The 223,445-nt window shown below is 61.3% G+C and carries 217 protein-coding genes, 1 tRNA gene, 1 other RNA gene and 1 riboswitch (2 of these 220 only partly in view); of the genes, 123 read left to right on the forward strand and 96 right to left on the reverse strand.

What is annotated here, in order from left to right; translation table 11 throughout:
* Both ACYVGC_RS00730 and ACYVGC_RS00735 read left to right on the forward strand, forming a co-directional pair.
* A protein-coding gene (locus ACYVGC_RS00730; RefSeq protein WP_460581858.1) for a hypothetical protein crosses the window boundary here: on the forward strand, positions 1-74 show its 3' portion. The gene continues 970 nt to the left of window position 1, outside the view; 74 of the gene's 1,044 nt are visible here — the last part of the coding sequence; the start codon falls outside the window, past its left edge; it ends in the stop codon at positions 72-74.
* Between the two features lie 54 nt (positions 75-128).
* Positions 129-503: a hypothetical protein gene (locus tag ACYVGC_RS00735; RefSeq protein ID WP_460581859.1), complete on the forward strand. Its 375-nt coding sequence runs from the start codon at positions 129-131 to the stop codon at positions 501-503.
* A 115-nt stretch (positions 504-618) separates the two neighbouring features.
* On the opposite strand, the gene ACYVGC_RS00740 is transcribed toward ACYVGC_RS00735, so the two are convergent.
* Positions 619-849, reverse strand: a complete 231-nt coding sequence (locus ACYVGC_RS00740; protein WP_460581860.1) for a CDGSH iron-sulfur domain-containing protein — start codon at positions 847-849, stop codon at positions 619-621.
* 39 nt (positions 850-888) lie between these two features.
* Entirely contained in the window at positions 889-1,413 is a 525-nt protein-coding gene (locus ACYVGC_RS00745; protein WP_460581861.1) for a GNAT family N-acetyltransferase, read from the reverse strand.
* A 147-nt stretch (positions 1,414-1,560) separates the two neighbouring features.
* Here ACYVGC_RS00745 and ACYVGC_RS00750 point away from each other — a divergent pair, with 147 nt between their 5' ends.
* Complete coding sequence (locus tag ACYVGC_RS00750; RefSeq protein ID WP_460581862.1) at positions 1,561-2,049, forward strand: hypothetical protein; 489 nt, start codon at positions 1,561-1,563, stop codon at positions 2,047-2,049.
* 236 nt (positions 2,050-2,285) lie between these two features.
* Here ACYVGC_RS00750 and ACYVGC_RS00755 read toward each other — a convergent pair whose 3' ends face one another.
* On the reverse strand, positions 2,286-2,507 hold the full coding sequence (locus ACYVGC_RS00755; protein WP_460581863.1) for a hypothetical protein: 222 nt from the start codon (positions 2,505-2,507) through the stop codon (positions 2,286-2,288).
* A gap of 80 nt (positions 2,508-2,587) precedes the next feature.
* Here ACYVGC_RS00755 and ACYVGC_RS00760 point away from each other — a divergent pair, with 80 nt between their 5' ends.
* Positions 2,588-3,211 carry a deoxynucleoside kinase gene (locus ACYVGC_RS00760; RefSeq protein ID WP_460581864.1) on the forward strand — a complete coding sequence of 208 codons (624 nt, stop codon included), beginning with the start codon at positions 2,588-2,590 and terminating at the stop codon, positions 3,209-3,211.
* Here the strand turns inward: ACYVGC_RS00760 and ACYVGC_RS00765 are convergent.
* The 6 genes from ACYVGC_RS00765 to ACYVGC_RS00790 form a co-directional block, all read right to left on the reverse strand.
* On the reverse strand, positions 3,208-3,900 hold the full coding sequence (locus ACYVGC_RS00765; RefSeq protein WP_460581865.1) for a DUF2461 domain-containing protein: 693 nt from the start codon (positions 3,898-3,900) through the stop codon (positions 3,208-3,210). The genes ACYVGC_RS00760 and ACYVGC_RS00765 overlap by 4 nt on opposite strands.
* A gap of 40 nt (positions 3,901-3,940) precedes the next feature.
* Positions 3,941-4,774: an MOSC domain-containing protein gene (locus ACYVGC_RS00770; RefSeq protein ID WP_460581866.1), complete on the reverse strand. Its 834-nt coding sequence runs from the start codon at positions 4,772-4,774 to the stop codon at positions 3,941-3,943.
* A 110-nt stretch (positions 4,775-4,884) separates the two neighbouring features.
* The gene (locus tag ACYVGC_RS00775) at positions 4,885-5,877 is read right to left on the reverse strand and encodes a YitT family protein (protein WP_460581867.1); all 993 of its coding nucleotides are present in this window, start codon (positions 5,875-5,877) and stop codon (positions 4,885-4,887) included.
* A gap of 50 nt (positions 5,878-5,927) precedes the next feature.
* Positions 5,928-7,628 (reverse strand): S8 family peptidase, encoded by a 1,701-nt coding sequence (locus ACYVGC_RS00780; RefSeq protein WP_460581868.1) that lies wholly within the window; start codon positions 7,626-7,628, stop codon positions 5,928-5,930.
* Positions 7,629-7,777: 149 nt separating this feature from the next.
* Positions 7,778-8,311, reverse strand: coding sequence for a hypothetical protein (locus ACYVGC_RS00785; RefSeq protein WP_460581869.1), 534 nt, complete (start codon positions 8,309-8,311; stop codon positions 7,778-7,780).
* The gene (locus tag ACYVGC_RS00790; RefSeq protein ID WP_460581870.1) at positions 8,308-9,711 is read right to left on the reverse strand and encodes an AAA family ATPase; all 1,404 of its coding nucleotides are present in this window, start codon (positions 9,709-9,711) and stop codon (positions 8,308-8,310) included. Before ACYVGC_RS00790 ends, ACYVGC_RS00785 begins: the two co-directional genes overlap by 4 nt.
* 174 nt (positions 9,712-9,885) lie before the next feature.
* On the opposite strand from ACYVGC_RS00790, the gene ACYVGC_RS00795 reads away from it, so the two are divergent.
* Entirely contained in the window at positions 9,886-11,202 is a 1,317-nt protein-coding gene (locus ACYVGC_RS00795) for a hypothetical protein (protein ID WP_460581871.1), read from the forward strand.
* A gap of 95 nt (positions 11,203-11,297) precedes the next feature.
* Here ACYVGC_RS00795 and ACYVGC_RS00800 read toward each other — a convergent pair whose 3' ends face one another.
* Positions 11,298-12,134, reverse strand: coding sequence for a Rossmann-fold NAD(P)-binding domain-containing protein (locus tag ACYVGC_RS00800; protein WP_460581872.1), 837 nt, complete (start codon positions 12,132-12,134; stop codon positions 11,298-11,300).
* Positions 12,135-12,375: 241 nt separating this feature from the next.
* Here ACYVGC_RS00800 and ACYVGC_RS00805 point away from each other — a divergent pair, with 241 nt between their 5' ends.
* Positions 12,376-13,398 (forward strand): aldo/keto reductase, encoded by a 1,023-nt coding sequence (locus ACYVGC_RS00805; protein ID WP_460581873.1) that lies wholly within the window; start codon positions 12,376-12,378, stop codon positions 13,396-13,398.
* A gap of 133 nt (positions 13,399-13,531) precedes the next feature.
* Complete coding sequence (locus ACYVGC_RS00810; protein ID WP_460581874.1) at positions 13,532-14,998, forward strand: DNA/RNA non-specific endonuclease; 1,467 nt, start codon at positions 13,532-13,534, stop codon at positions 14,996-14,998.
* Between the two features lie 82 nt (positions 14,999-15,080).
* Here the strand turns inward: ACYVGC_RS00810 and ACYVGC_RS00815 are convergent, their stop codons facing one another.
* Entirely contained in the window at positions 15,081-15,914 is an 834-nt protein-coding gene (locus ACYVGC_RS00815) for an alpha/beta hydrolase (RefSeq protein WP_460581875.1), read from the reverse strand.
* Between the two features lie 318 nt (positions 15,915-16,232).
* Here ACYVGC_RS00815 and ACYVGC_RS00820 point away from each other — a divergent pair, with 318 nt between their 5' ends.
* Positions 16,233-16,496 carry a hypothetical protein gene (locus tag ACYVGC_RS00820; protein ID WP_460581876.1) on the forward strand — a complete coding sequence of 88 codons (264 nt, stop codon included), beginning with the start codon at positions 16,233-16,235 and terminating at the stop codon, positions 16,494-16,496.
* Positions 16,497-16,604: 108 nt separating this feature from the next.
* On the opposite strand, the gene ACYVGC_RS00825 is transcribed toward ACYVGC_RS00820, so the two are convergent.
* The 15 genes from ACYVGC_RS00825 to ACYVGC_RS00895 all read right to left on the reverse strand — a co-directional run bounded on the left by ACYVGC_RS00825 (position 16,605) and on the right by ACYVGC_RS00895 (position 32,933).
* Entirely contained in the window at positions 16,605-17,645 is a 1,041-nt protein-coding gene (locus ACYVGC_RS00825; RefSeq protein WP_460581877.1) for a hemin-degrading factor, read from the reverse strand.
* A 154-nt stretch (positions 17,646-17,799) separates the two neighbouring features.
* Positions 17,800-18,573, reverse strand: a complete 774-nt coding sequence (locus ACYVGC_RS00830; protein WP_460581878.1) for a heme ABC transporter ATP-binding protein — start codon at positions 18,571-18,573, stop codon at positions 17,800-17,802.
* A 169-nt stretch (positions 18,574-18,742) separates the two neighbouring features.
* Positions 18,743-19,711, reverse strand: a complete 969-nt coding sequence (locus tag ACYVGC_RS00835; RefSeq protein ID WP_460581879.1) for a FecCD family ABC transporter permease — start codon at positions 19,709-19,711, stop codon at positions 18,743-18,745.
* Positions 19,690-19,857 carry a hypothetical protein gene (locus tag ACYVGC_RS00840; protein ID WP_460581880.1) on the reverse strand — a complete coding sequence of 56 codons (168 nt, stop codon included), beginning with the start codon at positions 19,855-19,857 and terminating at the stop codon, positions 19,690-19,692. Before ACYVGC_RS00840 ends, ACYVGC_RS00835 begins: the two co-directional genes overlap by 22 nt.
* A gap of 56 nt (positions 19,858-19,913) precedes the next feature.
* Positions 19,914-20,705: a heme/hemin ABC transporter substrate-binding protein gene (locus ACYVGC_RS00845; RefSeq protein ID WP_460581881.1), complete on the reverse strand. Its 792-nt coding sequence runs from the start codon at positions 20,703-20,705 to the stop codon at positions 19,914-19,916.
* 182 nt (positions 20,706-20,887) lie between these two features.
* Positions 20,888-21,505: an HmuY family protein gene (locus ACYVGC_RS00850; RefSeq protein ID WP_460581882.1), complete on the reverse strand. Its 618-nt coding sequence runs from the start codon at positions 21,503-21,505 to the stop codon at positions 20,888-20,890.
* Positions 21,506-21,605: 100 nt separating this feature from the next.
* Positions 21,606-23,771 carry a TonB-dependent receptor plug domain-containing protein gene (locus tag ACYVGC_RS00855; RefSeq protein ID WP_460581883.1) on the reverse strand — a complete coding sequence of 722 codons (2,166 nt, stop codon included), beginning with the start codon at positions 23,769-23,771 and terminating at the stop codon, positions 21,606-21,608.
* Between the two features lie 308 nt (positions 23,772-24,079).
* Positions 24,080-25,723 (reverse strand): M28 family peptidase, encoded by a 1,644-nt coding sequence (locus ACYVGC_RS00860; protein WP_460581884.1) that lies wholly within the window; start codon positions 25,721-25,723, stop codon positions 24,080-24,082.
* Between the two features lie 159 nt (positions 25,724-25,882).
* The gene (locus ACYVGC_RS00865; protein WP_460581885.1) at positions 25,883-26,737 is read right to left on the reverse strand and encodes a nuclease A inhibitor family protein; all 855 of its coding nucleotides are present in this window, start codon (positions 26,735-26,737) and stop codon (positions 25,883-25,885) included.
* Positions 26,738-26,865: 128 nt separating this feature from the next.
* Positions 26,866-27,339, reverse strand: a complete 474-nt coding sequence (greA, locus tag ACYVGC_RS00870) for a transcription elongation factor GreA (RefSeq protein WP_460581886.1) — start codon at positions 27,337-27,339, stop codon at positions 26,866-26,868.
* A 186-nt stretch (positions 27,340-27,525) separates the two neighbouring features.
* Positions 27,526-28,470 carry a Rossmann-fold NAD(P)-binding domain-containing protein gene (locus ACYVGC_RS00875; protein WP_460581887.1) on the reverse strand — a complete coding sequence of 315 codons (945 nt, stop codon included), beginning with the start codon at positions 28,468-28,470 and terminating at the stop codon, positions 27,526-27,528.
* A 140-nt stretch (positions 28,471-28,610) separates the two neighbouring features.
* The gene (locus ACYVGC_RS00880) at positions 28,611-29,192 is read right to left on the reverse strand and encodes a hypothetical protein (protein WP_460581888.1); all 582 of its coding nucleotides are present in this window, start codon (positions 29,190-29,192) and stop codon (positions 28,611-28,613) included.
* 449 nt (positions 29,193-29,641) lie between these two features.
* Positions 29,642-30,427: a ribosomal RNA small subunit methyltransferase A gene (rsmA, locus tag ACYVGC_RS00885; RefSeq protein WP_460581889.1), complete on the reverse strand. Its 786-nt coding sequence runs from the start codon at positions 30,425-30,427 to the stop codon at positions 29,642-29,644.
* Positions 30,428-30,595: 168 nt separating this feature from the next.
* Positions 30,596-31,150 carry a GNAT family N-acetyltransferase gene (locus tag ACYVGC_RS00890; protein WP_460581890.1) on the reverse strand — a complete coding sequence of 185 codons (555 nt, stop codon included), beginning with the start codon at positions 31,148-31,150 and terminating at the stop codon, positions 30,596-30,598.
* Between the two features lie 121 nt (positions 31,151-31,271).
* Positions 31,272-32,933, reverse strand: coding sequence for a M1 family metallopeptidase (locus ACYVGC_RS00895; protein WP_460581891.1), 1,662 nt, complete (start codon positions 32,931-32,933; stop codon positions 31,272-31,274).
* 120 nt (positions 32,934-33,053) lie between these two features.
* Between ACYVGC_RS00895 and ACYVGC_RS00900 the strand changes: the two genes are divergently transcribed.
* From ACYVGC_RS00900 to ACYVGC_RS00960, 13 genes are all read left to right on the forward strand, one after another.
* Positions 33,054-34,511: a leucyl aminopeptidase family protein gene (locus ACYVGC_RS00900; RefSeq protein WP_460581892.1), complete on the forward strand. Its 1,458-nt coding sequence runs from the start codon at positions 33,054-33,056 to the stop codon at positions 34,509-34,511.
* A 75-nt stretch (positions 34,512-34,586) separates the two neighbouring features.
* Positions 34,587-35,624, forward strand: a complete 1,038-nt coding sequence (gene pdxA, locus ACYVGC_RS00905) for a PdxA family dehydrogenase (protein ID WP_460581893.1) — start codon at positions 34,587-34,589, stop codon at positions 35,622-35,624.
* A gap of 74 nt (positions 35,625-35,698) precedes the next feature.
* Entirely contained in the window at positions 35,699-36,007 is a 309-nt protein-coding gene (locus tag ACYVGC_RS00910; RefSeq protein WP_460581894.1) for a type II toxin-antitoxin system HigB family toxin, read from the forward strand.
* A complete protein-coding gene (locus ACYVGC_RS00915; RefSeq protein WP_460581895.1) occupies positions 36,004-36,372 on the forward strand; it encodes a helix-turn-helix domain-containing protein in 369 nt (122 codons plus the stop codon). Before ACYVGC_RS00910 ends, ACYVGC_RS00915 begins: the two co-directional genes overlap by 4 nt.
* Positions 36,373-36,452: 80 nt before the next feature.
* Positions 36,453-36,992 (forward strand): YceD family protein, encoded by a 540-nt coding sequence (locus tag ACYVGC_RS00920; RefSeq protein ID WP_460581896.1) that lies wholly within the window; start codon positions 36,453-36,455, stop codon positions 36,990-36,992.
* A 59-nt stretch (positions 36,993-37,051) separates the two neighbouring features.
* Positions 37,052-37,285, forward strand: coding sequence for a 50S ribosomal protein L32 (rpmF, locus tag ACYVGC_RS00925; RefSeq protein ID WP_144850195.1), 234 nt, complete (start codon positions 37,052-37,054; stop codon positions 37,283-37,285).
* 121 nt (positions 37,286-37,406) lie between these two features.
* Positions 37,407-38,348 (forward strand): phosphate acyltransferase, encoded by a 942-nt coding sequence (gene plsX / locus ACYVGC_RS00930; RefSeq protein WP_460581897.1) that lies wholly within the window; start codon positions 37,407-37,409, stop codon positions 38,346-38,348.
* Positions 38,349-38,406: 58 nt separating this feature from the next.
* Positions 38,407-39,399, forward strand: coding sequence for a beta-ketoacyl-ACP synthase III (locus ACYVGC_RS00935; RefSeq protein WP_460581898.1), 993 nt, complete (start codon positions 38,407-38,409; stop codon positions 39,397-39,399).
* 119 nt (positions 39,400-39,518) lie between these two features.
* Positions 39,519-40,082 carry an elongation factor P gene (efp, locus tag ACYVGC_RS00940; RefSeq protein WP_460581899.1) on the forward strand — a complete coding sequence of 188 codons (564 nt, stop codon included), beginning with the start codon at positions 39,519-39,521 and terminating at the stop codon, positions 40,080-40,082.
* Between the two features lie 141 nt (positions 40,083-40,223).
* Complete coding sequence (gene accB / locus ACYVGC_RS00945; protein WP_460582406.1) at positions 40,224-40,700, forward strand: acetyl-CoA carboxylase biotin carboxyl carrier protein; 477 nt, start codon at positions 40,224-40,226, stop codon at positions 40,698-40,700.
* 169 nt (positions 40,701-40,869) lie between these two features.
* A complete protein-coding gene (accC, locus tag ACYVGC_RS00950) occupies positions 40,870-42,213 on the forward strand; it encodes an acetyl-CoA carboxylase biotin carboxylase subunit (protein ID WP_460581900.1) in 1,344 nt (447 codons plus the stop codon).
* Between the two features lie 485 nt (positions 42,214-42,698).
* Positions 42,699-43,319: a Uma2 family endonuclease gene (locus ACYVGC_RS00955; RefSeq protein ID WP_460581901.1), complete on the forward strand. Its 621-nt coding sequence runs from the start codon at positions 42,699-42,701 to the stop codon at positions 43,317-43,319.
* Positions 43,320-43,335: 16 nt separating this feature from the next.
* Positions 43,336-43,680 (forward strand): hypothetical protein, encoded by a 345-nt coding sequence (locus ACYVGC_RS00960; RefSeq protein WP_460581902.1) that lies wholly within the window; start codon positions 43,336-43,338, stop codon positions 43,678-43,680.
* A 60-nt stretch (positions 43,681-43,740) separates the two neighbouring features.
* Here ACYVGC_RS00960 and ffh read toward each other — a convergent pair whose 3' ends face one another.
* A complete protein-coding gene (gene ffh, locus ACYVGC_RS00965) occupies positions 43,741-45,111 on the reverse strand; it encodes a signal recognition particle protein (RefSeq protein WP_460581903.1) in 1,371 nt (456 codons plus the stop codon).
* 70 nt (positions 45,112-45,181) lie between these two features.
* Positions 45,182-45,586, reverse strand: coding sequence for a hypothetical protein (locus ACYVGC_RS00970; RefSeq protein WP_460581904.1), 405 nt, complete (start codon positions 45,584-45,586; stop codon positions 45,182-45,184).
* 74 nt (positions 45,587-45,660) lie between these two features.
* Between ACYVGC_RS00970 and ACYVGC_RS00975 the strand changes: the two genes are divergently transcribed.
* The 13 genes from ACYVGC_RS00975 to ACYVGC_RS01035 all read left to right on the forward strand — a co-directional run bounded on the left by ACYVGC_RS00975 (position 45,661) and on the right by ACYVGC_RS01035 (position 60,570).
* On the forward strand, positions 45,661-46,992 hold the full coding sequence (locus tag ACYVGC_RS00975; protein ID WP_460581905.1) for a glycosyltransferase family 4 protein: 1,332 nt from the start codon (positions 45,661-45,663) through the stop codon (positions 46,990-46,992).
* 53 nt (positions 46,993-47,045) lie between these two features.
* A complete protein-coding gene (pseB, locus tag ACYVGC_RS00980) occupies positions 47,046-48,068 on the forward strand; it encodes a UDP-N-acetylglucosamine 4,6-dehydratase (inverting) (RefSeq protein ID WP_460581906.1) in 1,023 nt (340 codons plus the stop codon).
* A 41-nt stretch (positions 48,069-48,109) separates the two neighbouring features.
* Positions 48,110-49,294 carry a PLP-dependent aminotransferase family protein gene (pseC, locus tag ACYVGC_RS00985; protein ID WP_460581907.1) on the forward strand — a complete coding sequence of 395 codons (1,185 nt, stop codon included), beginning with the start codon at positions 48,110-48,112 and terminating at the stop codon, positions 49,292-49,294.
* The gene (locus ACYVGC_RS00990) at positions 49,291-50,196 is read left to right on the forward strand and encodes an aldo/keto reductase (RefSeq protein ID WP_460581908.1); all 906 of its coding nucleotides are present in this window, start codon (positions 49,291-49,293) and stop codon (positions 50,194-50,196) included. The genes pseC and ACYVGC_RS00990 overlap by 4 nt, the downstream gene beginning before the upstream one ends.
* Positions 50,178-50,984 (forward strand): SDR family NAD(P)-dependent oxidoreductase, encoded by an 807-nt coding sequence (locus ACYVGC_RS00995; RefSeq protein WP_460581909.1) that lies wholly within the window; start codon positions 50,178-50,180, stop codon positions 50,982-50,984. The genes ACYVGC_RS00990 and ACYVGC_RS00995 overlap by 19 nt, the downstream gene beginning before the upstream one ends.
* An 8-nt stretch (positions 50,985-50,992) precedes the next feature.
* The gene (locus tag ACYVGC_RS01000) at positions 50,993-51,745 is read left to right on the forward strand and encodes a cytidylyltransferase domain-containing protein (RefSeq protein ID WP_460581910.1); all 753 of its coding nucleotides are present in this window, start codon (positions 50,993-50,995) and stop codon (positions 51,743-51,745) included.
* A 65-nt stretch (positions 51,746-51,810) separates the two neighbouring features.
* The gene (gene pseG, locus ACYVGC_RS01005) at positions 51,811-53,322 is read left to right on the forward strand and encodes a UDP-2,4-diacetamido-2,4,6-trideoxy-beta-L-altropyranose hydrolase (RefSeq protein WP_460581911.1); all 1,512 of its coding nucleotides are present in this window, start codon (positions 51,811-51,813) and stop codon (positions 53,320-53,322) included.
* Between the two features lie 9 nt (positions 53,323-53,331).
* On the forward strand, positions 53,332-54,381 hold the full coding sequence (pseI, locus tag ACYVGC_RS01010; protein WP_460581912.1) for an N-acetylneuraminate synthase family protein: 1,050 nt from the start codon (positions 53,332-53,334) through the stop codon (positions 54,379-54,381).
* Positions 54,382-54,551: 170 nt separating this feature from the next.
* Positions 54,552-55,490, forward strand: a complete 939-nt coding sequence (locus ACYVGC_RS01015) for an acyltransferase (protein ID WP_460581913.1) — start codon at positions 54,552-54,554, stop codon at positions 55,488-55,490.
* Positions 55,477-56,190: a PIG-L deacetylase family protein gene (locus tag ACYVGC_RS01020; RefSeq protein ID WP_460581914.1), complete on the forward strand. Its 714-nt coding sequence runs from the start codon at positions 55,477-55,479 to the stop codon at positions 56,188-56,190. Before ACYVGC_RS01015 ends, ACYVGC_RS01020 begins: the two co-directional genes overlap by 14 nt.
* A 161-nt stretch (positions 56,191-56,351) precedes the next feature.
* Complete coding sequence (locus ACYVGC_RS01025; RefSeq protein WP_460581915.1) at positions 56,352-57,659, forward strand: glycosyltransferase family protein; 1,308 nt, start codon at positions 56,352-56,354, stop codon at positions 57,657-57,659.
* Between the two features lie 13 nt (positions 57,660-57,672).
* Positions 57,673-59,070 (forward strand): polysaccharide deacetylase family protein, encoded by a 1,398-nt coding sequence (locus ACYVGC_RS01030; protein WP_460581916.1) that lies wholly within the window; start codon positions 57,673-57,675, stop codon positions 59,068-59,070.
* Between the two features lie 21 nt (positions 59,071-59,091).
* The gene (locus ACYVGC_RS01035; protein ID WP_460581917.1) at positions 59,092-60,570 is read left to right on the forward strand and encodes an oligosaccharide flippase family protein; all 1,479 of its coding nucleotides are present in this window, start codon (positions 59,092-59,094) and stop codon (positions 60,568-60,570) included.
* Positions 60,571-60,774: 204 nt separating this feature from the next.
* Here ACYVGC_RS01035 and ACYVGC_RS01040 read toward each other — a convergent pair whose 3' ends face one another.
* A complete protein-coding gene (locus ACYVGC_RS01040) occupies positions 60,775-61,833 on the reverse strand; it encodes a response regulator (RefSeq protein ID WP_460581918.1) in 1,059 nt (352 codons plus the stop codon).
* Positions 61,811-63,424 (reverse strand): sensor histidine kinase, encoded by a 1,614-nt coding sequence (locus ACYVGC_RS01045; protein ID WP_460581919.1) that lies wholly within the window; start codon positions 63,422-63,424, stop codon positions 61,811-61,813. The genes ACYVGC_RS01040 and ACYVGC_RS01045 overlap by 23 nt, the downstream gene beginning before the upstream one ends.
* 193 nt (positions 63,425-63,617) lie before the next feature.
* Here ACYVGC_RS01045 and ACYVGC_RS01050 point away from each other — a divergent pair, with 193 nt between their 5' ends.
* From ACYVGC_RS01050 to hemF, 13 genes are all read left to right on the forward strand, one after another.
* On the forward strand, positions 63,618-63,953 hold the full coding sequence (locus ACYVGC_RS01050; RefSeq protein WP_460581920.1) for a thioredoxin family protein: 336 nt from the start codon (positions 63,618-63,620) through the stop codon (positions 63,951-63,953).
* A 296-nt stretch (positions 63,954-64,249) separates the two neighbouring features.
* Positions 64,250-66,664 carry a heavy metal translocating P-type ATPase gene (locus tag ACYVGC_RS01055; RefSeq protein ID WP_460581921.1) on the forward strand — a complete coding sequence of 805 codons (2,415 nt, stop codon included), beginning with the start codon at positions 64,250-64,252 and terminating at the stop codon, positions 66,662-66,664.
* A 10-nt stretch (positions 66,665-66,674) separates the two neighbouring features.
* Entirely contained in the window at positions 66,675-66,830 is a 156-nt protein-coding gene (gene ccoS / locus ACYVGC_RS01060; protein ID WP_460581922.1) for a cbb3-type cytochrome oxidase assembly protein CcoS, read from the forward strand.
* A gap of 33 nt (positions 66,831-66,863) precedes the next feature.
* Positions 66,864-67,418: a DUF2199 domain-containing protein gene (locus ACYVGC_RS01065; RefSeq protein WP_460581923.1), complete on the forward strand. Its 555-nt coding sequence runs from the start codon at positions 66,864-66,866 to the stop codon at positions 67,416-67,418.
* 114 nt (positions 67,419-67,532) lie between these two features.
* Positions 67,533-69,737: a bifunctional cbb3-type cytochrome c oxidase subunit I/II gene (gene ccoN, locus ACYVGC_RS01070; RefSeq protein ID WP_460581924.1), complete on the forward strand. Its 2,205-nt coding sequence runs from the start codon at positions 67,533-67,535 to the stop codon at positions 69,735-69,737.
* 36 nt (positions 69,738-69,773) lie between these two features.
* A complete protein-coding gene (locus tag ACYVGC_RS01075; protein ID WP_460581925.1) occupies positions 69,774-69,980 on the forward strand; it encodes a hypothetical protein in 207 nt (68 codons plus the stop codon).
* Positions 69,974-70,303 (forward strand): hypothetical protein, encoded by a 330-nt coding sequence (locus ACYVGC_RS01080; protein ID WP_460581926.1) that lies wholly within the window; start codon positions 69,974-69,976, stop codon positions 70,301-70,303. Before ACYVGC_RS01075 ends, ACYVGC_RS01080 begins: the two co-directional genes overlap by 7 nt.
* Entirely contained in the window at positions 70,300-71,172 is an 873-nt protein-coding gene (locus tag ACYVGC_RS01085) for a cytochrome c family protein (RefSeq protein ID WP_460581927.1), read from the forward strand. The genes ACYVGC_RS01080 and ACYVGC_RS01085 overlap by 4 nt, the downstream gene beginning before the upstream one ends.
* 227 nt (positions 71,173-71,399) lie before the next feature.
* Positions 71,400-72,809, forward strand: a complete 1,410-nt coding sequence (gene ccoG / locus ACYVGC_RS01090; protein ID WP_460581928.1) for a CcoG/RdxA/FixG family protein — start codon at positions 71,400-71,402, stop codon at positions 72,807-72,809.
* 238 nt (positions 72,810-73,047) lie between these two features.
* On the forward strand, positions 73,048-73,506 hold the full coding sequence (locus tag ACYVGC_RS01095; protein ID WP_460581929.1) for a FixH family protein: 459 nt from the start codon (positions 73,048-73,050) through the stop codon (positions 73,504-73,506).
* Positions 73,507-73,553: 47 nt separating this feature from the next.
* Positions 73,554-74,279 (forward strand): sulfite exporter TauE/SafE family protein, encoded by a 726-nt coding sequence (locus ACYVGC_RS01100; RefSeq protein ID WP_460581930.1) that lies wholly within the window; start codon positions 73,554-73,556, stop codon positions 74,277-74,279.
* Between the two features lie 294 nt (positions 74,280-74,573).
* Entirely contained in the window at positions 74,574-75,476 is a 903-nt protein-coding gene (locus ACYVGC_RS01105; RefSeq protein WP_460581931.1) for a universal stress protein, read from the forward strand.
* 6 nt (positions 75,477-75,482) lie between these two features.
* Positions 75,483-76,409 (forward strand): oxygen-dependent coproporphyrinogen-III oxidase, encoded by a 927-nt coding sequence (gene hemF / locus ACYVGC_RS01110; protein ID WP_460581932.1) that lies wholly within the window; start codon positions 75,483-75,485, stop codon positions 76,407-76,409.
* 160 nt (positions 76,410-76,569) lie between these two features.
* Here the strand turns inward: hemF and hemA are convergent, their stop codons facing one another.
* The 14 genes from hemA to ffs all read right to left on the reverse strand — a co-directional run bounded on the left by hemA (position 76,570) and on the right by ffs (position 89,587).
* The gene (gene hemA, locus ACYVGC_RS01115; protein ID WP_460581933.1) at positions 76,570-77,868 is read right to left on the reverse strand and encodes a glutamyl-tRNA reductase; all 1,299 of its coding nucleotides are present in this window, start codon (positions 77,866-77,868) and stop codon (positions 76,570-76,572) included.
* Between the two features lie 335 nt (positions 77,869-78,203).
* A complete protein-coding gene (locus ACYVGC_RS01120) occupies positions 78,204-78,488 on the reverse strand; it encodes a TIGR03643 family protein (RefSeq protein ID WP_460581934.1) in 285 nt (94 codons plus the stop codon).
* A gap of 122 nt (positions 78,489-78,610) precedes the next feature.
* Positions 78,611-80,077, reverse strand: coding sequence for an amino acid permease (locus tag ACYVGC_RS01125; RefSeq protein WP_460581935.1), 1,467 nt, complete (start codon positions 80,075-80,077; stop codon positions 78,611-78,613).
* A 216-nt stretch (positions 80,078-80,293) separates the two neighbouring features.
* Positions 80,294-80,402: riboswitch (SAM riboswitch) on the reverse strand.
* A 171-nt stretch (positions 80,403-80,573) separates the two neighbouring features.
* Entirely contained in the window at positions 80,574-81,614 is a 1,041-nt protein-coding gene (locus tag ACYVGC_RS01130) for an ankyrin repeat domain-containing protein (RefSeq protein WP_460581936.1), read from the reverse strand.
* Positions 81,615-81,733: 119 nt separating this feature from the next.
* Entirely contained in the window at positions 81,734-83,275 is a 1,542-nt protein-coding gene (tssD, locus tag ACYVGC_RS01135; RefSeq protein ID WP_460581937.1) for a type VI secretion system tube protein TssD, read from the reverse strand.
* 120 nt (positions 83,276-83,395) lie between these two features.
* Complete coding sequence (locus ACYVGC_RS01140; protein WP_460581938.1) at positions 83,396-84,046, reverse strand: HD domain-containing protein; 651 nt, start codon at positions 84,044-84,046, stop codon at positions 83,396-83,398.
* Between the two features lie 18 nt (positions 84,047-84,064).
* Complete coding sequence (locus tag ACYVGC_RS01145; protein ID WP_460581939.1) at positions 84,065-85,102, reverse strand: Gfo/Idh/MocA family protein; 1,038 nt, start codon at positions 85,100-85,102, stop codon at positions 84,065-84,067.
* A gap of 44 nt (positions 85,103-85,146) precedes the next feature.
* Complete coding sequence (locus tag ACYVGC_RS01150; protein ID WP_460581940.1) at positions 85,147-85,467, reverse strand: hypothetical protein; 321 nt, start codon at positions 85,465-85,467, stop codon at positions 85,147-85,149.
* Positions 85,468-85,473: 6 nt separating this feature from the next.
* Positions 85,474-86,631, reverse strand: a complete 1,158-nt coding sequence (locus ACYVGC_RS01155; RefSeq protein WP_460581941.1) for a DegT/DnrJ/EryC1/StrS family aminotransferase — start codon at positions 86,629-86,631, stop codon at positions 85,474-85,476.
* A gap of 41 nt (positions 86,632-86,672) precedes the next feature.
* Complete coding sequence (locus ACYVGC_RS01160; RefSeq protein WP_460581942.1) at positions 86,673-87,575, reverse strand: glycosyltransferase; 903 nt, start codon at positions 87,573-87,575, stop codon at positions 86,673-86,675.
* Between the two features lie 12 nt (positions 87,576-87,587).
* Entirely contained in the window at positions 87,588-88,268 is a 681-nt protein-coding gene (locus ACYVGC_RS01165; RefSeq protein WP_460581943.1) for a cell division ATP-binding protein FtsE, read from the reverse strand.
* Positions 88,269-88,358: 90 nt separating this feature from the next.
* Positions 88,359-88,562, reverse strand: a complete 204-nt coding sequence (locus tag ACYVGC_RS01170) for a fructose-6-phosphate aldolase (protein WP_283562901.1) — start codon at positions 88,560-88,562, stop codon at positions 88,359-88,361.
* An 83-nt stretch (positions 88,563-88,645) separates the two neighbouring features.
* Positions 88,646-89,302: a transaldolase family protein gene (gene fsa, locus ACYVGC_RS01175; protein WP_460581944.1), complete on the reverse strand. Its 657-nt coding sequence runs from the start codon at positions 89,300-89,302 to the stop codon at positions 88,646-88,648.
* A gap of 188 nt (positions 89,303-89,490) precedes the next feature.
* An RNA gene (ffs, locus tag ACYVGC_RS01180) (signal recognition particle sRNA small type) lies at positions 89,491-89,587 on the reverse strand.
* Between the two features lie 274 nt (positions 89,588-89,861).
* On the opposite strand from ffs, the gene guaA reads away from it, so the two are divergent.
* Genes guaA through ACYVGC_RS01195 form a run of 3 tightly spaced genes read left to right on the forward strand, consistent with a single transcriptional unit; the run spans position 89,862 to position 92,810 of the window.
* Complete coding sequence (guaA, locus tag ACYVGC_RS01185; RefSeq protein ID WP_460581945.1) at positions 89,862-91,409, forward strand: glutamine-hydrolyzing GMP synthase; 1,548 nt, start codon at positions 89,862-89,864, stop codon at positions 91,407-91,409.
* A gap of 20 nt (positions 91,410-91,429) precedes the next feature.
* Entirely contained in the window at positions 91,430-92,080 is a 651-nt protein-coding gene (locus tag ACYVGC_RS01190; protein ID WP_460581946.1) for a DUF4291 domain-containing protein, read from the forward strand.
* A 10-nt stretch (positions 92,081-92,090) separates the two neighbouring features.
* Complete coding sequence (locus tag ACYVGC_RS01195; protein ID WP_460581947.1) at positions 92,091-92,810, forward strand: type 1 glutamine amidotransferase; 720 nt, start codon at positions 92,091-92,093, stop codon at positions 92,808-92,810.
* A gap of 191 nt (positions 92,811-93,001) precedes the next feature.
* Here ACYVGC_RS01195 and dgt read toward each other — a convergent pair whose 3' ends face one another.
* Entirely contained in the window at positions 93,002-94,393 is a 1,392-nt protein-coding gene (dgt, locus tag ACYVGC_RS01200; RefSeq protein WP_460581948.1) for a dGTP triphosphohydrolase, read from the reverse strand.
* A gap of 103 nt (positions 94,394-94,496) precedes the next feature.
* On the opposite strand from dgt, the gene ACYVGC_RS01205 reads away from it, so the two are divergent.
* Complete coding sequence (locus ACYVGC_RS01205; protein ID WP_460581949.1) at positions 94,497-95,096, forward strand: hypothetical protein; 600 nt, start codon at positions 94,497-94,499, stop codon at positions 95,094-95,096.
* Positions 95,093-95,659, forward strand: a complete 567-nt coding sequence (locus tag ACYVGC_RS01210; RefSeq protein ID WP_460581950.1) for a hypothetical protein — start codon at positions 95,093-95,095, stop codon at positions 95,657-95,659. Before ACYVGC_RS01205 ends, ACYVGC_RS01210 begins: the two co-directional genes overlap by 4 nt.
* On the opposite strand, the gene ACYVGC_RS01215 is transcribed toward ACYVGC_RS01210, so the two are convergent.
* The gene (locus ACYVGC_RS01215; protein ID WP_460581951.1) at positions 95,656-96,330 is read right to left on the reverse strand and encodes a DUF1361 domain-containing protein; all 675 of its coding nucleotides are present in this window, start codon (positions 96,328-96,330) and stop codon (positions 95,656-95,658) included. The two genes, ACYVGC_RS01210 and ACYVGC_RS01215, sit on opposite strands and share 4 nt — an antisense overlap.
* A gap of 119 nt (positions 96,331-96,449) precedes the next feature.
* On the opposite strand from ACYVGC_RS01215, the gene ACYVGC_RS01220 reads away from it, so the two are divergent.
* From ACYVGC_RS01220 to ACYVGC_RS01240, 5 genes are all read left to right on the forward strand, one after another.
* Entirely contained in the window at positions 96,450-98,174 is a 1,725-nt protein-coding gene (locus ACYVGC_RS01220) for an ABC transporter substrate-binding protein (RefSeq protein WP_460581952.1), read from the forward strand.
* A 113-nt stretch (positions 98,175-98,287) separates the two neighbouring features.
* Positions 98,288-99,583 (forward strand): glutamate-1-semialdehyde 2,1-aminomutase, encoded by a 1,296-nt coding sequence (hemL, locus tag ACYVGC_RS01225; protein WP_460581953.1) that lies wholly within the window; start codon positions 98,288-98,290, stop codon positions 99,581-99,583.
* Between the two features lie 132 nt (positions 99,584-99,715).
* Positions 99,716-100,624: a hypothetical protein gene (locus tag ACYVGC_RS01230; protein WP_460581954.1), complete on the forward strand. Its 909-nt coding sequence runs from the start codon at positions 99,716-99,718 to the stop codon at positions 100,622-100,624.
* Positions 100,625-100,715: 91 nt separating this feature from the next.
* Positions 100,716-101,255: a dCTP deaminase gene (dcd, locus tag ACYVGC_RS01235; protein ID WP_460581955.1), complete on the forward strand. Its 540-nt coding sequence runs from the start codon at positions 100,716-100,718 to the stop codon at positions 101,253-101,255.
* A gap of 172 nt (positions 101,256-101,427) precedes the next feature.
* Positions 101,428-101,982 (forward strand): hypothetical protein, encoded by a 555-nt coding sequence (locus ACYVGC_RS01240; RefSeq protein WP_460581956.1) that lies wholly within the window; start codon positions 101,428-101,430, stop codon positions 101,980-101,982.
* Between the two features lie 90 nt (positions 101,983-102,072).
* On the opposite strand, the gene gldC is transcribed toward ACYVGC_RS01240, so the two are convergent.
* The 5 genes from gldC to ACYVGC_RS01265 all read right to left on the reverse strand — a co-directional run bounded on the left by gldC (position 102,073) and on the right by ACYVGC_RS01265 (position 105,990).
* Positions 102,073-102,417, reverse strand: a complete 345-nt coding sequence (gene gldC / locus ACYVGC_RS01245) for a gliding motility protein GldC (RefSeq protein WP_460581957.1) — start codon at positions 102,415-102,417, stop codon at positions 102,073-102,075.
* Between the two features lie 147 nt (positions 102,418-102,564).
* Complete coding sequence (dnaN, locus tag ACYVGC_RS01250) at positions 102,565-103,689, reverse strand: DNA polymerase III subunit beta (protein ID WP_460581958.1); 1,125 nt, start codon at positions 103,687-103,689, stop codon at positions 102,565-102,567.
* A gap of 126 nt (positions 103,690-103,815) precedes the next feature.
* The gene (locus ACYVGC_RS01255) at positions 103,816-104,310 is read right to left on the reverse strand and encodes a hypothetical protein (RefSeq protein ID WP_460581959.1); all 495 of its coding nucleotides are present in this window, start codon (positions 104,308-104,310) and stop codon (positions 103,816-103,818) included.
* Between the two features lie 16 nt (positions 104,311-104,326).
* Complete coding sequence (gene ychF / locus ACYVGC_RS01260; RefSeq protein ID WP_460581960.1) at positions 104,327-105,427, reverse strand: redox-regulated ATPase YchF; 1,101 nt, start codon at positions 105,425-105,427, stop codon at positions 104,327-104,329.
* A gap of 155 nt (positions 105,428-105,582) precedes the next feature.
* Entirely contained in the window at positions 105,583-105,990 is a 408-nt protein-coding gene (locus tag ACYVGC_RS01265) for a DUF3276 family protein (protein ID WP_460581961.1), read from the reverse strand.
* 269 nt (positions 105,991-106,259) lie between these two features.
* On the opposite strand from ACYVGC_RS01265, the gene ACYVGC_RS01270 reads away from it, so the two are divergent.
* From ACYVGC_RS01270 to ACYVGC_RS01285, 4 genes are all read left to right on the forward strand, one after another.
* Positions 106,260-107,198 (forward strand): DUF58 domain-containing protein, encoded by a 939-nt coding sequence (locus ACYVGC_RS01270; protein WP_460581962.1) that lies wholly within the window; start codon positions 106,260-106,262, stop codon positions 107,196-107,198.
* A gap of 3 nt (positions 107,199-107,201) precedes the next feature.
* Entirely contained in the window at positions 107,202-107,444 is a 243-nt protein-coding gene (locus ACYVGC_RS01275; protein WP_460581963.1) for a hypothetical protein, read from the forward strand.
* A 74-nt stretch (positions 107,445-107,518) separates the two neighbouring features.
* On the forward strand, positions 107,519-107,977 hold the full coding sequence (locus ACYVGC_RS01280) for a hypothetical protein (protein ID WP_460581964.1): 459 nt from the start codon (positions 107,519-107,521) through the stop codon (positions 107,975-107,977).
* Positions 107,978-108,055: 78 nt separating this feature from the next.
* The gene (locus tag ACYVGC_RS01285; RefSeq protein WP_460581965.1) at positions 108,056-108,469 is read left to right on the forward strand and encodes a hypothetical protein; all 414 of its coding nucleotides are present in this window, start codon (positions 108,056-108,058) and stop codon (positions 108,467-108,469) included.
* 118 nt (positions 108,470-108,587) lie between these two features.
* On the opposite strand, the gene ACYVGC_RS01290 is transcribed toward ACYVGC_RS01285, so the two are convergent.
* Positions 108,588-109,349 carry an SDR family NAD(P)-dependent oxidoreductase gene (locus ACYVGC_RS01290; protein WP_460581966.1) on the reverse strand — a complete coding sequence of 254 codons (762 nt, stop codon included), beginning with the start codon at positions 109,347-109,349 and terminating at the stop codon, positions 108,588-108,590.
* 91 nt (positions 109,350-109,440) lie between these two features.
* Entirely contained in the window at positions 109,441-109,866 is a 426-nt protein-coding gene (locus ACYVGC_RS01295; protein WP_460581967.1) for a helix-turn-helix domain-containing protein, read from the reverse strand.
* Between the two features lie 119 nt (positions 109,867-109,985).
* Here ACYVGC_RS01295 and ACYVGC_RS01300 point away from each other — a divergent pair, with 119 nt between their 5' ends.
* From ACYVGC_RS01300 to ACYVGC_RS01325, 6 genes are all read left to right on the forward strand, one after another.
* Positions 109,986-110,549 carry a DinB family protein gene (locus tag ACYVGC_RS01300; protein ID WP_460581968.1) on the forward strand — a complete coding sequence of 188 codons (564 nt, stop codon included), beginning with the start codon at positions 109,986-109,988 and terminating at the stop codon, positions 110,547-110,549.
* A 339-nt stretch (positions 110,550-110,888) separates the two neighbouring features.
* Entirely contained in the window at positions 110,889-114,050 is a 3,162-nt protein-coding gene (locus ACYVGC_RS01305; RefSeq protein ID WP_460581969.1) for a SusC/RagA family TonB-linked outer membrane protein, read from the forward strand.
* Positions 114,051-114,067: 17 nt separating this feature from the next.
* Positions 114,068-115,576 (forward strand): RagB/SusD family nutrient uptake outer membrane protein, encoded by a 1,509-nt coding sequence (locus ACYVGC_RS01310; RefSeq protein ID WP_460581970.1) that lies wholly within the window; start codon positions 114,068-114,070, stop codon positions 115,574-115,576.
* A 33-nt stretch (positions 115,577-115,609) separates the two neighbouring features.
* On the forward strand, positions 115,610-116,215 hold the full coding sequence (locus tag ACYVGC_RS01315) for a hypothetical protein (RefSeq protein WP_460581971.1): 606 nt from the start codon (positions 115,610-115,612) through the stop codon (positions 116,213-116,215).
* 169 nt (positions 116,216-116,384) lie between these two features.
* Entirely contained in the window at positions 116,385-117,287 is a 903-nt protein-coding gene (locus tag ACYVGC_RS01320) for a helix-turn-helix domain-containing protein (protein WP_460581972.1), read from the forward strand.
* 402 nt (positions 117,288-117,689) lie between these two features.
* Complete coding sequence (locus ACYVGC_RS01325) at positions 117,690-118,544, forward strand: Rossmann-fold NAD(P)-binding domain-containing protein (protein WP_460581973.1); 855 nt, start codon at positions 117,690-117,692, stop codon at positions 118,542-118,544.
* Between the two features lie 64 nt (positions 118,545-118,608).
* On the opposite strand, the gene ACYVGC_RS01330 is transcribed toward ACYVGC_RS01325, so the two are convergent.
* The 7 genes from ACYVGC_RS01330 to ACYVGC_RS01360 form a co-directional block, all read right to left on the reverse strand.
* Positions 118,609-118,950, reverse strand: a complete 342-nt coding sequence (locus tag ACYVGC_RS01330) for a hypothetical protein (protein ID WP_460581974.1) — start codon at positions 118,948-118,950, stop codon at positions 118,609-118,611.
* Complete coding sequence (locus ACYVGC_RS01335; RefSeq protein WP_460581975.1) at positions 118,940-119,167, reverse strand: hypothetical protein; 228 nt, start codon at positions 119,165-119,167, stop codon at positions 118,940-118,942. The genes ACYVGC_RS01330 and ACYVGC_RS01335 overlap by 11 nt, the downstream gene beginning before the upstream one ends.
* Positions 119,168-119,220: 53 nt before the next feature.
* Positions 119,221-120,192 carry a deoxyhypusine synthase family protein gene (locus tag ACYVGC_RS01340; RefSeq protein WP_460582407.1) on the reverse strand — a complete coding sequence of 324 codons (972 nt, stop codon included), beginning with the start codon at positions 120,190-120,192 and terminating at the stop codon, positions 119,221-119,223.
* Between the two features lie 132 nt (positions 120,193-120,324).
* The gene (hslV, locus tag ACYVGC_RS01345) at positions 120,325-120,867 is read right to left on the reverse strand and encodes an ATP-dependent protease subunit HslV (RefSeq protein WP_460581976.1); all 543 of its coding nucleotides are present in this window, start codon (positions 120,865-120,867) and stop codon (positions 120,325-120,327) included.
* A 154-nt stretch (positions 120,868-121,021) separates the two neighbouring features.
* Positions 121,022-123,643, reverse strand: a complete 2,622-nt coding sequence (locus tag ACYVGC_RS01350; protein ID WP_460581977.1) for a TonB-dependent receptor — start codon at positions 123,641-123,643, stop codon at positions 121,022-121,024.
* A gap of 153 nt (positions 123,644-123,796) precedes the next feature.
* Positions 123,797-125,539, reverse strand: coding sequence for a pyruvate dehydrogenase complex dihydrolipoamide acetyltransferase (locus tag ACYVGC_RS01355; RefSeq protein WP_460582408.1), 1,743 nt, complete (start codon positions 125,537-125,539; stop codon positions 123,797-123,799).
* An 87-nt stretch (positions 125,540-125,626) separates the two neighbouring features.
* Entirely contained in the window at positions 125,627-126,250 is a 624-nt protein-coding gene (locus tag ACYVGC_RS01360) for a histidine phosphatase family protein (RefSeq protein WP_460581978.1), read from the reverse strand.
* A gap of 193 nt (positions 126,251-126,443) precedes the next feature.
* Between ACYVGC_RS01360 and ACYVGC_RS01365 the strand changes: the two genes are divergently transcribed.
* From ACYVGC_RS01365 to ACYVGC_RS01410, 10 genes are all read left to right on the forward strand, one after another.
* A complete protein-coding gene (locus ACYVGC_RS01365) occupies positions 126,444-126,878 on the forward strand; it encodes a hotdog family protein (protein WP_460581979.1) in 435 nt (144 codons plus the stop codon).
* Positions 126,878-128,113 carry a chorismate-binding protein gene (locus tag ACYVGC_RS01370; RefSeq protein ID WP_460581980.1) on the forward strand — a complete coding sequence of 412 codons (1,236 nt, stop codon included), beginning with the start codon at positions 126,878-126,880 and terminating at the stop codon, positions 128,111-128,113. The genes ACYVGC_RS01365 and ACYVGC_RS01370 overlap by 1 nt, the downstream gene beginning before the upstream one ends.
* A gap of 133 nt (positions 128,114-128,246) precedes the next feature.
* Complete coding sequence (menD, locus tag ACYVGC_RS01375) at positions 128,247-129,995, forward strand: 2-succinyl-5-enolpyruvyl-6-hydroxy-3-cyclohexene-1-carboxylate synthase (RefSeq protein ID WP_460581981.1); 1,749 nt, start codon at positions 128,247-128,249, stop codon at positions 129,993-129,995.
* Between the two features lie 115 nt (positions 129,996-130,110).
* The gene (menB, locus tag ACYVGC_RS01380; RefSeq protein WP_460581982.1) at positions 130,111-130,935 is read left to right on the forward strand and encodes a 1,4-dihydroxy-2-naphthoyl-CoA synthase; all 825 of its coding nucleotides are present in this window, start codon (positions 130,111-130,113) and stop codon (positions 130,933-130,935) included.
* Between the two features lie 56 nt (positions 130,936-130,991).
* On the forward strand, positions 130,992-131,207 hold the full coding sequence (locus ACYVGC_RS01385) for a hypothetical protein (RefSeq protein ID WP_460581983.1): 216 nt from the start codon (positions 130,992-130,994) through the stop codon (positions 131,205-131,207).
* A gap of 242 nt (positions 131,208-131,449) precedes the next feature.
* Complete coding sequence (locus ACYVGC_RS01390) at positions 131,450-132,196, forward strand: DUF1266 domain-containing protein (RefSeq protein ID WP_460581984.1); 747 nt, start codon at positions 131,450-131,452, stop codon at positions 132,194-132,196.
* A 21-nt stretch (positions 132,197-132,217) separates the two neighbouring features.
* Entirely contained in the window at positions 132,218-132,772 is a 555-nt protein-coding gene (locus tag ACYVGC_RS01395) for an NADAR family protein (protein ID WP_460581985.1), read from the forward strand.
* Positions 132,773-132,887: 115 nt separating this feature from the next.
* Entirely contained in the window at positions 132,888-133,337 is a 450-nt protein-coding gene (locus ACYVGC_RS01400; protein ID WP_460581986.1) for a hypothetical protein, read from the forward strand.
* Positions 133,338-133,361: 24 nt separating this feature from the next.
* Positions 133,362-134,489 (forward strand): acyl-CoA synthetase family protein, encoded by a 1,128-nt coding sequence (locus ACYVGC_RS01405; RefSeq protein ID WP_460581987.1) that lies wholly within the window; start codon positions 133,362-133,364, stop codon positions 134,487-134,489.
* 9 nt (positions 134,490-134,498) lie between these two features.
* Positions 134,499-135,389, forward strand: a complete 891-nt coding sequence (locus tag ACYVGC_RS01410) for a DUF481 domain-containing protein (protein WP_460581988.1) — start codon at positions 134,499-134,501, stop codon at positions 135,387-135,389.
* A gap of 141 nt (positions 135,390-135,530) precedes the next feature.
* Here the strand turns inward: ACYVGC_RS01410 and ACYVGC_RS01415 are convergent, their stop codons facing one another.
* Positions 135,531-136,205 carry a hypothetical protein gene (locus ACYVGC_RS01415; RefSeq protein ID WP_460581989.1) on the reverse strand — a complete coding sequence of 225 codons (675 nt, stop codon included), beginning with the start codon at positions 136,203-136,205 and terminating at the stop codon, positions 135,531-135,533.
* Between the two features lie 173 nt (positions 136,206-136,378).
* Positions 136,379-137,857: a TlpA family protein disulfide reductase gene (locus ACYVGC_RS01420; RefSeq protein WP_460581990.1), complete on the reverse strand. Its 1,479-nt coding sequence runs from the start codon at positions 137,855-137,857 to the stop codon at positions 136,379-136,381.
* Between the two features lie 309 nt (positions 137,858-138,166).
* Between ACYVGC_RS01420 and ACYVGC_RS01425 the strand changes: the two genes are divergently transcribed.
* From ACYVGC_RS01425 to ACYVGC_RS01445, 5 genes are all read left to right on the forward strand, one after another.
* The gene (locus ACYVGC_RS01425) at positions 138,167-138,610 is read left to right on the forward strand and encodes an ABA4-like family protein (protein ID WP_460581991.1); all 444 of its coding nucleotides are present in this window, start codon (positions 138,167-138,169) and stop codon (positions 138,608-138,610) included.
* 136 nt (positions 138,611-138,746) lie between these two features.
* Complete coding sequence (locus tag ACYVGC_RS01430) at positions 138,747-139,514, forward strand: hypothetical protein (protein ID WP_460581992.1); 768 nt, start codon at positions 138,747-138,749, stop codon at positions 139,512-139,514.
* A gap of 29 nt (positions 139,515-139,543) precedes the next feature.
* On the forward strand, positions 139,544-140,551 hold the full coding sequence (locus ACYVGC_RS01435; protein ID WP_460581993.1) for a sensor histidine kinase: 1,008 nt from the start codon (positions 139,544-139,546) through the stop codon (positions 140,549-140,551).
* Positions 140,552-140,557: 6 nt separating this feature from the next.
* A complete protein-coding gene (locus tag ACYVGC_RS01440) occupies positions 140,558-141,409 on the forward strand; it encodes a LytR/AlgR family response regulator transcription factor (protein WP_460581994.1) in 852 nt (283 codons plus the stop codon).
* Positions 141,410-141,447: 38 nt separating this feature from the next.
* Complete coding sequence (locus tag ACYVGC_RS01445; RefSeq protein WP_460581995.1) at positions 141,448-142,035, forward strand: Uma2 family endonuclease; 588 nt, start codon at positions 141,448-141,450, stop codon at positions 142,033-142,035.
* Positions 142,036-142,215: 180 nt separating this feature from the next.
* On the opposite strand, the gene ACYVGC_RS01450 is transcribed toward ACYVGC_RS01445, so the two are convergent.
* The 5 genes from ACYVGC_RS01450 to ACYVGC_RS01470 form a co-directional block, all read right to left on the reverse strand.
* On the reverse strand, positions 142,216-143,025 hold the full coding sequence (locus ACYVGC_RS01450) for a LytR/AlgR family response regulator transcription factor (RefSeq protein WP_460581996.1): 810 nt from the start codon (positions 143,023-143,025) through the stop codon (positions 142,216-142,218).
* Between the two features lie 32 nt (positions 143,026-143,057).
* On the reverse strand, positions 143,058-143,573 hold the full coding sequence (locus ACYVGC_RS01455) for a hypothetical protein (RefSeq protein WP_460581997.1): 516 nt from the start codon (positions 143,571-143,573) through the stop codon (positions 143,058-143,060).
* 38 nt (positions 143,574-143,611) lie between these two features.
* On the reverse strand, positions 143,612-144,778 hold the full coding sequence (locus ACYVGC_RS01460) for a sensor histidine kinase (RefSeq protein ID WP_460581998.1): 1,167 nt from the start codon (positions 144,776-144,778) through the stop codon (positions 143,612-143,614).
* Positions 144,779-144,848: 70 nt separating this feature from the next.
* Positions 144,849-145,556, reverse strand: coding sequence for a hypothetical protein (locus tag ACYVGC_RS01465; RefSeq protein WP_460581999.1), 708 nt, complete (start codon positions 145,554-145,556; stop codon positions 144,849-144,851).
* Positions 145,557-145,911: 355 nt separating this feature from the next.
* A complete protein-coding gene (locus ACYVGC_RS01470) occupies positions 145,912-148,146 on the reverse strand; it encodes a TonB-dependent receptor (protein WP_460582000.1) in 2,235 nt (744 codons plus the stop codon).
* A gap of 202 nt (positions 148,147-148,348) precedes the next feature.
* Here ACYVGC_RS01470 and ACYVGC_RS01475 point away from each other — a divergent pair, with 202 nt between their 5' ends.
* Together ACYVGC_RS01475 and ACYVGC_RS01480 are read left to right on the forward strand one after the other, a co-directional pair.
* Positions 148,349-149,635: a PAS domain-containing protein gene (locus ACYVGC_RS01475; RefSeq protein WP_460582001.1), complete on the forward strand. Its 1,287-nt coding sequence runs from the start codon at positions 148,349-148,351 to the stop codon at positions 149,633-149,635.
* Positions 149,636-149,841: 206 nt separating this feature from the next.
* A complete protein-coding gene (locus tag ACYVGC_RS01480; RefSeq protein WP_460582002.1) occupies positions 149,842-150,204 on the forward strand; it encodes a hypothetical protein in 363 nt (120 codons plus the stop codon).
* A 110-nt stretch (positions 150,205-150,314) separates the two neighbouring features.
* On the opposite strand, the gene ACYVGC_RS01485 is transcribed toward ACYVGC_RS01480, so the two are convergent.
* The gene (locus tag ACYVGC_RS01485) at positions 150,315-150,560 is read right to left on the reverse strand and encodes a hypothetical protein (protein WP_460582003.1); all 246 of its coding nucleotides are present in this window, start codon (positions 150,558-150,560) and stop codon (positions 150,315-150,317) included.
* A gap of 95 nt (positions 150,561-150,655) precedes the next feature.
* Here ACYVGC_RS01485 and ACYVGC_RS01490 point away from each other — a divergent pair, with 95 nt between their 5' ends.
* The 3 genes from ACYVGC_RS01490 to ACYVGC_RS01500 all read left to right on the forward strand — a co-directional run bounded on the left by ACYVGC_RS01490 (position 150,656) and on the right by ACYVGC_RS01500 (position 153,184).
* Positions 150,656-152,005 carry a YfcC family protein gene (locus tag ACYVGC_RS01490; RefSeq protein WP_460582004.1) on the forward strand — a complete coding sequence of 450 codons (1,350 nt, stop codon included), beginning with the start codon at positions 150,656-150,658 and terminating at the stop codon, positions 152,003-152,005.
* A gap of 108 nt (positions 152,006-152,113) precedes the next feature.
* A complete protein-coding gene (locus tag ACYVGC_RS01495; protein WP_460582005.1) occupies positions 152,114-152,638 on the forward strand; it encodes a metal-dependent hydrolase in 525 nt (174 codons plus the stop codon).
* Positions 152,639-152,650: 12 nt separating this feature from the next.
* Positions 152,651-153,184: a metal-dependent hydrolase gene (locus tag ACYVGC_RS01500; RefSeq protein ID WP_460582006.1), complete on the forward strand. Its 534-nt coding sequence runs from the start codon at positions 152,651-152,653 to the stop codon at positions 153,182-153,184.
* Positions 153,185-153,276: 92 nt separating this feature from the next.
* On the opposite strand, the gene ACYVGC_RS01505 is transcribed toward ACYVGC_RS01500, so the two are convergent.
* Positions 153,277-154,143, reverse strand: coding sequence for a tetratricopeptide repeat protein (locus tag ACYVGC_RS01505; RefSeq protein ID WP_460582007.1), 867 nt, complete (start codon positions 154,141-154,143; stop codon positions 153,277-153,279).
* Positions 154,144-154,349: 206 nt separating this feature from the next.
* On the opposite strand from ACYVGC_RS01505, the gene lpdA reads away from it, so the two are divergent.
* Together lpdA and ACYVGC_RS01515 are read left to right on the forward strand one after the other, a co-directional pair.
* The gene (gene lpdA, locus ACYVGC_RS01510; RefSeq protein ID WP_460582008.1) at positions 154,350-155,744 is read left to right on the forward strand and encodes a dihydrolipoyl dehydrogenase; all 1,395 of its coding nucleotides are present in this window, start codon (positions 154,350-154,352) and stop codon (positions 155,742-155,744) included.
* Positions 155,745-155,843: 99 nt separating this feature from the next.
* Complete coding sequence (locus ACYVGC_RS01515; protein ID WP_460582009.1) at positions 155,844-156,572, forward strand: hypothetical protein; 729 nt, start codon at positions 155,844-155,846, stop codon at positions 156,570-156,572.
* 97 nt (positions 156,573-156,669) lie between these two features.
* Here ACYVGC_RS01515 and ACYVGC_RS01520 read toward each other — a convergent pair whose 3' ends face one another.
* Positions 156,670-157,308 carry a YceI family protein gene (locus tag ACYVGC_RS01520; protein WP_460582010.1) on the reverse strand — a complete coding sequence of 213 codons (639 nt, stop codon included), beginning with the start codon at positions 157,306-157,308 and terminating at the stop codon, positions 156,670-156,672.
* Positions 157,309-157,398: 90 nt separating this feature from the next.
* Positions 157,399-157,854 (reverse strand): MarR family winged helix-turn-helix transcriptional regulator, encoded by a 456-nt coding sequence (locus ACYVGC_RS01525; protein WP_460582011.1) that lies wholly within the window; start codon positions 157,852-157,854, stop codon positions 157,399-157,401.
* A gap of 145 nt (positions 157,855-157,999) precedes the next feature.
* Between ACYVGC_RS01525 and ACYVGC_RS01530 the strand changes: the two genes are divergently transcribed.
* Positions 158,000-158,569 carry a DUF6799 domain-containing protein gene (locus tag ACYVGC_RS01530; protein ID WP_460582012.1) on the forward strand — a complete coding sequence of 190 codons (570 nt, stop codon included), beginning with the start codon at positions 158,000-158,002 and terminating at the stop codon, positions 158,567-158,569.
* A 173-nt stretch (positions 158,570-158,742) separates the two neighbouring features.
* On the opposite strand, the gene ACYVGC_RS01535 is transcribed toward ACYVGC_RS01530, so the two are convergent.
* On the reverse strand, positions 158,743-159,750 hold the full coding sequence (locus ACYVGC_RS01535) for an enolase-like domain-containing protein (RefSeq protein ID WP_460582013.1): 1,008 nt from the start codon (positions 159,748-159,750) through the stop codon (positions 158,743-158,745).
* Between the two features lie 129 nt (positions 159,751-159,879).
* On the opposite strand from ACYVGC_RS01535, the gene ACYVGC_RS01540 reads away from it, so the two are divergent.
* From ACYVGC_RS01540 to ACYVGC_RS01555, 4 genes are all read left to right on the forward strand, one after another.
* Complete coding sequence (locus tag ACYVGC_RS01540) at positions 159,880-161,292, forward strand: dicarboxylate/amino acid:cation symporter (protein ID WP_460582014.1); 1,413 nt, start codon at positions 159,880-159,882, stop codon at positions 161,290-161,292.
* 206 nt (positions 161,293-161,498) lie between these two features.
* Positions 161,499-162,155: a hypothetical protein gene (locus ACYVGC_RS01545; protein ID WP_460582015.1), complete on the forward strand. Its 657-nt coding sequence runs from the start codon at positions 161,499-161,501 to the stop codon at positions 162,153-162,155.
* A gap of 94 nt (positions 162,156-162,249) precedes the next feature.
* Entirely contained in the window at positions 162,250-162,828 is a 579-nt protein-coding gene (locus tag ACYVGC_RS01550; protein WP_460582016.1) for a hypothetical protein, read from the forward strand.
* A gap of 70 nt (positions 162,829-162,898) precedes the next feature.
* Positions 162,899-165,277: a GAF domain-containing protein gene (locus ACYVGC_RS01555; RefSeq protein WP_460582017.1), complete on the forward strand. Its 2,379-nt coding sequence runs from the start codon at positions 162,899-162,901 to the stop codon at positions 165,275-165,277.
* 75 nt (positions 165,278-165,352) lie between these two features.
* On the opposite strand, the gene ACYVGC_RS01560 is transcribed toward ACYVGC_RS01555, so the two are convergent.
* Together ACYVGC_RS01560 and ACYVGC_RS01565 are read right to left on the reverse strand one after the other, a co-directional pair.
* On the reverse strand, positions 165,353-166,078 hold the full coding sequence (locus tag ACYVGC_RS01560; protein ID WP_460582018.1) for a phosphatase PAP2 family protein: 726 nt from the start codon (positions 166,076-166,078) through the stop codon (positions 165,353-165,355).
* 148 nt (positions 166,079-166,226) lie between these two features.
* A tRNA-Leu gene (locus ACYVGC_RS01565) sits at positions 166,227-166,308 on the reverse strand.
* Between the two features lie 240 nt (positions 166,309-166,548).
* Between ACYVGC_RS01565 and ACYVGC_RS01570 the strand changes: the two genes are divergently transcribed.
* From ACYVGC_RS01570 to ACYVGC_RS01580, 3 genes are all read left to right on the forward strand, one after another.
* The gene (locus tag ACYVGC_RS01570) at positions 166,549-167,238 is read left to right on the forward strand and encodes a class I SAM-dependent methyltransferase (protein WP_460582019.1); all 690 of its coding nucleotides are present in this window, start codon (positions 166,549-166,551) and stop codon (positions 167,236-167,238) included.
* A gap of 114 nt (positions 167,239-167,352) precedes the next feature.
* Entirely contained in the window at positions 167,353-169,236 is a 1,884-nt protein-coding gene (locus ACYVGC_RS01575) for a M61 family metallopeptidase (protein ID WP_460582020.1), read from the forward strand.
* Between the two features lie 179 nt (positions 169,237-169,415).
* On the forward strand, positions 169,416-170,096 hold the full coding sequence (locus ACYVGC_RS01580) for a hypothetical protein (protein WP_460582021.1): 681 nt from the start codon (positions 169,416-169,418) through the stop codon (positions 170,094-170,096).
* A 231-nt stretch (positions 170,097-170,327) separates the two neighbouring features.
* On the opposite strand, the gene ACYVGC_RS01585 is transcribed toward ACYVGC_RS01580, so the two are convergent.
* On the reverse strand, positions 170,328-171,056 hold the full coding sequence (locus ACYVGC_RS01585; protein WP_460582022.1) for a Bax inhibitor-1/YccA family protein: 729 nt from the start codon (positions 171,054-171,056) through the stop codon (positions 170,328-170,330).
* Between the two features lie 120 nt (positions 171,057-171,176).
* On the opposite strand from ACYVGC_RS01585, the gene ACYVGC_RS01590 reads away from it, so the two are divergent.
* The 10 genes from ACYVGC_RS01590 to ACYVGC_RS01635 all read left to right on the forward strand — a co-directional run bounded on the left by ACYVGC_RS01590 (position 171,177) and on the right by ACYVGC_RS01635 (position 180,553).
* A complete protein-coding gene (locus tag ACYVGC_RS01590; protein WP_460582023.1) occupies positions 171,177-172,190 on the forward strand; it encodes an MBL fold metallo-hydrolase in 1,014 nt (337 codons plus the stop codon).
* A 125-nt stretch (positions 172,191-172,315) separates the two neighbouring features.
* On the forward strand, positions 172,316-173,818 hold the full coding sequence (locus ACYVGC_RS01595; RefSeq protein WP_460582024.1) for a sodium:solute symporter: 1,503 nt from the start codon (positions 172,316-172,318) through the stop codon (positions 173,816-173,818).
* A gap of 60 nt (positions 173,819-173,878) precedes the next feature.
* Complete coding sequence (locus tag ACYVGC_RS01600) at positions 173,879-174,388, forward strand: energy transducer TonB (protein ID WP_460582025.1); 510 nt, start codon at positions 173,879-173,881, stop codon at positions 174,386-174,388.
* A 387-nt stretch (positions 174,389-174,775) separates the two neighbouring features.
* Complete coding sequence (locus ACYVGC_RS01605) at positions 174,776-176,626, forward strand: ABC transporter ATP-binding protein (protein ID WP_460582026.1); 1,851 nt, start codon at positions 174,776-174,778, stop codon at positions 176,624-176,626.
* Between the two features lie 30 nt (positions 176,627-176,656).
* A complete protein-coding gene (locus ACYVGC_RS01610) occupies positions 176,657-177,247 on the forward strand; it encodes a hypothetical protein (protein ID WP_460582027.1) in 591 nt (196 codons plus the stop codon).
* Positions 177,248-177,279: 32 nt separating this feature from the next.
* Positions 177,280-177,489, forward strand: a complete 210-nt coding sequence (gene vapB / locus ACYVGC_RS01615) for a type II toxin-antitoxin system VapB family antitoxin (RefSeq protein WP_460582028.1) — start codon at positions 177,280-177,282, stop codon at positions 177,487-177,489.
* Positions 177,489-177,869, forward strand: coding sequence for a type II toxin-antitoxin system VapC family toxin (locus ACYVGC_RS01620; protein ID WP_460582029.1), 381 nt, complete (start codon positions 177,489-177,491; stop codon positions 177,867-177,869). The genes vapB and ACYVGC_RS01620 overlap by 1 nt, the downstream gene beginning before the upstream one ends.
* A 95-nt stretch (positions 177,870-177,964) precedes the next feature.
* Positions 177,965-178,564 (forward strand): hypothetical protein, encoded by a 600-nt coding sequence (locus ACYVGC_RS01625; protein WP_460582030.1) that lies wholly within the window; start codon positions 177,965-177,967, stop codon positions 178,562-178,564.
* A gap of 165 nt (positions 178,565-178,729) precedes the next feature.
* A complete protein-coding gene (locus ACYVGC_RS01630; protein ID WP_460582031.1) occupies positions 178,730-180,166 on the forward strand; it encodes a Gfo/Idh/MocA family protein in 1,437 nt (478 codons plus the stop codon).
* Positions 180,167-180,226: 60 nt separating this feature from the next.
* Positions 180,227-180,553, forward strand: a complete 327-nt coding sequence (locus tag ACYVGC_RS01635) for a hypothetical protein (protein ID WP_460582032.1) — start codon at positions 180,227-180,229, stop codon at positions 180,551-180,553.
* On the opposite strand, the gene ACYVGC_RS01640 is transcribed toward ACYVGC_RS01635, so the two are convergent.
* From ACYVGC_RS01640 to ACYVGC_RS01650, 3 genes are all read right to left on the reverse strand, one after another.
* Positions 180,537-181,898, reverse strand: coding sequence for an NCS1 family nucleobase:cation symporter-1 (locus ACYVGC_RS01640; protein WP_460582033.1), 1,362 nt, complete (start codon positions 181,896-181,898; stop codon positions 180,537-180,539). The genes ACYVGC_RS01635 and ACYVGC_RS01640 overlap by 17 nt on opposite strands.
* Positions 181,899-181,904: 6 nt before the next feature.
* The gene (locus ACYVGC_RS01645; protein ID WP_460582034.1) at positions 181,905-182,042 is read right to left on the reverse strand and encodes a hypothetical protein; all 138 of its coding nucleotides are present in this window, start codon (positions 182,040-182,042) and stop codon (positions 181,905-181,907) included.
* A 156-nt stretch (positions 182,043-182,198) separates the two neighbouring features.
* Complete coding sequence (locus ACYVGC_RS01650; protein WP_460582035.1) at positions 182,199-182,846, reverse strand: zinc ribbon domain-containing protein; 648 nt, start codon at positions 182,844-182,846, stop codon at positions 182,199-182,201.
* A 674-nt stretch (positions 182,847-183,520) separates the two neighbouring features.
* On the opposite strand from ACYVGC_RS01650, the gene ACYVGC_RS01655 reads away from it, so the two are divergent.
* The 4 genes from ACYVGC_RS01655 (at position 183,521) to ACYVGC_RS01670 (ending at position 190,468) form a co-directional block, all read left to right on the forward strand.
* Positions 183,521-186,349, forward strand: a complete 2,829-nt coding sequence (locus tag ACYVGC_RS01655; RefSeq protein ID WP_460582036.1) for a TonB-dependent receptor — start codon at positions 183,521-183,523, stop codon at positions 186,347-186,349.
* A 65-nt stretch (positions 186,350-186,414) separates the two neighbouring features.
* Positions 186,415-187,932, forward strand: coding sequence for a T9SS C-terminal target domain-containing protein (locus tag ACYVGC_RS01660; RefSeq protein WP_460582037.1), 1,518 nt, complete (start codon positions 186,415-186,417; stop codon positions 187,930-187,932).
* A gap of 282 nt (positions 187,933-188,214) precedes the next feature.
* Positions 188,215-189,249, forward strand: a complete 1,035-nt coding sequence (locus ACYVGC_RS01665; RefSeq protein WP_460582038.1) for a type IV toxin-antitoxin system AbiEi family antitoxin — start codon at positions 188,215-188,217, stop codon at positions 189,247-189,249.
* 220 nt (positions 189,250-189,469) lie between these two features.
* Positions 189,470-190,468 (forward strand): gluconolaconase, encoded by a 999-nt coding sequence (locus ACYVGC_RS01670; protein ID WP_460582039.1) that lies wholly within the window; start codon positions 189,470-189,472, stop codon positions 190,466-190,468.
* Positions 190,469-190,633: 165 nt separating this feature from the next.
* Here the strand turns inward: ACYVGC_RS01670 and ACYVGC_RS01675 are convergent, their stop codons facing one another.
* Positions 190,634-191,224: a hypothetical protein gene (locus ACYVGC_RS01675; protein ID WP_460582040.1), complete on the reverse strand. Its 591-nt coding sequence runs from the start codon at positions 191,222-191,224 to the stop codon at positions 190,634-190,636.
* A gap of 9 nt (positions 191,225-191,233) precedes the next feature.
* Positions 191,234-192,730, reverse strand: a complete 1,497-nt coding sequence (locus tag ACYVGC_RS01680) for a GH3 auxin-responsive promoter family protein (protein ID WP_460582041.1) — start codon at positions 192,728-192,730, stop codon at positions 191,234-191,236.
* A 256-nt stretch (positions 192,731-192,986) separates the two neighbouring features.
* Here ACYVGC_RS01680 and ACYVGC_RS01685 point away from each other — a divergent pair, with 256 nt between their 5' ends.
* The 3 genes from ACYVGC_RS01685 (at position 192,987) to ACYVGC_RS01695 (ending at position 195,878) form a co-directional block, all read left to right on the forward strand.
* Complete coding sequence (locus tag ACYVGC_RS01685) at positions 192,987-193,418, forward strand: OsmC family protein (protein WP_460582042.1); 432 nt, start codon at positions 192,987-192,989, stop codon at positions 193,416-193,418.
* Between the two features lie 109 nt (positions 193,419-193,527).
* A complete protein-coding gene (locus tag ACYVGC_RS01690; RefSeq protein WP_460582043.1) occupies positions 193,528-194,019 on the forward strand; it encodes a hypothetical protein in 492 nt (163 codons plus the stop codon).
* 122 nt (positions 194,020-194,141) lie between these two features.
* Positions 194,142-195,878 (forward strand): phospho-sugar mutase, encoded by a 1,737-nt coding sequence (locus tag ACYVGC_RS01695; protein WP_460582044.1) that lies wholly within the window; start codon positions 194,142-194,144, stop codon positions 195,876-195,878.
* A 153-nt stretch (positions 195,879-196,031) separates the two neighbouring features.
* Here the strand turns inward: ACYVGC_RS01695 and ACYVGC_RS01700 are convergent, their stop codons facing one another.
* From ACYVGC_RS01700 to ACYVGC_RS01720, 5 genes are all read right to left on the reverse strand, one after another.
* The gene (locus tag ACYVGC_RS01700; protein WP_460582045.1) at positions 196,032-196,838 is read right to left on the reverse strand and encodes a helix-turn-helix domain-containing protein; all 807 of its coding nucleotides are present in this window, start codon (positions 196,836-196,838) and stop codon (positions 196,032-196,034) included.
* Positions 196,839-197,074: 236 nt separating this feature from the next.
* Positions 197,075-197,650 carry a hypothetical protein gene (locus ACYVGC_RS01705; protein ID WP_460582046.1) on the reverse strand — a complete coding sequence of 192 codons (576 nt, stop codon included), beginning with the start codon at positions 197,648-197,650 and terminating at the stop codon, positions 197,075-197,077.
* Between the two features lie 12 nt (positions 197,651-197,662).
* Positions 197,663-199,921, reverse strand: coding sequence for a RecQ family ATP-dependent DNA helicase (gene recQ / locus ACYVGC_RS01710; protein ID WP_460582047.1), 2,259 nt, complete (start codon positions 199,919-199,921; stop codon positions 197,663-197,665).
* A 221-nt stretch (positions 199,922-200,142) separates the two neighbouring features.
* Complete coding sequence (locus tag ACYVGC_RS01715; RefSeq protein ID WP_460582048.1) at positions 200,143-201,315, reverse strand: alpha/beta hydrolase; 1,173 nt, start codon at positions 201,313-201,315, stop codon at positions 200,143-200,145.
* 110 nt (positions 201,316-201,425) lie between these two features.
* Positions 201,426-202,616, reverse strand: coding sequence for a THUMP domain-containing class I SAM-dependent RNA methyltransferase (locus tag ACYVGC_RS01720; RefSeq protein WP_460582049.1), 1,191 nt, complete (start codon positions 202,614-202,616; stop codon positions 201,426-201,428).
* Between the two features lie 188 nt (positions 202,617-202,804).
* Between ACYVGC_RS01720 and tcmP the strand changes: the two genes are divergently transcribed.
* On the forward strand, positions 202,805-203,956 hold the full coding sequence (gene tcmP / locus ACYVGC_RS01725) for a class I SAM-dependent methyltransferase (RefSeq protein WP_460582050.1): 1,152 nt from the start codon (positions 202,805-202,807) through the stop codon (positions 203,954-203,956).
* Positions 203,956-204,690 carry a DUF5131 family protein gene (locus ACYVGC_RS01730; protein WP_460582051.1) on the forward strand — a complete coding sequence of 245 codons (735 nt, stop codon included), beginning with the start codon at positions 203,956-203,958 and terminating at the stop codon, positions 204,688-204,690. The genes tcmP and ACYVGC_RS01730 overlap by 1 nt, the downstream gene beginning before the upstream one ends.
* A 427-nt stretch (positions 204,691-205,117) precedes the next feature.
* Here the strand turns inward: ACYVGC_RS01730 and ACYVGC_RS01735 are convergent, their stop codons facing one another.
* Complete coding sequence (locus ACYVGC_RS01735; RefSeq protein ID WP_460582052.1) at positions 205,118-205,999, reverse strand: sterol desaturase family protein; 882 nt, start codon at positions 205,997-205,999, stop codon at positions 205,118-205,120.
* A gap of 160 nt (positions 206,000-206,159) precedes the next feature.
* Between ACYVGC_RS01735 and ACYVGC_RS01740 the strand changes: the two genes are divergently transcribed.
* Together ACYVGC_RS01740 and ACYVGC_RS01745 are read left to right on the forward strand one after the other, a co-directional pair.
* Entirely contained in the window at positions 206,160-206,924 is a 765-nt protein-coding gene (locus tag ACYVGC_RS01740; RefSeq protein WP_460582053.1) for a TIGR04283 family arsenosugar biosynthesis glycosyltransferase, read from the forward strand.
* Positions 206,925-207,183: 259 nt separating this feature from the next.
* Positions 207,184-207,822 (forward strand): TIGR04282 family arsenosugar biosynthesis glycosyltransferase, encoded by a 639-nt coding sequence (locus ACYVGC_RS01745; RefSeq protein ID WP_460582054.1) that lies wholly within the window; start codon positions 207,184-207,186, stop codon positions 207,820-207,822.
* Between the two features lie 61 nt (positions 207,823-207,883).
* Here ACYVGC_RS01745 and ACYVGC_RS01750 read toward each other — a convergent pair whose 3' ends face one another.
* From ACYVGC_RS01750 to ACYVGC_RS01775, 6 genes are all read right to left on the reverse strand, one after another.
* Entirely contained in the window at positions 207,884-209,227 is a 1,344-nt protein-coding gene (locus ACYVGC_RS01750; RefSeq protein ID WP_460582055.1) for a hypothetical protein, read from the reverse strand.
* Positions 209,228-209,378: 151 nt separating this feature from the next.
* On the reverse strand, positions 209,379-210,098 hold the full coding sequence (locus ACYVGC_RS01755) for a glycosyltransferase family 2 protein (RefSeq protein WP_460582056.1): 720 nt from the start codon (positions 210,096-210,098) through the stop codon (positions 209,379-209,381).
* A gap of 88 nt (positions 210,099-210,186) precedes the next feature.
* Complete coding sequence (locus ACYVGC_RS01760) at positions 210,187-211,239, reverse strand: ArsO family NAD(P)H-dependent flavin-containing monooxygenase (protein WP_460582057.1); 1,053 nt, start codon at positions 211,237-211,239, stop codon at positions 210,187-210,189.
* Positions 211,240-211,246: 7 nt separating this feature from the next.
* Positions 211,247-212,167, reverse strand: coding sequence for a GNAT family N-acetyltransferase (locus ACYVGC_RS01765; protein WP_460582058.1), 921 nt, complete (start codon positions 212,165-212,167; stop codon positions 211,247-211,249).
* 44 nt (positions 212,168-212,211) lie between these two features.
* Positions 212,212-212,670: a DUF6428 family protein gene (locus ACYVGC_RS01770; RefSeq protein WP_460582059.1), complete on the reverse strand. Its 459-nt coding sequence runs from the start codon at positions 212,668-212,670 to the stop codon at positions 212,212-212,214.
* A gap of 210 nt (positions 212,671-212,880) precedes the next feature.
* Positions 212,881-213,231, reverse strand: a complete 351-nt coding sequence (locus ACYVGC_RS01775) for an ArsR/SmtB family transcription factor (RefSeq protein ID WP_460582060.1) — start codon at positions 213,229-213,231, stop codon at positions 212,881-212,883.
* Positions 213,232-213,415: 184 nt separating this feature from the next.
* Here ACYVGC_RS01775 and ACYVGC_RS01780 point away from each other — a divergent pair, with 184 nt between their 5' ends.
* The 3 genes from ACYVGC_RS01780 to ACYVGC_RS01790 all read left to right on the forward strand — a co-directional run bounded on the left by ACYVGC_RS01780 (position 213,416) and on the right by ACYVGC_RS01790 (position 217,969).
* The gene (locus tag ACYVGC_RS01780; RefSeq protein WP_460582061.1) at positions 213,416-214,747 is read left to right on the forward strand and encodes an NAD(P)/FAD-dependent oxidoreductase; all 1,332 of its coding nucleotides are present in this window, start codon (positions 213,416-213,418) and stop codon (positions 214,745-214,747) included.
* A gap of 172 nt (positions 214,748-214,919) precedes the next feature.
* Positions 214,920-216,272: a 4Fe-4S binding protein gene (locus ACYVGC_RS01785; RefSeq protein ID WP_460582062.1), complete on the forward strand. Its 1,353-nt coding sequence runs from the start codon at positions 214,920-214,922 to the stop codon at positions 216,270-216,272.
* 242 nt (positions 216,273-216,514) lie between these two features.
* Entirely contained in the window at positions 216,515-217,969 is a 1,455-nt protein-coding gene (locus ACYVGC_RS01790) for a cellulose synthase family protein (RefSeq protein WP_460582063.1), read from the forward strand.
* A 37-nt stretch (positions 217,970-218,006) separates the two neighbouring features.
* Here ACYVGC_RS01790 and ACYVGC_RS01795 read toward each other — a convergent pair whose 3' ends face one another.
* Positions 218,007-219,452: a dihydrolipoyl dehydrogenase family protein gene (locus ACYVGC_RS01795; protein ID WP_460582064.1), complete on the reverse strand. Its 1,446-nt coding sequence runs from the start codon at positions 219,450-219,452 to the stop codon at positions 218,007-218,009.
* A 119-nt stretch (positions 219,453-219,571) separates the two neighbouring features.
* On the opposite strand from ACYVGC_RS01795, the gene ACYVGC_RS01800 reads away from it, so the two are divergent.
* Entirely contained in the window at positions 219,572-220,102 is a 531-nt protein-coding gene (locus tag ACYVGC_RS01800; RefSeq protein WP_460582065.1) for a rhodanese-like domain-containing protein, read from the forward strand.
* Between the two features lie 43 nt (positions 220,103-220,145).
* Here the strand turns inward: ACYVGC_RS01800 and ACYVGC_RS01805 are convergent, their stop codons facing one another.
* The 3 genes from ACYVGC_RS01805 to ACYVGC_RS01815 form a co-directional block, all read right to left on the reverse strand.
* On the reverse strand, positions 220,146-220,769 hold the full coding sequence (locus tag ACYVGC_RS01805) for a DUF6134 family protein (protein ID WP_460582066.1): 624 nt from the start codon (positions 220,767-220,769) through the stop codon (positions 220,146-220,148).
* 115 nt (positions 220,770-220,884) lie between these two features.
* The gene (arsM, locus tag ACYVGC_RS01810; RefSeq protein WP_460582067.1) at positions 220,885-221,853 is read right to left on the reverse strand and encodes an arsenosugar biosynthesis arsenite methyltransferase ArsM; all 969 of its coding nucleotides are present in this window, start codon (positions 221,851-221,853) and stop codon (positions 220,885-220,887) included.
* Positions 221,854-221,930: 77 nt separating this feature from the next.
* Positions 221,931-222,731 (reverse strand): DUF547 domain-containing protein, encoded by an 801-nt coding sequence (locus tag ACYVGC_RS01815; protein WP_460582068.1) that lies wholly within the window; start codon positions 222,729-222,731, stop codon positions 221,931-221,933.
* A gap of 209 nt (positions 222,732-222,940) precedes the next feature.
* Here ACYVGC_RS01815 and ACYVGC_RS01820 point away from each other — a divergent pair, with 209 nt between their 5' ends.
* Positions 222,941-223,445, forward strand: partial view of a glycosyltransferase gene (locus ACYVGC_RS01820; RefSeq protein ID WP_460582069.1) — the 5' portion only. Its footprint extends 185 nt past the window's final position; the window shows 505 of its 690 coding nt (coding positions 1-505); the start codon lies at positions 222,941-222,943; its stop codon lies beyond the right edge, outside the window.

Genomic DNA, 223,445 nt, shown 5'->3' on the forward strand with positions numbered 1-223,445 from the left:
ACTCGATGGGCGACGTGGTGCGCCTGAATCTGTGGCTAATGCTGGGGCCCAAAACGCTGGGCGCATCGCTGTAATGCATTTGCGGGCCGGCCGATAAAGTAACGCGTACCATTTACTCAGTAGTTGTCATGGTAATTGTTCATTCAGAGGCCGATACCGTTCTTTTCACCGTGGAGGGCTGGCATAAGCTCTGGGCGTTTCGCAGCGAGCTGCGCATTCCAAGCGCCCATATTAAAAGTGCCCGGCACGACCCGGAAGCCGCACGCGCCTGGGGGTTTCGGGCACCGGGCACGCACGTGCCGGGCCTGCTGAAAGCCGGCACGTTTTACTTGTGCAATACGGCTGATAACAAGCCCACTTTTATGGACGTGCAGCACCGCGAAAATGCTATTGTAGTGGACCTGGCCGATGAGAAATACAACCAGCTAATCATCGAAGTGGCTGACCCGGCAGCGGTGGTGACCTTGCTAAATGGGCTGGCTGCTGCCCAAGCCGCGCCGTAATTACCTAGGACCGCAGTCGCAACCCGGTGAAATTAATATCGCTCATGCTGAAAGCAAAAAGGTCATTACCCAGCTTAGGGTAATGACCTTTTTGCTTTCAGCATGAGCGGGTAGCTTACACGGCCGGCTTCGGCGCGGGCAAATCAAACGCCACGGCGGGGTGCTCGAAATGCCCCTTGTGCGAGCCGTCGCAGAAGGGCTTCTGGGCGCTCAGCCCGCAACGGCAGATGCTGATGCGCTCGCGGCCGCCGAGACCGTAGGCATTGCCCTGGGCATCAACGAGTTGAATGTCTTCGCCTTCCACGCGGAGCGAGCCATTGGAGAGGACGGTAAGTTTGGTAGCCATTGGGGTTGAAGTAAAAAGATGATAAGTTAAACTATTGATTTACAAGTCTTTGCGAAGTACGTAATCGTTCATCCAGTACGGGCCGATGGCGATATCCTCTTCGCGGTGCTGGGCAAAGCCCTGGCGCTCGTAGAAGGATAGGGCGGGGTTGTGGCGGTTCACGTTGAGCTCCAGGGCCTGGCCACCGGCCTGGCGCACGGCGGCTACCACGGCTTGCACGAGGTGCTGGCCCAGGCCCTGGCCCTGGTGCGAGGGCAGCACGTAGATTTTATTGAGGTGGTACACGCTCTCCGGCTTCTCGGAGTACGAGGCAAAGCCGCCGGGGTGGCCATCCACGTAGGCCAGCAAAAACTGGTGGTTCTGGTCGCGCATCTGGCGGCGCAGCGAGGCCGGCGTGTAGATGACGCGGTACATGTAGTCAATCTGCTCCTTCGAGATGATGAAGCGGTAGGTGGGCTCCCAGGTGGCCTCGGCCAGCGCAATGATGGTGGGAATATCCTGCTCGGTGGCGGGCTGAATGTGCAAGGGGGTGGCCGGCGGAACCGGGGTAGTGCGGGGAGGCATAAGCAACGAAGAATCAAACGAAGGTCGGGCAAAAAACCGACTTACTAGCTGCATTGGCATACGCAGGGCGGCCGCCGGGCGTTAGGGTAGCACCAGGTTGGCCCGCATTTCGCAAAGCGTTTTCCCTCCAACTTCGTAGTTAGCCCCATGAATAAGCTTAATTTTTGCCTTCGCCATGCCACCGCCGCCTTGTTATTGGCCGCCTTACCCCTACTAGCCGCCGCCCAAAATTCCCGTCAAGACAGCCTGCTTCGCAGCGGCGAACTGGTAGGAGGCCGCCCCCACGCCTCGGTGCCCCGCACGGCCGCCGCCGCTGGCACTACGCGCCGCTTCGTAGCCAATGCCGACCCGGGGCTCACCAAAATAATGCACGAGAGCATTGACGTTAACCGCCTACCTGCCAACCAAATACTGGACGTGTACAGCCGCTTCCTGGATGCTACTCGTGCCCAGCGCCGCCAGTGGAGCGCCCCGGACTGGGATGAGGCCAGCGCCGCCCTCACCCGCCTCAACACTCGCTACGAAACCGTGCGCCAGGAGCTACCCCTCGACGACCGCCTCACGGTGCGCACCTACCAGGGCGAGTTTCGAACGCTGCAAGGGGCCCGCCGCGTGAAAGACCGCGTGAACGAGTAGCCCCGGCTAGCGCTGCGCCAGCCACTGCAACGCCGGCTCCACGTGCCGAAACGACCGGGCCCGCAGCTCGTGCGTGACGGCGCGGCAATGAATTCGTGGCTGCCCGGAAAATTTATCAGTTGGCTGCACTACGAGTGGCTGCCCGAAGCCAGCACTTGCACGCCGCGCGCGCTGGCCTCGGGCAGCCACTCGTAGTGCAGCCAGGGCAGGGCCTCGCCCCACTCGCCGGTCACGGCCTAGTGGTTGCTGAGCAGACGGCGCGGCAGCATGCCGCTGGCAAACAGCAGCATGCCCGCTTTGGCCCCCCGTACCACGGCCTCGGCGGTGAGGTGGCCGTGCCAGCTGATGTGCAGCAGGTCGTGCTCCGGGTAAAAATCAAAATCAGCCAGCAACGCCCCGTGCGCATCGGGCAGGCGCAGCAAGCGGGTGGCGGAGGCAACAGGCGGAAGTACAGTCATAGCGGACAGGGAAGAAGGTAGGCTCATGCGACGCTTACCTTTGACGTCCCTTTCGAACCGCCTACAGTTATTCTTATCGTATGCACATTGCTATCGTCGGCAACATCGGGGCCGGCAAAACAACGCTGGCCCACAAGTTAGCCCAACATTTTCGTTGGGAAGTATTCCTGGAAGAAGTAGCAGATAACCCGTATCTTAAAGACTTCTACGCCGACATGCCGCGGTGGGCTTTCCACTTGCAGGTGTACTTTCTGAACGGCCGCTTTCGCCAGACGCGCCGCATCAAGGAGTTGGTGCAGGAGGGCAAAAGCGTAATTCAGGACCGCACCATTTACGAGGATGCGCACATTTTTGCGGCCAACCTGCACCAGTCGGGCCTGCTGGCCGGGCGCGATTATAACAACTACTATGCGCTGTTTGAGAGCATGATAGACCTCGTGAACCCGCCCGACTTACTACTCTACCTGCGGGCCGACCTGCCCAAGCTCATCGGCCAGATTGAGAAGCGCGGCCGCGACTACGAGAACTCCATCAGCATCGAGTACCTCAAAAACCTCAACGAGCACTACGAGCAGTGGATTGCCAGCTACAAGTACGGTAAGCTGCTCATCATCGACGTCAACGAGCTCGACTACGTGCGCAACCCCGAGGACCTGGGCTCCATTATCGAACGCATTGATAACAAGCTATTTGGCTTGTTTTAATCTTTCTGAGGGGCCGGCACTTCCTCCAGGGCACCGTTAAGAAACGCCACCCACGGCCGGGCCGCCGCCATGCCGGCCACCACGCGGTCAACAAAGCCGGGGGCCAGCACCTCGGCGTCGCTAAAAAGGTGCACTACGCCAAAGGTCTTGAGCTTGAGGTAAGGCAAATCGGGGTCGGTGGCGGCGTAGCCGCGCGGCGGGCGCGTGAGTTGCGCCCCGCTTGTATCCAAGCCATTGGGGAAGTGCTGACGCAGCGCCGGGTCGGCCAGGCAGCGGTGAAAGCCCGCGCTGTCGTAGTGGATTTCCTGCCGGATGGCCGCCAGCTCGGCCGGCGTGGGTGAGAAGCGCCCGGCGCGCAGCCACGAGCCGCCGCCAGGCATCAGAGCCAGGAAGTAGCCGGCGCGCAGTGCGTGTCGCCCGCCCGGCACCAGGCCCGCGCCCAGGCGGCGCTTGTAGGGCTCGGGGTCGGTCTGGCTCCGGTCGTTTTTATGCAGCCGAAACATGGCCTGGGTCGGCGTGAGGTCGGCTATTTCGGGGATGCCGGGCCCGGCCCGGCGAATAACTTCCGCCACGAGGCCGGCGAAACAGTCACGGGCGCGCAGGTATTCGGCGCGGTGGTCCTGCATCCAGACCGTGTTATTGTTGGCCGCCAGCTGGCGCAAAAAATCCAGTACGAACGCGTTATCCATGCGGCTTCTAAACGCAGCCAGCGGGCGGAAGTTGGGGCCGCTAGCTTAGCACCACGGTATCACCTACTTGCACGCGGCCGGTGAGGGGGCCCGTCACGTTTTGGCCAAAAAGCACCTTGCTGGCCGGCTTGCGGTAGGTGGCCAGCGTGCGCAACGGCTCGCCAGTGAGGTTTTTCTGGGCGGTGGCTTGGTCGATGGTAGTAACGACGCAGCGTCCGCAGCCGCGCACCGACCGGAAGGCCTGGCCATTAATCTGAAAATCAGTCCATTCCAGCTCCGCATCGGCGGGCGCGCCGCGCACGATGAAGTTGGGCCGGAAGCGGTCCATGGGCACGGGCTCGGTGAGCTGCTCGTTGAGCTTGGCCAAGGATTCCTCGGTGGCCAGCAGGTAGGGGTAACCGTCGGCGAAGCTCACGAGCGTGCCGGCGGGGTTCAGCTCGGGCTGGTCGGGCTCCACTTCGCGGCGGGCCATGTCGGACATGTACACCAGCTTGCAGGGCTGGCCCAGAGCCTCGCTCAGCCACTCATCGGCGGCGGCGGTACCGCGCCACGCAAACACCACATCATCCCAGATGCTGACAAACAGCGTCTTATCGGGCGTGGCCTCAAACGGGATGTAGAGCGGCAGCAGCTCGGGCCGCTGGCGGTGGCGCAGCAAAAAGCCGTTGTGGGCCGCCTCTACGGCCAGCAGCGCCATGCTGGCGTGCTCGCGCTGGGTGAGGAAGCGGTTGCGCTCGTCCACTATCAGCCAGCGGCGGTCGTGGCGCAGGCCCTGCGGCGTGAGCTCAGCCGCCGGCAGGCTAATGCCGCCCAGCGACTTGACGGGGTAAATAATAAGACCGGTAAGCGTGAGCGGAGCAGAAAAAGCAGACATAGACTACAAAAGTAAGCTGCGCTTCCATAGGGAATAAAGAAGCAGGGGGACGGCAGAATAGTCACGTGACAATTCTGCCGTCCCCCTGCTTCTTTATTCCTGATTCAATACTAGTGCAGCGCCCGCTTCTTTACCATGCCGCCCTTCGCATCATTTACGCTATGCATAATCATGAAGGCCTTGGAGTCAATGCGGTTCACCTCGTCGGTAACCTGGGTGACTTCCAGCCGCGTAACTACCGTGAACACGATGTCAATGGGGCTGGGCTGCTCGCCGCGCGAGCCGTAGCCACGGTGGCCAGCGTACACCGTAACGCCCCGGCCGAGGCGCTCGGTGAGGGCGCGCCGAATGGCATCGCTGTGCTCCGAAATGATGGTGACGCCCGTGTATTCTTCAATGCCATTGACCACAAACTCAATGGTTTTGGAGGCGGCCAGGTAGGTGAGAATGGAATAGAGCGCGGTGGGCACGTCGAGCACCACGGCCACGATGATGAAGATGAGAATATTGAGCACCAGCACAAAGTCGCCCACGCTGAGGCTGGCTTTGCGGCTGAGGTACACAGCCAGTATTTCGGTGCCGTCGAGCACGCCGCCGCCGCGCATGGCCAGCCCGATGCCCGCCCCCAAAAAGAAGCCACCAAACACGGCAATCAGCATCTTGTCCTGCGTCACGACCGGGAAGTGCACAGTTTCCAGCACAATAGCCAGCGCCAGAATGGCCAGCAACGCCCGAATGGCAAAATCTTTACCCAATTGCTTGTAGCCCAGCCAGATAAAGGGTATATTGAGCGCTACCAGAAACACCGAGAGGGGCAACGGGATAAAGCGCGCTGCGAGCAGCGAAATGCCCGTAACCCCGCCGTCGAACAAGCCGCTAGGCAGGATAAAAGACTCCAAGCCCAGCGCCGCCGAGCCCACCCCGGCCACCAAGTACAGGATACTGCGCAACTGCTGCCGCAGCCCCGAGTCGGACGATTGGGGTGCGTGGTTGTCGGCCATGGCCGGGTGATTGGCAATGGTGGCCAGCGCCTCTTCCGAAGCGGCGCCTGGGGTAGCCGCGGCGCTGGCCCGCAACACGCGGATTCTTTGTAAGACAGACAATTGAGCAAGCATGGGTTGGCTTACGCAAAAAGTCGGGTTCCTACCGAGGTTTATTTCGTTTTAGTGCTCTCCAGCTGCGCTGCCAATTGCAGCGCGGCGTACAAATCGACGATACCGCCGGTCACCGACAAGGTACTAAAATCGGCCTTCTTGCCATCGGCGCCGGGTATTAATACCTGGGTGTGGTGCACCTGCGCCGACTGCCGAATGATGCGCTTGAGGTCGGCGGCCGTGAGGCTGGGATAATATGACTTGAGCACCGCGGCCACGCCGGCCGTGACGGGCGAGGCCATACTGGTGCCACTCTCGGAGCCGTATTTGTTGCCGGGCAGCGTGGAATAAATGCCCACACCGGGCGCAAACACATCGACCTGGCGCTTGGAGTAGTTGCTGAAGCTGGCGGGTAGGTTCTCGTCGTCGGCCGGGCCCGAGGCCCCTACCGTAAGCAGGTTGGGCGGCACCGAGCCATCGAGGTAGAAGGAAGCTGGGTAATGCGGGTTCACGTCCAGGTTATCATCTTCATTGCCAGCGGCATGCACCAGCAGCACATTCTTGGTAGCCGCGTACTTGTAGGCGGCTTCTACGGCAGGGCGCTGGGGCGAAAACTCCTTGCCGAAGCTCATGTTGATAATCTGCGCGCCGTTGTCCACGGCGTAGCGGATAGCGTTGGCCACGTCCTTATCGCGCTCGTCGCCGTTGGGCACGGCGCGCACGCTCATCACGCGCACCGGCGCACCCGCAATACCCTGAATACCAATGTCATTGGTGCGCACGGCGGCAATAATGCCTGCTACGTGGGTACCGTGCAGGGCGTCGGGGCCAGTCACGTCGTTGTTGCCGTAGTTGCGCTGGGTTACGTCGTCGGGGTTGTCCTTCACAATGTCGGCGCGGGCGTTGAACTTGGGGTTCAGGCTGTAGTCGAGCTGCTCGCGCTGGTCTTTCAGCTCGCTGTTGAGCTCGGCCAGCAGGGCGTCGGTGTCGGCGATGCCACCCTGCTTCATGTTTTGGTAGAGCGAGGTGAGCAGGGCTTTTATTTCGGTATCGGTTACCTGGGCGGCGGCCTTGCGCATGGTGGCCGTGTCGAGGCGCGTCACGTTCAGCTTTTCCTTGAGCGCGTCGGTCATTTGGGTGAGCGGGCCAGTCATTTGGTCGGCCTGGGCCAAGCCGCTGGTCAGCTCTTTGCGCTTGGCGTCGTAGGCTTTTTTGGCCCGCAGATACGTGGCGTAGTCGGCCTTGTCGGCGGCTTTTATCTGCGCGCTGGTTTTGCCCGCAAAGCGCGGGCCCAGCTTGCCCACCACGCGGGTTACTTCGAGGGTTTCGACCGAGATATTGCGGCCGTCCTTCCCGCCCAGAAAATTCCAGCCATGCACATCGTCGATATAGCCGTTCTTATCGTCGTCGATGCCGTTGCCGGGAATTTCGCCGGGGTTGCGCCACAGAATGGGCTTGAGGTCCACGTGCGCCGTGTCGATGCCCGAGTCGATAACGGCCACGATGACGGCGGTGGGCACGCGGCCTTTCAGCAGCTCGGCGTAGGCGCGGGTGGTGCCGGTGCCGGGCGTTTTGTCGAGCTGCGGGTCGCGCAGGTACCACTGGGCCTGGGCAGCCTCCGCTACGGTGGGGCCGGCCGGGGCGGCGGGCGTAGCGGGGGCCCCGGCGCTCGGCAGGGTTTGGGCCTGGGTGGCGGCGGGTAAGAGCAGGGAGGCGGCCAGCGCAAGGCGCGGCCAGGTAGCAAGTTGGGTGGAGCGCATTAGAGAGAATAAAAGCAGCCTCAAAAATAGGTAGCGGCCGCTGTGCCTATTAGACGAGCCAACGTCGCCGGGCGTTGCGCTCGGGGCCAGCTAGTACCTTCGGCGCTTCGCTAAGAAATTCCGGATGAGAACGTTAAAGGACACGTTAATCAGAGCCCGGCTGGCACGCAGCGAACTTTCTTAACGACCGCGCCCGCTTCGAGCCAGGCTACGCAGGCATTTTTATCCGCTACCGGATTTACCCAGGCCACCGGGCGGGGTATTTGCAGTAGCTGCGCGTGCGTCGTAAATAAGGCCAGCACGTTGGTTTCCTGTGATACTACCGCGTGGTCAGTTTCCAGCGCGTTTTCCAGCAGGTGCACATCCTTTATCATTTCGGCGCGCGCCTTAGCGGTGCAGTCCAATTGATGCACACGGGCGGTGATGCCGCTGTCCGGCTCGGGCCGTAGCACCACATACAGCTTCTTACGCAGCATGGAAGCCAGCCAGGTTTTGGCAAACCCCGACTGGTGCTTTAGCCACTCTTGGTACTGCGTTGGCGACAGCACTACCTGGTGCTGCTGGGCCAGCATGGTTTCCAACACGGCCCGGCAAGCATCTGACGTTGGATGAACGCTAGCGCTGGCCGAGCGGGCTACATTGGTGTCTACCACGATGCGGCGCGAATTACCGGATAGCCTCATTGCGCGGCCTCCCCAAACTGCCGCAAGCCTACCGCCGTGAGGTAGGCGTCCTGCGCCTTTAATTCTATTTCGCTGAAGTCTTCGGGCCACGCGCCGTACGCGCCATCCTCGTCGGGCTGCACGTATTGCACTTGGCTGGCTCCTTTCGCATCGCGGGTAAACCAGTGCAGGCCCACATCGGTATTGGCAATTTTGCCCTGCGCAATCAGCGTTTGCACCGTCAGCAGCAGCAGGCTGCTGTGCGTTTCCACAATGACGCGCACGCCCCGGTTGGCGGCTTCGGCCAGTAGCTCGCCCATGGCCACCTGGGCGCGAGGATGCAGGTGCAACTCGGGCTGCTCCACATAGACAATTTGCCCCTCCTGCGCCGCAATGAGGGCCACCAGTATCGGCAGCACCTGCGATACGCCGATGCCCACGTCGGCAATATTTACCATGTCTGACTTTCTCTCAAACTTCTTAGGCTCTCTCCTACCCACAACTGGCAAACGATTCACACTTAGTTCTATCTCATTCGCATTTTTCACCTTCGCTTTAACTGCATTTGAGAGGCCGAGACGTTGAAGATATTCGTTTAACTGGGCAAGAGTTTCGGCATTGTTCTGCTGCTGCCATTGGCTAATAGTACCAGCAGCATAGAGGTCGAATGTACCTTTTATCTGATTGCGAAAGGTAGTAGCAGAATAGTTTCGACGGGGTGCACCACGTAGACCTGGAATATGCATTAGCGCTGCAATTGAATTTTCAAGCAAAGAAGATGAATGCACATTAGCTAATACTTTACCTTGATTATCAACCAGTTTTAATTGCAAAAAACCATTTATAAAAGAAGTAATTTCTTTTACACCCTCTTTGAGTATTCTATCATCGAAGACTCCTAATTCATCATACAACCACTGTGCTACTTTCTTTTTGTCTTTCTCAACGCCAAATAGTTCAAAACGCTTTTGCTTGTTATCAATAGTTTCTTGGTAAACAATACTAAATTCTTGTTCTATAGCGGCATAAATCATATGAATCGCGCCTGACTCCGCATCAGTTTTATCAAGTATTACTTCATTACCTATAATTCTTAACTCAACTTCGCCCTTTGATTTGCCACTGATATTTTTACTCACCAACTCCCCGGCCGTTTCTGCCTGCACGTGCGATCCATCCAACACGAGCGCCCCAGCCGGCTGATACGGCGCTTCCATCGTCTGCTTAATTAATAACAGCGGCTGCATAATGCTCGACTTGCCCGAGCTATTGGTACCGGCCAGCAGCGTGAGGGGCCGCACGTGCAGCGTGGCATCTACCAGCGACTTGTAGCCCTGCACCCGAATTTCTTCGATGAGCATGTAGGGCGGGCGGGCCGGCGCGGATGGTGGCGGGGTAGTCGGGGTACGTTTGGTAGCCATGCGGCAAAGTACGGGGCCGGCTACCGCACGTCCACAGCTAACTAAAGCCATAGCTTCGGGCAATGGCTTCTTTTTTGTTATGGGCCGGCGGCGAGTAGCGGGGCCAGTGCTTCACCTGGGGCCCACGCCGCCACGTTATCTTCGTTTTACCCCTCCTCTTACGCGTTGCTGTTTATGACTACCGCCGTGCTTCGGCCGCTCCTTCCGTGTTTCTTGCTTGGGCTACTGGCGGGCCCGCTGCGGGCCCAAACTGCGCCGCCCGCGGCAGCTTCGGCGCTGGCTGCCCCTACCCTACCGCCCGCCAGCGCCCGCCCGGCCCCCGATGAGGCCACCGCCCAGGCCCAGGCCACGGTGCAGCTGCTCACGCGGCGCGTAGATAGCCTGCGCATAGCCTACCGCCAGCAGCAGCGTATGTACAGCGACCTGGGCGGCAAGTTTACCAGCTTTCTGGCGGGCCAGAAGCTGAGCCAGAGCACCCGCTTCACGCTGGCCAAGACCAACGTGCGCGCCACCGCCGACCTGCTGCTGGTGAGCCACAGCCGCCTCACGCAGCTGCGCGCCCTCACCCAGGCCCTGCGCAACGCCAACGAGCAGGCGGCCCTCAGCTCACCCACCGACAGCAACCCGCTGGGCCTTTCGCTGGTGGAGTACACCAAAACGCTGGTGGCCAACAAGGCCGTGGACAAAAACAAGGGCCGCCGCCTGGTGGACCTGGCCGCCCACCTCAGCCAAACCGCCTACGTGTCGGCCGTGCCCACGGTGGGGCCCATGCTCAACGCCGTGGGCCAGCTGCTCACCAGCGTGCGCGCCAGCAGCCTCAGCAGCGACGGCTTCACGCCCGAGCAGGTCAAGCTGATTGAGACGGGCCTGCGGCCGACGCTCAACTTTTTCAGCACCCTCGACGCGGCGCGGGCCGACAACCAGACCGCCCTGCTCACCCTGGATAATGAGCTAACGGTGCTGCAACACCAGCTCAGCCAGCTTTACCGGCCCTATACACAACTAGTTGCTTACCAAGAAGATATAGCCGCTTACTACACCGCACCGCCGGCCGGGCAGCCGGCCACCAACTCGCTCGACGTGGGCAACATCAGCCACATGAGCAGCTACGTGGCCGATAAGCTCAACGCCCGCTTTGCTTCGCTCGACCAGGCCTTTGCCCGCGCCCAAAACCAGGGCGACATCCTCGACCCCGACGGCTACCTCACACCCGCCAACAACTCGGCCGAGGCCGCCGTGCAGCTCGCCGCCCAGCTCCAGAGCCTCACCGACCGCCTGCCCGTTATCACCAGCCAGTACAGCGCCGCCATTCGGGCGGCCATTGCGCAGGGCCAGCAGGATGGCCTCATCAAGGCCGACCGCGCCACCAAGGTTATTGCCGATGAAACCCGCCGCGCCCACGACGCCGCCGAAACTTACCAGCAGGCGCGGGCTTCGGAGCGGTTTGGCGAGGTACTGGCTAATGTGAAGCCGTTGTTCAAGCTGTATTAAGGAGGTAGCGTGGACTCTGCGAGTCCGCGCGTGGCACAAAAGGCGAACGACGCTTCAACGCCCCCCACGCGCGGACTCACAGAGTCCACGCTACCTCAGAGCCACCCCAGCGTCTGCTCCCACAACCTCTCCCGCAACGCCGCATCCGCCGCTTGCGGCGCAAAGACAGCCAGTTCCTGCTGGTCGAAGTATGCGCCCGTTACGGCCGCCAGCTCCGGCGCGGTGGCCAAGTAAAAGGGGGCTTTGCCCGAGCGCGCAATGGGCTGCACCAGGCCCAAAAATGCCCCACCCACCCGCACGGCTACGCGCAACCAGCCCGTTACTTTCAGCACGCGGGTGTTGTAGAGGCCGGGGCTCAGGGCATTCACCGTAATGCCGCGGAGGCGCACGCGGCCGGCCAGCTCTACCGTGAATAACGCGTTGGCCAGCTTGGTGTTGCGGTAGCTGGCGCGGGCGCCGAAGTCGAGGCCAGCGGGCGTGCGGGCCAGGTCGAAGTGGCCGCGCAGATGCAGGCCGGTGTTCACGGTGAGGATGCGGCTGGGCGCGTTGCGGGCCAGCAATTCCACCAGGCCCGTGCTTAGGATGAAGGGGGCCAGATAGTTGACCATGAAGTTGGTTTCGAAACCATCGGCGTTCAGCACGCGCTTGGTCATGAATACGCCGGCGTTATTGATAAGAATTTGCAAATCAGGTACTTCTTGCAGAATACGCGCTACCAGCGCCTGGCAGCCTTCAATGGTGCCCAGCTCGCCCATCAGGTAGCGCACCTGCGGGTTGCTGGTGCGGGCGCTAATTGCGGCTACGGTGGCCTGGCCTCGCGCCGCTGTGCGCGCGGTGATAACGACCACGTAGCCCGCGCGGGCAAAGCGCAGGGCCGTGGCACGGCCGATACCGCTGGTGCCGCCGGTGATTAGAACTGTGGGTTGCTGCATGCGCTGCGCGGGCGGCCAACTGGGCGGCCCGGCGCGGCGCAAGATAGCCGCGGGCCATCCCTGGTCAACCGGTCGGCCGGCTCCGCCAGCGGAGCCGGCCGACCGGTTGACGTGAGTGCCGCCTGGCCAGTCGGGCAGGTATCGTTCACGCGACAACCGGTCGGCCGGCTTCGTCGGCGGACCGGGACACGTACCCTAAGGCAGGAAATTGCGTTAGGTAGCTAAACCTTCTTCCTTTTCCATGAAATATAACCTGCTGGGCAATACGGGCCTCAAAGTATCTGAATTATGCCTGGGCACCATGACTTTTGGCAGTTCGGGCGGGCGCTTTGCCGCCATCAACGGCGTAGACCAGGCTGGGGCCGACGCGCTCACCAAGCGCTCCATCGAGGCGGGCATCAACTTCATCGACACGGCCAACGTGTACACCGAGGGCCACTCGGAGGAAATGACCGGCCAGGCGCTGCACAACCTCGGCATCAGCCGCCACGACGTGGTGCTCGCCACCAAAGTGCGCGGCAAAATGGGCGACGGCCCCAACGACGCCGGCCTCACCCGCAAGCACATTATGGACCAGGCCGAGGCCAGCCTCAAGCGCCTCAAAACCGACTACATCGACCTTTACCAGACGCACAGCTTCGACCCGCTCACGCCCTGGGAAGAAACCCTGCGCGCCCTCGACGACCTCGTGCGCCAAGGCAAGGTGCGCTACATCGGGGCCAGCAACTTGGCTGCCTGGCAGCTGATGAAGGCCCTCGGCGTGTCGCAGCAGCAGCACCTCGAAAAATACGTGTCGCTGCAAGCCTACTACACCATTGCGGGCCGCGAGCTGGAGCGCGAGTTAGTACCCCTGCTGCTCGACCAAAAAGCAGGCCTCATGGTGTGGAGCCCGCTGGCCGGCGGCTTCCTTAGCGGTAAGTACACCCGCGAAAACCAACAGGCCGAAGGCCGCCGCGGCAGCGGGTTCGACTTCCCGCCCGTTAACAAAGACCTGGCATTCGACATCCTCGACAAGCTGCGCCCCATGGCCGAGGCTAAAGGCACCACGGTAGCGGCGCTGGCGCTGGCCTGGCTGCTGCACCAGCCGGTGGTGAGCACCGTCATCATCGGGGCCAAAAAAATGGACCAGCTCGAAGACAACCTCACGGCCGTGGACGTGCAGTTTACCCCCGAGGAGCTGAAGGAGCTGGATGAAGTGAGCAAGCTCGCGCCCGAATACCCCGGCTGGATGCTGGAATTTACGAAGGGCGACCGCCAGGCCTAAGCCGCCGCGGGCACGGGTGGGTGCCCGGCTGGGTGGCAGGCCGCTGGCCCGAATATTGGCTAACGAAAAAGGCTCGTAGCGTTGCTGCGGGCCTTTTTCACGTTCCTGGCCCCGCGCCTGTTACTTTCGTCCCATGCGTTTTTACACTTTGCTTTTGCTGCCGGCGCTGCTGGCGTGCTCGCAGCCGGCGGCCGAGTCATCGGCTACGGTAGCCACCGCGGCCCGCCCCGCCCAGGCCCCGGCCGGGGCCTTCCCCGAAACCTTCGAAACCGGCAGCAAAGGCGCCTACGAAACCGCCGACGTGGCCCTGACCACCGGCCCCTGGCTGTTTACCAACGGCCTGATTGGCAGCACCGAGCAAGACCACAAGGCCGGCGAGCACGCCGCCCGCCTGCGCGCCAGCGGCCGCCTCACCATGCAGTTTGACGCGCCGGCCGGCATTCGCCGCATCAGCGTTTTATCGGCCGCCTACGGCCAGGACGGGCCCAGCACCTGGGAGCTGTGGGTGAGCCGCGACCACGGCCGCACCTGGCAGCGCAACGGCCAGCCCCAAACCGCCACCGGGTCCACCCTGCGCCCCGCCTTGTTCGCGGGCCTCGCCAACGAGCCGTTGCGCCTCGAATTTCGCAAAACCGACGCCGGCAAAGGCCGCCTCAACCTCGATAACATCAGCCTCGAAACGGCGGCGGGTGCGGTGGTAGCTGTGCCCACTAGCCGCCCGGCCTCGCAACCCGCGCCCGCCCCGACGGACGATTATTTCAAGAACCGAAACACGCCCGCGCCTACCCCAACGCGGCCCGCGCAGACCCCGAGCACCGGCGCGCAAGTAGCAGGCACTGACAACGATAACCTATTGCTGGGCAACCCCAGCGGTGCCACCTCCGACCCCAGCAACAACACCAACTATTTGCTCACGCGGCCGCAGTTTGCCACGGGCTACAATGCCCAGCGTGGCATTCCCATCTGGACGAGCTGGCACGTGGGGCGCACCGATATCACCAAGAATTTCCCGCGCCAAAACGACTTTCGGGCTGACCCCGGCCTGCCCCGGCAGTTTTACCAGGTAACACCGCAGAGCTACGGCGGCTCGGGCTTCGACAAGGGCCACAACTGCCCCAGCGGCGACCGCACCGCCGCCCTCGACGATAACTCGGCCACCTTCCTGATGAGCAATATGGTGCCCCAGGCCCCCCAAAACAACCAGCAAACCTGGGCGCACCTCGAAGAATACACCCGCGCCCAGGTGGAAGCCGGCCAGGAAGCCTACGTGCTCATGGGCAGCTACGGCCGCGGCGGCACCGGCAAAAACGGCCCCGCCCAAACCCTCGACCAGGGCCGCGTAACGGTGCCGGCCCACGTCTGGAAAGTCATCATCTTCCTACCCGAAGGCAATAACGACCGCCAGCGCATCATCGCCGGCCAGGGCCGCGTACTGGCCATCGACACGCCCAACGACAACAGCATCAGCCCGCAGTGGACGCAGTACCTGACCTCCGTTGACAAGATAGAAGCCGCCTCGGGCGTGGATATCTTCAGTGCCCTGCCCGCCGCCACCCAGGCCCAACTGCAAAGCGTGGTAGACAGCGGCCGGGCGCGCTAGAAAGCGCCTAAAATCAAATTTAATGGGATTAAATATTGATAATCAGTATTTTATCCCATTAAATTTTTAAACTCTTCACAAGTTAGCTCTTGCCATCGGCCGCCAGAAAACGCCGGATGGCACCCACATATAAGTCGCCAAACTCCTTCTCCGACAACGTGTAGAAGCCCGCCATGTGTGCGCCGGCAAACGGCACGAGCTGCCGGCGCTGGCCCCGGCGGGCCGCCTGTACCACGGCCGCCGAGTCGGCGAGCGGCGTGTTCACGTCCTGGGTGCCCGCAATGAGCAGCCAGGGGCAGTTGATGCGGGGGGCCAAGCGGGCGTAGGTGGCCGCCTCGGCGGGGAGGCTGAGCTGCTTGTGCTTGTTTTTCAGCACGCTGGCTACTACTGCCTGCGGACTACCCACGTAGCCTTCGGCCAGAAAAAAATCGCAGCGGTGCGCAGCGGCTACTTCGGCGCCCATTATCGTGCCCATCGAAAAGCCCAGGATACCCGTGCGGCTGCGCGGGTAGCGGTGCTTGGCATCGGCCAGCACGGCGGTCAGGTCCAGGGTAAACTCATGGTAGTACAGCCGGTTGGGGTCGATGGCAAAATCGGAGCTGTGGCCAAACCCCCGGTAATCAAACAGATACACGCGGTAGCCCGCGCCGGCCAGTGCCCGCGCCTGGTGCACCCAGTTGCCCATGTTGCCCGCGTCGCCGTAGGCGAGCACCAGCGTGGTGCGCTGGTTGGGGGCGGTGGCGGCGGGCTCGATTATCCAGGTGGCTAGCTGGGCGTGGTCGGGCGTGGGCAGCGTGCGCGCTTGGTAGGTCAGGCCCACCGAGTCGGGCGTGGCGGCCCACTCGCGGCTGGGTTTGAGGGCCCAGGCCGCCACAGTTTGCAGCAGCAGCAGGCAGAGTAAGCTGGCACGAACCATCGTCAATCGGCGCTAAAGAGGAGAAGCCAGGCCCCATTGCCTGGCTTTTTACATAGACTGTGCTACCGGCTGCGAGTTGCAAGCCGGGAGCCGGCATACCTACACTGCCGTAGCGCCGACAGCGCTGGAAAAGGGCAGACTGGTCGGAGGGAATAGACTTGTTCCTAAATTAAGAAAAACATAAAAACGGGTCATGCTGAACGCAGTGAAGCATGGCGCTCGTTTACAAGACTTTTGATTTGGGGTAAGTCTACTGACAATCACGCTTTTGAGCTGCTCTCCTTTCCGCTCGATTAAAAACACGGTAAACATGGGGCATTGATTTCCCGGCCGGGTCACCTGGGGCGCTGGCTGAGGCTGCTACTGCTGATTTTTAGCACTATTACCAGCGCCACGGCCCACCCCATGCCCAAGTCGGTGGTGCTCACGGTGCACGCTCACCGCATCGACGCGGCAGTGCAGATTCCGCTCACCGAGCTCCAGCCAGCGTTTGGCCACGCGGCGAGCGACTCGTCGGCGCGGCTGGTGGCCCTCCTGCTCACCTGGCGGCAGGCCCAGGCCCGGCAGGCAACCAGCGCGTAGCGGCATTGGGAAGTACGCTAAGAATGATAAAAAATGGTCATGCTTCGACAAGCGAACGCCAGATGAGCATGACCGTTTTTTAGTACCTGAACCAGCCTCCACCTCAACTTACAGCCCGGCCACCAACGCGCGCCACGATTCGTTTTCGGGAATGCCGGGCTTGCGCTGGCCAAAAAGCAATAAGATATTATTACTCTGATTATCAAATAATTCCACTGATGTTACAATTCCGTCGGCGGTGGGCTTTTGCACCACCCAGCTCTGGGCCACGTCTTCGAGCTTGAGGTGCAGGTTGAAGGTGGGGTCGAGCACGTTCAGCCACGGGCCGGTGGGCACGATGCGCGCCACGGGGCCGGTATGAATCTGGATGCAGCCGCGGCTGGCTACAAAAATCATTACCGGCACGGCATCGGCCGAAGCGGCGCGCAGGGCCCGCTCAATAGCCTCATTATCAACTTTATGCACCAGCTCGGGCGGCCCCAGCCGCAGGGCCTGGGTGCGGGTGAGGCCAAACTGCCGCAGCAGGCCAAAAAAGGCGTGCGTATCCTGCAAGCCGCGCCAGGCGGCCTGAAAGCCCGCGACGTCGATGGTAGCATCGGCGGCTTCAACGGGCGTAGCGGGGGCGGGGCGGGTGCTCAGTCCGGCAAGCTGCTCGGGGGCGCGGAAGCGGGCCACCAGCGCCTCGTAGGCCGGCAGGTCGGTTTCGCCGTCGAGCACGTAGATTTTGTGCAGCGCCTCGCCATCGGCGGCAAAAAACTGGAGGCTGCGGCGGCCGTTTTCGCTCACCGCGAAGCCGTGCTGCCAGTGCATCATAAAGAGCCGCAGGTCAATGTCTTCGCCCAGCACCAAGCCCATCGGGCCTTGAAACGACACGTCGAGGTACGGCCCCTGGCGCTCGTGCACCACGCTGTCGTTGCGGGTCAGGGCCATCACGCGGCCCAGAGTGGGCACCTGCTTGAGCAGTTCCTTGAAGTCGTTGGTGAGGGCCACCACCGGCGAGTCGGGCTGGCCGGTGATGCGGGTGGCAAGCAGAGCAGCTTCGCTGGCACCCAGGGCCCAGGCCGCGTCGCGGATGCGGCCTTTGGGGTGCTCCTGCTGGTAAGTGGCCCAGCGGTCGGCCAGGGTTTCGGGGGCTATGAGGACGGACATTGCTTTTTGAATTAGGAGTGATGCGTTAAAAGTTATCGTAGCGTGGACTCTGCGAGTCCGCGCGTGAGCGGAGCAAGCACCCTCCATAAACAAACGAACCAGCCGCTAGCTGTTCGCTCCGCTCACGCGCGGACTCGCAGAGTCCACGCTACATTTAAACCAGCGGCACGATGAGCGGGTGCCCCAGGCTGGGGTGCGTCAGCAATTCCACCTCCAGGCCAAAGCCGAGGTGAATATAATCGGGCGTAAAAACGTGGGTGGGCGGGCCGCTGGCCACGGTGCGGCCCTGGTGCAGCAGCAGCACTTGGTCGGCGTATTGGGCGGCCAGGTTGAGGTCGTGGAGCACGGCCACCACGCCAAAGCCGCGCCGCGTGAGCTGGCGGGCCACGGCCAGCGTTTGGTGCTGGTGGCGCAGGTCGAGGCCGGTGAGGGGCTCATCGAGCAGCAAAAAACCACCTTCGGCCTCCCATACCTGGGCCAGCACGCGGGCCAGCTGGGCGCGCTGCTGCTCACCGCCCGAGAGCGTGGGGTACGCGCGCCCGGCCAGGTGGCCGAGGCCCACCAGGTCGAGCGCAGCGCTCACAATGGCATGGTCGTGAGCCGTGGGCTGGCCGCCAAAGTGCGGGTAGCGCCCCAGCAGCACCAGCTCGCGCACCTCGAAGGCCAGCGCCAGCGTGTGCTGCTGCGTGAGCACTGCCCGGCGGCGCGCCAGCGCAGCGGGGGCCCACTCACGCAGGCGCTTACCTTCCCAAAGCACCTCGCCGGCGCTGGGCTTCAGGTCGCCGCTGAGCAGCTTGAGCAGCGTAGACTTGCCCGCGCCGTTGGCCCCCACCACGGCCAGCAGTTCGCCGGGCCGGGCCGTGAGCGCCACGTTGTGCAGCAGCATTTTGGGGCCGATGCAGTAGCTAATGTTGGTGGCCTGAATCATAGTTGACACGGGGGTTTGTCCGAACCGCGGATTCAGCGGATTGGCCGGATTTTGAAGACGGACCTCTTGTACTCAATGTGGCCGAATCTTTTGCACTATACTAACAAATTGCGGCGCTAGCATCGGCCCGAAAATCCGACTAATCCGATGAATCCGCTAAATCCACAGGTCAGGTGATTCTGTTTGCGTTGCGCATTACTATCCAGAGGAAAACCGGCGCGCCGAGCAGCGCGGTGAGAATGCCAATTGGCAGCTCGGCCGGGGCCACGGCAGTGCGGGCCAGGGTGTCGGCCAGCAGCAGCACCAGCGCGCCACCCAGCGCCGAGGCCGGCAGCACGAAGCGGTGGTCGGGCCCACCGAGCAGCCGCAGCACGTGCGGTACTAGGAAACCCAGAAAGCCAATGGTGCCTACCATGGCCACCGACGCCCCCACCGCCAGGGTCGTGAGGCCGATAACCTGCCACTTGATGCGCGCCACCGGCAAGCCCAGGTGGGCCGCCTGCTCCTCCCCCAAAGCCAACAGGTTCAATGCCTTGCCGAGCCGGGGCAGCCACAGCAGCGGCAATAGTAGGAAGGGTAGCAGCGTGGCAAGGGCCGGCCAGGTGGCCCCGCCCAAACTCCCCAAGCCCCAAAACGTGATGCTGCGCAGCTGCGCATCGGTAGCGGCGTAGGTAAACAAGCCGGTGATGGCCCCGGCCAGGCCATTGGTGGCGATGCCCACCAGCAGCATGGTGCTCACCAGCACGCGCCCGCCGCGCCGCGACACCCGGTACACAAACACGGTAGCTACGCAGGCCCCCGCAAAGGCGGCCAGGGGCAGCACGTAGGCCCCCGCACCCCCAGTGCCGGGCAGGGCGCTCACCATCTTTAATACCCTTTCTTCCAGCACGATAACGGCTACTGCCGCCAGCGAGGCTCCGGCCGAAATACCCAGCAGCGACGGGTCGGCCAGCGGGTTGCGAAACAGCCCCTGCATAGCCGCGCCCGCCAAGCCCAGCGCCGCGCCCACCAGCACCGCCAGCAGCACCCGCGGCAGCCGAATAACCCACACCACGGCCTCCTGCTGCGGCTCAAAAGGCAGGGACACGTGCAGCCCCAGCTTGTGCGCCAGCACACCTACCACCGAGGCCACCGGCACGTGTAGCGCCCCGCCCCCGCTCCTACCAGCACGGCCAGCAGCAGCATCCCGGCCAAAATCACCAGCAGCCCGCGCGTGCGCCCCGCCCGCATGGGCGACGCGGTGAGCGTACGAGCAATGAGGGGTTTTGGGGCGGTGACGGGCATGGCACTAAAGCTTTTGAGTATCAGATAACTGACTGAGGAGAGATACGTAAGCGCTTTTATTGCAGCTTCTTAGCTAGCTCCGTAGCGGCCAGGCCCAGCCGGGGGCCGAAGCCCGTCAGCAGCTGGCCATCCATCTCCACCACGCGGCCGGTGCGGCCGGCGGTAGTTTGGGCAATGCCGGGTATTTGCAGCAGGCCGGCTTTGCCGCCCAGGCTTTGCAGGCCGCTGTCGAAGAGCAGCAGCACATCGGGGTTGGCGGCCACCAGGGCCTCGGCGGTGAGGGGCTTGAACTCGGCGAAGCCCGTAGCGGCGTTCTGGCCGCCGGCCAGCTGAATGATTTTTTCCACCTGCGTGCCCGCGCCGGCCACCATCATGGTGCCCGTGCCGCGGGCGTAGATGAAGAGCACCTTGGGCGCTTTGGTGGGCTTATGCACTTGCGTGAGCTGCGCATCAAGCTTCTTGAGCAGGGCGGGCACCTCGGCACTGGCGCCAAAGGCGGCAGCTACTTCCTTGATTAACTGCTTGGTACCTTCTACCGAATAGGCTTGCTTGAACAGCTCGACCCGCACGCCGGCCGACTTGAGCTGCGCGGCCACCTCAGGCTTAAGTGACTCGGTGGTGCCCACTACCAGCGTGGGGCTTTGGGCCAGCACGCCCTCGGACGAGATGTTGCGGGTGTGGCCTACTTTGGGCAGCTTATCGAGCGCGGCCGGGTAGGTGCTGGTTACATCCACGCCCACGAGCTGGCTTTGGCGGCCCAGGTCACAGATGATTTCGGAGATGGTGCCGCTCAGCGACACGATGCGCGGAGCGGGTGCGGCGACCGCGGCCAGCGTACTTAGCAGCAAGGCTCCGAAAATCAAAAAGCTGTTTAACCTTAAAATCAAGTTGTTCATAACCAATTTATTACGTGCTAAAAAAGTAGTACCGGCACGGGTGGCCCGCACCAAATAGCCTCACCACAAGGCTCATTCTTACCAAGCCGCTCATCGCCTCCAGGAGCGCAGGCCACCCATGCCGGACTTTTACCTTAATTCAGGGCCGTGCCGCTGGGCTGATACACGTAGCGGAACGTGTAGTACCCGGCAGGATTAGCCGAGGTGGGCGCAGCGGGCGCGTCCTTGTAGTAGTTCTGCACCTCGATTTTCGCGTACTTGCCCAAGGCGGTACGGATGGCCAGCACCCGGCCGGCAATGGGCGTTACCACGTTGGTGGTCGAGTTGTAGGAATACCAGCCGTTGCCCGAGCCGGTGGGGATGGCTTTGGTGGTGGCCGCGTCCACGGCGTAGTCGGTGGTGGGGGCCGTGGCTACTTCCGAAAATAATTTGGAAAGCACTTGTGCGCCGCCCTGGCCGGGCCCGCTGGTGCCGCTATTGGTCAGGATGGTCGTGCCCCGAAAGGCCACGTCCCACTTCGTGGAATTGGAGTCGGTGTAGGCGATTTCCTTGCCGTCGGCGAGGCTGTAGAAGGTGTAGTGCTTGGCCGCAATGGGCTGGCCGGTGGCGCTGGCCGTGCCGGCCGCCGAGAGGCTGGTGACGGTTTTGGCCGTCACAGCCACGACGGGCGCGATGTCGTCGTCTTTTTTGCAGGAAGCCAGGGCGAGGGTACCGGCGGCCAGTAGCAGCGCGGGGAGGAGTAGTGTATTCATCTGAAAGAGAGTGGATGTAGCGTGGACTCTGTGAGTCCGCGAGTGAAAGAGTTGCAAGAGAGAAAAGGGGCCATCCGCGGACTCACAGAGTCCGCGCTACTTACTTCTTACCCAGCTCGATAGCCAGGCTGGCGTAGAGCAGCCGCCCGGCCAGCGTACTGATGTAGGCCGGGTTGGTGTAGCCCGTGAGGTTATCCACGCCGGCTTGCAGGCTCAGCCAGGGGCCGAGGGTTTTGCTGGCGGCCACGTTAAGCAGCAGGTAGCCGCTAACATATTCAGTATCAGCATCCAGAATAGCATTGGCGTTGGCATCGGCAAAGCCGTAGCGGCCCCGGTAAATGGCCCGCACGCTGGCCGTGAGCCCGTGGGCCTGATTGTCGTAAAAAACCTTGGCGTTCCAGGTGTGGCGCGAGCGGTTGAAGAGCCCGCCGTAGTCGCCGGGCCGCACGTGCTCGGTTTGGAGCGTGGCAGCATCGCGGCGAAACACCGTGCCGGCGGCCAGCGCATCCACCACCGCCTTATCCTTGGCAATAAGATACTGGTAGCCAGCCCCCACCGTAAAGCCGTGGGGCAGGCGCAGGGAGTTATCCAGCTCCACGCCCTGGGTGTAGGCGCGGGTCACGTTGCGGTAAGAAAACACCGACTGGCCGTTTTTCTTGAGGGCCACCGGGGTGGTTTCAATCAGGTTATTAAGGTCGTTGCAAAACGCATTGACGGTGAGGCGGTAACCCAGGTCCACGTTGTTCAGCTTGGGCTCCAGCAAAAAACCCAGGTTGGTGGCTACCGAGCTTTCGGTGGTCAGGCTGCCCGCCTGGGCGAGCGCCGCCTCATAAATAATAACCTGGCCCGTAATGGGGTCGGTAGCCAACTGGCCCTGCTGCGCCAGCTGGGCCACCTTGGCCTGCACCTGGTTGGTGCCAAACACGCTGTAGCCCACCACGGGGTTGGAAAAGTTGAGGTACAGCTGCCGGAAATCGGGGGCGCGGTAGCCCCGGCCCACCGAGCCGCGCAGCGCCAGCCAGGGCCGCAGCTGGTAGCGGGCGGCCAGCTTGGGGCTCAGCTGGCCCGCGTATTGGCTGGGGCCGTCGTAGCGCACGCCGCCCACCAGGTTGAGCCGGGCAGTGGGCGACCAATCGTACTGCGCATAGCTGTAGGCGGCCTGCATCAGCTGGCGGGCGTCGTAGCGGGTGGCCGCCACGGTTTGGTGCTGGTAGCCGATGCCCAGGGTCAGCGTTTGGGTAGGGCGCGGGCTGTAATCGACCTGCACCTCGGGCCGCAGGAAGGTTTGGGTGAAGTACGTAGCGTCGTAGTAGTTACCGTCGGCGGCGTAGGTGTAGGCCTCCTGGGTGTGGTAGCGGCTGTAGTAGAGGCGCGCCGTGGCAAACACCTTATCGCTTCGGAAGCGGTGCGTCAGCGTCGGGTTGAGGTTGAAATCCGCCTGCCGGCTCTGCATGGCCACGTCGGCCGTAGTGCCCACTTCGGTGGTGGTGGGCGACGTGCTTCGCTGATTTTCAACGAAATACCGGCCCGAGAGGCTGAACTTGGTGCGGTCGCTCAGGCTGTAGGTAAAGCGGCTCTGGCCGGTATAGCTGGCGAAGGGCGGCACCGAGGCCGTGCCGCTGGCGGGCTGCAAGGTATAGCCCGCCGAGCTGTAGCGGTTGCCAAACACGGTGAGGCCCGCCCGCTCGCCGCCCGCATTGAGCGTGGCGCTGAGGTCGGCCGTTTGGTTGGTGCCGTAGCGGGTGCGCAGGCCGCCGCGAAGGCCGGGCTGCGGCTTCTGGGTGATGATGTTGACCACGCCGGCCAGCGCGTCGGAGCCCCACAGCGCCGAGGCCGGCCCCTTCACCACCTCCACCCGCTGGATGTTGCCCACCGCCACCCGCGTCAAATCGAGGGTGCCGGCCGTGCGGCCGATGAGCGGCTCCCCATCCACCAGAATAAGCGTATACTCCGAGTTAAGCCCTTGCAGCTGAATGCCTTGCCCGTGGTCCGCAACCAGGCTGAGGCCGGTTTGCTCGCTCAGCACGTCGCCGAGGCGCAGCGAGCCCATACTCTTTATCTGCTTCTCCCCCACCACCGCCACGGGGATGGCCACGTCCATCAAGCTCTTTTCGGTGCGGGTGGCCGTCACCACCACCTCGCCGAGGCGCTGGCGGCGCAGCGTATCGGCGGGCAGCGGGGTGCCAGCACGTTGCGCCAGCGCCGGGCCGGCCAGTAAGGCCAACGGTACGATGCGAAAGAAAGAAGTGGAAGAATAGTGCGCCATTATTTAGATAAATTCTAAACAGTGGCAAAGGTATTCGCCTTGCTTTCATTTCAATTTTTTATTTAGAAATTTTCTAAATAAAAACAAACTGTGTACTCCTTCACATCGCGCTATTAACAGCCACTTGAATAACTCTAAGCGCATCATAAGAAACTCGGTAGAAAAGCAATACCCAGAAAATAAAAGAACGTCATGCTGAGCTTGTCGAAGCATCTCTACCACGCCGAATGGGTTGCTAATCCTGGCGGCGTGGTAGAGATGCTTCGACAAGCTCAGCATGACGTTCTCTTGTGTTACTAGCAGCTCTACTATTTCCCGAATCGCGCCCCGAAAAAGTCGCCTTTACTCCAGGTGGGGTAGCGCGGGTCCTGGGCCAACTGGTAGCCGATGAGGAAGTTGAGCTGCGCGTATTTCACGCCCGCCGCCCAATCAAAGGTGCCGCCTACGAAATTATCCTGGGGCTTGTGGTAGGTGCGCGCGCGCCACTTCTGCACCGTTTCGCTGAGGTTGTTCTGGCCATCGGCGGTGCGGTTGCCATACTTGATGTGCAGCGCGGGCACGCCCTGCACCACGAAGCTGTACTGGTCGCTGCGGATAAAGCGGTTTTGGGTCGGCTCGGGGTCGGGCTCAATGGCCAGCTTGAGCAAACGCGCCGCCGGCTGCACCTGCTTGAGCAGCGACGAGTGGTCGGCCCCCAGCGGCACCACACTCAGCAGCGGGGCAATGAGCGTGGGCATGTCGGTATTGATATCGGCCACCAGCGACACGGCGGGCACCGTAGGAAAGCGCGCGAAGTAGGCCGAGCCGAGCAGGCCCATCTCCTCGCCCGTCACCAGCACGAGCAGCACCGAGCGCCGCGGCCGCAGCTTGAGCTTGGTGTACATGCGCCCGATTTCCAGCACGCTGGCCACGCCCGTGGCATTGTCGTGCGCACCATTATAAATGGAATCGCCCTCAATGGGCGCGCCCACGCCCAGGTGGTCAAGGTGGGCGCTGTGCACCACGTAGGTGCTGCGCAACAGCGGGTCGGAGCCCTCAATTTTGCCCACCACGTTGTAGCTATCCACGTCCTGATAGCGGCTGCGGTAGCGAGCGCTAAAGCTGCCCAGCAGCGCCTGTGAAGCCGGCTTACCGTTACGCAAACCACTCATTACCTGCGCAGTATCCTGGCTTGCACCGGCAAACAATTGCTGCATCGTGGCCGGCCCCACGGCCGCCACCAGCTGCGCCGACCCCGCTGCGTAGCTGCGCGATACCGCCACCCGGCCATTAGCGCCCAGCGCGCTCACCTGGCCCTTGGGGTACTCCGGCAGCTTGGCATCGGCGTGGGCGGCTACCAGCAGCACGCCCACCGCGCCGTGGCGGGCGGCGGTTTCGAGCACCGTGCGCAGGTCCATGAAGTACTGGCGCTCATTATCAGCAAATTGCTTGGGGGCCTGCCGGGTCACCACCACCACCTTGCCCTTCGCCTGAATGCCCACGTAGTCGTCGTACTTCAGCTCGGGGGCCGAAATACCGTAGCCCGCAAACACCAGCGGCGCGCCTTGCACACTTACCTCGGGCTGGCCAGGATTGGGGTACACGGTGGCCGCGGTGCCATAAGCCAGCGGCTGCGCGGCCCCGGTAGCGGGCTGGTAGCTGAGCGTAGCGCCCGGCTCCACAAAGGCGCGGCGCAGGCGCACGAGCTGGGTGTAGCCGCCGCGCTCGCCGGCGGGCGTCACGCCCATTTCCTGAAACTGCTTGGTCACGTAATCAACTGCCAGCTGGTAGCCGGGCGTGCCGGGCAGGCGGCCCCGCAGGCGGTCGTCGGCCAGGTAGCGCACGTGCGCTTCGAGCGCGCTTGGCTTCACGGCCGCTAGCGCATCTTCGGCCGCCTGGTCAATGCCCTGGGCGGCTGCCGCCTGCCCGAGCAATAGGCTTGCTGCAACCAGCAATGCGTTTATTTTATTCATAATCAATATTTTAATTCAAATAATAGTCGTGCTCACCGAAAGCAACTAGGCAAAAAAGAACGTCATGCTGACGACAGGAAGCATCTCGGCCGCTTCATCCAACGGCCCTAACAAGATGCTTCCTATCGTCAGCATGACGTTCTTTTTCGGCTATTCAGGCTAGCTTTCCGTGAGCACGGTTTTGAAGCCCGCCAGGCGGCCGGCCACGTCGCGGCCCAGGGCGTAGGCGTGCAGTTGCGGCCCGGTGCCGATGCGGTATACTTGCACGCCATCCAGTTCCTGCTTCAGGTACATCTGGAGGGCTTTGAAGCGATTGGCCAGCTTCACGTCGCCGGTCACGCCATCGTCAGCGGTGTGGTTGCTGAGGAAAACGGTCAGTTCCTTGGTTTGCACCTTAGCATCGGTGGGCTCACCCAAAACCTTCAGCAGCTGCGCGTTAGTTAAGTCGCCGACTGGCGCGGCGTAGCTTACGGCTTCCAGCGGCGCGTCGGCTTCGCTGATGAAGTTAAGGCCGGCCGTGAGCTTTTGCAGTTGGGCCAGGGTGGCGTCGTTGGGGTCAGGGGCGGCGGTAGCTAGGGTAGCCGCAGCTGCTGCAGGCGCAGCGGGCAAACCGCTACCGCCGTCTACTTTCGCGGCAATAGCGGTGGCCAGCTCCTGCATGCGCGCGGCGGGCACAGTTATTTTGGGGTTGGCGAAGTTCATATCCGCCACCTTGTTCATTGGGATGAGGTGAATGTGGGCGTGCGGCACCTCCAGCCCAATCACGGCCACGCCAATGCGCTTGCAAGGCACGGCCGCCGCCACGCCCTTGGCCACGCGCTGCGCAAACACGTGTAGCGCCGCCAGCGCCTGCGGCGAAAGGTCGAAGATGTAGTCGATTTCCTTTTTAGGAACCACCAGCGTGTGGCCTTCCACCAGCGGCGTGATATCGAGAAAAGCCAGGTGGTCAGCATCTTCGGCTACTTTGTAGGCCGGCAGCTCGCCCGAAACGATGCGGGAAAATATGGATGGCATAGGAATGTGCGGTAAGCTTTAGCTTGCCGGGTGGCAAAGAACGAAGAAAAAAAAGAAAGGCGAACCTTAACCAGGTTCGCCTTTGATTGCATTTTGCGCTACGGCAAGCTAAAGCTTACCGCACATTTTTACCGGCCTACTTCCAGAATCTCGAACTGGAGCTTGCCGGCGGGCACCGTGATTTCGGCTACGTCGCCTACTTCCTTGCCCAGCAGGCCCTTGCCGATGGGCGACTTTACCGAGATTTTGCCGGCGGCTAGGTTAGCTTCTTCCTCGGCCACCAGCAGGTAGTCGAGCACCATGTTATTCTTGAGGTTTTTTAGCTTTACCTTACTCAGGATGAGCACTTTGCTGAAGTCCATGTTGGTTTCGTCAACCACGCGGGCATTGCCCAGCACTTCTTCCAGCTTCGATATTTTGAGCTCGAGCAGGCCCTGGGCATCCTTGGCGGCGTCGTACTCGGCGTTTTCGCTCAGGTCGCCTTTATCGCGGGCTTCGCGCAGGTCTTCGGCGGCCTTGGCGCGGCCGCGCACTTTGAGCTCCTGGAGTTCGTCTTTCAGCTTTTGCAGGCCCTCGGCGGTGTAATAATTGATAGTAGCCATCGTATTGCAGGACTGTTTTCGCGTAGCGGGTGGGTCAGGTAAAAAAGAAAGAGAACGGCTGGCACAGTGGCCAGCCGTTCTCCCCTACTTGGTAAGGCAAAGATAGGTCGAATAATGGTTAATAGTTAGTGATTAATGATTAATGGCCGATTTGGCAAGCTGTATCCGGTCATTAATCACTAACCGTTAATCATTAACCATTAATTTTCCAATCTTAGCCACCAGCACCTCGTTGATGCGCTGGTAGCTCTGGTGCGTCCAGCCGCCGATGTGGGGCGAGAGCACCACGTGGGGGGCGGCGCGCAGGTAATCAAAGCTGGCCTGCTGGGCGGGCGTGAGGGTAGCCAGCTTCTCGTTGTCGAGCACGTCGAGGGCGGCACCGCGCACCTGGCCGCTTTGCAGCCGCGCCACCAGGGCCGCCTGGTCCACCACCTCCCCGCGGGCCGTGTTCACGAGCCAGATGCGGTGCTGAAAAGCCGCCAGAAACGCCTCATTGATAAACTGATGATTAGCAGCTGAATATGGGATATGAATACTCAGCACCTCGGCGCGGGCGTGCAGCTCGGCCAGCGGCACCAGCTCGGCATTGCCATCGGTAACTACTTCGGGGTCATGGTCATGCGCCAGCACAGTGCAGCCGAAGCCGCGCAGCCGCCGGGCAAAAGCGCGGCCCATGTGGCCGTAGCCGAGCAGGCCCACGGTTTTGGTGCCCAGCTCCTCGCCGCGGTTGGCCTCGCGGTGCCACTCGGCGCGGCGCACCTCGGCATCGGCCGTGATGCTGTGGCGCAGCAGCGCCAGCAGCTGCCCAGTGGCAAACTCGCCCACCGCGTCGCGGTTGCCCTCGGGGGCGTTCACCAGCACCACGCCGGCCGCCGCCAGGGCCTCTGCGTCGATGTTGTCGATGCCGGCGCCGGCGCGGGCCACGTAGCGTAGCTGCGGGCCGTGGGCAAGCAGGGCGGCCGTGACGCGCAGCTTACTGCGCACCATGAGGCCCGCGTAGGGCCGGGCGGCCAGGGCAGCGGGCACGTCGGCGGCCAGCAGCTTGGGTTGGTAGTCGCCCTCCACGCCAATGCTGCGGAGCATGGGTAGCAGGGAAGGGTGCATATCGTCGATTATCAGGCAGAGCGTCATGTCGTTATCAAGCGGGCACTGGTGGAAGCGTAGTGTACCCGGCTACTTACTTTATGCTTCCCTAACAAGTTTGGCCGGCAAATGACCCAGCCCCGGCCCGCGGGCTGCCTTTGTAGCGTTGACCTGAGCTGATTTTACGACTACCGCGCCGGCGCAGTAGTCGTAAAATCAGCCGCCGCCAGCGTCATGGGCCGCACCGCAATCGCCTCACTGGTAGCCGTAACGCCGTGCTCAGCATTGACGGTAATGGTGCGCAGCGGCAACGCGCCGTCGGTGGCTTGCAGCAGCTCGTACCAGCCCGAGGAGCGGCCCTGGCGAAAATCGGCCGGGCGCACGCGCACTGCATCTGAATAAAAAACCAGGCTCGACAGGCCACCCCGCACCATTTGCAGCATCTGGCACGGGTAGCCTAGGATGGTGGCCGTGGTAGTCAGGCACTTGATAGTGGCGCGGGGCGTGCGCCGGGCCGTGTCGGCCACCAGCACGGCTTTTCCCTGCTCGAAGTGGTAGAGCTCATTGGTAGCGCCCACGTACAGTTCTTGCAGCGCCTTTTTGCGGTCGTACATCTTGAAATTATTGCCCTGCACGTAAAACCAGTTCTTGGGTTTCACAGCGTAGTACATCGTTTCGCCGGCCGTGTTCTGGTACTCGTTTTCGTACTCGATGCAGCCAACAAAGTAGAATTTTTGCTGGGCGGGGATGCAGCTTATTGAAACCAGCATACTGATTAATAACAAGTTGCGCAACATGGCAAAAAGGAGCGAATTGGTGATATATAAATCAGGAACTGATTATCTGCCTTAAAATTCAACAAGTGACCTAAGCTGCAAGGAATCACCAGTTAGTTGAAAAACCTTTTTTTTGCAGGCAGCCGTAGTGAATGGGCCTATTTGGGTACGGCGGGCGGCTTCAACTGTAGCTGCTGCTGCTGGAAACAGGTAGCAGCTATCGCCACAGGATACTACATAGCCCTTAGCTACACCAACTCGATAAGAATACGCTAATTCTATTGGCCCTGTCTGAGGGTCATCAAAATACAGCCCTGGGTCTCCATCTTCTGTGTACGAACTATAGTAACGACCTGATAATAGCGTTCTCTCGGGCTCAGCGCAGCGTTCGATGCTGCCAGCTAGTAGCAAGAGGAAAGAGTACCTCAAAATCTTCTGCCTCCTCACGCCTGCGCCACCAAATTGGTCAGCAGCACAAAATCGCTCACACCCAGCTGCTCGGCGCGCTTATCAAAAATCTCGGCGGCCATCGTTTCGCTCGAAAGGCCCAGCGGCCGCAGGGCGTTGCGCAGGGTTTTGCGGCGGGTCGAGAACGCCTGCTTCACCACCCGGAAGAACAGCTTTTCGTCGCAATTCAGTCGCTCGGTTTGGTTGCGGGTGAGGCGCACCACGGCCGACTCTACCTTGGGCGGCGGCACGAATACGTGGGGCGGCACCGTGAACAGGTATTCGATGTCGTAGTAGGCCTGCAGCAGCACGCTCAGGATACCGTAAGTTTTGGAGCCGGGCGGCTCGGCCAGGCGCTCGGCCACTTCTTTTTGCAGCATGCCCACCACTTCGCGCACCTGCTGGCGGCTTTCCAGCACCTGGAAAAATATCTGGGTACTGATGTTATAGGGGAAGTTGCCGATGATAGCCAGCGGCATATCCGGGAACATCACGCCCAGGTCTTGCCGCAAAAAATCGGTGGCATGAATGCGCGGGGCCAGCGCCGGGTAATGCTCGGTGAGGTAGGCCACCGACTCCGTATCAATCTCAACTACGCTGGTCTGGTAGGCCTTATTGTCCAGCAAATACTGCGTGAGCACGCCCATGCCGGGGCCGATTTCGAGCACCTCGTGCACGGCATCGGGCAGGCGCAGGCTCTCCACAATGCGGCGGGCAATATTAGGGTCGGCGAGAAAATGCTGACCGAGGTGCTTTTTGGGGCGAACGGTGTAGGGGGCCACGAACTTGACGAGTGCGACAGAAAACGCGGGCCGGGCCAGCGGCCAGGCCGCCGCCCCCGCTGGTTTCCCATCTGGTGAGCAAACTACCTTGGCCCAAAGGCTGAAGGTGGCCCAAATATCGGCAAGCCGGCCCGAAGCCCTCGCCTTATACCCAAAAGCGCCGATACGCTAACCTACCGCAAACGCCAGAATGACGTAGGAAACACCCGCGAAATCGAGGTTACCAACGGGCTCCAACCCCAGCTTTTGCGTGTGCACATGCAGCGAGGCCGCATTTTCGGCGGCAATAAAGGCCACGCCTACGTCAAACTGCCCCGCCAGGGCCCGCCGGTTGGCTTCAAACAGCTGCCGCAGCAGCCCGTGCCCCCGGTAAGCGGGCTGCACCAGCACGGGTCCGTAGAAAAACCACCGGTAATCGGCCAATGGCCGCTCCCGGTAGTGCAGCGTCGGCAGCAGCGCCACGAGTTGCTGCACCAGCGGCGGGTAGCGCTCGGCTGGCAGCCTCGAGTTCACCACGAAGCCCACCAACTCTTGCTGCCGGTACGCGACCTGCCCCGGCACCGAGGCCAGCATAGCCTGAAGCGCCGGCACAGTGAAATTACCGGTTAGAAAACCACTTACCCGGGCCGGGATGCTCAGCTGCTGGTGGGTATGCTGGTTGGCCAGCTCGGTGATGGCGGGCGCATCGGCCTCCGTTGCCGTCCTGCAAATCAACTCACTCATTACCAATTAATTAAACAAGAGAGCAAAGAATATGCAGAGCCGCATCCTTGCGTCTCATCTTTGAACGGAATCGGCCAGCCGGCGCACACGACGAGACGCAAGGATGCGGCTCTACACCGCCCTAATCCATCAGCACACCGCCGTAGTAGTTGAACGTATCCACTTCTACGTTGTCGCGGGTAGCGCCAGGCAGGGGCAACGGCTGCCACTTGGGCGTGGGCGTTACAAGTTGGTACTCACCGCCTTTGGTGCGCACACGCACGGGCAGGTCGAAGCCCGGCGCGGCGGCCACCCAGCGGCCCAGCAGCCGGTCTTTCTCCATTCGCATTTCGAGCACCGGCAGGCTGCGCTGCTGCAAATACTGCGCAAACACGGGGCTGAAATCGCGGCCGGCTTCTTTGTTGATGTAGTCGATTATCTGCTGGCCGGTCACGGTTTGGTGGTAGAAGGTGCGCGAGATACCGCGCAGGATACCGCGCCACTTAGCATCGTCGTTAATAGCCGTGCGCAGCATGTTGAGCAGACTCGCGCCCTTATCATACATGTCGCTGGAGCCTTCCTTATTCACGCCGTAGGGGCCGATGATGGGGCCGTCGTTCTGGATGTTGCGCCGCTGGCCGTGCAGGTATTCCTGCCCCGCCGGCTTGCCAAACTGGCTTTCCACAAACAGGCTTTCGGAGTAGGTGGTAAAGCTTTCGTGCACCCACATATCGGCGATATCCTTGCTGGTCACGTTGTTGCCAAACCACTCGTGGCCGCTCTCGTGAATGATTATGAAGTCCCACTTGTCGCCCCAGCCGGTGGCCGAGCGGTCGCGGCCCAGGTAGCCGTTCTGGTACTTATTGCCGTAGGCCACGGCGCTCTGGTGCTCCATGCCCAAGTGCGGCGCGTCCACCAGCTTGTAGCCATCCTTATAGAACGGGTACGGCCCAAACCAGTACTCCATGCTCTTGAGCATGGGCTTCACGTTGGCGGCAAACTGCGTTTTGGCCTTGGCCAGATTTTCGGGCAGCACCCAGTAATCGAGCGTCAGCGGGCCGGCCTCGCCCTGGTATAAGTCGTTAAAATGCACGTAGTTGCCCACATTAAGCGCCACGTCGTAGTTGTTGATGGGGTTGGTCACGGCCCAGTCGTAGCGGGTGTAGCCGCCGGGCAGCTTGGCGGTGCCGCGCAGGCGGCCGTTGCTCACGTCCTTCAGGCCCTTGGGCACGGCAATGCTGATGAGCATGCTGTCCACTTCATCGGCCTGCTGGTCTTTGGTGGGCCACCAGATGCTGGCGCCCACGCCCTGGCAGGCGCTGGCCACGAAGGGCTGCCCGGCCGCATCCTGCGTAAACACGAGGCCGCCGTCCCAGGGCGCTTTTTTGGCCACGGTGGGCTGGCCCGAGTAGGTGACCGTAAACTCGTCGCGGCTCCCCTGCTTAATCGCCTGCGGAAAGGTCACGAACACTGCGTTGGCCTCGCGGGTGAAGGGCACCGGCCGGCCGTGGTAGTCCACTTTCTCCACCGTCAGGTTGGCAAACAGGTCGAATTGCAGCCGCGTGAAATCGCGCGTGGCCGTGAAGTGAAACAGGTTACTGCCGCTGATGGCCCGGTTAGCCACGTCGAGCTTCACGTCGAGGTGGTAGTAGTTGATATCATAGCAGGTGCGCTCGGCCGGCTGGCCGCCGCGCAGCGAATCGGCGCGGGTAAACGTGGCTTTGGGCTGCATCAGCTGGGCCGAAGCCAGCAGCGAAGAGCCAAGGAGGGGCAGCAAGAGCCGCAGCGTTTTGTGAAGAATCATTCGGGTGTGTGGAACGGAGTGGCACTCCGTTTCCGCTTGGTCTGGCCCAGACGCTAAAACGGAGTGCCACTCCGTTTTACAATACCTTCACGCCAAAGTTAAGCACCTCTTATTCCGATTATGTCCCTTACGCTCGCCCACGCCGCCACCGTGCCGGCCCACGCCACCCAGGTATTTGTGCTGCCCACCGGCCTCACCACCCTGCCCGAAGCGGCCGCCACCGACCTGCCCGCCGCGGCGCGCAGCTACGTCGAAGCCGCCCTGGCCGCCGACCAGAAATTCATCACCCTCAACCACTTTTCGCACCAGCACTACTTCGTGGTGCTCGAAAAGAAGCGCACCGATGACCTCGCCCTCGAAGCCCTGCGCAAAGCCGGCCACCAGCTGCAAGGCGCGCTGAAAAAAGAGAAAACCACCGAAGTTTTCATCCAGAACCTGAGCGAAAACGCCGACGCCACCCTCGCGCTGGCCGAAGGCTTGTTCCTCGCTGCCTACGAGTTTGAAGGCTATAAAACGGACGAGAAATCGCGCCAGGCAGCCGCCCTTACTACCATCAACCTGGTGGGCAACGCCGCCACCGCCGCCCAAATCACGGCGCTGCAACACGTGCTCGAAGGCGTGGCCTTCGCCCGCGACCTCGTCAATGCGCCGCTCAACAAGCTGAACGCCCAGCAGTTTGCCGACCGCCTGGCCGAAGGCGGCGACGTGGCCGGCTACACCACCGACATCCTCGACATGGCCCGCATCGAGAGCCTGCGCATGGGCGGCCTGCTCGCCGTGAACCTGGGTTCGCCCGAGCCGCCCACTTTCAGCATCCTGGAGTGGAAGCCCGAAGGCGCGCAGAATAAGCAGCCCTACGTGCTCGTGGGCAAAGGCGTGGTATACGACACCGGCGGCCTCAGCCTCAAGCCCACCCCCGGCAGCATGGATATGATGAAGTGCGACATGGCCGGCGGCGCGGCCGTGGGCGGCGTGCTCTACGCGCTGGCCAAAAACAACGTGCCGCTGCACGTTATCGGCTTGGTACCGGCCACCGATAACCGCCCCGGCGGCCTCGCCTACGTGCCCGGCGACGTGCTCACCATGCACTCGGGCCTCACCGTCGAAGTGAAAAACACTGATGCCGAAGGCCGCCTGCTCTTAGCCGATGCCCTCAGCTTTGCCAAAAAATACCACCCCACGCTGGTTATCGACCTGGCCACCCTCACCGGGGCCGCCGTGCGCGCTATCGGCACCGAAGCCGCCGCCGTTATGGGCACCGCCGAGGCCGATACCACCGCCCAGCTGCTGGCCGCCGCCCACCGCGTGCACGAGCGCCTGGTCGAGTTTCCGCTCTGGGAAGACTACGCCGACCACATCAAGTCCGACATCGCCGACCTCTCCAACCTGGGCAAGGCCGAAGCCGGCCACATCTCGGCCGCCAAGTTTCTGGAGCGCTTCATCGAAGGCACGCCCTGGCTGCACCTCGACATCGCCGGCCCCGCCTTCCTGACCGCACCCGATTCTTATCGAGGCAAGGGCGGTACCGGCACCGGCGTACGCCTGCTGTATGAGTTCCTAACCAAGCAAGTGCGGTAAGCTTTAGCTTGCCGTGTTATCCTTTTTCGTTAGCCGTGTTGTGTCCCGGCAAGCTAAAGCTTACCACACATTTTCATGCCCCACCCCCTTCCCCGCCTCGGTTTTTCCGTGGGCGACCTCGCCGGCATCGGCCCTGAAGTCATCTATAAAACGCTGCGCGATGAGCGCCTGCTTCAGCAGTGCACGCCCGTAGTCTATGGCACGGCCACCGCGCTCTTCGATGATTTCCCACTTGAGCCTAACACCGAACCCCTCACCTTCCGGCAGCTGCGCGACGCGGCCGACATTGCCCCCGGCCGTCTCAACGCCGTCACGTGCTGGGACGAGGATTTCCACCTCACCCCCGGCCAGCCCTCGCCCGCCAGCGGCCAGGCCGCCCGCGAAAGCCTGCTCTGCGCCGCCCGCGACCTCAAGGCCGGCCTACTCGATGCTATCGTCACGGCCCCCATCAGTAAGGAAAACACTCAGGCCGATGACTTCCGCTTTCCCGGCCACACCGAGTTCTTAGCTAGCTACTTCGGGGCCGCTGATAACCTCATGTTCCTGGTTGATGAGAGCCAGAGCCTGCGCGTGGCCACTGCCACCGGCCACATTCCCCTGAAGGATGTATCGGCCCGCCTCAACAGCGACCTGCTGCGCACCAAAATCCGCATGTTGCTCAAGTCGCTGACCCACGATTTCGGCATCCTCAAGCCTAAAATAGCCGTGCTCGGCCTCAACCCCCACGCCGGCGAAAACGGCCTGCTCGGCCGCGAAGAAGCCGACGTGGTAACGCCCGTTATCCGGCAGTTTGAGCACGACGGCCACCTCGTATTTGGCCCTTACCCGGCCGATGGCTACTTCGGCACGGGCCAGTTCCGGCAGTTCGACGCCACGCTCTCGCTCTACCACGACCAGGGCCTGATTCCCTTCAAGCTGATGGCGTTTGAGCAAGGCGTCAATTTCACCGCCGGCCTGCCCGTGGTGCGCACCTCCCCTGACCACGGCACCGCCTACGGCATTGCCGGCAAGTTTGTGGCCGACCCCTCCTCCTTCCGGGCCGCCGTGTACTTAGCCTGCGACATCGTACGTGCCCGCCAGCTGGGGGCCGCCGACCCCCGCTCGGTACGATAGAAATTTATCAAATCGAAATTTTCTTTCTACTTTTGAAACGCGGCTGGCAACGGCCGCGTTTCTTGTGTGCTCGCATGGTTATTATAAGTCGCACGGTACTGCGGGCTTTTGCTGAAGCTCATCCCGATGCTGACGCAGCTTTGGAAGAGTGGTACCACCACGTACTGGCTGCCGATTGGGCCAATGGCGCAGCGGTACGGCAGTCATTCAACTTGGCTGATTATGTCGGCAATGGTCGTTTTGTATTCAACATTCGTGGCAATCGCTACCGACTTATTGCTTCCATCAACTTCTCCGTACGCACTATTTACGTCAAGTTCATTGGTACCCACCAGGAATATGATGCCGTTGATGCCGCCACTGTCCTATTCATCAAGCCATGATTATCAACACCGTAGAGGAATACCGAGAGGCTTTTCGCCAATTCGATATTCTTGAAGTTCAGGATATTGATGCGCATCCCGAGTTGCAGCCGCTTGCACTTAAGTTGGCTCTTGCTATTCAGGACTATGAGCTTCGGCAGGAAATGTTTCCCATTCCCCAAAAGCCCACCACCCTGCCGGCCATGATTGAACTCAAGCGCCAGCAGCGCCAGCTCAAGCAAAAAGACCTGGCCCAGCTGCTGGAAGTGCCCGCCGGCCGCCTCTCCCAAATCCTGAGCGGCAAGCGGCGCGTAACCATGGACCTGGCCAAGAAACTCTACGAGCGGCTTGATATCAGCCCCGAGTTTATCTTAAAAACAGCCTGACCCCGGCTAACCACGCCCCAATCGGCTTGATAAAGCCAACATAAATCCGTACCTTTGCCCCCCCGTTAATTCGGCTAACTGTGAAAAAGGACCCGCAATTTGAGTTGCCCATCGCCCGGCTGTCGCTGAAGACGCATAATTTTGCGTTTGAGCTCGGCCACGACTTCTTCGAGCAGTTCGACCCCAAAGGCGAATTCATCGCCGATGGCGACCTGCACGCCGACGTAGTTCTCGATAAGGGTGAGCGCGTTATCACCATCGACTCCCACATCACCGGCACCGTGCGCCTCACCTGCGACCGCAGCCTGGATGAGTACGACCAGCCGCTGGATATTGAGAATAAGCTACTTGTGCGCTATAGCGACGAAGCGAAGGAGCTAGACGACGACGTGATGCAAATCACGCCCGATACGATGGCCCTTGACATTGCGCAGCACCTCTACGATTATATCGGCCTGGCTTTGCCCATGAAAAAGCTGCATCCGCGCTTCCAAAACGAAGCCGATGACGACCCTGATGCTGAAACCAAACTCATCTTCTCGACCCGTCCTCCCAACGAAGGTCCGGATGATGATGAGCCAGCCGACCCCCGGTGGGCTGCCCTCAAAAACCTGAATTAGGACCCTGTGCTAATTCATCATTCCTAATTCCTAACTCTTAATTTCCCCTTACCAAGACCATGGCACATCCTAAGCGCCGGACCTCCACCGCCACCCGCGACAAACGTCGTAGCCACCACAAGCTGACCCCTAAGGCCGTGACCATCTGCCCCAACACGGGCGAGCTGCACCTGCGCCACAAGGCCTACGTAGTAGACGGTGATTTGTATCACAATGGCCAGCTGGCCATCAAAAATTACACCTCGGTAGCTGCCCCAGCCGCCGCTGGCGACACGGGCTCGGACGAAGAATAGCCGAAAGCGTTGTTATTTCGCGGTACCATCGGGCCGGACTGCTCTTTTGAGATTGGCAGTCCGGCCCGGTTTGGTTTCGCGCCTTGCGCTCTATGGCTGACTCTTTACTTTATCCGCGTTCATGAAAATTGCCCTCGACGCTATGGGCGGCGACTTCGCCCCCCAGGCTGCCGTGGCCGGTGCCGTGCTGGCTGCCCAGCGCTTGGCCGGCAAAGCGCAGGTAGTGCTTATCGGTACGGAAGCCGAAGTGCTACCCCTATTGCAGGCCCACGGCCCCAGCGCCGCCGCGCTCCAATTTGTGCCTTCCACGCAAACCATTGGCATGGGCGAACACCCCGCCAAGGCATTCCAGCAAAAGCAGGATAGCAGCATTGCCGTGGGCTACCGCCTGCTGCACAGCGGCGAAATCGACGCTTTTTGCTCGGCTGGTAACACGGGCGCCATGCTCGTGGGGGCCATGTTTACGGTGAAAGCGGTGCCCGGCGTGCTGCGCCCGGCCATTGCCAACTTCGTACCCAAGCTGGCGGGTGGCTATGGTATTTTGGTTGATGCAGGAGCTAATGCCGACTGCAAACCCGAGATGCTGGAGCAATTTGCCGAGCTGGGCTCGCTCTACGCGCACTACGTGCTGGGCATTGCCCGCCCCAACGTGGGCCTGATGAGCCTGGGCGAAGAAGAAGGCAAGGGTCCCCTCGTTACGCAGGCCGCCTATCAGCTGCTGAAGGTGAACCCGCACATCCACTTCATTGGCAATATCGAAGGTCGCGACTTGTTCAACGACAAGGCCGATGTCATCGTGTGCGATGGCTATGTGGGCAACGTGATGCTGAAAATGGCCGAGTCGATGTACGACATCATGGTTACCCGCAACCTGAACGACGAATTCTTTGAAAAAGTAAACTACGAAACTATTGGCGGGTCACCCATCCTGGGTATCAACGATAACGCCATTATCGGCCACGGCGTGAGCACGCCGTTGGCCATTTGCAATATGCTGATACAGGGCTACCAAATGGCCCACTCAGGTATTGTAGACAAGATTAAAGACACTTTCAAATCCTGACCCTGACCGGGGCGGCCCTGGGCCGCACGGTTGAGGTTTGGGCCGCACCTTTGCGCTCATGAAGATTACCGCCGCCATTACCGGAGTCGGAGGCTATGTGCCCGACTACGTGCTCACCAACCAGGAGCTGGAGCGACTGGTCGATACCACCGACGAATGGATTACTTCGCGCACCGGCATTAAGGAGCGCCGTATTCTGAAGGGTAAAGACAAGGGCAGCTCGGTGATGGGCATTCAGGCGGTGCAGCGGCTGCTGGAAAAAACCAATACCCGGCCCGAAGAAGTGGACCTGCTCATTTGCGCTACCGTGACGCCCGATGTGCTGTTTCCAGCCACGGCCAACATCATCTCCAACGCGGTGGGCATCAAAAATGCCTTCAGCTATGATATGAACGCCGCGTGCTCGGGTTTCCTGTACGCGCTGGCTACGGGCGCGCAGTTCATCCAGGGCGGCATGTACAAGAAGGTTATCGTGGTGGGGGCCGATAAAATGTCGGCCATCGTGGACTACACCGACCGCGCCAACTGCATCATTTTTGGCGACGGGGCCGGGGCCGTGCTGCTGGAGCCCAACACCGAGGGCTACGGCGTGCTCGACCAGGTGCTGCGCACCGACGGCAATGGCGAGCAGTTTCTGCACCAGAAGGCTGGTGGCAGCCGCCGCCCGCCCACGGCCGAAACCGTGACCAATAAGGAGCATTACATTTACCAGGAAGGTGCCACGGTCTTCAAATTTGCCGTTACCAACATGGCCGATGTGGCCGCGCAAGTGATGAACCGCCAGGGACTTAGCCACGATGATGTAGCCTGGCTGGTGCCGCACCAAGCCAACAAGCGCATCATTGATGCCACCGCCCACCGCATGGGTATCGGCCCCGAAAAGGTGATGCTCAACATTCAGCGCTACGGTAACACCACCAATGGCACCATTCCGCTCTGCCTCTGGGACTATGAAAAGCAGCTGCACAAGGGCGACAACCTAATTTTCGCGGCCTTCGGCGGCGGATTCACCTGGGGAGCCATGCATATCAAGTGGGCATACAATTCGTAATTTGGCTGTTAGCCAATAGCTTATAGCTGTTAGCTTTATTTGCTAACGGTATCATATAGAACGTTTTATAAATCACCAAAGCTAACGGCCAGCAGCTATTAGCTAACAGCTTAAATTCAATGGCAACCACCGCCGACTTTCGTAATGGGCTCGTGCTCATGTACAACAACGATTTGCACGTTATCACCGAGTTTCAGCACGTGAAGCCCGGCAAAGGCCCCGCCTTTGTGCGTACCAAGATGCGTAACATCAAGACTGGCCGCGTATTGGACAACACTTTCAACGCCGGGGTGAAAATTGAAACTGCCCGCGTGGAGCAACGCCCGCACCAATATTTGTTTAAGGACGACTACGGCTACACGTTCATGGACAATGACACTTTCGAGCAGATTGTGCTGGCCGAGGAAATGGTGCCCTTCGCCGACCTCATGAAGGAAGGCCAGGTCGTGACCATTCTCATGCACGCCGAAACCGAGCAGCCCCTCACCGCCGAATTGCCCACCACCGTAGACCTCGTGGTAACTTACACCGAGCCCGGCTTGCGCGGCGACACAGCCACCAACACCCTCAAGGCGGCCACAGTCGAAACGGGAGCCCGCATTCAGGTACCGCTGTTTGTTGATACGGATACTAAAATCCGTATTAAAACCAGCGACTACTCCTACGTAGAGCGCGTTAAGTAATTTCATTCTAAGCTGTTAGCTCTTAGCTGCTAGCCGTTAGCTTTCGGCTTAAAGAAAAGCTAATGGCCAGCAGCTAAGAGTTCACAGCTTACGAGTATGTCGAAAGAATCTTCCAAAAACCCGCCCAAAAAAGACGCTGCCATGAAAGCCAAAGAACTCCAGGAATTACTCGACTTTATCGCCAAGTCGGGCCTCAATAAAGTTAATATTGAAACCGAAGAGTTTAAAATCTCGGTGCAGCGCGAGCCTAACACCAAGCAAATTGTGACGGTGGGGGCGGCCCAGGCCGCCGCGCCGCAGCAGGCAGCCCCAATGGCAGCCGCCCCGGCACTGCCGCCCATCGCCCCTATGGCCACGGCCGCTGAGGCAGCGCCTAGCGCTAGCTATACTTCGCTTAAATCGCCGATGATTGGTACGTTCTACCGTAGCAGCGGCCCCGACTCGCCCGTTTTCGTGCAAGTGGGCGACATGGTGGAGAAAGGACAGGTTATCTGCATCATCGAGGCAATGAAGCTGTTCAACGAGATTGAAGCTGAGCAGGCCGGCCGCATTGTGAAAGTACTGGTAGAAAACGCTACTCCCGTGGAGTACGACCAGCCGCTGTTCCTGATTGAGTAGCCTTTTTCTACGTTGGCTTCCCAAAAAAGAACGTCATGCTGAGCTTGTCGAAGCATCTCTACCGCTTCGTTGCATAGTTGCGAGCGGCGCGGTAGAGATGCTTCGACAAGCTCAGCATGACGTTCTTTTGATTTTTATTCCCTTCCCCTAGACTTCGCCATTCCTGGCCATGTTCAATAAAATTCTGATTGCCAACCGGGGCGAAATTGCTCTGCGTGTTATCCGCACTTGCCGCGAGATGGGTATCAAAACGGTGGCCGTGTATTCGACTGCCGACAAGGAGAGCCTGCACGTGCGCTTCGCCGATGAGGCCGTGTGCATTGGGCCGCCCGCCAGCAGCCAGAGCTACCTCAACATTCCTACGCTCATCGCGGCCGCTGAGATTACCAATGCCGATGCCATTCACCCGGGCTACGGTTTCTTGAGCGAGAACGCGGAGTTTTCGCGCATTTGCCAGGAAAACGGCATCAAGTTTATCGGGGCCACGCCCGAGATGATAAACCAGATGGGCGATAAGGCCACCGCTAAAGCCACCATGATTAAGGCGGGCGTGCCCGTGGTACCCGGTTCGGTGGGCCTGCTCGACTCAGTGGAGCAGGGCAAAAGAATTGCCAACGAAATCAAGTACCCTGTCATCATCAAGGCCACGGCGGGTGGCGGCGGGCGCGGCATGCGCATCATCAACGGCGACGACGAATTTCAGAAAGCCTGGGACGATGCGCGCACGGAATCCAAGGCGGCCTTCGGAAACGACGGCATGTACCTGGAAAAATACGTAGTGGAGCCCCGCCACATTGAGGTGCAGATTGTGGGCGACCAGTTCGGCCACGTATGCCACCTCTCGGAGCGCGACTGTTCCATTCAGCGGCGCCACCAGAAGCTGGTGGAAGAGGCCCCCTCCCCTTTCATGACCGACGACCTGCGCGAGCGCATGGGCGCGGCGGCCATCGCCGGGGCCTCGGCCATTGGCTACGAGGGTGTGGGCACCATCGAGTTTTTGGTGGATGCCAACCGCGACTTTTACTTCATGGAAATGAATACCCGCATCCAGGTGGAGCACCCGGTAACCGAGGAAATCATTAACTATGACCTCATTAAGGAGCAGATTAAGGTAGCGGCGGGCATCCCGATTTCGGGCAAAAACTACTTCCCCAAGATGCACGCCATGGAGTGCCGCATCAACGCTGAGGACCCGCGCAACAATTTTCGACCCGCGCCGGGCCGCATCACCACGCTGCACATTCCCGGCGGCCACGGCGTGCGCGTCGATACCCACGTGTATGCGGGCTACCAGATTCCGCCCAACTACGATTCCATGATTGCCAAGCTCATCACCGTGGCCCAAACCCGCGAGGAGTGCATCGTAAAAATGAAGCGCGCCCTGAGCGAATTCGTGGTAGAAGGTGTGAAAACAACCATTCCGTTTCACCTAGCACTGATGGATAGTGAAGATTTTAAAGCCGGTAATTTCACGACGAAGTTTTTGGAGTCGTTTGATTTTTCGGTGGTGTAGTATTTCGCATCATGAAACCACTTACAGTTATCTTTTTTATAATCTTCTGCATTTCACTCAATGCAAGTGCTCAAGAATCTCTCCAGTTCAGAACCGCTTCCATGCGTGTTTGCAAATGAAATAAATCAACATCCGATTGGGATGGGTGGGGAGATGTCATTAAAAATGATAATTTAGTAGTATTAAAGTCTAATACTTTAGGTAAAAATATCGAAAGAGTCATTTTCTATTCCGAACCCAAACAGACACTGAATATCATTGCTATAAATCAGATTGAATCTGATGAACCTTATGGTATCAAAAATAGCATTGGGTTCGAGGGTAATGCAGTTGACCAAGATGGTGATGAGTGTAAGATTGTAGTGGTTTTAGAAAAATCACCAAAAAGGGTTCAGATTTTCGTTACCTACCGAAGGTTAGCAATGGTAACCTACGTTTTACACCCCATTGAATAGGTTAACTATATCATTTATCCTGTTTATTTTATGTCAGCTGCCCAATCCGTCTATCAGCACCATTATACTGTCGAGGAATATTTTGCCTTTGAAGAGCAGTCAGATATCCGTCACGAGTACTACCATGGTGAGTTATTTGCGCTTGATGGACCCAATTCGCCAGAGGCGAAATCAGGTGCTACCAAGGCGCATAACAAACTGATTAACAACTTAGTATTTGGACTACGGCAGCAGCTTGGCGAGCGTGAATGTGAGGTATTTTCGGAGAACGTGCGACTGGCGGTAGAAGCTGGGCTGTATTATAACTACCCAGACGTAGTTGTTAGCTGCGACCCAGACGATAATGACCCCCTCACGGTGCACCGACCGGTATTTATTGTGGAGGTGCTGTCACGTAGCACGGAAGCCCACGACCGGGGTTGGAAAGCCGAGCAGTATCGGCAGCTTGCCTCGTTGCAGCAATATGTGCTGGTCACGCAAACCCGCTTGCTGGTGGAGAGCTACACCCGCGTCTCCAACGACACGTGGAATTTGACTTCTTACCGTCAACTTGCTGATAAGATGCCAATCCCGGCACTGGGATTGGAGTTATCGTTAGCTGATATTTACAAAAACCTGCATATTCCTCCCCTGCGGCTGGCTGACCAATAAGCTGCTTTCCATGCCCATGCACAAGCTATTATTCTTCTGCCTATTCGGGTTAGCACTGGCTAGCTGTTCCGACCCTTGCAACGGCCACATTGAGAGTAAGGTGCTTTATTTCAAGCAAGCGCCCCAAGGCCAATTGGTATATGCTAACGTACTAAACGACCCCAGCCTCGGCAGCCAGCAAACCTTAACGCGGGATGATAAAGAATACGGCACGTTTCCGCACGTAATTATTATCAATGACCCGCAGATGAAGTTTAAAGGAATGGGTACGGTTTGCTTTGATGAGTTTACCAAGCAGCCTTTGCCAACTGATATTGATTTGCGGGAAAAAGATATTCCGCGCATTTTAATTACGAATTAAAAAGAAACCCCCAACCAAATTAATGGTCGGGGGTTTCTTTTTGCAATTTAATTCGCTGGCTTAGCGGCGGCCCATGCCGGGCATGCCACCGCCTTTCATACCGCCCATCATTTTGGCCATTTGGGCCATGCCGCCTTTGGTCTGGCTCATCTTATTCATGGTGCGCATCATTTTGCGCATGTCCTCAAATTGCTTCATGAGGGCATTTACCTGCTGAATATCGGTGCCGGAGCCGGCCGCGAGGCGGCGGCGGCGCGAGCCGTTGATGAGGTCGGGCTGGGCGCGCTCCTGCTTGGTCATGCTCTTGATGATGCTTTCTACCGGCTTGAAGGCGTCGTCGTCGATTTCGACGTCTTTCATCATCTTCGAGGCACCGGGAATCATGCCTACCAAATCCTTCAGGTTACCCATTTTCTTGATTTGCTCGAGTTGGCCGAGGAAGTCGTTGAAGTCGAACTGGTTTTTGCGAATCTTGGCGTTGATACGCTTGGCTTCGTCCTCGTCGAACTGCTGCTGGGCGCGCTCTACGAGCGAGATTACGTCGCCCATGCCCAAGATGCGCTGGGCCATGCGGTCGGGGTAGAAGAGGTCGAGCGCCTCCATTTTCTCGCCCGTCGAGATGAACTTGATGGGCTTTTCGACCACGGCCCGGATGCTGAGGGCCGCGCCGCCGCGGCTGTCGCCGTCGAGCTTGGTGAGCACCACGCCATCGAAGTTGAGGCGGTCGTTGAAGGTTTTGGCAGTGTTTACGGCATCCTGGCCGGTCATCGAGTCCACCACGAACAGCGTTTCGCTGGGGTTGATGGCTTTTTTAACGGCCTCGATTTCGCGCATCATCTGCTCGTCCACGGCTAGGCGGCCGGCGGTGTCCACGATAACTACCTTCTTGTTGTTTTTCTTGGCGTAGGCAATGGCATTCTGCGAAATCTCGACCGGGTTTTTGTTGTCCGGCTCCGAGTACACTTCCACGCCGATTTGCTCGCCGAGCACCTTGAGCTGGTCGATGGCGGCGGGGCGGTACACGTCGCAAGCCACCAGCAGTACCGTGCGATTTTGTTTCTTGATGAAGGTAGCCAGCTTGCCGGCGAAGGTTGTTTTGCCCGAGCCTTGTAGGCCCGAGAGTAGCACCACGGCCGGGTCGCCCTTGATGACGATGTCCTGCTTTTCGCCACCCATGAGTTGGGTCAACTCGTCGTAAACGATTTTGACCATGAGTTGGCCCGGCGAAATGGCCGTGAGCACGTCGCGGCCCATGGCCTCGTCCTTAATCTTATCGGTTACTTCCTTGGCAACCTTATAGTTAACGTCGGCATCGACCAGCGCCCGGCGGATTTCCTTGACGGTGGCGGCCACGTTGATTTCGGAGATGGAGCCCTGACCCTTGAGGGTCTTGATGGCTTTATCGAGCTTGGAGGAGAGGTTATCGAACATAAAATCGCAGATTAACGCAGATTGGGCTGATTTCGCAGATTCGGATGGCTGCTATCGGCTGTATGGAGGCTTAGGAAGCTTGGTTTAGCTTGGTTTCTACTGCCAGCAGGCGCTGGTGCAGCTCGGCATTGGTGGGCTGCTGGGCTTGCTCGACGTGTGTGATGCGCAAGGCAGCCGCTTCCGTTTGTTCGGTGAGATGGCCGGCTTGGTCGAAGGTGGCATTCAGGCGGCGGCGGATAGCACTGGTTTCGTCCGTCAGCCGGTCTACGCGCTTGTTAGTACCCCGCACTTCCTCCGTTAAGCTACCCAGTTGGGAAGCCATGCGCTCAAACCCGTTGTGCATCACCGTAATCAATTGCTCGATTTGCCGGTTTGTTTGCTCGAACTGGCGGTTTGTTTGCTCAAACTGACGGTCAGTCGAGCGCATAAACTCACTGACTTGCGCCATGAATTCCAGCATTTGGTCGTCGCTCATGTCTAACAGGCTGTTTGGTGAGAGTCCAAAGTTACGGGAGAAGCAATGAGCATTGAAACGTAGTTTTGCACCCGTTGAATTCCCCACCGCTCCGCCTGCTCGTTATTACTTATTACTGGCCGCCCTCGGGCGGGGCCGGCGTGCAGCGGTGCCTGAAATGGGTGAAATACCTGCCTGGCCTAGGCGTGGAGCCCACCGTGATTACCGTGGACCCCGACCAGGCCACCTACCCGGTGCGCGATGAAAGCCTGCTGCGCGAGGTGCCGGCCAGTGTGCGCGTTATCCGCACGGCCACGCTGGAGCCGTTTGGCTCGTACCAGAAGCTGACCGGGCGGGCCGTGCCGCACGGCGGCTTTGCCAACGAGGGCGCGCCGGGCTTCACCCAAAAAGCCATGCGCTTTGTGCGGGGCAACTTGTTTATTCCGGACCCGCGCCGGGGCTGGAACGCCTACGCGCTGGCCGCCGTGGAAAAGCTGCTGGCCCAAGGGGCCACGTTTGATGCGGTGCTAACCTCTTCGCCGCCGCATTCCACCCAACTCATTGGCTTAGAGCTGCAACGAAAGCACGGCCTGCGCTGGCTGGCCGACCTGCGCGACCCCTGGACCGACATTTACTACACCAAGGACCTGCACCGCACAGCCGCGGCCGCTTGGCTCGATGCGCGCTACGAAAGCCAGGTGCTACGCGGGGCCGATGCCGTGCTGGTAACCTCGCCCGAAACCGAGCGGCTGTTTCGCCGCAAGCTACCCGACTTGGCCAAGGGCAAAATAGTGGTGCTGCCCAATGGCTACGATAAAGCTGATTTTCAAGGTGTTTCGGCCCCGCCGACCGATTGCCTGCGCATCACGCACACCGGCACCATCACGGCGCGCTACCGCATCGAGGAGCTGCTGCGGGCCGTAGTGGCCTGCGCCGCCGCCTACCCGGCCGTGCCGCTGCGCCTGCGCTTTGTGGGGCAGGTAGATGAGGGCGTGCGCAGCCAGGTGGCGGCCGCAGGCCTTGGCCCGGTTACCGAGTTTCTACCCTTCGTGCCGCACCAGGAATCAGTAGCTTACTTATTGAGCAGCAGCATATTACTAATGGGGATTCCCGACGTAGCGCTGAATAAGGGCATTTTGCCAGGCAAGCTTTTTGAATACCTGGCGGCGCACAAGCCGGTGCTGTGCGTGGGCCCAGCCGGCTCCGACGCCGACAAAATTCTGCGCGAAGCGGGCGCGGGCCAGGCCCTGCCCTACAACGATTACGACCTAATGCGCCGCACCCTGGACGGCTTGGCGAAACAGTGGCTGCGTAGCCCCAACCTCGACCTGCCCGCCGAGGCGGGCGCGGCCCGCTACTCGCGGCAGGCCCAGGCGGCCCAACTCGCTGAGCTAGTGCGCGCCGGCCGCCGGGCCAAGCGTGCCTAGCCGCGTGTCAACGCCGGGCGGCCTATTTTTGCGGTTTCATTTCGATTATTTTCATGGCCCTCGACCTCAACGGCAAGTCTTTGCTCATTACCGGTGGCACCGGCTCGTTTGGTAAGCAGTTTGTGCGCACCGTATTTAAGCTGTACCCGGGGGTGCGGCGGATGATTGTGTTTTCGCGCGATGAGCTGAAGCAGTACGAGATGAGCCAGGAGTTTCCGCACAGCGAGTACCCGGCCATCCGGTTTTTCATTGGCGACGTGCGCGACGGTGAGCGCCTGCACCGGGCCTGCGAGGGCGTGGATATCATCATCCACGCCGCCGCCCTCAAGCAGGTGCCGGCCGCCGAATACAACCCGATGGAGTGCATCAAAACCAACATTTTTGGGGCCGAAAACGTGATTAATGCTGCCCTCGACTGCGGTGTGAAGGAGGTAGTGGCGCTGAGTACCGACAAGGCCGCCGCGCCCATCAACCTCTACGGCGCTACCAAGCTGTGCTCCGATAAGCTCTTCGTAGCGGCTAACAACATGAAGGGCAGCAGAGATTTACGCCTCTCGGTTGTGCGCTACGGCAACGTGATTGGCTCGCGGGGGTCGGTGGTGCCGTTCTTTTTGCAGCAGCGGCACACGGGCGTGCTGCCCATCACGCACCCCGACATGACGCGCTTCAACATCTCGCTGGAGGAAGGCGTCGATTTGGTGCTTTATGCGCTGGAGCACTCGTGGGGCGGCGAGATTTTCGTACCCAAAATCCCTTCGTACAAAATCACGGAAGTGGCCCGCGCCATTGGGCCCAACTGCGAGCAAAAAATAGTGGGCATCCGGCCCGGTGAGAAACTGCACGAGGAAATGATAACCCAGACCGACGCGCTGAGCACGGTGGAGCTCGACCGTTACTACGTCATACTACCCACTACCTCAGCTGGTTGGAAAGAGGAAGACTTCATTAAGCATTTCAATGGCAAGCGCGTGGCCACCGATTTTCACTACGACTCGGCCAACAACAGCGAGTGGCTGTCGGCCGAGCAGATTCGGGACGAAATCCGACTGCACGTCGATGCCAACTTTGAGGTTTAATTATTTGTTAACTACGTAGTTGATACTATAAATTAGTCAATTTGGAAACCCGCCCAGTTCAGCCGCTACCTTACGGCCGCCAGCACATTACGGACGAAGACGTGGCGGCCGTGGTAGCCACGCTACGCTCTGACTTTCTAACCCAAGGCCCTCGCGTTCAGGAGTTTGAGGAGCAGTTTGCGGCCTACGTGGGTGCCCGCTACGCGGTGGCCGTGAGCAACGGCACGGCCGCCCTGCACCTGTGCGCGCTGGCGCTAAATGTGCAGCCAGGGCAGCGCGTCATTACCACGCCCATCACCTTCGCAGCCTCGGCCAACTGCGTGCGCTACTGCGGAGGCGAGGTGCACTTTGCTGATATTGACCCCGTTACGGGATTGATTGATTTACAAGTAGTTAGGAAGCTGTTGGAAGGCCAGCCCAAAGGTTACTACACCGGCCTTATTCCAGTTGATTTTGCCGGGCTGGCCGTGGACATGGAAGCGGCGCGGGCGTTGGCCGACGAGTTTGGCCTCTGGCTGATTGAGGATGCCTGCCACGCGCCGGGCGGCTTTTTTATGGATAGCCAAGGCACTCAGCAGCAGTGCGGTAGCGGGCAGCTGGCCGACTTGGCCATCTTCAGCTTTCACCCCGTGAAGCATATTGCCACCGGCGAGGGCGGCATGGTTACTACCAACGACGAGGCCCTCTACCACCGCCTGCGCCGCCTGCGCACTCACGGCATTGAGCGCGAAGCCACTGGCCTGCTGCGCCAGGACGAGGGTGGCTGGTACATGGAGATGCAGGAGCTCGGCTATAACTACCGTATCTCCGACATTCTCTGCGCGTTAGGCAGCAGCCAGCTGGCTCGCGCTGAGGCTGGGCTGGCCCGCCGCCGCACGCTGGCCGCGCAGTATGATGCCGCCTTTGCCACCTTGCCCGGCGTGGATGTGCTAGCCCCCGGCCGGCCGGGCCACGCATACCATTTGTACGTGGTGCAGGTGGTCAATCGGCGCGGACTCTACGAGTTTTTGCGCACCAAAAACATTCTGGCTCAGGTACATTACGTGCCCGTGCACCGGATGCCGTACTACGAAAACCTGGGCTGGAAATTTGGCGATTTTCCGCACGCCGAGGCCTACTACGCCCGCTGCCTGAGTTTGCCGCTCTACCCTACCCTCACCGATGCCGAGCAAGCCTACGTTATCGACTGCGTGCGCGAGTTCATGGCCCACAATCCCGCCGCGTGAGCCCCGCCCCCACCCCGGCCGACCTGCGGGCCCTGACCCAACGGCTGGCCCTGGGCACCGCGCAGTTTGGCCTGGCCTACGGCCTTAACAACCAGGCCGGGCAGCCCGCATCCACTGCCGTGACGGCGATATTGGCTACTGCCCAGGCCGCTAGCCTCACCCTGCTCGACACGGCCAGCGCCTACGGCAACAGCGAAGCTCGGCTGGGTGAGTTGGCCGGCGAAAACCCTGTTTTCGAACTTATTACCAAAGTGCCGGCGGGCCCGGCGGCGGCGGTAACCCAGCACCTCACCGAGTCGCTGGCCCGCCTGCGGCGGACGCGACTATACGGCGTCATGTTCCACGCGTTCGGGCCTTTGCGGGCCGAGCCGGTGGCCTGGCAGGCGCTGCAAGCGGCGCGGGCGGCTGGGCAGGTGGCGCGCATCGGCGTGTCGCTCTACCACCCGCACGAAGCCGAGTGGCTGTTAACCCAGGGTTGGGATGTGGACCTGGTGCAGGTGCCGTATAATGTGCTGGACCAGCGCTTTGCCGACGTACTGCCCCACCTGGCGGCGCGGGGCGTGGAGGTGCACGTGCGGTCGGCGTTCCTGCAAGGGTTGCTGCTGCGCGAGCCGGCCGCGCTCCCCGCTTTCTTCCAGCCGCTGGCCCCCAAGCTGACGCGCCTGCGGGCGCTGGCCGCCGAAGCCGAGGTACCGCTGCCGGCCGCGCTGCTACTGTTTGCGGCCGGCGCGCCGGGCGTGGCGCGGGCCGTAATTGGCGTTGACTCTGTGGCCAATTTGCACGAAAACCTGGCGGCCGCCGCCTACCTAGCCGCGGCCGAAGACCTGCGGCCGGCCCTGCTGGAGCTAGCCGAGCCTACCGACACCTTTATCCTCCCCTACGCATGGCCGCCGCGCCCCTGACCGACCCGTTTTACCGCAATCTGTTTGACCTCACCGGCCGCACCGTGCTGCTTACCGGTGGCTACGGGCACCTTGGCCGGGCCATTACGGCGGGCCTGCTGGCCCACGGCGCACGGGTGGTAGTACTAGGCCGTAGTAAGGAAAAGTTTGCCAGCGTTTTTGAAGAAGTTCTTGAAAACGTGCACTTTATATTTTGCGACGTTTCCGAAACCGCCTCGGTGCAGGCGGCGTTTCGCCAGAGCTTCGACTTGTACGGGCCGCCCAGCGTGCTCATCAACAACGCGTTTTATAGCCGGGGCCAGCAGCCCGACGCGCTGCCCGATGCCGACTTTGCCCTGGGCCTCGATGGCTCGGTGGGCACGGCCTACCGCTGCCTGCGCGAGGTACTGCCCTACCTGCGCGAGGCGGGCGGCGGCAAAATCATCAACGTGGCCTCCATGTACGGCGTGGTGGCCCCCGATTTTGCGGCCTACGACGCGCACCCGCAATTTCTGAACCCACCGCACTACGGCGCGGGCAAGGCCGCTATGATTCAACTAACCAAGTACTTCGCCTCCTACCTGGGGCCCGAGAATATTCAGGTTAACTGCGTATCGCCGGGGGCGTTTCCGTCTGATGCGGTGCGGACGGAAGTGGAGTTTGAGGGCGAGTTGCGGCGACGCATTCCGCTGGAGCGGGTGGGCGAGCCCCAGGATTTGGCCGGCGCGTTCGTGTTTCTCAGCTCGGCCGCGGCCAACTTCGTAACGGGCCACAACCTGGTGGTGGACGGCGGCTGGACCATTCGCTAGAGAATATTATGACGCAGCAACCACCTCGCGTTTTAGCACTTATACAAGCACGCCTGGGGTCGTCGCGGCTGCCGGGCAAGTCGCAGTTGCCGCTGCCGTTATCGGCATTGGGCGACGAGCAGACCATACTGGGCCACGTGGTGGGTCGGGCGCGGCGGGCCACTTCGGTGCGCGAAGTCGTGGTAGCCACCACTACCCAGCCGCTCGACGCCCCGCTAGCGGCGCTGGCCTACCGGCTGGGTGCGGGCGTGTTTCGGGGCGATGAGCAGGATGTGCTGGGCCGCTTCGCGGGCGCGCTGGCGCAGGCTGGTCCCTTTGAAACCATCGTGCGCCTCACCGCCGACAACCCCGCTGTCGACCCGGCATTTCTGGATAAGGCAGTGGCTCACCATTTCGCCACTAGAGCCGACTACACGCACACAACTGGCTTGCCCTTAGGCACTAATCTCGAAGTAATCAGCGCCGCCGCCCTGCGGCGCGCCCACCGTGAAGCCATCTTGCCCGACGAGCGCGAGCACGTGACGCCCTACCTGCGCCGCCACCCCGAGCTGTTCCGCCTCGAAACCCTGGCCCTGGCCGTGCCGCCCGCCGTGGCGGCGCTACGCCTCACCGTGGACTACCCCAGCGACTACGCCTTGCTAAGCCTGCTGTTCAGTGAGTTAGACCCCAGCTTCTCGCTAACTGACCCCGCTGGCCTGCTCGCGCTACTGGCGCGCTACCCCTGGCTGACAGCCATTAACGGCGACAACGTGCAGCGGTGAGCGTGGGTAGTAACACTGCTCAGCCAGCACTGGCCTTTTAAGCGCCAGCCGTACTTTCGTGGGTAGTGCTGCTCCCTCCCATTCTTCCTGCCGCTACGCGCCTCTTGTTTCGGGTCGATGGCTCCACAACTACCGGCCTGGGCCATTTGGTGCGGTGCCAGGCGCTGGCCCAGGCGCTGCAACCAGCCTTCGCGGCTACGTTCATCATACGCGAACCGGCCCCGGCGATTGCGCAACAGCTGGCTGCCGCTGGCATTGCCTTACAAGCGGTACCGACCGACGTTCCGCCTGGCCTGCTAGAAGCCGATTATCTTGCTAATCAGCTAACTGCTACTGATATACTAGTGCTCGATGGCTATTACTTCAGCCCTACCTACCAGCGCCGGCTAGCTGCTACCGGAATCGCGCTAGTGTGCCTCGATGACCTAATAACCGCCCCCGCCTGGGCCGATGTAGTACTCAACCAAGCCGGTGGTATAACGCCCGCCGCATATGCCCAGGTGCCGCTGGCCCGGCTGTGCCTGGGGCCGGCCTACGCCCTGCTGCGCCCCGCCTTTTGGCAGTCTGCGCCCGGCCAGCGCGCCGACGCGCCGCGCCGGCTGTTTCTTAACATGGGCGGGGCCGACCCCGGCAACCAGACGCTGGCGCTGCTGCCGCTGCTGCGGCAGCAGTTTCCGGCCTATCAGGTGGCGGTAGTGACGGGGGCGGCGTACCCGCACCAAGCGGTGCTGCAAGCCGCCACGGCGGCCGATGCGCTGGTGATGCTGCATAACAACCTATCGGCCAAGGAGATGGCTGCTTTACTACGCACTTGCCAGGTATTTGTATGCCCGCCCAGCGGCGTGGCCTACGAGTGCTGCGCGGCGGGCGGCGCGGTGCTGTTGCACCCCACGGCCGATAATCAGCGGGCGCTGTTTGAGTTCCTCACGAGCCAAGAACTGGCCCTGCCGCTGGCCGCCGGCCTGGCGCTGGCCGAGGCGGAATTACCGGCCCTGGCCGCCCGCCAGCTACACCGGCAACGGGCGCTGTTCGATAGCCGAGCCGGAGAGCGCCTGCAAGCCGTTTTCAGCGAATTATCTGCTGGTCAACAATATACGCTACGCCGTACCACGGCGGCCGATGCGGAGCTTTATTTCGACTGGGCCAATGACCCGGCCGTACGTCAATTCGCTATTCATCCCGAGCCCATTTCTTGGGAAACGCACACAGCTTGGTTTACGCGGCGCTTGCAAGACATTGATTCTTACCTCTATGTGCTGAGCACCGCCGGCGGCGAGCCCGTGGGCCAAATGCGCATCGAGTTCGATGGGCCGGGCCAGCCGGGGCTCATCGACTACTCGGTGGCGGCCACGCACCGGGGCCGGGGGCTGGGTGCCGTGGTGCTGCGGCGGGCCTTGCAGCGGCTGCGCCACGACCGGCCCCACCTGGCGGGCGGCGCGGTGCGGGGCCAGGTGCAGGCCGGCAACGTGGCCTCGGCGCGGGTGTTTGAGGGGTTGCGGTTTGTGCGGCAGGCGGCCGTTACTTTGCGGGGCGAAGGCTACGAGGTATTTCAACTCGACTTTCCGCTTGATTTTTAACTACTTGTTATGCAGGATATTCTGTTGGGAGGCCACCGAATTGGGGCTGGCCAGCCGCCTTTTATTATCGCCGAAATGTCGGGCAACCACGGCCAGTCGCTGGAGCGCGCCCTGGCCATTGTGGATGCTGCGGCCGATGCCGGCTGCCAGGGCCTGAAAATTCAAACCAGCACGCCCGAAATGCTCACGCTCGACAGCCGCGAGCCCGACTTTGTGGTGCGCGGGGCCAACCAGGACTGGGAAGGCCAGTCGCTTTACGAGCTGTATACCACCAACTTCACGCCCTTCGAGTGGCACGCCGCCATTTTTGCCCGCGCCCAGGAGCGTGGCATGGTGGGCTTCAGCTCGCCGTTTGGCATCGAGGCCATCGAGTTTTTGGAAAGCGTGGGCTGCCCGGCCTACAAAATCGCGTCGTTTGAGAACAACTGGCCGGCCCTGATTCGGCGCGCCGCCCAAACCGGCAAGCCCATTATCGTGTCTACCGGCATGGCCGACTTGGCTGATTTAGAGCGCGTGGTCAGCATTGTGCGGGGCGAGGGTAATGAGCAGCTCGTGCTGCTCAAGTGCACCAGCACCTACCCCGCCGAGCCGCTCAACACCAACCTGCGCACCATCCCGCACCTGCGCCAACTCTTTGATTGTCAAGTTGGTCTGTCCGACCATACCATGGGCACCGGCGTGAGCGTGGCCGCCACCGTGCTTGGGGCCACCGTCATCGAAAAGCACCTCACCCTGAGCCGCGCCGACGGCGGCCCCGACGGCTCCTTCTCGATGGAGCCCGCCGAAATGGCCCACCTCGTGCACGAGTGCCGCCAGGCCCAGCAGGCGCTCGGCGGCGTGTACTACGGCCCCACCGCCGCCGAGCGCAAGTCGCTGGCCTTCCGCCGCTCCCTGTACGTGGTGCAGGATGTAACCGAAGGCGAAGTGTTAACCGCTGATAACGTGCGCGTTATCCGACCCGGCCACGGTCTGGCGCCGCATTTCCTACCCCAGGTGCTGGGCCGGCCCGCGCGCCGCGCGCTGCGCCGGGGCACGGCTCTGGGCTGGGACATGCTGTAATCAAGAATAGCAAAAAGGACGTCATGCAGACCGAAGGGAAGCATCTCGCGTGGGATAGTAATCCTAACGTTTGAGTTTACCACCCCACACGAGATGCTTCCCTTCGGTCTGGATGACGTCCTTTTAATTGTCTTCACAATCAACATCTTATCTTCCCACCCTATTCTCCTATGCAAATTCACCGCTTCGAAAACGGCAGCTACATCATTGCCGAGCGCCTTACGCTGGGCCACAACGTGCACGTGGGGCCACACACCACTATTCGGGCCACCGAGTGCGTGATTGGCGATAATGTGACCATTGGCGAGCACAACTCTTTTTTGGTGGGCCAGCGACTTGAGATTGGCGCGCTCACCACCATTGGGCATCATAACAACCTCACGGCCCGCACTATCCAGTTGGGCGAGTACGTGTACTGGGACTCGCACGTGACGGTGGGCCACGGCGGCAAGTTTAGTCCCAACGCGCACCTCACGGTGGGGTCGTACTCGATGATTTGCGCCCGCATCACCCTCAACACCAACCACCGCATTGACATTGGCGAGTACGTGGGCGTGGGCGAAGACGTGGCCATCTGGACGCACGGCTCGTTTTTGCCCATTCTGGATGGCTTTCCGGCCGACTTTGGGCCCGTCAGCATTGGGCACCACGTGTGGCTGCCGGCCCGCACCACTGTACTGCCCAACCGGCGCATTGGCAACAATGTAGTAGTGGGTACTAACTCCTTAATTAACAAAGATTTACCTGATGGATGCCTGGCGGGCGGCATTCCGGTGAAAGTGCTGCGCGAGCACGTGTATCCCAACGAGGACCCGGCGCGCAACGCCACCCTGGTGCGCCAAATAATAGCCGACTACGCCGAGTTGGCCGACTACAAAAACCTGCACGCCGACCTTAGCTACAACGAAGCAAACCAGACCATCACCTGCAACGAGGTGGTATTTCATCTGGCCACGATGAAGGCTTCCGGCGTGTTTACGCGCACCGAGGAGGATTTCCGCGATTACCTGCGCCGCCGCGGCATCAAATTTTATACCGGCCAGCCGTTTACGTCCACGCTGCCCGAGGAATACCACCGCCTGCTTTACTCGCCCGATGACTTCGCTTAGTATTAATAATCAGAAGGTTTTGGTCGTGGTAGCCCACCCCGATGACGAGCTACTGGGCCTCGGGGCCACCATTCACCGGCTGGTGCAGCGGCACGGCTGCGAGGCGCGGGCCGTGATTTTGGGCGAAGGCCTGACCTCGCGCACCGCCACCCGCGACACCGCCCACTGGGCCGCTGACCTGGCCACCCACCGCGCCAACATTGCGCGGGCCGCCGCCGCCATCGGCTACGCCTCCACGGGCATCTACGACTTTGCCGACAACCGCTTCGATTCGGTTGATTTACTGGACATTATCAAAGTAGTGGAGCACGAGAAGGAGACGTTTCAGCCCAACCTTATTTTCACGCACCACGGCGGCGATACCAACATCGACCACCGCCGCACCTTCGAGGCGGTGGTTACGGCCTGCCGCCCACTGCCCGGCGAGCCGCCGCGCACCATCCTGGCCTGCGAAACGCCCTCTTCCACCGAGTGGCAAGCCGCAAGCTACCCGCAGCCGTTCCTGCCCAATTTCTTTCTCGCTGTAAATGAGGAAGATGTGGCCGCCAAAATTGCCGGCATGGAGGCCTACAAATTCGAGAAGCGCACCTTTCCGCACCCCCGTTCGCCCGAAGCGCTGCGCCTGCTGGCCCAGCGCTGGGGCGTGGTTACGGGCCAGCCTTTGGCCGAGGCGTTTATGCTGGTGCGGCACATTGGGTAGCGCTCTTGGATAATTTTGTAGCGTTCGTAACTATAAAGAACGTCATGCTGAACGCAGTGAAGCATCTCTACCACGCCAGTTGATTACTAACCCCAACGGCGTGGTAGAGATGCTTCAACAAGCTCAGCATGACGTTCTTATTTTTTAGATTATTCTGATTAATGCTCAATCAGTTATCCCATCTCATCCCCCGGCTACGCGACATTCTCTACGTGCGCCTAAGCGACCACTTCGCGGCGTTTCCGGCGGCGGTGCTGACGGGCATTTCGCCCGCCAACCCGCTGCGGCGGCTGGCGCGGGTGCTGGGCTACGCGGGGCTGCGGCTGGTGGGGCACTTGTTTCAACCGATTAAAAACCCCGGCCAGCTGCGCGGTGCGGTATGGCTGTACGTGGTAAGCGCCAATAATTATGAAGCACTAAAATTCATTGCCGACGCCCGGCCCGATGCCGTGCTGGTGGCGGGCCAAGGCAAAAACATCGGGCGCTACGGGGCAGTGGTCAACCGGCTATCGTTGCGGCGTAAAATCTTGTATTACGGGCAGTACCCGGGCGCGCTTCTGGGTTTGCGCCGCGCCGTGGGCGGCCGGGCACTGCGGTTTTTCGACCTCATTTTTTACGCCGTGGGCTACTACGAAGTGTACCGGCGGGCGCTGCGCCACTACCGCCCGCGGGCCGTGGTTTTTGCCAACGACCACAACGACGACGCCCGCGCCCTGCTGCTGGCCTGCCGCGCCGAGGGCGTGCCCACCGCCTACGTGCAGCACGCCAGCGTAAGCACCAGCTTCCCGCCGCTGGGCTTCGACCTGAGCTTGCTTGAAGGCCAGGATGCGCTGGACAAATACCGCCGCTGTGGCCCCGTGCGCGGCCGCGTGGCGCTGGTAGGCATGCCCAAGGCCGACGCCTTCCTGAGCCAGCGCAACACCGCGCCGCGGGTGCGCCGCGTAGCCGTGGCCTGCAACCTGCTCGACGAGCTGCCCGTCCTGGCCGATACCCTGGCCTACCTGCTGCGCGAGCTACCAGCGCTTACGTTTACCCTACGCCCCCACCCCGGCGACCGACGCGACTTCACCGCCCTGCGTCAGGCGCTACCGGCGTTGCAATGGTCTGACTCCCAGCAGGAAAACGTATTTCAATTTCTGCAAACCCACGATGCGCTGGTAGCCGCCGACACCAGCACGCACCTCGAAGCCACGCTGCTCAACGTAGCCAGCGTGTACTACCGATTCACGCCCACCCCCACCCTGGCCGACTACTACGGTTACGCCGCTCGCGGCCTCAGCGAGTGGGCCCACTCGCTGCCCGAGCTAGCCGCCGCCCTGGCCCGCCTGGCCCAGCACAAGCCGGCCGACCTTTACCAACGGGCGGCCTACTACAACGCCACCCTCGGCACCCCCGATGAAGGCCACAGCCGCGAGTTGGCGCTAAGCCAGTTGGCCGGGTGGCTGGCGGCCCAGGCCATAGCGGCGTAAATTCGTGGTTCTTATGCAGCCTACTACTTTGCCACCGCTGGTTCCAGTTTCCGTTTCAACCGAAACGCGGCTCGCGTATGTGCTCGACCATTTTCGGCTGGCTTACCCCGGCGCACCGGCCGTGTTGGTAGGCTACGCCAACCACCAGCCCCAGGTGGAAATTGCGGCGGGCAGCGGGCAGTTTTTCGCGGAAGCCCAGCCTTACCCAGCCGCCCCCAACTGGCGTGACTGGCAGGGCCAGCGAGTGCCGTTTCTCTTCGATAATTCGCCGGAAAAACCGCTGTTAGTTTTGCAGGACGACAAGGCTTTTATTGGGGCGGATATTATTTCAGCGGCGTTTTATTTATTAAGCGGCTGGCAGGAATATTTCTCGACGGAGCGCGACCAACACGGCCGCTTTCCGTACGCGGCCAGCGTGCAGAAACTGTATGATTTTGTGACGCTGCCAGTCGTTAATTATTATTTCGACATCCTGAAAACAGCGATTGAGCACGTGAGCAAACAGGTGCTGAACCCGCGCCGCTGGGGCAGCCAACAAGCTGATTTTGCCGCCTTCATCTCGCACGATATCGACAACCTGCGCAGCGCCTGGAAAGCCCCGGCTAAGGCGGCCTTGAAACAGCGCAAACTGAGTTTATTCAGCAAATTAGCCTGGCAGCATTTCACCCAGCCCGATGCCTGGGATAATTTGGAAGCCGTAGCCGCTGCCACGGCGCAGTACGGGGCCAAGTCTACGTTTTTCATTCTGCCCACTCATAAAAAATCGGCCAATGGCACTCCCAATGCCGACTATCGCCTCACGTCTAAACTAAAGCAGCGGCTATGGCAGCTAGAAAAACAGGGCTGTGAGTTGGGGCTGCACAACGCTATCGGTACAAGCACGGGGCAAATAGGTATTTCCAGTAAGGAAATCCCCTTTAACGCGGCGGGTTGCCGTTTTCATTATTTAAGCTGGGAACCTCGCATTACCCCAGTTATAGTCACTTTCAGCCCGATAGCAACTGATACCTTTATTTACGACAGCACCTTGGGGTTTGCCGAGCATTTCGGATTTCGGCATAGCTTCTGTTTGCCATTTTATCCCTTCAATTTCAGCCATGCGGAGGCGTTCGGTTTTCTGGAAATTCCGCTCAACGTGATGGATGCTACCCTGCATCACCCTAATTATTTGCAGCTTCAACCAGCCGAAATGCTGCCCGCGCTCCAACCGGTTTTTGCGGAAATAAAGCGCTTTGGTGGCGTGGCCTCCGTGCTATGGCACAACGAGAATTTTGACCCGGCCAATACTCGGAATGGCCCGCAGCAATTTCACGAAATAATGGCGCATTTGCAGCAGCAGGGCGCAGCTTTTTTAACGGGCAGTGAAGTTTGGCAGGAGTTTACCGGCCAAACCGTTAGCACAACTTTCTAATTTATCCTTCAGCAGTAAAAATTGGGTATCGTAAGGCGGCAGGGGCTGCGCAACACATTTATTTCGTACGTCGGGCTGGGCATTGGCTTTGTCAATACTACGCTGGTGCTGCCGCGGCTACTGGCCCCGGAGCAGCTGGGTTTGGTATCGGTGCTGCTGAGCCTGGCTACCATGGGCGCGCTGGTATCGGCGCTGGGCTTTACGAATACCACCATGCGGTATTTCCCGTACTTCCGCAACCGGGAGGCGGGGCACTCGGGCTACCTGGTGCTGCTGCTGGCGCTGCCGCTGGCCATGTTTGGGGTGGTGGCGAGCGCGCTGTGGCTGGGCCGGCCGCTGGTACTGCGCTGGTATGCCCACGATGCGGGCATGCTGGGGCCGCACTACCCCATGATGCTGGCGCTGGCGCTGTGCATCCTCATATACAACCTGCTGGAGGCGTATACTAAGTCGCTGTTTCACACGTCGTTCTCTTCTTTTCTGACCGATGTGGTGCAGCGGCTGCTCATCATGGGGGCGGCCGTGCTCTACGGCATGGGCTACCTGTCGTTCGATGGGTTTGTGCTGGTCTACCTGGGCAGCTGCGCTACCATTTCGGTGCTGTTGCTGAGCTACTTAGCTTTTATTGGCGAACTGCATTTGCGGCCCACGCGGGCGGTGCTGCGGGTGCGGCCCATTGGCGAGCTGGTGCGCTTTGGCGGCTTTGCGCTGCTGGGCAACATCTCGGGCACGCTGCTAGTCACCATCGACTCGCTGATGCTGGGCTCGCACAGCTTTGCCGATGCGGGTATTTATACCATCGCCCTCAATATTAGCACGGCGCTCGCCATCCCGTTTCGGGCGCTATACAAAACGGCCCACCCACTCATTGCCGAGTATTGGAAGGAAGGCGCGACCGATAAAATGCTGGATTTTTACCAGCGCACCACCCGCCTCACTACCGCGCTGGGCAGCTACCTGGCGCTGGGCATTGGCCTCAACCTACCATTTATTTACGCCCTTATTCACAAGCCGGCCTACGCGGCGGGCACGGTGGGCGTGCTGCTGCTGCTGGCCGGCCGCCTCACCGACGGCATTACGGGCGTGAACGGCATTATCGTGGTCACGTCGCCGCGCTACCGCTACGATTTGGTGTTCAACCTGGGGCTCACCATAGGCATTATCCTGCTCAATTACCTGCTCATTCCGCGCCTGGGCCTTACTGGGGCAGCTCTCTCCAACGCGCTGGCCCTCATTATCTTCAACCTGGGCCGCACCTGGTTTGTGTGGCACAGCTTCGGCTGGCAGCCGTTTGATAGGCGCATTGCCTACATCCTGGCGCTGGCGGGTGGCGCGGCCTTTGTGGCCTGGGCGCTACCCGCCCCCGCCAATATCTGGCTGACGCTGCTGCTGCGCGGCGGTGTGCTCACGGTGCTCTACGGGGCAGGGCTGCTGATTACCGGGCTGGTGCCGGAAGTGTCGGCGCTAGCGCGCAAAGTGGGACTGAAGGGAAAATTATGATAGTTATTAACTACTGTTACGCAGTGCCTTTGGCCAAGCAATGGTAGCAGTATGGCTCGGTTTGCTCCGGTCCGCCGGCGAAGCCGGCCGACCGGTTGACGCGTGCGCCGCCTAGCGGGTCGTGCAGTCATCGTTCACGCGTCAACCGGTCGGCCGGCTTCGCCGGCGGACCGGGGCCGGCGGACCGGTTGCAAAAGCGGCCACTCACCAGTTGCTGCGGCGCAGCTTTTCGGGCTTCAGGACTTTGATAAACTTAGGCGTCAGTTCAATACTCTCCTCCTGGCGGAACTCGCTCAGGATGCGGCTCAATGACTCGGGCGTGGTGCCGATGAGGGCGGCCATATCCTCGCGGGCCAGCTGGATGAGCGGGTCGGCGGGGGATAGCCGCGATTGCTGGGCGTGCAGGTGCAAGAGGCTGTCGGCCACGCGCTTGCGCAGCGAGCCATAGGCCAGGTCCAGCAGCTGCGCATCCTGCTGGTCGAGGCGGCCAGCCAGCATGCGCACGAACTGCTGGCTTACCGCAGGATTGCGCAGAAGCAGCTGAGTGAAGTCGTCGGCCGGAATGTAGCGCAGCGTGCAGTCGTCGAGGGCCACGGCCGCGTCGTGGTGGGGCGAGCCGGCCAGCAGGGCCCGGTAGCCAAAAAACTCGCCGGCGGCGCAAATACCCGTTATCAGCTCCTTGCCGGCGGCGGTGGTTTTGCTGATTTTGACCCGGCCGGCCTGCACAAAGTAGAGGCGGGTGGCCTCGTCGCCTTCGGCGTAAATAATCTGCCGGCGGGGCACGGCGTGGGGCCGGCGGTCGGCCGAGAGGCCGGCCAGGCTGCCCGTTTGCTGGGCATCGGCTAGGAAATCGGGCAGGCCGTTGGCGCGCAGGTCGTAAGTGGGCTGGAGGTGCTGAAAGCGGCTGAGGCGGCCGCTCACGGCGCTCAGTAAGTCGCTCTTTTCGAAGGGCTTGGTGAGGTAGTCGTCGGCCCCCAGGGCCATGCCGCGGCGCAGGTCGGCGCGCTCGGTGCGGGCGGTGAGGAAGATGAAGGGCACACCGGTCAGGCGCGGGTTTTGGTTGAAGATGTGCAGCACGCCGTAGCCGTCGAGCACCGGCATCATGATGTCGCACAGCACCAGGTCGGGGCGCTCGGCCAGGGCCTGAGTCACGCCGGCCTGGCCATCGGCGGCGGTACGCACGGTGTAGCCGGTGAGCTCCAGAATTTCGGCGGTGTTTTCGCGGATGAAGTCGTTGTCCTCAATCAGCAGAATGGTTTTCATACGGAACGGTAATGGTGACGGTAGTACCCTGGCCCAGGGCGCTGTGCAAGGCAATGCGGCCGTGCAGCAGCTCCAGGTAGCGGGCTATGATGTAGAGGCCCAGGCCGGTGCCGGGCACGTTGGTGACGTTGCGGGCCCGGAAAAACCGCTCGAACAGGTGCGCCTGGTCTTCTTCCGAAATGCCCACCCCCTGGTCGGCCACGGTGAGCGTGAGCGCGCCCGCCTGGCAGGCGGCGGCCACCGCCACCACCGTGTTTTCGCCCGAGTACTTGAGGGCGTTGGAGAGCAGGTTGACCAGGATTTTGCGCAGCAGCGAGGGGTCAAGCCAAATAGGCTCCGGGCAGTCGGTGGTTTGCTCGATGCGCTGGCCGGGCTTACGCAGGCCCTGCACGTCGGTCACCACGTCGCGCAGCAGCGTGGGCAGGTCGAGGCGGGCCGGGTGGGCCTCAATTTTACCCTCCTCGATGCGCCCTACCGACAGAAATTCTTCCAGAATATCGTTCAAATGTGTCACCGACGTGCGGATGCGCTCGATGTGGCGCAGGCGCTTGTCCTGCTGCTCGGTGGCCGGGTATTCGGCAATGAGCGCGGCCGAGGTGAGCACGGCCGTGAGCGGGGTGCGAAACTCGTGCGAGGCCATGCTTACGAAGCGCGACTTGAGCTCGCCCAGCTCTTGCTCGGCGGCCAGGGCCTTGGCCAGCTCGTTTTTGCGCAGCTGCAACTGCTCCAGGGTATTCATGAGCGCGTGGGTGCGCTCAGTCACGCGCTGCTCCAGGTCGGCGTTGAGAGCGGCCACGCGCTGGCTGCCGGCAATAAGCTGCTGCTCAAACTCTTTTTTATAGGTAATGTCGAGGATATACGATACGGCGTACAGCTCCTCATCGAGGTAGAAGTAGCTCAGGCTGACCTCGACTGGGAACACCGAGCCGTCGTGGCGCAGGCCTTGCAGTTCCCCGTTGTGGGCCCCCATGGTGCGCACCTGCGGGCGCGCCGTGAACGACTCGCGCAGCTTTTCGTGGCGGCGGCCGGCTGCCTGGGGCACCAGCACCTCAATAAGCTGGTCATCGAGCGCGCCGGCCGCGTAGCCAAACAGCTGGTGGGCTAGCTGGTTGGCCGACACGATGCGGCCCCGCTCGTCGCACACCACAATGCCAATGGTGGCGTGCGTAAACACGGCCTCGAAGCGCCGCACGCTCTGGGCAAGCTCGCGCTCGGCCTGCTGCAAACGCCCCTGCTCGCTGAGGCGAACTAACAGGTATTCAGCCCCTTTCACCTGAAAAGCTGTGAGCTCGATGCGCCCCCAGAACGCCGGCCCCTGGCGCCGGCCCACCTCGGCCTCCAGGGCCTGGGGCCCCGCGCGCCGGGCTAGCTCGCGCAGGTGCGCCCAGCGGGCGGGCGGCACGGCGGGGGTGGGCAGCACCCGCGCGGGGTCAGCCAAAAAAGCTTCCTCGGAGGGGTAGCCCAGCAGCCGCACCCCGGCCGGATTGATACGGATAAACCAGCCCTCGGCCACGTCGTAAATGCCCACAAAATCGGGGGCCTGGGTGATGAGCACTTCGGCGGCGGCACTGCTAAAAGGGTCGCTGAGCATAGAAAAAAACGGGTTTTATCGAATCGGCCGCGCCGGTCCGCCGGCGCTAGCCGGCCGACCGGTTTTCGTTGTTATGGCTGGGCTTGCGCAACGACAACCGGTCGGCCGGCGGACCGGGGCAACGAGGGAATTGATGACTATCAAGCGGCGGTCTATCGGGCATCATGGCCGGGCGGGGCGGGGCGAAATACTTTTGCTGCCCACATTCGATTTTCCGCCGCCCATGTCCATTGCCCCCTTCCCGCCCGACCTGCTGGCGCCCGCCGTGCTGCTGGTGCTGGTGCCGGCCGGCCGGGCCGGCCAGTTGCCCACCCCGGCCCAGCTCGACGACCTCCAGCGCCGGCTGGGCCCCGCCGTGCGGGTGCTGCGTCTCGACGACGACGCCCACGCCAGCGTGGTGCGCAGCTTTGCCGTGGCCCAACTGCCCGCCTGCGTGCTGGTGCGCGAGGGCATTGAGCTGTGGCGGCAGCCCGGCTGGCCCGAGAGCGACGCGCTCGTGGCCAGCCTGCTGGCGGCGGCGGGCGTGTAGTAAGTTGTTGATAATGTACATTTTGTGTTCAAAAGGGTGCGCGCCTGGTCCGGTCCGCCGGCGTGAGCCGGCCGACCGGGGCGCGCCCCGGCGGGTGTAAAAGACAAAATTCGGCTTTCCCCGCGCGCGCAACCGTGACAAATAGTGAGCATTTACCTGATTAAAATCAGGTAAATGCTCACTTCAAGACTAGCTAGCCACGCGCCAACCGCAATCAAGCGCGGACCTGACGCGCATCATGGCTGCCGCGCAGCGGCGGCCGGAGCTTTGCGGCCCTACCCCCCTTGTGTCCGCCCGTGCCCGCTATTCTCGAATCACCCGCCACTAACCTGGCCTGCGCCCACTGCGGCGATGCCTGCCCGGCCGAGCCGCTGCGTCTGGCCGAGCTGCCGTTTTGCTGCGCCGGCTGCCGCACCGTGTACGAGCTGCTGGATGCCAGCCAGCTTTGCACCTACTACGCGCTGGGCGAACAACCGGGGCTGAAAATCAAGGAGATAGAGCTACCCGGCCGCTTCGACTACCTGGCCTCGGAGGCCGTGCAGGCGCAGCTGCTCTCGTTTCGCTCGGCCGAGCGGGGCCGCCTCACGCTGCACGTGCCCCAGATGCACTGCACCTCCTGCATCTGGCTGCTCGAGCACCTGCCCCGGCTGCACGCCGGCGTGGTGGAGGCGCGGGTGCAGTTTTTGCGGAAGGAAATCACCATCACCTACTTACTAGCCGACATTAGCCTGCCCGAGGTGGTGCAGCTGCTGGCCTCGGTGGGCTACGAGCCGCAGATTACGCTGGCCGAGCTGGGCGCGCAGCCGCACCGCGCCAGCCACACCTTGTACTACCAGCTGGGGCTGGCGGCTTTCGCCTTCGGCAACGTGATGCTGCTGGCTTTGCCCGAGTACTTCTCGTTCGTGGAGGACTTGCAGGCCGGGTTTGGGCGGTTTTTTGGATACCTGAGCTTGGCGCTGGCGCTGCCGGTGCTGCTGTACAGTGCCCGCGGGTTTTTCCGCTCGGCCGGGCAGGGGCTGCGGCAGCGCCACATCAACCTCGATTTTCCCATCAGCCTGGGGCTGGCTTCGTTGTTCAGCATCGGCACGTTTGAGGTGCTATCGGGGCGCGGGCCGGGCTACTTCGACTCGTTTACCGGACTGGTGTTTTTTATGCTGATTGGCAAGTGGTTGCAGCAGCGCACCTACGATGCGCTGCGCTTCGACCGCGACTATACGGCCTACTTCCCGGTGGCCGTGACGCGCCTCACGCCAGCCGGCGAGCAGTCGATTTCGGTGCAGGAACTGGCGGTGGGCCACCGCATCCGGGTGCGGCACCAGGAGGTGATTCCGGTCGATGCCGTGCTGCTGCGCGGCGCGGGCCAAATCGACTACTCATTCGTGTCGGGCGAGAGCACCCCGGTAACCCGCGCCGCCGGCGAGTTGGTGTACGCCGGCGGCCGGCAGCTGGGCGAGGCCCTGGAGCTGGAAGTGGTGCGCGGCGTGGCGCAGGGCTACCTCACCCAGCTCTGGAACAACCCCGCCTTCACCAAGGACGCCGCCGGCCCCACCCTCGAAACCTACGCCAACCGCGCCGGCCGCTACTTCGTGGCTTTCACGCTGCTGCTGGCTGCCGGCACGCTGGCCTACTGGGGGCCCCGCGACCAGGCCACCATGTGGCGGGCCTTCACCTCGGTGCTGGTTATTGCCTGCCCGTGCGCGCTGTCGCTGGCCACGCCCTTCGCCCTGGGGGCGGCGCTGCGGGTGCTGGGTCGTCACAAGCTCTACCTCAAAAACGCCGCCGTCATCGAAACCCTGGCCCGGGCCGATACGCTGGTGTTCGACAAAACCGGTACCCTCACCGACCCTACCAAGTCAGCGGTGCAGTACTACGGCCGGCCGTTGTTACCACTTGAAAAACAACTTATTGCTACCGCGGCGGCGCAGTCCACGCATCCCCTCAGCCAGCGCCTGGCCCACGAGCTAGCCACCGAAGCCCTACCCCTGGCCACCTGCCAGGAGTACCCCGGCCAGGGCCTCAGCGCCACAGCCGCCGGCGGGCCATCGCTGCGGCTAGGGTCAGCGGCGTTTGTAGGGGCCAGCGCCGGCGGACCGGCTGACGCGCCCGAAACCTGCGTGCACGTAGCGTTGAATGGAGAGCCAGCCGGCTATTTCACCTTTCGCAATGTGTACCGCCCGGTCCTGCCGGCTGTGCTAACGGCCCTGGGTCAGCGCTACCGCCTGGCCGTGCTCTCGGGCGATACCGACGCCGAACGGACTCGGCTGCGCGCATTGCTTGGCCCGGCGGCGGAGCTGCACTTCGGCCAGTCGCCGGCCGATAAGCTCGCCTACATCGCCGCCGAGCGCGCCCGGGGCCACACCGTAGTGATGATTGGCGACGGGCTGAACGACGCCGGGGCCCTGCGCGCTGCCAACGCGGGCATCGCCCTCACCGACACGCTCACCAACTTCTCGCCCGCCTGCGATGCCATTCTGGAAGCTGGGGAGTTGGGGCGGCTGGCCACGTTTCTGGGTTTCTCGCGGGCCTGCCTGCGGGCGGTGCTGGCCACGTTTGCGCTCTCGCTGTGCTACAACGCGGTGGGGCTAACGCTGGCCGTGCAGGGGCATTTCACGCCCATCGCGTCGGCCATTCTAATGCCCCTCAGCTCGCTCAGCGTGATGGTGGTGGCCACTTTGCTGGTACGCTGGTCGGCCCGACGCTATCAACTATAATACTGATTTTATGGCTATTATCTTTCTGTTGATTGGCCTCAGCCTGCTGGTGGCCCTCGTATTTCTGGCGGCTTTTTTGTGGGCGGTGCGCAGTGGGCAATACGACGATGCCTACACGCCCTCAGTGCGAATGTTGTTTGATGATGAGCCGGAGTTGAGGCCGTAGCTGACTGCTGGCTTGGAACGGATAACTACCTGCATGGGCAATTACCTTCGGAGCATTCTTTGTTCTGAGCTAAAAACCGAGCTGTTTATGCAGGGCTTCGCTTGTTCCCGATGCGGCGAGTTTCATGAGGAGATGCCCATGTGCTTTGGGGCAGAATTCCCCGATTATTATTTCAGCGTTCCGCCGGAAGAAAGAGCTGAGAGGGTCGAATGCACGGAGAGCCTTTGCGTGGTAGATGAAACTCACTTTTTCATTCGCGGACGCGTTGAAATTCCAATTGTTGATTCAGCCGAGGTATTCTGCTGGAACGTTTGGGTAAGCGTAAGCGAAGAAAATTTTCTTCGAACAAACGAGAGGTGGAATGACCTGGACCGCGAGAACGAGCCCGCCTATTTTGGTTGGTTTCAAACTGTGTTGCCGGGCTATTCCAATACGCTCAATATCAAGGCTATAGCGCGCACCCAAACGTTCGGCATTATTCCTCAAATTGAGGTGATTGACGAAGCCCACCTCCTGGCAGTGGAACAACGCCAAGGCATTACGTGGCAACGCGTACTTGAACTGGTGGAAGCAGCTATGCATGACTGAAGAAGTGCGTCTAAGCGCATTTGATATCAATCAAGCCGGGGCTTAAGCGGCATCATGTGGCCTGGCGGGGTCGGGCGGGACCTTTGGAGCAATAAATCACCTACTTCTCAGGGCATGCAAGCCGAACTTGAACTACCCGCCACCAGGCCGACGGCCCTGCCGCCTCCCGCGCGGGGCGTGGAGTCGTTTTTCTACGACAACAAGATTGTCCGTGACTTCGGCGTGGCCACCGTCATCTGGGGCATTATCGGGATGCTGGTGGGGGTCATTGTGGCCTTCGAGCTGGCCCGGCCCGAGCTGAACGTGACGCGCTACACTACGTTTGGGCGCCTGCGGCCGCTGCATACTAATGCCGTAATTTTTGCCTTCGTGGGCAACGGTATTTTCACGGGGGTGTACTATTCGTTGCAGCGGCTGTGTAAGGCCCGGATGTTCTCCGACGTGCTTAGCAAAATACACTTTTGGGGCTGGCAGCTCATCATCGTATCGGCCGTTATTTCGCTGCCCTTGGGCTACACCACCAGCAAGGAATACGCCGAGCTAGAGTGGCCGATTGACATCGCCATTACCCTGATTTGGGTGGTGTTTGGCTGGAATATGTTTGGCACCATTGCCCGGCGGCGCGAGCGGCACTTGTACGTGGCCATCTGGTTTTATATCGCTACGTTCATCACGGTGGCCGTGCTGCACATCGTGAACTCGATGGCGCTGCCGGTGAGCTTCATGAAGAGCTACTCCATGTACGCCGGCGTGCAGGACGCGCTGGTGCAGTGGTGGTACGGCCACAACGCGGTGGCGTTTTTCCTCACCACGCCCTACCTGGGCATGATGTACTACTTCTTGCCCAAGGCCGCCGAGCGGCCGGTGTACTCTTACCGACTCAGTATCATTCACTTCTGGGCCCTGATTTTCATTTACATCTGGGCCGGGCCGCACCACTTGCTGTACACCGCCTTGCCCGACTGGGCCCAGAGCCTGGGCGTGGCCTTCAGCATCATGCTGATTGCGCCGAGCTGGGGCGGCATGATAAACGGCCTGCTGACGCTGCGTGGTGCCTGGGACCGGGTGCGCACCGAGCCGGTGCTCAAATTTTTTGTGGTGGCCATTACGGCCTACGGCATGGCCACCTTCGAGGGACCCATGCTGGCGCTCAAGAACGTGAACGCCATTGCCCACTTCACCGATTGGATTGTGGCCCACGTGCACGTGGGGGCTCTGGGCTGGAACGGCTTCCTGACTTTCGGGATGCTGTACTGGCTGTGGCCGCGCTTGTACCGCACGCCGCTGTTTTCCAAGAAGCTGGCTAACACGCACTTCTGGCTGGGCACGCTGGGCATTTTGTTCTATGCGCTGCCTTTGTATTGGGCCGGTTTCACGCAGGGGCTGATGTGGAAGCAGTTCAACGCCGAGGGCATGCTGCAATACCCCAACTTCCTGGAAACGGTGCTGCAACTCGTGCCGATGTACTATTTGCGCGGCGTGGGCGGGGTGCTGTATTTGAGCGGCGTGTTCCTGATGATGTACAATTTGTACCAGACCGCTAAGGCCGGCACGCTGCTGGCCAACGAGCCCGCCCAGGCCCCGGCACTGCTGCCCGAAGCCCAGGACCCGCACGCCCAGGGCGGCCACTGGCACCGCTGGATTGAGCGCCGCCCGGTGCAGCTCAGCATCGGGGCCACGGTGGCCATCGCCATCGGCGGGGCCGTGGAGATGGTGCCCACCTTCCTGGTCAAGAGCAACGTGCCCACCATCGCGGCAGTGCATCCCTACCGGCCGCTGGAGTTGCAGGGCCGCGACCTCTACATCAAGGAAGGCTGCTCGAACTGCCACACCCAGATGGTGCGCCCGTTTCGCTCCGAAACCGAGCGCTACGGCGAGTACTCCAAGGCGGGCGAGTTCGTGTACGACCGGCCGTTTCTGTGGGGCAGCAAGCGCACCGGGCCCGACCTGCACCGCGTGGGGGCCAAGTACCCCAACTCGTGGCACTACAACCACATGATGGACCCCACCAGCATGTCGCCGGGCTCCATTATGCCCGCCTACCCGTGGTTGTTTGATAATCAACTGGATAACAGCACACTGCCGGCCAAAATCCGGGTGTTGCAAAAGCTGGGCACGCCCTACCCCGCCGGCTTCGACCGCCTAGCCGTGGCCGACGCCGAAACCCAGGCCCGCAGCGTGGCCGCCGCCCTCAAAACGGAGGACATCGATGTGAAATCGGACCGCGAAATCGTGGCCCTCATCGCCTACCTCCAGCGCCTGGGCACCGACATCAAGGTGAAGCCCGCGCAGGTGGCCGCCACGGCGGCGGCGCAGTAACGGGGCCGCCACGCTACCCTTAATTCACTTATTATCATGGAAAAGAATGTTTTGCAATCCATCGCGGGCATCACGATTTACCCGCTCATCTCCTTCGCCATTTTCTTCCTCTTTTTCACAGCCCTGCTGGTGTACGTGCTGGTGGCCAACAAACAACACCTACGCACCATGAGCCAGCTGCCGCTGGCTAGCGACGACGAAGAAACGCTCAAAACCACCCTTAACCACGACATTTTATGCTAACCTTCCGCTCCTTCTCGTTGACTTTTCTGGGCCTGCTCACCGGCTTTATGGCCGTCGCCCAAACGCCTAGTGCCGGCCCTACGCCCACTACTCTCCTGAGCTGGGTGGTGTGGTTTCTGGCCGGTGTGGTGCTGCTCATGGCCGTCATGACCGCTGTTTCGGTGACCTCGACCGCCCAGCGCCGCTACGAGGCGGAACAAGGCAAGCCGACTGCTGAAGTTGTGGTGGCAGCGGCGGCACCGATTGAAGTGGCTGCGGCCCAGGCCGTCACGACCAAAGCTGCTCCGCAAGTAGTCACCATCGAAGAAGCTATTTACGCATGATACGGCCCAGGCAAGCACTACTGGCGGCCGGCGCGGTGCTGCTGGCCACCCGCCCCGCCCTGGCTCAAACAGCGGCAACCAGCACCCCCGCGGCGGCCGACTCGAATTATGCGCTGGTCTGGTTCCTGCTGAGCACGCTGGTACTGGTGGGAATGGTGTTTCTGGTGTTGTTCGTAGCGCTCATCAGCTGGATGCGGCCGCAATTGCGCCAGCTCTACGACCTGCCCACGGTGCACAACACCTGGAGCGGCCGGGTGCTGGGCCTGCTGGTGGGCGACGCCCGCTTGGTGCAGGGCGAGTACCGCGACGAGGTGCTCGACCACGACTACGATGGCATCCACGAGTTTGACAACGACTTACCGCCGTGGTGGAAATGGGGCTTCGCCTTCACGGTGGTGTTCGCCATCAGCTACGTAACCTACTACCACGTAGCGCGCAAGGGCCAGTTGCAGGGGGCCGAGTACGCCGCCGAAATGCAGCAGGCCGCGCTCTTTGTACCCGTGGGCGGCGACGACCCCAACCAGGTGACGACCTACGCCGCCCTCACCGCCCCGGCCGACCTGGGCAGCGGCAAAACCATTTTCGCCACCAACTGCGCCGCCTGCCACGGGGCCAACGCCGAGGGTAAAGTAGGCCCCAACCTCACCGACGAATTCTGGCTGCACGGTGGCGAAGTAAACCACGTGTACAAAACCATCAAGTTCGGCGTCAACGGCAAGGGCATGGTGGCCTGGAAAGGCAAGCTCTCGGGCAAGCAAATGCTGCAAGTGGCCTCCTACGCCCTGAGCCTGCAAGGCTCAAAACCCGCCAACCCCAAAGCGCCGCAGGGCGAAAAAGAAGCCGCCAGCAAGCCGGTGGCCAAGCTGTAGCTGCCCCGGTCCGCCGGCGTGAGCCGGCCGACCGGTTGTCGTTGCGTCCGTCTGGTGGTCGTTGCCCGGTCCGCCGGCGCGAGCCGGCCGACCGGTTGTCGTTGCGGGCGGGAGGCAACTGCGCAAGCTTAACAACATCAGCAACGACAACCGGTCGGCCGGCTCGCGCCGGCGGACCGGCGCAACGCTAGCCGGCCGACCGGTTCACGATTCTTTTCAACTCCCTGATGCCCATTACCCAACCCAAGCCCGATAATTCGTACCGCGACTCGCTCTCGACGATAGGCTCAGCGGGTGAGCGGGTGTGGCTGTATCCCAAGCAGCCGGGCGGGCGGCTTTACGCTTATCGCAAGTGGCTGAGCTACGGATTTTTGGCGGTGCTGTTTGCGGGGCCCTGGCTGCGCATTCACGGGTTGCCGGTGCTGCTGCTAAACCTGCCGGCGCGCCGGTTTATCATCTTCGGGCAAATTTTCTGGCCCCAGGATTTTTTCGTGCTGCTGCTGGCCACGCTCACGTTTCTGGTGTTCATCATCCTGTTCACGGTCGTGTACGGGCGCGTGTTTTGCGGCTGGGTGTGCCCGCAAACCATCTTTTTGGAGATGGTATTCCGGCGCATCGAGTACTGGCTGGAAGGCGACGCACCCCAGCAAAAAGCCCTCAATAAGCGCGAGCTGGACTGGGACAAGCTATGGCGCAAAACCACCAAGCACGTGCTGTTCGCAGGGGTTTCGTTCCTGATTGCCAACACGTTCCTGGCCTACATCATCGGCACCGAAGCGCTGCTGCGCATCATCACCGACGCGCCCACGGCCCACCTGGAGGGCCTGACCACGATGCTGTTATTCACGGGCGTATTCTACGCCGTATTTGTGCGGTTTCGCGAGCAGGTGTGCACCATTGTGTGCCCCTACGGCCGCTTGCAGGGCGTACTGCTCGACCAGGACAGCCTGGTGGTAGCCTATGATTACCAACGGGGCGAGCCGCGCGAAAAGCGCCGCAAAAACGAAGTCCGCACCGCCGGCGACTGCATCGACTGCCACCAGTGCGTGCAGGTGTGCCCCACCGGCATCGACATCCGCAACGGGGCCACCCAGCTCGAATGCACCAACTGCACGGCCTGCATCGACGCCTGCAACAGCATTATGGATTTGGTGAACTTGCCCCAGGGCCTCATTCGCCACGCCTCGGTCAGTGGCATTGCCACGGGCACCAACTTCCGGCTCACGGGCCGCGTCAAGGCGCTGTCGGGGGTGCTCGGGGTGTTGCTGGTGGTGCTCGTCGGCCTGCTGGCCTCGCGGGCCAACGTGGCGGCCACGGTGCTGCGCACGCCGGGCCAGCTGTTTCAGAAAACCGACCACGGCACCATTACCAACCTCTACAACATCTCGCTGCTCAACAAAACCAACCAGCCCTACCCCCTCACGCTGCGGGTGCTGGAGCCGGCCGGCGGCCACATTGCGCTGGTCGGCACCGATGGCCTGCAACTGCCCGCCCAGGGCATTACGGAGGGCGTCTTTTTTGCCGAGCTGCCCCGGTCGGCCCTGCACACCACCAACCAGAAAATCCGCATCGGCATCTTCAGCCAGGGCCTATTGATAACAGAAACTGATACCAAGTTCTTGGGGCCCAGTCAGTAGTGCCAGAGCCGAGGCCGGTCCGCCGGCACAAGCCGGCCGACCGGTTGTCGTTGAACGAGCCGGCTGGCTGACGTGGAACGGGCGGTCTGACCAACGGCGCAGGGTTTCTTCAAGCTGAACGCTGGTTGTCGGCGCAACGGCAATTATTCTTTCAATTCAACGGTAACCAACTGGCTCGTTCAACGACAACCGGTCGGCCGGCTTGCGCCGGCGGACCGGGCCCCCACTTTCCTACCTCATGTCTACCCAACGCAACCTGTGGCCCTGCGCCATCATTGCCACGTTCGTGCTGTTTGCCAGCTACATCGGCTACATGGTGCAGCGGGCCATGCGCACCGACGTAGAGCTGGTGAGCCCCGATTATTACAAGCAGGAGCTGGCCTACCAGCAGCGCATGGAGTCGGTGGCGCGCACGGCCGCCCTGCCCGCCCCGGTGCGGGTGCGCTACGAGGCCGCCGCCCAGCGCCTGACGCTGGAGCTGCCGGCCGCCCTCGCCGGCCCCGGCGTGCGAGGGCAGGTGCACTTCTTCCGCCCCTCCGACCAAAAGTTGGACTTCACGCTCCCCTTTGTGCCCACCGGCCAGCCGGCCCGGCAGCTGCTGAGCACGGCCCGCCTGCGGCCCGGCCACTGGCGGCTGCGGCTGGATTTCACGGCCAGCGGTCAAGCGTATTTTATGGAAGAAGAGCTTTCTATCTAATTCTATCTAACTAATGGCGCGGTCGGCAACGGCGGCGCTCCCCTCTTATGCTGTGGGCTGGTTTCTTGTTTGGATTGCTGGGCAGCTTCCACTGCGTGGGGATGTGCGGGGCCATTGCGCTGGCGCTGCCGGGCGCGGGCGGACCGCGCTACGTGGCCGGGCGCGTGCTCTATAACCTGGGCCGCGTGAGTACCTACGCGCTGCTGGGCGCGGCGGCGGGCGCGTTGGGCCAGGGCCTGCGGCTGGCGGGCTGGCAGCAGGGATTGTCACTGCTTTCGGGCGGGCTGATTTTGCTGTTGGTCGCGACGCCTGAGCGCTGGCTGGACCGGGCGGCGGGTACGCTAGGGCTCGCCGCTGGGCTAAGCCGGGTGAAAACGCAGCTGGCCTACTACTACCAACGGCCAGGACTGGGGGCCCTCTACACTACTGGCTTACTCAACGGACTATTGCCCTGCGGCCTCGTGTACTTGGCCCTGGCCGGGGCCCTGAGCGCGCCGGGCATCGGGGGGGCGGCGGCCTACATGGGCCTGTTTGGGCTGGGCACGCTGCCGCTGATGTTGGCCCTCTCGCTGAGTGGGCAACTAGTGCCGCTGGCTTGGCGGCAACGCCTGCGCCGGGCGGTGCCCGTGACGGCACTGGCGCTGGCGGGACTGTTCATTTTGCGGGGGCTGGGGTTAGGTATTCCCTACATCAGCCCGGTGCTGGGGGCGGGGTTGGGTGCTACTTCGGGAAAGGCTACGCGCCAGCCGGCTTCGGTGCACTACTGCCACTGAGGGCCAGGTGCCGGTCCGCCGGCGCAAGCCGGCCGACCGGTTGTCGTTGAACGAGGGTCGTACGCTTCATCTTATTAAAGCATTCAATATCAGTGCGTTGTTGCTAAAAGAGAGTCGGGCACCACATTTACCTAAAGTATTCAATACCAACACGTTGCTACTAAACGAAGGTCAGACGGTGCCAGGCTTAACAACGACAACCGGTCGGCCGGCTCGCGCCGGCGGACCGGCACCCGGACTCCCTGCAAAACAACTTATTAATTATCAATAATCTAGCTTTAAAATTCCCCCATCATGCCGACGGCCCTGCAAACCATTCTCGTTCCCATTGACTTCACCCCGGCTTCGGAAGATGCGCTGGTGTACGCCAACAAGCTCGCCGTGCGCCTGCCCGCCGAAATCGTGCTGGTGCACGCCGGCACCGGCATAGCCCTGCCACTCGATGAGCGCGCTGCCCTACTGCGCCGCCTCGAAGCCCTGGCCGAACGCCTGCGCTACCAGCAGCTCACGCGCCAGAGCGGCCGCCGCATCACCTACCTCTGCCACGTGGCCGCCGAGCAGCTGGCCACCTGCTTGCAAGTGCTGGTGACCGGCTACTGCGCCGACTTGGTGGTGACGGGCCTGGCCTTGCTCGACTGCGCTACGGCCGGGGCCGCCGGCGCCCCGCTGCTGCTGCTGCCCGAGCGCGTGAGCTGCCCGGTGCTGGTGGTGCCGCCCGGTTACCCCGAGCTGCCCGGCCGCCTGGTGGTGGCCGGCGATTTTGCCCGCCTCGGCGGCGCGCAACTCGCGCCCCTGGCCGCCCTGGCCCGCACGGCCCCGGCGCACTTCGACCTGGTGCAGTTTTACGCGCCCACCAGCGCGGGCCTCGCGCCCCTCAAAAAGGCCTTGCTGGCCGCCCGCGCCCACCTGCCCGGCGCCACTACCCACCTGCTGCCCGACGACGATGCCCTGGAGGGCCTTAGCGAATTCTGTGCCCACCAAAGGGCCCAGCTGCTGGTGCTGGGCACGGCCGATGGCTGCCTGGTGCGGCGCTTTTTCAACCCCTACTACCGCCAAACCAACGCCTACCACCTGGGCATTCCGGTGCTGCTGCTGCCCACCAGCACCCTGCCCACGGCCGCTTGCTGCGCCAGCTGCAGTCTGCGCCAGGCCGCCGAAGCCCGGCTCGTGGCGCAGCTTTCCACAGTAACGTTTTAACTACCAATGACTACTAGCGAGCCCACCCTAACGCCCGCCACCGCCCGCGCCACCGTTGAGGCCTGGATGCGGGAATTTCAAAACTGGCTGTGCCAGCAGCTGGAGCGGGCCGACGGGGCCGCTGTTTTTCAAGAGGACCAGTGGACGCACGCGGGCGGCGGGGGCGGGCGCACCCGCGTCATCCTGGGCGGGGCGGTGCTGGAAAAGGGCGGCGTGAATTTTTCGGCTGTGCGCGGCGAATTGGGCGCGGCCGCCGCCCGCCAGCTGCTGCTGCCCGATGCCCGCTACTTTGCCACCGGCGTGAGCGTGGTGCAGCACCCGCGCAGCCCCCACGTACCCATTTCGCACATGAACGTGCGCTACTTCGAGGCCGGCAACGGCGAGGCCTGGTTCGGCGGCGGGCTCGATTTGACCCCTATTTACGTGGACGAAACTCAGGCGCGCTGGTTCCACGCGCAGGTGCGCGCCGCCTGCGACCGCCACGACCCGAGCTATTACCCGCGCTTCAAGCAGTGGGCCGATGAGTACTTCTACCTGCCCCACCGCCAGGAAACGCGCGGCGTGGGCGGCATCTTCTTCGACCGGCTCACGGTGGGCGTCGATGGCTCGTTCGACGAGCTATTTGCCTTCGTGCAGGACGTGGGCGAGGTCTACGGCCGCACCTACTCCGCCCTGATGCGCCAAAACCGCGCCCGCCCCCATACCGCCCGCGAGCAGGAGTGGCAAGCCGTGCGCCGCGGCCGCTACGCCGAATTTAATCTGGCCCTCGACCGCGGCACTAAATTCGGCCTCGAAACCGGCGGCCGCACCGAAAGCATCCTCATGAGCCTGCCGCCGCACGCCGCCTGGGTCTATAATCTCACGCCCGCGCCCGGCTCGCCTGAAGCCGTCACCCAGGCCTGGCTGCGCCAGGGAGTAGCGTGGGTTGACTGATGGTGTCGCTCCGGTCCGCCGGCGCAAGCCGGCCGACCGGTTGTCGTTGAATGAGGACGTAGGCTGCTTTTATTGAGGATAACCACTAACTCTTATTCTCCCTCCATCGAACGGCTCCCTCGCACCCACCAGCCCCAATACTTGGCCAGCCGCACCCGTGCTACGACAACCGGTCGGCCAACTGCGCCGGCAGACCGGGAGCGGCACAGGCTTCTAACGCAAACAGCTCCGTTAGAGCGGCGGCCAGCTGGTCGGCCTCGCCGCGCTGGCAGGCAGCTTTGAGCTGCAACACGGGCAGTTTGAGAAATTTCTGGGTCAGGGCTTTCGTGATTTCGTCTACCCGGCGGGCTTCGGCGGGGCTCAGGGGCGGCAAGCGGCTAATTTCCTGCTGGCGCAGCTGCTCCAGGGTGTTTTTCAGCTTCTGAATGGTGGGCGCCAGCTGCATTTCGCGGCTGCGGTCGCGCAGGTCGGCCAGGCTGTCGGCGATGATGGCGCGCACCTGCGGAATGGCTGCCACCCGGCCGGCCAGCGCCGCGGCGGCTTTGCACTGAATATCGTCGATGTTATACACCAGCACACCCGGCACGGCCTCGACCGCCGCCGCCACGCTGCGCGGCACCGCGAGGTCGATAAAAAACTGGTGGTGCAGGTTGTGCAGCCCCGCCACCAGCGCCTGCGTGAAAACCGGCGTGGGCGCGGCCACGGCCGAAATTACCACGTCGGCCGCCCGCAGGCCCTGCGCTAAGTCGTTGAAATCGAGCATCGCCAGCTGGCATTCGGCCGCCAGGGCCTGGGCTAGCGCAGGCGTGCGGTTGCAGAGCGTGACCTCGGCAAAGCGCTTGCTTTTGGCGAAGTGCCGGGCCACGTCGGCCCCCATTTCGCCCAGGCCCACCAGCAGCACGCGCGGCCGGTCGAGGGCGGCGGTGAGCTCGGCCACCAGCTCCAGCGTGGCCGACGAAGTGGAAGCGGCCCCATCGCGGAAGGCCGTTTCCTGGTGCACGCGCTTGTGGGCCGCAAACACGGCGTGCAGCAGACGGTGCAGATACGGCCCGGCCACCGCGGCCGCGGCCGAGCGCTGGTACGCCCGCTTCATCTGATTGCCGATTTGGGGGTCGCCCACCACCTGCGCATCCAGCCCTAAGGCTACCTCAAACAAGTGTTGCGCCGCCGACCCCGCCGCATCAAACGCCGTGAAATAATCCTGGTACTCCCGTCCATTGGCCACGCCCGCCACCCGCCCCAGGGCCTCCACAATGGCTAGCTCCTGGCTGGTGGCGGCGCTGTAATACACCTCGGTTCGGTTGCAGGTGCTGAGCACCAGCAGGTTGCCCAGGTCTAGGTCGTGGCGCAACACGTGCAATAGCTGGGCGGCGGCGGCATCGTCCAGGGCCAGCAGCTCCCGCACCGCTAGGGGCGCGCTGTGGTAAGAAAGGCTGATTGCCCGAAACGGATACTTCATGGGGTAAGACCACCGGAAAGCCGGCAAAAAGCACTACAGCACTCCCCACAATGGGCGCTGCCACCCGGGCCAAAAGCGGCCGCCGGGCTTGAGTACTTGCTAGCTCAAAGGTCCCCCGTAAGCTTATCGCGCCCCATGCGCGCGCTCAAGCTACTGGTTGATTGTGGTCATGGCCTGCTGCTGGCCGCCCAAGCGGGTGGCTCGGTGCGCTGAATCATAACCAATACTGGCTGATTGGGAGCTGTTTACAGCATACCCATAGCTCTACGGAGCGAGGCTGCTGAGCGCCGGAGGTGTCAGCTGCCCGCACGCGAGCAGGCCGAATCGCCTAGCACCTACCCACGCTTCGAAATTTTATTACCCGTAATCGGGCGCTGCAAATTCGATTTAAACCGGGCGTCGTCCACGGCGCTTTTGGCTTGGTGCTTGGTGGCGCGGCCCTGCACCCGCTCGCGCCAGCGGCGCCACGAGGCCGGCTTTAGCTCGCGGCGCATCAACTCGATTACCCCCTGCTCGGGCAGTCCAAACTGCGCCAAGATGGCCTCAAACGGCGTGCGGTCTTCCCAGGCCATTTCAATGATGCGGTCGATGTCCTCGGCCTTGGTTGGTAACTCTTCCATAACGTAAAAATGCCTTGGCAGCCCAGCGGGTGCCGGGCTGCCAAGGCATACAGAAAAGAGACGAAAAGAGTTGGCTGGACGCCGCAGCGAATCAGCTTTCCAGGCAAATTTAGTAATTCAACTTATTGCCGCTCAATAAGTTGACTAGCATCTTGCTGCTGGCGCAATTTGCTGTGCTTTTTGCCGTAGCCGTAGTAGATGGCCAAGCCAATGGCCAGCCATACGGCTAGTCGCAACCAGGTTTCCCAGGGCAGGCTGGCCATCATCACCACGCAGGTAACAATGCCCAAAATAGGCACCAGCGGCACCCACGGCGTGCGGAAGCTACGTGGCGCATCGGGGTCAGTTTTGCGCAGGATGATGATGCCCAGGCACACCATCACGAAGGCCAGCAGCGTGCCGATGCTCACCATTTCGCCCACAATATTGATGGGCACGAAGCCAGCAAACACGGCAATGAACGCGCCCAGCAATAGGTTGGACTGCACCGGCGTGCGAAACTTGGGGTGAATTTTGGAGAACGCCGGGGGCAATAAACCATCCTTCGACATGGAGAAAAATACCCGCGACTGCCCCAGCAAATCGACTAATATTACGGACGTGTAACCAATCAAAATGGCCAAAATAATGGCCCCGCTGAGCCAGCCGTAGGGTGTTTTTTCGATGGCGATGGCCACCGGCGCAGCGCTGTTCTTAAACTCAGTATAATTGGCCAGACCCGTGAGCACGTAGCCGAACAGAATAAATAGTATCGTGCAGACTACCAGCGACCCCAGGATGCCGATGGGCATGTTGCGCTGCGGGTTCTTGGTTTCCTGGGCCATAGTGGCCACGATGTCGAAGCCAATAAATACGAAGAAAATAACCCCCGCGCCGCGCAGAATTCCGCTCCAGCCAAACTCGCCAAACTTACCGGTATTTTCTGGAATAAAAGGATGATAATTGGCCGGGTCGATGTATTTCCAACCCAAGGCAATAAACACCAGCACCACAGCCACCTTGAGGGCCACCACCAGGGCATTAAACCACGCCGAGCCCGACGTGCCCCGGATAATAACCGCCGTAATGGCCAGCACCACCAGCATGGCCGGCAGGTTGGCGTAGCCGTGCACCACCGAGCCATCGTGCAGGGTGGCCGTTTCGAAAGGCGACAGCACAAATTGCGCCGGCAAATGCAGGCCGTATTTCTCCAGAAACTTGAGCAGATACTGCGACCAGCTGATGGCCACCGTGGCCGCGCCCACCGAGTATTCGAGCACCAGGTCCCAGCCAATTATCCAAGCGAATAGCTCACCCATCGTGGCATACGAGTAGGTATAGGCCGAGCCCGCCACCGGCACCAGCGCCGCAAACTCGGCGTAGCACAACGCCGAAAACGCGCAGCCCACCGCCGCCACCACGAAGGAGAGCACCACGGCCGGCCCCGCGTGGTTGGCCGCCGCCAGGCCAGTGAGCGAGAACAGGCCCGCCCCAATAATTACCCCAATGCCTAAGCCAATGAGGCTCACGCCATTGAGGGTGCGCTTGAGCGTGCCCGCGCCCGATTCGGCAGCTTCCTGCCGCAGGAGTTCCAGTGATTTTTTCAGCATAAAATAAATACGGCGCGCACCCGACAGGCCGCGCCCAAACGACTACGCCAGTGGGTGTTAAGCACCCCGCCAGCAGCAGTCAACCCACAAAAAAGAAATTAGTTACGTTCGCGTTGGCTGGGCTTGCGCTCAACAACAACACGCCCAGCCTGCCCGCGGGGCAGCGCCAAAAAAAACACTCGAAATACCAGAAACGAAAGCGCAGAGAGCCACGGGCTTTTATAGGACCGCTATGGTTTAGCGGCCGGTCGGTTGGCACCGTTCCGCGGGGGCGGGGGTTGCCGGCGCGTCGCAGAGCCTATCTCTCAGCGCCTCTTTATAAAAACAAGCTGGGCTAGTGGGCCTGCTCGACGGGCCAAAGGTAGGGCCGAATGAGAAGTTGATGAGCGCCCCCTAGTCAAACGCATTGGTTTTGGTAGCAATCCACCGCCGGTTCTTCCTTGCGGCGGGCACGTACGAAGCTTCTCTTTATCCGTCCCCCAGTAGCCAGGCTCACCTAGCGGGGTCTGAAATCTGGTTCGCTGCGCCGGGTGGCGGCGGCCTGGCGGGCGCTGTCGGCGGCGTCCTGGGCGAGGGTGGGCACGGGGTCGGGGTAGAGGGTCACAGTGCCGTCGTTGGTGGAAGGCTGCCAGTGCGGCTGCGTTTTGCGCCAGGCCTGGAAGCGCGGCTCGGCCTCGGCCCGCAGCTGCTGGGCCTGGTTGTAGGCGGCGCCACCCGCGTTGGGGTTGCCCGCCTGCTCTTGCTCACGCTGGCGGTTGGCGGCGGCCACTTGGTTGTGGTAACGCTGGCCTTCGGGCGTGGTTTCCCAGAGGCGGCGCTGGGCATTTTCCTGGCGCACCCGCGCCTGAAACGCAACGCTGGGGTCGGGCACCGGAAATGTAATACCCTTTTTTTCAAGTAGTTGTTGCACGCGCTCCCCCCAGGGCTTGCGTGCTTCGGGCAGGGTGGGGCGGGCTTCCTGCACCTCAAAGGCCACGGTACCGCCCGTGTTATCGGCTTTGTGCACGTCGGCCCCGCGCTCAACCAGGTAGGCTACCTGCTCAAACTCCCGCTGCTCGGCCAGGTGTAGCAGCAGGGTAGCCCCGTGGTCGCCGGTAGCGTTGAGGTCGGCCCCGTGGTCGAGCAGCAGGCGCAGGTGGTCGGTGCGGTTGGCATCGGCGGCTACGAAGGTGGCGGGGTTGGCGCCGTAGCGGCTGTTGGGGTTGCCGCCGTGTATGAGCAAGAGCTTGAGAAGCGGGGTATTGTCGCCTCCCGCCGCCAGGGCCACGGGCTGCACTTCGGTATACTGCGCGCCCAGGCGGGTACGCAGGTTGGGGTTGGCGCCGCGCCGCAGCAGCTCGGCGGTGGCTTGCAGGCTGCGGTTGCTCATGGCTAGCAGCAGCAGGCTCATCCCTTGCTGGCCCACGGCATCGGGGCTAACGCCACTGTCCGCAAGCGCCTTATTGAGGGCAGGGGCGTCGTCGTGCTGGCAGGCCTGGGCCGCTGGCAGGGCAGCGGAGCCGGCAAAGTAGCGCTCGGCGGGAACAGTAGGGTACATAGATTGGGGCCGGCTCTGGCAGGCCGCTAAGCAACTAATAAACAACAGCAAGAACCAGCCTTGGCTAACCCAGTGCCAGGCCGGGGCCGGGGCCGGGCGCGGCGCGGCAGTTACGGAAATCATCGGGCGGCGGGCACTAGCTGGTTGATGGTAGAAAGGTCGGCGTCCTTCTGCTTTTCGAGGGCGGCTACCATCGGTGGCACCGCGTGGCCGGCCCCATCCACCATGGCCGGGCTCCAGTGCCCACCCCCATCCTGGAGCTTGCGGCGAATGCCCACGGCGGCGGGCATCGTGCGGGGGTCGTCGATGAGCCCGTCGAGCGGGCTCGGAATGGGCGGCATTCCCATGGGCGTGTAGGGCGGCAGCAGCTTCTTAATAATGCCCTTGACTACGTAGCTGTGGTCTTGGTTCCAGTTGAGGGGGTCTTGGTCTGAGTAAAAAGCCTGAATTTTTTGTTCTTTGGCCAGCAGCTGCTTGGGGTCAAGCCCGGCCCGCAGCATAGAATTTTCGTGCAGGCCAGCGGCATTAAACGTGTAGGTGTCGTTGCCAGTAAGCAGCCCAACCAGCGACGCCTCGCCGCCACCCAGCGAGTGCCCGGCAATGTCGAAGGAGCTGCCCAGGCTTTTTTGGAGCGAGCGGGCCAGGTTTTCGGTTTGCTTGTAGGCATCGGTATAGAAGCCCAGACCTTGCATCGCATCGGTGGCCCCGTCTTTTTTCAGTTCCTCCGGAAAACCAGGGTCCGCATCGGTACCGCGAAAAACGACTACCGGCTTGCCCGAGCGCTCAAAATCACTCTTGTACACCACGGCCATGAAGCCGCTTTGCTGCCCCTGAATGACACGGTCTACTTGCCAGCCCTCGGGCGGCGCACTGGGTAGGTAGCTGCCATCGGGTTGCTTCTGGTGATGTACCAGGTAGGCGCTGCCGTCGGGGCGATGCAGCACTTCGTTGTTGTACGAGTCGTCGGAGAGCTTAGCCCGCTCCACCACCGCATTGTTGAGCGTGAGCCGGTCGGTGGCCTTTTGCAGGCGCTGCCGGTCTTGCTGCTGCTGTTGCACGCCGGCCGAGGGGGCTACGCGGGTAGCATCGGCGGGCAGGGTGTGGAGGCCGGCCGCCGGGGTAGCATTATCGGCTAGCTGGGCGTGCGCAGCGTCGATTTTCTTCATCCGAGCATCGTAGCGCTGCTTTTTGGTGAGCGCCGCTGGGGCAGCGGCCGCCGCCGTGGCCGCGGCCCCTGCGGGCTCGCCGTGCGTGCCGGGGGGCGGGGCTACAAAAGCCGTGGCGGGCCCGCCCGCGTGCAAGGTGAACCCGCCGGGGTCAACCAATGTGAGCAGGCAGCGGTAGGCCCCGCGCCCCGTATGGGCGCTCACAAACAGTTCGTGGTAATTTATGCAGTAGGCCGCTTTTAGGCTGAGGGTTTCCAGGGGGCGGCCGGTGGCATCGAGAAAGACAATGTCGGCGGCCAGGCGCTTGTGGGCCTCATTTGCCCAAGCCAGCAGGTCGTCGCCTTCTGGCACATCCAACTCTAGCTGCACCGGCTCGTGGCGCACTTTGGTGTGCACCCGCCCCCGGTCGCTGGTAGCCTGTGACGTAGCGTAGGTGCACCCTACCAGGGGATAGTGCAGGCCCGCGACCCGCAGCTCAGCAATAAAAGAGGCCATTGTGATAGCTATGCAGTAAGAAATAAGAGCTATTTACCAAAGCTAAGCGCTAGCTTCAACTTAAAGCCGATTGGCGCAAGCCGGGCAGCCTACTCGGCCCCACCTACGTTAAGACCTGGCTTACAGCACGAATTTACCCTGCTCCCAGGCCGCCAGCTCGGCTTGCAGGTTGCGGCGGGCGGCGGCATCGAAGGCCGCGTGCAGGGCAGGCGTGTGAAAGAGCACCGGCGCGGCCAATAGCTTAGCCAGCACCTTGCGGCGGCCGGGGCGGTAGAGCAGGTCGGGCACGAGCCGATACTCGCGGCGCACCTGCCGGGCGTAGGCCCAGTAATCGGCCTCGGGCGCGCCCAGAATGCTGAGGTCGGCATCCAGAAACAGCAGCAGGTCGGCGTCATCGGGCGGCTGGGGCTGGGTATGGTCCTGGGTGCGGCGGATGAGGTCGGCCACCCGCGCCTGGCGGGCGGGCTCCAGGCTGGTGGCTTGCAGAAACGCCAGCACCCAATCGGCGCTTTTGGGCTCGTTATCAGCGCGCAGGGCGTTGTACACCGCATCATGAAACCAGATGGCCAGCTCCACCACTACCCTATCTTCTACTTCATGGTCAGCTACTTGGGTAAGTAGGTTACTAATGTGCTGCAAGTTGTGGTAGTGGCGCTCGGGCGCGCCATAAGCGGCCAGCAGTTTTGCCAGCTCGGCCTCGCGGCGGGCGTGGTCGGGCAGCAGCGGGGCGGTGAGGGCGTGCCAGTGTTGGCGGAGGGCGGCGTTGGTCATGGCTGGCGCTGGCTAGGGTTATCGCAAGGCATAAATACGCTCAATTATCTCCACCACCCTTAGTCCTTCCAGCGCATTGGTAGTGGCGGCGCTGCGCTGCTTAATTGTATCAACTACGTTATCAATTACTTGCACGTGGTTGGCCGCCGAGCCCTGGTAGGAACCGTAGTCGTTGGCGGGGTTGGTGGGCGGCAGGGTGGGCAAGGTATAATCCTGCAAGTGGCAATATTCCACTTTGTCGAGGTACTGGCCGCCGAGCTTGAGCGAGCCGCGCGCGGCCACCACCGTGAGGGAGCTTTCGAGGTTGCGGTCCCACACGGCGGTGCTGTAGCTGAGCGTGCCGCTGCCGCCGCGCACCAAGTCGAACGTGACGAGGCCGCTATCCTCAAACTCGGTAATGCCCGCGTGGGTGAAATCGCGAAACCGCGCCGCAATATTGGTAATGTCGCCAAACACCCAGTATAGCAAATCCACGAAGTGGCTGAATTGGGTGAACAAGGTGCCGCCATCAAGCGCCTGCGTGCCCTTCCAGCCGCCGGGGCGGTAGTAGCGCGCATCGCGGTTCCAGAAGCAGTTGAGCTGCACCAGAAACACCTCGCCCAGGCGGCCTTCATCCACTATTTGCTTGAGCCAGGCGGCGGGCGGCGAGTAGCGGTTCTGCATTACCCCAAAAACCAGGCGATTAGCCTGCTGGGCCATTTGCACAATCAGCTCAGCATCAGTCGTGTGCAGGGCAATGGGCTTTTCGATAACCACGTGCAGGCCGTGGCGTAGGCCGGCCACCGCCTGCGGGGCGTGCAGGCCGTTGGGCGTGGCCACGGTGAGCACATCGGCGGCGGGGCCGCTTTGCAGGTATTCTTCCAGCGAAAGAAAGAATGGCACCCCGGGAAACTCAGCCGCCAGGCCCACCCGCAATTCGGTGCGCTCGTCAATCAGCGCTACCAGCGCCGCCCCGGCGTGGCGCGCCACCAGGGCCGCGTGCCGCCGGCCAATGTGGCCCACCCCGCAGATAACAAAGCGAACGGGCGCAGCAGAAACCGCAGGAAAATCAGTCAAAGCAATAAAAAAGGCCAGTTGCCAACCCCGCCAGCACTAGCAGATTAAAGCGCCATGAGGAGCCACAGCGGTAGCGGCCACAGCGGCAGCAGCCCCAAAAGTAGGTCTGCCTTTGGCATGGGCTCATGATTGCGCCGCCACACCCGCTCCAGCGCCACCAAGCTAAAAAAACCTGCGTACAGCAACAGCAGATATAGCGGAAGCACGATAACAAATGCCCCCTCGCCCTCATAGCCCTGCGGCGACTGCCCGTGCACATTGGCAATGATGTGGTGCAGCAGCCCCCAGTAGCTGGCCGTAACCAGCAGCGACGTACCAGCAATTCGGGCATTGCGCCGGCTGGGAGAAGGCAGAGTAGGTTTCACGCCGCTTTATTCGCTGCCGCCGGCGAAGTAACCCACCTGCGCCACCACGTAGGCCTGCTGCACAGCGCTCAGCCCCGGATAAATGGGCAGTGAAAGCACCTGCCCGCACAGCCGCTCGGCCACCGGAAACTCCCCCACCCGGTAGCCCAGGTAGGCATACGCCGGCTGCGCGTGCACCGGCAGCGGGTAGTACACGGCGCTGGGAATACCCTGGCTTTTAAGTCTCTGCTGCAACATATCGCGCTGCCCCTGCCCTGCCACTGTAATGGTATACTGGTGAAAAACGTGGCTGCTGCGCGCGTCGCGCACCGGAGTTTGCAAGCTGGGTAGGCTGGCCAGCGCCGCATCGTAGCGCGCCGCCACCGCTTGGCGGGCCGCCTGCGCGGCGGGCAGGTGGCGCAGTTTCACGCGCAGCAAGGCAGCTTGCAGCGTATCTAGTCGCGAGTTGAGGCCGATGTACTGGTGATGGTATTTCTGGCTCTGGCCGTGGTTGGCGAGCTGGCGCAACAGCGCAGCGCGGGCCGCATCGCGAGTGAAGAGCGCGCCGCCATCGCCGAGGCAACCCAGGTTTTTGCTCGGAAAAAAAGAGGTCGTGCCCACCTCCCCCACCGTGCCCGCGTAGGCTGTTTCGCCGCTGGCGAAGGTGAACGTAGCGCCCAGCGCCTGCGCATTATCCTCAATAAGCGCCACGCCCGCCGCCCGGCAAATATTCAGTAACTCTTCTAAATCAGCACATTGCCCAAACAGGTGCACCGCTATTACGGCCCCGGTGCGCGGCGTGAGCGCCGCCCGCACGGCGGCCGGGTCCAGGTTAAAGGTATCGGGGCGCACATCGGCCAGCACCGGGCGCAAACCCAGCAAGGCAGCGGCCTCCAGGGTAGCCACGTAGGTGAAGGCTGGCACAATTACCTCCGTGCCGGGCGGCAGCCCTAGGCTCAGCAGCGCCAGCGTGAGGGCATCGGTGCCGTTGGCGCAGGGCACCACGTGCGCGCCGCCCAGGTGCGCGCCCAGTTCGGCGGCAAACTCGCCCACGGCCGGCCCCTGAATGAACGCGCCCGCCCGCAGGGTGTCGTGCCAAGCCGCATCCAGCTCGCTCTGGTAAGCGGCGTGCTCAGCCGCCAGGTCGAGCAGCGAAATGGGAAGCAAGGGCGACTCGGGCGGCATGAAGTAGCGTGGGAAAAGTTAAAGGTATCAACCCAAAGCGGCTAGCGCCAGTCGGCCAGCAACCAGCTTAGTTTTAACATGTCCAGCGCCCCCAGGCTCGGGCGCGCCGAGAGCAGGTTGCGGCGCAGGGCCGGGGCCAGCGCCGCCAGCGCCACCTGCGCCACGCCCGCCAAGCCCGCCCGACGCAGGCGGGTGGCGGCACGCACTAGCCGCGTGTCCACCACCAGCTCATCGGTGCGCAGCACCTGGGCCAAGTTGTGCACAGCATGCCGGCTTTTTGCAAGAAAAATGGCGGCGGGCTCCAGGCCATCGTGCAACACCGGGTTGTCGAGGTGGTGCACTTCGACCCCCACCCGCGCCAGCTCCAGCCCAAAGCGGGTATCCTCGTGGCCGTAGCCGCTCAGCCGCTCATCCAATGGAAATTGGTTAAGTAACTCCTTCGCCACCAACGCATTATTAATAGTAAGCTGGCCGCTGGGGTCATGCTGGCGCCCGGCGGCGGGGCGCATTTCGCGGGTGCGGCCATAGTGCCAGCGCAGGCGCAGGGCCGGGTCGGCGGGCGGCGTGGCTTCGTACGCGGTGCCGCCGATAAAGAGGCGTGCGGTGGGCTGCGAGCGCAAGGCTTGGGCGTAGCGGGCAATAAATTGCTCATCAAGCAGTAAGCTGTCGTTGTCGAGCAGCAGCAGCCAATCGTGCAATGCACTAGCTACCAATTTATTACGAATGGCCGCTCGACCTACATTGGCGGGTAGCTCTTCGTAAGATACCCCAGCCTGGTCAGCCAGATGCCGGTTGAGAGTGCGGCAGCCGTTTGTCGAGTGGTCATCCAGCAGGCGGATTTCCAGCGGTCCGGGCCAATCGACGGCCTGCTGCAATAAGCTGATTACCAGCGATGTAACATCTCGATTAAAAACGGGAATCAGAATGGACAGGCCACTAGACATAGGCACCACTGCCTACGACGCTCGAGCCGAATCCAGCAGCGCGCCTTCCTTGCACGTGAGCACGCGGTGCGGGTATTTTTCGAGCAGCTGAAAATTATGCGTTGCCATCAGAATGGCCGTGCCCGCGTGGTTTATTTCGGCAAACAGCTCCATAATGCCCGCCGACACCTCGGGGTCGAGGTTGCCGGTGGGCTCATCGGCCAGCAGCAGCACCGGCTCGTTGAGCAGGGCGCGGGCAATAACTACGCGCTGCTGCTCGCCGCCCGAAAGGCGGTGCGGCATCCGGCCGCCCACGCCGCTCAGGCCCACTTGGGTTAGCACTTCCTGCACGCGTTGCTGCTTGCGCGCCTTGCCGCGCCAGCCGGTGGCGTTTAGCACAAAAAACAGGTTTTCGCCCACCGTGCGGTCGCTCAGTAGCTGAAAATCCTGAAACACAATGCCCAGCTTGCGGCGCAAATACGGCACCTTGCCCGTACCCAGGCTGGGCAGGTCGTAGCCCGCTACCGTGCCCGTGCCCACCAGCAGCGGTAGGTCAGCGTACAGGGTTTTGAGCAGCGACGACTTGCCGGCCCCGGTGCGCCCCACCAGGTAGGCAAACTCGCTCTTATCCAGCGCAAAAGACACGTGCTCCAGCACCGCCCGCTCCTCTTGCACGATGGTAGCGCCGTGCAGCTCCACAATTGGCTCGGTCATGTACAATTAGCAATCAATAGGTTACAACTATCAGGGTTGCTATGCTACGCATAACACGCTAGTATACAAAGTAATACGTCGGGCGGCTTTTTAAAGCTCCAGCTTACGAAGCTTGCCAAATTCCAGCTCTGAAATAACGGCCGCCAACGGTACCTCCTGGCCTTCGAGGCCGTAACGGTGCAGGTCCTTCAGCGGCCGGTCGGCCCGGAAATACGCAATCAGCACGAAGTGCTCATCGCGCAGCTGGATGTAATCCGGAATCTTGGCCTTACCTTTTACTTTGATGATATACACTTGAATGTGCGGTAAGCTTTAGCTTGCCGTGAAAAGGTTAAGAGAATTTCAACCAACGGCAAGCTAAAGCTTACCACACATACCTACGCGTTCACCTTTTTATGGTCGGCCAGAAAAGTAGCCAAACCTTTATCGGTGAGCGGGTGGTTGAGCAGGCCCGTGATAACGGAAAGCGGGCACGTCACCACATCGGCCCCCAGTTCGGCGCACTGAATGAGGTGGGGCACGTGGCGCACGCTGGCAGCCAGTACTTCGGTGGCGTAGCCGTAGTTGGCAAAAATCTCGATAATCTGAGCAATCAGGCCTAAGCCGTCGGCCCCAATATCATCGAGGCGGCCCACGAATGGTGACACGTAGGTAGCGCCGGCTTTGGCGGCCAGCAGAGCTTGCCCGGCCGAGAAGATGAGCGTGCAGTTGGTACGAATGCCCTTGTCGCTGAAGTACTTAATTGCTTTGATACCCTCCTTAATCATGGGTACTTTCACCACAATGTTGGGGTGCAGGTCGGCCAGGGCTTCGCCCTCGCGGATGATGCCCTCAAAGTCGGTGGAAATTACTTCGGCCGACACGTCGCCGTCCACAATCTCGCAGATAGCGCGGTAGTGCGCCATCACGGCGTCGGTGCCGCGGATGCCTTCCTTGGCCATCAGCGACGGGTTGGTGGTCACGCCATCAAGGACGCCAAGGTCCACGGCTTCCTGAATTTCGGCTAGGTTGGCCGTATCAACAAAGAACTTCATTTGTAAGCTATTAGCTATCAGCTGCTAGCTGATAGCTTTTTTGATTTGGTACACTACTCCGAAGCTAATGGCTAGCAGCTATTAGCTAACAGCTTACTAAAAAAGCCGGCCCAAAGCTACGCGCTGCCTGCCTAAACTCGACAGATAAACGCGGCTCAGGGCCGGCTGGAAACCAGAGGAAAAGACAAAAAAAAGCGAGCCAAAATCGCACCGCTCAACCACCTACCCTTGCTGCCTTCCGGCCCTGGGGGAGTTCAGTAGGAGCTGGTCGTTCTGACTCGCCGGGTACAAATGTAGGCACAGATTTCTGCAGATTAGCCAAGTGGCGCAGATTCTAGTGGCTGGCCTCCGCGTGGAGGATTGAGAATGAGCGGATTTAGCGAAAATATTTTTTTGGCGCTGGCCCCCTGACCACCAAAAATCTTGTCGGCAACGAGGGTGATGGGGGGAATTGAGGGTAATTTTGCCCCACGGTTGGCCAGCGCCGCGTACTTCGGGCGCCCACTTGGGGGCGCCCGAAGCCGCAAAATCAGCTCACCCTGCGCCAATCGGTGATTTTATGGAGCAAATCCTCATCCTGGACTTCGGTTCGCAGTATACCCAGCTCATTGCCCGGCGCATTCGCGAGCTGCACGTTTTTTGCGAAATTCACCCCTACACCCACGCCCCCCAGCTGGCCGAGCGCATTAGTGCCGGCGACCTGCGGGGCGTTATTCTTTCGGGCTCGCCCTGCTCGGTGCGCGATGCCGACTCGCCCAACCCCGATTTGAGCGGGATTCTGGGCCGCGTGCCGGTGCTGGGCATCTGCTACGGCGCGCAGCTGCTGGCCCAGCAGGGCGGCGGCGAAGTGCTGCCCGCTACCATTCGTGAATACGGCCGGGCGCGGCTCAGCAGCCTTGACGAGGCCTCGCCCCTGCTTACGGGCCTGCACCTAGATACGCAGGTATGGATGTCGCACGGCGACACCATCAAAACGCTACCCGCTGATTACCAAATTATTGCTGGCACCAACGAAGTAGCCGTGGCCGCCTACAAGATACCTGGCCAAGACACCTACGGCATCCAGTTTCACCCTGAGGTGACGCACTCGACGGAGGGCAAGCAGCTGCTTGAGAACTTCGTGGTGGGCATTTGCGGCTGCGCCCAAAGCTGGACGCCCGACCACTTCGTGGATTCGATGGTGGAGGCCCTGCAAAGCACCATCGGGCCTGACGACCAGGTAATTCTGGGCCTCTCGGGCGGCGTGGATAGCAGCGTGGCCGCCTTGCTGCTGCACCGCGCCGTGGGCCCGCGCCTGCACGGCATTTTTGTGGATAATGGCCTGCTGCGGCAGGACGAGTTTGCCGCCGTGCTGAAGGCCTACGAGGGCCTGGGCCTGAATGTGACCGGCGTGAACGCCGCGCCCGAGTTCTACGCGGCGCTGGCGGGTATCAGCGACCCCGAGGGCAAGCGCAAGGCCATTGGCCGCACGTTTATTGAAGTGTTCGACCGCGAGGCGCAGAAGGTGGAGGGCGCGCGCTGGCTGGCCCAGGGCACCATTTACCCCGACGTGATTGAGTCGGTATCGGTGCACGGCGGGCCGGCCGTGACCATCAAGAGCCACCACAACGTGGGCGGCTTGCCCGAGAAGATGAACCTCAAAATAGTGGAGCCGCTGCGCATGCTCTTCAAGGATGAGGTGCGTGAGGTGGGCGCGGCGCTGGGCCTACCCGGCGAGATTCTCAACCGCCACCCGTTCCCCGGCCCCGGCCTGGGCATCCGCATCCTGGGCGACATCACGCCCGAGAAAGTTGACTTGCTGCAACGTGCTGACAACGTATTCATTAGCCTACTAAAGCAACATAACCTCTACGATAAAGTGTGGCAGGCCGGCGTGATGCTGCTGCCCGTGCAGAGCGTGGGCGTGATGGGCGATGAGCGCACCTATGAGCGCGTAGTGGCCCTGCGCGCCGTAACCAGCGTAGACGGCATGACCGCCGACTGGGCGCACCTGCCCTACGAGTTTCTGGCTGAGGTGAGCAACAAGATTATCAACCAGGTGCGCGGCATCAACCGCGTGGTGTACGATATTTCGAGCAAGCCACCAGCAACGATTGAGTGGGAATAACCTTTGGTACCTAACCAGCTATGAACCTAAGCACGGAGCTTTATTCGGCCGCGCGCCAGTTTTTACCGGTCGATGGGCAACATATTGTTGCCCATCAGACTGATAATCAGGTGATTGTTTACCAAGCGTATAACCCGGTCATCGCCCGGTTTGCGGTCGAAAACCAGTACCTGGGCAGCCCTGGCTTTAGCTACGGCCGCATGTCGTGGATTAAGCCCAACTTCCTGTGGATGATGTACCGCTGCGGCTGGGCTAGCAAGGAAAACCAAGAGCGCGTGCTGGCCCTGTGGCTAGCTAAAACGGCCTTTGAGGAAATTCTCAGCCAAGCCGTGTTTTCGACCTTTACCGCAGGTAACTACGCGTCGGAAGAAGCCTGGAAGCACGAGCTAGCCACTAAAAATGTGCGCCTGCAATGGGACCCCGACCACAATCCCTACGGCGACAAGCTCACGAGGCGGGCCCTGCAACTCGGCCTCAAAAACGATACGCTGGAGCAATTTGGTAAGCATCAAGTCACGCATATCGAAGACATTACTGACTTTGTGCAGCAACAAAAAACACACGTAGACAACCGGCAGTTGGAGCACTTGTACATCCCGCAGGAGCGGGTGTACGCAGTGACCAAAGCCGCACTGGCGCAGCAAATCGGCCTCTCTTCTCTAGCTATTTAGGCCCTCCACTATGCGCTGGCACTGCCTCCAACACTTGCCCGACGAAGGCCCTGGCCACGCTGCCGCCTGGTTGGCCGCCCACGGCTACTCGCTCACCTACACGCGGTTATTTGAACCCAACCCGGTTTTCCCGGCGCTGGGTGAATTTGATGGGCTACTAATTTTGGGCGGGGCCATGAGCGTGCACGACGAGGCCGAATTCCCTTGGCTGGTGGCGGAAAAAGAATTTCTTCAAACGGTGCTGCAGGTGGGCAAAATCACGCTGGCCATTTGCCTGGGGGCGCAACTACTGGCGCAGGCGCTGGGCGGTGAGGTGCGGCCGAATGGGGAACCGGAAATTGGCTTCTGGACGGTACGCTTTGCGGCTAAATCGTTGGCGCACCCGCTATTGCGCGGCTGGCCCGAAAAAGCCACGGTGCTGCACTGGCACCTCGACACGTTTACGGTGCCGCCGGGGGCGCTGCGGGTGGGCATGTCGGCGGGCTGCGCGGCGCAGGGCTTCGTGCGGGGCGACGGCATTATCGGCCTCCAGTTTCACCCCGAAATGACGGAGGAAATGGTGGAGCAATTAATTACTTTCGAAGGCCATGAAACCGCTGAAGAACAAGAGTTTGTGCAAACGGCGGCGCAAATTCGCAGCAAATTAAAATCGGTGTGGAAGGGCCGGAAATTAATTGAGCAATTGCTGGAGAATATGGTAGCGCTGCACGAGAGCGAAGGCACTTTTTAGCTGGCAATTAAGAAGCTGTTCTAAGAAATCAATACAACGAATAAAAGAACGTCATGCTCATCTGGCGTCCGCTTGTCGAAGCATCTCTACCACGCCGTGAGGGCTAGTAATCCAACGGCGTGGTAGAGATGCTTCGACAAGCGGACGCCAGATGAGCATGACGTTCTTTTGTCTACTAAGGTACCAGAAATTTAAAAGCCCTTCGGCAGCTCAATTCCCTTTATCGTTTTATATAAACTCAGCGCGTGCTGGTCGGTCATACCGGCCACGTAGTCGGTGAGGAGCAGAATCTGCTCGTAGGCCGAGGCCCCGGCTTGCGGGCCGATGGCGCGGAACTGCGCCGGCAGCAGGTCGAGCAGTTTGCGCGAGCGGTGATTTTCTTTCTTATCGAAAATGGCGGCGAGAAAAACGTCGAGCAGGCCGCCGAGCACCTCGAAGCCCGCCGCTTCAATCTCCAGTACCGGGCGCGAGCGATACAACTTGTCAACGCTCAGCTGCTGAATCTCTTGCAAGAACTCGTAGCCGCTTAGCTCCTTAATGAGCGAGGCATCGTAGGTGCCAGCCAGGATGGCGGGCGCGTGCTGGGCAAAGCGGGTGGCGGCTTCGTCCACGAGTTGGCCGATGAGCATGGCGCGCAGGTAGCCCAGCTCCTCCTGCCAGTCGCGCCACTCCAGGCCGCCGCTGCCGGCGCTTTTGGGGCGGGCGTTGGGGGCGGCGGCGCGCAGCTGGCGCAGCAGCGCCAGGCCGCGCTCGTGGTCGATGAGGCCCAGCTTGAGGCCGTCCTCAAAGTCGATGATGCGGTAGCAAATATCGTCGGCTGCTTCTACTAAAAAGGCCAACGGGTGGCGGTGGTAGAAGCCGGCCGGGCCGTCTTTGGGCAGCAAGCCCAGCTCTTCAGCCACCAGCTTGAAGCGGGAGTTTTCGGCTTGAAAATGGCCATATTTCTTCTCGCTGGCTCCGTTTTGCTTTTTACTGAGGTCGATAACCGAGGGGCGCGGGTACTTGGTAAACGCGCCGAGCGTGGCATACGTGAGGCCCAGCCCGGCCGAGCCGCTGCTGAGTGCCGGGTAGGTGTGCGTGAGAATGCGAAAGCCGGCCGCATTGCCCTCAAAGTGCTGCAAATCACTTTGTTCGGCGGTGCTGAGGCCGGTGATAAAGCGCTCGGCGGCCCGGCTGGTGAAGTAGGCCGAAATGGCATCTTCGCCCGAGTGGCCGAAGGGCGGGTTGCCGATGTCGTGGGCTAGGCAGGCGGCGGCCACAATGTCGCCGCAGTCCTGGGCAAAATCGGGTAGCTCGCGGGCAATATCGGGGTCGTTTTCGAGCACGCGGCGGGCCGAGAGGCGGCCCAGCGAGCGGCCCACGCAGGCCGTTTCGAGCGAGTGCGTGAGGCGGGTATGCACAAAATCGGTTTCGGGCAGCGGCATCACCTGCGTTTTGCGCTGCAAGCGCCGAAAGGCCGATGAAAACACAACCCTATCGTAATCAGCTAGATACGGCGAGCGGCCGGGCTGCGGCGCCTCGGCGGGGCGGTCGGGGTAGCGGCGGGTAGAAAGCAGGCGGGGCCAGCTGAGAGAACGTGACATAGAAAAACAGGACTTGGGGAGCCCAGAAGCCGTAACTAGTGCCACGGCGGCGCAAGTTGCAGCCGGGCGGGCCTTGCAGCTGCTTCCTTAATCCTCATTGCCCATGAAAAAGCCCGCTGTTGGCATCCTGCGCTGGCAGCGCGACGGCCGCACCGTGTACCTCTACGCACGGGATACCTCAGAATGGCCAGCCTTGGTGGGACCGGTATTTTTTACGCTTGTCCTGTGCATTCCTAACCCGTGGGTGCCCATTTTTGCTGGCCTGCTGGTGGGGCCGGGCTTCGGGCTGAATGCCATTGGGCTTATTCGCTTGACTTTCTGGGGCTTACTGGGCTTTTGGGTGCTGGTCCAAGCGCTACTGCTCCTAAGCCACGAGATGGTGGCTATCGGCCAGGGCACCGTGCTGGTTCGGCGGCAGTGCCTGAAATGGGTATTCTATTACCGCCGCTTCAGGGTGCATGACATTCGCCGGGTTGAGGTGCGCGAGCTGTCCGAAATAGGCTTCGAGGGTGGCACACTCCGCTTCCACACCGCCAACGAAATTATTACCTTCGGCCGCACCGTGCAGCCAGCCGAAGCCCGCCTGGCCCTGGAAGAACTAGCCCGGCTGGGCGCACTGCCCGTTGAGCTGGTGGCCCCGGCCCTAGGCGCCACGGCGGGGCTAGCCCCGCCGCCCCGCCCCACTAGCATCCCATCTAAATGAAGCGCACACCGCCCCAGTTCAGTAGCGACCTCGACACGCCTACCATTCGCATTCAATCCGAGAAGTCGGGCTGCACGGTGGGCTTTCTGCTGTTCTGGTTGTCGGGGTGGCTGATGGGGGGCTTCTTCGCCATCCGGGCCCTGGTGCTGGGGCTCCCCATTGGCCCGCCGAGCATGGGCTCGGCCACCATATTTCTGCTTAAATGGCTGGTAATGTGGCTAATCGGCCTAGTGGTTTTTGGCTACTTGTTCTTCTGGATGGTAGCAGGCAAGGAAGTGGTTACGCTGGTCGGAGGCGTGCTGCGCATCAGCAAGAAAGTCGGGCCATTGGGCACTTCGCAGAGCTATGATAGCTATAAAATTCGCCACCTGCGCGCCCAGCCCGACGAATGGCCCACTAGCCTCGATAAAAACCAGCGCAGAGACTGGGGCAGCGGGTCGGTACTGTTCGACTACGGGGCCGAAACCATCCGGTTTGGGGAAATGCTGAGCGAGGCGGAAGCCGCGCGCATCGTCGCTTTTTTGCAGGCACACCGGGTGAGTGTGCGCTGGGCTCTTGACTAGCCCACCGGCTCCTTGGCCTGCCCCAGTAGCCGCACCGTGGCGTAGGCAATGAGCAGGAAGGCCCAGAAAACCACCGTCACGCCCCAGGCCTGCCAGTAGCGGAAGGGGTGCAGAAACTGCTGCACAATATCATACACTAGCGTAAACGGATTGCTGAGCACGTCCCACGAATTATACCGCAGGTAGCGGCCCAGGTACACGCCAAAGGCACTGAGGCCCAGCGCAATAGTCACAAAGCCCCAGCCGGCCGCAAAGCCCAGCCGCTGGCGCACCAGCGCGTGCATATCGAGCAGCGAGGCGAAGGCCAGCATCAGGCCATTCCAGGCGCACGACATGATGAGGGCGAGGTCGTACCAGTAGGGCACGCCGGGGCGGTGCTCCAGGTGAAAAAGGTCGGTGATGAGGTAGGGCGCGTTCGGAAAAAACAGCAGCCACACCACGCCCACCGGCAGCAGCAGCCGCGCGCCGGGCGGGCGGGCGGCCAGCGTGAGGGCCGCGCTCAGGGCAAACGGAATGGCCGCCAGAAACAAATTCCAGAGCAAAAACACCAGCCACAATTTCTGCGTGATGAGCACCCGCCCGGCAATGAGGGCAAAGCTCAGCACCAGCGACAAACCCAGGGCCAGCAGCAGCGGCAGGCGGCGGCGCAGGGCCGGCAACGAAAGGGGCATAAGCAAACGGGAAGCGGGTGACAGCCCTAAGGTAGGAAGCCGGGCGGGGTCGGTTGCATTTTGGGCCCGCCAGGGGCAATGTACCTTTGTGGCGGCCAACCCCGGCCCTCCCCCGTTGCATGACCCGATTGTACTGTGCCCTTGCCGCCTTGCCGTGGCAGCGGCTGCTTATTCTCCCCCTGGCCTTGCTGAGCCTGAGCGCCGCCGCCCAGGGCCAGCTCACGCGCTACCGCACCGGCAAGACGCAGCTCGACCAGGGCCACTACGCCGTGGCCATGCAGGAGCTGGAGCCCCTGGCCCAGCCCATCAACCACTTTGCCCAGGCCCCCGATGCGGCCTACCTCTACGCCGTGGCCGCCACCCGCGCCCGCCAGTGGGCCGAGGCCGAGCAGATGCTCAACCTCATCCGCAACCAGTACCCCACCTACCCCAGCCTCAACGAGGCGCTGTACCTGCAAGGCCAGGTGTCGTTTGAGCAGGGCGACTACGACACCGCCCTACGCACGCTGGGCCAGCTGCCCGCCGAGCAGTACGCCGCCCCGCGCGAAGCCATGCAAACCAGCTACTTAACCAAGCTGCAAGACCGCGCCACCTGGCAGCGCCTCCAAAAGCGCTACCCACAGAGCAAGCTCATCGGCCGGCTCTACGCTGACTTCCTGCTGGGCAGCGGCGCGCTTTCCGACGCCGACCGCCAGCAGCTCGACGCGCTGGTAACGCAGTTTAAGCTCGACCGCAACCGCTATGTGGCTATCGCCGCCGTGGTCCCCACCGCCCCCAAGGCGCTGCCGCGCAAGGGCACCTACAACATTGGGGTACTGCTACCCTTTGAATTACAAGACAATAGCTGGCAAACGCAACGTAAAAACCAGTTCGTAACCGACTTCTACGCCGGCCTGCGCCTGGCCCAGGATTCGTTGCAGCGCGCGGGCCACCCGGTGCAGCTGTTTGCCTACGACACGGGGGCCGACACGCTGACGCTGAAGACGGTGCTGGCCCTGCCCGAGCTGGCGGGCATGGACATGCTGGTGGGCCCGGTATATAAGTCGGGGGCCAAGCTACTGGCCCGCTACGCCCGCGACCACCAAATTATCTGCGTCAATCCGCTTTCGCAAGATGCTGACTTGTTGAGTGATAATGCGTACCACTACCTCTACTCGCCCAGCGCGGCTACCCAGGGGCGCGTGGCCGCGCAGTTTGCGGCTACGTCGTTTGGCACGGGCCGGCCAGCCGTGCTGCTGCACGAAGACAGCAAGGACGAAAACGACTTTGCCACTGCCTACCAGGCCGCTTACGAAGCAGCCGGTGGCAAGCTGACGGCCACCCACGCCTTTCGGCCCGACGACCCCGCCAGCCTGGCCGCGGCCTTCGTGACCGTTGAGCTAACCGGCGCCAGCCATGTAGTAGTCGCCTCCGACCACCGCAAGGCCGGCCCCGCCGCCTTTGCAGCTTTGGCGGCCGTCCCCGCTGCCACCCGACCGGCGCTGCTGGCCCCCGGCACCTGGCTCGACAACCCCAGCCTGGGCCTGGGCCAGCTGGGCGGCGCTTACTATTACCAGCCCAAGTACTTCGACCGGCAAAGCCTGGGCTACCGCCGCTTCCGCCAGCTTTATCTGGCAAAGCAGAAGCTACCACCTTCCGTTTTTGCCAACCAAGGCTTCGAATTGCTGTTGTTTTTCAGCAATGCGCTGCTGCAATACGGCCCGGCTTTCCAGGGCGCGTTGGCCACGGCACCAGCCCAGCCGGGCGCCATCTTCGAGGGCCTCACCTACCCCGACGGTACCCATGACAACCAAACCGTGCCCCTGCTGAAGCTTAGCAACCTAGAGCCGCAGCTGCTGCGCTGATTAAATTAATGATTGATGGTTAATAGATAAATGGTTAATGCCAGGTGGGCCACTCAACCAAGTCAGCTATTTCTCATTAATCATTAACCACTAAGAAATTAATCATTAAAAAAGTGACTACTTCCGAAACTCTATTTGCCCGCGCCCAGGAATTGATTCCGGGCGGAGTCAACTCGCCGGTGCGGGCCTTCCGGGCCGTGGGTGGCGCGCCCGTATTCATGCAGTCGGCCCAGGGCGCCTGGCTCACCGATGTAGATGGCAATCAATACGTTGACTTTATTAATTCGTGGGGCCCGATGATACTCGGCCACGCGCCCGAGGTGGTGCTCGATGCCGTACGCGCCGCCTTGCCGGCTTCGCTGTCGTTTGGTGCGCCCACCCGCCGCGAGGTCGAGCTGGCCGAATTGCTGATTGACATGGTGCCCAGCCTGGAGAAGGTGCGGCTCGTCAACTCGGGCACCGAGGCTACCATGTCGGCCATTCGGGTGGCGCGGGGCTACACGGGGCGCGCCAAAATCCTCAAGTTTGAGGGCTGCTACCACGGGCACGGCGACTCGTTTCTCATTGCCGCTGGCTCGGGGGCACTCACGTTGGGCGCGCCCGACTCGCTAGGCGTAACGCAGGGCGTGGCCCAGGATACCCTCACGGTGCCCTACAACGACTTGGCCGCCGTGGAGGCCGCCATCGCCGCCAACCCCGAGCAGTTGGCCGCCATCATCATCGAGCCGGTGGTGGGCAACATGGGCCTCGTGGAGCCGGCCACCGGCTTCCTGGCCGGGCTGCGGGCGCTGTGCACCCAGCACGGTATTGTGCTGATATTCGACGAAGTAATGACTGGCTTTCGCCTGGCGCAGGGCGGCGCACAGGAGCGCTTCGGCGTGGTGCCCGACATGACCACGCTGGGCAAAATCATCGGCGGCGGCTTGCCCGTGGGGGCCTACGGCGGCCGGGCCGACATTATGAACCAGGTGGCCCCCGCCGGCAAGGTGTACCAGGCGGGCACGCTGTCGGGCAACCCGCTGGCCACCGCCGCCGGCATGGCCCAGCTGCGCTACCTGCACGAGCATCCCGAGGTGTACACGCAGCTCGAAGCCACCAGCACCCGCCTGGCCGATGGCACCCGCCAGATTGCCAAGGAGTTGGGCCTAAACTACACCGTCAATCAGGTGGGCTCCATGTTCAGTTTGTTTTTCACGGCCGAGCCGGTGACCAACTTGGAAGACGCCAAAAAATCCAACCTGCCGGCTTTCGGTCGCTACTTCCACGCCATGTTGCAGCGCGGCATCTACTTGGCCCCGTCGCAGTACGAGGCGCTGTTCGTGTCTACGGCCATCACCGATGAGCTAGTAGCGAAGTATCTCACCGCCTGCCGCGAGTCGCTGGTGGAGGCGCACGGCCTGGCCGCGTAATTTTGCGCGCAAAGTTTCGCAGGGTTAAAAGAGGTTTCGCTAAGTTTCAATGAAAACTATCTAGTTGATAATCTTACGTTTTACTTCGCGAAACCTCTTTTAACCTTGCGAAACTTCGCGCTACATTTTTCTATGCGTAATCTGCTCAAGCTGCTTCTTTTTCTGCCGTTAATGGCCTCGGCCCAGACGCCCGCCGAAACCAACAAGCAGCTCTTCGACCGCACCATCGACGAGCTGAATTTTCGCACCTTCGAGACGGTGTACGACAAGCATTTTACGCGGCAAAAATTCCCAACCAGCCTACGCACCGCCGCCGCTCGCCGGCAATTCAGCACTTTTGAGAATAATGCCGAATTGCAGAAGCTGTTTCTCAATTACAACGGGGTAGCCGAGCGCTACAAAACGCGCTTCGGCAACGGGGCCCTCACGCAGGCCGAGTTTGAAAAGCAGCTCGACGGGGTGCTGCGCGACCGTAACTTCGAGTTCTTCATCCGGGGCCTGCCGCGCGATGAAAAATCGGCCCTCATTCGCACTGAGCAGCGCGTTATCAAGCAGGCCGCGGCCCAGTTCAACGCGAGCGGTGCCACCGCCGCCCGCCCCGCTCCCGAACCCGAGGAGCCGCTGTCCGCTGCCGCGCCGCTCACCACCAACGGCCCCGTACCCAGCGACGATGCCGCCCCCGCCGCCGCTACCGAGCCCGATATTCGCCCCATCGCCGGGGCCGGGGCCGAAACCAGCAGTTCCGGCCCCGGGTGGACCGGCTATTTTACCCTGCTATTCAGCCTGGGTTCCTTCGGCCTGCTGCTTTATATGGTAGCCGACATGCTGCCCGAACTGCGCCGCCTGCGCCGCCAGGTACGCACCCTCGAAGCCGAGCAAGCCTACTACCCCGCCGCCCCCACCGAGGACGAGGACGATACCCCGGGCGCGCCCGACGAGCAGCTGCCGCCCGCCGAGCGCGGCCCCGGCTTTTTCAGCCGCTTCCGCCCCCAGTCCACCGGCGAATTACCAGCCGACCACTACGACGACGATTCTCATTAATTCCTTTTGCTTCACGCATTTAGCTAGTAAGTACTTTATTGACAAACTACTTAGCTAAGTCGCGTGCAAGCCGCTTAACTACGATTACCCCGTGATTCTGACCGACCAGCAAATCCGCGCCGAAATGGAGCGCGGTACCATTGTAGTGCAGCCCTACGACCCCAGCTGCCTGGGTACCAACTCCTACGACGTGCACCTGGGCCGCTACCTGGCTACCTACGACAACGCGGTGCTCGACGCCCGCCAGCACAACAAGATTACCACCTTCGAAATGTCGGCCGAAGAAGGCTTCGTGCTGGAGCCCGGCATTCTCTATCTTGGTGTAACTGAGGAATATACTGAAACCCACGCCCACGTACCTTTCCTCGAAGGCAAGAGCAGCGTTGGCCGCCTGGGCATCGATATTCATGCCACGGCCGGCAAGGGCGACGTGGGTTTTTGCAACCACTGGACCCTGGAAATCAGCGTGTCGATGCCCGTGCGGGTGTACCCTGGTATGCCCATTGGGCAGCTCATTTACTTTGGTATTCAGGGCGATGTGCAAACGCTTTACAACCACAAGCAGTCGGCCAAATACAACGAGCGCAGCGACCGCCCAGTGGAAAGCATGATGTGGAAAAATCGGTTTTAGCGGATGTAGGGTACGCTTTAGCTTGCCGCCGCAAGCGCCAGCGGCAAGCTCAAAGCTTACCCTACATCCCTAACCACAACAGCAGATTCTGCGTTAAAACGGGCAGCCCCGCGCCGCTCGGTCCTGGCGCGATAGTTGGCTACTAGTCCTTCTATCCACGAGTTGTTTGTCCATGAAATCTGCTTTTGCCCTCTTGCTGTTGGCCGCTACGCTCACCGCCCATGCCCAGCAAACACCTGCCGTGCCCGCCCCCGCGCCGCGGGATAAGACCCAGCAAAGCCCCCGCCTCAACCCTGGCACCAGCGACCGCGCCGAGCACCTGAGCGACCAGATGACGCGCGACCTGCGCCTCAATGGTTACCAGGCCGCCCGCCTCCGCGCCATCAACAGTGACAAAATTACTAAGCTTGAAATAGCTGAGCGTCAATACGCTAAGAATCCCGACCAGCTCGATAAGGAGTCGAAAGTTATTGCCCAGGAGCGTGACAAGGAACTGCAAGCCGTGCTCAGCACCGACCAGTACACCGATTACTTCGACGCCCGCAAGCGCTACACCCAGGCCGACCGCAACTACTCGCGCAACGCCTCGGCATCCATACTGGTCAACTCGGTGCAAAACCCCGAGCCCGCCCGGGCTAATAACGCCACCATTGCGCCTACGCCCACCAAAGCCAAGCAGCCCGCCCGCCGTGGCGACGAGCCGTTTGGCCGCACCCTGCGCCAGTGAGTAGCCGATAATTCTTTCTATTAAAAAAGGCCTTCCGCGCAGTGCGGAAGGCCTTTTTTATTATTAGTAAAGCGCAATGTACAATAGTGCTTACGCTTGCAAGTCCGTCTGGCCTTGCTCTTCGAGGTAGTCGCTCAGCTCTTTGCAGAGGGTACGCATCATCTCGGCCATTTTCTTGTCGCCGGTAGCCGTCTGGATGGTTTCGGCCATTGAGCCAATATTATCCACCACAAAAAACTTCATGGCGTCGGTGGGCATGTCCTTGGTCCAAAGGTCGATTTTCATCGTCGCGTCGGCATTCCGGTCCCAAATAGCCACGTTGATGGCCTTGGCAAAGTGCATGTCGGGGCCCGCATCGGTGGCCTGCCAGCTAATGGCTTCAGGCACTTTCTTATCGTCAAGGGCAATACTAAAGCGGATTTCGGATTTCTTCATTTAATCACAGATTTTGCAGATTGGGCAGATTTCGCAGATTCAGACGTCAGCTTACAGCTTCGAGCGGCGCAGGCTTAAACCAAAAGTTATTAGTTATCCTGCGCCATTCGAATCTGCGGAATCTGCTCAATCTGCAAAATCTGCGATTTAGACGTAGTTATTGAGCATTACGGGCATCACCAGCATCAGGATGCTTTCGTTTTCATCGGCCTGGGCGGGCATCAGCAGGCCGGCGCGGTTGGGCGTACTCAGCTCCAGCGTGATTTCGTCGGAGTCGATGTTCGACAGCATTTCTTGCAGGAAGCGGGCGTTGAAGCCAATTTCCATGTCCTCGCCGTCGTACTGACAGGTGAGAGTTTCCTTGGCTTCGTTGCTGAAGTCCAGGTCCTCGGCCGAAATCACCAGTTCGGAGCCCGTGAGGCGCAGGCGTACTTGGTGGGTTGTTTTGTTGGAGTAGATGCTGATGCGGCGCACCGAATTCAGCAGCTCAGCCCGGTTGATAGTCAGCTTGTTGGGATTGCTAACGGGAATAACGTTCTCGTAGTCGGGGTAGCGCTCATCGATGAGGCGGCACACCAACCGCATCTGGTTGAACGAGAAAAACGCGTTGCTCTGGTTGAACTCGATGCGCACCGTGGCGGATTCGCTCGGCAAGGAGCTTTTCAGCAGGTTGAACGCCTTGCGCGGGATGATGAGGTTGGCGGTTTGGCCAGCGCCCACATCCTGGCGGCGGTAGCGTAGCAGGCGGTGGCCATCGGTGGCCACGAACGTGATTTGCGAATCGGCCAGCTGCACCAAAATGCCGGTCATGGCGGGGCGCAGCTCGTCGGTGCTAACGGCGAAAATCGTCTTGTTGATGGCCCGCGCCAGCGACGACGACGGGATTTCGACCGGGGCCGAGCCCTTCACCACCGGCACGCGGGGGAAGTCGGCGGCGTTTTCGCCGGCCAGCTTGTAGCGGCCGTTGGCTGAGCTAATTTCGATGGTGTAGGTTTCCTCGTCCAGGGTGAAGGTCACGGGCTGGTCGGGCAGGTTCTTGAGCGTATCGAGCAGGATGCGGGCGGGAGCCGCAATGCGCCCCGACTCGTTGGCTTCGATGGGCAGCTCAGTCATCATGCTCGTCTCCAGGTCGGAGGCGGTGATGGTGAGCTTGCCCGGCTCGATTTCAAACAGGAAGTTCTCCAGGATGGGCACCACGGGGTTGTTCGTGACCACGCCGTTGATGCTCTGGAGCTGCTTGAGCAGGGCCGAGGACGAAACAATGAACTTCATATAATTGGTGGGTTTGGGCTAGGTTTTGGCAGGGGGCAAAGATACGTTGGGGGCGGGCTGTATTACCAGCAAAAAGCCTGACGTTCTCGCGTCAGGCTTTCTGCTGGTAATACAGAAAAATTACAGTTACTCTTGAAGCCCTTTGAACGAACTAAGTATCTGTTCAATCATAAGCGCTTGCTGACTTTGCACTTTGTTTTCTTCTTGCCATTCGGTAAATCTGCCAATTAGCGCATCAAACTTTAAAGCCTTCAACCACATGATTGCCATTTGATTGAAGAGAAAATCATGTAAGAAGTTCTTTACTGAATGGCCCTTAGATTCATACACTCCGTGTTGAGTCGATACTTTGATATTACTGCTATTAACCGGTGTAGAAGCTCCGCTATAGTGCACAAAAATGTGTTTACCTATGAACCTCATCAGATGCTCGCCTGCATCATTCATATTAGCCAACTGTTTGACAAGAATTGAGAATAATTCAATCTCATCATCGGCATATGAGTCATCCGCCTCCTCCTGAGACGCGTCGCTAAAAAGTTTCAGCGCAAAGAATGCTCCTTCGGCTTCATCATGTGCCAACTTTAGAAGCGCTTTATCAACAAGTTCTTTTCTAGTCATGGCAGCAAGCTAGCAATCAAACGTTAAAGCGGAAGTGCATGATGTCACCATCCTGCACCACGTATTCTTTGCCTTCCACGGCCATCTTGCCAGCTTCCTTGATTTTTACTTCGGTCTTATACTCTTGGTAATCAGCGAGCTTGATAACCTCAGCGCGGATGAAACCCTTCTCGAAGTCGGAGTGGATGACGCCGGCGGCGGCGGGGGCTTTGTCGCCGCGGTGCACCGTCCAGGCGCGTACTTCCTGCACGCCGGCCGTGAAGTAGGTGATGAGGTTGAGCAGCTCGTAGCTGGCGCGGATGAGCTTGTTGAGGCCCGACTCGGTGAGGCCGTACTCGCCCAAGAACATCTCTTTTTCCTCGGGGTCTTCCATGTCGGCAATCTGCTCCTCAATGGCGGCCGACACCAGCACTACCTGGGCGTTTTCGGCTTTCACGTGCGCGCGCAGGGCGGCCACGTGGTTGTTGCCATCGGTGGCGATGCTGGCCTCGTCCACGTTGGCCACGTAGATAACGGGCTTAATGGTAAGCAGTTGCAAGTCGGCTACGGCTTCGAGGTCGTCGGCAGTGGCGGTTACGGCGCGGGCGTTTTCGCCGGCTTCGAGGGCCTGCTTGAACTTCTGGAGGCTGGCTACTTCCTTCTTGGCTACGGCGTCGCCGGCCTTGGCGCTGCGCTCGCTCTTGATGAGCTTCTTGTCGATGCTCTCCAGGTCTTTGAGCTGCAACTCCGTGTCAATCACGTCTTTATCAAACACGGGGTCGACGCCGCCGGCTACGTGCACGATGTTGGGGTCTTCGAAGCAGCGCACCACGTGAATGATGGCATCGACCTCCCGGATGTTGGCCAGGAATTTATTGCCCAGGCCTTCGCCCTTGCTGGCGCCCTTTACGAGGCCGGCAATGTCCACAAACTCGATGATGGTGGGCAGCACGCGCTTGGGGTTGACGAGGGCTTCCAGAATCTGGAGGCGCTCATCGGGCACGGTGATGACGCCCACGTTCGGCTCAATCGTGCAGAAAGGGTAGTTGGCCGATTCGGCCTTGGCGTTGGATAACGCGTTGAAAAGCGTGGATTTGCCGACGTTCGGCAGGCCGACAATACCGCAGCGGAGGCCCATTATCTTGAATTATGAAGTGTGAGGTATGAATTAGGAGTTTGCCTAATTCAGTGGGTAAAGGTACGGCGGAGCCGCGCTGGCTGGGCCGCCTACGCAAAACGCGCCGCTGCTCTGGCTTAGAGCAGCGGCGCGTTTCGGGAGCTAGCCGGGCGAAGCTAGTAAGTGCTCTCGCCCAGGTCGGGGGGGGTGTCGTAACCGGCCGGGCGGTCGGGCTGGGTATCGGGCTGGCCGTCGAAGCGGGGCTGCTCGCCCTCGAAAGCGGGACGCGGGCGGTCGAGCTCGGCCACTTCTTCCTCGGTCAGCAGCTCTTCGCGCACATAGTCCACGGCATCGTGCAGGGCGTCGATAAACTTGTTGAAATCCTCTTTATACAGAAAAATTTTGTGCTTTTCGTAGCTCACCGGGCCGTCGGGGTCGGAGCCAGGGCGGCGCTTACTTTCGGTGATGGTCAGGTAATAGTCCTGGCCACGGGTGGCTTTTACGTCGAAGAAATACGTGCGCTTGCCCGCTTTCATGCGGTGCGAGTATATTTCTTCCTGGTCTTTAGAGTATCTTTCTTCCACGAGCTAAGGGAGGGGAAACGAATGTGAGTTAACGGATAAAGCACTAAACTTGCGTTGGCCTGAGCAAAGATAAAACGGGAAAGCCTTACCATAATCCAGTTTTTGCCTAACGAAACCCAACTAGCAGCCGGCTTGTTTATCAGCACGTAAGATTGGTTTAGCTACTGATTGGGGCCACCCCGCAGTGAAAATGCCGGTAAGCGCCACGCTAAGCGCAAGTAGTGCACTGATTTATACTTCTATACTATCCATTCTCCGCTTTTCCTGTCATGCCTGCGCCTGCCCTCGACCTTGCCGCCATTCGCTCTTTCGAAAACCTAGAGCTGCTGGCCCGGCAACTGGTCGATGGCTTCATCACGGGCTTGCATCAGTCGCCGTACCACGGCTTTTCGGTCGAGTTTTCGGAGCACCGCCTCTACAACCCCGGCGACAGCACCCGGCACATCGACTGGAAGGTATTTGCCCGCACCGATAAGCTCTTCGTGAAGCGCTACGAGGAGGAAACCAACCTGCGCGCCCACCTGCTACTCGACGTGAGTGCCAGCATGTATTACCCCGCGCCGGGCCACGACAAGCTGAAATTCAGCATCTTGGCCGCGGCGGCGCTCACCACGCTGTTGCAGCGCCAGCGCGACGCCGTGGGCCTCGTCACCTTCGCCGAAACGGTGGAGTTGCAAACGCCCGTGCGCTCGACCAGCGCCCACCGCCACACGCTACTACTGGCCATGCAACAGCTGCTGGAGCGGCCCGCGCCCACGGCCGCCACCCGCCGCACCGCCGCCCACACCGATGTGGCGGGCGTGCTGCACACCATTGCCCAGCAAATACCCAAGCGCTCGCTCGTCGTCGTGTTCAGCGACATGCTAGGGCGCGGGGCCGCCGAGCAGGAGGCCGCCCTGGCCGCCTTGCAGCACCTGCGCCACCAGCACCACGAGGTACTGCTGTTTCACGTGCTGGACCGGGCCACAGAAACTAATTTTGACTTCCAGGACCGGCCCTACATCTTCGAGGATGTAGAAACGGGCCAGGAAATCCGCCTTCAGCCGGGGCAGGTGCGGGCGCAGTACCGCGCGGCCATGCAGCAGTTTGAGGCCGACCTAGCCCTGCGCTGCGGGCAGCTTAAGATTGATTTTGTGCCCGTGGATGTGCGCGAGCCGTTTGATAAGGTGCTGTACGCTTACCTAGTGAAGCGCGGCAAAGCCCGGTAATTTATGTTCGCTACTTTTTTTTTCGGGGCCATTGCCCTGTTGCTGATTGATGCCCTGCTGGCGTCCGTCACCATGTACATCGCCTACTCGCACGGCCACTCGCGGCTGAAGTGGTTTGTGCTGGGCATGGTGCTGCCGTTTTTCTCCATTTTTATTGCGCTGGCCGTGGCTATTCGCGACGAGCAGCGGGCCAAGGCAGCCCGCGGCGGCGCGCCCGCCCCCGTGCCCGAGCCGGGCGAGTTTTAAGCGTAGTGCAGGCTCGGCCGTAGCTTCGCGGCAGTTTTTAACCCGCCGGCTGGCCCGGCACATTTTGGTTTTATATGTACCAGGTACTTCTGTTTCTTCACTCGTGGCTACGCTGGTTTGTGCTGGGCGCGGGCGTGCTGGCCGTGTTTCGCGCCTACGCGGGTTGGTCGGGCCGCCGGCCGTTTACCAAGGGTGATAATGCCATAAGCGCGGCATTTTCGGGCTTCATGTGGCTGCAAGTTATTGTGGGCCTGGGGCTTTACTTCGGCCTCAGCCCCTACGGCCTCAAGGCTATGAAAGTGGCTGGTGCCATGAAAGACCCCACCACCCGCTTCTTCGGTATGGAGCACGTAGTGGTGATGATACTCGCTGCCATTCTGGCCCAAGTGGGCCGCATTGCGCTCAAAAATGCCTCCACCGACACGCTCAAACACAAGAAGGCGCTCACTTATTTTGGCATTGCCCTGGTGCTGGTGCTGCTCATGATTCCGTGGGGTTTGTGGAACCCGGCGCGGCCGTTGTTTCGGTTTTAAAAATCGATTGCTTGCACCCGAAACGCCTGCTTTTTGCAAAAAAAGCAGGCGTTTTTACGTTTGTCCTCTCCCTTCATTATGAATGACGACCTAACCCTGAATGAGGATATCGTCTTGTTAACTCTACATAATAACTGGCAATGCGACCTTCCTTTTGGATGGGTTCCTATCACCGGAAGCCACCATGTGCCTGATACTGAAGTTTATGATGACGAAGCTTTTGAGCCTTTTAGTGAAATTGTAAGGCAAGCTATTGGCCTCATTTACAATGTAGTTAAAGTATATAATATTGAAGAAGGAGGTTCAGTTTTTATAAAAGAACTCAGCGAATGCTTTTTTGGCTATGATGGCTTAGAGCGTATGTTCACAGATAGTAAATTTCGCTTTCTACTTTATTTTTCTCATGAGAATTCGGTGACAATTGGCGGCCGGGAATTGCTAGAAGAAATTCACCATCTATGGCCAGCATATTCAGATAACTTATACTCATGATTGAGCGGGTATCTTATGCAATCCATTCCAAAACCTAGCCTCTCTACTTGCGAGCAGGCTAGGTTTTATGCACCAAACAGAATTAGAGCGGATTATCGTCCATATTACGCAGTTTAGCCTAAATATTCATGCCGCCCGACGCCTCGATGCGCTGGGCGTTAATCCAGCGGGCGTCGTCGGTGCAGAGGAAGGCCACTACGCCGCCGATGTCGTCGGGCTCGCCCACGCGGCCCAGGGCCGTCATGCCGGCTACCATCGTGTTTACTTGCGCGTTATCGCGCACCACGCCGCCACTAAAGTCAGTGGCGATAGCGCCGGGGGCCACCACGTTGGCCGTGATGCCGCGCGCGCCCAGCTCCTTAGCCTGGTAGCGGGTGAGCACTTCGATGGCGCCCTTCATGCTGGCGTAGGCTGAGGAGCCGGGCAGACTGAACCGCGCCAGCCCCGACGAGATGTTGATGATGCGGCCGCCGTCTTCCAGCAGCGGCAAGGCCTTCTGGGTCAGGAAGAACGGGCCTTTGAGGTGAATATTCAGCACCTCGTCAAACTGCGCTTCGGTGGTGTCGGCGAAGGCAGCGTGCAGGCCCGTGCCGGCGTTATTAATCAGAAAGTGGAACCGCTCGGCTTGGAACGTATGCTGGAGCGCGGCTTTTACCTGGGCGAAAAATGCGTCGAAGCTGCTGGCGTTGCCAGCATCGAGCTGCAAGGCGGCGGCCTGGCGGCCGTGGCTTTTTATTTCGGCTACTACGGCCTCGGCTTCGGCTTGCTGGCGGTGGTAGGTTAGCAGCACGTCGATGCCTTTGGCGGCCAGGCTCAGGGCCATGTTTTTGCCTAGGCCGCGGCTGCCGCCGGTTACGAGGGCGATTTTGGAACTACTCATGGAAGCAGGATTTTGGGTTTGTTGCTAACACAAAGGTCCTGCCCCCAGCCAACCAGTTTATGGTGAGTAGTTAAGATAAAATGGTGAGTAGTTAAGATAAAATGGTGAGTAGTTCCGACTTTTCTACGCGCCGCCCGGCCCATACCTGCTCGCGGTACTGCTTGGGCGTGACGCCCGCAAAGCGCTTGAAAAACTTGGTGAAGTTGGACGGGTCGTAGGTGAGGCTGGCGGCGATGTCGGCCACCGGGCGGGTGGTATCGCGCAGCAGCCCCTGCGCCACGGCCAGAATTTCGGCCTCGAAGAAGAAGCACGGCGGCTGGCCGGTGGTGAGCTTCAGCGTGTTGCTAAGGTGCGTGGGATGAATGCAGAGCTGACTAGCGAAGTCGCGGATTTCGAGCATCTCGGTAGCGCGGCCAGCCGCGATGTCGGCTACGTGGGCGGCCACCAGGCGCTGAAAATCAGCAGTTATCTCGTGCTGGCGAGCCAGGATTTTCTGGGGAAGGGGAGCTGTGGCCATGCCAGGGTAACAAGCGAGGTGAAAAATATTCTTGGGGCGCAAGAAGCTACCAGACGCACCGCGGCCCCGCTTACTTTTAGCCCGCTGCCTGCTGTCAGGCCGCTTAGCCCCCTTTCCCCATGCCGCAGGACTTTCTTACCAGCGCCCGCAAGCAGTTTGCCTATTACAAACTACTCGGCGAGCAGGCCATGAGCCAGGTCACCGATGAGCAGCTGCACTGGCAGCCCAACGCCGTCAGCAACAGCATTGCCGCCATTGTTAAACATTTGTGGGGCAATATGTTATCACGGTGGACGGACTTCCTGACCACCGACGGCGAAAAGCCCTGGCGCGCCCGCGAAGCGGAGTTCGACAACGACCTGCGCACCCGCGCCGAGGTGCTGGCCCACTGGGAAGCCGGCTGGCAGTGCCTGTTTGCCGCGCTCGACGCCCTCACGCCCGCCGACCTCGACAAGCTTCTTTACATCCGTCACCAGGGCCACAGCGTGACGGAGGCCATCAACCGGCAGCTGGCGCACTACCCCTACCACGTGGGCCAAATCGCGTTTCTGGCCCGGCTGCTGGCCGGCGAGTCATGGCAGTCGCTCTCCATTTCGCGCGGCACGTCGGCGGCTTACAATGCCGAGAAATTTGCCCGGCCCCCGCACCAGGCGCATTTCACGGATGAGAAGCTGGGTAGCTAGCGTAGCGCCGGCGTGATGAGGTGCTCCTGCGCCAGCGTGTAACCGGCCAGCTCCGCGGGGCTGGTCTTTCTTTTTGGCAGCCTGCTTTATCGGCCCCTATCAATTTTTGAGGCTGTTTAGTACACTACCTATTAGTATTTAACCTCGTCCAGTAGTGCTTGAGAGCTATCCCTACCAAAAGTCATTGTTTTATAGTTAACTGCCTTTGCAGAAAAGGGCAATTCCTTTTTTTCATAAAAAACCTTGGCTTATTGCTGCTTTAAATCTCCTTGCCTACTACTTTAGGCGTTCGAACTACTGCCCAACCTCTTAACTGCCTTTTATTTAGACAACTTCTACATGAAAAAACGCTTACTGATGGGCGCTATGCTCATGCTTACGCTGTCGCAGACAGCGCTGGCCCAGACGCGGACCGTATCGGGCCGGGTGCGGGACCAAAAGACCGGCGAGGGCCTGCCCGGCGTAACGGTGCTGGTGAAAGGCACCACCACGGGCACGGCTACCAATGCCGACGGCTCGTTTACGCTGGTAGTGCCCCCGGGCGGCACCCTGGTATTTTCGTCGGTGGGGATGAACACCCAGGAAAAGCCCGTGGGCAGCGACGACCAGGTGAGCGTTGCCCTCACCCAAAACTCGCGCGAGCTGAGCGAGGTGGTGGTGACGGCCCTCGGCATTGAAAAAGACAAGCGCACCTTGGGCTACGCCACCCAGGAGCTTCAGGGGGCCGCTGTGGCCGCCAAGTCGGAGCCCAACGTGCTGAACGCGCTGCAAGGCAAGGTATCGGGCGTGAGCATTACGGGGGCCAGCGGCCTGGCCGGCACCTCCACCAACATCAACATCCGGGGTATTACGTCGCTCACCGGCAACAACCAGCCGCTGTTTGTGGTGGATGGCATTCCGGTGAGCAACGACACTGACCGCACCAACGGCGGCGCCGCCGGCACGCTCTACGGCGCCCAAACCTCCAACCGCGCCGCCGACATCGACCCGGAAAATGTGGCTAGCATCAGTATTCTGAAAGGCCCGGCTGCCGCCGCCCTCTACGGCTCGCGGGCTTCGTCGGGCGCTATCCTGATTACCACCAAGTCGGGGGCCAACGTGAATAAGAAGCTCGAAGTGGCCGTAAACACGGGCTTCAACTTCCAGACCGTGATGGGCCTGCCGGATTTTCAAAACGACTACGGCCAGGGCACCGGCGGCATCATCACCACTGCCAACGGGGCGGGCAACATCTTTACGGGCAGCCCCAACTCGTGGGGGCCGCGCTTTGGCACTGCCGGTACCCGGCCCAATGGCCTGCTGCTGGCCGATGGCAGCCAGCTGCCCTACCAGTCGTACCCGAACAGTATTCGGGATTTTTTCAAAACGGGTACGCTCTGGACCAATGGCGTGCAGCTAGCCGGCAACAACGGCACGTCGAACTTCTCGTTGAACGTGAACAGCACCACCCAGAAGGGCATCACGGAGTCGTCAAATTTGCAACGCACCAACATTCAGCTGGGCGGCGGCACCACCTTGCAGAATAAGATACGAGTCACTGGCTCGGTCAATTTTTCGCAGACCGACCAGCTAGCCCCGCAAACCGGCAACGGGGGCAGCGCCTTTGGGGCGTTTTCGTCGGTGCCGCGCAGCTTCGACCTGCAAAACCAAACCTACCAGACGGTGACGGGCGCCAACCTGTTCTTTCCGGGCCTCGACAACCCCAACTATAACCTGCTGAACAGCAACACCGCCAGCAGCGTCACGCGCTTTATCAACGTGGCGAGCATTGGGTACGATTTCTTTCCGTGGCTGAGCGTAACCTACCGGGCCGGCCTCGATACCTACACCGACCGCCGCAAGCAGATTGCGGCCATCAGCTCGTCGCGCAACCCCACGGGCCTCATCTATCAGGATAATATTCAGTACGCCGAGTTCACCGGCGACCTACTGATAACGGCCAAAAAGGAAAACATCTTCCTCGATAAGCTGAACGCTACGCTGCTGGTGGGCCAGCAAACCAACCAGCGCAAGCGCAACGAGCAGTTTGTGTCGGCGGCCACGCTCTCGCAGCCGGGCTTTTACAATACCATCAACGCGGCCGTGTTTACGGGCAGCGGCGAAACCAACTACACGCGCCGCCTACTCGGCTACTACGCCGACTTGTCGCTGGCCTACAACAACTACCTGTTTTTGGAAGGCACGGGGCGCGTCGACCAGTCGTCGACGCTGCCCGGCGATAACCGTACCTTCCTCTACCCGTCGATATCGGCCGGCTTCGTGTTCACCGATGCGTTTAATATCGACAACGACTTTTTCTCCTACGGCAAAATCCGGGGCAACGTGGCGAAGGTGGGCCGCGACGCCGACCCCTACGTGCTGGAAACCTACTTTGTACCCGGTGGCCAGGGCAACAACGTGGCCAACGTGACTTTCCCCTTCAACAACGTGGTCGGCTTCCGGCCGAGCACTACCATTGGCGGGGTTAACGTGCTGAATGTGCTGAAGCCCGAGTTTACCAAGTCGGCCGAAATCGGCCTGAACCTGGGCTTCTTCAACAACCGCCTGACCCTGGACGCCACGTACTTCAAAACCGTCAGCTCGAACCAGATTATCCCGGTCACGATAGCGCCTACCACGGGCTTCAGCAGCTTTTATACCAACGCCGGCCAGCTCGATAACAAGGGCATTGAGGTGCTAGCCACCCTTTCGCCGGTGCGCAGCACCTCGGGCTTCACCTGGGACATTACGGCCAACTACACCCGCATTCGCAACATGGTGGTGTCGATTTACCCGGGCGTCACCAGCTCCACTATTCCGGGCAGCTCGTTTATTGGCTCGGTGCCCTCGTTTGTGGTGGGCCAGCCCTACGGCGTGATTTTGGGCCAAAAGAAGGCGACCGCGCCCGATGGGCAGTACCTCATCAACCCGCGCACCGGCCTGTGGGTGACGGAACTGAGCTCGCAGGTGACGGCCAACCCCAACGCGGACTGGCAGGGGGGCATCACCAACACGCTCGCCTATAAGGGCCTCACGTTCTCCTTCCTGGTCGATGCCCTGGTGGGGGGCGATATTCTGTCGTTCACGCAGGCCGCTTATAAGTCGGCCGGTATGCTAAAGGAAACCGGGGTGAACCGTGACCAGCCGCGCGTGATTCCGGGCGTGATTGCCTCCACCAATCCCGACGGCACTACCTCGTACCGCCAAAACAACATTCAGGTAGATGCCCAAAACTACTGGGGCAACCAAGGCCTGCAAAGCGACCTCAACGTTTTTGACGGCACGCACTACACCCTGCGGGAAGTATCGCTGAGCTATGCCTTGCCCAAAGACCTACTTGCCCACACGCCTTTCGGCAGCGCCTCCATCTCGGTATCGGGCCGCAACCTGCTGTATTACGCGCCCAATGCCAACTTTTTTCCTGAAGTAAACACCCAGGGCGCGGGCAACATCCGCAGCCTCGACTTGCAGGGACCCCCTAGCGTGCGCAGCTACGGCACCTACCTGCGGTTCACCTTCTAACTCAGCATCAGTATCTTATGAACGTATCGATAGCACGCCTCCCCTACCTGCGCTCCGCCGCGCTGGGGCTAGCCACCTGGGCCGCCGCTAGCTGCTCGCCCAATAAGTTTCTGGACGTTAATGCCAGCCCCAACAACCCGGTGGCGGTGCAGCCGTCGGTGCAGCTGCCGACTATCACGGTGGGCACCGCCTTTTTGGTGGGCAACACGCTGGGCCGCGACGGCGACCTGTTTGTGCAGCATTACGCCGGCATTGCCAACCAGCCCTTTACGGAGGATAAGTACGCCATCAGCGGCAACTATGACAACGAGTGGCGCGGCGACCTCTACGGCAACAACCTCAATGGTGCCCAAACGCTCATCAACAGCAACGCCGCCAACCCCGCCTACACCGGCATTGCCAAGCTGCTGAAGGCCTACAATTTTGCCTTGGCCACCGACATGTGGGGCGACGTGCCCTACTCGCAGGCCTTGCAGGGCCTGGGCAACCTGCACCCCGCCTTCGACCGGCAGCAGGACATTTACCAAGGGGCCACCGGCATCCAGAGCCTGTTTGACCTGGTGCGCGAGGGGCTAGCCGACCTCGACAAGCCCAGCACGCTCAAGCCTGGCAACGATGACTTTGTGTATAAGGGCGACCTCACCAAGTGGAAAAAAATGGGCAACATGCTGCTGCTCAAGTTTGCCTGCACCGTGAGCCGCAAAGACCCGGCCCTGGCCATCAAGGTGATAAACGAGGTGCTGGCCAAGGGAGCAAATGGCAGCGCCGCTATTTCCGCTAACAGTGAGGATTTTGCCGTGCCCTTTGGCACGTCGGTCGGCAATACCAACCCGTTTTACTCCTACAACGTGACAAACCGCCCCAACGACCAGATGGCCAGTACGCGCTTCCTGGATTCGCTGACGGCCTACAACGACCCGCGCCTGCCCAAGTTTTTTACCACTACCAACGGCAACGCGGCGTCGACGCACACTACTACCTACGGCAAGTTTACGGGCTTCGAAAACGGCAGCAGTGTCACGGCTCCCGCCGTGGCCAATCGCTCGGTGTACAGCACCTATCTGCTGGGCGCGGTGGGCGAGGCGCCGGTGCGCCTGCTCACCAACTTTCAGCGGGCTTTCATCCTGGCTGAGGCGGCCGTGCGCCTCAATACGCCCGGCGATGCCAACGCCCTTTACCAAGAAGGCATTCGCCGGTCGATGGAAGCAACCGGCCTTTCAACCGCCGATATCGACACGTACTTCAAAGCCAGTCCGGCCATCGTCACGCTCAGCGGCAGCAATACCCACAAGCTCAACCAAATCCTGTTTCAGAAGTGGGTAGCCTGGGTGGGCAACGGCTACGAAGCCTGGAACGACTACCGGCGCACGGGCTCGCCCCACCTACAACCGGCTCTAAACGTGTCGTTTACGCCCAATATTCCGCAGCGCCTGCTGTACCCGCCCTCCGAGGTGGCCGCCAACGGCGACGCGATACCAAAGACGAACGTAACCATCGACAAACCCGTGTGGTGGGCCTCCAACTAGTCCGGCGCCCTTTACTTTCTACTGCTTCCTCTCATGAAAAAGACAGCTATTCATTTCTTGCTTCTCGTGGTGCTGGCCGCTGGCTTTGCGGGCTGCAAAAAGGACTACGGCAATAAGCTAGGCCCTTTGCAAGACAGTGTGGCCAACATTCCGGTCACGGTCACCAACCAGGTGTATTTCGAGCGGTTTCCCATCGTTACCACCACGGTGGGCACCGGCACCAACGCCAACGGCACGTTTTCCATTGAGTTGAGTATCCCAGCTGACAAGGGTAAAATCAAGGAAATCACTAAGATAGCTACTGGCAACGGTGGCGTTGAATACCTGCAAAGCAGCAGCTACCCCAACTACCTGACAGCGGCCGTGACCGGCACCGGCACCAACACCATCACCTTCAGCTCGGACCTGAACGCGGTGCGCAGCTACGTTACCCGCCTCAACGCGGCCTTCGCCACCCTGCCCGCCACCGCCACCAAGTCTCCCGCCTTCGCCTTCACGGGCACTTCGGCCGGCGGGGCCGGCACGCTCACCCCCAATACTAACCCGCAGACGCCCAATCAGTTGCGTTTTTTCTTCCTGATAACCCTGGAAGACGGCACGCAGCTCATCACCACGGAGGTAGACGTGCGCCTGCTGTAGCCACCAGCAGCCACCTGACTAGGCTACTGCCTGCGCAGGCAGTAAAAGGCCCGCCCGAGTTTTCGGGCGGGCCTTTTGCCGTTCAGGGGAGCCGGCTCATCGCCCCACGGGTAATTCTACGAATAAGTAGCTGGACCAGTAGCACCGTTTGATTTACGTAACTTCGCGCATGCTCAAGACCCAGACGCTCGCCGATTTTTACCAGCAGAAAATTCACTGGCTGCCCGAAAACCTCCAGCAAGATTTAGGGCATTTTAACGTGTTTCGGCTCGATGACTTTGTGGGGCCCAAGGCGTGCAAGCTGCCCTACAGCCGCAAGGACTTCTATAAAATCACGCTGGTAACGGGCCGCAGCAACTATTACTTTGCCGACAAGACCATTGAGCTGCGCGGCAATGCCCTCTTCTTCGCTAATCCATTAGTACCCTACGACTGGGAGCCGCTTGACGAAAACCAGACGGGCTTTTTCTGCATTTTCACCGAGGCTTTTTTGCAGCGGCTGGGCGGCGCGCTGCCGCAGGAGCTGCCGATGTTTCGACCCGGCGGGCAGCCGGTTTATTTTCTGAGCGATGCGCAGGCCGCGGCCACCCGGCTGCTATTCGAGAAAATGCTGGCGGAAATTGATTCGGACTACGCTTATAAGTACGACCTGCTGCGCACCTACGCGTTTGAGCTGTTGCACAGCGCCTTAAAGCTTCAGCCCGCCACCACGCTCTACCACGACAGCCCGGCGGCCACGCGCATTGCCTCCCTATTTGTGGAGTTGCTGGAGCGGCAGTTTCCCATTGAGGCGCCCGACCAGCGAGTGAAGCTGCGCAGTGCCGAGGCCTTTGCCGGGCAACTAGCCGTGCACGTCAACCACCTCAACCGCGCCCTGAAGGAAGTGACCGGCAAAACCACTACCCAGCTCATTGCCAGCCGCCTGGTGCAGGAAGCCCACGCCCTGCTCAAGCACACCACCTGGCACGTGGCCGAAATCAGCCACTGCCTGGGTTTTGAAGAGCCGGCGCATTTCAGCAACTTCTTTCGCAAGCACCTGGGCATGTCTCCTTCGGCCGTGCGGGCTGTTTGATTTTCGCAAGGATTGGTTTGAACCGGGTAAGCCGGCCGGTGGGGGCCGCCGCTAGTTTTGTAGTATTAAAAACACAAAACTTATGCGCCTCCCTAACACTTGGCTGGTTGCTGGCGGCCCGTGAGGCCAGGGCCACCGGTTGCCCCGGCAGCTAGTTGTTTCGCCGCCTTGCCGCACGGCCAGCTTGGCCAAAGCGGCAGCCGAGGGTAACTGAGCAGCGCTTGATAGGGAAAGAGTGGGCGTTGGTCGAATACAATTTTTTGGCCTGCAACTACGGTAAACGGTCTAGTATCTCGTCTGTGTAACTAGTCGTTCTTGCCTTTTCACTCTTCCACATCATGCTCTATCTCTTTGGCCGCCTCGCCCTCAGCGATTCTCTTTCCTATTCCGAAAATTTTCAAGATGATGACTACCAACAAGATATGGTTCGTGACCGGCGCCTCGAAAGGGCTGGGTCTGACGCTCGTGCAGCAGCTGTTAGCCGCCGGCTACGCCGTGGCCGCCACTTCCCGGCGGCTGGCCGACCTTCAGCAAGCCGTCTCGGCTGAGACTGACCGCTTCCTACCCCTGCAAATGGACTTGGGTAACGAAGCAAGCGTGCGCCAAGCCATCGAAACCACCATTAGCACGCTCGGCGGGCTCGATGTGGTGGTGAATAATGCCGGCTACGGCTTGGTAGGCGGCCTCGAAGAACTCACCGACCAGGAGGCCCGCCAAAATTTCGACGTTAATGTGTTTGGCCTGCTCAACGTGCTGCGCGCCGCTACCCCGCACCTGCGGCAGCAGCGGGCGGGCCGGGTGTTCAATATTTCGTCCGTTGGGGGCTTTACCGGCAATTTTCCCGGGTTCGGTATCTACTGCGCCACCAAGTTTGCGGTGGCGGGCCTCACTGAGTCGTACGCCGCGGAGGTAAAGGACTTTAACATTCACGCTACGGTGGTATATCCGGGTTATTTCCGTACCGAGTTTCTGTCGGCCGGCTCGCTGAGCACGCCCCAAAACCCAATTGCGGCCTACCAATCCATCCGCGACTCGCAGGCGGCGCACGAGCAGCAAATCAACGGCAACCAGCCCGGCGACCCGGTGAAAGCCGCCCAGGTGCTCATGCAAATCAGCGAAACCGAGCACCCGCCCGTGCACCTGTTCTTGGGGGAGGATGCCTACCACATGGCCGACCAGAAGATAGCCGCCGTGCAGCAAGATTTGCAGCAGTGGCAGGCCGTGGCTACGGCTACTGGCTTTCCGGTAGAAGCGTAATTGCTAGGCAATTTAGAGTACAAAGAAAGGCCCGCCGCTGAATTCAACGACGGGCCTTTCTTGCCTACAGGTGCCTGATAAGTGCGCTTAGCTCTTTCTGCGAGATAGTGGCCGTATCAGCCTTGTCGTAGATGTAGATAAGGTTAACAGTCTGCGTTTCCTCATCGGCAAGCACTACGGTTTCAAGAAATGTGATAATGCGTGCACCACCACTTTTACCTTGCTGCTTACTACGAATAGCGAGCCTGATTTTGTAAGCATTTTGGTCGAGTGGCGTTCCCAAATCAGGCTTGGCTAATAGGTCCTGTTCTAATTTCGCCAACTCAGTTTTCAGAGAATTATACGTTTTAAGCAGTTTCTTAGCCGCTGTTAAAAAGCTAGGCGCAGTGACAATGCTAACCGGCATCGTTGGCTTCCAAAAACGCGCGTAGACTGGGCAATTTCTGACCCGCCGTTCGCGCTGCTTTCACCTCCGCAAAACCGGCCTGAATACCTTGCATAACCTGTAGTTTCTGACGCAAACGTTGCTGGTCGCGCCGCAGCTTTTCCCACGCGTCGTAGCTTATTACTACGCTGGTACGCTCACCGGCTTCATTAGTCAAGTATTGGACGTCAGGTTTCATAACTACTAAACTGGCTTATTAGAACGCGGGTTCAACCAAGGTGAAAGCCAAAATTATTGCCCGAGCACGATGGCAAAAATCAGCGGGGCCACAATCGTAGCGTCGCTTTCGATGATAAATTTCGGCGTATTCTGGCCGAGCTTACCCCAGGTAATTTTCTCGTTGGGCACGGCCCCCGAGTAGCTGCCGTAGCTGGTAGTGGAGTCCGAAATCTGGCAGAAATAGCCCCACAGAGGCACGCTGGTGCGGCCCAGGTCCTGGTGCAGCATGGGCACCACGCAGATGGGGAAGTCGCCGGCAATGCCGCCGCCAATCTGGAAGAAGCCCACTTTGCTTTCATCCGTGGCCTGCTTGGTGTACCAATCAGCCAGGTAAATCATGTACTGGATGCCCGTGCGCATGGTGTGCACGTTCTTGATGTCGCCGGTGATGACGTGGCCGGCGTAGATGTTGCCGAGCGTCGAGTCTTCCCAGCCGGGGCAGATGATGGGCAGGTTTTTCTCGGCCGCCGCCAACATCCACGAATCTTTGGGGTCAATCTGGTAATACTGCTCCAACTCGCCCGAAAGCAGAATCTGGTAGAAGAATTCGTGGGGGAAGTAGGCTTCGCCGGCCTTGTCGGCCTTCTCCCAGAACTTGAGCACCGTGTGCTCGAGGCGACGCATGGCCTCTTCTTCGGGGATGCAGGTGTCGGTGACGCGGTTCATGTGGCGTTCGAGCAGGGCTTGCTCGTCGGCGGGCGTAAGGTCGCGGTAGTTGGGCACGCGCTCGTAGAAGTCATGGGCCACGAGGTTGAAGATGTCTTCCTCCAGGTTGGCACCGGTGCAGCTGATAATCTGCACTTTATCCTGGCGAATGAGCTCGGCCAGCTGAATACCCATTTCGGCGGTGCTCATGGCGCCGGCCAGGGTAATCATCATTTTGCCGCCTTCGGCGAGGTGCTTGTTGTAGCCATCGGCCGCGTCGATGAGGGCGGCGGCGTTGAAGTGGCGGTAGTGGTGCTTGAGGAAATTGGTGATTTGCATGGTGGGGTACTTAAAGGCGTTTGTCATTGCGAGCCTGCGAAGCAATCGCATCCCAACGAAGCCCGAACGACTCGTCTTGGTGCGGTTGCTTCGCTTTGCTCGCAATGACAAACGGAGCGAACGAAAAAAGGACTACGCCGGCTCGGCGATAATCAAATTATGGTTGGTGTAAATGCAAATGTCAGCCGCGATGTGCAGCGAATCTTCCACCATTTGGCGGGCTGTCAGGTGCGGGGCGTGCTTCTTGAGTGCCAGGGCAGCGGCCTGCGCATACATGGCGCCGCTGCCGATGGCGGCCACGTCCATGTCGGGTTCCAGTACGTCGCCGGTGCCGCTCACGATGAGCAGCTCATCTTTGTCGCAGACCACCATCATGGCCTCTAACTTGCGGAGGTACTGGTCTTTACGCCAGTCTTTGGCCAGTTCGATGGCAGCGCGCTTGAGGTTGTTGCCATAGGCGGCGAGCTTCTCCTCGAAGCGGTCGAGCAGCATGAAGGCGTCGGCCGTGGAGCCGGCAAAGCCAGTTACCACCTTACCATCATTTAGTTGGCGCACTTTACGCACGTTGTTTTTGGCTACGGTCTTGTCCATCGTGGCCTGGCCATCGGCCCCGAGGGCAATCTGGCCGTTGTGGCGCACGCCGAGCACGGTTGTGGAGCGAATTTTTGGGAGCATGGCGCAAAAATACAACCCTCTACCCTAGCGGGCGGATTTACACCAAAACGGCCGGGCCGTTGGGCCCGGCCGCTTGGCAATTTTGTAGCGTGGACTCTGTGAGTCCGCGCGTGGGTCGTTCTACGTGCGGACTCGCAGAGTCCACGCTACACGCTTAAAACTTTGCTTGTAGCTTGGCAAACAGCATCCGGCCGTTGCTGCCCATTTGCACGGGGTCCCAGGCGCCGCCGGTTTCGGTGGCTTGGGGGTTGAAGAAGTTGGGATACTTGTTGAACAGGTTGGAGCTGCCCAGCGACAGCCGCAGCTGGTTGGTGAGGGCGTAGCTCAAGGCCACGTCGGTGGTCAGGCGAGGGTCGTAGTTTTCGGGGTCACCGTTGTAGTCAATCAGCTTCACGCCGCCAAACTCCACAAAGCGCACCAGCGCGCCAAAGCGGCCCAGGCTGTAATCAAAGGTGAGGTTGACTTTGAAGGGCGGCGCGGAGGCTTTTACAAACGCCTGCTCGCGGGCGCCGAAGAACGTCTCTTCCTTGCCGGCTAGCAGCGGCGTGGTTTGCACGCTGGTCACGTTCAGGCGGTTGAGGTTGCCGGCAAGCGTGGTAGTGAGGCGGCCGCTGCCCACACCCACGGTGTTGGCCAGCACGGCATCGAGGCCAAAGGTGCTGGTAGAGGCTGCGTTGGCGAAGAACTGGGCCTGGCCCACGTTCAGGCTGGCCAGCGTGGCCCCGATAGCGCTGTCGGTCTGGTCGAAGGTGCCCGTGAGCACGATGCGGTCTTGGATGTGGATGTAGTAGCCATCCACGGTGAAGGTGAAAATGGAGCCGGCGCGGCCCGTAATGCCCACACTGGCCGAGCGCGACAGTTCCCGCGTGAGCGGCGGAATGCCCACGGCCGTAGTCACGGGCCCATTGTTGCGGTCGAGCAAAATATCCACCGGCTTACCCCCTACTACGTTGGTAAACACGGTGTTAAAGTTAATTTGAGCCAGCGAAGGCGCGCGGAAGCCGGTGCTCAGCGTGCCGCGCAGCGAGAAGGCATCGCTCAGCTTGAGGCGGGTGGCCAGCTTGCCGGTTACGTTGCTGCCAAAGTCGCTGTAATTCTCGAAGCGCACGGCCCCTTCTACCAACCAGGCTTTAGTTATGTCCAGCTCGGCATCGGCATACACACCGATGTTGTTGCGGCTGGCATGTATTTCGTTGGAAGGTCGGAAGCCAGGGAAACCCTGCGAACCGCCCGGCCGGTTGGAAGTAGTGCCGCCGTAGCGGGCGTAGGAACCTTCTTCACCCGCAAAAATCTGGTACCACTCGCGCCGAAACTCGCTGCCGAAAGCCAGGTTCAGGCCCTGCCCCACGGTTTTGAAGCGGCGGCTGATGTTGAGGTCCACCACGTCTTGCTGAAGCTGAAAGCCGCCCGCATCGAAGCTCGTGGGTGAGCGCTGCCCCAGGCCCGCGTTCAGCGTATTCTTCACGCCGTAGTGGAAGCGGTTCGAGCCAAAGCTGTTGCTCAAATCCACGTCCCATGCTCCAAACGTGCCGCGCACGCCTACCGCGCCCTGCCCGTCAAAAATAGAACTGGTGATGATAGGGTCGAAGCCAGTAGGATAAAGCTTGGCATTGCTACGCCTGTTAGGTACGCTGATGGGGCTGCCACCAGCACCGAGAACAGCATTACCATCGACATCCGTGCTATCCGAAGTCGGAAACCGCGTGTAGGCGTAGGCGTCGCCCTTGCGCACGTTGATGCCGCCAAATACGTAGGCGTAAATGTTCTGGCTCAGCGGCAGCTTGCTGTTGAGGTAAGCCGAGGTATTGGTGGCCTTGGGGTCGCCGTACTCGCGGCGCTGAATGCCGTCGGGGGCGGGCACGTTGGCGCGCTGGGTGTGCTCGCGCTGGTTGAAATCGGCCGTTACGTTCACGAAGCCGCCCTTGCCCACGGCCAGGCCGTAGTTGGCATTGGCGTTGAAGTTACCGCCGTCGAAGGTCTTGTCATCGAAGCGGTACTTGGCCGTGTACGCGCCATAATTAGCGTTGGCAGTCAGCTCGTTGGTGCTGGTTTTGAGCACGATGTTGATGACGCCCGCAATGGCATCGGAGCCGTACTGGGCCGACGCGCCGTCGCGCAGAATCTCGATGCGCTCGATGCTGGCGGCCGGAATCGTGTTGAGGTCGGTGCCGGTATTGCCGCGGCCGCGTGAGCCAAACAGGTTGATGAGCGACGACTGGTGCCAGCGCTTGCCGTTCACGAGCACCAGGGTTTGGTCGGGGCCCAGGCCGCGCAGGCTGGCGGGGTCCACGTGGTCGGCCCCGTCGGCCCCGGTCTGGCGGTTCGAGTTGAAGGAAGGCGCCACGAATTGCAGCAGCTGGTTCACGTCGAGCTGACCGGTTTTAGCCGTTACCTGCTGCACATCAATGATATCGACCGGCGAGGGCGAGTCGGTAACCGAGCGGTTGAGACTGCGCGAACCCACCACCTGCACGTCGGCGAGCGCGGTAGAGTTTTCGACCAGGCGCACCGTTAGCGCGCCGCCCTCGGCGCTCACTTCCTGGGCCGCGTAGCCCAGCGCGCTGACGACCAGCCGGGGCTGGGCCGTGCGGGCGCGCAGCACAAAGCGGCCGTTGCCATCGGTGCCGGTACCGTTGTTGGTACCTTTTTCCACCACGGTAGCCCCAATAACGGGCCGGCCGGCGGCGTCTTGCACCTGGCCCGAAAGGGTGCGCGTTTGGGCGTAGGCCGTGCTGGCCGCCACAAACAAGGGTAAAAACAGTAGCTTATTGCGCATGCGTTCACATAGCTGATGAGCGCCAAATGTACACGTATTTCCTAGCTACCCCCATAATTTGCAAGTAAATACCACTATAAAACAAGAAAGTCAGCCGGTGAGGGCTGACTTTCGAGGGTATGCAATGCTTTTTGATTAAAACGGAACCTAACCTCAGATGAGCATCCGCATGGGGTCTTCGAGCAGGCTCTTCAGCGTTTGCAGGAAAGCCGCGCCGGTAGCGCCATCTACCACGCGGTGGTCGCAGCTCAGGGTCACCTTCATGATGTTGCCGATGGCCAGTGCGCCATCCTTTACCACGGCAGTTTGCTTGATGCCGCCCACGGCCAGAATGCAGGCATTTGGCTCGTTGATGATGGCGGTAAACTCATCGATGCCAAACATCCCCAAGTTGCTGATGGTGAAGGTACTACCCTCCCACTCGGCGGGCTGCAGCTTCTTGCTCTTGGCCTTGCCGGCTAGCTCCTTTACTTCGGTGGCAATCTGCGACAGGCCTTTACCATCGGCGTTGCGGATAACCGGCACCAGCAGTCCTTCGTCCACGGCCACGGCCACGCCGATGTGGATGAGCTTGTTCTGGCGAATCTTGTCGCCGAGCCACGACGAGTTGATAACCGGGTGCTGGCGCAGGGCCAGGGCCGAAGCCTTGAGCACCATATCGTTGAACGACAGCTTCACCGGCGACAGCTCGTTGAGTTTCACGCGGGTTTCCATCGCCTTGTCCATCAAAATTTCCATCGTGAGATAGAAATGCGGGGCCGTGAACAGGCTCTCCGACAGGCGCTTGGCAATCACCTTGCGCATCGACGACACGGGCGTGTCGGTGTACGTGCCTTCGGCAGCGGCCGGCGCGGGCGCGGGGGCCGCGGCGGGCTTGGCAGCCGGCTGCTCGGGCAGAGCGGCCTGGATGTACTCGCTCGGGGCCGAGGCCGGCGCGGCGGCAGCGGCGGGCTGGCTGGCCGTAGGCTGGGCGTCGGTGAGGTCGCGGGCTACGATGCGGCCGTTTTCGCCGCTGCCTTTAATTTGGCGCAGGTCGAGGCCCTTGTCCTTGGCAATGCTCTTGGCCAGGGGCGAGGCGATGAGGCGGCTGGTGCTGGCTTCGGCCTGCGGCGCGGCTTCGGCGGCGGGCGTAGTAGCCACTGGGGCAGCTTCGGCTGGGGTCGGGGCAGCTTCGGGGGCCGCGCCGCCGCTCTGGCCACCTAGTAGGGCCTGAATATCAGCGCCTTCCTCGCCGATAATGGCCAGGATGCCGTCAACGGCTACGGCTTCGCCGGCCTTGGGGCCAGTGTAGAGCAGGGTGCCATCCTCGTAGTTTTCCAGCTCCATGGTGGCTTTGTCGGTTTCGACTTCGGCCAGCACGTCACCCGATTTCACCTTGTCGCCCACCTTTTTCAGCCAGGCGGCAATGGTGCCTTCAGTCATGGTATCACTCATTTTGGGCATGCGGACCACCGTGGCTTTTTTGCCATTGGCGGGCGCGGCGGCAGCGGCCGGTGCAGCAGCCTGGGGGGCTGGTGCAGGGGCAGCAGGCGCTGGGGCAGCAGCCGGGGCTGGTGCGGCGGGCGCAGGAGCTGGCACGGCCGGAACAGGCGCAGCGGCGGCCGGCGCGGGGGTGCTACCACCACCCTGGCCGTTGAGCAGGGCCGAAATATCTTCGCCTTCCTTGCCCACAATAGCCAACACGCCATCTACGGGTACGGAGTCTTTCTCTTTGGGGCCGATGTAGAGTAGGGTGCCGTCCTCGTAGTTTTCCAGCTCCATGGTGGCTTTGTCGGTTTCGACTTCGGCCAGGATGTCGCCGGCTTTCACTTTGTCGCCTACTTTCTTGAGCCAGGCCGCGATAACCCCTTCGGTCATCGTGTCGCTCATTTTCGGCATTTTGATAATTTCGGCCATCGGAAATTGCAGGTTGGGATTGGGGCTCAAAATTAGCCGCCAAAAAGTGGGGAAACAATTGGCCTTGCGGCCAGCGGGTTGCCTAAGTTAGGGCGCAGCCACCAAGTGGCTTACGTCTAAAAAGTTGCGAATGGTGTAGTGCGCCCCCGTGTAGTGCAGCTTGTAGAGGCAGAGGTTCTGATGCTCAAAGCCATCCATGCAGCGGAGGGGGTAACTCAGCAGCTGGCACAGCAGCACGCGCAGGGCGCGCCCGTGCAGGCACACAAGCACGATTTCATCGTGGGGCCGGCTTTGCAGCAGCTCGATAAATGGGCGCTGGCGGGCGGCTACTTCGGCCGGACTTTCACCGCCGGGTAGGCGGGCATCATCGTTGCCGAGCGTCCACTCGGTGAGCACCTGGCCGTACTCGGCGTCTTCTTGGGGCGTGATGCGGCTGCCCTCGCGGGTACCCCAGCTTATTTCGTTGAGGCCAGTGTGGCGCTCGTGGGGTAGGCCCGCCTCAATAAACCGCTGCACCGACTGCTGAGTGCGCTTGAGGCCCGAGGTGTAGACGCGGGCAAACGGCACCCCCTTATACGCCGCCCAAAACTGCGCTGCTTGCTGCCGGCCCCGGTCGTTGAGGTCGGAGTCGATACCGCTGCCCTGCACAATGCCCTGCACGTTGAAGTCGGTTTGGCCGTGGCGAAGAAGGTAGAGCTGCTGAACTGACACGGGCGGAAGCGGAGTAGTTTTGCCGAACAATGCCGTAAAGTACGGGTTGGCTATCCGTTGTTTGGCCTTCGCTGCTGGTTAAAAATCGTTTGTCATTGCGAGCCTGCGAAGCAATCGCACCCGCACGACTCGTTCCAAGGCGATTGCTTCGCAGGCTCGCAATGACAAACGAGTGCCGCTTATAAAATCGAACATGACTCTCGACGACGTAAAAATCTGGGCTTCCCACCGCCCCACCCTGGCCGACGCGCTGGGTATTGAGCTCACCGATATTACCGAGCACTACCTCGAAGGCCGCATGCCCGTGGATGGCCGCACGCACCAGCCCATGGGTTTGCTGCACGGTGGGGCCTCAGTGGCGCTGGCCGAAACGCTGGGCAGCATCGGCGCGGCCACCCGCATCGACGTGACGCGCCAGGCCTGCGTGGGCCTGGAAATCAACGCCAACCACATTAAGGGCGTGCGCGACGGCTGGGTGCGCGGCCGCGCCACGGCCCTGCACGTGGGCCGCACCACGCAGGTGTGGGAAATCCGCATTACCCACGAAGAAACCGGCGCGCTGGTATGCATCAGCCGCATCACGATGGCCGTAATTGACCTGCCCGCCGCTAAGGAAAAAGCCGCCTAATGCGTCCCGTTGAACCCCGGCTCCTGCCCTGGCCCGCCGCCGCCGCGGGCCTCGATGCCCTGGCCCGCCTGCGCCACCTGGCGGCCGGGGCCCTGCGCACGGGCCGGCCGCTGGCCATCTGGCGCGAGCCGGGCGGCACGCACGCACGCATTCTCATAAGTCGCTCGCTAGAAGATGCTTACACTGGCCTGCCGCCCGCCCTGGATGCGGAGGCTCCGGCCGGCTTCGCGTTCTTCCCGTTCCGCGACTCCGACCACAACCCGGCGCTGTTTTTGCCCGCCGACGTGCAGTACGACCTCGCCCGGCCCGACGTGGTGAGCTTATCGCCGGCCGCCCGCGCGCTGGCGGGCAACATCACGGCGTGGCTGGCCCTGCCGCCTCTGCCGGCGCTGGCCTGGCACTACGGCCCGCAGCCCGCCCCGCCCGCCACCACTGAGGCCGCCTACACCCAGCTGGTGCGCACTGGCGTGGCGGCCATCGAGGCCAAGGAAGTGGTCAAAGTGGTGTCGTCGCGGGTGGCGCACCGGCCGCTGCCGGCCGGGTTCGACCCACTGGTAGCCTTTGCCGAGCTGTGCGAGAAATACGCCCGCGCTTTTGTGTCGCTAGTGAGCGTGCCGGGCGTGGGCACCTGGCTGGGCGCTTCGCCCGAAGTACTAGCCGAGGTCACGGCCGATGGCCAGTTTCACACCATGGCGCTAGCGGGCACCCAGCCGCTGGTGCCGGGCGTGCCGCCCCAGGCGGCCATCTGGCGGCAGAAGGAGATTGAGGAGCAGGCCCTGGTGGCGCGCTACATCGTAAGCTGCTTCAAGCAGCTGCGGCTGCGCGACTACCACGAGGCCGGCCCGCGCACGGCCGTGGCCGGCCAGCTGCTGCACCTGCGCACCGACTTCGAGGTGGACTTAAAAAACGTGCCCTCCCCTGCTTCGCTGGGCACCGATATGCTGCGGCTGCTGCACCCCACGTCGGCCGTGGGCGGCATGCCTAAGGCGGCCGCCCTGGCGTTTCTGAGCCGCCACGAGGGCTACGACCGCGCCTATTACAGCGGCTTCCTGGGGCCGGTGAACGTGACTGCCCCGGGCGTGTCGGGCCTCTACGTGAACCTGCGCTGCTTGCAGCTGCGGCCCACCGAGGCCATCCTCTACGCCGGCACCGGCCTTACTGTGGACTCGGACCCCGCCCGCGAGTGGCAGGAAACCGAGATGAAGCTGCAAACCGTGGGCGCGGTTTTGACTTGACTTAAAACGCCTGTCATGTTAACCGTCTGTCATGCTGACGAAGGAAGCATCTTAATCAGGGCTGAACGAGTCGTTCTAACTTAATAAGCTGCTTCCTTCGTCAGCATGACAGACGCTTGTTGAAAATCCTACCATGAATAACCAAGCCGTTTTTAACATCGCCGAAATCTGCGCCCGGCACGGGATTACCGACGTTATTTTGTCGCCCGGCTCGCGCTCGGCACCGCTCACGCTGGCCTTTGCGCGGCACCCGGCCTACCGGGGCAAGCTGCGCGTGGTGCCCGATGAGCGGGCGGCGGCGTTCATCGGCCTCGGCATTGCGCAGGCCACGCGCCGGCCGGTGGTGCTGGTGTGCACCAGCGGCACGGCCGGCCTCAACTACGCGCCCGCCGTGGCGGAGGCATTTTTTCAGCAGATTCCGCTGCTCATCCTTACCACCGACCGGCCGCCCGAGTGGATTGACCAGCTCGACGGCCAAACCATCCGGCAGCGCAACCTCTACGGCGCGCACGCCAAGGGGGCCTTCGATTTCCCGGCCGACACCACCCACCCCGATGCCAAATGGCACGCCGAACGGATAATTAATGAGGCCATTAATTTGACCCAGGCGGGGCCTGCTGGGCCGGTGCAGGTAAATATTCCGCTACGCGAGCCGTTTTATCCGAAGCCGGGAGAAGACATTGTGTATGAGCAGGATGTGAAGATTATCCGCGAAGACCACGCCAATACCATCCTGCCGCCCGCCGAAATCCTGGATTTGCGGCAGCAGCTGTGCCACGCGAGCCGCGTGCTGGTAGTGGCCGGTCAGCAGCCCGAAAACCCCACGCTCATGGCGGCGCTCTACGAGTTTACCGAGGCGCGGCAGGTACCCGTGGTGGCCGATAGCATCGCGAACGTGGGCGACGTGCTCGCCGTGCGGCGGCAGGATATTTTCCTGGCGGGCTTATCAAAAGAGCAAAAGGCAGCGCTGCGGCCCGATTTGCTCATCACCTTCGGGCAGTCGCTGATTTCGAAGGCGTTGAAGCTATTTCTGCGCGACGCGGCCCCTGCGCAGCACTGGCACTTGCAGCCCGCCGGCGAAGTGGCCGATACATTTCGGCGACTCACGCGCATTATTCGGGTGCAGCCGGCGGTGTTTTTTCAGCAGTTGGCGTCTTCTGAGAGTAAAGATTATAATCGGGCGGAGGGTTCGAATCCCATCCTCTCTGCTACCTCACCCATTACCTGGCAGCAGGCCGATGCCGCCGCCGCACAGTTTCTGAGCAACTTCTTCGCTACTGAAGGCCAACCGTTCAATGAGTTTGCGGCTATGAGCCACGCGCTGGCTAGCCTACCCGCCTACACCGCCCTGCACCTCGCCAACAGTATGGCCGTGCGCTACGCCAATATTCTGGGTTTGCCCGAAGGCCAGCAGATTAAGGTCTTTGCCAACCGCGGCACCAGTGGCATCGACGGCTGCAATAGCATGGCCGTGGGTGCGGCGCTGGCGCAGCCCGAGCGGCCGGTGGTGCTGCTGACTGGCGACGTGGCGTTTTTCTACGACCGCAACGCGTTCTGGCACAATTACCCCACGCCCAACCTGCGGGTGGTGCTATTCAACAACCACGGCGGTGGCATTTTCCGGCTTATTGATGGGCCACGTCAGCAGCCGGAGTTAGAGGAGTTTTTTGAAACTACGCAGGCGCTCACGGCCGAAAACCTGTGCCGCGATTTCAAGCTGCGCTACCTGCCGGTATCGTTTTTTGATGAACTCAATGCCGCGCTACCGGTTTTCTTTGCGGCCGAAGGCGGCGCGGCGGTGCTGGAAATCTTCACCGACTCCAAAACCAACGCCGCCTTTTTTGAAGAATACCGCGCCGCGGTAAAAGCGGCTTTTTCTTAACGTTTTGTCCTGCTGACGAAGGAAGCATCTTTTCACGGCTGCTTTTGTCGGCGTTAGTAAACCCAGCGGCGCAGACGTGATAAGATTCTTCGCAAGCTCAGAATGACAACCTTATATGTCCGAAACCATCGAGTGGACTCCGATTAAGGAGTTCCAGGAAATCCTTTTCTCCCAGCACGGGGGCATTGCCAAAATCAGCATCAACCGGCCGCAGGTGCACAACGCCTTCACGCCGCTCACGGTGGATGAGATGATTGAGGCCATGACCATCTGCCGCAACCGCACCGATATCGGCGTGATTATCCTCACCGGGGAGGGCGGGCGCGCCTTTTGCTCGGGCGGCGACCAGAGCGTGCGCGGCCACGGCGGCTACGTGGGCGGCGACGCCGTACCCCGCCTCAACGTGCTCGATTTACAGAAGCTGATTCGCAGCATTCCGAAGCCCGTAATTGCCATGGTGGCGGGCTGGGCCATTGGCGGCGGCCACGTGCTGCACGTGGTATGCGACCTCAGCATTGCGGCCGACAACGCCCGCTTTGGCCAGACGGGCCCCAACGTGGGCTCGTTCGATGGCGGCTTTGGTGCGAGCTACCTCGCCCGCGTGGTAGGCCAGAAAAAGGCCCGCGAAATCTGGTTTCTCTGCGACCAGTACGACGCCCAAGAAGCCCTCGACATGGGCCTGGTAAACAAGGTAGTACCCCTGGCCCAGCTGGAGGAAACCACCGTAGCCTGGTGCCATAAGATACTGCAAAAGAGCCCGTTGTCGCTGCGCATGCTGAAATCCAGCTTCAATGCGGAGCTTGATGGCCAGGCCGGTATTCAGGAGCTGGCCGGCAACGCCACGCTGCTGTATTACCTGAGCGAAGAAGCCAAGGAAGGCAAAAACGCCTTTTTGGAGAAGCGCCAGCCCGACTTCTCGAAGTTTCCGAAATTCCCGTAGCCACACCGCCCGGTGCTGACAAACACAAAAGCTCCGCCAATTGGCGGAGCTTTTTTATGAATTACTCATTGAAAATCAATTACTTAAAAACTGAAGCCCAGCGCATGCAGGCTGGCGCACAAGCCGGAGAAAAACCGGAGACGCTCCTGCTTACGTCCTTTTTTCAGGGCTTTGGCGCGGGCCTTGAGGGCGGCGAGCTTGGGGCACAAAGAAGCGGCAGTGGTGGTGCCGGTGGCCGGCACCGCTTCGGGCGAGGAATGCGGGTGGGTTAGCATGACGGGTGGGAGTTGGTGTACCGTAAGTATACCGATTTTATTTGATATAACCGAGCTAACTCCCCCAGCCTGACCTGCTTATTTCGGATTATTCAGGAGTATTAAAGTACTTAACCGACCTACGAGACGGGCTTTTTTGCGTAAGCTTTCTTCTAGCAGGGTCAGCTTGCTTTACAACGGCAAGTAGCGGCTAAAGCACCGGGGCTTTTTTACTAGATAATTTATTGATTTACAAATATATGTGGCTACGAGAAAAATTCAACGCAGCGCTTGATACCGCCGTTGATTCGCTACTTGGGTTGCTGGCGAATAAGGATGCGCAAGCGCACGCTCGCATGAGTAGCAACATCCGCCAGTATGGGTCGCGCAGTATGCACTGCTATGACCTGGCCCAGCCGCGGCGGTCGCTCAGCGCCACCGAGGTGCGGGGGCTGGCTACGGGCGGCGTCCTTTCTCTTTACAACGACGACCCCATCCGGGTGCTGCCCCCGCTTACCCCCGAGGGCCTGGCCGGCGGCAAAGAAAGCATGGCGCAGTGGTGGGGCATCACCAATACCGAGCAAGCCATCGAGCGCCTGGAGCGGCTGCAGCACACCGGCCACCGCCAGGAGCTGCGCCCGCAGCTCAAAAGCCAGCCCAAACGCTGGCAGGCCGTATTTGCGGCCAACCCGTTTCTGGAAAAGCGCTTCGTCACCAGCATTGCCGCCTGGGACTACGCCCGCATGGTGAACGTGGCGCGCTGGAGCCACGACTACGGCTACCTGAGCTGGGAGCAGGCCTGGCACTACATCAACGCGGCCACGCGGCTGGCCCTGGTTGAGTTCGACTCCTGGGATAGCTTCGCCACGAGCTTTGTGGCCGGCCGCCTCATGTGGAACCCCGACCTGGAAAACCACGCCGACATAGCCCGGCTCAGCACTTTTCTGGTTGAGTCGCCCGCCAGCCCGTGGCGCAACATTCCGTGGCAGCCGTATCCGGTTGATTAATCATTTGCAAAACAAGCATTTATGCTGTTAACGTACGACTTAGCCTGGCTTATCGCCAATTTTGAAAAAGGAAAAAGAGCAAAATTTCTCTTTTTCTGGGGGCACCAGCGAAGCAAGAGCGGCGACCTCACGGCCGCTTGCTTCAGCCAGTGGTGGCACTCGCCGTTTGTGGTTGACGCCGTGCGCTACAACACCACGGAACACTGGATGATGACCCAAAAAGCCTTACTGTTCAATGACTTGGAAATAGCCCAGCAGGTTACGGCGGCCAAGTCGCCGGCCGAAGCCAAGGCGCTGGGCCGGCAGGTGCGGCAGTTTGACGAAGCCACTTGGAACCGCCAGCGCATGGCAGTAGTGGTGCGCGGCAACCTGGCCAAGTTTCAGCAGCACCCCAACCTGCAAGAATTTCTGCTGAACACCAAGGAGCGCGTGCTGGTGGAGGCCAGCCCGGTTGACCGCATCTGGGGCATTGGCCTGGCCGCCGACAGCGAGCGGGCCGAGAACCCGAAGCAGTGGGCGGGCCTGAACCTGCTCGGCTTTGCCCTGATGGAAGTGCGCGACCATCTGCGCGCGTAGGTCGGCAGAACCGCTTACTGAGGCCAAGTAGAAAAAGTCCGTGCGACGGCCGGCCATACCGGTTTTTTACCAAAGCCTGCAATCATTCAGAATTCCTCAGCACCACTTGCCTGCCATGACGAACGCAGAATATAACCTGGCCATCCAGCGCTTTCGGCGGAGCCACTGGCTGCACTTTGGGGTGCAGGGGCTATTGATGAGCGGAGCGGCGCTAGCGGGGCAAGGGAAGCTAACTACGGCCACGGCTGGCAGCTCGTGGCTCATTACCTGGCCAATCTGGGTAGCCCTTGCCCTGGCGCTGCTGCTACTCGGCATAATTCTGTACACTGTTTGCCGGCGCATCAGGCCTAATCTGCGGCGGCCGTACGCCGAAAACATGCGTATTTACCAGAGCCGGCTAGTCGTGCGCAATAGCCTGGTGGGCTTATCGAGCTTACCGCTGCTCGCTGCCAATTTATTCACACACCAGGGCGTAATTCTGGTGGCCTACGTTGGCCTGCTACTACTTTTGGGCTGGCAGCTGGTGCCTTCGGCGCGCACGTACCAGCGCTGGCTACTCAGCTAGCGGGCGCTTTTTCTTTTTTATAGTATGGCTTCTGCTTCCCCCAACCTCCCCACTTCGCTCCTGCTCAACGGGCGCGAGTTCAGCTACGAATCCATTCAGCAAACCGACAACCCGCACACCGCCCTCAACGGCTACGAGGCGCGGGTGCTGGAGCTGCTGCGCCAGTGGCTCACGGGCGCCCAGGAGTTTGGCCTGCGCACCTCGGGCAGCACCGGGCAGCCGCAGCTCATTGTGCTGAAGCGCCGGCAGCTGGCGGCCTCGGCGGCCCGCACCGGCGACTTCTTCGACCTGGGGCCCGGCGACCGGGCGCTGGTCTGCCTCAACGCCGAGTTTATCGGGGGCAAAATGATGCTGGTGCGCGGCCTGGAGCGCCACATGCACCTCACGGTGGTGGAGCCCCACGCCGACCCGTTTGACTCGGTGCCGGCCGACGCCGAGTTTGATTTTGCAGCCTTCGTGCCCTTGCAGCTGCGGGCGGTGCTGGCGGCGGGCCGGGCCAATCGGCTCAATAAAATGCGGGCCATTCTGGTGGGCGGCGCGCCCGTAGAGCCGAGCTTATTGCGCGAGATTCAGCAGCTGAAAGTGCCGGTGTACCTCACCTACGGCATGACCGAAACGGCCTCGCACATGGCCCTACGGCTGCTCAACGGGCCCCAGGCCTCGGCCCACTACCGGGTGCTGCCCGGTTTGCACCTGGGCCAGGATGAGCGCGGCTGCCTCACGGTGCGCGGCGATGTAACCGACGACAAGCTCATCGTAACCAACGACCGCATCGAACTCCTTGATAAACACACGTTTGACTGGCTGGGCCGCGACGACTTTGTGATAAACTCGGGCGGCGTAAAGGTGCAGGCCGAGAAGGTGGAGCAGGTGCTCGACGTAGCCCTGGCCGAGCTGGGGCAGGCGCGCCGCGCCTTCGTGGCCGGCCGGCCCGACGAGCGCCTCGGCCAGGCCGTAACCGCCTACGTGGAGGGCCCCGCCCTGCCGCCCGCCACCGAAAAGCGCCTGCTGGGCTTGCTGGCCGCCCGCCTTGGCAAATACGAAGTGCCTAAGAGCGTGCAGTACGTGCCCGCCTTCAAGGCCACGGCCTCGGGCAAGCTTGACCGGGCGGCCACCCTGCGCGGGGCCGAGAGCCCGCGCCGCGAACGTTAACAGGTGTTAATGAATAACTTATATCGATTTTTTGTGCGCCACCGGCAGCGGCGGCTGCGTGGGGGCCTGCTGGTGGCTACCAGCCTCGCTTGCGCTGGCCGGGCCTTGGCCCAGGCGCCCGACTCGACCACCATCAGCACCAAGGTAGCGGCCGATACCACGGCCGCGCCGGTGGTGGCCGCCAGCAGCGGCGCGGCGGGCGGGGTGCCGTCGTCGGAGTTTGAAACGTACAACGTGAGTGGCACCGGCATACGGTACACGGCGGCGCTCACGGGCATCTACAGCACTGGCACTGTGGAGCGCATGTACCTCACTACCAGCCACACCGGCAACCTGGCGCTGGGCCGGCACTGGCTGCTGCCGGCGGCCCTCAACTTCAGCTACGGCAAGCAGGATGGCCTGTTGCGCGAGCGCGAGCTGCTGGGCTTGTTCACGCCCGCCTACCGGCGCGGCCGGCTCAAGTACTACGCCCTGGCCGAAGGCGAGCAGAGCAACCTGCGCGCCATCAGGCGGCGGCTGGTGGGCGGCGTGGGCGTGGGCTATCAGTTTTACCTCGATACGCTGCGCAATGAGGTCACGCTCAGCCAGTTTTTTCTCTACGAGCACACCGAGTACCTCGATGGGCTGCTGCGGCAGGTGCCCCGTAGCTCTACGCGGCTCAAGCTGCGCTTTAGCAAGGGGCCGGTGGTGTTCACGGCACTGGGCTATTACCAGCCCTCGCTCCAGGATGTGGCCGGCGACTACCGCGTGAATGCCAATACCAGCCTGAGCTTCGGCGTGAGCCGGCACCTGGCCCTCACGGCCGCCTACTCGTATTCCCTTGAAAGCATTGCCGTAGAAAACCGTAGCGCCCTCAACACCAACCTGACGGTGGGCTTCACGTATTCGACGGGGAAATAATAGCTAGACAAATATCTTATTTACAGCTACTTGACATAATAGGTGAGTAAGATTACCAGAACTTTAGGCAACGCTATTAGCCCGTCATGCCCATCTAGTGGGTTTCGGCTAGCGCCGGGTGCCTCCTCTCGCCAGCGCTTTTTACCGCAAAAACTTCTGCCGCGTGCTGCGGCCCAGACCGTGCACGCGCAAGTCTTTTTGCGAAAAAAGCGGGTCGCGGTTGCGGACGAGCTTGATGAGCGGGCCGACGAGAATTTTGGCCCGGAGGTAGAAAATGGGACCACTGACTTCGCGGCGCACCACGGGCGTCACGAACAGCGGCTGCCGCCAGCCCGCGCCCGCGCCCAGGCTGGCCCAGGAGAAAAGCCGCATTTGGGCGGCGGCGGAGGGCTCGATGAGGGCGATAAAATCGCGCGGCGAGCGCTGACGGTTGAAGTCGTCGTTGGTGTACTCTACGCGCACCGAGCCCATACCGCCTTGCAGGTTGGCGCCCAATTCCCAGCGGGAGTTTTCGAGCACCACGTACTCGCCGTAGAGCGCGATGTTGTAGAAGCGTAGCGTGGCATCGGCCTCGTCGGCGGCGTTGTCGGGCGGCTCGAGGCGGGTGGGAATGCGGCTACTGAGGAAGTAAAAGGCCGCGCCCGTGCGCACCCGGCCGCGCCATTCCAGACCCAACTTGATGCCGTTGATGGTGGAGAAGTGACTGTTGATGATGGAGTAGCGCGAATCGACCTGTACCACCAGCTTGCGGCGGGCAAACACGGGGGTACGCAGCGAGTCGGGCGGGGCGGGCGCGGCAGCAGCGGACTGCGCCAAGCTAACGCCGAGCAATGCCCCCAGCAGCAAGCCGCGGCCAGCCCACGACCAAAGCAGCCGAAGTAATGGAATAGTAAGCGTCAACGAATAAGCAGTATTCTTCACAGGACCAGGCAGGCATGCCCGAACCGTTATAGGTAATAGGTCAGGGGTGCCTAACAGGCCAACCCCGGCTAGGGTTTCAGGGCCTGCTCGAGGGCGGTGTCGATGGCCGGGCTGGTGGAGGGCCGGGGCGGGTTGTTGGTGATGATGCGCCCATCGCGCCCAATGAGCCAGTAACTCGGAATGGACTGCACATGGAACGCCTGCGCCGCCGGCCCATCGAAGGCGCCGGGGTCGTGCAGCTGCACGGCATTTGCACCAACTACTTGCTTAGCAATAAGATACTTTTGCCAGTCGGCCGCTTTGCTATCGAGCGACACGTAGAGAAAGACCACGTCGCGGCCCGCAAATTTTTGGCGCAGCTCCAGACTGGCGGGCATTTCAGCCAGGCAGGGGCCGCACCAGGTAGCCCAAAAATCGAGGTAAACTATTTTGCCGTGCAAGCTGCTGAGCAGCGCTTTTTTGCCGCTCGCATCGGTCAAGGTAAAATCGGGGGCGGGCTGGCCGCTGACCAGGGTTAGGTGCGCACGCACGGCCCGGTGCAGGTCGCGGGCAATAGTCGAATCGCGGTTAGTCGCCTTGAACTCGGGCAGCAGCGGACGAATGTCGGTGCGCTCGCTTTCCACCTTGCCCAGCAGGTACTGGCCCACGGCCACGTCGCGCACCGGGCCCTCGCCCAGCGCTGCGGTAGCCAGCCGGTAGAGGCGCGCCCCGGCTTGGGGGCCGGTGGGCAGGTTGCCGGCCTCGTCGTTGAGCTGGGTGAAGCCGTAGGTCATCAGCAGGCTTTGGAACGCGCTTTGGCGCAGGGCCGAGTCTTGGCGGCCGAGCTGCATGTCGCGCAAAAAACTGTAGTAGTCGGCCGGCAGCGTGGCGGAGCCATCGTACACCCGCGCCGCCGGCTGCCGCACGGTGTAGCTGAGCAGCGAGCCGGCCCACTCGTAGTCCAGGGCCTGGCGCTGCTGGCGCACAAAGGCGGCCGGCAGCGGGTGGGTGGCCGCGTAAGCGGCCAGGGCGGCCCGACGGCGCTGGCGGTAGGCATCGGCGGCCGTGCGCAGGGCGGCGGCGCTGAGGGTGGCGGCGCGGGCATCGGGGGTACGGCGGGCCTCGTCGTCGCGGCTGGTTGCTAAGTAGCTTTCCGCTAAGTAGTTGTTAGCATTAGCCTCGCCCCCGGTAAAAGCCAGCGACTGGTCAAACCGGGCAGCATCAACAGTCAGGCGCAGGGCGGGGCCGGGCGCGAGGTAAAGGGTAGCGGCCGAAGTGCCGTAGTCCAGGCGGGCTTCCATGGGGCCGGCCAGGCGGGGCAGCACCAGCCGAAAATCGCCAGCCGCGCTCACCGGGGCCTCCACGGTGTGGGTGAAGCGACCGCGCCAATCGGGCCCGTAGCTGAGGCTGATGGTGCGGACCGTGGGTCTGGCTATGTGGCCGCTCAGCACCACGCCGGCCGCCAAGGCCCCGGCCGGCCGGCCGGCCGGGGCCTTAGCGGCCGGGGCCGGGCGGCGCGCCTGCGCCGCCGCCAGCAGCGGCAACCCGGCCAGCAGCAGTATAATCATTTTTTTACCCAAAAAAGCAGTGCGCCCAGCGGCGCGCGAAGTCAACTTACCCATAGCAAAGCTGGGGTGGCCCCGGCCCCGCAAAGGTAGCTGGCCCTACCCCGGCCCTACCCGCCTGCTGGCGGCACCTGGCCCCGCGGCGCGGCCTCGTTAGCAGCCCCAATTCCAACGCAGCAAGTTGGTGGCGGTGCTTCGCCCCGCTGCCGGGCGGCCTCACCCGATGCCCGCGCCGCTTCACCCCGGTTGGGCTGGCGGGCCGGGAGCGCAAGGGGTAGTTTTGACGCAGTTAGTACTTCTCCCTGCTGCCCCATGCTTACCCCCGACTTCCTGTTTTCGCTGGCCAACCCGCTCGCCCTGCTCGGCTGGGCGCTGCTGGGGCTGGCCCCGCGCTGGCGCGTGACCAAAGCGCTGGTGCTCAGCGGCGCGTGGTCGCTGGGGCTGGCCCTGGCCTACGCTGTGCTCATTGCCACGCATTATCTGAATGGGCACGGCGCTGAGGGTGGCTTCGGCTCGCTGGCTGGAGTAGCGGCGCTGTTTCAAGACCCGTGGGCGCTGCTGGCGGGCTGGGTGCACTACCTGTGCTTCGACCTGTTTACGGGCGCTTGGGAAGTGCGCGATGCCCAGCGGCGCGGCGTGCCGCACTGGGCGCTGGTGCCGGCGCTGCTGCTCACGTTCCTGTTTGGGCCGGTGGGGCTGCTGGTGTACTTCGGCGTGCGCCAGCGCTGGCCCGGCGTGCATACGCCGTCAGCATAAACCCTTTTGTACCAAACACAAACTTTTTTGAGCTAAAGCCATGGCCGCGCAAGCATTTCTTCCCAGTCAAACCAGTTCTTCTACAGCTCACAGAAGCCTTCTAACTCCTTATAGCACAGCTATTAATGCACTACGCGTGCTAAATCGGGTCAACCCCATGCTGGCGAAAACGGGCTGGTTCCACGTGGGGCTGGCGGTTTTGGCGCTCGGCCTACTGCCCACCGACCACCGCCTGGTAACGGGCGCGCTGGTGTGGCTAAAGCCGCTCAAATTCGCCCTTTCGGGCCTGGCCTATACCTGGACGCTGGCCTGGCTGCTGGCCGACCTGCCGGCCCCGGCGCAGCGGGCAGTGCGCCGCATCAGCGGCGGCGTGGCTTTGAGCATGGTGGTCGAAATTGCTATCATTTTCGGGCAGGCCGGGCGGGGCGTCACCTCGCACTACAACGCGAGCAGCCCGCTCAACGGGGCGCTGTTTGGGGTGATGGGCATTTTCATTTTGGTGAATACCGTGCTCACCATCTGGGCGTTGTACTTGGCCTGGCGCTACCGGCCGCACGGCTCGGCGGGCTACGTGTGGGGTGTGCGGCTAGGGCTGCTGGTGTTTGTGGCGGGCTCAGTGCTGGGCGGCTACATGATTCACCACCAGCAACATACGGTGGGCGCGCCCGACGGCGGCCCCGGCCTGTTAGGCCTGGGCTGGAGCACCGTGGCCGGCGATGTGCGCATCGCCCATTTTATGGGCATGCACGCCTTGCAGGCGCTGCCGCTGCTGGGCTGGGCGCTGGGCCGCCGGGTGCCGCGCCGGGCGGCGGCGCTCACCTGGCTGGGCGCGGGGCTCTACGCGGCGGCCGTAGCCGGGCTGCTGGCCCAGGCGCTGGCGGGGCGGCCGCTGTGGGCCAGCTAATTGGGCAGCTTTTCACCCGACCTTCACCCATGAGCAACCGGTCTTTTCTGCGCGTGGGCATCTTGCTGGTGGCGGCCCTGGAGATGGTGCCGCGCGGTATTCTGGCCGTACCCCTAGGGGCGGCCTGGCTGGTTTCTTACGCTATCTCCTTGTCATTCACGCTGTTGCTGTGGTTTGGCAACCTGTGGCTGTGGCGTGGGCTGCTGCGACGCTGGCCCCAGGCCCGCCACACGGCCCGCCGCCTGTGGTGGCTAGCCGCGGGCAGCGTGGGCTACACGCTCCTTATTACGCTGAGCATTGGCTCGGTACTGGCCCGCGCGTACGGGGGGCACCTGAGGCCGGCCGATGCGCTGCGCGAAACGGGCCTCAACCTAGTATCGACGCTCATTGTGCTGCTCGTGTACGAAAGCCGCCACCTGTTTCGGCAGTGGGAAACCAACCAGCGCCGCGCCGACCAGCTAACCCAAGCCAGCACCCAGGCCCAGCTCGATGCCTTGGCGCAGCAGCTCGACCCACACTTTTTGTTTAACTCGCTCAATACCCTGGCCGCCCTCATTGAGCCCGGCAACGAGCCCGCCCAGCACTACGTGGAGGGCCTGGCCGACGTGTACCGCTACGTGCTGCTGAGCCGCGAGCGCCCCACCGTGCCCCTGGCCGAGGAACTGGCCTTCGTGCAGACCTACGTGGCGCTGCAAAAAGTCCGGTTTCGGGAGAACGTGCGGGTGAGCTACGACCTGCCGCCCGCCGCCCTCACCCAGCGCGTGGCCCCGCTCAGCGTGCAGCTGCTGGTCGAGAACGCCTTCAAGCACAACGAGGCCTCGCAGGCCCGGCCGCTGCACCTGCGCCTGGTGGCCGATGGCGCGTCGTTGCGCGTCGAAAACACCTGGCAGCCCCGGCCCGCCGGCCTGGCCCCCGGCACCGGCACGGGCCTGGCCAACGTGCGCCAGCGCTACGCCCTGCTCGGGGCCACCCGGCCGGTAGAAGTGGCGCAGGCGGGCGGGGTTTTTGCCGTTACCCTGCCTTTACTGCCTGCCTAGCCCGCCATGCCTCCGCTCCGCATTCTGATTCTCGAAGACGAATACCCCGCCGCCGAGCGCCTGCAGCGGCTGCTGGCCCTGGCCGCGCCCACGGCCCAGGTGCTGGCCGTGCTCGATACCGTGGCGGGCGCGCTCACCTGGCTCGACGGCCACCCCGCGCCCGACCTCATTCTCAGCGACATCCAGCTGGCCGACGGGCTCAGTCTCGATGTGTTTGCCCAAACCCTGGTGCGCAGCCCGGTCATTTTTACCACCGCCTACGACCAGTACGCGCTGCAAGCCTTTCGGGCCAATGGCATCGACTATTTACTAAAACCCCTGAAGTTGAACGAGCTGCAAGCGGCGCTGGCCAAGCTGCAGTTTTTGAAGGAAGAACCGGGAGGTAATAAGGCGGAATTAACAGGAGAAATTTCCTCCCTATCCGTTTCCAGTGCTTCATTGAATTCGGCGCTCCTCCTGCCCGATTCTTCCTTCCAACTAGAGCGCCTGCTCGATGCGCTGCCCCGCCCTCAGCGGCCGCACAAAACGCGGTTTTTGGTGCGGCAGGGCGACACGCTGCTGCCTCTGCCCACGGCCGAGGTGGCCTGGTTTTGGAGCCGCCACGAAACCGTGACGCTCGCCACCCACGACGGCCGCCGCTTCGTGGTCGATTACACCCTGGAGCAGCTGGAAAGCCTGCTCGACCCGGCGCAGTTTTTCCGGCTCAACCGCCAGCTCATTGCCCAGCTGCCGGCCGTGCGCCGGCTGGTGCCCCACTTTGGCGGCAAGCTGCTGGTAGCGCTGCACCCCGCCCCCACCGACGAAATAGTGGTGAGCAAGGAGAAAGCCAGCGCCCTGAAGGCGTGGCTGGAAGAGTAAGCTTTTTCGTATCTTGTTGCCTTCAACTGCGCGCTGCTATGGATAGTATCAAATTGAAAACGGCGGTGCTGGACCGCCTCACCGACGAGGAGTTTTTCGAGTTTTGCCAGGACCACCGCGACCTGCGCATCGAGCGCGACGCCAGCCACCAAATCACCATTATGCCGCCCGCCAGCTCAGAAACCGGTGCTTCTAACAGCGAATTAACTTACCAGTTGGCCCACTGGAACCGCCAGCACCAGCTCGGCAAAACCTTCGATTCTTCGGCGGGCTTCACGCTCTCGACCGGGGCCATGCTCTCGCCCGATGCCAGCTGGATTGCCCAGGCCCGCTGGGATGCCCTGGGGCCCGACGACCGCCGCGGCTTCGCCCGCATCTGCCCCGATTTTGTGGCCGAACTGCTCTCGCCCTCCGACCGCCTCACCGACACCATGCGCAAGATGGAGCACTGGCTCGAAGCCGGCGCACGGCTGGGCTGGCTTATCGCGCCGGGCAGCGAGTCGGTCTACGTTTTTGCGCCCGGCCAGCCCGTGCGGCCCGTGGTGGGCTTCGACCAGCTCCTCAGCGGCGAGCCGGTGCTGCCCGGCTTCGCGCTGGAGCTGCGCCGCCTGCGCACCGTAGGGTAAGCTTTAGCTTGCCTTTTTAGGTCAGGATTTGCGCGAGGTAAAGTTCCCGCTGAGTTACGCGGAGGTAAAACGCGGAGGCTCGCTGAGCTTTCTTGCCAAACTCAGCGAACCTCCGCGTTTTACCTCCGCGTAACTCAGCGGGAAAGCTACCGTGCGTAAGCCTCTGGGTAATGCACGCTGCTACCTATCGAGCCAGCTTTTGAATACGCTCACTTTTTCGCGGCTCACCAGCACGGGGCCTTCGCTCTCGGGCGGGGCGGGCTTGAGCACGGTTTGCAGCCGCGAGTTGGTGTAGTGAATGATGTCGGCGATGGCGGACTGCTGGGCCAGAAACGCCCGGTTGAGGCGGAAGAACCGGGCGGGGTTGAGGAGGCCTTCAAGCTGCTCCATCGTGTAGTCTACCACGTATTTGCGGCCGTCGGTGCTTTGCAGCAGGGTCGTTTTTTCGAGGCTGAAAAAGTACGCCACCTGCTCCACGGGCACCACCTTGAGGTGCTCGCCCACGCGCACCACAAACTGCGCCTTGTAGCTGGCCGTGGGCGCGGGCTGGCGCAGCTGCTGCATCAGCTGGGCCAGGGTAGCGGCGTCGAGTGCCGGGGCGGCAACGGGCGCGACGGCGCCGGCGGCCTGGGCTAGCCGGGTTTGCAGCTTGGCCACCGCGCCGCGCAGCTCCTCCTCGTCGATGGGCTTGAGCAGGTAGTCTACGCTGTTGACCTTGAAAGCGCGCAGGGCGTACTGGTCGTAGGCGGTGGTGAAAATAACCGGGCACGTAACCTGCACTTGCTCAAATAGTTCGAAGCTCAGGCCATCGGCCAGGTGAATATCGAGGAAGAGGACGTCGGGCGCGGGGCCAGCTTGCAGCAGGGCTACGGCCTGCGCCACCGATTCGGCGGGGCCGAGTATCTCAAACGGCACGGCTTGCTTATGCAGCAGGCCGGCCAGGCGGCGGGCGGCCAGGGGCTCATCTTCAACGAGTAAGGCTCTTATCATTAGGCTTTGGCAAACAATTATTAGACAGTTAGTTAGCGCGGGGCGGGCCAACGGCCGGCCAGGCTGTCGCGCACGTGCCGCACGCGCTGACTGAGGGCCGTGCTCTGGCACACCACGTCGCTGTAGGCCCGCAGCGCCACGTCGCCCTCGGCCGCGCTGGCCAGCCGGAAAATAACGTCGCGGCTGTGCAGCTGCCACGTGGCCGCCAGCGCCGGCGTGAGGCGCACCATAAGCGTGGTTTCAACCAACGGGTTGAAATTCTGCTTGTTGACCTTGATGGGCCGTAGCTGCCGCAAGCCGGCCAGCAGCGGACCAATGGCCGCTGCCGTGCGCAGCTGAAACGGGCGGGCGGCCCGGCCCTGGTTGTCGGGCAGCAAGGGGTACAGGGTTACGTACTCCACGTCGGTGGGGCGGGCCTGGCGCAGCGCCCCGGCCACGGCGGCGTAGGGGTCGGGCGTGGCCCCGCGGCGGGCCAGCACCCACACCGCGGCCACGGCCAGCACGGCCGCCAGCAGCTTTATAGCAGGCAGGTAAGTGGTTTTTTTCACGACATGGCGGCGCGGACGGCGGCAAGCTAACGCTTACTCTACAGGGCCAGCAGCGGCAAAGTAACCACGAACTCGTTGCCCACCGGGCCGGCCACCAGGGGGCGCGGGGTGAGAAAGCCGTAGCGGGCGCGCAGGTTGGCCAGCCCGCGGCCCGAGGCTTCGCTGGCGCTCAGGCGGCGGGGGCGCAGGGTGTTGCGCACGGTGAGGGTGGCGGCGGCGGCATCCACGGTCACGCGCAAGCGCAGGGGGTCGGCCTGGTAGGCGGTGTTGTGCTTGAGGGCGTTTTCGAGCAGCAGCTGCAAGGCCAGCGGCGGCAGGTACAAGTTATTGATTAACTGTTTTTTATCTTCCTCAACACCCGTAAACTCCACTTGCAGCGCTTCGTCAAGTCGGGTTTTTTGGAGGTACACGTAGGCTTCGGCAAAGGCCAGCTCTTCGCGCAGCGGCACCAGCTCCTGGCTTTGGCTGTCGAGCACGTAGCGGTACACGCTGCTGAGCTGCCGGATGAAGCGCACGGCGCGGGCGGGGTCGGCCTCCTCCACCAGGCTGGTGAGGGCGTTGAGCGAGTTGAACAGGAAGTGCGGGTCTACCTGCCGGCGCAGCGAGTCGAGCCGGGCCACGGCCGTTTCTTTTTCGAGGCGCTCGGCCCGCACGGTGGCCTCGCGCCAGGCCAGCAAAAACGAGCGCGAGTGCATGAACAGCGAAATAACGACCGTGGCCAGCAGCGGAAAAGCCGACTCTGACCAGAAGCTGTGCCGCAGCGAGTAGCCCAGGGGCCGGTGAAAGAGCAGCGTCGAAAACCCCTCGCTCACCAGCACAATCACCAGCAGCGAGGCCAAAAACGACGCGCCCACCGTGAGCAGCAGCCGCCGGATGGGCCGCTCGCTCCAGCCGGTGCGCACGTTGAGCAGGTCGGCGGTGTAGGCATTGGCAAACCACAACCCCGCCGCGTAGCTGAAGGCAATGGCCACCGAAATACCGTAGTTAACCGGGTCGCGCCAGGGCGGCGGGGCAAACAGCAGCGCCGTGCCGAGGCACACCAGCGCTATCCAGCCCAGCACCCGCCCGAAGGACCGCACGTTGGAGCGCTGCACGGTGGTGACCCACGGCGTGCCGGGCGGGGCCGCGTCGGCGTAGGGCGGGGCGGCGGGGGCGGGCGGCAAAAAGGAGGGCACGGCGGGCAGCGAAAAAAACGAGGAGTTCATAAATGTAGAAGCCCGGCGCGCAGCGGCTCGCCCGCCGCCCGCTCACCGTGAAAAAAGGTGGCCCAAGCGCTTACTTGGCGGCCTGCGCCGGGGCCGGGTCATACTGCTTGAGGCGGCCCAGCAGCTGGTCCTGGCCCCAGGTGGGGGCCAGCGGGCCGGCGGGCCGGAAGGCGGCGTACTTGGCCTTGGCCGTTTCATAGAGGGGCTTGGCGGCTTCGGGGCCGCCGCCGTACATCTTGGGCGTAAAGTACACGTTGTTGGCCGCCACCAGGTAAGTGCGCGGGTTGGCGGGGTTCAGAGCCTGCGCCCGGTCCACGGCTTCTTCTACCAGGGGGGAATATTGCTGGGCGCGCAGCATGGGCGCAACACCCAGCCGGGCCTGGTAGGCATAGGCTTGCAGCGTCAGCAGCTCCGACTCGTCGCCCTTTAGCTGGCGGGCTTTGGCCAGGGCCGCGTCGGCCTGGTCGAGCGTTTTATCCTTGGCATCAGTGGCTTCTTTGCTCTGAAACACGCTGGTAACCAAGGCGTAGGCTTGGTAATAGCGGGGCAGCCAGTCGGCGGGGGCCATGGCGGCGGCGCGCTCCATCTTGCTGGCCAGGGCTTGCAGCTGGGCGGCATCGCCGGTGCTGGTGATGTCGGCAATGGCCTGGGTCATTAGCTCGGGGTAGCCAGCAGGGGCAGCGGCCGCGGCGGTGGGGCGGGCCGCAACGGGAGCAGTTTGGGCGGCGGCGGCCAAGCTGAAGGCGGCCAGGGCGAGGGTAAACAGCGACTTTTTCATAACTCAGAAAGGGGGTGAAAAGGTGATTGGGGACGTTGATGAATCAAAGGTGGCGGCCCGCTGGCGGGGCCGAAAATTGCCGTTGCCGAAGCGTCGAAAGCACCGGTCGAAGTGTAGCAGAAGTAGCGCGAAGCGGCGGCTTTGGGCGCGAGCACCACGCGCAGCTGGCATTGGCGTAGCTTGCCGGATACCGGGCGGGCTGCCGGCTGTCCGCTTTTTGAAAGAACAAGCAGCGCTACCGACGAGCGAAGAGCCGGCAGCCCGCCCCGGCAACCCGGCTAACTGCTTCGGCAATCGGGCAGAGCCGCCTGCTCGCTACGCTCGCGCACGAATGCGGAAGCTTCGCGCTACTGCCCTAGTCGGGGGCTACCGAGGTGTCGCCGGGGGTTTTCTTATTAATGGAGATGAGCAGGGCGGCCACCACCATCTGGGGGGCCAACTGCTGCACGGGCACGCCGGCGTACTGGCCCGTGCCGGCATCGGGCGCGGCGGCGTAGCGGTAGCCGTACAAGTTGTTGCGGCCCAGTACGTTGGTCATGGCCAGGTGCACAATAGTAAACTGCCCGGCCAGGTGCGTGAGGTAGCTCAGGCTGAGGTCGAGCTGCTGGAAACTGGGCGTGCGGCCTTGATTGTAGCCGGGCAGGTTGGGGTTGTAGTAGGCGCGCGCGCTGCCGTAGCTGAGCGTGGTGCTGAACTGAAGGTGCTGTTTCTCAAACCAATACTTACCCACCAAGCTCAGGCTGTGGGTGGCGGCAAAGGTGGGCACGGCCGGGGCCAGGTCGCCGCGGTATTGCCGGCGGGTGTCGAGCAGGCCGTAGCTCACCCAGTAGTCCACCTTTTTGAAGGTCTGGTAGCGGTCGCGCCAAAAAATATCCAGCCCGCGGGCGTAGCCGTGGCCCGTGTTGGCATAGGCGCTGGCATCGAGCACGTTATACATAGTATAGCGCACCAGCTGCTGGTAGTCTTTATAATACAGCTCGGCACGCAGCGTGCGGCTGGCCGTGCTCAGCTGGTAGCTGAGCAGGTAGTGCGTGGCGCGCTCGAAGCCCAGCCGGGGCTGCACGCGCAGCAGGTCGTTGGTGGGGTTTTGGTAATACAGCCCCCCAATGGCCGAGAGCTGGCCGCCGGCCCCCAGCTGCCAGGCCAGGGCCAGGCGCGGGGCCAGGCTGGCCTTATTCAACAAGGCCGAATACTCACCGCGCAACCCCACCCGCCCGGTGAGGCGCGGGGCCAGGCTCAGGTCGCTTTCGCCAAATACGGCGGTGCGCTGCTCCCAAAAGCCGGGCGCGTAGCGGGGCGCGTCGGCCGTGGCGCGGTAGCGCAGGTCGTAGCGCTGGGCGGTGGTTTCGGTGCCCAGCTTGAGATTAAACCAGGTGCTGGCCGAGTCGTTGGTGAGCACCAGCCGGGCGGTGGCGGTGCGCTCCAGCTCGTCGATTTGCTGGGGCTCGGGGAGCACGTCGTTGTGCTCGCGGGCCAGGGCCAGGCCGGCATTCAGGCTCCAGCCGCGGCGCAGGGGTGTGCGGTAGGTGGTGTTGAGGTAGTAGTTGTCGTTGCGCAAACCCACCAGGCGGCCATTTTGCGCAAACGCAGCTTCGGGGTCGGGCTGCCGAATGGCTACCTGCTGGCTATTATACGTGCCGTATATTTTCAACAGGCCATCGCGGCCGGTGCGGTGGACCAGTCGCACGGCCCCGCCCAGGTTACGCGGGGCCTGCTCCCAGCGCTGGTCGGGGGCGGTGAGGCCGTAGTACGGGGCCAGGTTGGCATAGTCCACGTTGGCCGAGGCCGAGGTGCGGGCCCAGCGCTGGCTGCGGCTGAGGCTGCCGCCCACGCTCAGCAGCGAAATACCGGTCTGGGTTTCGGGGTCGAGGTCAACGGACGACAAACCCACCACCGCGCTCAGCGCCTGCCCGTACTCGGCCGAGTAGCCGCCGGTGCTGAATAGCACGCCCTTGAATAGCCGGGGCGCAAACCGGCCGCGGGCGGGCACACCGCTCACCGCGCCGCCGTAGGGGCTTTGCACGGGCAGGCCGTCGAGGTAGGTGCGGGTTTCGGAAGCCGCGCCGCCGCGCACGAATAGCTTGCCCTCCTCCCCCACCCGCGTGGTGCCGGGCAGGGTGTTGAGGGCGGCGGCAATGTCGGCGTTGGCCCCGGCGGTGGTCAGAATATCGAGCGGCCTGAGCACGGCCGCCCGCTTGGCGTCGCTGGCCTCAAAGGCCCCGCCCGTAATGACCACGTTGGCCAGCGAGGCGCGGCTTTCGCGCAGGCGGCGCGGGGCCAGCACCAGCGGCCCGCCGGGCAGGGCCAGCAGGGTTTCCTGCATTTCGTAGCCAATGAGCGTAAGGATGAGCGGCAGCGGCCCGGCGGCCGGCGTGGCGAAGCTGAACCGCCCCAGCGAGTCGGTGGTGGTCCCGTCGAAGGTCGTTTTCAAAAACACGTTTACCCCCGGCAGCGGCCGGCCCGCCGCGTCGAGCACCGTGCCGCTGAGCTGGGTGGCCGCGTGGGCCGGGGTGGCGGTAGGCAGGCTTTGGGCGCACACGGCGGCGGCCGGACTGAGGGCGAGCAGGGCGGCGAGGAGCGGGGCTTTCATGGGGCTAGGGCGCAGGGCAAAGAACTACCTCAAAGGTGCCTGGCCGCGCCAGCCGCCCCAATTTAAAGCTCCCCAGCCCGCAAAAGCGGGGGCCCAACCGTCAGTTCGCCGGGTTGAGCCATATTTCTAAACATCCGGCCGGGAGCCATCGTTTAGGGGGCTGTGTCTGCCTGATTTTTGCCTTTTCTAGCCTTCCTGTCCCATGCCTGCCCCCGTGTTCCCCGTCGATTATCAACAGGTTTTCCATGCCCTGCCCGAAAACTTTCTGCTCATCGCTCCCAACCCGGAAGCCACTATCCTGGACAATACCGACAGCCACGTGGCTGTGTCGCTAAAGAGCCGCGAAGAGGCCGTGGGCCGGCCCTTTTTTGAGGCTTACCCGGCCAGCAGCGAAAGCGGGGCAGCCCAGATTCGGGAGTCGCACGAGCACGTGCGGCGCTACCTCGAGCCGCATACCATGCCGCTCATCCGCTACGACCTGGCCCGGCCCGCCGAGCTGGGCGGTGGCCTGGAGGAGTTTTACTGGCAGGCCACGCACTTCCCCATCCTCAATGCCGAGGGCCAGCTGCAATACATTTTGCAGCGCACCCAAAACGTGACCGAGCAGCTGCGCGTAGCCCAAGCCGCCGCCGAGGCCCAGCAGAAACTCACCGAAGAACAAGAACGCACCCGCTTTATTCTCAATAACTTACCCGTTCTCATCTGGACGGCCACGCCCAACGGCCAGCGCGACTACTTCAACCCGCGCTGGCTGACTTTTACGGGCAAAGAAATGGCCGACGAGCTGGGCGAACAGTGGCTGGATGGCCTGCACCCCGACGACCTCGACCGCGTGCGCAGCCAGTGGCAGCAGGCGGTGGCCGCCGGCACGCCTTACCAGGTAGAGTACCGCCTGCGCCGCCACGATGGCCAGTACCGCTGGCTGCTGGTACGGGCGCAGCCCCGGCGCACCCCCGAGGGTGATATCAACCTGTGGGTGGGCGGCGCCACCGAAATTCACGACCAGAAAATGCTGGTGCAGGAAATTCTGGAATCCAACGAGCAGCAGGCCATCCTGTCGGAGCAGGCTTACCAGAATTATCAACTAGCCGAAAATCAGCGCCTTACCTACGAAGGCTTGTTTATGCAGGCCCCGGCCCTCATCTGCATTTTGCGCGGCCCCGAGCACCGCTACGGATTCACCAATAGCAAGTACCAGGCGCTCTTTCCCGGCCGCACGCTGCTGGGCCGGCCGGTGGCCGAGGCCCTGCCCGAGCTTATCGACCAGGGCATTATCACGCTGTTAGACGGGGTGTACCAAACCGGCGAAACCTTCATCGGCGATGAAATGCGGGTGGCGCTACCGGGGCCGGAGGGCGAGCCCGCCGCTCACCCCAGCTACTTCAACTTCACTTACCAGCGCTTCAGCGAACAAGGCGAAGTGGCCGGCATCATGGTGTTTGCCTACGACGTAACCGACCTCGTGGCCGCGCGCAAGGCACTGGAGTAGCTGCAACCTTTGGGCCGGCCATCGGTTCTTAGTTTAAGCAGGACTACTGGCTGCAAGCAGCGCAGCCTGGCCCCTAATTTGCTCAATGGCGGGCGCGTTCCGGCAACAACCCCCGCGCCGGGCCCCACTTATCGGGGCTTATTGCCCGGCCACTACTTAGCAAGTGCTTGTTAAGCAGCACTATTACCCCACTTTCCCGCCCGTTTATGGAGCTTACCGCCCTCGACTTTCAGCAGGCCCGCGTGAAGCAGGTGTTGTTTAAGTCGCGCCTGCGCTCGGTACTTTATGGGGTGCGGGAGCCCGAGCCGAGTTTGTTTTCGATGCAGGAAAACCCCCTCGGCCAGTGGCTGAACGCGGTGCTCAAGCCGCAGTACGGCCACCGCGCCGAAATTGCGGGCATCGAGCGCCTCATTCGCCAAACCCTGGATACCAGCCAGTCGCTGGTGCGCCAGCACCAGCGCGGCGAAATGGAGCAGGCCCGCGCCGGCCTCGAACAAATTGAGCGCCTCGCCTCCGAAATCGACCAGCTGCTCACCACCGTGGAGCGCTCCGACCGCATGGCCGCCTAACACCACCTCACAACTCGTTTTATATAAAGCCGTTCTCATTACTAACTACTTGATTAACAAGTAATTAGTAATGAGAACGGCTTTTTTTATGCTTGCGCCTGGACTGGCTGTTAGGCTACGTCGCGCAGCGAAATCAGAGATAGGTAGTCGCTGAGGCCGCTGGGGCGGTCGAAGACGTGGATAAACAGGATGGCCTCGTCGCCGCGGCTGCGCCACACCTCGGCGTAGTAGGTTTCGATGGCGAAGAGGCTTAGCTCGAAACTGTCTTCGGTGCGCTCGGCCAGGGCGTGGCCGTGCTGGGCCAGGTGCTCGGCCTGCTGGCGCTGGTGCAGGTTTTTGAAGGCGGCAATCGTCATAGGGCTACTTCGAAGGTACACCCGAAGGGCTGCGCCGCGAACGGCCGGGCCGGCCGCCACGGCGCACTCGACGCGCCGGCCGCAACTTTGCAGTCATGAAGTCGTTTCGCTTTCCGCACCCGCTGGTGCTGTTAACCCTGTTTATTATCGTGGCGGCAGCCCTAAGCTACGTGCTGCCCGCCGGGCAGTTTGAGCGCCGCGCCAACGCCGCCACCGGCCGCGAGGTAGTGGTGCCAGGCTCCTACCACCGCGTGCCGGCCACGCCCGTGAGCCCCCTGGACGTGGCCGTGGCCATCCCGAAAGGCCTGGCGGCGGCCGGGGCCGTGGTGTTCATGATTTTTCTGGCCGGCGGGGCCTTCACGGTGGTCGACCAAACGGGCGCGCTCGGCTTTGGCGTCGATTGGCTGCTGCGGCACGCGCAGGGGCGCGAGGTGGCCGTTATTCCGGTGGTGGCGCTGTTGTTTGCCACCATGGGCGCGCTGGAGAATATGGGCGAGGAGATAATTGCCCTCTTGCCCGTGCTACTGGTGCTGATGCGGCGGCTCGGCTACCCGGTGCTCACGGCCATTGCGGCCAGCCTGGGGGCGGCGCTGGTGGGCGCGGCGTTCAGCCCCATCAACCCGTTTCAGGTGGGCATTGCGCAGCAGCTGGCGCAACTGCCGCTGCTGTCGGCGGCGGGCTACCGCCTGGTGTTTCTAGCCATCGGCCTGACTATCTGGATAGTAGGCACTATGCGCTACGCCACCCGCTACCGCACCGCCCCCGATACCTCGGCCCCGGCTACCGCGGCCGGGGCCGCCAGCGCGGGTCGCCACGGCCTGGTGCTGTTGCTTATGTTATTGACCTTCAGCATTTTTACTTACGGCGTGGTAAGCTTGGGCTGGGACTTCGACCAGATGTCGGCGCTGTTTTTTATGCTGGGTGTGGCGGCCGGGCTCGTGGGCGGGCTGGGTTTCACGGGCACGGCCGAGGGCTTCGTGGTGGGCTTCCGCGACATTGCGTTTTCGGCCATTCTGGTTGGCTTTGCGCGGGCCATTTTTGTGGTACTAGAGCAGGGCCACATCGTTGATACCATTGTGCAGGGGCTGGCCACGCCGCTGGCTCACCTGCCCGTAGCGCTGGCCGCCCTGGGCATGATGGGCGTGCAGGCGGCCCTGCACCTGCCCGTGCCCAGCGTGAGCGGCCAGGCCGTGCTCACCATGCCGCTGCTGGTGCCCCTCTCCGACCTCATCGGCCTGCCCCGGCAGGTAACGGTGCTGGCCTACCAATACGGCGCGGGTCTCACCGACCTGCTCACGCCCACCAACGGCGCGCTCATGGCTATGCTCGCCGCCACCGGCGTGCGCTACGACCAGTGGCTGCGCTTTGCCGGGCCGCTCTACGGCCTGCTGCTAGCGCTGGGCGCGGTGGCCGTGCTGCTGGGCATTTGGCTGAAGCTGGGGTAGGCATTAGTGCCGCCCGCTGCTTGAGCGCATATTTTACAAAAAGCTGCCAAGCAAGTATGTATCTCGTTTTTAGCTAAACAACAAGCTAAAGCTTACCCTACCCGCGCCATGTCCGACGACCTACTTCGCTACCCCATTGGCCGGCCCATGCTGCCTGCCGCGCCCCTCGCGCCCGCCGAGCGGGCCCTGTACCTGCAGCAACTAGCCGAGCTGCCCGCTCAACTACTAGAAGCGGCTCGCCGCGTGGGCGGCGAGCGCCTGCAACTGCCCTACCGCCCCGGCGGCTGGACGGGCCGCCAGGTAATCCACCACGTGGCCGACTCGCACCTCAATGCCTACTGCCGCTTCCGGCTGGCCCTCACCGAAGACAACCCCACCATCCGGCCCTACGAGGAAGCGGCCTGGGCCGACCTGCCTGATGTAGCTGCCACGCCCATCACCGTGTCGCTGAGCTTACTAGAGAACCTGCATACCCGTTGGCTCACGCTGCTGCACCACCTCGATGAGGCCCAGTGGCAGCGCACCTTCTACCACCCCGGCAACCAGCAAACCGCCACTCTGGAGCAAACGCTGGTGCTCTACGCCTGGCACGGCCGGCATCACCTGGCCCACCTGAATTTACTGACCGCTTAACTCGTTTCATATATGACTCCTTATCTGCCCGACGACCAGCTGCGCTTTCCCATTGGCCGGCTGCAACTGCCCACCGCGCCCCTCACGCCTGTCGAGCGTGCGCCCTACCTCCGGCAGCTGGCCGAGCTGCCCACTCAGCTAGCCGCCGCCGTGGCGGCCGCCGGCCCGCGCATCGAGCGGCCCTACCGCCCCGGCGGCTGGACTGGCCGCCAAGTCATTCACCACCTGGCCGATACGCACCTCAACCTATACAGCCGGTTTCGGCTAGCACTCACCGAGGACAATCCCACGGTACGCCCCTTCGATGAAGCCGCCTGGGCCGAATTGCCCGACGTGGCTACCATGCCCCTCGCCGTGTCGCTGGCCCTGCTTGGCAGCCTGCACGCCCGCTGGAGCGGCCTGCTTGAGCACCTGGACGAAGCGCAGTGGCAGCGCACCTTCTACCACCCGCGCTACGACACCACCCTGCGCCTCGACCAGGCCCTGGTGCAATACACCTGGCACGGCCGCCACCACCTGGGCCATATCGGGCTGCTGGAGGAGTAAGTGAATAATGGGCGTAAGTGAGTAAGGGGAGTACGGTCGTTCTGCTGTGAGAACGACCGTACTCCCCTTACTCACTTACGCCTATCAATCAGTTACTTATTTCCACCGCGCACCATGCTGCTGCCTTTGCCGTAGCGGCGCAGGCTTTTTTCGGCTTCGGGGTTTAGCTTGGCGGCTTTCGCGAGGTCTTTGCGGGCCTCGGCCAGGCGGTCGTAGCTGGCGTAGCTGATGCCGCGGTACTCCAGCGCGTCGGCGTAGAGCGAGTCGAGGGCCAGGGCGCGGCTGAAGTCCGACACGGCGGCCTTGTACTGGTACATCTGCATCTTGGCCACCCCGCGGCCGAAGAATGCTTCCTTGTCATCGGGCCGAAACTTTACCGCGCCGCTGAAGTCGGTCGAGGCGGCTTTGTATTCACGCAGCATCAGCTCATTCACGGCTTTGTTGTAGTACACGTCGGGGTTACCGCGCATGGTGCGCAGGGCCATCACGTAGTCGGGCTTGGCGTCTTTATAATTCTTCAGGTTGGATTGCGCTTTGGCGCGCTCCAGGTGGGCGCGGGCGTCCTTGGGCTTGGTTTTGAGCACCAGGTTGGCGCGGGCCAGCTGGTAGCGGTAGTCGGCGGCGCTGAGCTTACGCTCGGCGGCCCGCTCGGCGCTGGCCGCGCTGGCCGACAGGGCGTTGGGGTCTGCTACGGCTGCGCTGGCCTCGGCCGAGGGCACGTCCAGGGTTTCGTCGGCTACCACGGGGGCCGTCGGGGCCGGGGCCGTGGGGTCGGGGGTGGGCAGGGCCGTTACGTCGGTAGCGGGGGCCTCGGGGGCTGCCACGGTGGGCGCGCTGCGCGTCACATCGGCGGAGGAAGTAACGGTGGGCCGGTCGGTTTCGGTGGTAGTGGCGCAACTAGTGGCCAGCGCGAGCAAAGCCAGGGCAACGGGTACGTAAGTAGTAGACAAATAGCGCATTAGATAGCAAAAATAAGCTGGCCAGCCGACCCAGGTGTCGGGGCATCCGGGACTTCTACGGAAAAGCGCGGTCAGGGTCGCGCTTTCAACTAAGCTGCGCTGCAAAAAGCCGGCCGAACCCGCAGCCCGGCACCGGGGTTATCTTTGCCCACCCGGCCCCGGCCGGGGCTTTTTTATTCCTCAATTCCTCCGCACAACTAAACCTCATGGCATTGCAATTTGACCTGGTAGTAATTGGTTCAGGGCCTGGTGGCTACGTGGCCGCCATCCGCGCCTCGCAGCTCGGGCTGAAAGTAGGCGTTATCGAGCGCGAAAGCCTCGGCGGCATCTGCCTCAACTGGGGCTGCATCCCCACCAAGGCGCTGCTCAAAACCGCCCAGGTGTACGAATATCTCCAGCACGCCCAGGACTACGGCCTGACGGTGAAGGAGGCGGGCTTCGACTTTGAGGCCGTTATCAAGCGCAGCCGCGGCGTGGCCGATGGCATGAGCAAGGGCATTAACTTCCTGTTCAAGAAGAATAAAATCGAAACCGTGGTGGGCACCGGCAAGCTGCTGGCCCCCGGCAAGGTAGAAGTAACCAAGCCCGACGGCACCAAGGAAACCGTGGAGGCCAAGAGCATTATTCTGGCCACCGGCACCCGCGCCCGCCAGCTGCCCAACCTGCCCATCGACGATAAAAAAATCATCGGCTACCGCAAGGCCATGACCCCCGACAACCTGCCCAAGCGCATGGTGGTGGTGGGCTCGGGCGCCATCGGGGTCGAGTTTGCCTACTTCTACCGCACCATGGGCACCGAGGTAACCATCGTGGAGTACCTGCCGCGCATTGTGCCCGTGGAGGACGAGGAGGTATCGCGCCAGATGGAGAAGTCGTACCGTAAGCTGGGTATCAACATCTTAACCAGCGCCGAAGTAACCAAAGTAGACACCAGCGGCGAAGGCTGCCAGGTGTTTATCAAAACGGCCAAGGGCGAGCAGCAAATTGCCTGCGACGTGGTGCTGAGCGCCGTGGGCGTGCAAACCAACCTCGAAAACATCGGCCTCGAAGAGCTGGGTATTAAGGTAGAAAAAGGCCGCGTGCTGGTCGATAACTTCTACCAGACCAGCGTGCCCGGCATCTACGCCATCGGCGACATCGTGCCCGGCCCCGCGCTGGCCCACGTGGCCTCGGCCGAAGGCATTATCTGCGTCGAGAAAATCGCGGGCCACCACCCCGAGCCGCTCAACTACCAGAACATCCCCGGCTGCACCTACGCCCAGCCCGAAATTGCCAGCGTGGGCCTCACCGAGGCTGAAGCCAAGGCCAAGGGCTACGATATCCGGGTGGGCAAGTTCCCGTTCTCGGCCTCGGGCAAAGCGGCCGCCGCCGGCGTAAAAGACGGCTTCGTAAAAGTCATCTTCGACAAAAAATACGGCGAGTGGCTGGGTGCCCACATGATTGGGGCCAACGTGACCGAGATGATTGCCGAGGTAGTGGTAGCCCGCAAGCTCGAAACCACCGGCCACGAAATCATCAAGTCGGTGCACCCCCACCCCACCATGAGCGAGGCCATTATGGAAGCCACGGCCGCCGCCTATGATGAGGTAATTCACCTGTAAAGTTTAGCAATATTCAAGGAAAAGCCAGGTTGATTATCAACCTGGCTTTTTTTGTGCTTTATATTTGGTTGCCTTTTTTCTACATCTCTTATTCATTTTATGAAAAGACAGCTTACTCGTTCATTTGCTGCGTTTTTGGTTGGTTGCACGCTGCTCGGCAGCAGTTGCGCCGGGTCGTACACGGCCATCCGGCCCGAGCGCGTGGCTACATTCCAGTCGTCGTCGGCTACGGCCCCGCTCCAGTTTGGCTACCAGTACGATGCGCTGCGCCTGCACGGCCGCAACAAAAAGTACGTGAAGAAGGAGCAGAAAAAAGGCTACCACGTGGTGGCCGTGCAGGTGAAAAACAACACCGGCGCCGACGTAGACTTTTCGCGCGATGCCGTGCTCTACCACGGCGACCGGGCCATCTCGCCCGTATCGCCTACGCTGGCCGCGCAAGACATGAAGCAGGGCGTTTTTATTTACCTGCTCTACGTGCTGCTCAACCCCACATTTTATACGAGCACCACTACCAACGGCTACGCCACGTCTTCCGACGGCACCACCATTTACATGGGGCCTTTCATTGCGGGGGGCAACATGGTGGGAGCCTCGCTGGCCAACAAAAACTTCCGCACTGAGCTAGAGCAGTACGACCTCACCAACCGCGTCATTCACCCCGGCGAAACTGTTTATGGCTTGGTTTGCCTGCGGGAAGCTGCCGTAGCTCCGTTGCGCCTGGAGCTGCGCACCGTGGCTTCCAACGCGCCGCCCACGGCCCCCACTACCCCGCTGGCTCCGGCCCCAACGTTGCCTCCGGCCAGCACGCCGGCTCGTACCAATTAAGTGTTTATCGAACAGGTAGTTACAAAAGAAGGCCGCTTCCTAGTTAGGGAAGCGGCCTTCTTTTGTAACTACCTGCCTAAGCAGCGTATAGCGGCAATTATTGCTTGGCTACTACGTTGAAAGTCAGCGTAAACTCATCGTTGATAGCTTTGTCGCCAATGCTGTCGAAGAAGGTTTTCGAGCCGTACTTCAGGCCGAACTTGGTACGGTCGATGGTCACTTTGCCAGTAGCAGCGGCCACGCCGTTTTTCACGCCCACTTTAGCGGGGAAGCTGATGGCCTGCGTCACACCCTTGATGGTCATGTCGCCGTTGATGGTGGCGTTGTCGGCGTTGGCAGCCGCGCCGGCGATGGGCTTAATGCTGGTGATTTTGAAGGTCGAAGTCGGGAATTTCTCCGCACCGAAGAAGTCGTCGCTGCTCATGTGGCCCACAAACTTGGCCTGGTTGTCGGCGTCGGTGATGTCGGTGGCCTTCATGGTCTTCATGTTCACGGTTACCATACCGCCAACTACCTGATTGCCATTCACTTGCAAGTCACCGCCCGTGAACTGCATCGTGCCATTGTGGCCGTGCGTTACGGCTTTGCCCTCCCAGCCCAGGGTGCTGAGCTGCGGCTGCAACTTGTACACTACCACGGCTTTAGCGGCTGCCTTGGTGGGGGCAGTGTGGGCGAAAGCGGTAGGAGCAGCGAGCAGGGCAACACCGAGCAGGGCGGGCATCAAAAACTTTTTCATGGTGGGGGGTACTTAAAAAGAAAAAAGGGAGAATGAAAACTAGTTAGGGTGACAGGCTGAGCCCGCATCGGGAGATGCGCTAGCCAATTTCTATGCCCGGATTTTATCGAGCAGCTGGTTGAGCAGCACGTACTCGCTTTCGGTGAGCGCGGCCATACCATTCTGGCGCACATCGACCAGGCCGCTCTCATCAATCTGGCGCAGCAGGCCCAGGCCGGCTTCGGTGATGCGAATGTCCACGGCGCGGCGGTTGGCGGGGCACACGGTACGCGTGACGAGCTTTTTTTCCTCCAGCTTGTCCACAATGCGCGAGGCGTTGCTGGTTTTGTCCAGCATGCGCTCGATGAGCAGAGCCACGGTGGCTGGCAGCGGGTGCTGGCCCCGCAAAATGCGCAGCACATTAAATTGCGGCAGTGTAATGCCGAAGGGCCGGAAGGCGGCCGCCTGGCGCAGCGACAGCCAACCCGACGTGAACAGGATGTTCAGGTAGGCTTTCTGGCCTTCGCTTTGGAAGGTGGTCTGCTTGATTTCGTCTTCTAGGCGCACGGAGTTGAACTGATTACGGCTACAAATTTAGTGTACATACATTGAATGTAGCTACATCATTCCAAAAATTCATCACTTTTTTTTCTGGCGCGTAGAAAGCCCAGCTTTTCGGCCAGCCTCTCCCCTACTCTTTCTCTTCTTTTTTATGCGCCAACCTCACCTTTTTGCCGTAGCCCTGCTCGGTGCTACGCTTTCGCTAACTGCTTTCTCCAGCCAGGCCCAGTCGGGCGGCACACCCGTTCGCCCCAACCGCAACGCTCAGTTTGTATTTCGCAACGGCGAAGTAGTGCAGCGTCTGGCCACCCAAATTACGCCGCTCACCCAAAACGTACGCCTACCCAACGGCACCAAAATTAACGTAAAAAGCGGTATTGTCGAGTTTCCGGGCGGCAAAATCACCAGCCTGCACGAGGGCGACTACATCAATGCCGAGGGGGGCATTGTGTTCAGCACGCCCGCCAGCGCCGCCGCCGCCCGCGGCGATAACTCGGTGACCGCCAACGCGAAGTACGATAAGTATGTGCAAGTAGGCACCGCCCCCACTACCATTATCGGCAACGCGCCCAACGAGCGCGAGCAGCTCCTTACCCAAAAAGTAGAGCTGCTCACCCGCAAGGTGGCCCTGCTGCAACAAACCCACCCCAACCCCCCCGACACCGGCGTGGTAGACAAGCAGTTGCAAGATTTAGACACGCAGATAAAGGCAGTTAAGTAACTGTTAATTTGATGTTTATACTATATTAACAGCACGTCATGCTGAACGCAGTGAAGCATCTCGCGTGGGGTAGTAACTCAATCGTTCAACGACGGTGATTACTACCACACGCGAGATGCTTCACTACGTTCAGCATGATGTTCTTTTGTTGTAATATTCGGTTAACCAGCTACTCATTCCTCACCAATCAGCTCGCCAGCTTCCTCCCGCACCAGCCCGAAAGGCTCGTCGCGCACGATGAGCAGGCCGTCGAGGTCGTGCACGTCGGCCAGGGCGCTCACTTGCAGCGCCGACCAAATGCCGAGCGATGTTTCGACCATGCAGCCCAGCATGGGCAGCAGGCCGTGGGCGCGGGTTTGGCGCAGTAGCTCGATGCCACGCTGGTAGCCACCGGCCTTCATCAGCTTCACGTTGACGCCGTGAAACTGCCGGGCAATCTCTTCAAAATCAGCGGCATCGGTTACCGACTCGTCAGCCAGCAGGGGCACGACCACGCGGGGGCGAAGGTAGCGGTAGTCGGCGGCGCAAGCGGCGGGCAGCGGCTGCTCCAGCAGTTGCATGCGCAGGCCGGGGATGTTGGTAGTGGCCTCCAGAAAGCGCAGCAGGCTGTCGGCATCGGGCCAGGCCTCGTTGCCATCTACCAGCAGTGGCCGGCCGGGCACGGCGGCGGCTACGGCCCGCAGCAGGTCGAGGCCGCCTTCCTGATTTACCTTGATTTTCAACAATTTAAACCGCCCGGCGCGGTGCTCCTGAATAAAATTGGCGACCTCGCCCGGCTCCATAATGGGCAGTGAAAACGCCGTGGCCACCTGCGCACTGGGCGCGGGCACGCCCAGCCACTGCCACACCGCCTGCCCGGCGCGGGCCGCCAGGCAGTGCGTGAGCGCCGCCTCTAGGGCAAAGCGCAGGGCATGGGCCACGGGCCGGGCGGCCAGCAGCGCCGTGAGGTCGGGCAGGGTGTCGGCCTGGGCGAGGCCGTGGGTTAGCAGGTCGGCGAATTGGGCTTGCAGCAGGGCGGGCGTTTCGCCGTAGCGCACGTTGGGGGCGGCTTCGCCCCGGCCGCTAGTACCGGCCTGGGTGGCTTGCAGCACCAGGTTAGTTTTGGTGGCCGAGGCGTTGCGAGCTATTTTCCAGAGGTAGCGCAGCGGCAGCTCGTGGGTGGTGAGGGTCCAGGTGGTCATGGGGGCAAGCGGGCAAATGACGCCGGCAAAGGTGCGGCGCGCGGGGTCATCCGGCGCGGGGTAGCGGCCGGTTTCGGCGCTGCCTACCGTACTTTATACCCGAATAGGCATTCCCCCCATCAATAGTTCATGAAGTTTTCGCGTCTTTCCGGGCTGGCTGTAGGGCTGGCGGCCCTGGCCATCATCCTCACCCTACTCGCCGCCTACAACCTGCTGGGCCTGCCGCCAGTCGTGCTGAGTGCCATTCGCTGGGCGGCCCTGGGTGCCCTGGCGCTGGCCGTGGCCCCGCGCCGCTCGCTCACCGGCTGGATAGTGCTGGCCATGCTCATCGGTATTGAGCTGGGGCACGATGCCCCAGCCCTGTCGCTCAATCTTAAAGTACTGAGCGACGCGTTCTTACGCCTGGTCAAAACGATTATTGCGCCGCTGGTTTTTGCTACGCTAGTAGTAGGCATTGCCGGCCACGCCAACCTCAAGCAGGTGGGCCGCATGGGCCTCAAAGCCCTGATTTACTTTGAGGTAGTGACCACTTTTGCCCTGTTTATCGGGCTGGCGGCCATCAACTTCACCAAGGCTGGCGTGGGCATCCAAAATACGGCCATTGCCGAAAAGGCCGACACGCTGGCCGTGGCCGCGCCGCAAACGGTATCCGAAATTATCCTGCACATTTTCCCCGAAAACATTGCCAAGTCGGTGGCCGAGGGGCAGGTGCTGCAAGTGGTGGTGTTTGCCATCATCTTCGCCATCGGCCTGGCCCTCACCCCCGAAAAGCCCCGCCGCCTGATGCTCGACATGTGCGAAAGCCTGTCGGAAGTGATGTTCAAGTTTACCAACGTGGTCATGTACTTTGCGCCGCTGGGCGTGGGCGGGGCCATGGCCTACACCGTGGCCAAGCTGGGCTTCGGGCCGCTGCTGAATGCGTTTCAGCTGCTGCTCACGCTCTACGGCGCGCTCATTGCGTTTGTGCTGCTGGTGCTGCTGCCGGTGGCGCTGCTCATGCGCATTCCGCTGCGGCGCTTTGTGGCGGCGGTGGCCGAGCCGGTGAGCATCGCGTTTGCCACCACCAGCAGCGAGGCGGCCCTGCCCCGCGCTATGGAGGCCATGGAAAGCATTGGCGTGCCGCGCCGCATTGTGGCCTTCGTAATGCCCACGGGCTACTCGTTTAACCTCGACGGCACCACGCTCTACCTCTCGCTGGCGGCTGTGTTTGTGGCGCAGGCGGCGGGCGTGCACCTCTCGTTTGGCGACCAGATGCTGCTCGTGTTCACGCTCATGCTCACCAGCAAGGGCGTGGCGGGCGTGCCCCGCGCCTCACTCGTGATTTTGCTGGCCACGCTGCCCTCGTTCAATTTGCCGGCCTGGCCGGTGTTCATCATCCTGGGCATCGATGCGCTCATGGATATGGCCCGCACCGCCGTCAATGTGCTCGGCAACTGCCTGGCCTCGGCCGTGGTAGCCCGCTGGGAGGGCGAGTTTATCGACAACTACGTGGCCCCGCCCGACTTGCTGGCCGCCGAGCCCGCCGAGCTAGCCAGCCACTAAGTACCGCTAAAGTATCATTTTCGTAGATACCTAAACAAATCGTTAAGTCAGCGTTTTACTTGAGAGAAAGCTGGCCGTGAGCGGTGATAATTGTGCTTAGCTCTTTAACTTAGCTCAATATTTTCCTGCCATTTTCCTTTATCTTGTCAGCAGCTAATCTGTTCTTTACATAGTTCAACATTACCCCTTAGTACTACTTTCCTTATATGAAATTCTACTCTCCTGCGAGCCGCGTTCTTTGGCTAACAGCCCTTGCACTGGGCGGCCTCGGGGCTTGTAAGTCGGTGAAAGGCACTTTCTCGTCTACCCCCACGGCTACCATCAGCAAGCGCCTGCCCCCGCTGGAAATCACCGCCGACCCCGGCCCGCTGGCCATGAACGACGGCGCTTTGCCCGAAGACCCGCTGCGCATGTTTAAGGCCGAGCTGCAACGCAACGTGCTGGAGCCCACCGACACCGCCACCTACGGCTACGCCCGCCTGGTGGTAACCAAAGTAAAAACCGTGCGCACCGGCCGCAGTCTGCAAGCCGCCCAGGTTATTACCTTCTTGATACCCAGCATCTTCGGCGCGCCACTGGAGTGGTACAAGACTGACCTGCAGGCTGAAGTGCAGATGATGAACGCCAACGGCGAGCTGCTGGGCACCTACTCCGGCAAAGGCACCTCCAACGTGAAAGTGGCCATGTACAGCGGCTACTCGCAGACCGAGGCCCCGCGCTTGGCCGACGTAATTGCCCTGCGCGAGGCCCTGGGCCAGATTCGGCCTCAGCTCGACACCGCCGCCACCCGCCTGCGCCCCCTCCTGATGGCCGGCGGCCAGGTAAACAACCCCACGCTGCCCGGCGGCAGCTCCAAGCAGTAATTTTTTGGGCGGCTCGGCCGCCGCATCTTTGTTGCCCGGCCCCGGCGCCGTGCCCTGCGGGCACTGCCGGGGCCGGGCTTGCGTTATACCGGCTATGAAAACCTTTGTTCGCTGCCTCGCCCTTTCCCCCCTGCTGACCCTGGTAGCCGCCTGCTGCGCCAATACCCCCTGTAACCGCGACGACTTGCAAGCCGACTCGCTCTACCTGACGCTCAAAAGCGCGCCCGCCGGCGACATTACCAGCTTCACCAAGGAAGAACTGGATACCGTGTACCTGCAGCGCTACAGCATTACTAACCCGCTGGTAATTACCGACCGCCAACTCCTCATTCAGAACCAGCAGCGCGATGCTTCCATTGTTGCCAGGCTTGCAGCCGCGGGACTGGATAAAAACACGCTCGTTATCAGCAACATCACGCCGTTTGCGCCCAGCACTACGGGTGGCAAGCTGAATGCTTACAATTATCTGTTAACCGTACACGATGGAGCGAAAAACTCAAAGACGTATGAATTTCGGCTAACCAACATTATGCTGACGGGCAATTACGAAGCCGACGGCTGCTGCACCTACTACCGTAACACCCAAAAAACCTTCCTCGTCAACGGGATATCCAAGGATGTCACCGAAACCGGTAAAGACCCTATTGCCGTGATGTTGACCAAACCCATTTAAAGCCTTGAGCGGGCTTTTTACGTAGCCCTTACCTGGCTCGCCTGCGCCTGTTCTGCCATTTTGCTGCCTTATGCCCGCTCCCCTACTTGCCCATGCGCCGCCCGAAACCCAGGCCCCGCCCCAGCCGGAGCCGGTGGCTGATACAACCGCGGTTTTTTCCTTTGCCACCCGCCTCAGTCTGGAGCCACTCATCGAATACTGGCAGGCGCGGGCCCACGACGCCAACCCCGGCGTGGCCCGCCTGGCCCGCGCCGTGATGCAGCAGGTGGCCGACACCACCACCTGCCGGGGCGAGCTGCCCGACATTACGGCCCTCGACGCGTGCCCCGACGTGGTAGCCACGCTCATGCTGGCCGTGTTTCCGCCCGCCACCATGGCCACGGCCATTAGCGGGGCAGTGGCGCCGTTTCAGCGCCAGAGCTTCTACCACACGGCGCGCTTTGCCGAGGTCCTGCTGGGCCGCGACCGTACCATCAAGCAGCCCCTCAACGTGGACCTGGCCATGCTGGAAGTACACATGGCGCGCATGGCCTACCTGCTCATCCTGGTGCGCGAGTACGGGGCGGAAGCCCCCGGGTCAGACAATTTTATTTTTACCGTACCTGATTATAAAATAGGGCTTTACCGGCACTACGGCGTGAGCTTTGATGCGTCGTTTGTGCGGGTGCGGGTGGTGGGCGATAAGCCCGTGCTCACGCCCGAGCAAGTGCAGCACCTGCTGCACAACCGCCACCGCCTCGACCTGTGGCGCAGCCTGCTGCCGCCCGAGCAATTTGTGCTAGAAGGTTTTCATCTGCTTCAGCTGGTGGATGTTACGAGCCAGGAAATATTGTCGGAGCTGAAGTACGACCTGCTGGAGCGCGACGTGCTGCAAGCCTCCGACCGCCTCGAGCAGATTCAGGAGAAGCTGCGGGTGCTTTTTGCCCGGCCGGCCCTGCAAGTGGGCATCGCCGCCTACGACGAGCGCAAGAAGGCGTTCGTGGACTTTGGCCGCAAAATCAACCACAGCTTTCTCACCAAGCATCTGCAAGGCCAACAGCTGGAGGAAGAATTTCGCCAACTCTACGAGCGCCTGCTCAGCGACCGCCGCCCGCTGGTGCTGGAGGATGTGGCCACCGAGGAAGGCATTCCCGAGGGCCTGCGCCAGCAAATGCTGCGCATGGGTATTCACTCGGCCATCTTGGCGCTGCTGCCCTACGGCCCCGACACGGTGGGTTTGCTGGAGTTGGGCTCGCCTGACGCTAATAGCCTGGATGAGTTTGATTTAGAGTTAGTTGACCAGTTTTTACCGCTGTTTGCGGTGGCCGTGAAGCGCAACGCCGAAGACCTGGAGACCCGCATTCAGGCCGTTATCAAGGAGCGTTTTACCGCCATCCACCCCACCATGGAGTGGCGCTTCAACGACGCGGCCCGCCGCCTGCTGGCCCGGCAAGAAGACGGCAACCGCCAGGCCGAGATGGAGGCCATCGTGTTTGAGGAAGTGTACCCGTTGCACGGCTCCTGCGACATTCGGGGCAGCAGCGTGGCCCGCAACGAGGCCGTGCAGGGCGACCTCATCGAGCACCTCACGCTGGCCAACCGGGTGCTCAAAAAAGCATCCGACTTCCAGCAGCTACCCATTCTGGATGAGCTTAAGTTCTACGTTACCAAGAACTTACGTCGGCTGCGCCAGGGCATCATCAGCGGCGACGAGGTGAGCATCTACGACTCGCTGCGCACCGAGGTAGAACCGCTGTTTGAGTACCTGGCCCAGAACAACGTGGAGTTGCGGCCCACCATCGCCGCCTACTGGCAGCAGATAGACCCGCGCCTGGGCATTCTGTACCACCGCCGCCGCAACTTTGAGGAGAGCGTGACGCGCCTCAACGACACCATCAGCGACTATCTCGATGAGGAGGAGGACAAGGCCCAGCTCATGTTTCCGCACTACTTCCAGCGCTTCAAAACCGATGGCGTGGAGTACAACATTTACGTGGGCGGCAGCCTGGTGCAGGACAAGCCTTTCGACCTGGTTTTTCTCAAAAACCTGCGCCTGTGGCAGCTGCTGGTGATGGTCGAAATCACGCGCCGCACCCACGCCCTCAAGGCCGAGCTGCCCGTGCCGCTCGACACCACCCAACTCATCCTCATTCATTCGCAATCGCTGAGCATCCGCTTCCGGCAAGACGAGCGCCAGTTCGACGTGGATGGTGCGTATAACATTCGCTACGAGATAATTAAGAAACGTATTGATAAGGCCACCGTGCTGGGTACCGGCGAGCGCCTCACCCAACCCGGCCAGCTGGCGCTGGTGTACGCCCAGCCCCGCGACGCCACCGAATACCTCGAATACATCGACTACCTGCAAGACCGCAACATGCTCATGCCCGACGTGGAGGAGCTGGAGCTGGAGGAGTTGCAGGGCGTGAAGGGCCTGCTGGCGCTACGCGTCACGGTGAAAATTAATTAAAGACCAGCCTTACGTAAAAACGTCTGTTATTGCCGCACTCCACTGCGTTGCGCTCGCAATGACAGACGTTTGCGATTATTTATCCACCACAATAGCTTCCTCGGCTGCCTTCTTCTCCTTCCAGAACAACCGGATGCCCGTGCGCAGTAGCACGAGCCACGCCGCCCCGCCGCAGAAGCCCGCCACCACATCAGTGGGGTAATGCACGTGAAAATACACCCGCGTGAGGCCAATAAGCAGGGAGAAGCCCACTAGCGCCGTGGCCACGCCCCAGCGCGCGTGGTACTGCACCATCAGCCAGGCCAGGCAGCCATAGTAGGCCATGCTCATCATGGCGTGGCCGCTCGGAAAGCTCAGGCCATATTGGTAAAACAGGGCCGTGCTGGGCCGGTCGCGGTGAAACCAAGCCTTGAGCAGTTCATTGAGGAGCACGCCCCCGGCCATCGACAGCAGCAGCTCGACGGCGTAGCGCCCGTAGCCACTTCGGTACAGCAGCAGCGGCACCAAGATGCTGGCGGGCACAAAAAACTTGACCGAGCCAAAGAAGGTAATGGCCTGCATCACCCCGTAGGTCCAGGGCTGGGCCTGGCGCAAGCGGTCCATCTGAGCAAAGCCCCAATTATCAAATACTTGCGAGTGCTCGCGAAATATCACCCGCGTGAGGTAAAAGAACAGCCCGAACGCCAGCACGAAAACCGCCGCGCCAACCAGCACTTCGGCCGTGAGCAAGCCCGCCACGCCCGCCGTGCGCGAGGCCGGCGTAGAAGTAGCCGAATCGGGGGTGGTAAGGGGAGTGGGCATGGCGGGCAACGAATAGAAAGCTTCTTTGAACGGAATTCCGTCAGAATTGGCTGCCCTGCTGGCACTGCGCAGGATATTGCCGGGGCTGACCACCGCGCAACAAAAAAGCCAGCCCGTTGCGGGGCTGGCTTTTTGCTCAGGATAATCGTGCGCTCGGGGAGACTCGAACTCCCACACCTTGCGGAACTGCCGCCTGAAGACAGCGCGTCTACCAATTTCGCCACAAGCGCAAACGAGACTCAAAAATCGGGCCGCCCGGTCGGCGGTGGCTTTTGATGCTGCAAAGATAGGGGCTTCGTTCGGCTTCATGCAAGCGTAACCTTGCATTTTTAGGCGGGGAGCCAATGGCGCGGGAGCCGGAAAATTGTCTTTCAGTTACTTGCGCACGCATTTATTTTTGGCAACGGGCATTTTGCCCGGCTTTTTGGCACGTTTGCCCACAACTTGCCGGCTCATTCAGCACATTTTTGATGGCCGATTCTGCCCGCCCCGCCCCTACCGGCCCGCCGGCCGCCGACTTTGGGCCGGTGGCCGGGTTCTACGATGCGCTGGCGGGACTGGCGTTTGGGGGGGCGCTGCGGCGGGCGCAGCGCGCCACGCTGGCGGCGGGGCTACTACCCACCGGCCCGGCCCCGCGCGTGCTGGTGCTGGGGGGTGGGGCCGGCTGGGTGCTCACCGAAATCTGGCGGCAGCGGCCCCAAGCCCAGATACTCTACCTCGAAACCTCGGCGGCCATGCTGACGCGCACCCGCGCCCGGCTACTACGTCATCCTGCCCCGCGCGGCGCGACCGTAGAGCTACGCCAGGGCAGCGAAGCGGCGCTGCGGACCGGCGAGCAGTTTGACGTTATCGTGACGTTTTTCGTGCTCGACTGCTTTACGGCCGCCGCACTGCCGGGGGCGCTGGCGCGCTTGCAAGCCGCCCAGCGGCCGGGCGCGCCGTGGCTGGTAACCGACTTCCGGCCGGCGCAACGCGGCTGGCGGCGCTGGCTGCTGGCGGCCATGTACACCTTCTTTGGCCTCACGGTGGGCTTGCGGGTGCGGCGGCTGCCGCCCTGGCCGGCCGAGCTGGCAGCCCTGGGCTTGGCAGCTAGTTGGGAGCAGTATTTTTTTGGGGGTGCGATAGCTGGGCTGGTTCTGCACGATGCTCGCCCAGCGTAAGAAATAGTTGGCCGAATAACCCGCTTTTAGCGCTGGTTTCGGCTTTACTTTGCATCGCCTACAGGTGCGTCGCACCCTTTAAAGATACAATTTAGCATTATTCAACTCCTTTTTATGAAAAAACTTCTTACCAGTGGGTCGTTACCTGGTTTAGGGCTGGTATTGCTACCTGGTTTGGCCCTGGCGCAGGTAGCCGGCGCGGGCCCGGCCGTGCGTTATGCCGTTACTTTTCCCAATGCCGTGCACCACGAGGCGCGCATTGCAGCCACGTTTGCGGGCCTGCCAGTGGGCCAAAAGCTGGTGGTGCGCATGGCGCGCTCGTCGCCGGGCCGCTACGCGCTGCACGATTTTGTGAAGAATGTGTACTACACCGTGGCCACCGATGGCGCGGGCAAGCTGCTGGCCATTACCCGGCCTGACCCCTACTCGTGGGAGGTAACGCCGGGAGCCGACGGCACGGTACAGTTCAATTATACCCTTTACGGCGACCGCACCGATGGCACGTTTGCGGGCATCGACCAGCAGCACGCGCACCTCAACATGCCGGCCACGTTTTGCTACGCGCAGGGCCTCGAAAACCGGCCCACCGAAGTGAAGTTTGAGCTGCCTGCCAACTGGAAAGCCGCCACCCAATTGCGCGCCAGCGGCACCGACAAAACCACGTTTACCGCCCCCAACCTCCAGTATTTTATGGATAGCCCGGTGGTGCTGGGCGCACCGCAGTTTTTGCACGCCTGGCAGGACGGCGGCCGTAATTTCGAGATGGCGACTTACTACAACGGCACCGCCACCGAAGTCGATGCCTTCGTGAAAAAGACCCAGAAAGTGGTGCGCGAGGCGGCCGGCGTGTTCAACGGTGAGCTGCCGCAGTTCGACTTCGGCAAGTATACCTTCTTGGGCGACTACCTGCCCCAGGCCAGCGGCGACGGTATGGAGCACCGCAACTCCACTTCGCTCACCTCGCCGCTGCCCCTGCGCGAGGAAGGCGCGCTGCGCAACCTGGGCACCGTGTCGCACGAGTTCTTCCACGCTTACAACACGGAGCGCATTCGCGCCCAGGGCCTGGAGCCGTTTGACTTTCAGCGCGTTAATATGAGCGATGCGTTGTGGTTTGGCGAAGGCTTCACGCAATACTACGGCGAGCTGGTGTTGCGCCGGGCGGGTTATTACGACGACGAGCAGTTTTTCGAGAAAATAAGCTCCTGGGTGAATGCCCGCCTCAACTCGCCGGGCGCACGCTTTACTTCGCCCGTGGAGATGAGCCGCCAGGCGGCCTTCACCGACGCAGCCGTGTCGATAGACCCCACCAACCGCAACAATACCTACCTCTCGTACTACGTGCAGGGCGCGGGCCTGGCCCTGGTGCTCGATTTGCAGCTGCGCCAGCGTTACCACACCTCGCTCGATAAGTATATGCAAGCCATGTGGCAGGAGTTTGGCAAAACCCAGACGCCCGCCCTGGCCCCCGCCAAAGCCTACACCGTGGCCGACTTGCAGCGCGTGCTGGGCACTGTGGCCAAAGACACGGCCTTTGCCGGCTCGTTCTTCCGGCGCTACATCTACGGCCACGAGGCCCCGCGCTTCGGCGAAAACCTCGCTACCATGGGCCTGGCCGTAGTGCCGGTAAAAGCCCTGGCCGCCGCCCTGCCCCGGCAGGTGGAGTTTGACGAGGAAGGCCGCTGCATTTTGGTGCGCAACACCACCATCGGCTCGGGTCTCTACAAGGCGGGCATTGACCGGGGCGACCAGATAGTGACCCTCGACGGCGAGAAAATCGACAACATGGCGACCCTCGAAGGCATCATGCGCAAGCACACGCCCGCCGACCTCGTGCCCGTTCGCGTGCGCAACCGCGCCGGCCAAGAGCGCGCCGTGCAGGTAGTGCTCACCGAAGACACTAACGTGCAGGTGCAGGGCATGGAAAGCGTGGAGAAAATGAGCGCCACCCCTGCCCAGAAAGAGCAGCGCGCCGCCTGGCTGGCAAGCGCCGCGAAGTAAATTCTTGTTTTCAAAAAGCCCCCTGCTTTCGGCGTGCCGAAGGCAGGGGGCTTTTTTATGTTAATTGGGTGAGGTTCTGACGCTTTCTAGTAGTGTGCAGTGTAATGCGGCCGTAGCCTCAGCGATACACCTGGTGGCCGCCGGCCCACTCGCTTTTTTCGCCTGCGCGCTGTTTGCTCATGGAAATTTTTGATAACCTGGCCAAAGCGGCTAAGGACTTTTTTGTGGAGCCGGGCGCTGAGCCTATTGTTAATCAGCCTATTGCGGCTTCTGCACGAACTAGCAGTGGACCAGTGCTGGGCGCAACGGAGGCCACTACGCTACCCACCCCCGGGCAGGCCGAGCAGCGCCACCTCGACCACATTGCCGGGCTGCTCGCTGGCGATGGCAAAGACTTTCCGGCTTACCTGAAGGTGGTGAAAAGCCTGGCGGCGGCGGGCCTGAGCGGCCCCATGCTGTACCAGACTTCCTTCAACGCGTTTTCGGCTGTGAACGGGGCTACCGTGCCGGGCCTGCTAACCTCCGCCGGCCAGTTTGAAGCAGCCCTGGCGGCCGACCGCGACAAGGTGCTGGCGCGCCACCGCGAGAAGCTGGGCGAGGCCGTGGGCCCCGGCGCGCCCGGCCCCCTGGTGCAACTGGCCGAGCAGGAGCGCCAGCTAGCCGCCGACCTGGCTGCCCTCAGCCAGCAGCTGCAAGCCAAGCAGCAACAGCTGGCCGATACTCAGCAGCAACTTGCCGAGGAGCGCCAGAAAACCCAGGTGGCCCTGGCCAGCTATGAGTTGGCGCACTCTACGGCGTTGGCCGAGCTGCAAGCTCACCGCAAAGCGGCGGAAGGCTTCTTGCTGAATAATGCCAAGTAATTGTTAAGCAATTTTTTACAAAATCAGAACGTCATGCTCATCTGACGTCCACGCAGTGAAGCATCTCTACCACGCCGTTGGATTAGTAGCTATTACGGCGTGGTAGAGATGCTTCACTGCGTGGACGTCAGATGAGCATGACGTTCTGATTTTGTAAAGGGATGCTGTGCACAAAAAAAGGCCCCGCCCAAAATTTGGGCGGGGCCTTTTAATTAATTAGCTATTTGAGTATTAGCGGCGGCGACCGAAGAAGCGCAGCAGGAATAAGAACAGGTTTACGAAGTCGAGGTACAACGTGAGGGCACCCAGGATGGAGGCCTTGTCGTGCACCTCCTCGCCTTCGGTCACGCCCAGGAAGGCTAGCTGCTTGAGCTTCTGGGTGTCGTAGGCGGCGAGGGCAGTGAAGAGGATAACGCCCACGAACGACACGAGCAGGTTGAGGGTCGAATTACCCCAAAACATATTGACTACCATGGCGATAACCAAGCCAATGAGCGCCATACTCAGCAGCTTGCCCCAGCCCGAGAGGTCCGACTTGGTGAAGTAGCCGAAGGCGCTCATCACCCCAAACATGATGGCCGTGGTGAAGAAGGTGGAGGCAATGGAGCTGGCCGTGTAGGCCAGGAATATCACGCTCAGCGTGAGGCCGTTGAGCAGCGCATAGCCGATGAAAGCAGCCTGCACCTGCGTGCGGCTCCACTGAAAGATGCGGGCCGACAGGAAGCCCACAATCACCAACTCCAAGATGATGAGGCCGAAGAATACGAACTTGGTGCCGAAGATAAAATCGAGGATGGCGGGCGTGCCGGCGGCAAACATGGCCACGCCCCCGGTGAGGGCCAGGCCGGCGGCCATCCAGCCGTAGACCTGGGCAAAGAAGTTGGCCTGAATCCGGGCGGCATCCTCAGCGGAGAGTTGCTGGGCAATGGACCGGCCGGACGAAAATTGGTTATCGCTCATGAAAAAAGGTAGTTAGGCAGATATGGGACGTTACGCAGTCCAACTTACGAACTTTGGCCGACAACGACGGTACTATAACAACTTTGCGGCCGATTTGTGCCATTTGCTTTGCCTGCCTTTATGTCTGCTTCCGTTCACTACCGCCGCAACGAGGCGCTGCGCACCATTCGCCCCGGCTACCTGGGCAACAAGCTCATCGGCCAGGAATACTGCAACGGCGACACGCGCTACGAGCCGCAGCTGGGCACACTGCTGCGCTGGCAGCTCACGGCCAACCCCCAGAAGGAGGAAAAAAAGCGCGACACCTGGGTGCCCCGCGTGGTGCCCTGCGCCGAGGCCTTTTTCTCGACTGAGGATATGCTGGTGTGGCTGGGCCACTCGTGCTTTCTGCTGCGCATTGCGGGCGTAAGCTTACTATTTGACCCCGTGCTGTTTAGCTCGCCAGGGTTACGCCACCGCCACACCCTGCCCTGCCAGCCCACTGATGTGCGCAACATCGACTACCTGCTGCTTTCGCACGGTCACCGCGACCACCTGGACAAGCAGACCATCAAGCTGTTAGCTCAGCAAAACCCGCAGATGAAAGCCCTCTCAGCATTGGGCACGGCGGACCTGCTGCGCGGCATGGCCCCCACCCTGCCGGTGCAGGAGGCCGGCTGGTGGCAGCAGTTTGACCTGGGGCCAGCCGCGCCGTTTGAGCTCTACTACCTGCCGGCCGACCACTGGCACCGCCGTTGGGTGTTTGACACCAATAAAGTACTGTGGGGCAGCTTCTTACTCAAAACCGACGACCGGCTCATCTACTTCGCCGGCGACACGAGCTACGGCGACCACTTCGAGCAGATTGAGCAAACGTTTGGGCCCATCGACATTGTGCTGATGCCCATCGGGGCCTACAAGCCGCCGTTTATGATGCACCAGAGCCACCAAAACCCCCACGAAGCCGCCAAGGCGGCCAACGTGCTACGCGCCGGCCACGTGGTGCCCATGCACCACGGCACCTTCGACCTCAGCGACGAGCCTGCTTCCGAGCCCCTGCGCCTGCTCACGGAGGTGGCGGCCGGCGGCCTGCTGCGCGGCGTGCTGCACGCCCCCGCCGTGGGTGAGGTGCTCGACTGGACGAAGTGGGAATAGATTGTTTAGCCGATAGCTGGCAGCTATTAGCTGTTAGCTTTGTCGGTCCATTCTTGTTCGGCAGAAAAGAAGCTATCAGCTAAGGGCTGCTTCAAAGCCCCCGCTAGTAGCTACCAGCTTAACCTATGTCTCCAACCCTTATTCTGAGCTTGATTGCCGGCTACTTCGCCGTGCTCATCATCATTGCGGTGCTCACCTCGCGCAAGGCCACGAGCGAAAGCTTTTTTATTGCCAACCGCAACGCGCCCTGGTACATGGTGGCCTTCGCCATGATTGGCACCTCGCTCTCGGGCGTCACGTTCATTTCGGTGCCGGGCAACGTGTACGGCAAAAGCTGGAGCTACCTGGCGGTGGCCCTGGGGTTTGTGGCGGGCTACGTAGTCATTGGCACGGTGCTGCTGCCGCTCTACTACCGCTTGCAGCTGGTGAGTATTTACTCGTACCTGGAGCAGCGCTTTGGCTACTGGAGCTACAAAACGGGGGCGCTGTTTTTTCTGATTTCGCGCTCGCTGGGCTCGGCATTGCGGCTGTACCTGGTGGCGGGTGTGTTGCAGTTGGCGGTATTCGACTCGATGGGCGTACCGTTCTCTATCACGGTGGTAGTCAGCATTTTATTTATTTATCTCTACACGTTTAAAGGCGGCCTCAAGACCATTCTGTGGACCGATACCTTCCAGACGCTGGCCATGCTGAGCTGCGTGGGCCTGAGCATCTACTTTATGTCGGATGCGCTCAATTACTCCTTCAAGCAGCTCATCAGCACGGTGCACGCCAGCCCCATGTCGCAGGTCTACTTCTCGGATTTTCGGGACGATAAGTTCTTCTGGAAGCAGTTTGCCTCCGGCATGTTCATCACCATTGTGATGACGGGCCTCGACCAGGATTTGATGCAGAAAAACCTGAGCTGCCGCAGTCTCGGCGAGGCCCAGAAAAACCTGTTTTGGTTTACGCCGGTCATCGTGAGCGTTAATATTCTGTTTCTCACGCTGGGCGTGCTGCTCTACAAATACGCCGCCGCCAAGGGCCTCGACTTGGCCCACCTGCCGCAGCTGCTCAACGTGAAGGGGACGCTCGATACCGATAAGGTATTCCCGTTTCTGGCCACCACGCAGTTTTCGCTGGCGGCGGGCATCATCTTTATCCTGGGCATTATCGCCGTCACCTACGCCTCGGCCGACTCGGCGCTCACGTCGCTTACCACGTCGTTTTGCATTGATTTTCTGAATATTAAGCAGTACTCCGAAGCCCAGCAAACGAAGTTTCGCCAGCTCACGCACCTGGGCTGGTCGGCGGTGCTGATTGTGATTATCCTCATCTTCCGGGCTCTCAACGAGCAGAGCCTAATTGATGCCGTGTACAAGGCGGCCGGCTTCACCTACGGGCCGCTGCTGGGGCTGTTTGCGTTCGGCATTTTCACCACCCGGCAGCTGCGCGACAAGCTGGTGCTGCCCACCTGCGTGGCGGGCGTAGCCCTTACCTACCTCATCGTGTCGCACTCGGTAGAGTGGCTGGGCGGCTACAAGTTCGGCTTCGAGATTCTACTGCTCAATGGCGCGCTCATTTACCTGGGCTTACTCTTGATTTCGCTACCCGGCAACCGAACCGAAGCCGCCCCGCAATTGTCCTAACTTGGGGGTACGGGTGGCTGCTTTTGGCGCGGCCTATTCCTCTCATTTCCTGTTCATTCTATGCGTTTTAGTTTATTCCTGCTGGCCTTGGCCGCGCCCCTGGCTACGCTGGCCCAAACCAAGCCGGCCCCGGCGGCCAAGGCTCCCATTGTACTCACGCCCGGCAACATGAAGCTGCAAGCCGGCGGCGGGGCCGACAACCGCCCCGACCACGCCCCCGAGTTTCCGGGCGGCGAGGAGGCCATGGGCGAGTTCTTCACCCAGAATGTCAAGATTCCGGTGAAGGCCAAGCAGGCCCGCGTGACCGGCGACGTGCTCGTAACCGCCACCGTGGGCACTGATGGCAAGCTCACCAATCCCATCATTGCCAAGGGCTTAACGCCCGAATGCAACGCCGAAGCCCTGCGCGTGGTGCAAGCCCTGCCCGCCTGGCAGCCCGCCACTCGGCGCGGCGTACCAGTGCCCGTACTGGTGCAGGTGCCCGTGCCATTCGACAACGCCGGCGTGACCAAGTTTGAGAACGACCGCAAAGTACCCCGCTCGGCCAAGGACGCGCCGGGCTTGAATTAGGTTTTGGCGCTCGCCGGTCCGCCGGCGTGAGCCAGCCGACCGGTTGACTTTGTTAAATATTAGGTTTTCGACAATAATTGCTTGACCCGCATTTGTCAATGGCAACCAGTTAGGCTGCATTTGTCAACGACAATCAATCGGCCCGCATTTGTCAATGACAACTGGTCGGCCGGCTCGCGCCGGCGGACCGGTGGCACCGGCCAGGTAGCTTATTAGCGCGAATTTCACTTGGTTGATTGCCTGGCAGAAACGTTATGCTACACGGCGTGGATGCCAGATGGGCATAACCGTTTTTTGTAGAAGTTTGAGCAAACAGTTCAAAGCAATTTTGACCCGTTTGCGTTTAGTATATAAGCCGGCCAGCCCCTAACCGGCCCCGATTAAATTATGGCCAGAAGTGGACTGAATACCAGCGGCAACGACGCGACCGCCGACCTACCCAAACCAAAAGTTAACAAAGAGTCGCTCAAGCGCAGCCTGCGGATTTTTCGCTACGTGCTACCCTACCGGGGCAAGTTTGCGGTGGGCATGGTGCTGCTGGTGCTCAGTAGCCTCAGCACCATGTCGTTTCCGTGGATAGGCGGCAAGCTGGTGGATGCGGCTACCGACAAGCCGTTTACGCTGCCTGGTGGTATGGTGCTGGATATCAACCACATTGCGCTGGGGCTGTTTCTGGTCACGGTGTTGCAGGGGTTATTTTCGTTCGGGCGCATCTGGTTTTTCACGCAGGTGAGTGAGTTTACGGTGCGCGACATTCGGCAGGCACTCTACGCCAAGTTTGTGCAGCTTCCCATTCCATTTTTCGAGCAAAACCGGGTAGGGGCCATCACCTCGCGCATTACCAGCGACGTAGCCCAGATTCAGGATTCCTTTTCGCTGACGCTGGCCGAGCTATTTCGGCAGATATTTACGCTGGTGGCGGGGCTGGCCTTCATCATGTTTGTGTCGTGGAAGCTGTCGGTATTTATGCTGGTCACGTTTCCGCCCATCGTGCTGGTAGCGGGCCTGTTTGGCCGCAAAATTCGCACCCTGGCCAAGACCGTGCAGCAGGAATTGGCCCACACCAACACCATTGTAGAGGAAACCCTACAAGCCATCAACTCGGTGAAGGCTTTCACCAACGAGCAGTTTGAAATTGGGCGCTACAACACCTCCCTGCGTAAGGTGGTGCAGGCGGCGCTGCAAAGCAACCTCTACCGGGGCGGCTTCGTGTCGTTCGTGATTATCGGTTTGTTTGGGGGCATCATCTTAGTACTGTGGCGCGGCGCCACACTGGTGCACACGCCCGTGAGCGACCCTAACCACTTGAATATCGGGCAGTTAGTTTCGTTTCTGCTCTACACGGTGTATATCGGCGCCTCGGTGGCGGGGCTGGGCGAGCTCTACGGCAAAGTGCAGAGCACGCTCGGCGCGAGCGAGCGCATCCTGGAAATATTGGACGAAACGCCTGAGCCCACGCACCTGGAGCCGGCTATCGGACTGGTGCCCAGCCAGGTGCGCGGCGATATTCGCTACGAGCACGTGGCCTTCCGCTACCCCACCCGGCCCGATGTAGCCGTGCTGCAAGACATTGATTTTCACATCAAATCGGGGGAGAAAATCGCACTCGTGGGCCCCAGCGGCGCGGGCAAAAGCACCATTGCGGGCCTGCTCATGCAGTTTTACCCGCTCAGCGGGGGCCGCATCGTGGTCGATGGCCACGACGTGCAAGACTACGACCTCACCAGCCTGCGCCGCCACATCGGCATTGTGCCCCAGGAAACGCTGCTATTCGGCGGCACCATCCGTGAGAACATTGCCTACGGCAAGCCGGGTGCCACCGAGGCCGAAATCATCGAAGCCGCCCAGCGGGCCAATACCTGGCAATTCATTTCGGCCTTCCCCGAGGGCCTCGACACGGTGGTGGGCGACCGCGGCATCAAGCTCTCGGGTGGGCAGCGCCAGCGCGTGGCTATCGCCCGCGCCATCCTGAAAAACCCCGCTATCCTCATCCTCGATGAAGCCACGTCGTCGCTCGACAGCGAGAGCGAAAAGCTGGTGCAGGGTGCCTTGGATGAGTTAATGCAGCACCGCACCAGCCTCATCATCGCCCACCGCCTTTCGACCATTCGCAAAGTGGATAAGATTTTGGTTATCGACGGCGGCCGCATTGTGGAGGCCGGCTCGCACGAAGAACTGAGCGACCGCGAGGGCGGGCTGTATGCCAATTTGCTGCGCTTGCAGTTTGAGCTGGCGTAATAACCGCCATCCATCTCAGCCATTCACCCAATGGAAACGGCAGAAGCCAAACGCTACGAGATTTTAGCAGGTCTGCCAGCTTATGGCCCGATGTATATTCCGGTAACCGAGAGCGGTGAGGAGTTTTATTCGCAAGGATTTGCTGTCCGTTTTTATAAAGCGGATGGCACTAACTGGGTAGCCAACTTTCAGCCTGGATGGACAAGTTTCAGCGATATTCAAAAGCTTGAAAACAGCGCCAATGTAGTAGTGGTTGCCGGCGGCACTTGTTACCTGATGAATCCTGAAGAGACAAGGCCGATAACTGTTTTTAGAGGTGATGTTGCGGGTATTTTCAGGCTGGCCGATGGTCGTTTTGTTTTGCAGAATAGCATTGACCTAACCATAGTGGAGCCGAATGGCGCCTATTGGCATTCCGCTAGAATATCCTGGGATAGCTTGAAAGACTTGACTTTAAGTGGCACTATGCTTGCAGGATTTTCCTTCGACCCGATAAATGAAGAGCAATTAGTCGCATTTACCTATAATATTGATACAAAAGAGTTAACAGGAGGAAGTTATCATTTATACGAGATGGGTCAATCCGTCGAGAAGCCGAAATCCTGGTGGAAATTTTGGTAACTTACTCCACTATTTACTTAATAGCCAACGCTATGTCCACTGCCCAACTCGCCGAGGAAATAGCCACTCTGCCAACCAACCTCCAAGAGGAGGTGCAAGATTTTGTCGCCTTTCTGAAATCTAAGGCACTAAGACAGCCGCAACCACCGCTGCAAAAGCGGCAGTTTGGGGCAGCAAAAGGCTTTTTCGTGATGAGCGATGACTTCGACGAGCCGCTAGAGGATTTCAAGGACTATATGTAATGGACCTGCTACTCGATACCCACGCCTTTATCTGGTTGTTCAACGGCGACAACAACCTCAGCAATACGGCTAAAGACCTTATTGAAGACTCGCGCAATACTTGCTGGCTAAGCATAGTCAGCCTGTGGGAAACAGGAATTAAAACCAGCATCGGCAAGCTGGCCCTACGGGGAGATTTTGCTGAAATAGATGTCTTTATGACAACGGGCGCAATACGCCTGTTACCCATTTCTTTTGAGCACCTGTTGCGACTGCAGCACCTGGCGTTTCACCACCGTGACCCACTCGACCGCCTACTCATCGCGCAAGCATTTAGCGAAGGCCTGACGCTGTTATCGCGTGATGCGGTTTTTCCACAGTACGGGGTTGCTATCCGTTGACACTAACTGCGGGGCAGCATCCCAACGCCCACGCCGCCCCGCCGTTTAACTAAGCTCCGCCGGTGCTGGCCTACCTCCCCCGCTGGCGGCAGCTTATGACCAAGCTCCTGTCGTTTCTGTCACTTCTCACGGTGGCCACGGGCTGCGGCGACTGCGAACCGATAACTCTCACGCCCGACGAGCGCGCCTGGGTCAGCGCCTACCAGCCCGGCCAGCGCTTGACGTTTCGCAGCAACCGGGGTGCCACCAACGTGCTCACAATTCAGCCCCTGAAGGAATTCCATGACAACCAGGACTGCAACCAGTTGGAATCCGGTAAGTACCAGGCTATTCGCTCGACGCTGGTGCTGACATCGGCCACGGCGTATAGCAGCGACTCCCCAGGCTTTTCGCTGCTGGCTTACAAAACATACCCCGACCATCCGGCCCAGCTGACCTTTACCCTGGCGGGCTTGCTGTGCCAGGCCACCGACCCGCCCGGCAGCCCCAACCCCCGGCTGGTAAAGCTGGCCCCCGAAGCCATTACGCTAGCCAGTGGCCGCCGCTACCCGGCGGCCCAGCTCATGCGCAGCGGCCAGCAGAGCACTATTCACATGGGCAACAGCCAGTTGCGAGCCGCCTGGTGGGACCAGCGGGCCGGCCTGTTGCGCTACGAGCTAGCCAACGGTGAGGTATTTGACCTGGCTGCTGAGTAGCAAAAGCCCGGCGACTTAGCCCTAGTCAGCAGCGAAAAATGCAGCCGGCGGCCGGTGGCGCGGAGCCAACCATATGAAGATTTAATGAGTATGCACAGATAAGTACGGTGCCTTTCGCTTACCAAGCATAGGGCCGCTGCTTTTTCACGCTTCTCATTTGCTTCTATGTCCGTTACCAACAACCTGCTGAACACGGTCCTGCGCCACGCGGGCCAGGAAGTATCACGTAAGGAATTTCTAAGTCTGGCCGGGCGCGGGCTGGCGGCGGGCGTAGCGGCGGGCACCCTCGCTGCTTGCCAAGATAAAGCCGCCCCGGCGGGCGCGACGGCTACGCCCACCACAGGTACGCCGGCCGCGCAGGTCGAGGCCAGCACCACCTTCACGGCGGCGGGCGGGCAGCAAGTGCCGTCATCGGAAGCCGTGTCGCCGCCCGCGCAAGTACCGGCGGCGGCCGACCAGCCCATCGAGCTGGAAGCCTGGAAATCGGCGGCAGACCCTAAGTCGCCGCCCACCCCTACTCCGCTGCCGCCCGACCAGCGCGTGGGCTACGCGCTCGTGGGCCTGGGCCACCTCACGCTTGAGGAGCTGCTGCCGGCATTTGGGGCGTGCAAAAAATCGAAGCCCGTGGCGCTGGTTAGCGGCTCGCCCGAGAAGCTGGCCAAAGTCGCTAAACAGTACGGCATTAAACCCACGAGCTGCTACAGCTACGCCGACTACGACAAGCTGAAGGACAACCCCGAGGTGCAGGCCATCTACATCGTGCTGCCTAATTCGATGCACGCCGAGTTTGTGATTCGGGGAGCCAAAACGGGCAAACACATTCTCTGCGAAAAGCCGATGGCCAACTCAGTGCGCGAGTGCGAATTGATGATTGCCGCCTGCAACACAGCCAAGGTGAAGCTCATGATTGCCTATCGTATTCAGTACGAGCCTTATAACCGACTAGTGCGCGACATGGTGCGCAGCCGGAAATTTGGCAAAGTCAAATACATTCAGGCCCAAAACAGCCAAAGCTCGGCCAACGTGGACCACTGGCGGCACCAAAAGGCGCTGGCCGGCGGCGGCGCGCTCCCCGACATCGGCCTGTACTGCCTCAATACCGCCCGCTTCGTGCTGGGCACCGAGCCCACGGAGGTGTTTGGGTACATGCACAGCACGCCCGGCAACCCGCTTTTCAAGGAGGTGGAGGAAATGATGAGCTGGCAAATGCGCTTCCCCGGTGGCGTGCTGGTGAGCGCCATCACGCACTACGACACCCACGACTCGCGCTTTTACCGCGTGAATGCCGAGCGCGGCTGGCTGCACCTCGACAACGGCTACGCCTACCGCGGCCAGCAGCTGCAAACCTCGCACGCCGAGGGCCCGGCCAAGATGCAGAATCAGATTACCATCGGAGCCAACAACCAGTTTGCGGCCGAGATGGACCACTTTTCGGCGTGCATCCTGGACAACAAGCCGCCCCACACGCCCGGCGAGGAAGGCCTGCAAGACCAGCGCATTATGGAAGCAATTTACCAGTCGGCCCGCGAAGGCCGGCCGGTGAAACTGCCGCCTGTGAGCGGCCTTGATGTGTTTCGAGGGCCGGAGCCTAAGCTGCGCTAGACAGCAAATTATGTAACTCGGTAATGAAGCCGCGCAGGTTCCACTTGGCCATCAAATGAAATGACGATTGAATCACTGAAATCAATTTGGATTTCTCCTGGCATAACCAGCGGCGAAACACTGGAAACGCATTACAACGTTGGTAATACAGACGTACTTGTTTCCTTTTCAGATGATTCCCGCTACGTTGCCACCTTCTTCACCTATGAGAATATTGCGCGCATCGTAAAACACCACCAGCAGAGCGGTGAAAGCTTGGGTGGCAAATACTTCTGGGCAAGCAATATGATTCTCATTGACAGAATAGATAGGGCTTCTATTGAGGAGGTGATTTACGATTTAGTAAAGGGAGGTTCTTTACAGCACGTCTTTAAGCGCGTGGTTTAGCGACTACCACCCTACCCCGCATCAGCCCCAAATACACGCCCGCTGCCACGAAGAAGCCCACGAACCACGCGTAGTTGTACACCGCCAGCAGCCAGGGCCACACCACGGCTTTATCGAGCACCCCGATGGCGGCCAGGAAGCCCGGCACGCACGGTAAAACGCCCAGTACCAGCGCGATAAGCGCGGCCGGGTTGAAGCCGCCGCGGTAGGTGTAGCGGCCTTCGTACTGGTATAAGTCGCTCAGCACCAGCTCTTGGCCACGCAGCACGTAGTAATCGGCAATGAGGATGCCGCCGATGGGGCCCAGCAGCGCCGAGTAGCCCACCAGCCAAGTGAAGATGAAGCCGCTGGGGTCGGCGATGAGCTTCCAGGGGAAGATGAGCAAGCCCACCACGCCCGTGAAGTAGCCCCCGGCCCGGAAGCTGATGCGCTGCGGCGCGAGGTTGGCAAAGTCGTTGGCGGGGCTCACAATGTTGGCCGCAATATTGGTGGCCAGCGTGGAAAGCGCCACGGCCAGCAGGGCCCCCGTCACCAGCCAGCGGCCCTCGAAGCGGCCGGCCAGCACCACAGGGTCCCAGATGGTTTCGCCGAAAATGAGCAGCGTGGCCGACGTAACTACCACACCCACAAACGAAAACAACGTCATGGGCAGCGGCAAACCCAGTGCCTGGCCCACCTCCTGAGCGCGCTCACTCACGGCGTAGCGCGTGAAATCGGGAATGTTGAGCGAGAGCGTGGCCCAGAAGCCCACCATGCCCGTGAGCGCCGGGAAGAAGAACGTCCAGAACGCGCCCGGCGTGGCGAAGTGCACCGGCTGGGCCAGTATCGGCCCCAGCCCGTGCGCCGCCCAAATGGCCCAGGCCAGCAGCGCCAGCGCCGCCACCGGCAGAAAAAACGCCTTGAAAACCAACAGCTTCCGGATGCTATCGACACCCAGGTACACCACGTACATATTGAGCAGCCAGAACAGAAAAAACAGGATGGCCGGCCCCGTAGCTAAGCCCCAACTGGCCGGAAACACGGCCGGCAGCGTGCCCAGCCCCGGCCACCAGCGCACGGCCGCCTGGTAGAGCGCGTAGCCACCAATCCAGGTTTGGATGCCGAACCAGCTGCAGGCGATAACGGCCCGCAGCAGCGCCGGCACGTTGGCCCCGCGCACCCCAAAGCTGGCCCGCGCAAACACCGGAAACAGAATGCCGTAGCGCGCGCTCGCCCGGCCATTCAACACCATGGGCACGAGCACGATGGCATTGCCCAGAAAAATGGTGCTCAGCGCCTGCCACCAGTTCATGCCGCCCTGAATGAGCGAGCTGGCCAGCATGTAGGTCGGAATGCACAAACTCATGCTAATTCAGAGCGCGGCGTAGTTCCAGGTGGTCCAGGTGCGGGCGGCGGCGCTGGTGGGGGCCAGGTCTTCGCTGGTGAGGCCGGCGGCGGGCGGCGCGTTAGCGGGGGCAGTATCGACCAGAGCGGGGTACGGGATTTCCATGCGCGCCGTGGCCCGGCGGGGATGCTACGCGCCGGGCCACGGCCGCAAGCTACTCGGCAAGTGGCACTTAGGCAAGGCGGTTGTAGAACGGAGTGGTACTCCGTTCCTGCCCAAACGTGGAAACGGAGTACCACTCCGTTCTACAACTTCCCGATTTTAGTTCTTCGTGCCGCACTCGGCGCAGAACTTCTGCTCGGGCTTGAGGGTGGTGCCGCAGCCGGTGCAGTGCCGCTCCTGGGTTTGCGCGGCGGGGTTGGTGGTGCCGCAACTGGGGCAAAACTTTTGGTCGGCGGTGAGTTTGCCCTGGCAATTGGGGCATTGCAGCAGAGCGCTTTTGCCGTAAAAATCCAGGTTGCTGGTGTAGTCGGTTTCGCGGGTTTTGAGGCGAATCTGCTCGCGGGTGGCCTGGGCCTGCAACGAGCGCATGGACTCCTGCTCATCGGGGGCGCAGGCTTCGCAGAGGCCGGCGCTGGCGTTCCAGCACACATCGGGGCACACCCAGTGGCCGCAGTGGGTGCACTGCTTGAAGCTCTGCTTGCCTTCGAGCACGGCTTTTTCCAGGGCCTCGTCGTGGGCCTTGCCGCCCACGGCCTGCTGAATCTGGTAGGCCGCATTCTGCACGCCGCCCAAGCCGCTGAAGAAGTTGCCCGCCGCGCTCAGCAAGCTGCCGGCAATACCAATCGCATTAGGCTGAAAGCGAGACATGTAGCCGTTGCGGCACTGGTCGCAGTGAAACTTGAACTGAAACCCTTTGTCGGTGGACAAGTCGTCGTAGTTGGCGACAAACTGAATCATGTTGCTCATAAACAGAAGGATTAAAAAGACAAGGCAAATGTAGGGGGTAGCGGCTCCCAGCGCTAGTATCGCCGCTAGTTAGCTTGCATTACAGTTGCGCTTTTACATTCGCAGTTCAGCCCGCTCAGCAAGGGACCCGGCGCACCGGCTGCAGTGTGCGCCGGGCGGCCCTTACGCCGCTTGCCGCCTGGCCTTAGCAGGCTTGCAAACCCAAGTTGCGGCGTAGCGCGCCGCACTGGCAAGTTTCAGCTGGCGAGGCCGCTTGGCCGGGCGGCCGGCGCTAGCTGGCCGACCGGTTGTCGTTGACCGATGCGAGTTGCGCAACGACAACCGGTCGGCCAGCTAGCGCTGGCGGACCGGGGAGTATAGCTCGCAACTTGAGTTTGCTAACCCAAGTTGCGGACCAGCGCGCCGCACTGGCAAGCTTCAACTGGCGGGGCCGCTTGGCCGGTCCGTCGGCGTGAGCCGGCCGACCGGTTGTCGTTGCGCAGCCCGCACTGGTCAACGACAACCGGTCGGCCGGCTCACGCCGACGGACCGGCCAAGCGTAGCTCGCATCTTGAGTTTGCTAAATAAAAACGCTGCCGCGGGAAGGCCAGACAAGCAAGTTTTTCATGCAAAATTCATTTGGTAACCTGGCCGTTATACTAGCACAATAAGCACGGGGGAATTTTGCAGCCATTATGCAAAACTCCATTACCAAACTCTTACTGGCTGTCTTCCTGTGCGTTGGGTCGTGGGCTAGCGCGGCGGCGCAGGGCACGGGTACCATTCAGGGCACGTTTAAGGATGCCAAAACGCAGGAGCCTATCATTGGCGGCACGGCGCACCTGGAAAACAGCACTATTGCGGGGCCCACCGACGTCAAAGGCGTTTTCCTGCTGACTAAGGTGCCGGTTGGGGAGTACACGCTCCTCATTTCTTCCGTGTCTTACAAAACGGTAACGGTGCAGAAGGTGGCCGTGCTGGCCGGCAAAACCACCGTCGTCAATGGCAAGCTGGAGTCTGATAATCAGCAGCTTGACGAGGTGGTGGTCAGCGGCGTGCGGCGCACCAACACGGAGGTGTCGGTGATTAATGAAATCCGGCAGGCCAATGTGGTGGTGAGCGGCATTTCTTCGGAGCAGATTGTGAAAACCCAGGACCGCGACGCGGCCGAGGTGGTGCGCCGCATTCCGGGGGTTACGATTGTTGACAACCGCTTTATCCAGGTGCGGGGCCTGAGCGACCGCTACAACACGGTGTGGCTCAACGATGTAACGGCCCCCAGCTCGGAGACGGACCGTAAGTCGTTTTCGTTTGACATTGTGCCCAGCTCGCTCATCGACCGGGTGCTGGTGTTCAAAGACCCTTCGCCCGAGCTGCCCGGCGACTTTGCCGGGGGCCTGGTGAAGGTGTACCTGCGCAAGCCGGTGTTCAACGAGCGCCAGTTCACGGTCAACTACTCTTCGGGCTATCGGCAGGGCACCACGGGCAAGGACTTTTACTCGGATAAAAGCCAGGCCGGCGACCTGCTTGGCTTCGGCGCTACCAAGCGCGACCTGCCCAATGGCATGCCGCAGCTGAGCACAGCCTACCAGCAGTACGAGCGCGATTTCTACGCCAAGCAGCTCGACAACAACTTCGCCATCTACAAGATGAAGGCGATGCCCGATATCCGCTTCAACGCCTCGTACCTCGACCAGATAAAGATTGGTGAGCTGGCCATCGGCAGCGTGTCGTCGCTCAACTACACCAACACGTACACGCATTTCGGCATCAACCGCAACCAGTTTGACGTGTCGGGCCAGCGCACCGACCAGTTCCGCGATGACCAGTCGACGAACAACATCCGGCTCGGGGCCATCCAGAATTTCAGCCTCGTGCTGCCCCACGGCGGGCGCCTGGAGCTGCGCAATCTGTTTAGCCAGCAGTCGCGCAACCAGCAGGTAACGCGCGATGGCCGCGACAACAACGACGCCCTCAACCGCCGCAGCTACCTGCAAGGCTACCAGGGCCGCACCACCTACACCGGGCAGCTCGCGGGCACCCACATTTCGGCCGACGATAAAACCCACTTCGACTGGGTGGGCGGCTACGGCTACTCGGCCCGCAATGAGCCCGATTTGCGCCGCGTGTCGTACCAGCTCACGCCCGGCACCGACACCACGCCCGAAACGCAGACCGTGCTCACGCCGGCCGCCGGCCAGGTGGACGTCAACAACGCGGGCCGGCTGTACCAGAAGCTCAGCGAGCACATTTTCACCGTCAATGCCAACCTTAAGCGCACGGTAGACGTGGCGGGCCGCAAGGTGGAAATTGGGGCGGGCACCTACCTGGAGTACCGTCGCCGCGGCTTCAACGCCCGCGCCTTTGGCTACTCCCTGAACACGGGCGGCCTGGTGGGGCTGAAAAACGAGAACGTGGGCAACATTTTTTCGCCCGGCAACATTGGCTCCGATGGGTGGCGTGTGGACGAGGACCTGAACTCGACCTACCGCTACAACGCGCACAACGAGCTGGAAGCCGGCTACTTATCGTTTAACATCCCCTTCACCGAGCAGCTCAAGCTGGTGACCGGCGCCCGCTACGAGCGCAACGTGCAGTCCATCAGCACGGGCCTCAACGGCCAGCCGGTGAACCAGGACGTGACCACCAACTTTGTGCTGCCCTCGGCCAACCTAAGCTACAACCTCAACGCCACCAACCTGGTGCGCGCCTCCTACGGCCGCAGCCTCAACCGGCCCGAATTCCGCGAGGCGGCCCCGTTCTTCTACTACGACTTTGACTTTAACGTGCTGAATTACGGCTCGTTGTACCTCACGCCCGATAGTCCGCTTAAGGTGGCCACCATCGACAACTTCGACATGCGCTACGAGTGGTACCCCTCGGCCGGCGAGCTGGTGCACGTGGGGGCCTTCTACAAAAACTTCCAGAACCCCATCGAAAACGTGGTGGTGCTGACCTCCAACCTGGCCTACACCTTCGCCAATGCGCCGAGCGCCTACGCCTACGGGATAGAGCTGGATTTGAAAAAGAACCTGGGCTTTGCCAACGAGGCGCTGCGCAACCTCTCGGTGGTGTTCAATGCCTCCCTCATCAAAAGCCAGGTGACGCTCGGCGACGGCATTGTGGCCTGGAACAACAAGCGCGCCCTGCAAGGCCAGTCGCCCTACGTGTTCAACGGCGGCCTCTACTTCAACACCCCCGACAACGCCTGGCAGGTAACGGCGCTCTACAACGTGTTTGGGCCGCGCATCCTGTTTGCCGGCTCCGACCAGTACCCCGACGTGGTAGAACGCCCCCGCCAAACGGTGGACCTATCCCTGACCAAGACAGTTTCCTCACGCTTCTCGCTGAATGCGGGCATCCAGGACCTGTTCAACCAACCCGTCAACCTGGTGCAGGACTACAACCGCGACCAGAAGTACACGGCCGACGACCCCTCGCTCACCAACTACAAGCGCGGCACTTACTACACCGTGGGTTTGCGCTTTAGCCTGGAGCCCCGCCCGGCCACGCCGCTGCCCTAGAGCGGCTTTGCAACGCCCTCACTTTCACCTTTTTGCCTTCATTACCCCCTACTCTTCCTTTTCTGATGAAAAAGAATATCCTCTCCGCAGGTTCGCTTATCACGCTGTTGGTTATGGCCGCGTGCGAAAAGAAAGACATTACCCCCGCTCCCAACACCACGGGCACCGGCACCACTACGCCCGTCACGCCTACCACGCCCACCACACCCACTGTGACGGTGCAGGGCGGCCGCGCCAACGTCATCACGACCAATACCACCTGGACGGCTGCCAACAAGTACTTGCTCAAGGACTACGTGTACGTGGGCAGCGGCGCTACGCTCACCATCGAGCCCGGCACCATCATCTTCGGCGATAAGGACACCAAGGGCGCGCTCATCATCGAGCCCGGTGCCAAGATAATGGCCGCCGGCACCGCCGCCAAGCCCATCATCTTCACCTCCAACCAGCCTAAGGGCTCGCGCAACTACGGCGACTGGGGCGGCATCATCATCGCGGGCAATGCGCCCGTCAACTCCATTGTGGGCACCTCACTGCCCACTATTGAGGGCGGCCCCACCACCAAGTACGGCGGCACCAACGCGGCCGACAACTCGGGCACGCTGCAATATGTGCGCGTCGAGTTTGGCGGGGTAGCTTTCTCGCCCAACAATGAGGTGAACGGCATTACGCTGGCCGCCGTGGGCAGCGGCACCGTGATGGACCACATCCAGGTGTCGTACTCGGGCGATGACGCCTTCGAGTGGTTTGGCGGCACCGTGAACGCCAAGTACCTAGTAGCCCACCGCACGTTCGACGACGACTTCGATACAGACAATGGCTTCTCGGGCAAGGTGCAGTTTGCGGTGTCGCTGCGCGACCCCTCGCAGGCCGACCAGTCGGGCTCTAAGGCGTTTGAATCGAACAACGACGGTAGTGGCTCGGCCAATATGCCGCAGACCTCGGCCGTGTTCAGCAACGTGACCGCAGTAGGACCTATTCTGAATCCTAGCGCCGCAGTTTACAGCCCACAGTATATAGCCGGAGCACATATCCGCTACAACTCGGCCCAAAGCATCATGAACTCGGTGATAATGGGCTACCCCACCAATGTTCTCATCGATGGCGCCACTACGGCGGCAACTATTGCCAGGAGCGACGCCCGGTTTAAGAACAACATCCTGGCCGGCGCGCTAACCAACTCTAACTCGACAGCCGGGCAGCGCAGCATTCTGTATATCGGGCCAGCCCTAGGTTCCAGTAACCTGACCAATAACAACACGATGAGCAGCGACTCGTCGGCGTGGGCTTCGGCCGTGGGCCCGCTCACCTGGCTAAAAGCTAGTGCCAACGCCAACCGCCGCTACGCTACCGCCGACAACGTGCAGCTGCTAAATCCCTTCAACCTGACAGCTCCGAGCTTCGTGCCCCGCACGGCTTCGCCCATCGTGAGCGCCGTGCCCGCCAGCTTCACCGACAGTAAGCTCACCGACGCCTTCTTCACGCCCGTGACTTACATAGGAGCCTTAGACCCCAGCGGCTCAACCGCCAGCAACTGGCTGGCTAACTGGACCAACTTCGACCCGCAGAACACGGATTATTAACTGCTGGTACGCCCTCCGCGTAACCCCACCCCCTAGCCCCCTCCCCTTTGGGAGAGGGGGACTAGATTTAGCTCTAAAATGCTCGAATTTAGACCATTATAACTAGAGCTAGTCCCCCCTCTCCCGGAGGGGAGGGGGCTAGGGGGTGGGGTGCCCCGTGGAGGGCGACGCTGACTGCGCAACACCCGTTTTAGTGAAAGCCAGGGCTGGTGCACAGTCCTGGCTTCTTTTTTTGGCAGCGGCCCGCTGGCCGCCGCCGGGTTTCTTTACCTATTGTCCGCGTTGATTTCCCCTTCCACCCTTGCGCTGCTAGAGCAGGTGCGCCAGTGCTTGCAGCGCAACTTAGCTACCCTCATTGTGCCCCAGGCTGCCCAGGCGGCCGGGGCCCAGCTCTGGCAGATAGGCTCCGCGCTGTGCTTGCTGGCCGCCCGGCCCGGGCGGGCGGCCACCGGCGCCGAGCAGCCGCCCTTGCCGCCCGCCCCCGCCGGCTGCCCCACTTTACTGGTCTACGACTACGTATCGAGCAAGCTCGGGGAGCAGCTGCGCACGCAGGGCCAGTACTACGCCGATGCCGTGGGCAATGCCTGGCTGCAGCACCCCGGCTTGCTGGTGAGCGTGCAGGGCTGTGCCCCGCCCGCAGCCCCGCCGCCCCAGGTGGTAAGTTCGGCGTTGCAGGTGCAGCTGCTGCGGCTACTGTTTCAGCTGGTGCTGGAGCCCGCCCTGGCTACCTACGCGGTGCCCACGCTGGCGGCCCACACCCAGCTGCCCGTGGCCATTGTGCGGCGGGTGCTGCGCAGCCTGGCAGCGCAGGGCCTCTGGCAGGAAAACCCGGGCCTGCTGGGCAGTGAGCTGCGCCTGCCCGACGCCGCCCACTACTGGCTTATCCGGTACGCCAAAACCCTGCGCGCCCGCCTCAACGCCCATCGCTACAGCCCCCGCCACCCCGCTGCGCTGGCCGGGTGGCACCAGCGCGACTTGCCAGCCGAGTGCCTGTGGAGCGGAGAAGCAGCCGCTCACTTACTACTACGCAAGCCGGGAGCGCCCGGCAGCCTGACGCTGTATAGCCAGCTGCCCCGGACGCACGTGCTGCGGCAGCTCGACCTGGTGCCCAACACGCAGGGGCCGATTGAGATTCTCAACGCCTTTGCCCCGGCCGCCTGCTTTGCCCCCACCGACCCGCGTTGCGTGCCTCCCCTGCTGGTGTATGCCGACCTGCTGGCCAGCCAAAAGCCAGCTGCCGATGCCCTGGCGCACCAGCTTTGGGCGCAGTGCCTGGCCACTGTGCTGCCCCTGGCCCCGCCCGAAACAGTCGGGTAAAACGGGGCGCTCCGAGGGCAGCTGGTTTCCGTGGCCGCGGGAATTTTGCACCCTGCGTGGCCAGATGCGCACCGCCGCTTTCCGCGTCGAATTGTTCCGCCGCATTGCTTGGTTGCCATTAACTACGTTTTTAACTGCGCAGTTAGGCTTCACTGGCAGCCTTCTTAACCGCCAGCCGTACAAGCAGTTTCTTCACCTTTATTTCATCAACCAACTGCTTATGCTTCCCTTTTTTCTATCGGCCCGCACCGGGCCAGTTGTGTTACCGCGTATGGTGGGCCTGGCGGCCCTGGCGGTGGGTTTGTTAGGCTTGCTGCCGAGTTGTTCCAAAGACGAGGAAACCGTGGCCACCCCTAATAAAATCACGGTGCCGCAGCGCGCCCTCTCGCCCGAGGGCATTCAGTATGATGCGACCAATCAGCGTTTTATCGTAAGCTCGCGCACCCAGGGCCGCATCGGCACCGTGCGCGACGACAGCACCTACACCCAGCTCGCCGACGATGCCCGGCTGGTTTCCACCATCGGCCTCAACCTCGATGTTACTCGCCAGCGCCTGCTGGCCGCCGTGTCGGATATCGGGGTCAACACCACCCGCTCCACGGCCACTACGCTGCGCAAGCTGGCGGCCCTGGCCATCTTCAACCCCAGCAGCGGGGCGCTGCTCAGCTACGTCGATTTGGGGGCGCTGCGGCCCACGCTGCCGCACTTTGCCAATGACATTGCCGTCGATACGCAAGGCAACGCCTACATCACCGACAGCCTGTCGCCCATCATCTACAAGGTGGATGCGCAGGGCGTGGCCACAGTTTTTCTGGAAAACCCGCAGCTGAGCGGCGGCACCGGCTTCGGCCTCAACGGCATCGTGTTTCACCCCGACGGCTACCTGCTGACGGCCAAGACCAGCGACGGCACGCTGTTTAAAGTACCCATTGCCAACCCCACCGGCTTCACAACGGTGGCCACCACCCAGAACCTGACGGGTGCCGACGGCCTGCTACTGCTCGACAACAATACCCTACTGGTAGTAGCGGGCAGCCAAAACACCGTTTTCCGCATGACAAGCAGCAATGCCTGGGGAGGCACCGGCTCCACCGGCAGCTTCGCCACGGGTGCCGTGAGCGCCACCACCATCACCCGCCGCAACGCGAGTGACGCCTTCGTGCTGTACCCTTATACGGCTACCTCGCCACGCTTTGCCATTACGAAGGCAGTTTTTTAACTTCCTTCTGCCACCCATAAAAAGCTACGCTGACCAACTGGCTAGCGTAGCTTTTATTTTGGCCATCTGCCCCATATCAATCAGCTCTACAATGCTAAATCATGTTGAACATGGCGCGGGCAAAAATCGCAAGGCAGGCTAGCTGGCTAGGTCGTTACCAAGTACTTATTGGCAGCAAAGCTGAATCCAGGAAATTCGTCCGGTGCTGCTGGCTAGAGGTACTGGCTCTGTATGGTGTTTCTTACTTAGTGGCCCTAAATCTTTCTGACCCATAAAAATATAGGTAATGGTAGACTGAGCAGTTCCGGCTTCCTGCAAATCAAAAAGGGGAATAGGACTAGGAGCCACTTTGATTGAGGGCAACACCCGGCGTAAGTCGCCCGACGACGAGCCGGTATGAATACCTTGTTTAGTACAATAACCCGAATGCAAGGCAATAAGGCCCACTATCTTTTTCGTATGCACTTCTTTGGCATTGCTAAAATCATAGGTGTCAAAATACACGAATAATTTTCGGCCTCCTCTACTAACTAGCATTGCATCAGGCTTTTCCGACAATGCATCAAAACCATACGCCGATAGGTAAACTGACGTAAAAGTGCAACCCGCATAAAGCCTGCGCAATTCACTAAATCGCATCCCTAGCCTGGCCCGTCCAACTGACGTTTCGGTTATCAGTGGCACATCGAAGAAGGAAACTTGAGCAACAGCAGTTGCTGCTATCAACCAATGGGTTAAGAGTAGTAAAATTCTCATATCACCAAACTACGACGCCTTTAACAACCCCTCTGCTAGCGCTCTATCGTTGCCCAGCCGCGGCACCTTATTTTGACCGCCCAGCTTGCCCACGCTTTTCATGTAGCGCTGAAAAGCCCCAGCCGGCAATTGCGTTAATTGCAATACAGTCAATATATTACCCTGACGCAAGTCGTCGTAGTAAGTATTGCGCTGGCGCAAACTGGTATCTAGCACTGCGGCGAAGCTGGCGGCATCGTGCGGCGGCTGGGCAAACTCCACCAACCACTCGTGGCGCGAGGGCCGGGCTTTGTCCTCGCTCACGAGCGGGGCCACGGTAAATTCGGTTACTTCAGCTTCGGGGTGCTGGCGGATGGCCTCGCGCAGGGCGGCCTCTACTTCCTCGCCGATAACGTGCTCGCCAAAGGCCGAGAGGAAGTGCTTGATGCGGCCCGTGACCACTACCCGGTGCGGGTGCAAGTCCACGAAGCGCACGGTGTCGCCGAGCGAGTAGGCCCACAGGCCGGCGTTGGAGGTGAGCACCATGGCGTACTGTTTACCCAGCTCCACTTCGGCGATGGTGAGGCGGGGCGGGTTGTCCTCGAAAAAGCGCTCGGCGGGCACAAATTCGAAGAAGATGCCGCTATCGAGGCGCAGCAGCAGACCGGGGTTGCCGGGCTGGTCCTGAAAGGCCAGGAAGCCCTCGGAAGCCGGAAACAGCTCGATAGTATCTATCTGCCTACCAATACTTTCCACTAGGCGGGCGCGGTAGGGCTCCATACTCACGCCGCCCGACACGAAGAGGTCGAACTGCGGAAACAACTCCCCCACCGGCCGGCCGGTGCGGGCCGTGAGCCGGTCAAAATACATCTGCACCCAGGGCGGAATGCCGGAGATGAGCGTCATGTTCTGGCCCAGCGTTTCGGCCACAATGGCCTCAAGCTTGGTTTCCCAATCTTCGATGCAGTTGGTGGCGTAACTAGGCAGCTGATTGCGGCGCAAGTAGCTCGGCACATGGTGATTAACAATACCTGAGAGCCGGCCCGTGGGGATGCCACCCACCGTTTCCAACTCGGGCGAGCCCGACAAAAAAATCAGCTTGCCATCCAGGAAGCGGGCGCGGCCGGTGGCGGCTACGTAGTGCAGCAGCGCATCCTTGGCCCCGTTGATGTGGTTGCTGATGCTGGCATTGGTAATGGGAATATACTTGGCCCCGCTGGTGGTGCCGCTGGTTTTGGCCAGGTACAGCGGCCGGCCGGGCCACAGCACGTTGGCCTCGCCAGCCTTCACGCGGTCGAAATACGGCTTGAGGGCCTCGTAGTCGCGGATAGGCACGCGGGTGGCCAGGTCGGCGGGCGTGCGCACGGCAGCCAGGTCGTGGGCGCGGCCAAAGGCGGTGCCGGCGGCCGTGCGCGCCAGCGCGCCCAGCAGGCGCCGCTGGGTGGCGGCGGGGTCGCGCTGCCACTGGCGGTAGCGGTGCACGGTGTAGGCCGCCAGCGGGCGGCTCAAGGCGGCTTTTATTCCCATGGCTGGCAAAAGTAGGCGGCCTGGCTCGTGGGCAGGCCAGCACTTGGCCCAGCATAAACGGTGGTTGGCCCAGAATACCTAATGGTTGGCGATGCTACGGAAAGCCTAGGCCAACCAACAGCGGGCAGATTCACTTATTTTGTTTAGCTTTGCCGGTATAAAGATTAAACAAAATCTTTGCGGCCGAAAGGCCGTACTACGGCTACCAGCTTATGGCTGGCAAATATTTTTCTTACTTTTCTTTTCAAAACTCTCAATGATTAACCAATTCGGTAAGGCACAGTGGCAAGGCGATGCCAAAGGCCACGGCACCATCAGCACCAAAAGCGGCGTAGTAGAGGCCCCCTATTCGGTAGGCTCGCGCTTCGAAGGCCAGAAAGGCACTAACCCGGAGGAGCTCATTGGGGCAGCCCACGCCGGTTGCTACACCATGTTCCTGTCGATTGTGCTGGCAAAGCACGGCCACACGGTAGAGGACATCACCACAACCTCAACTGTAACGCTGGACCCTACCCAAGACCCGCCCTTCATCACTAAAATCGCCGTGAGCACCACGGGTAAAGTAACCGGCGGCAACATCACGCCCGAAGACTTTCAGAAGCACGCCGAGTTTGCCAAGGCCAACTGCCCGGTATCGAAGCTGCTGAGCGCCGTGCCCGAAATGACGCTGGAAGCCAAGCTGGCGTAGTGACTGTTGGGTGGCTTAATGGTTGGCGGCTACTAGTCTAATACATTGTAAAGCAATGCATTAGACTAGTAGCCGCCAACCATTAATCATTACCCCCTACTTTTGCCCTATGCCCACTGGTACTACCCGCATTCGCCTTCGCCCCGCCAACTCTTCGCGCCTCTCGTTTGGGGTGCAGGTTTCGCTGGCGCTTTTTGCCATCGCCTACGCCGTTTTAATGCTGCGTAACTCGCCCGACACCCAGGATTTTTACTGGCTGAGCTACGTTTTTCTAGGTTTTTGCGTCGTGTACCTGGGATTTATTCTGGTGCATAATGCGCCGGTTTTCGGCACCCAGAGTTATTTCGAGTTTGCCCCCGGCTACCTAGTGCATAAGGCGGGTCTGTTTCGGGCCAAGCAGGTGTTTGCCGCCGAAAGCATGAGCCAGCTAGAGCTGCTGCCCCGCCAGCTGCGGGTACGCCTAAAGGATGGCGACATTCACGTGCTCAATATGCGCGAAGTAAAGGGGACCCGCCGCTTGGCCGTGTTGCGCGGCCAGCTCGAAGCCTTTGCCAAGCGCTACGGCGTAGAGCTGCGCGAAGAAACCTTAGCCGGCCGATAGACTGGCCTTCGTGCCCACCGGGCTTAACTTCGGCCGCCGCTTCCCGTAAGAAATACCCCGTAAAGACGCCCCGTGGCGTCTTTACTTTTGTGCGACACTGCCTTTCCTAACTCCTCCCTCCCATGCCCCTTTCCCCCGACGTTCAGCAGCGCATCAACACCTGGCTCACCCCCGCCTACGACGCTGATACCCAGGCCGAAATCAAACAACTCGTTGATACCCACCAGGACGACCAGCTCAACGACGCCTTCTACCGCTCGCTGGAATTTGGTACGGGTGGCCTGCGCGGCATCATGGGCGCGGGCTCGAACCGCATGAACCGCTACACCCTGGGCATGGCCACCCAAGGTCTATGCAACTACTTGAAAATCAGTTTCCCAAACCAGGAAATCAAAGTAGCCATTGCCCACGACTCGCGCAACAACTCGCGCCTGTTTGCCGAAACGGTGGCCAATATTTTCTCGGGCAACGGCATTACGGCCTATCTGTTTGATAGCCTGCGGCCTACGCCGGCGCTGTCGTTTGCCATTCGGCACCTGGGCTGCCAGAGCGGCTGCGTTATCACGGCCTCGCACAACCCCAAGGAGTACAACGGCTACAAAGTGTACTGGAACGACGGCTCGCAGGTAGTGGCCCCGCACGACAAGAACATTATCACGGAAGTGAACCGCATCACCAGCCCCGACGAGGTGAAGTTTGAAGGCAACCCCAGCCTCATTCACCTCATCGGCAAGGATTTGGACGCCGCCTACCTGGCCGAGGTTAAGAAGCTGAGCATCAACCCCGCCGCTATTCAACAGCAGCACGATTTGGGCATTGTATATACGCCCATTCACGGCTCGGGTATTACGCTGGTGCCACCGGCGCTGGCCGAGTTTGGCTTTACGAATGTGAGCGTGGTGCAGGCCCAGGCCGTGCCCGATGGCAACTTCCCCACCGTGCAGTCGCCCAACCCTGAGGAAAAATCGGCTATGCAGCTGGCCCTCGACCAAGCCAAAGCGCAGAACGCCGACATCGTGCTAGCCACCGACCCCGACGCCGACCGCGTGGGCGTGGGCGTGAAAAACGACAAGGGCGAGTGGGTGCTGCTCAACGGCAACCAGACCGCCGCGCTGCTCACGCACTACATCCTATCAGCGCGCCAGCAGGCGGGTAAAGCCCAGCCCAACGATTTCATCGTGTACACCATCGTGACGAGCGAAATCCTGGGTGACATCGCCAGCCGCTACAACGTGAAGGCGTACCGCACGCTCACGGGCTTCAAGTACATTGCCGGCCTCATCCGCGACCTAGCGGGCCAGGAAAACTACATCTGCGGCGGCGAGGAAAGCTACGGCTTCCTCATCGGTGATTTTGTGCGCGACAAGGATGCCGTAACTGCCTGTGCCCTGGTAGCCGAGATGGCCGCCGTGGCCAAAAGCAAAGGCCGCAGCCTTTACCAGGAAATGCAAAAGATGTACGCCGAATACGGCCTCTACGTCGAAGACCTCATCTCGCTCACCAAGAAAGGTCAGCGCGGGGCCGAAGAAATTCAGGAGATGATGGTGGAGCTGCGCAAAAACCCGCCCACCACGCTCGGCGGCTCGCCGGTAGTAGAAATCCGTGATTACCAGACCGGTAAGATTCACCACCTCACCACCAAAGTAGAGGAAAGCACCGGCGTGGAAAGCTCCAACGTGCTGCAATTCATCACGGCGGCCGGCGACAAAATCTCGGCCCGCCCCAGCGGCACCGAACCCAAAATCAAATTCTACTTCAGCGTAAAGGAGCCCTTGGCTTCCATTGCCGATTATGAAATGACCCACAAAAAAGGTGAGGCTAAAATCAAAAGCATCATTGAGGAGATGCAGTTGAAATAAGACAATCAAGGGACATGACCACTTAAAGGAACGTCATGCTGAACGCAGTGAAGCATCTCTACCGCATCGTTTGATTTATTCAACGATACGGTAGAGATGCTTCACTGCGTTCAGCATGACATTTCTAGTCTTGCAGCAAACTGGTTGGCAGCGTTACGCCCGCTGCAACTGCATCATCTTCACCTGCTGCGTAAGGTCGAGGACCATGCTGGCCAAGTGCTCCAGCGACACGCCGCCAATGGGGAACGCGCTGCTGATGTAGCTCTTGGCTTCCCAAATTTCGAGCACGTCCTCCGCCTTCACGTCGTAGGGCGAGTACAGCGGGTTATCCGATTGCAGGGCAAACATGGCACTCTGCTTCAGCTTGTTATATACGCGCTTGAACACGATGCCGTCCTTTTGGCTCACCACAATGCAGGGCGTGCCATCCTTTATGGTGGCCCAGTCATCGACGTAGCGGCCCACGATGGTGGTGCCGCTGGCTAGCGGTAGCATCGAGTCGCCAGCAATTTCGAAAGCCCGGAATGTACCGGTGCTCGTGAGCATGGGCAGCCGGAAGCGGGGCAGCTCCTCAATAAATTCGCGGTCGGCGTACCCGTTGAGGTAGCCAGCAGCGGCTTTAAGCGGCACTAGTTCAATATTTTCCCGGTCGTCGGGGCCCACCGTGATGGCCAGAATGCGCAGGGGCTTGTCTTCGGGCAGGGTATCGTCGAGGGGGCCAGCTTCGCGCAGGGCGGCGGCCGTTTTAGCGTTTTTGCGCTTGGTAAAGTCGGTAGTAGCCAGCGAGTCAAGCGGAATATTGAAGAGCCGCGCCATATTGACGAGCGTGGCCAGGCGCGGCTCGGCGCGCCCTTCTTCGTAAGCACCCACCAGGGAGCGTTTAATACCCAGCTTGTCAGCTAGTTGGGCTTGCGTCAGGCTCAGCTCGCGACGCCAGAACTTGAGGTTGGTATTAATCATAACGGTTAGGAAAGACAAGGGAGGAAAAACCCAACGCGGAGGGCGCGCGACGCACAAAACCGGCAACACAGGCCGCAAGTTACTAATTCCATTAGACTTGCCAACGCTAACGGGGTGGGAATTGTTGGGCTAATTGAATTTTTAGGTAGGCCAACGCAAAAACAGCCGCCCCAATGAGGCGGCTGGCTACCAAGGCTTGCGCGTAGGATGCACAAAATCCTACACTAGCATGGTCACTATTTTTCAGCCCTTTTCTTTTTTGCAGCAAAGCCAGCCTGAAACTCTTCGGTAGAGATAACCTTCTGCTCATGAAGCCAATACCAGCGTGCAACTCCTTTTCTTGAAGTCAATTCCTGGCGCGGGTACACGTACCATTGGTATAAATACGCTTTTGCATGGGCTCGCAAATCAGTGATGAATTGCTGCAGAGTAGCATCATCTTCAGGCTGAGCAACTACTGAAAAATCGCCTTTACCAGTCAGCACCATAAAGCGATTTTGCCAGCGAGTGTAAGTGAAATAGCATACCCCGGCTATTAGCAGCGACGCTACACCTGAAGCTACCAGCCAAGCTTGGTCAGCAATGGGCTTACTAAGTTCCTGTACCCAAGAGCCAACAACCCCAAAGGCAACAAAAAAACTGAGCAGCAGCGGAAAAGAGCGCTCCATTTTACCCCGAACTGGCAACAGTTCTTCATAAGGAATTTCGACTCTGACGTGGTTAGTCAGCCGCTTTCGGTCTATCAACAAGCCGTCTTCCGTTGTAGTGAAACGTGTGTATCCCCACACAGGATGTTTTTGGTAGAACTCCATTGCCTGCTGCTTCTACCGCCCGCGCTGCGCCCGAATGCCCGCCAGCCGCAGCTGAAAGTAGTCGTACTTCTCGCGCAAGTGGTCGAAGAGGTCACGCAGGGCGGGCGCGCCGCCAAGTTGGGCGCGGGCGGCCGCAATCTCAGCCAGCTGCGAGTCGGACAGGAAATCGTGCATGCGCAGGTCGAGGCCCTTGGTGTAGGCGCGCTCCAGGTGGCTTTTCACGGTGCTGAGGGCCAGGTTGCGCTGCTCAGCAATCTGCTCAGGCTTAAGACCTTGGCGGTGCAGCTGAAAGGTTTGGTCCTCGCTATCGTTCACATCGCGGTCGGTCTTTTTCTGGGCCGCCGAGCGGGGGCCGGGCGTGTAGTCGTCCTCGCTGAAGGGCGGCGCGTTGAGCGACGCATCGGCGGCATCGGGCACGGCGCGGGGCGGGCCGTGCTGCAAGATGGCTTCGATAAACGCCTCGCCGTAGGTTTCAAATTTCTTCATGCCCACGCCCGAAACCGAGAGCATGGCAATGCGGCTGGTGGGCTGCTCGCGCGCCATTTCCTGGAGCGTAGTGTCGGTAAATACCACGTAGGGCGGCACGCCCTGCTCGTCGGCAATCTGTTTGCGGAGCTGGCGCAGGCGCTCGAAAAGGCGCGCCTCGGGGGTGCCGGCACCGGCCGCGGCGGCATCGGCGGCAGCCTTTTTGGTGGCGCGGGTTTGCTTATCGGCCTTCTCGGCCACCTGAAATTTCTTGAGCGACACGGCGAGCTGGCCCTTCAGCACCTGCTGGCCGCGCTCGGTTATTTTGAGGGCGTAGCCTTCCTCGTAAGCAATGTAGAAGAGGCCGTCGTTCAGCATCTGGTGCACGTAGCTATACCAGTCGAGGTAGGGCAGGTCTTGGCCGGCGCCGTAGGTTTTGAGCTGGTCGTAGCCGCCTTGCAGCACGGCCTGGTTGCGCATACCACGCAGAATATCAATGAGTAAGTTGATGGCCACGCGCTGCTGGGCACGGGTGCTGGCCGACAGCGCCTTTTGGGCCAGCAGGGTGCCGTCGAATGTAGTGGGCGGGTTGCGGCAGATGTCGCAGTTGCCGCAGTCGTGGCCCAGGTCTTCCGAGAAATAGTGCAGCAAAATGCGGCGGCGGCAGCTGGCGGCCTCGGCAAACTGCTGCATACGCTCCAGCTTGGCCGTGTTGAGCTGGGCCTGGCGCTGGGGTACGTCTTTGGTCACCATCTCGCGCATCGACATCACGTCGGCGAAGCTATAGAAGAGCAACGCGGTGGCATCGGTGCCGTCGCGGCCGGCGCGGCCGATTTCCTGGTAGTAGCCCTCGATGTTTTTGGGCAGGTTGTAGTGCATCACCCAGCGCACGTTGCTCTTGTCGATGCCCATGCCAAAGGCGATGGTGGCCACAATCACCTGCAAGTCGTCCTGCAAAAACTTTTCCTGGGCCTCGGCGCGCTGGTTGGGCGTCATGCCGGCGTGGTAGTAGCCGGCCTTAATACCCTTCTGCTGAAGCTTTTGGGCCACTGTTTCGCAGCTCTTGCGCGAAAGGCAGTAGATGATGCCCGCATCGTTGGGGTGGCGGCCAATAAAGTCGAGAATCTGCCCGATGCGGTCCTGGCCTGGGCGCACCACGAGGTTGATGTTGGGCCGGTCGAAGCTGGAGAGGAAGACTTTGGGCTCGTGCAGGTTGAGCTGAGTTTTGATGTCGCGCTGCGTGAGGCGGTCGGCCGTGGCCGTGAGCGCGATGATAGGCGTGCTCGGAAACTGCTGCCGCAACGCGCCCAGCTGCGTGTACTCGGGCCGGAAATCGTGGCCCCAACTCGAAATACAGTGCGCCTCGTCAATGGCAAACATACTGACGTTGACCCGCGTGAGAAACTGCAGAAAGCCGTCGCTCAGCAGCTTCTCGGGGCTCACGTAGAGCAGCTTGAGGTGGCCGCTGAGGGCGGCCCGGGTGATGTCGGTGGCCTCGCTCTGGCCCACGCTGCTGTTGATGTAGGCGGCCACTATCCCGTTGGCTTTCAGGGCTTCCACCTGGTCCTTCATGAGCGCGATGAGCGGCGATACCACCACGCACACGCCCTCACTCACCACGGCCGGAATCTGAAAGCAGACCGACTTGCCGCCGCCGGTGGGCATAAGCACCACCGTATCCTGGCCGCCCAGAATGCTCTGGATAATGTCGCCCTGCATAGGCCGAAAATTATCATAGCCATAGTAGCGCTTGAGCGCCTGGCGGGCAGCGGTAAGGGAAACGGCGGGGGCGGTGGTAGCGGGCATAAGGCACTTCGGTCGAAAGATTAAAATAACAATCGGCCACACGAAGTTCCAAAGAATTTAGCCAAGTCCGCCGCGGGCAGCCCAGTCAGCCGCGCCCGGCCAGTTACTGCGCCGTTGCTAAACCACTAGCAGGGGCGTCGCTAGTTCTTGGAAAACGTGGCTCATAAAAAAACGGCACCCGTTGGGGTGCCGTTTTTAGCAACAAGCTTGCTAGGATTAGCTTACTTACTCAGCGCGCTTTTCAGCTCGCCGCTGGCCAGGGCCTGGGCTTGCTTAGCCTCAGGCACTACGGCGGCCATGCCGAAGAACTCGTGGGTTACGCCGTCGTAGTTCTGGTATTTTACGGCTACGCCAGCTTTTTGCAGGTTATCAGCCAGCATCTTGCCTTCGCTCATCAGCGGGTCGTATTGGTCGGTGATGAGGGTGGTGGGCGGCAGTCCTTTCAGGTTGGCGTGCACCAAGTCGATGAGCGGGTTCTTGCCATCGGCGGGGCTACGCAGGTAGTACTTGAAGAACCAGGCCATGAAGTCCTTGTTGAGCGGCTTGGTCTGGGTGTTGGCTAGGTACGAGGGCGTGTTCAGGTCGTAGCCGGCAATGGGGTACACAAGCAGCTGATGCTTAGGTAGCTGCACCTTCTTGTCGCGGGCCATCATGCTCACGGCGCAGGCCAGGTTGCCGCCGGCGCTTTCGCCGGCCACGGCTACGCGGGCGGGGTCGCCCTTGAAGCTAGCGGCGTTTTTGAGCGTCCACTGGTAGGCGGCAAAGCTGTCGTTGTGGGCGGTCGGAAACTTATTTTCCGGGGCCTGGCGGTAAGCCACTGATACGATGATGGCACCCGTCTGCTCGACCAGGCTACGCACCGAAGCGTCGTAGGTGTCGAGGGTGGCAATCACCCAGCCGCCGCCGTGGTAGTACACAATCACCGGCAGCGGGCCGGTAGCGCCCTTGGGGGTATAAATACGCACCTTCACGCCGGGCATTACCACGCGGCTCATGGTGTCGGCGGTGGCGGGCGGCGTAGGGATGTTGAATTTCTGCATCGTGGCCATCGCGGCATCGGCGGCGCTGGGAGCCTTACGGACTTCCGGCGGGGTCAATTTCGAGGGGGGCGTGGGGCCGCTCATGGCCGTGAGCTGCTCAATAACGGCTTGCATCTCAGGGTGCAGGCCGGGGCCCCAGGCGGGCTTGGGGCCGGCGGGCGTTACGGGCTTGGGCGCGCTGGCAGTAGCGGCGGCGGTGGTGTCGGCCATCGGCTTGCTGGTCGCTGTCGAGTCGCTAGCCGCGGTGGTGCTGGCGGTTTCGGTGGTTTGGCTGGTGCTGCACGCAGCTAGTAAGCTTAGGGCGGCTACGGGCGCAGCCCAGCGCGCCGAGGCGCTTTTCCAGGAGTAAGACATGAAAGTCAGGAGCTAATAAATTTGGAGTTAGGGCTTTGCATACGGAAGTGCCGTTGAAAGGGCCGCAAAAATCTCTATCTCAACCCCTTTCATCCCTGACTTTCAGTACATTATTTATCCGTTGCGTCTAATTCGGTATCGGGGGCGGCCGGAGAAACCCGACGCGTGCCCCGGTATAGCTCATACTTCAGGAGGCGGCAGTCAATGGGCCCGTTGAAGAGCGGAATGCGGCGCGACACCTTCAGGCCGATGGCCTTGGCCGCCTCCAGGTTGCCGGTAAAGATGAAGGCCTCATAGCCCTGAAAATTCGTCTTCAGCGCGTCGCCAATGGTTTTGTAAAGCGCGTCCATCTGGGTTTCCTCCCCTATCCGCTCGCCGTAGGGCGGGTTGGTGATGACGAGGCCGGGTTCCTGGCCCTGGGGCGGCTGGGCATCGCGCACGTCGCGCACGCTCAGGCGGATGCACTCGTCGAGGCCGGCGGCTTCGATATTCTGGGCGGCCTGGTCAATCACGCGGGGGTCGAGGTCGGAGCCAGCTAGGTAAGCCTGCGGCTCCTCTATGCGCTGGGCCTTAGCCTCTTCGCGCAGCTGCTGCCACAGGTCGGCGTCGAAGTCGGCCCAGTTTTCGAAGCCAAACTTGCCCTGGTGAAACAGGCCGGGCGCGATGCGCTGGGCAATGAGGCCGGCCTCGGTGAGGATGGTGGCCGAGCCGCACATGGGGTCGATGAGGGGGCTTTTCTGGTCCCAGCCGCTGAGCAGGATGAGGCCAGCGGCCAGCACCTCGTTGAGGGGGGCGTCGTTGGTGGCCTGGCGGTAGCCGCGGCGGTGCAGCGAGTCGCCGGCCGCGTCGAGGCTCAGAATCACGTCGTTTTCGAGCATGCGCAGGTGAATGCGGATGTCGGGGTTGCGAGTGTCGATGCTGGGGCGCTCGCCGGTGCGGGCCCGAAACTGGTCCACGATGGCGTCTTTGGTGAGTTGGGCCACGTAGAGCGAGTGCTCGAAGCTCGACTTGTTGACCACGGCCGTAATGGCAAACGTTTGGCCGGGGCCGATGAAGCGGCTCCAGTCAATGTCGCCCACCTGGTCGTAGAGGGCCTGCTCGTCGCGGGCGTAAAAATCGGCGAAGGGGCGCAACAGGCGCATGGCCGTGCGGCTCCAGAGGATGGTGTTGTAGAGCAGTTTTTTGTCGCCGCTAAACTCAACGGCGCGGCTGCCCACGTATTCGATGGTGGCGCCAAGCTGGCGCAGTTCGTCTACCAGGACTTCTTCGAGGCCAAACTGGGTGGTGGCGGTAAGGTGCATGGTGCAAAGGTCGGGCCTGGCGGGCTAAGCTTATGTACCCTGTTGTAGCTAACAATATTATTGCTATATAAACTAAAATAAATTTAACGCCAGTCAAAAAAATAGGCAAACTATCTACTACCTTGTGTATCGAAAGCAAAAAGCTGCCTACTTGCACTATAACAAACTAACCATAAGATAAATCGCAAATGAAAAATGCCGATTTTTTCAACAAGCAAACTATATCTTCTAGAATAAAGGCAAATATAGTTTCCGAATACTTCCCTGACTATTGCAAAATAATCTCAAGCAAGATTCCACAAACACAATTTCGTTACATAGATTTATTTTCAGGTCCTGGCTTGTATAAAGACGGCAACGCTTCAACGCCTTTATTAGTAGCGGATAAATGTTTTCAGAACGACAGCCTTAGGTCACTAGTAAAATTTGTATTCAACGACAATACTTATTACAAAGAACTATCAGATAATTTCAACAATAAATTTCCTAAAGGCTCTTTTAAGTATAAACCTCATTTCGGCAAAAGTACTGTAGGCGAAAGTCAAGCTATAACAGATTACTTGCTCAAAGGCACAGAGAATGGCCCTGCGAATGATAGTCCTGCCGTATTATTTATTGACCCTTTTGGCTACAAAGGAATTGAAACAAAGATTCTTTCAGCATTTTTAAAAAAATGGGGCAACGAAATATTTATTTTTGTAAATACAAAAAGAATTCAACCAGCGCTTGAGAATGATAAATTCGAGGAGTTGATGCAGGAATTATTTCCTGCTAGCCTCGAAAAGGTGAAAGAGGACAGAAGATATAAGCAATCTGTTACGGAACGACTTAGCTTAGTAGTAGATAGTCTAGGAAAAGAGTATGAGATAGCACTTGGCTCCAGGGTGTATTACACATCATTTAAGTTTCAGGAAGAGGATTCTAATGCAACGAGTCATTACATATTACATTTAACTAAGAACTCAAAAGGATTTGATTTAATTAAGACAATTTATAACGACTTTGCAAATGTAGGTACCATATTTGATGGGGTTAAAACATACACCTTTGATGCAAAATCATTAGATAATTCCGTTCATGAACTATTTGATGCACAAGCTAAATTCAACAATATTGAAAAATTAAAAATATCATTATACTCTTCATATTCAGGCAAAACCATATTAGCAGAAGACTTATTTAATGCTCATCACAAAGACAACTTATATAGCCGAAACCATTATACTAAAGCGCTCCGAAGTCTTGTTGACGACAATAAGTTAGAATCTGTATTTACAGATGGCAAAGAGCACGTAGTTTCAGTCTTACTTTCTAAATATTGCACTTTAACATTTAAATAATGGCTACTTCATCTATCGAATGGACTGAAATGACTTGGAACCCTACAACGGGCTGCACCAAGGTTTCCGCTGGCTGCAAATTTTGCTACGCAGAGATTATGACTCGCCGGTTAAAAGCAATGGGGCAAGAGAAGTACAGTGACGGTTTTAAAATCATTAGAACACACCCTGATACTTTAGCAATTCCATACACATGGAAAACATCAAAAGTTGTCTTTGTAAATTCAATGAGCGACCTTTTTCATAAGGACGTTCCTCTCGAATTTATTAAGCAAGTTTTTCATGTTATGAATGACAATCCTCAACATATATTTCAAGTCCTAACTAAAAGGGCAGAACGTCTATATGAAATAAATAAAGAATTAAAATGGACGCATAATATTTGGATGGGCGTTTCTGTTGAAAACAATGAAGTAGTTGATAGAATATCATTTTTGAGAAAAACAAAGGCAAAAGTAAAATTCCTTTCACTTGAACCATTAATTGGTCCTCTCTCCAATTTAAATCTAAAGAAAATAGATTGGGTTATAGTTGGTGGAGAAAGTGGTCATAAGCCGCGACCAATGGATTCTGATTGGGTTTTAGATATTCAAGAACAATGTAAGAGTGCGGGCGTGGCATTCTTTTTTAAGCAGTGGGGAGGAAAAAACAAAAAAGCATCAGGCCGTTTATTGAACGGAAGGACATATGATGAGATGCCTACTCAGGTAGAAGTCGGCAGAGGGGCAGCATAAATTATTCTAACCTATATTTAATCAGCAACAATATTTTCCCAGCCAGCCCTTCGAGGCCGGCTTTTTTTGTGCCTTACGCCGCGTATTGCTACTCCTGTTACTACTGCTACGGCGGCGACTACCGCCACCCCTACCCGCTCCTACGCCGGGCCAATAGTCTTGATGACCTGCCCGTTTTTCCTGGATGGGGCCGTCACCAAGAGCAACGACGCACCTATATGCACCCCAAGAATATGTGCCAACTTATTGATTATCAGTAATTAGCCAAGAAGGCGGCTTTTTAGAGATGATGCCGCTGCTTATGGGGCTGTTGCTCAAGAAGCTGGATTACCAGCGCAGCCTTGTGGTGGGGCAAGACTGCCGCCGCTCCTGGCCTTTATGGCTACGCACGGCAGCGAGTAGCCGTTTTACGGAGCGGTAGCCCGCACTACCAGCTTAGCTCGGTGAGCGGGCCGGCCGGGGCGGGGCGCTCGGGCACCGTGCCATTGGGGCGGGCCCAAGGCTCTTGCGGGGCCAGGGGCAGCGCCAGGAGCTGGGCCACGGTTTGGCGGGTCGGGTCGGGGTAGGCGGGCACGCCGATGGTGAGGGCTTGCTGCGGCACGTTGAGGCGCAGGGTGCGGTGCAGGCGGTCCCAGAGGGTGAGCACCACGCCGAAATTGCTCTGCGATTCGCGGTGCACCACCGAGTGGTGGATGCCATGGGCCCGCGGCGTCACCAGCAGCGGGGCCAGCCGGCGCTCCACGGCCAGCGGCAGCCGCCAATTGCTGTGGTGAAAAGCCGTACCGGCCTCAAAAACCGCCTCGTAGGCCAGCACCGTGGCCGGCCGAATGCCCAGCAGCGCCGGCAGCCCCGCCCGGTACGGAATGCTGGCCAGCATTTCGCCAAAGTGGAAGCGCCAGGCCGTGGTAATGTCCATGTCGAGGTCGTTGTGGTGCACCCGATGCAGCCGCCACAGCAGCGGCGAATGCAGCAGCCGGTGCCAGCTATAAGCCAGGTAGTCAAGCACTAGCACCTCCAAGGCCAGGCGCAGGGGCGCGGGCAGGCGGGCCAGCTGCCGGGCCGGGTAGTGGGGGGCGGCCCGCTGCGCCAGGCCCACCATGGCGGGCAGCAGCGTGAGGCGGGCGGCGGGCAGCGAAGGGGCCGCCAGCAGCACGTTGCGCCGCCAGCGCTCGGCCCGGGGGCGGGTGCGCGGCCGTAGCGGGTGGCGGGTTTCGAGCAGCAGCAACCCCAGGCCCAGCAAGCCCAGGGCTGGCGCCGCCCAGCGGTCGAAGCGTTTAAGGAAGGGGTGCGAAACCGGAAAAAACGACATGATGGACAAGCAAAGAGGCAGAAGAAACCTTGCGCGAATTGGCGGCCGGGCAGCTGGCCGGCCCCGCGCCAGTGGCCGGGATGCGCAACGTGCGCCGCGCCCCAGCGTACGTACGTAATCCAGGCGGACCGCCGTTGTTTTGGCCGCGGGTAGTACACGCATGTTTTTTTCGACGGGGCTTTCTGGGGAGGTAGCGAGCGCGGACCAGCCATCAGCTAGTGGGCTGGCGGTCAGCATTATTATTCCTACTTACAACGAAGCGGAATCCATCGTGGCCCTGCTTACTTACCTGCGCCAGGCCACGGCCGACGAGCCCGCGCCGGAGGTGCTGGTGGTGGACGGGGGCAGCACCGACGCCACTGTGCAACTGGCCCGGCAGGCCGGGGCTACCGTGCTAGCCAGCCCACGCAAGGGCCGCGCCGCCCAGCTCAACCACGGCGCGCAGCAGGCGCAGGGCGAAGTATTCTATTTTCTGCACGCCGACTCCTACCCGCCGCCCGGCTTCCTGGCCGAGGTGCGGCAGGCCGTGGGGCAGGGCTACGGGGCGGGTTGCTACCGGCTGGCCTTCGACCACCCGCACTGGTTGCTGCGCTTCAGCGCCTGGTGCACCCGGCTGCCTCTCACGGCCGTCCGCTTCGGCGACCAAAGCCTGTTTGTGCGCCGCGGCCTGTTTGTGCGCATCGGGGGCTACCGCGAAAACCTGTTGGTGATGGAAGACCAGGAAATCGTGAAGCGCCTGCAAGCAAAAGCGCCGTTTCGGGTGCTGCCCCGCGCGGCAACCACCTCGGCGCGTAAGTACCTGGTTAACGGGGTGTTCCGGCTACAAGGCATTTTTATACTTATCGTGGTGCTTTATTATTCGGGCGTATCGCAGCGCCGCCTAGTACAACTCTACCGCCGGCTCATCCGGCAGGGCAAGTTGTAGCAGCGTAGGGTGAGCTTTAGCTTACCTATAGTGGGCGTTGCCTGACGATAATTAGAACATTAACAGTCACATTTTCAACCAATAGAGGGCTTATGTAAAACGTTTGTCATTGCTTCGCAGCGAAGCAATGACAAACGTTTTACATAAGCCTTGTACCATAACTGCGCTGGCTGCCCGGCTCTCCTGGCGGCAAGCTAAAAGCTTACCCTACACTTGGGCGTAGCTTGCCGCCTTCCTTTTCAAGTAAAAACCGCCGCCTATGTCCCCTGCTTCCTTGCCTGCCCCACACTTGTTGATATTTGCCCGCGAGCCGGTGCTGGGGCGCGTTAAAACCCGGTTGGCGGCGGGCATTGGGGAGGCAGCGGCGCTGGCCGTGTACCGCGAGCTGCTGGCCCTAACGGCGGCGGCCGTGCGGGCGGCGCAGGTGCCCGCCACGGTCTGGCTAGCAGAAGCGCCCGCCGAGGGCTACCCCACCCAGGCGCGGCCCGAGTGGCCCGGCCTGCCCTGGCGGGTGCAGCCGGCTGCTGGCTCGCTCGGGGCACGTATGGCGCAGGCCTTCGGCGAGGCCTTTGCGGCGGGGGCGGGCCGGGTGGTGGTCATCGGCACCGACTGCCCTGGCCTGAGCGCGGAGCTGCTGCGGCAGGCTTTCGGCCAGTTACTAAGCCACGACCTGGTAGTGGGCCCGGCCGATGACGGTGGGTATTACCTACTGGGAATTAATGAGTTGCAGCCCCAACTATTCGCCAATAAAGACTGGAGCACCGCCACCGTGCTGCCCGACACCCTGGCCGACGCCGCCCGTCTGGGCTTGCGCGTGGCCCAGTTGCCCACCCTGCACGATGTAGACTCGGCCCAGGACCTGGCTACTTGGCAAGGGGGTGAGTTGGCGAACGAGTGAGTGCTATTACGAGGTAGCTGGCACGGGGCAGAGCCCACCACCAGCTACCTCGTAATAGCGTTCACTCGTTAACTCCTTCACCAACTGCCACTTCCCACGCGGCCCAGGCCAGCGTGCCGCCGTATTCAATGGTGAGCAGCAGGCCGCTTTCGGTATAGGCGGTGGTGCGGTAGGCGGCGTAGGAAAGTACGGCCAGCCCGGCCCACACCCGTGCGTAGCGCAGCGGCGAAAAGCAGCTGAGCGCCACTAGCGGCACCAGGTACCAGGGGTGCACAATGGTAGCCAGCGCGAAGTAGCCGCTGAGCGTGAGTAGCAACAGCTGCGGCACCGCCGCCAGCCGGGGCCGCCCTGCGCGCCGCGCCAGCCAGAAGGCCAGGTACGCCGCGCCCAGCCCCAGCAGCGGCCCCAGGCCCCCCACTAAGTCAACGCCCGTCAGCCACTTGCCCACACCCAGCAGCAGGTAGAATACGCTGGCATTGAACTCGAAACTCTGGAAATATAAGTCGAGGCTGAGGCCGATGTGCAGCAGCAGGCTCCACGACAGGTAGGGCAGAAACAGCAGCCCCAGGCTGCCCGCCAGCACGCCCAAAAACCACCGAAAGCGCCGCCGCCCCAGCTGCCGGGCCAGCAGCGGTAGCGCCAGCAGCGGCAGCAGCTTGGTGGCCACCGCCAGCGCCAGCGCGCCGGCTGCCAGCCGGGTGCGGCGGCGCAGCAGCAGCGCGCCCGTCAGCAGCAAAAAGGTCACTACCATGCCCTCCATGTGCACGTTGCCCGCCACTTCTACCACCACCAGCGGGTGCAGCAGGTATGCCAGAGCGCGGCGGGCGGGCCAGCCCGCCAGGGGCAATAGCCAGAGCAGCAGGGCCGCCGCGCCCGCATCGGCCAGCAGCAAGGCCAGACGCACCACTATCAGGAAGCTGGTTTCGGAGGCAGGGAACGCCGCGGCAGCCGCCCGGTACAGGCCCTGGGCCACGGGTGGGTACACCGAGAAGTAGTTGGGCGAATTGAGGTGCGGCAGCAGGCGGCGCAGCTCGCCCAGGGGCAGGGCGGCCGAGTCGGCGGGCGGGTGCTGGAGCAGCTGCCGGGGCGTTTCGGCGAAGGGGCTGTGGCCGTGGCTGGCCAGCAGGCCATCCCAGCGGAAGCGGTAAAAATCGTCGCTCAGCGCCGGGGTGGCCGGCAGCCACAGCAGCCGAAACACTAGCGCCGCACCCAGCCCCCAGCGCAACGGCAGCCGCGTGTGCAGCAGCCAGGCGTAGGCCGCGCCTGCTACGGCAAAGAGCAGCGCTAGCTGCCCGAAATGCGCCCGCGGCGTGGCGTAGGCTAGGCCCCAGTAAGCCGCGCCCGTGAGCAGCAGCGCTAGTAGCTGGCTGAGGCGAAGTAAATTAAGGCGAGCTGGTGCGGTCAATTAGTGGAACACTATAGATAAGAAAAGCACGTCATGCTGAACACAGTGAAGCATCTCTACCGCTTCATTAGTGCCACTCAACGAAGCGGTAGAGATGCTTCACTGTGTTCAGCATGACGTGCTTATTGCAGTAAACCCGTGAAGTGCCAAGCTACCAGTACTTGAAAATCGTCCACAAAATCTTGTAGCCCGCCCCGATGGTGCCGCGCACCGTACCCGATATTTTGGAGGTGCCGATGCGGCGGCGGTAGCGCACGGGCACCTCCACCACGCGCAGGCCGAGGCGAGCGGCTTTCACCTGCATTTCCACCGTCCAGCCGTAGTTGGTATCCACCATGCCGATGCGGGCCAGCGCATCGGCCCGCACGGCGCGGAAAGGGCCCAGGTCGGTATGGGTACCACCATAGCGCAAGCGCAACAACCAGGCGGCCAGCCAATTACCGAAGCGCTGCTGGGGCAGCAACGCGCCGCGCTCGCGCTCACCCAGCGCCCGCGAGCCGATAACCAGCTCGGCCGCACCGCTGAGGAGGGGGGCCAGCAGGGCAGGCATCTCCTCGGGAAAATCGGAGTGGTCGCCATCCAGAAACACGATGATTTCGGGGGTTTGGCCGACGGGCTGGGCGGCGTAGTAGGCCAGCCCGGCCAGGCAGGCCTGGCCGTAGCCGGGGCGCGGCTCAGTGACCACGGTGGCCCCGGCGGCGCGGGCGGCGGCGGCGGTAGCATCGGTCGAGGCATTATCGACCACCACTACTTCCTGCACCAGCCCGGCGGGTATCTCGCTCAATACCAAGGCGATGGATTTCTCCTCGTTGTGGGCCGGAATGAGCACGGCAATGCGGGGCGGGGCGGCAGTCAAGGGCAAGTGGGGCACGGGGGAGCTGCAAAGAAAGCGGGTAGCGCGCCAGCGCGTGGGCCGGAGCACCGCACTTACTTCTCAAAAGCAGTTGTCTGACAAATACTTAGCCCAGAAAATCCTTGATTTCTGCCACCGTGGCGCGGGCCGAGCGGCCCACCCCAATGAGCGTGGCCGAGGCGAAGCCCGTCCAGCTGCCGTAGCCCACCAGCCAAAGCCCCAGCAGCGCCAGGGCGCGGGTGCCGGCCGTGGCCACGCGCCCATCTGCTTCCACCAGCCCAAGCCCATCCAAGAAGCCCAGCACCGGCCGGAAGCCCGTGCACCAGATAACGGCGTCGAAGGCTTCGGCCCGGCCATCGGGCCACACCACGCCGGTGGCGGTGAAGTGCGCCGGCGGGCGCACGCTGTGCAGCACGCCGCGCGCGCGGGCCGCCCGCACCTCGGGCACCATCACCACATCGCCGAGGCTAGGGGGTGGGCTGGCCGCAGGGCCGGCCTGGTAGCGCTGGGTGGCCTGGGCGAAAAGCACGCGGCCATCCACGTCGTCGGGTAGCAGGCGCGGGGCGCGCTCGGTGGCCCAGGTGGTGCGCGCCACCCGCGACACGTCGGCCAGCACCTGGGCGCCCGAGTTGCCGCCGCCCACCACCAGCACGCGCTGCCCGGCAAAATCAGCCGCCCGGCGGTAGTGCGCCGAGTGCAGCTGCCGGCCGGCAAACAGCGCCCGCCCCGTATATTCAGGGATAAAAGGCTGGCCCCACGAGCCGGTGGCGCACACCACGGCTCGCGCCCGCCACGCGCCTTGGTTGGTGGCCACCGCGAAGCCAGCCCCGGCGCGGGTTACCGCCGCCACGCGCACCGGCCGGCGCACGGGCAGCGCGTAGCGGCGCTCATATTCAGTTAGATACGCCACCACCGCGTCGCGGGGCGGAAACTCGGGGCCGCCGGGGGCCGGGCGGGGCATGGGCCAGCCGGGCAGCGAATTGGCTTCGGCCGGGGAGAACAGGTGCAGCGTATCCCAGCCGTGGGGCCACGCGCCGCCGGGCCGCGGCTGGTCGTCGAGCAGGGCAAATGAGTAGCCCGCCCGGCGCAGGTAGTAGCCCACGGCCAGCCCGCTCTGCCCCGCCCCAATCACCAATACGTCAACCGTTTGCGAATCCATTGAGCAGTTAGCTGGCCCCGAAGTGCGCCTGCACAAAATTATGGGCGTAGGCCTTCACCTCGCCGCGCACGGCCCGGAATTGCTGCATAATCTCGTCGTCGGTGCCGGTGGCTTTGGCGGGGTCGGGGAAGTTGTGGTGCAGCTTTTTAGCCGACGAAGGAAACACCGGGCAGGCTTCGTGGGCGTGGTCGCACACCGTGAGCACGTAGGCAAACGGCACGGCGGCGTACTCATCCACGTGGTTGCTGGTGTGGTGGCTGATGTCCACGCCGTCTTCGGCCATCACGCGCACGGCGCGGGGGTTGAGGCCGTGGGTTTCGATGCCCGCCGAATACACGGTGACGCGCTCGCCCAGCGCTTGCTGGAGGTAGCCGTGCAGCAGCTGGCTGCGGCACGAGTTGCCGGTACACAGCACCAGGATGTTGGGCTTCGCGGGGGCAGCGCCCACCACGGGGCTGCGGCGCTCCAGCAGCAGGGTGTCGCGCCACACGCCGGCCAGCTGGGCAATGCGCTCGCGCCGGCCCACCAGCCGGAAGCCGTGGGCCGCGTGCAGCGCCAGGCTGGCCGCATTCTCCAGAAAAATACCGGCTTGCAGCGTCCACAGGCCCTGGGCTTCGGCGCTACTAATCAGCGCGTTCAGCAGCTGCCGGCCCACGCCCTGGCCCCGCGCTTCGGCGGCCACGTAGATGCTCACCTCGGCCACGCCTGCGTACACGCAGCGGCTCGACACGGGTGAGAGCGCGGCCCAGGCTAGCACCTGGCCGGCCTCGTCCAGCGCTACCCAGCGGCTGTGCGGCAGGTGGCTGGCGTTCCAGTCGGCCCAGGCCGGGGCCACGGTCGTGAACGTGGCCTGCCCGGTGACAATGCCGGCTTCGTAAATGACTTTGACTTCTGGCCAGTGGGCGGCGGTGAGGGCGCTAATCGGCATGGCGGGCAAGAAACGAAAGGGTTAAGTCTTTACCAATAAATACGTTAGCAGCAGCCCCCGCCCGGTGTGCAGCCCGCCATTTGTAGCTGCGGCAGTGCAAAAGCCGCGCTGGGGATGCCGCAAGCATCCTGGGCCAGGCAGGCCGTTTGCTTGGGCGTGAGCAGGAAGTCGCGGCCATCGAAGGCCAGCCCAAACTTACCGATGGTGGCCTGCTGGTACTCCACCTCAATGTCTAGCTCCTCAGACCCCAAAATGCGCGCCGAGAGCTGAAGGATGTGCAGAAATTTTTGCGGGGCCAGCCGGTGGTCATAGTCGCCGGCCTCCCAGAGCTGGAAGTTGGCCACCGTTTCCTGCCGCTCCACGCCGCCGCAGTCGATGAAGTGCTTGGTTACCAGGCCAACTTCCGTCATGTGGAAGTGGGCCGGCAGGGCCGTGCCATCGGGCAGCCGGAAGTTGATGGCGTCAAGGCCCGCCAGGGTCTGCTTCAGTTCGGAGATTTTCATAGGAAAGGAAGTGAAGTAAAAAAGGGATTTAAAATATAATTAATTTTAAATCCCTTTTTTATATAATAAAGAACGTCATGCTGAACGCAGTGAAGCATCTCTACCGCTTCATCAGCGCCGTTCAACGAAGCGGTAGAGATGCTTCACTGCGTTCAGCATGACGTTCTTTATTATATAAAAAACTGATTGACAGTAAATAGATAAGTATAATTAACATGCACAGGCATCTTCGGGGCCACAGGTAGGGCCCGCCGTGGCCTCGTCGAAAAAAGCCAGGAATTGCTGCCGCACCTGCCGCAGCAGCTCCGTGTTGAGGCAGTAGCAGACGGTGAGCCCGTCGATTTCGCCGCGTATCAAATCCAGCGCCTTCAGCTCCTGCAGGTGCTGCGCCACGGTGGTGCGCGCGAGCGGCAGCTCGGCGGCGATATCGCCCGAAATGCAGGTTTGCTTGCTGGCCAGCAGCTGAATGATGGCCACCCGCGCCGGATGGGCCAGGGCTTTGGCTACCCGCGCCAGCTGCTGCTGCTCGGCGGTGAAGGCGGCGGTTTTGGCGTAGGTCATGGCGTAGAAAAGCAGCGGCCGGTAAGCCCCTCCGGCAGCATGACGCAAATATACGTCATAGTATGTCGCATGTTTACGTCATACCGGAAATAAGATTGCTTGCGGGCCCCAAACCCACTGACCGGGCCAGTGCGTAGGTGCTACGCCCGGCGGGACCCGGCAGTTTGGGCGTTCTTTGTTTTCTATGCACCTCGTTATCATTGGCAACGGCATTACGGGCGTTACGGCGGCCATCACGGCGCGGCGGCTCTCGCCTGAGGCCCGCATTACGCTGGTAGCGGCCGAGAGTGCGCACCACTATTCGCGCCCCGCGCTCATGTACCTGTACCTGGGCCACTTGCGCTACGCCGACGTGAAGCCTTACGGCGACTGGTTCTGGGCTGAAAACCGCTTGGAACTTATTCAGGATGAAGCCATTGGGATAGATGCCGCCACCCGCACCGTGCGGCTAACTGCCGGCCCGCCTCTAACCTACGACCACCTGCTGCTGGCCACCGGCTCGGTGCCGCGCCTTCCCGACTGGCCCGGCCGGGAGCTGCGCGGCGTGCAGGGCTTCTACGGCCTGCCCGACCTCGAACGCATGAGCCGCGATACCCAGGGCATCGGCCGCGCCGTGGTGGTGGGCGGCGGCCTCATCGGCGTGGAGCTGGCCGAAATGCTGCACTCGCGCGGCATCCGGGTCACGTGGCTAGTGCGCGAGGCGCGCTACTGGCAGTCGGTGCTGCCGCCCGAGGAATCGGCCCTGCTGGAGGCCCACATTCTTAACCAGCACATTGACTTGCAGTTGACTACCGAGCTGCGCGAACTGCGCGGCGACGCACAGGGCCGCGTGCAAGCCGTGGCGACAACCACCGGCCAGGAGTTGCCCGCCGAGTGGGTGGGCTTGGCAACCGGCGTGCAGCCCAACCTGGGTTTAGCCCAGGCTGCCGGCCTGGAAACGGACCGCGGCATCTTGGTCAACACCTTGCTCGAAACCAGCGCGCCCGGCGTGTACGCGGCCGGCGACTGCGCCCAGCACCGTCAGCCCGCCCCCGGCGAAGTGGCCGTGGAGCAGCTCTGGTACACCGGCCGCATGCAGGGCGAAACCGTGGCCCACACTATCTGCGGGCAGCCCACCCCCTACCGGCGCGGCATGTGGTTCAACTCGGCTAAGTTTTTCAATCTCGAATACCAGACCTATGGCCGCGTGCCCGCCCGGCCCGAAGTCGGCATCGCCAGCTTCTGCTGGCAGCACCCAAATGGGAAGCACCTGCTGCGTCTCAACTTCCGCGAAGCCAACCAGGCCGTGACGGGCACCAATGCTCTGGGCCTGCGCCAGCGCCAGGACGTGTGGGAGCGTTGGCTGCGCGAACAAACGCCCATCGGTACCGTGGTGGCGCAATTGGCGGCCGCCAACTTCGATGCCGAGTTTGCGCGCCAGCACGAGCCGGCCCTCCGGCGCGAGTTTGCCCAGCAGTTTCCGGGCATCGCGGTGGAGAAGCCGCGCCGCAAAGGGTTGTTTGGGTTGGTGAGGTGATGGATTACCCATCGCCCTCCGCGGGTTACCCCACCCCCGGCCCCTCCCCTCCGGGAGAGGGGAGCCACGGAGGCGCTTACGTATTTAATCGTCAGGCTCCCCTCTCCCGGAGGGGAGGGGCTGGGGGTGGGGTCCACCGTTCGCACAATACCGCACTTTAATATTATTTAGCATGCAAGATTACCCTGCCCCTTCGCTGGCCCTGGCGCAGCCACCAGCCGCCGCCACGCCGCCCGGCGAAAAGCCAGCCCTAGCGGCCGTGGCCCTGGGCCTGCTGGGCCTGCTGGTAGCCGCCTTCGATGCCGACCCCAGCCGCGCCCGACTCAGCCTATACTTCGCGCTGGCGCTGGTGAGCGGCGGCGCGCTGGGCTGGGCCTGGCTGGCCTTTGGGCGCACGGAAGCCGGCTGGCACCCGCATGACCTTTGGCGGCGGGCCAGTACCAGCCGGGGCACCGTGGCCTGGGCTACGGGCGTGGCCCTCACGGGCTTCTACGTGGTGCTGTATTGGTTCCCGTGGATGCTCGAAAACCTTATTCGGGCCCTCGACCCGTTTAGCCAGTGGCTGCGTCATCGGCCGGCCGACCAGTGGCTGCTTTATGGCACGTTTTACACGCTGGCGGTGCTGGTGCTAGGCGGCCGAGGGCTGTGGAAATACCGCTTTTCGCGCTACCACCTGGCGCGCACGGCCTCGGTGATGTTCTTTCAGCTGGGCTTTGGCTTCCTGCTGCCGGGGCTGCTGCTGGCCTTTCAACAGCCGGAGTACTACTTCTCGTATTTCTGGCCCCTGAAGTACGACTACCTGTTTCCCGACACCATTGGCAAGCTGCTGCACGGCGGCGGGCTGGGCGTATTCATGGTGTTTTGGGGAGTGGTAATGTCGTTTCTGGCTACGCCGGTGCTCACCTATTTCTTCGGCAAGCGCTGGTACTGCTCGTGGGTGTGCGGCTGCGGCGGCCTGGCCGAAACCGCCGGCGACGCCTACCGCCACCTCTCCGACAAAAGCCGCCAAGCCTGGCGCTGGGAGGTGCGCCTCATTTACCCCATTCTGGGGCTGATAATTTTGCTCACGGCGCTGCTGTGGGTGGGGGCGTCGGGGGCGGTGCCGGCGCTGGGCGTGGTCACGGGGCCGCTGGGGCAGTTTTACGGCTTCGTCATTGGCAGCGTGTTTTCGGGCATCGTGGGCGTAGGCTTTTATCCGTTGATGGGCTCGCGGGTGTGGTGCCGCTTCGGCTGCCCCATGGCCGCCTACCTGGGTTTGCTGCAAAAGCACTTTTCGCGCTTCCGCATCAGCACCAACGGCGGGCAGTGCATTTCGTGCGGCAACTGCTCGAATGCCTGCGAGATGGGCATCGACGTGAAGCAGTACGCCCAGCGCGGCGAGCCCATTGTGCGGGCCGCTTGCGTGGGCTGCGGCCTCTGCGCCACCGCCTGCCCCCGCGGCGTGCTCAACCTGGAAAACGGCCCGCGTGAGGGCCGGCTGGCGGCCTCGGCGTTCATTCACGCCGATTCGTTGCGAATTTTGTAGGGCTTTAGTTTTAAAGGAGTGATGAGTAATTCAGGACTTACGCAACTCCGTTTGTCATTGCGAGCAGCGCGAAGCAATCGCACCAGAACGATACCCACGCCGGTCGTTCGTCCATCGTTCTGGTGTGATTGCCGCGTCCCTTGCTTAATCCGCAACATGCTCGCAATGACAAACGCCTTTTGCATAAACTTTATAATGAGCAGGTTGAGTAGTATCACTCATTGCTAATTGAAACCCCAAAAATGTTTTTTCTCGCCACCGGGCTGGTCGTCCTCTACGGCCTGTGCCTGGTATTTATGCTCGGGTTCAGTTTCACGCAGGGTCAGCTTACCTGGCTGGCGCGGCGGGCGCGGCCCCTGCCCCCGCCGCCCGCGCCCGCCGCGTGGCCCTCGGTGGCGGTGCAGCTGCCCCTTTACAACGAGCTCAACGTGGTGGAGCGCCTGCTCGATGCCGCCGCCGCCCTCGACTATCCGGCCGACCGCCTGCTCATTCAGGTGCTCGACGACTCGACCGACGCGGGCGTGGCCCTAGCCGCCGCCCGTGTGGCGCACTACCAGGCTCTAGGCCACCGCATTACCCACGTACGCCGCTCCACCCGCCAGGGCTACAAGGCCGGCGCGCTGGCCCACGGCCTGGCCAAAACCGACGCGGAGTTCATCGCCATTTTCGACGCCGACTTTCTACCCGAGCCCGATTTTCTGCGGCGCGTTATCCCCTACTTCACCAGCCCCGACATTGGGATGGTACAAACCCGCTGGGGCCACCTGAATGAGAACGACTCGCTGCTCACGCGCCTGCAAGCCTTTGGGCTGAACGCGCATTTTTTGGTGGAGCAGGTGGGCCGGCAGGCCGGCGGGCACTTCCTCAACTTCAACGGCACGGGCGGCGTGTGGCGGCGCGCCTGCATCGTGGACGCCGGCGGCTGGCACGCCGACACGCTCACCGAAGACCTCGACCTGAGCTACCGCGCCCAGCTGCGCGGCTGGCACTTCCGGTACCTGCCCCAGGTGGTGGCCCCCGCCGAGCTGCCCGCCCACCTGGGCGCCCTGCAAGCGCAGCAGCACCGCTGGAACAAGGGCGCCGCCGAAACCGCCCGCAAGCACCTCGGCCGGGTGTGGCGCACGCCCGGCCTCGGGCTGGCCACCCGGCTGCACGCCACCTTTCACCTGCTCAACAGCTCGGTGTTTGCCGTTATCCTGCTGATGGCGCTGTTGAGCGTGCCGCTGGTTTTTGTGCGGGCTTACCAGCCTGGTTTTGAGCTGGCTTTCCGGCTTGCCGCTGGCTTTGTGCTCACGCTGCTGCCGCTAGCCTACTATTACCACACCGCCTGGCGGCGGGCGGGGCCGCGGGGCGGCCGCTGGTTTGGGCCGGCGTTGCTGCTGTTTCTGGCTTTGTCGATGGGCCTGGCCCTGCACAATGCCCGCGCCGTGGTGCAGGGCTGGCTGCGCCGGGCGTCGCCCTTCGTGCGCACGCCCAAGCTGGGCGCGGGCGGGCCCGGCGCGCCGGCGGCTCACCGCGCTCACCCGCGCCCGGCCGGGCCGCTACCCCTGGCCGAGGGCGCGCTCACGCTCTATTTTCTGGTGGGAATGGCGGCGGGTGTTTACTACGGCAGCTACGGCCTGCTGCCGTTTCAGGGGCTGCTGGTGGCGGGCTTTGGCACGCTCACCGGCTACGGCCTGCGCCAGCGGCTACAGTGAACGAGTAACTCGGACTCGCCGCCTACAAGCTGCTCGTTCACTGTAGCTTATAGGCTGCGTCGAGCGCTGTTTGCAGCAGCGACGACACTTCCTGGTGGTCCACGATGAGCTTTTGGTTGATGCGGGCGGCCACGGGGTACGGGTATATTTTATCGAAAATGGCGCTGATGCCCAGCCCGCTGGCGTTGGCCAGAATCAATTCCTGCACCAGCTCGCCCGCGCCAGGGGCTACCATGGCCCCGCCCAGGATGCGGCGCTTCTGGCCGGGCAGCGGCAGCCGGTTTTTCTCGATAAACAGCAACAGGCGGCTGTCGCGGTAGTCGTCTACCACGGCGCGGTCGTCGTCGGCCAGGTCGGTTTCCCAGCGCTCGTAGGGCGTGCCGCGTCGGTCCAGTTCGGCCGCGTCGAGGCCGAAGTGCGCCACCTCGGGGTCGGTGAAGGTGACCCAGGAAAAATGGTCGTAGCTGAGCTTTTTCTTAATCGGCGAGAAGAAGTTGAACAGCAGCAAACGCACGTGCAGCTCGGCCCCGTGACTGAATTTGAGCGAGTTGGCTGCGTCGCCGGCCACAAAAATGTCATGGTTGGTGGTTTGCAGGTGCTCATCGAGCCTGATATGGCCGTGCGCATCCACCTCCACCCCGGCCCGCTCCAAGTCCAACCCCTCGAAGCTGACCACGCGCCCGATGGCCACGTACACCGCGTCAAACGCTACCCCAAACTCGTCGCCGTGCCGGGGCTTGATGCGGGCTTCGGTGGCCGAGGCAAAGGCCGCTACTTCGGCCTCCAGGTGCAGCGTGAGGCCCTCGGCCCGCAGCCGCCCAGCGAGCACGGCGCTGATGCTGGGGTCTTCCTTTTCGAGAATGCGCGCGGCGCGGTGCACCAGCGTCACCTGCGCCCCGAGGCGCTGCATGGCCTGGGCCAGCTCTACCCCGTTGGGGCCGCCGCCCACCACCAGCAGGCGGCGCGGCAGCTCGCGCAAGTCCCACACGCGCTGGTTGTCGTAGAGGCGCGCCAGCTCGGCCCCGGGCACTTGCAGCGGCTGGGGCCGCGAGCCCGTGGCCACCACAATTTTACGGCCCTTGTACGTCTGGCCATCGACTTCTACTTCGTGGCTACCCACAAACCGGGGCTTGCCGATTTCGACCACAATGCCCAGCCCGCGCAGGTAGTCGGGGTTTTCGTGCCGGCGGATAATCGCCTGGCGCTCTTCAATATACGCCATCACCTGGCTCATATCGGCAGCCCCGCTCACCTGCAAGCCAAAGCGCGTGGCCTGCCGGGCCTGGTGCACCTGCCGGGCCGCGTGCACGAGCGCCTTGCTGGGCACGCAGCCGTGGTTGAGGCAGTCGCCGCCCACCGCCTCGGCAGTGAGGTCAATGAGCAATACCCGCAGCTGCACGCGGGCCATAAACAAGCTCAGGCCCAGGCCAGCGGAGCCGGCGCCCAGCACAATTAGGTCAAAATCAGGGGGTTGTTCGGGCATAAAGCAAGCAGCAGAAAGCAGCGTAAACGGCCGGTGCATTAACCGCCCCGCCCCCGTATTACGTAACCACGGGGCCACCCGGGCAGTCGGGGGCTTCGCTTTTTTGCAGCAGCTACGATATGAAACGGTTTTTCCTGGGGCTGGGGGTGCTGGCGCTAGTGGGCGTGGTGGGGCTGGTCGTGTACCAGCGCCGCCGGCCCGACGCGCCCCCCACCACCAGTTCCCTCTACTCGGCCATGCTCGGCGGCCTACTCAAGGAGTCGGTGCCCTTCGTGAGCGTAGCCCAGCTGCGGCAACAGCCCGCGCCCCCGGTGCTGCTCGATACCCGCGAGGCCCCGGAGTTCGCCGTCAGCCACTTGCGCGGGGCGCGGCTGGTGGGCTACGATAAATTTTCGCTGGCCGCCGTGCAGGATTTACCCAAAGACGCGCCCATCGTGGTGTACTGCTCGGTGGGTATGCGCAGCGAAAAAATCGGCGCGCAGCTGAAGCAGGCCGGCTTCACCCACGTGCGCAACCTCTACGGCGGCATTTTCGAGTGGGTGAACGAGGGCCAGCCGATAGTAACGGCCGCGAACCAGCCCACCGACCGCGTGCACGCCTACTCGCCCACCTGGGGCATCTGGCTCAAGCGCGGCGAGAAGGTGTATTGAGTGGCGGCCCTAACGGAGCGCTTCGCTTCAGCCCCGGCACCGCCTACTTCTCCAGTCGGATAATGAAGTTCTTGAGCGGGTTCTTCTTGATAATCGTAACCAGCTGGCCATTTGCGTATTGATACTCATCCTCGCGGCCATCGCGCAGGGCTTGCCAGCTACCGGCCTTGCCCCGGCTCAGGGCGAAGTAATCGCCGAAATATTCGGCAAACGCCCGCGCCTGGCCAGCTGGCGGCTCACCGAAGAACATATTGGTGACGGCGTAGCGAATAGGCTGCGTTTCGGTGGCCTTGTAATGGTGCTTGTACTGGTCGGCCACGATGTCGTAGTGGTCGCCTTTCCACTCGGCCCGCGAAGCAAAATCGCCCTGGTTGGTATGCGCCTCCACGGTCGAAAGCAGCAGCTGGCCGCTGCGGAAATGGTTGGTTACCTGGTAGTAAATCTTGAGGTGATAGAACAGGAAATTCACCTTCACATCGCTCACCAACGAGTACGTCACATCGGGGCCCACGGCGGCCTGCCGCGTGGCCGTCATGGTGCCCACCCGCAGGCCCGCCACCTCAATGCCGTAGTGCCGCACCTCGGCCGCGGCGGGCTTAGGAGCCTGCGCCAGCGCGGCCAGGGGCAGCGCGCTGATTACGGCGCTTAGTAAAGAGAAATTTGTCATTGCGAGCACAGCGAAGCAATCGCACCCGAACGATAAACGACCGACCAGCGCAGGTGTCGTGCTGGTGCGATTGCTTCGTGGGGCTCGCAATGACAAATTTCTCTTTGCATAAAAATTAACAGCAGCCGCCGCCGTCGTAGTGGTAGGTGGAGGGCGAGATGAAGATGTCATCGCGGCCCAGCGCCGCCAGGTTGCCGGCGGTTTTGTCGCACACGGCCAAGGGCTGGTTCTGCAGCAGCACGTGGCCCTTGTGGTCGTCGAAGTATTCGTCGCCGCCGTAAAAAATGGCGGTGCGGCCCGTGAAAATGCACGGCCCATCGGCCGGCATGGGGTCCTTGATGGCGCACACTTCCACGCTCTCAATGAAGATAACCTCGTCGGTGGCGTAGTGCTGGGGCGAGAGCACGCGGTAGGCGCGCTTGGCCCGCACCTCGATGGTGCCGAAGCCGACCTCGGCAATCATATCCAGGTACTGTTGCAGGGGCAGCGAGCCGGTGAGGCAGAGGGCGCGCAGGCGCTCGTCGGCGCGCAGCTCGTCGCTCATGGGCTGCTCGCAGGTGGGGTCCGACATCACGAGGCGGCCGTGGGGCTTGAGCACGCGGTAGGTTTCCTGGAGGGCGCGCTTGAGGTCGTCGAGCTTGAAGATGTTGAACAGGCAGTTTTGGGCGGCCACGTCCACGCTCTCATCTTCCACAGGCAGGTGCAGGGCGTCGCCGGCGCGCAGGTCCACAAACTCGCTTTTAAACCAATCGTTCTGCTCCTCAGCAGTTTGCATGTTGTCGCGCGAGGCATCGAGCATTTCGCTCACCACGTCTACGCCAATTACCGCGCCCGGCCGGCGGCTGAAGTAGGCAAATTGCAGCAGCTCCATGCCGCCGCCCACGCCCACGTAAAGTACAGTGGGCGAGTTGGTGAGGTCGCGCGGGTTCACGGTGCTGCCGCAGCCGTAGTTCATGCTCAGCATGCGCTGCGGAATGCTGAGGCCGGGCAGCTGCCACACGGGGTTGGTGGTGCAGCAAAGGCCCACCTGGGGCTCCTGGGCCGCCTGGCGGTACACGTCGGCGGTGGTATCTAAGTAGCTCATTGTATGGGTTTAATGTAGCATAAGCTTTAGCTTGTGCCGGCTAGATAACGCACAAGCTAAAGCTTATGCTACAAATTTTACTGCTTGTTCAGGTTCCAGTTGTACTCCAAATAAGAAATCTTGGTGTTGTCGTCCATTTTGGTGGTCGAGTAGCGGTTAACCCACTTCACCACCGACTGGCCGTTCTTTTCCCAGTCGCCCTTGTACCAATCGAAGTACTTGGAGAGCTGAGCGGCCGACTTCCCAATCTTGTTCTTGGCCGGGTTGTTCAGAAAATCGCGGCCCTGGTCGTCAAACTGCTTTTCGAGCTGGGCGGCGGTATAGGCCTCGTTACGCAGGCGGGGGCACGAAATGGAGGCGCACACCAGCGTAAAGTGAATGCGCGGGTCGTCGAACTTCTTGCGCAGAATGCCGTGCTCGATGTTATCGAGGCTCATTTTTTCGCCCCCGATGCTGAAAAACTTGGCCGCCCAGGGCGTGGTCACGAACGGGATTTTGATTTTGGAGCCAATATCCTTGATGCTCTCGACCGGGTAGTGGTCGAGGATGAGGCGGATGGTGTAGGCGTTGTAGGCGTTTATCCAATAGGCCATCTGGTCGGGCTTGCTCCAGTTGGCGGCGGGCGGGTTTTTGCTGAGCAGGGCCAGGTATTGGTTGAAAGCCACTTCATCGGCCTTAAACCCTTTGTAATCAACTAGTCCCTGGGCAGTAACGTGCTTTTTGAGCAGCCGGTCGTAGGCACTGTGGTCCACCACGGCGCTGGCGGCGGGCACGGCGTAGGTGGGCGTGGGCACGGGGTTGAGGCCGGGCACGCTCACGGCCACGGCCGTGAGCGTGCCCGCCGCCAGCACCAGGGCGGCCAGGGTCGAGGTTTTCATGAGCTTGTTCATTGGGGGCTACATACGGAGAAAGGCCCACCCAAAGATTAGCGGGCGCAATCTTCTGAGGGTTAAACCCAATGTCGGCGGGCATTGGCCAGCGCGGCGGCCGGTGCTGCAAACGGCTTTTACCGCAGCATTTTGGTCCAGACCACCCTCCTATTCGTTAATTCGTGCGGAAGTTGCGGCTCCGTAGCCGGTTTGCCCCTATGCTCAGCGTCATTATTCCTACATATAACGAAGCCGCCAACATTGGCCGGCTGGTGGCCGAGCTGCGCCGACACGCCCCGACCGGCGCGGTCGAAATACTGGTGGTGGATGCTAATAGCCCCGACGGCACCGCCGCGGCCGCCCGCGCCGCCGGGGCCACCGTGCTGCCCGCGCCCAAGCCCGGCCGCGCCGCCCAACTCAACCACGGCGCCCGGCACGCGCGCGGCGCGGTGCTCTACTTCGTGCACGCCGACGTGGGCATTCACCCCGGCTACGTGGCCACCATTGCGGCGGCCGTGGCCCAGGGCCACGCGGCGGGCTGCTACCGCTTCCGGTTCGATTCAAAGCACCCGTTGCTGCGCATCAACAGCTACGGCACTCGCTTTAAGGGCATTATGAGCAGGGGCGGCGACCAGACGCTGTTCGTCACGCGGGCGCTGTTTGAGCAGCTGGGGGGCTTCGATGAGCGGTTTGTGATAATGGAGGACTTCGAGATTATCCAGC

This window comes from Hymenobacter arcticus (assembly GCF_054779975.1).

What these genes read in the sequence shown, in the direction of transcription:
- ACYVGC_RS00735 (WP_460581859.1), top strand. Translation starts at nt 129, where the DNA reads ATGGTAATTGTTCATTCAGAGGCCGATACCGTTCTTTTCACCGTGGAG.
- ACYVGC_RS00740 (WP_460581860.1), bottom strand. Translation starts at nt 849, where the DNA reads ATGGCTACCAAACTTACCGTCCTCTCCAATGGCTCGCTCCGCGTGGAA.
- ACYVGC_RS00745 (WP_460581861.1), bottom strand. Translation starts at nt 1,413, where the DNA reads ATGCCTCCCCGCACTACCCCGGTTCCGCCGGCCACCCCCTTGCACATT.
- ACYVGC_RS00750 (WP_460581862.1), top strand. Translation starts at nt 1,561, where the DNA reads ATGAATAAGCTTAATTTTTGCCTTCGCCATGCCACCGCCGCCTTGTTA.
- ACYVGC_RS00755 (WP_460581863.1), bottom strand. Translation starts at nt 2,507, where the DNA reads ATGACTGTACTTCCGCCTGTTGCCTCCGCCACCCGCTTGCTGCGCCTG.
- ACYVGC_RS00760 (WP_460581864.1), top strand. Translation starts at nt 2,588, where the DNA reads ATGCACATTGCTATCGTCGGCAACATCGGGGCCGGCAAAACAACGCTG.
- ACYVGC_RS00765 (WP_460581865.1), bottom strand. Translation starts at nt 3,900, where the DNA reads ATGGATAACGCGTTCGTACTGGATTTTTTGCGCCAGCTGGCGGCCAAC.
- ACYVGC_RS00770 (WP_460581866.1), bottom strand. Translation starts at nt 4,774, where the DNA reads ATGTCTGCTTTTTCTGCTCCGCTCACGCTTACCGGTCTTATTATTTAC.
- ACYVGC_RS00780 (WP_460581868.1), bottom strand. Translation starts at nt 7,628, where the DNA reads ATGCGCTCCACCCAACTTGCTACCTGGCCGCGCCTTGCGCTGGCCGCC.
- ACYVGC_RS00785 (WP_460581869.1), bottom strand. Translation starts at nt 8,311, where the DNA reads ATGAGGCTATCCGGTAATTCGCGCCGCATCGTGGTAGACACCAATGTA.
- ACYVGC_RS00790 (WP_460581870.1), bottom strand. Translation starts at nt 9,711, where the DNA reads ATGGCTACCAAACGTACCCCGACTACCCCGCCACCATCCGCGCCGGCC.
- ACYVGC_RS00795 (WP_460581871.1), top strand. Translation starts at nt 9,886, where the DNA reads ATGACTACCGCCGTGCTTCGGCCGCTCCTTCCGTGTTTCTTGCTTGGG.
- ACYVGC_RS00800 (WP_460581872.1), bottom strand. Translation starts at nt 12,134, where the DNA reads ATGCAGCAACCCACAGTTCTAATCACCGGCGGCACCAGCGGTATCGGC.
- ACYVGC_RS00805 (WP_460581873.1), top strand. Translation starts at nt 12,376, where the DNA reads ATGAAATATAACCTGCTGGGCAATACGGGCCTCAAAGTATCTGAATTA.
- ACYVGC_RS00810 (WP_460581874.1), top strand. Translation starts at nt 13,532, where the DNA reads ATGCGTTTTTACACTTTGCTTTTGCTGCCGGCGCTGCTGGCGTGCTCG.
- ACYVGC_RS00815 (WP_460581875.1), bottom strand. Translation starts at nt 15,914, where the DNA reads ATGGTTCGTGCCAGCTTACTCTGCCTGCTGCTGCTGCAAACTGTGGCG.
- ACYVGC_RS00825 (WP_460581877.1), bottom strand. Translation starts at nt 17,645, where the DNA reads ATGTCCGTCCTCATAGCCCCCGAAACCCTGGCCGACCGCTGGGCCACT.
- ACYVGC_RS00830 (WP_460581878.1), bottom strand. Translation starts at nt 18,573, where the DNA reads ATGATTCAGGCCACCAACATTAGCTACTGCATCGGCCCCAAAATGCTG.
- ACYVGC_RS00840 (WP_460581880.1), bottom strand. Translation starts at nt 19,857, where the DNA reads ATGCCCGTCACCGCCCCAAAACCCCTCATTGCTCGTACGCTCACCGCG.
- ACYVGC_RS00850 (WP_460581882.1), bottom strand. Translation starts at nt 21,505, where the DNA reads ATGAATACACTACTCCTCCCCGCGCTGCTACTGGCCGCCGGTACCCTC.
- ACYVGC_RS00855 (WP_460581883.1), bottom strand. Translation starts at nt 23,771, where the DNA reads ATGGCGCACTATTCTTCCACTTCTTTCTTTCGCATCGTACCGTTGGCC.
- ACYVGC_RS00860 (WP_460581884.1), bottom strand. Translation starts at nt 25,723, where the DNA reads ATGAATAAAATAAACGCATTGCTGGTTGCAGCAAGCCTATTGCTCGGG.
- ACYVGC_RS00865 (WP_460581885.1), bottom strand. Translation starts at nt 26,737, where the DNA reads ATGCCATCCATATTTTCCCGCATCGTTTCGGGCGAGCTGCCGGCCTAC.
- greA (WP_460581886.1), bottom strand. Translation starts at nt 27,339, where the DNA reads ATGGCTACTATCAATTATTACACCGCCGAGGGCCTGCAAAAGCTGAAA.
- ACYVGC_RS00875 (WP_460581887.1), bottom strand. Translation starts at nt 28,470, where the DNA reads ATGACGCTCTGCCTGATAATCGACGATATGCACCCTTCCCTGCTACCC.
- ACYVGC_RS00880 (WP_460581888.1), bottom strand. Translation starts at nt 29,192, where the DNA reads ATGCTGGTTTCAATAAGCTGCATCCCCGCCCAGCAAAAATTCTACTTT.
- ACYVGC_RS00890 (WP_460581890.1), bottom strand. Translation starts at nt 31,150, where the DNA reads ATGAGTGAGTTGATTTGCAGGACGGCAACGGAGGCCGATGCGCCCGCC.
- ACYVGC_RS00895 (WP_460581891.1), bottom strand. Translation starts at nt 32,933, where the DNA reads ATGATTCTTCACAAAACGCTGCGGCTCTTGCTGCCCCTCCTTGGCTCT.
- ACYVGC_RS00900 (WP_460581892.1), top strand. Translation starts at nt 33,054, where the DNA reads ATGTCCCTTACGCTCGCCCACGCCGCCACCGTGCCGGCCCACGCCACC.
- pdxA (WP_460581893.1), top strand. Translation starts at nt 34,587, where the DNA reads ATGCCCCACCCCCTTCCCCGCCTCGGTTTTTCCGTGGGCGACCTCGCC.
- ACYVGC_RS00910 (WP_460581894.1), top strand. Translation starts at nt 35,699, where the DNA reads ATGGTTATTATAAGTCGCACGGTACTGCGGGCTTTTGCTGAAGCTCAT.
- ACYVGC_RS00915 (WP_460581895.1), top strand. Translation starts at nt 36,004, where the DNA reads ATGATTATCAACACCGTAGAGGAATACCGAGAGGCTTTTCGCCAATTC.
- rpmF (WP_144850195.1), top strand. Translation starts at nt 37,052, where the DNA reads ATGGCACATCCTAAGCGCCGGACCTCCACCGCCACCCGCGACAAACGT.
- plsX (WP_460581897.1), top strand. Translation starts at nt 37,407, where the DNA reads ATGAAAATTGCCCTCGACGCTATGGGCGGCGACTTCGCCCCCCAGGCT.
- ACYVGC_RS00935 (WP_460581898.1), top strand. Translation starts at nt 38,407, where the DNA reads ATGAAGATTACCGCCGCCATTACCGGAGTCGGAGGCTATGTGCCCGAC.
- efp (WP_460581899.1), top strand. Translation starts at nt 39,519, where the DNA reads ATGGCAACCACCGCCGACTTTCGTAATGGGCTCGTGCTCATGTACAAC.
- accB (WP_460582406.1), top strand. Translation starts at nt 40,224, where the DNA reads ATGAAAGCCAAAGAACTCCAGGAATTACTCGACTTTATCGCCAAGTCG.
- accC (WP_460581900.1), top strand. Translation starts at nt 40,870, where the DNA reads ATGTTCAATAAAATTCTGATTGCCAACCGGGGCGAAATTGCTCTGCGT.
- ACYVGC_RS00955 (WP_460581901.1), top strand. Translation starts at nt 42,699, where the DNA reads ATGTCAGCTGCCCAATCCGTCTATCAGCACCATTATACTGTCGAGGAA.
- ACYVGC_RS00960 (WP_460581902.1), top strand. Translation starts at nt 43,336, where the DNA reads ATGCACAAGCTATTATTCTTCTGCCTATTCGGGTTAGCACTGGCTAGC.
- ffh (WP_460581903.1), bottom strand. Translation starts at nt 45,111, where the DNA reads ATGTTCGATAACCTCTCCTCCAAGCTCGATAAAGCCATCAAGACCCTC.
- ACYVGC_RS00970 (WP_460581904.1), bottom strand. Translation starts at nt 45,586, where the DNA reads ATGAGCGACGACCAAATGCTGGAATTCATGGCGCAAGTCAGTGAGTTT.
- pseB (WP_460581906.1), top strand. Translation starts at nt 47,046, where the DNA reads ATGGCCCTCGACCTCAACGGCAAGTCTTTGCTCATTACCGGTGGCACC.
- ACYVGC_RS00995 (WP_460581909.1), top strand. Translation starts at nt 50,178, where the DNA reads ATGGCCGCCGCGCCCCTGACCGACCCGTTTTACCGCAATCTGTTTGAC.
- ACYVGC_RS01000 (WP_460581910.1), top strand. Translation starts at nt 50,993, where the DNA reads ATGACGCAGCAACCACCTCGCGTTTTAGCACTTATACAAGCACGCCTG.
- pseI (WP_460581912.1), top strand. Translation starts at nt 53,332, where the DNA reads ATGCAGGATATTCTGTTGGGAGGCCACCGAATTGGGGCTGGCCAGCCG.
- ACYVGC_RS01015 (WP_460581913.1), top strand. Translation starts at nt 54,552, where the DNA reads ATGCAAATTCACCGCTTCGAAAACGGCAGCTACATCATTGCCGAGCGC.
- ACYVGC_RS01020 (WP_460581914.1), top strand. Translation starts at nt 55,477, where the DNA reads ATGACTTCGCTTAGTATTAATAATCAGAAGGTTTTGGTCGTGGTAGCC.
- ACYVGC_RS01025 (WP_460581915.1), top strand. Translation starts at nt 56,352, where the DNA reads ATGCTCAATCAGTTATCCCATCTCATCCCCCGGCTACGCGACATTCTC.
- ACYVGC_RS01030 (WP_460581916.1), top strand. Translation starts at nt 57,673, where the DNA reads ATGCAGCCTACTACTTTGCCACCGCTGGTTCCAGTTTCCGTTTCAACC.
- ACYVGC_RS01040 (WP_460581918.1), bottom strand. Translation starts at nt 61,833, where the DNA reads ATGAAAACCATTCTGCTGATTGAGGACAACGACTTCATCCGCGAAAAC.
- ACYVGC_RS01045 (WP_460581919.1), bottom strand. Translation starts at nt 63,424, where the DNA reads ATGCTCAGCGACCCTTTTAGCAGTGCCGCCGCCGAAGTGCTCATCACC.
- ccoS (WP_460581922.1), top strand. Translation starts at nt 66,675, where the DNA reads ATGGCTATTATCTTTCTGTTGATTGGCCTCAGCCTGCTGGTGGCCCTC.
- ACYVGC_RS01065 (WP_460581923.1), top strand. Translation starts at nt 66,864, where the DNA reads ATGGGCAATTACCTTCGGAGCATTCTTTGTTCTGAGCTAAAAACCGAG.
- ccoN (WP_460581924.1), top strand. Translation starts at nt 67,533, where the DNA reads ATGCAAGCCGAACTTGAACTACCCGCCACCAGGCCGACGGCCCTGCCG.
- ACYVGC_RS01075 (WP_460581925.1), top strand. Translation starts at nt 69,774, where the DNA reads ATGGAAAAGAATGTTTTGCAATCCATCGCGGGCATCACGATTTACCCG.
- ACYVGC_RS01080 (WP_460581926.1), top strand. Translation starts at nt 69,974, where the DNA reads ATGCTAACCTTCCGCTCCTTCTCGTTGACTTTTCTGGGCCTGCTCACC.
- ACYVGC_RS01085 (WP_460581927.1), top strand. Translation starts at nt 70,300, where the DNA reads ATGATACGGCCCAGGCAAGCACTACTGGCGGCCGGCGCGGTGCTGCTG.
- ccoG (WP_460581928.1), top strand. Translation starts at nt 71,400, where the DNA reads ATGCCCATTACCCAACCCAAGCCCGATAATTCGTACCGCGACTCGCTC.
- ACYVGC_RS01095 (WP_460581929.1), top strand. Translation starts at nt 73,048, where the DNA reads ATGTCTACCCAACGCAACCTGTGGCCCTGCGCCATCATTGCCACGTTC.
- ACYVGC_RS01100 (WP_460581930.1), top strand. Translation starts at nt 73,554, where the DNA reads ATGCTGTGGGCTGGTTTCTTGTTTGGATTGCTGGGCAGCTTCCACTGC.
- ACYVGC_RS01105 (WP_460581931.1), top strand. Translation starts at nt 74,574, where the DNA reads ATGCCGACGGCCCTGCAAACCATTCTCGTTCCCATTGACTTCACCCCG.
- hemF (WP_460581932.1), top strand. Translation starts at nt 75,483, where the DNA reads ATGACTACTAGCGAGCCCACCCTAACGCCCGCCACCGCCCGCGCCACC.
- hemA (WP_460581933.1), bottom strand. Translation starts at nt 77,868, where the DNA reads ATGAAGTATCCGTTTCGGGCAATCAGCCTTTCTTACCACAGCGCGCCC.
- ACYVGC_RS01120 (WP_460581934.1), bottom strand. Translation starts at nt 78,488, where the DNA reads ATGGAAGAGTTACCAACCAAGGCCGAGGACATCGACCGCATCATTGAA.
- ACYVGC_RS01125 (WP_460581935.1), bottom strand. Translation starts at nt 80,077, where the DNA reads ATGCTGAAAAAATCACTGGAACTCCTGCGGCAGGAAGCTGCCGAATCG.
- ACYVGC_RS01130 (WP_460581936.1), bottom strand. Translation starts at nt 81,614, where the DNA reads ATGTACCCTACTGTTCCCGCCGAGCGCTACTTTGCCGGCTCCGCTGCC.
- tssD (WP_460581937.1), bottom strand. Translation starts at nt 83,275, where the DNA reads ATGGCCTCTTTTATTGCTGAGCTGCGGGTCGCGGGCCTGCACTATCCC.
- ACYVGC_RS01140 (WP_460581938.1), bottom strand. Translation starts at nt 84,046, where the DNA reads ATGACCAACGCCGCCCTCCGCCAACACTGGCACGCCCTCACCGCCCCG.
- ACYVGC_RS01155 (WP_460581941.1), bottom strand. Translation starts at nt 86,631, where the DNA reads ATGCCGCCCGAGTCGCCCTTGCTTCCCATTTCGCTGCTCGACCTGGCG.
- ACYVGC_RS01160 (WP_460581942.1), bottom strand. Translation starts at nt 87,575, where the DNA reads ATGTCTAGTGGCCTGTCCATTCTGATTCCCGTTTTTAATCGAGATGTT.
- ACYVGC_RS01165 (WP_460581943.1), bottom strand. Translation starts at nt 88,268, where the DNA reads ATGACCGAGCCAATTGTGGAGCTGCACGGCGCTACCATCGTGCAAGAG.
- fsa (WP_460581944.1), bottom strand. Translation starts at nt 89,302, where the DNA reads ATGAAGTTCTTTGTTGATACGGCCAACCTAGCCGAAATTCAGGAAGCC.
- guaA (WP_460581945.1), top strand. Translation starts at nt 89,862, where the DNA reads ATGGAGCAAATCCTCATCCTGGACTTCGGTTCGCAGTATACCCAGCTC.
- ACYVGC_RS01190 (WP_460581946.1), top strand. Translation starts at nt 91,430, where the DNA reads ATGAACCTAAGCACGGAGCTTTATTCGGCCGCGCGCCAGTTTTTACCG.
- ACYVGC_RS01195 (WP_460581947.1), top strand. Translation starts at nt 92,091, where the DNA reads ATGCGCTGGCACTGCCTCCAACACTTGCCCGACGAAGGCCCTGGCCAC.
- dgt (WP_460581948.1), bottom strand. Translation starts at nt 94,393, where the DNA reads ATGTCACGTTCTCTCAGCTGGCCCCGCCTGCTTTCTACCCGCCGCTAC.
- ACYVGC_RS01205 (WP_460581949.1), top strand. Translation starts at nt 94,497, where the DNA reads ATGAAAAAGCCCGCTGTTGGCATCCTGCGCTGGCAGCGCGACGGCCGC.
- ACYVGC_RS01210 (WP_460581950.1), top strand. Translation starts at nt 95,093, where the DNA reads ATGAAGCGCACACCGCCCCAGTTCAGTAGCGACCTCGACACGCCTACC.
- ACYVGC_RS01215 (WP_460581951.1), bottom strand. Translation starts at nt 96,330, where the DNA reads ATGCCCCTTTCGTTGCCGGCCCTGCGCCGCCGCCTGCCGCTGCTGCTG.
- ACYVGC_RS01220 (WP_460581952.1), top strand. Translation starts at nt 96,450, where the DNA reads ATGACCCGATTGTACTGTGCCCTTGCCGCCTTGCCGTGGCAGCGGCTG.
- ACYVGC_RS01230 (WP_460581954.1), top strand. Translation starts at nt 99,716, where the DNA reads ATGCGTAATCTGCTCAAGCTGCTTCTTTTTCTGCCGTTAATGGCCTCG.
- ACYVGC_RS01240 (WP_460581956.1), top strand. Translation starts at nt 101,428, where the DNA reads ATGAAATCTGCTTTTGCCCTCTTGCTGTTGGCCGCTACGCTCACCGCC.
- gldC (WP_460581957.1), bottom strand. Translation starts at nt 102,417, where the DNA reads ATGAAGAAATCCGAAATCCGCTTTAGTATTGCCCTTGACGATAAGAAA.
- dnaN (WP_460581958.1), bottom strand. Translation starts at nt 103,689, where the DNA reads ATGAAGTTCATTGTTTCGTCCTCGGCCCTGCTCAAGCAGCTCCAGAGC.
- ACYVGC_RS01255 (WP_460581959.1), bottom strand. Translation starts at nt 104,310, where the DNA reads ATGACTAGAAAAGAACTTGTTGATAAAGCGCTTCTAAAGTTGGCACAT.
- ychF (WP_460581960.1), bottom strand. Translation starts at nt 105,427, where the DNA reads ATGGGCCTCCGCTGCGGTATTGTCGGCCTGCCGAACGTCGGCAAATCC.
- ACYVGC_RS01270 (WP_460581962.1), top strand. Translation starts at nt 106,260, where the DNA reads ATGCCTGCGCCTGCCCTCGACCTTGCCGCCATTCGCTCTTTCGAAAAC.
- ACYVGC_RS01275 (WP_460581963.1), top strand. Translation starts at nt 107,202, where the DNA reads ATGTTCGCTACTTTTTTTTTCGGGGCCATTGCCCTGTTGCTGATTGAT.
- ACYVGC_RS01280 (WP_460581964.1), top strand. Translation starts at nt 107,519, where the DNA reads ATGTACCAGGTACTTCTGTTTCTTCACTCGTGGCTACGCTGGTTTGTG.
- ACYVGC_RS01285 (WP_460581965.1), top strand. Translation starts at nt 108,056, where the DNA reads ATGAATGACGACCTAACCCTGAATGAGGATATCGTCTTGTTAACTCTA.
- ACYVGC_RS01290 (WP_460581966.1), bottom strand. Translation starts at nt 109,349, where the DNA reads ATGAGTAGTTCCAAAATCGCCCTCGTAACCGGCGGCAGCCGCGGCCTA.
- ACYVGC_RS01295 (WP_460581967.1), bottom strand. Translation starts at nt 109,866, where the DNA reads ATGGCCACAGCTCCCCTTCCCCAGAAAATCCTGGCTCGCCAGCACGAG.
- ACYVGC_RS01300 (WP_460581968.1), top strand. Translation starts at nt 109,986, where the DNA reads ATGCCGCAGGACTTTCTTACCAGCGCCCGCAAGCAGTTTGCCTATTAC.
- ACYVGC_RS01305 (WP_460581969.1), top strand. Translation starts at nt 110,889, where the DNA reads ATGAAAAAACGCTTACTGATGGGCGCTATGCTCATGCTTACGCTGTCG.
- ACYVGC_RS01310 (WP_460581970.1), top strand. Translation starts at nt 114,068, where the DNA reads ATGAACGTATCGATAGCACGCCTCCCCTACCTGCGCTCCGCCGCGCTG.
- ACYVGC_RS01315 (WP_460581971.1), top strand. Translation starts at nt 115,610, where the DNA reads ATGAAAAAGACAGCTATTCATTTCTTGCTTCTCGTGGTGCTGGCCGCT.
- ACYVGC_RS01320 (WP_460581972.1), top strand. Translation starts at nt 116,385, where the DNA reads ATGCTCAAGACCCAGACGCTCGCCGATTTTTACCAGCAGAAAATTCAC.
- ACYVGC_RS01325 (WP_460581973.1), top strand. Translation starts at nt 117,690, where the DNA reads ATGATGACTACCAACAAGATATGGTTCGTGACCGGCGCCTCGAAAGGG.
- ACYVGC_RS01330 (WP_460581974.1), bottom strand. Translation starts at nt 118,950, where the DNA reads ATGCCGGTTAGCATTGTCACTGCGCCTAGCTTTTTAACAGCGGCTAAG.
- ACYVGC_RS01335 (WP_460581975.1), bottom strand. Translation starts at nt 119,167, where the DNA reads ATGAAACCTGACGTCCAATACTTGACTAATGAAGCCGGTGAGCGTACC.
- ACYVGC_RS01340 (WP_460582407.1), bottom strand. Translation starts at nt 120,192, where the DNA reads ATGCAAATCACCAATTTCCTCAAGCACCACTACCGCCACTTCAACGCC.
- hslV (WP_460581976.1), bottom strand. Translation starts at nt 120,867, where the DNA reads ATGCTCCCAAAAATTCGCTCCACAACCGTGCTCGGCGTGCGCCACAAC.
- ACYVGC_RS01350 (WP_460581977.1), bottom strand. Translation starts at nt 123,643, where the DNA reads ATGCGCAATAAGCTACTGTTTTTACCCTTGTTTGTGGCGGCCAGCACG.
- ACYVGC_RS01355 (WP_460582408.1), bottom strand. Translation starts at nt 125,539, where the DNA reads ATGGCCGAAATTATCAAAATGCCGAAAATGAGCGACACGATGACCGAA.
- ACYVGC_RS01365 (WP_460581979.1), top strand. Translation starts at nt 126,444, where the DNA reads ATGACTCTCGACGACGTAAAAATCTGGGCTTCCCACCGCCCCACCCTG.
- ACYVGC_RS01370 (WP_460581980.1), top strand. Translation starts at nt 126,878, where the DNA reads ATGCGTCCCGTTGAACCCCGGCTCCTGCCCTGGCCCGCCGCCGCCGCG.
- menD (WP_460581981.1), top strand. Translation starts at nt 128,247, where the DNA reads ATGAATAACCAAGCCGTTTTTAACATCGCCGAAATCTGCGCCCGGCAC.
- menB (WP_460581982.1), top strand. Translation starts at nt 130,111, where the DNA reads ATGTCCGAAACCATCGAGTGGACTCCGATTAAGGAGTTCCAGGAAATC.
- ACYVGC_RS01385 (WP_460581983.1), top strand. Translation starts at nt 130,992, where the DNA reads ATGAATTACTCATTGAAAATCAATTACTTAAAAACTGAAGCCCAGCGC.
- ACYVGC_RS01390 (WP_460581984.1), top strand. Translation starts at nt 131,450, where the DNA reads ATGTGGCTACGAGAAAAATTCAACGCAGCGCTTGATACCGCCGTTGAT.
- ACYVGC_RS01395 (WP_460581985.1), top strand. Translation starts at nt 132,218, where the DNA reads ATGCTGTTAACGTACGACTTAGCCTGGCTTATCGCCAATTTTGAAAAA.
- ACYVGC_RS01400 (WP_460581986.1), top strand. Translation starts at nt 132,888, where the DNA reads ATGACGAACGCAGAATATAACCTGGCCATCCAGCGCTTTCGGCGGAGC.
- ACYVGC_RS01405 (WP_460581987.1), top strand. Translation starts at nt 133,362, where the DNA reads ATGGCTTCTGCTTCCCCCAACCTCCCCACTTCGCTCCTGCTCAACGGG.
- ACYVGC_RS01410 (WP_460581988.1), top strand. Translation starts at nt 134,499, where the DNA reads ATGAATAACTTATATCGATTTTTTGTGCGCCACCGGCAGCGGCGGCTG.
- ACYVGC_RS01420 (WP_460581990.1), bottom strand. Translation starts at nt 137,857, where the DNA reads ATGATTATACTGCTGCTGGCCGGGTTGCCGCTGCTGGCGGCGGCGCAG.
- ACYVGC_RS01425 (WP_460581991.1), top strand. Translation starts at nt 138,167, where the DNA reads ATGCTTACCCCCGACTTCCTGTTTTCGCTGGCCAACCCGCTCGCCCTG.
- ACYVGC_RS01435 (WP_460581993.1), top strand. Translation starts at nt 139,544, where the DNA reads ATGAGCAACCGGTCTTTTCTGCGCGTGGGCATCTTGCTGGTGGCGGCC.
- ACYVGC_RS01440 (WP_460581994.1), top strand. Translation starts at nt 140,558, where the DNA reads ATGCCTCCGCTCCGCATTCTGATTCTCGAAGACGAATACCCCGCCGCC.
- ACYVGC_RS01445 (WP_460581995.1), top strand. Translation starts at nt 141,448, where the DNA reads ATGGATAGTATCAAATTGAAAACGGCGGTGCTGGACCGCCTCACCGAC.
- ACYVGC_RS01450 (WP_460581996.1), bottom strand. Translation starts at nt 143,025, where the DNA reads ATGATAAGAGCCTTACTCGTTGAAGATGAGCCCCTGGCCGCCCGCCGC.
- ACYVGC_RS01460 (WP_460581998.1), bottom strand. Translation starts at nt 144,778, where the DNA reads ATGAACTCCTCGTTTTTTTCGCTGCCCGCCGTGCCCTCCTTTTTGCCG.
- ACYVGC_RS01465 (WP_460581999.1), bottom strand. Translation starts at nt 145,556, where the DNA reads ATGAAAAAGTCGCTGTTTACCCTCGCCCTGGCCGCCTTCAGCTTGGCC.
- ACYVGC_RS01470 (WP_460582000.1), bottom strand. Translation starts at nt 148,146, where the DNA reads ATGAAAGCCCCGCTCCTCGCCGCCCTGCTCGCCCTCAGTCCGGCCGCC.
- ACYVGC_RS01475 (WP_460582001.1), top strand. Translation starts at nt 148,349, where the DNA reads ATGCCTGCCCCCGTGTTCCCCGTCGATTATCAACAGGTTTTCCATGCC.
- ACYVGC_RS01480 (WP_460582002.1), top strand. Translation starts at nt 149,842, where the DNA reads ATGGAGCTTACCGCCCTCGACTTTCAGCAGGCCCGCGTGAAGCAGGTG.
- ACYVGC_RS01485 (WP_460582003.1), bottom strand. Translation starts at nt 150,560, where the DNA reads ATGACGATTGCCGCCTTCAAAAACCTGCACCAGCGCCAGCAGGCCGAG.
- ACYVGC_RS01490 (WP_460582004.1), top strand. Translation starts at nt 150,656, where the DNA reads ATGAAGTCGTTTCGCTTTCCGCACCCGCTGGTGCTGTTAACCCTGTTT.
- ACYVGC_RS01495 (WP_460582005.1), top strand. Translation starts at nt 152,114, where the DNA reads ATGTCCGACGACCTACTTCGCTACCCCATTGGCCGGCCCATGCTGCCT.
- ACYVGC_RS01500 (WP_460582006.1), top strand. Translation starts at nt 152,651, where the DNA reads ATGACTCCTTATCTGCCCGACGACCAGCTGCGCTTTCCCATTGGCCGG.
- ACYVGC_RS01505 (WP_460582007.1), bottom strand. Translation starts at nt 154,143, where the DNA reads ATGCGCTATTTGTCTACTACTTACGTACCCGTTGCCCTGGCTTTGCTC.
- lpdA (WP_460582008.1), top strand. Translation starts at nt 154,350, where the DNA reads ATGGCATTGCAATTTGACCTGGTAGTAATTGGTTCAGGGCCTGGTGGC.
- ACYVGC_RS01515 (WP_460582009.1), top strand. Translation starts at nt 155,844, where the DNA reads ATGAAAAGACAGCTTACTCGTTCATTTGCTGCGTTTTTGGTTGGTTGC.
- ACYVGC_RS01520 (WP_460582010.1), bottom strand. Translation starts at nt 157,308, where the DNA reads ATGAAAAAGTTTTTGATGCCCGCCCTGCTCGGTGTTGCCCTGCTCGCT.
- ACYVGC_RS01530 (WP_460582012.1), top strand. Translation starts at nt 158,000, where the DNA reads ATGCGCCAACCTCACCTTTTTGCCGTAGCCCTGCTCGGTGCTACGCTT.
- ACYVGC_RS01535 (WP_460582013.1), bottom strand. Translation starts at nt 159,750, where the DNA reads ATGACCACCTGGACCCTCACCACCCACGAGCTGCCGCTGCGCTACCTC.
- ACYVGC_RS01540 (WP_460582014.1), top strand. Translation starts at nt 159,880, where the DNA reads ATGAAGTTTTCGCGTCTTTCCGGGCTGGCTGTAGGGCTGGCGGCCCTG.
- ACYVGC_RS01545 (WP_460582015.1), top strand. Translation starts at nt 161,499, where the DNA reads ATGAAATTCTACTCTCCTGCGAGCCGCGTTCTTTGGCTAACAGCCCTT.
- ACYVGC_RS01550 (WP_460582016.1), top strand. Translation starts at nt 162,250, where the DNA reads ATGAAAACCTTTGTTCGCTGCCTCGCCCTTTCCCCCCTGCTGACCCTG.
- ACYVGC_RS01555 (WP_460582017.1), top strand. Translation starts at nt 162,899, where the DNA reads ATGCCCGCTCCCCTACTTGCCCATGCGCCGCCCGAAACCCAGGCCCCG.
- ACYVGC_RS01560 (WP_460582018.1), bottom strand. Translation starts at nt 166,078, where the DNA reads ATGCCCACTCCCCTTACCACCCCCGATTCGGCTACTTCTACGCCGGCC.
- ACYVGC_RS01570 (WP_460582019.1), top strand. Translation starts at nt 166,549, where the DNA reads ATGGCCGATTCTGCCCGCCCCGCCCCTACCGGCCCGCCGGCCGCCGAC.
- ACYVGC_RS01575 (WP_460582020.1), top strand. Translation starts at nt 167,353, where the DNA reads ATGAAAAAACTTCTTACCAGTGGGTCGTTACCTGGTTTAGGGCTGGTA.
- ACYVGC_RS01580 (WP_460582021.1), top strand. Translation starts at nt 169,416, where the DNA reads ATGGAAATTTTTGATAACCTGGCCAAAGCGGCTAAGGACTTTTTTGTG.
- ACYVGC_RS01585 (WP_460582022.1), bottom strand. Translation starts at nt 171,056, where the DNA reads ATGAGCGATAACCAATTTTCGTCCGGCCGGTCCATTGCCCAGCAACTC.
- ACYVGC_RS01590 (WP_460582023.1), top strand. Translation starts at nt 171,177, where the DNA reads ATGTCTGCTTCCGTTCACTACCGCCGCAACGAGGCGCTGCGCACCATT.
- ACYVGC_RS01595 (WP_460582024.1), top strand. Translation starts at nt 172,316, where the DNA reads ATGTCTCCAACCCTTATTCTGAGCTTGATTGCCGGCTACTTCGCCGTG.
- ACYVGC_RS01600 (WP_460582025.1), top strand. Translation starts at nt 173,879, where the DNA reads ATGCGTTTTAGTTTATTCCTGCTGGCCTTGGCCGCGCCCCTGGCTACG.
- ACYVGC_RS01605 (WP_460582026.1), top strand. Translation starts at nt 174,776, where the DNA reads ATGGCCAGAAGTGGACTGAATACCAGCGGCAACGACGCGACCGCCGAC.
- ACYVGC_RS01610 (WP_460582027.1), top strand. Translation starts at nt 176,657, where the DNA reads ATGGAAACGGCAGAAGCCAAACGCTACGAGATTTTAGCAGGTCTGCCA.
- vapB (WP_460582028.1), top strand. Translation starts at nt 177,280, where the DNA reads ATGTCCACTGCCCAACTCGCCGAGGAAATAGCCACTCTGCCAACCAAC.
- ACYVGC_RS01620 (WP_460582029.1), top strand. Translation starts at nt 177,489, where the DNA reads ATGGACCTGCTACTCGATACCCACGCCTTTATCTGGTTGTTCAACGGC.
- ACYVGC_RS01625 (WP_460582030.1), top strand. Translation starts at nt 177,965, where the DNA reads ATGACCAAGCTCCTGTCGTTTCTGTCACTTCTCACGGTGGCCACGGGC.
- ACYVGC_RS01630 (WP_460582031.1), top strand. Translation starts at nt 178,730, where the DNA reads ATGTCCGTTACCAACAACCTGCTGAACACGGTCCTGCGCCACGCGGGC.
- ACYVGC_RS01635 (WP_460582032.1), top strand. Translation starts at nt 180,227, where the DNA reads ATGACGATTGAATCACTGAAATCAATTTGGATTTCTCCTGGCATAACC.
- ACYVGC_RS01640 (WP_460582033.1), bottom strand. Translation starts at nt 181,898, where the DNA reads ATGAGTTTGTGCATTCCGACCTACATGCTGGCCAGCTCGCTCATTCAG.
- ACYVGC_RS01645 (WP_460582034.1), bottom strand. Translation starts at nt 182,042, where the DNA reads ATGGAAATCCCGTACCCCGCTCTGGTCGATACTGCCCCCGCTAACGCG.
- ACYVGC_RS01650 (WP_460582035.1), bottom strand. Translation starts at nt 182,846, where the DNA reads ATGAGCAACATGATTCAGTTTGTCGCCAACTACGACGACTTGTCCACC.
- ACYVGC_RS01655 (WP_460582036.1), top strand. Translation starts at nt 183,521, where the DNA reads ATGCAAAACTCCATTACCAAACTCTTACTGGCTGTCTTCCTGTGCGTT.
- ACYVGC_RS01660 (WP_460582037.1), top strand. Translation starts at nt 186,415, where the DNA reads ATGAAAAAGAATATCCTCTCCGCAGGTTCGCTTATCACGCTGTTGGTT.
- ACYVGC_RS01670 (WP_460582039.1), top strand. Translation starts at nt 189,470, where the DNA reads ATGCTTCCCTTTTTTCTATCGGCCCGCACCGGGCCAGTTGTGTTACCG.
- ACYVGC_RS01675 (WP_460582040.1), bottom strand. Translation starts at nt 191,224, where the DNA reads ATGAGAATTTTACTACTCTTAACCCATTGGTTGATAGCAGCAACTGCT.
- ACYVGC_RS01680 (WP_460582041.1), bottom strand. Translation starts at nt 192,730, where the DNA reads ATGGGAATAAAAGCCGCCTTGAGCCGCCCGCTGGCGGCCTACACCGTG.
- ACYVGC_RS01685 (WP_460582042.1), top strand. Translation starts at nt 192,987, where the DNA reads ATGATTAACCAATTCGGTAAGGCACAGTGGCAAGGCGATGCCAAAGGC.
- ACYVGC_RS01690 (WP_460582043.1), top strand. Translation starts at nt 193,528, where the DNA reads ATGCCCACTGGTACTACCCGCATTCGCCTTCGCCCCGCCAACTCTTCG.
- ACYVGC_RS01695 (WP_460582044.1), top strand. Translation starts at nt 194,142, where the DNA reads ATGCCCCTTTCCCCCGACGTTCAGCAGCGCATCAACACCTGGCTCACC.
- ACYVGC_RS01700 (WP_460582045.1), bottom strand. Translation starts at nt 196,838, where the DNA reads ATGATTAATACCAACCTCAAGTTCTGGCGTCGCGAGCTGAGCCTGACG.
- ACYVGC_RS01705 (WP_460582046.1), bottom strand. Translation starts at nt 197,650, where the DNA reads ATGGAGTTCTACCAAAAACATCCTGTGTGGGGATACACACGTTTCACT.
- recQ (WP_460582047.1), bottom strand. Translation starts at nt 199,921, where the DNA reads ATGCCCGCTACCACCGCCCCCGCCGTTTCCCTTACCGCTGCCCGCCAG.
- ACYVGC_RS01715 (WP_460582048.1), bottom strand. Translation starts at nt 201,315, where the DNA reads ATGTCTTACTCCTGGAAAAGCGCCTCGGCGCGCTGGGCTGCGCCCGTA.
- ACYVGC_RS01720 (WP_460582049.1), bottom strand. Translation starts at nt 202,616, where the DNA reads ATGCACCTTACCGCCACCACCCAGTTTGGCCTCGAAGAAGTCCTGGTA.
- tcmP (WP_460582050.1), top strand. Translation starts at nt 202,805, where the DNA reads ATGAAAAATGCCGATTTTTTCAACAAGCAAACTATATCTTCTAGAATA.
- ACYVGC_RS01730 (WP_460582051.1), top strand. Translation starts at nt 203,956, where the DNA reads ATGGCTACTTCATCTATCGAATGGACTGAAATGACTTGGAACCCTACA.
- ACYVGC_RS01735 (WP_460582052.1), bottom strand. Translation starts at nt 205,999, where the DNA reads ATGTCGTTTTTTCCGGTTTCGCACCCCTTCCTTAAACGCTTCGACCGC.
- ACYVGC_RS01740 (WP_460582053.1), top strand. Translation starts at nt 206,160, where the DNA reads ATGTTTTTTTCGACGGGGCTTTCTGGGGAGGTAGCGAGCGCGGACCAG.
- ACYVGC_RS01745 (WP_460582054.1), top strand. Translation starts at nt 207,184, where the DNA reads ATGTCCCCTGCTTCCTTGCCTGCCCCACACTTGTTGATATTTGCCCGC.
- ACYVGC_RS01760 (WP_460582057.1), bottom strand. Translation starts at nt 211,239, where the DNA reads ATGGATTCGCAAACGGTTGACGTATTGGTGATTGGGGCGGGGCAGAGC.
- ACYVGC_RS01765 (WP_460582058.1), bottom strand. Translation starts at nt 212,167, where the DNA reads ATGCCGATTAGCGCCCTCACCGCCGCCCACTGGCCAGAAGTCAAAGTC.
- ACYVGC_RS01770 (WP_460582059.1), bottom strand. Translation starts at nt 212,670, where the DNA reads ATGAAAATCTCCGAACTGAAGCAGACCCTGGCGGGCCTTGACGCCATC.
- ACYVGC_RS01775 (WP_460582060.1), bottom strand. Translation starts at nt 213,231, where the DNA reads ATGACCTACGCCAAAACCGCCGCCTTCACCGCCGAGCAGCAGCAGCTG.
- ACYVGC_RS01780 (WP_460582061.1), top strand. Translation starts at nt 213,416, where the DNA reads ATGCACCTCGTTATCATTGGCAACGGCATTACGGGCGTTACGGCGGCC.
- ACYVGC_RS01785 (WP_460582062.1), top strand. Translation starts at nt 214,920, where the DNA reads ATGCAAGATTACCCTGCCCCTTCGCTGGCCCTGGCGCAGCCACCAGCC.
- ACYVGC_RS01790 (WP_460582063.1), top strand. Translation starts at nt 216,515, where the DNA reads ATGTTTTTTCTCGCCACCGGGCTGGTCGTCCTCTACGGCCTGTGCCTG.
- ACYVGC_RS01795 (WP_460582064.1), bottom strand. Translation starts at nt 219,452, where the DNA reads ATGCCCGAACAACCCCCTGATTTTGACCTAATTGTGCTGGGCGCCGGC.
- ACYVGC_RS01800 (WP_460582065.1), top strand. Translation starts at nt 219,572, where the DNA reads ATGAAACGGTTTTTCCTGGGGCTGGGGGTGCTGGCGCTAGTGGGCGTG.
- ACYVGC_RS01805 (WP_460582066.1), bottom strand. Translation starts at nt 220,769, where the DNA reads ATGACAAATTTCTCTTTACTAAGCGCCGTAATCAGCGCGCTGCCCCTG.
- arsM (WP_460582067.1), bottom strand. Translation starts at nt 221,853, where the DNA reads ATGAGCTACTTAGATACCACCGCCGACGTGTACCGCCAGGCGGCCCAG.
- ACYVGC_RS01815 (WP_460582068.1), bottom strand. Translation starts at nt 222,731, where the DNA reads ATGAAAACCTCGACCCTGGCCGCCCTGGTGCTGGCGGCGGGCACGCTC.